The following is a 230,686-nucleotide window of genomic DNA, read 5'->3' as shown; positions in this document are numbered from 1 at the left end:
AAGTATAGGTGTTGGGTTAACTTTCTACACTCATAATCCTATTTTTACAATCATAGGAACAATGGTGTTCTCTATCGGAGAAATGATGTCAAGCCCAACCGTTTCATCTTTTATCGCCTTAATCACACCAAAAGGAAAAGAAGGACTATATCAAGGAACATACTTTTTACCTGTTGCAGCAAGTTACTTCGTAACCAGTTTTATATCGGGAGGATTGTATCAATCTTGGTCAGATAAATTGTCTTTATTGAAAAGAGAAATGACTACGCGAAATATTGATATGCCAGAAGTAGTCAGCCATGAAAAATTCATGGAACAAGGTGCAAAAACACTAGATATGACTTTATCTGCCTTCGAAAAACAGTTTAACCTTAAAGCTGATACCGTAGATTGGAATGCAGTAACTGTATCTTTCAAAGAGTTTGCAGCCTCAAAAAATATCGATATTAGTCAAGTACATTTCCCTTTCTCTAAGAATGAATATTTTGCTTTAGCAGAACAAAAGCTAAATCTATCACATTGGGAAATGGCAGATATGTTGTGGAGTACGTATAATCCAAACAAAATATGGTATGTCGTATTTGGAATAGGAATCTTCTCAGTAATAACATTGATTGCTTATGATAGATTGATTATTCGACCAATTGAAAAGAAAAATAGATAAGATAAATGGTAAGAAAAGCGCTTTAAATACTTAAAGCGCTTTTTTTTATTTTTAAATAGATACTCCAAAAAGCATTGATTGATTTGCCACTTGTTCTTACAACTCCTCTATTCCTACTTAAAACTAAAACAAGATAAGTAACGAATCAAAGACATTACAAACACAATGAAGAACAGAAAGTATGGAAACTACTAATACTTTTAAATAAAGCGGTTGTTACAAATGATCCTGAGAAACAAGAAAAAAGTAAATAACGAAGAAAACACAACAAAAAAGACATATAATTACAGTAATTTTTTTTCAATTAAAATATTTATAAGTTTATTTTACTATTTTTAGCCTTTTAGCATTGCCTAAAAGAGGAAACACCAACCTAAACTTATTATATATAATGAAAACAGACACTTCTACGCAACCCAATTTCTTTGACAGTAAAGTATTAGGACATCCTTCTGGATTATTCGTTCTTTTCTTTACAGAAATGTGGGAACGATTCTCCTTCTATGGGATGCGCGTACTACTAATCCAATTCCTAACCATGTCAGTCATAGGACTAAATCCCGGATGGGAAATGAGTATGGTAGATGCTGGAGCTATATTTGCAACTTATGCTATGTTACTTTATATCACACCAATCTTTGGTGGAATATTAGCTGATAAATATATAGGATATCGATGGGCTGTTGTCATAGGCTCTCTTATCATGACATTGGGGCACGCCTCAATGACTTTAGAAACAGAGTTCTTTATGTATCTAGGGCTCGTATTACTTGTAGTCGGTACAGGTTTCTTCAAGCCAAACATGACCTCAATCTTATCCGAAATGTACAAGTCTTTTCCTGAGAAAAAAGATGGAGCATACACCATTTTTTACATGGGGGTAAATGCAGGTGCATTCTTTGGAATGATGTTATGTGGTTACATTGGAGAGCGTATTGGATGGCACTATGGATTTGGACTTGCAGGTATCTTTATGCTTTTAGGAACACTGCAATTCTGGTTTGCTAAGCCTATATTTGGAAACATAGGAGATGTGCCAAACAAGTCGATAGAACTGTCAGAGAGTGATATAAAAAACACACATACAACTATTCATGAAGAGAAAGAAGCAGTAAAGCTGAACCCTTTCACAACTTTAGATTATATACTTATTGTAATTACATCTATCATTGGCTTTCTATATGCTTTTGACGATGCGTTCTATATCGTTGGTAAAATAAAATTGTTTCCTGAGACCATACTGGGATATGACGGAAAGACACTAATTATTATAGCTGGTTTACTGATTTTTCTTTACCTAATTATTTCTCGTATTGTTAGATATACTAAAATCGTAAGAGATAGAATGATTGCTGTAATCATATTTGCATTCTTTACTATTTTCTTTTGGATGTCTTTCGAACAGGGAGCAACTTCGCTTATAGTTTTTGCACGAGATAATACACAAAGGGTACTAATTGGAAACAAGGCCATGCTATTCAATGTCTTTAATCTCCTATTAACAGTAGTACCACTATTGATTATCTCTTGGGTTCTATTTTTACTGGCCAAACAAACAATCAAGAAAGCTTTGATATCAAATATTGTTTTAGCTATTACCTTTATTGGGGTATGGGCTGCAGCAATCTGGATGTTAGGGAGAGATTGGTCTTCTAATGCGTACGAAGTAACTTTCGATGCAATTAAAACAGTAGCTTTAGATAAAGCTGGTGAGCCAAAATTGGATAAACACAATGAAAAAATATATGAGTACACGCCTATTTCACCAGCAAATCAACCAAAAGAAGGGGACGATATTGTAAAACAAACTGCTGTCGTATCTCAATTAGATATATTGGAAAAAGGGAAAAAAGTTGAAATCTATGAGGAATTGGGAAATTTCACAATTCTTAGTGATAAACAAAAAGATAAGCTGACTACTGATTTCAAAACACACAATAAAGCAACGACAATCGTTCAAGCTGAAATTACTGAAATAAAAGATAATCAAGTAGAAATAACTGCTTCGTGGTTCTCAATACTTAACTCTTTCTTTATCATCGCCTTGGCATCCATTGTATCAAAACTATGGGATTCAAGATTTAACCCGCCAGCATCTATTAAATATGGATTAGGATTAATCATTATGGCAATTGGATTTGGTATTCTTGCCTACGGATCTCATGGAATATCTGAAGGTACAAGGGTTTCGATGATGTGGTTAGTATTCGCCTATTTTTTCCATACACTTGGAGAGCTATTCTCTTCTCCTGTTGGCTTATCATACGTTTCAAAGCTCGTACCTGGCCGTATGATTGCATTAATGTTTGGAATGTGGTATCTTGCAATCGCAATTGGAAATAATTTAGCTGCTAAATTAGGAGGGCAAATTGAAAAAATAACTGAAGAATATTCACTATCAGTATTTTTCTTAATCTTTACTGTTGTTCCTATAGTTGCGGGTATCTTAGTTATCGCATTAAACCCATTGCTTAAGAAACTAATGCACGGAGTAAAATAAACATTAATAAAAAAACTCGACAACTCATGAAAAAAATATTCTTATTATTCACTATTTCAATGCTTTCATTTACATTACAAGCACAAGAAATCAAATGGATGACTTTTAACGAAGCAACTGAAGCTCAAAAGAAAAATCCTAAACCGATTTTTATGGATGCCTTTACAGAATGGTGTACACCTTGTAAAATGTTAGATAAAATGACATTTACTGATAGCAAAGTAGTAGAACACATCAATAAGAATTACTATGCTGTTAAGTTTAACGCTGAAGGTAATGAAGAAATAAACCACAAGGGAAATAAATATACTAATCCTGGTTTTGACCCAGAAAGAAAGAACAAGAATGCTACACACGATTTCACAATGTTCTTGAGAATACCAGGATATCCTTCAATGGTTATCTTTGATAGTAAAGGAGAAGTTACCAAAACAATTGTAGGTTACCAGACTCCTGAAAAACTTCTAAATCAGATTTAAAATATTATACTGATAATTCCCAATATCCCTTTTCATAAATATCGTGAAAAGGGATATTGTGTTTTAAACAACTTTTCTTAATCAGCTCTCTCAACCAAGTAGGTGTATTACTACTGATAACGACTTCCAAAAAAGTACATTCAGAAAACAACCGATCGTAATTTACCTTTGCATTTCCAATGACAATCAGATAGTCGTAAGCAATATCATTCAAGTAAAAAGGCGAGTGTTCATGCAGAACTAAAATCTTCCAGTCTAAATAAGGAATAATCTTATTCGTTGTAGCATCGCTAATACCAAACTGATGTATCAATTTACTATTTTGATAAACCACAATCTCAGGTGACTCCCTTCTTGAAGTATAAGGCATCAAAAGACAATCCGTCGCAGTGTTTTTCCTTTCAAGAATAAGTGCATAAATAGACGCATTACACCAAATCAACAAGAAAGCAAAGCTCCATCTGTTCTTTAACTTCCAACACCAATACAGTAATACAATACAACCAAAATAAAGCAATATAGCTAAGCTACTTACCTTGGCCTCCTTAAAAACTAAGAACTCGACTAATTGCAGTTTACTAACTAAACCAAGAAACAAATCTAAAGAAGCATTAAAGACAACATCTAAGAATAGGTAAAACCTCCCTGTAAACACAATACTACATACAACCAAAATGGCAAGTAAAAGGATTACAGTAACAGCAGGAATAGCCAACAGATTTCCAATAAAAAATGCAAAAGTAAATTGTTGAAAATAAAACAACTGCAAGGGTAATAAGCCAATTTGAACCACAATAGACACAAAGGTAATGTCGATAAAATAATTCAACACTTTATACTTGGATCTAAACTTTCTCAAGATAGGTAGCAAAAAGACAATACTCAATACAGCCACATAAGACATCTGAAAACTGACATTGTACAGCAGTAAGGGTTCAAATATTAGACTCAGAACCAAAGCTATACCGATACTGTACTCCAATTTACTATCCCGACTTAAAACAACGCTTAGACTAATCACACTAAACATCAATACTGCTCTATAAACTGGAGGAGAAAATCCAGAGAGAAATACAAAACACCATAACAATAAAGTAATGAGAATAAAACGCCATTTCTTGGATAAAAAGGAAAATATAGCTGCTAAAAGGAAATAGATTATGCCAATGTGCAATCCTGAAATAGCGAGAATATGCATAATACCCAAAGTCTTAAACTGCTCTTTTATATCTGACTCAATTAGGCTCCTATCCCCAAACACAAGTGCTAAAACAAATGATTTAGAATCTATACTTAACGACTGATTTTGAACAACAAGACCAATAGCTCTATCTCTAATACTCCTTATCTTATCACGCCAATGCAGGGATTTCCCAAGATACACCACATCACTAACATATAACTGCGCCTCAATCTGATGAGTGACAAACATATAACGTTTAAAGTCAAAACCATTCTTATTCTTAGGTGGCGAAATCGCTTGAAACTTCGCCTTAGTGTAATAGACCTGTCCCACTTGAAGATAGTTGCTTTCGCTTTGAAAATAGAGCAAGACCTTCTTTTGTAACTCAACGCTATCCTGCTTAACGACAGAAGTAATATACCTTGTATAGTTTGAATTAGAGGAAGGCAAACGCTGTTCAACTACAAAAGTTATAGCAACATACCTATCATCAAAACTGGAAACAGAAAATTCCTTCTCTTGGGAAACATATGACCTTAAATGTACGCAACAAACACCTAAACTAAAAAACAGACAACTGATAAGGAAACCATGTACAAAAGTAACAAGAGAGGAACTGCGAATCTTACAAGAACTCAAACTTGTCAAGCTTATATAAAGCAAAGAGGCAAACAACATTCCTCCCCCAAAAAGGAGGCCTGTACTCTCTGCAAATAAAATCCCCAGACAAAGAAATATACTGTAAAACAAAAAAGAGAATTTCAATACCTTCATAATGAATGTAGTATCAAAATTCTCTCCAAATTATAATAAAGATAGAAAATTTAATTATCTGATAACACGCGATTTATCTGTACAAATCTATTCTTATAATACGTTTCATTAATCGATGAAACAATAACCCCTCTACTGGTTGAGGAATGAATAAACTTGATGTCATTTGGCGTTACCTCAGTGATAATACCAACATGACTAATTCTATTTCCACGTGTTTTGAAAAAGATCAAGTCTCCTTTTTGAGCCTTATTCTTTTTAATTTTTTCTCCCACTTGCGCCAATTCACTTGAAGTGCGAGGAAGATTCAAATCTGTATTGGCAAATGCATTCATCACTAATCCCGAACAATCAATGCCAGAATATGTAGTACCACCAAATCGATATCTTACTCCTTCATAATTAAAAGCAGTATTTAATATAGCATCTGTACCTGCATAGACAGACGAATTATTCATTTCTTCTATAAAGTCATTTAATAATTCATCCAACTGAGATTGTATATCCTCATCTATCTTCTTACTCTCCTCTAAGACTATTGTCTTTCTATCTTGAGGATCTAAGTCATTTAGATCAGACGAAATTCGCATACTTTCAACAGCAAAAGATTGCAGTGAAAAGGTAAATATACATACAGTAGATAAAATCTTAATGCCCATCATAATTTATAGAATATATCGACTAATTCATCTTGTGTTTACTATTTCTAATAATTTCCTCTGCTACATGATCACTTGCACCAGTTCCACCTAATTTATCAATCAATTGATCGTACTTGTGCAATAATTGTGTTCTATACTCTCCTCCTACAATTTTCTTAAACTCCTCTTCTATTCGGTTAGAATTACAATCACTCTGAATTAATTCCACAACCACATCATCATCCATAATGAGATTCACAAGAGAGATATAACGTAAAGTTATTATTCTTTTTGCAATTTCATATGAAATCTGGTTTCCTTTATACAAAACAACTTGTGGAACACGGAACAAAGCAGTTTCTAAAGTAGCAGTTCCTGAAGTTACCAAAGCAGCATGTGCAACATTAAGCAGCGCATACGTTTCATTAAAGATAAAAGAAATATTCTTATCTTGTATAAATCGTTCATAAAAAGTGGGCTCTTGTCCAGGAGCACCTGCTATTACAAATTGATATTCCGGATACTTGTGAATCACAGAAAGCATCTCACCCAGTAACCTACTAATCTCTTGTTTTCTACTACCTGGCAAAAGTGCAATAATTGGCCTATCATCCAACTTGTGTTTTGCTCTAAAGTCTTCATGCTCTTTCTCTCTATACTGACCAATAGCATCAATCAATGGATGTCCCACAAAAGTAACTGGAAACTGATGTTTCTTTTCATAGAAATCTTTCTCAAATGGAAGGATTACATACATAAAATCAACATCTCTTTTGATTGCCTTAATACGACTCTCTTTCCATGCCCAGATTTGAGGTGAAATATAATAATGAGTTGGAATCTTAATTTCCTTAGCCCATTTTGCTATACGCATATTAAAACCAGGATAATCAATAAAAATCAACACATCTGGTTTAAAACGTTGAATGTCCTTCTTACAAAAAGAAATATTATTCAATATTGTACGCAGATTTTGAACCACTTCGATGAACCCCATAAAAGCCAAATCCTTATAATGCTTTACAAGTTTTCCTCCTACACTCTCCATTAAATCTCCACCCCAAAAGCGAATTTCAGCTTGCGGATCTTTCTTGTAAATAGATTTCATCAAGTTGGAACCATGTAGATCACCTGATGCTTCTCCTGCTATAATATAATATTTCATCTATATAAAAAATGTAATCAAGGTTATAAAAAAGACTGCTAAAATACACCCTCTTGCGTAAAAATCGCGACGCTTGGTAATAAAAAAAGTAAATAAAGCCAAATTGAATAGACTTCCTATAGCAGTAATACGACCAAGTAACTTTGTTCTATAAATAAAACTAAAATCATTCACCAAGTCAAAATGGGTAAACAGTCTTAGGTATACTTCTGAACCAATTACAGTTACAATTAATCCTGCTACAAAACCAATTAATATTCCTTTTAGCCTATAATCCATTACAAATCCCAAGTATTAATTCGATTTATTGTATGATGCGCAGTCATATCAAAATGTACAGGGACCAAAGAAACATAGCCATGCTCTAAAGCCCATTCATCAGTATCCTCGCCTTTGTCTTGATTAACGAACTCCCCTTTTAACCAATAGTACTCTTTCCCATGAGGGCTAATACGCTTATCAAAATTCTCAACCCAAGTAGCTTTTGCTTGACGACATACTTTAATTCCTTTTATCTCATCAAACTTCAACTTTGGAAAATTCACATTGAACACTACATCTGTTGGAACTCCTTTCTTAAGTGCCTCCAAAGTGATCTTCTTGATAAATGGTTTTATTTGTTCAAAATCAGCATTCCAACTAAAATCCAATAATGAAAATCCTATAGCCGGTATACCACTCATCCCTGCTTCAAGTGCTGCACTCATCGTACCAGAGTAGATAACATTTATTGACGAATTTGAACCGTGATTAATTCCAGAAACACATAGATCTGGTTTGCGATCTAATATTTGACCTAAAGCTATCTTTACACAATCTACAGGAGTCCCTGAGCAAGCATATTCTTTTTCAATATCACTATCAATATTTACTTTTTCTAAAGTCAGAGTATTATTGATTGTAACGGCATGTCCCATACCAGATTGCGCACTATCGGGAGCCACAACTACCACATCCCCAATCTCTTTCATTACAGAAATTAACGCTCTTATTCCAGGAGCAGTAATTCCATCGTCATTTGTTACTAAAATCAAGGGTTTTTGCATCATTTCATTTTTTTATTTACATTCGCTAATGTAGTAAATATTAGCCAAATTACAGGCGTTTCATATTCTGTCAAACCATTAAAAAAAGTGAATTATCAGTACTAATTTTCCATTTTAACAAATTATTATCGGGAGACAAGTCCGTATCTTTACTTTTTTAACTACTTTAGTTGAAAACTTATTAATGAATACTATTAAGTTATTTATGAAAAAAAATTATAAGGTTATTTTAATCTTACTAGGTGTCTCAGCTCTACTTTGGAGTTTCATGCCAAAAGAGCCTAAAGAAAACCCTGAAAAAGATCAACTTCTATTAGAGTTGGTTACGTATTTATTGGATCGAACTCACTATGATCCACCAAAAATTGACGATAAATTTTCTCAAAAGGTCTATACCGAATACTTAAAGGCATTAGACCCTATGAAACGTTATTTTACTCAAGCGGATATTAAAGAGTTTTCTGAATATGAAATACTTTTAGATGACATGATTCAACTAAAAGATCTTTCCTTTTTTGATTTAACCTATGATCGTATTAACAAAAGAATGTTAGAAGCTAAAGATATTTATACTGAAATATTAGCTACTCCATTTGACTTTGATATTGATGAAACTTTTGATGCAGATTACGATAAGCTTGCTTATGCAAAAGACAGAGAAGAACTTAAATCGCGTTGGGAAAAACAGCTAAAACTTACTGTACTATCTACTTTAACTGATAACCTTAAAATTCAAGAAGGAAAAGATGTCATAGAAGAAGATGGTGACTTAACAGATGAGGAAATAACTACAACACAAAAGAAAGACAAGAAGAAAGAGGATAAACCAGTTGAAAAGAAAACTTTCGAACAACTTGAAGAAGAAGCTAGAGAAAGCACGCTAAAATCTCTCAATGAATTCTTTGATGTAATTAATGATTTAGAGCGAAAAGATTGGCTTTCAATTTACCTTAATTCAATTGTTGAGCGCTACGATCCACATACCTTCTACTTTGCTCCTGAAGACAAAGAGAAATTTGATGCAAGTATGAGTGGAAGTTTTGAAGGAATCGGAGCTGTACTTAGAAAGAAACCTGAAGGTGTTGAGATTAATGAACTTGTACCAGGTGGTCCTGCTGAAAAAAGTAAAAAAATAGAAGTTGGAGACATTATCCTAAAAGTTGCTCAAACGGAAGACGAGGAACCTATTGATATCGTTGGAATGAGATTGGATAACGTTGTAAAATTAATTAAAGGTAAAAAAGGAACTAAGGTCTTCTTGACAATCAAAAAAATTGATGGAACAATTAGCATTATTTCATTAATGCGCGAAAAGATTGAGATTGAAGAAACTTATGCTAAGTCTTCTATAATCGAACTCGATGGAAAAAAATATGGTTTAATTCACCTTCCTAAATTCTATATCGATTTTGAAAACAAAGACAATAGAAATGCATTTACAGATGTACAAAAAGAGATAAAAGAACTAAAATCTCAAGGGATTGAAGGTATTGTGATGGATCTTAGAAACAATGGAGGGGGTTCACTTTCTACTGTTGTGGATATGATGGGCTTGTTTGCAAAAGAAGGCCCTGTAGTTCAAGTAAAATCTTCAAAAGGGAAACAACAAGTATTAGATGACAAAGGAACACAAATCGTTTGGGAAGGACCGCTTGTTGTTTTAGTGAACAACTTCTCTGCTTCTGCCTCTGAAATCTTTGCCGCTGCAATCCAAGATTACAAAAGAGGAATTATCATTGGTAGTAAGCATACTTATGGAAAAGGAACTGTTCAAAATCTTGTTGACTTAAATGAACTATTGAAGAAACAACCTTATGGCGATTTAGGTGCTTTAAAAATCACACTTCAAAAATTCTATAGAATTAACGGAGGTTCTACCCAAAGAGAAGGTGTTTTAAGTGATATCGTTTTACCAGATAGATACTCTTATATCGATATGGGAGAAAGAGATATGGATAATGCTATGCCATGGGACAAAATCGAAAGAGCAGATTACACTGCATACAAAAACGACTTCACTCCTATCATTGAGAAAAGTTACAAGCGTATCAAAACAAATGAACAGTTTGCTTTAATCGATGAAAATGCACAATGGATTAATCAGCGTAAAGACGAAAAAACTTTTGCTTTACAAATTGATAAATACCAAGAAAGACAAAAAGAAATTGAAGAAAAAGCGAAGAAGTTTAAAGCTATTTCTAAATATAAAAACACTTTGAAATTTTCTTCTTTACCAAGTGAAATTAAACGTATCTCGAATGACACTATCTTAAAAGACAAGAGAGATAGATGGCATGAAAGATTACAAGGTGATATATATGTAGAAGAAGGTATTAATATTTTAAAAGACTTAGAAAGCTTTAAAGCTCACCCTGTTAAATAAGGTTTAGATAATAATTTGTAGTTATAAAGACAATGTCTCACAATAACAATTCTTATACAAGATTAGCGCTCCAAAAATTCAAAACGAACTTTTGGGGCGTTTTGTCTTTTTGGTTTATCATTCTTATAAGCGTTATCTCTCTGACGGTATATTTTTATATTCCCGATTACTCAGCTAATGCAAATTCAGGTGATTTAGCACTGCATTCTAAATCTCCTGGCTTTACTGTTGACTATATTCAACTACAAGATAATTATAAGAGATCTTTTCAAGAATATTGGACAGGTCGCAAAGAACCATTAAAACATATTCCAATAGGAGAATACAAAGTTGACAGTGACACACTTTACTACAAACCGTATAGTGCACAACCCGAATTAGAAGATTTCAAATCAATTCCCCTAAACCATTTTTCAAATCCTACCTTATCGGAAATCATAAAGAGTAAAACATATTGGTTAGGGACTGATAATCAAGGAAGGGACTATTTAAGTCGATTACTCATTGGATCGAGAGTGTCATTATCTATTGGCTTTGTCGCTGTACTGATTTCTCTTGTAATTGGTATCTCCTTAGGATCAATTGCGGGATATTATGGGGGAAAAGTAGATGCCCTTATCTTATGGCTAATCAATGTATTCTGGTCAATTCCTACATTACTTCTCGTTATTGCTATTACATTAGCTTTAGGTAAAGGATTCTGGCAAGTATTTATAGCAGTTGGTATGACGATGTGGGTAGAAGTTGCACGTGTTGTACGAGGTCAAGTAATTAGCATCAAAGAGCAACAATATATTACGGCTGCAAGAGCATTAGGGTACAATGATTACAGAATCATAAGCAAACATATTTTACCAAATTGTATGGCTCCTGTTATCGTGATTTCAGCTGCCAATTTTGCTTCAGCTATTTTAATGGAAAGTGGACTGAGTTTCTTAGGTTTAGGGACACAAGTACCAACACCGAGTTGGGGTGCTATGATAAAAGAAAACTACAATTACATTTTACTCGGCAAGCCCTATTTAGCACTTTTACCTGGATTGGCGATGTTCCTATTAGTCATTAGTTTTATGTTGATTGGAAACGCATTGCGAGATGCCTTGGATGTTAAACAATAAAGTAAATCCTACTTACTTAATCAATAATTTTCTGATATCTGCTTTAGTACCATTATATACATTCAAGTCAACTTTACCTTTAATCCCCTTTACAGTGCCATTTTCAGTGAATTGCCAGAATTGCCAATGATCTTTAATTTCTTCTACAAAGAAATTGTAGTTAGCTATCCAAACAGTATATTCAGGGAATGCCTTACTGAGATGAGTATTATAATAATATTCACCTGAATACAAGATTGGTTTTACTTTATAGTGTTTTTCGACTGTGACTAACCATTTTTTCACCCCCTTTATAAGACTATCCATTGGCTGTTCCTTCGGAAAATCTTCAATATCCAGAATAGGAGGTAAATCTCCCTCTACTAATGTGACTGTATTGATAAAGTTTTTTGCCTGTTCTAATGAATTCTCATCTGGTCGATAATAGTGATAAGCTCCTCTTATAAAATGATTGGCACCTGCTCCTTTCCAGTTCTTTTTAAACTTTTTATCCTTACCATCAACTCCCATCGTAGATCGAATAATCGCAAATTCTATTGGAGCTCGTCCAATTACTGAATCGACATCAGCCCAAACTATATCACCTTGATAATGAGAAACATCAAGTCCAATCATTTTTCCCTCATGGCGACTTAACACCTCTGCAGTTCTAAAATCAAATAATGACTTGCTTTCCGCTTCCTTTCTATCTCTACTAAAAAAATAATTAATTCCCTCACTAAACGTAAGTCCAAACCATACTCCTACACCGACAAAGGTCAAAATAATCAAAACCCACTTTATTTGATTAAAAGTAGAATTGCCCTTTTTTACTTTTGGTTTAGGTTTGCGTGTACTCCTTTTGCGAGTCTGACGAGGTAACTTCCTTAAGACATCTTCCCCTTTGACCTTATTGTTACTTCCTTTTGAACTATTCATGGCATAGACATAAAAACGGCGTAAAAGTAATTATAAAAATAGATATAAAATTACTTATCTAACTTTAGAACAGGAACAGGTAAATGAATATTATTCAATTTAAACTTCCGATCTATCTCGAAACGTATGTCACTAGCGATTCGATCATTATCAAAAGCATTATCTATAAAATAATACAAAATAAAGCGGATAGAAGAATCTCCAAATTGATCGATAAACACAATCGGCTTAGGATGCTTCAGAACATCTTTATTATCTTCAACTGCTGAAAGCAATACCGCTTTGACCAATTCAGAATCTGTACCAATATACGACCCCACGTCAATACGGGCACGAATAATTGGGTCCTCGTGCGTCCAATTGTAAACTATATCGTCAATTAACTTGCGATTAGGTATCACGATATCCTTTCGATTACGTGTTTCAACAATGGTACAACGAAGGTTAATTGTCTTAACCCTTGCTACTTGTCCATGAGCTTCAATAACATCTCCCACATTAAGCGTCTTATCTATCAAAATATAAATTCCCGCAATTAAATCTCTAAAAATATCTTGTAATGCAAACCCAAGCCCAACAAACAATGCTGCTGACGTAGTCAAAAACATACTTATATTAATCCCTATCACATTTAATAAGAATAAAAAGATAATCAGGTATATAAAGTAATTGACAAAATTAAATACACTACCCAATCTTGCAGCAACATCTGGCGTAGCCATCTTCATAAAAGTTTTCTTCAATACGCGCAACCCATACTTTGTAATAGTTAAAGTAAAAGCAATGAAAAGTATAGTCCCTATCGTAATCGTTATAGACTTACTCGCGTATAATTCGTACTCTAAAAGTGATGAAAGAAAAGTTTTTAAATCAAACATAATTGTATAAACGGTGAGTTTTACTGAATATAAGACAAACAGATAACCAAAAGTCACACCTATCACTAAATGGTCATAGTTTAAAAATGAAATTTACAAAAAAAGAGCTTAATCTAACTCTCCTATTCTGTAATAATTAAAACTTCACAAGACTCAACTACAACAAATTCAAAACCAGTACTGGTCCTAAAAGAATAGCTCCTCAGAAGTAAATAAAAAAAGCCCCTTCAGTTGAAGAGGCTTTTTTGTGCGGGTAAAAGGACTCGAACCTTCACACCTTGCGGCACCAGATCCTAAGTCTGGCGTGTCTACCAATTTCACCATACCCGCGAAATCTTGTGGAACATCCTGTTCCTTTTTAGACGTGGCAAATATAATAGATTTTTCTGCTTAAAAACAAATCTTAAATAATAAAAAAAGTCATTAATTCTTAAAAGGGATCAATCTCAAAAGTTGTGTGTGAATTAAAAACTACAGATCTTTGTAATAATAAATAATAACCGTGGAAAACTATATTGAGTTTGTAAAAATGATTTTACCTGAGTTTTTAGTAGAACATTTTGATTTAGTAAAAACGATAAAACAAGGTGAAACAATGCACCTATATTTTGAAGAATTTAATAGAGTCCCGGATGAAGCAAAAGACCGTATTCTTATAGGTCATGGATTTCATAATGAAACCACAATACAAGATTTTCCTTTACGAGGAAATAGTGTTTATCTTCATGTCAAGCGTCGTCGTTGGTTAGATAAAACTACTCGCGAATTAGTACAGAGAGATTGGAATCTAGTAGCAAAAGGCACTCGTTTAACTGATGAGTTTGCCTCTTTTTTAAAAGAAATTAATAGATACTAAGGCAAGTGATTGCCATACAATAGGAGGTTTCTTTAATATTGATGGTAAAAAACTACAACGCCAATACAAAGATTCACTAAGTGATTTTCAAGCTTGGGAACATAAAGAACACGCTAAAGACTATCTTCTTTTTCCTGAAAACATAGGTCCTAAACTATCAATAGACGAAACAGCTTTGTCAAAAGGTGAGCTCTATACAATTATTACAAACAAATATAGTAGAGGAAAGCAAGGGAGTATAGTAGCAATTTTTTCTGGCACTAAAGTAGAGCCTATTATAGAGAAGCTTCTTACAATCTCCTCTAAGACAAGATCTAAAGTTAAGGAGATAACACTTGATATGGCAAATTCTATGAAAAAAATTGTTACGAAGTGCTTTGTTAATGCGACACAAGTAACAGATCGTTTTCATGTACAGAAACTAGTAAATGAAGCATTACAAGATATTAGAATACAAGAACGTTGGAATGCTTCAGATATTGAAAACAACTTAATCCTACAAGCTAAAAAAGAAGGTAAACAATTTATTCCAATAGAATTTGATAATGGAGATACAGCTAAGCAACTACTTATAAGAAGTAGATATCTACTAACTATGGATCCAAGTAAATGGACTACTAATCAAATGCAAAGAGCAGATATATTATTTAATCAATATCCTTTGATTAAACAAGCTTATAATGTAGCGCAAAACTTAAGAATAATATATAACACAACCACAGTAAAAGAAGTAGCTTATACTAAACTGGCTCATTGGTACAATGATGTTATGAAGATTAATTTAAAACAATTCGGCACTGTTATCAATACAATGCAAATCAATTATAAAACAATTCTTAACTATTTTGATAATAGAAGTACCAATGCCTCTGCTGAATCTTTTAATGCAAAAATTAAAGCATTCAGAGCTCAGTTTAGAGGTGTAAGAGATATTGATTTCTTTTTATACAGATTGACTAAGCTTTATGCCTAAACACAACTTTTGAGATTGATCCCTTAAAAGCCTATGTATAAGAGCTTTAAAAATAAATGATTGTTAAAATAATTCCATAAAAAAAGCCCCTTCAAATGAAGAGGCTTTCTTGTGCGGGTAAAAGGACTCGAACCTTCACACCTTGCGGCACCAGATCCTAAGTCTGGCGTGTCTACCAATTTCACCATACCCGCGTAATCAGTGGAACATCCTGTTCCTTTAAGACGTTGCAAATATACAACAGGTTTTTTTATCTGCAAGAAAAAAATTGTATTTTTTTATTCATAGCTTTGTGAGTAACAAAATCAATGTATCCTTTTATATTATGAAAGATTCAAAACAATTTGTTCAAGAAAACAAACAACGTCTTTTAGATGAGTTAATTGAACTATTAAAAAAGCCATCTATCAGTGCTGATAGTGCATATTCTCAAGACGTAATAAACACTGCTGAAGCAGTAAAAGAAAGTTTAGAAAAAGCAGGATGTGATATAGTAGAATTATGCGAAACACCTGGTTATCCTATCGTTTATGGTGAGAAAATCATCGATCCGGCTCTTCCTACAGTATTAGTTTATGGCCACTACGATGTGCAACCTGCTGATCCTATAGAGTTATGGACTTCTCCTCCATTCGAACCTGTAATCAAAACAACAGATCTACACCCTGACGGAGCAATCTTCGCTCGTGGAGCTTGTGACGATAAAGGGCAAATGTATATGCACGTAAAAGCGTTCGAATACATGATTGCTAACGATGCTTTGCCATGTAACGTGAAGTTCATGATCGAAGGGGAAGAAGAAGTAGGTTCTGTAAGTTTAGGATGGTTCGTAAAAAGAAACCAAGAGAAACTTAAGAATGACGTAATCTTAATCTCTGATACAGGAATGATCTCTAACGAGCAGCCTTCTATCACGACAGGATTAAGAGGACTGAGCTATGTAGAAGTAGAGGTAACTGGTCCTAACAGAGACTTACACTCAGGACTATACGGAGGAGCTGTAGCGAACCCTATCAATGTATTGACGAAGATGATTGCTTCTCTACACGATGAGAACAACCATATCACAGTACCAGGATTCTATGATAAAGTAGAAGAATTATCTCGTGAAGAAAGAGACGAAATGGCTAAACGTCCATTCTCTTTAGAAGACTACAAACAAAAACTTGATATTGATGATGTATACGGAGAAGCAGGTTATACGACGAATGAGCGTAACTCTATCCGCCCTACATTAGACGTGAATGGTATCTGGGGAGGTTATACTGGTGAAGGTGCTAAAACAGTTATCGCCAGCAAAGCTTTTGCTAAAATCTCTATGCGTCTTGTACCAAACCAAGACTGGGAAGAAATCACTGAACTATTCAAAAAACACTTCGAAAGCATCGCTCCTGCAGGAGTACGTGTAGAAGTAAAACCTCATCACGGAGGACAAGGATATGTGACTCCTATCGACTCTATCGGATACCAAGCTGCTGCTAAGGCATATACAGATACATTCGGAGTAGCACCTATTCCTGTACGTTCAGGAGGAAGTATTCCTATCGTAGCATTATTCGAAGAAGAATTAGGCTCTAAATCAGTAATGATGGGATTCGGATTAGACACTGATGCAATCCACTCTCCTAACGAACACTTCGGAGTATTCAACTACCTAAAAGGTATTGAGACTATTCCATTGTTCTACAAATATTATACTGAAATGATGAAATAATCATCTCTATAAATACAAAAAAGCGAGTAAAAATTTACTCGCTTTTTTTATTCTTTTCCTCTATCCACATACCAAAGTACTTACTACTTTGGGCAGTATGATGCTTAAATACTTCTCCTAAGAAATTCGCTCGACGTGTCGCGACCAAATCTTTAGATAAGCGCAATATCGCCAGCAAAAAGGCTTCTGAATAAAACTCAGCGTCATAATTGCGTTTCAATATTTCAATTCCTAACAATTGTTTTTCCCTCCAGATAGATTCATTCAAATACAAATCAACTGCTTTATCAACAAAATCCTCTACCTCATCTCCCACATAGCCACACCACTCTGATTCACCTTTCATTGACTCTACTCCTACTGACGACGACACTGAAGGTGTACCCACGCGCATCGCATCAACAAACTTCCCTTTAATCCCAGCTCCAAAGGGTATAGGAGCTAACATCACTTTAGCGGCACTAATCACTTCTAATGCATCATCTGCTCTACCGTGAACCATAAAACGCTCACTCTCGTTGTGTAATTGCATCACTTTAGCTGAGGGATAAGCTCCATAAATATGCATTCTTGTCTGTGGCAACTTCTTGCGCAACAGCGGCCATATTACCGTCTTTAGCTTAAGCACAGTCTGCCAATTCGGCTCGTGAATAAAGTTTCCTATAAACACAAAGTCCTCTCTCTCCTCATAGCCTTTCCAATTACTGATATCCTCAGATGTGATCTCTTTTTCCATAAAGGGAATAAACAAAAGCGCATTCGGTAAGATATGGAACTTCTCTACTAATAACTTATACTCATACGCTGAAATAATCAAAGTCAAATCACATCTCAGTATACTTGCCAATTCGCGTTTAGCACGTTCACAATATAGATAGTCCTCTATATCTTCTCCTCCTTTCTTTTGCATCTCTTGACGAGCAAATCGTAGGAAGTGTAAGTCTTCTGTATCCAATATTGTCATCGCATCAGGACATTGTTCTGTCACACGCCATCCAAACTGCTCCTCTATCATAAAGCGGTCATACATCACTACATCAGGCATCAGATCAGCTAATACTTCATCTGTACGGGCATCGTTAAGCCATAACTCTACCTCAGTCACTCCGTAACAAGACAAATCATCACTCACCTCAGACTTCTTAGCTGTACTTCCGAAGTAAATCTGCATTCCCCAATCTTTAAAACATTGCAGAAGTTGTAGCATACGCTTCCCCGCTGCAGATGATTTGGACTCTGGCCATACAGGTCCTATGACTAATACTTTCTTTCCTGATAAATTGTGTTTCATTCTACAAAAATACTTGTTCTTAAATCAATACGACACAAAACTATATGCAATAACATATAATCTACCCTTAAAACATCATTTTATATGCAATAACATATAATACAAACAAAAGCAACTCCGTTATAACGATAGGATAATCCAATAATACAGTATGTTACTATCTAATATTTGCTATTTTTGCATAAAACGAAAAGGAATTATGCTTGGATTAAAACTATTGACAGACCCTCGTTGGGCAAATATCGCTGAGTCTAACTTAGAAGAGATATTAACGGATCATTGCTGGTGTGAGCAAAAAGCAGCTACTAATGCTATTACTTTAATTACTTATAACTCAGAACACGAAGATCTAGTAACAGAATTAACGGATATTGCAATTGAAGAAATGGAACACTTCAAAATGGTACATGACATCATCAAAGAACGCGGATATACATTAGGACGTGAACGCAAAGATGACTATGTTAATCAACTCTATAAGTTTTGTCGCAAAGACGGAAGTCGCAATGATGCTTTTATTGACAGATTATTATTTGCAGCAATGATTGAAGCAAGAAGTTGTGAGCGATTCCGTGTGCTTTCACAAAATATCAAAGATGAAGAATTAGCAAAATTCTACTATGATCTAATGGTTTCTGAAGCTAACCACTATACAACCTTCTTAAAGTTTGCACGAAAATATACAGAAAAAGTAGATGTTGATAAACGTTGGAAAGAATGGTTAGATTTCGAAGGACAACTGATCCAATCTTATGGTAACAAAGAACACATACACGGGTAATTTCCTGCATAAATAAATATCAAATGGCCTTAGTTTAGACTAAGGCCTTTTTTATACAATACACCCTACAAATCAAGTCTACTACCCTATAATTACCTCATTATACGACTCACGGTCTATAAGTATCCACTATGTCGGTATGTAAATCTTCGCTAAATAATTTTTTCACTACGAAATGTTCCAAGATCGTAAACACAATTATACTAACACAAAATCTCTTTTAAAAAAAACAGTTTATGATTTCCCCTTACCGAATGACAATCTACCTATAGTTTTGTACTGAGATGGTTAGGCATTGCTTGCGGGTTTCTTGCACCTTTCTTCGAGAAAACCCCTCTCTGGGCTAGAAAACCCCAAGAAAAGTGCAAGAAAAGCCCAAGGAAGTGCAAGAAAGTCCCTATCGTAGAACAGGTAAATCTGCTTTAAAAAATTCATCAGCTTCATCATCATTCTCGGTAATTTCGTTACGATATGAGGAAAGGCTAATCCTTTTGCGTGGGAAAATATCATTGAGTTAATATCTGAAAGATTACGGTACTATTCCTTTTCTTATATCAAGCTTGCATTATACTAATAAACTATCGCTACTCTGCTGAATAGTAAAAAGGAAGATGATAATAATAGTACCTTACCCTGTGACATTAGCTCAAAGGTAGATGCTACTACTGTCAGTCAATGCAAAAACAGACTAAGGCAAATGCCATTCATATTCAATTTGTAAAGCAATTGTAAGGTCTAACACAAAAAAGGAAAGAAAGGATCTTAGAAGGATTACTCTGTTGATACAAATCACCAATCATGTTACGATTAAAACAAAAAAGAGATACTGCTCAAAAGCAGTATCTCTTTGGCAAAGTCAAAATACTTTTATTCTATTTTACCTCAGCAGTCCATTCTATTCCACTGATATCAATCAATCGCAATACAACGTCCTCTGAAGGTCTACTATTTTCTGTTTGAAAATTCAAGATTGCCTTAGCTCCTAAGGGAATAACCATACTGTGTTTACCAGCCTTCACTTGAGCAACGTAAGCATTGTCAATTGAATCCTCACTTACTTGAGAAAGTGCTTTTCCATCCCAGTGTTGGATCACCCTTCCTGATTTAGTTTCCAATTGAACACCAATCAAAAATGAACCGTATACATCTGCTCCTTCTACGCGATAAACCTCAAATTTCAATGAATTATCTACCCAATTTACTTGATTCAATTCAATTTTTGGCTTAACTGACTTATTGTGCAATGTACCAAATACTCCTCCGTGAAAAACTTGATTCGTGTAAAGTGTCAAAAGAAGAATAGCAAAAGACCCTACAAATACAATCGGTTTCAAATTCTTAATCGGCAAAACACCTGAACCCAAGAAACCAAACCACTTCTTATTGGTAAAAGAAAGTCCTTTCTTCTCAAAATAGTAATCTAAAGAGCCATATCCACCACCTGTCAAAAATAAAATAAAGCCTGTAGCTACTCCTAAAACACCAATCTGCCATTCATCTAAACAAGTTGTACCAATCCAACCAGATCCCAATAGTATCCCCATTGCTAAAGAAACAACTCCAATTGACATCAATCGCGTAAATAATCCCAACATGATAAATAACCCCACAATAGCTTCAACTATCGTAAAAATAACCATTGCCCACCAAAGTAGATCGGGATGAGTAACTAAGTACTCTATAATAGGCTTGATCCCAATTGCATTGGGTAAGAAGTGATTAAACTTAACACCGATATAACCTGCTTCGGTTTCGATTAGTTTATTTTCAAGTATTAAACGTCTCCAAAAAGCAGAGAAATAAGTCCACCCAACTACTAAGCGAATAGCGAGCGTAAAAAAGCCAGCCGTAGTAAACGACTGTTTATTAAAAGTTTGCATGTTATTAAATTCTAAGATATTGTAATAGTTTATTTTAAATTTTTATTCTTCGAAATAACTATCCAATCAAAGCAATCTTAAATTTTTTAAACATGAGATATAAAGGTGGTGAAGTACCAGCTAATTGTAGAATGTAACTTTCCCATACAGTAGATGTAGTGGTTATAAAAGACAAATCCTTCACTACATAGTCCTTATCTGACAAAGGAACAACTTTGTGATAAAACTGCTGTGCAGATTGCTCGTTAACTTTATTGCTTATCTCACTGTCACAAACAATGCTAATCCCATTAGCTAAAGCTTTACTTCCTGTTAAAGGTTTCTCTAAACTGATGTCAAATGCGGCAAATAAGTTTTGCTTCGCTGAACATCCAATAGTAGCAAACGCAACAAGTAGCGCCCATATATAGCACTGTACTTGAAATAACATAAAGCGTTTTAACCGAACCATTAAAGTAAAGTTTAATTCAAAAGAAATCAAAAATAGCCAATTTTTAGCGATAAGTATAATACTAAAACACAAACTATTGTTAAACAGTATTTTGAATAAAAAAATACTCTGCCTAATGCAAAAAGTGGGAAATATTAGCCAAAAACCTTAAACATTCAAATGATACATAAGCCTAATAACTATTTATCACAGAAATACAGAAAAAAAAGTGATTCAATAACAGAGAATGTTTGAAAAATACATTATTGAATTATAATTATTTTATAAGTATAATTATTGAATAATTTATTGAAAATAATAAATTATTATAAAATATTATTACATATATTAGTAATTAATTAACTATAAAACATTAGAACGTATGAAAAAATTTATTACTTACATTGCCGTTTTTGGAGCAGCAATGGGCTTTTTTTCTTGTAGCAGTGACGATAGCACAACACCAGTAGTCAATCCACCTGAACCACCTCCAGTAGTGACACCTGAAGAGGAAAAGCTTACCTTAGAAGCTAATGAAAACACAATCTACATCGGTGATGAAATTACTTTCACAGCCAAAGTAGGAGAAAAAGAAATTACAGAGGTAACCATCAAACAATCAAACGGAACTACTATTACAGATAATAAGTGGATAGCAACAGAGGCAGGTGAATTTACCTTTATAGCAACCAAAAAAGGTTATGTTGACAGCGATCCTATCACCATAAAAGTAGATGTAGATTCTAAGCCAAATGGACAAGGTTATTTTAAGCACAAAGGAACTACTTACAACATTGACGTTGGTGAAATATTCTTTGATGGATTCTTTGATTTAGACGAAGAAGATGAAAATAGTGCAAAAGTATCCTCTTGGACTGTTAGACATACAGACTTAAAAACAAATTACATTATTTACTTCATGTTCTTTGCTCCAGCCATTTTACAAGAAGATGAGACATACAAATATGTACTTCCAAATACAGAAAACATTGAATCTCCTACAATCATGGTTGGTGAAATTGACAGTGATGGACAAATCATCATTAAGGACTTTATTACAAGCAACCTAAACTATAACTTAAATATAGGAAAAATGATCCGTAAAGATATTTACAACGCAAGTGTGAAAATCAGTACTCCAGCAAACTCTGCACAAGAATTTAATTTAGAATACACAGGAGAATACTATTTCCCACAAGAAGATTAAGCATAAATAAAACTTACTTGTGGTATTCTATTAAAATGACAAGAATATAGAGAGGAGCTTTAAAGGCTCCTCTCTTTTTATTATCTGCCCGAAAACCTCAGCTTATACATTCAAATACGAAACTTACTCTATCTTGCTGCAATTGCATTCCTTTCTATTGGAAAAAGTTACAAACTACCCCATAATTATTAATTGCAAGTATTCAAATAATTTGTACTTTTAAATAAAAAATGAAAAATAAACTTCCTTTATATTTAAGTTTTTGTTTAGTCACTGCATTCGTATTCAATGCTTTTTCTCAAAATAAGGTAACTATTGACGAATATATACCAAGCACTGCAATGGTCTGTGCTCGATCAAACACTGATACTTTGGATTTCAACAACCATCAAGGTTATAAATCTGCCTATTCGCGTATTGCAAAAGATCAAATTGACGTAAACTTTACTAAATTATTTTATCAAAACTTTCCTCAAGAAAGCTTACCTGTACCAGTAACCATAGTATTCGAATTAACTATTTCAGAACAAGGAGTTTTAGAATCAACAGAAATAATACGCAGCTTATTTCCTGATAATACTGATGATAAAATGAAAACTATGATAGTTGATGTTACTGCTGACTCGTGGAATCCTGCACAGTACAAAGGAAAGAATCTGACTTCCCAAATAACATTACCAATAACAATCTACCCTAAGAAAAACAACAAAGAATAAAGAAAAATAGAAAAGCTATTACTTGCTGTGTTCCTATCTTGTTACAGTCAACGAACCTTCCATAGTTCACAGTTTACCTGTACTTATTGAAAAGAATGTACAAAGCAAAGAAAGATTTTGTCACATTGCTCCACAGGCTAACTCCTTGCTAAGATACAAGCGAATTGAGAAAGCCTTTACAACTTTGCTAACCATAGCACATTTAGGTAGAACTTCAATAGGTTATTTTACTAAAAATTACACACCATTAAGTTAATACTTGTGTAGATTTAACCTCTGTTCTACTACCTCAATAACTAAAACAATCTATACTCTAAATTAGGACCATAGATTTCTTCTTCAGTAAACATATAGTTGCCAGTATCTTATTTTGAAGTTATATAAGATATATTTAAAGGATAATCTGTCACAATCCTCATCTGACCTATTACATATTTATCTCATACAGCACATGCACGAGTAAGGGATGATCATCGGGAACTAAAGGGTGATTGAAGTTCTTTACATATCTCATTCCAATCTTTTGCATCACATTAGACGAGCGAATATTCTGTGTTGTGGTAAAGGAATAAACTTTAGATAATCCCAATGTCTCTTTGGCAAATCTCAAACAAGCCTTTGCTGCTTCTGTTGCATATCCTTTGCCCCAGAACTCAGGTAACATACGCCAACCTATCTCTACTCCAGGCGCAAAATCTACATCAAATGTAATATCCAATAGACCAACAAACCCAATGAAGCTTCCACTGCTTTTTTCTTCTACAGCAAAAAAAGCATACCCTTGTTCTTCAATTTTGTCTTGCATTCTATGGTAAGCCGCTGTGGATTCTTCTACTGTCATTTTCCTTAAGAAAAATTCCATAACGTGTTCATCCTGATTCATTCTAATGAAATCAGCTAAATCACTTTCCTTATACTGGCGTATAACTAATCTTTCGGTTTCTATAAACACCTTCATTGTTTCTGTACTTATTTTGATTAAACTAAATGACAAAATAGATTATAAATGAACTATTTCATCTTTTAATTTCTTGCTAAGACTATTAAATACTAAATCATAAGAATGATCAATTAATTCTTTAAGCAAATTCCATTGCACTGCTCCTCCAAGCTGTACACTGTTCCAATGTTTTTTACTCATGTGATATCCTGGTGTAATCTCATTGTAATCGGCACGAAGTTCTTCGGCACGCTCTGGATCACATTTGAGATTGATAAATCGATTTCCTTGTTCCCATTTGGTCAAGTTTAGCAGTAAATAGATCTTCCCTCCAACTTTAAAGGTTAAGGTTTCCTGATCAAAGGGAAATTCTTCTACTGTCCCTTTCTTATTCAAACAGTAATCGTATATAACATTTATATCCATAGTTATAAAGATAATTTATCCATCTTATTAAGCTCTTTACTTATTAGTGAATCATAGACCAAGTCATAAGATAAGTCTACCCATTCTTTGATCTGCTCAAGTGTAAATCTACCTCTAAGATATATCGTATTCCAGTGTTTTTTATTCATGGTATATCCATGTGTAATATCCACATATTCGTCTCGTAATGCCAAAGCCAATTCTGGAGGGCATTTAAGTATAATGTTTTTATTACCTTGTTCCCAAAAGTGAACCGCTATCATAGCAAATATTTTTCCACCTACTTGAAAGGTCAGTAAGTTTTCGTTAAATGGAAAACCACTTGTTGCATAGGACTTAGAGGAACAATAATCAAATAATTCTTCTAATTCCATTATTTATATGATTCTATATAATACAGGTTTACTTGGACTGGCGTCATTTATAAAAGAAGCAAGTTGTATATTCAAAAAATAGAAACCATCTTCTACTTCTTGTGGAACATAAATCAACTCTGTGATCGTAGCACTTAACCTCGCATCTTGATTGAGTACGTGAGTATCCTTTACATTCCAAAATGCTTTATGAGCGAGTAAGCGACCATCGTCTTGCTCCCTATCCACACTTGGAAGATCTATAAGCAAATGTTCAACTCCTCGCTCTCTTAAGTATGTTGCAGCATCCGCACATAAATAAGGAGGATTAGTATAGGAGTACTTTCGCTGTCTTTTGCTAAGGTCATTGGGAGTCGTACGAATTACAATAGCTTTTTGACTCTGTGGTATCCACAGCTCCATCACTTGTTCTAAGGTTATGATATAATCGTCATTCTCTTGCTTTTGTGGGAAGACTGTAATAAGTTGTGCTAAGAAGAAATATTCTTTTAAACTCTCATTTACACTGTAAAATTCATGAGTGATATGTCCAAGACATTCTGTATGCGTACCATGTCCATGAGGATTAAAAATAATAGTATTAAAATTAGTCGATGATTGACCTTCACTCACTTTACCTACCCATTCTCCCACGACTACAGGCGATATTTCAGGCTTATCTAAATACCATGCAATAGGATTTGCCTCCGAATTGACAAGTGGAATAGAGATGTCAATCGGCTTAGAAAAATCAATTCTATATACTGTATCACAATAGGTTATAAATGCCTCCATTGTTTTATTTCAAATCTAAATAAAATAAATCAGATGCAATCCCGTCACTTAAGAATTTTCCCTTATCTGTGATCGTAAGTATATTGTTTTCATTCTTCATCAATTCATCTGCTATAAAAGAAGAAGAAAGTTTAATTAGATAATCGTAATACGATTGACCGAACTCTTTCTTTACACGCATCAAATCTACTCCCCATATCGTTCGCAATCCCGTCATAATATACTCGTTATAGCGATCTGTCAAATTGAGTTCTTCTACTTCTCGAGGAAGTTTGTCGTCATTTATCTCTTTTATATACAAGCTGTTATTTGCTATATTCCAACTTCTGTAAGTACCGTCAAAACTATGGGCAGAAGGGCCTATTCCCAGATACTTCTTACCCAGCCAATAAGCCGAATTATTCTTAGAGTAATAACCTGGTTTAGCGAAATTAGATAGCTCGTAATGGATATACCCATTAGCTCTTAATATTTCAATCAAAAGCATAAAGTGCTGATGAGCTACTTCTTCTTCAGGACTTGGTATTACACCTTTTTTAATTAATTTGTTGAGTGCAGTTCGCTCCTCCACCGTTAAGGCATAGCACGAAATATGTGGAATTCCCAAGTCTAAGATACGCTGTACATTGGTTAACCAGCGTTCGTTATCCATATTGGGAATACCATAGATTAGGTCTATTGATATATTATCAAACAAGGTAGTAGCTAAAGCCAGTGATTCTATAGCTTCAGTAGAATTATGTGCCCTGTTCATCATTTTGAGATCTTCATCATCAAAAGACTGAATACCGATACTCAATCGATTGACTTTTGAGCACGCAAGCTTGTGAAGTGTTTCACTATCTAAGTCATCTGGATTTGCCTCCAAAGTGATTTCTGGTGTATCGACAACTTCGAACTGTTCATATACGGTCTGTATAAGTTTATCAATTTCATCAACAGTGAGGATACTTGGAGTTCCACCTCCAAAATAAATAGTTTCAATAGATTCACCTTCAAGTTCTCCTTTACGCAAAACCAATTCTCTGTGTAAGCAATCCAGCATATCTACTTTCTTCTTCAAAGAAGTAGAAAAGTGAAAGTCACAGTAATGACAAGCCTGTTTACAAAAAGGAATATGTATATAGATACCAGCCATTATTTCTTTACTCGATCTTGATTTTGTTTAACAAAAGCATCCCAACCACTATAGCTTTTTCCTACCACGGTTCTTCCACTATTAAAAAAGTGACATACAGCTGCAGCTAAGCCATCTGTACTATCTAAATTCTTAGGCAGTTCTTTCAACCCTGGCAGTAACTGCTGCAACATTTTTGCAACCTGTTCTTTACTTGCATTTCCACTTCCTGTGATAGACATCTTTATTTTCTTAGGAGCATATTCAGTAACTGGTATACTGCGTGATAAAGCTGCTGCCATAGCTACACCCTGAGCACGTCCCAGTGTCAACATAGACTGCGCATTATTACCTAAAAAGGGAGCCTCAATGGCAACCTCATCTGGATGATGTGTCTCTATCAACTCAATGGTTCTCTCAAAGATAAGTTTCAATCGAGTGTATTTATCAGGATATTTCGACAATAGCAATTCATTCAATTGAATAAATTCCATTTTTTTGTTTACTACCTTAATCACTCCAAATCCCATAACATTAGTTCCTGGATCTATTCCTAAAATGATTCTATCTACAGTCAAAATACTTGTGTTTAATTGTTTAAATAATGAAGAAAAGAGAATTCTATAATTAAAGTCTCTTTTCTGAAAATTTTATTAAAGCACTACATCTGTTTAAAATAATCGCTTACTTTGCACTGATGAAGATTCTATCTGACAAAACTAAGCAATATCTCGTACTTCTAATTAAAATATTAGTTGTTAGCACCGCTTTTTATTATATCTACAACCAGCTATCGCATGATGAAACGTTGGACTTTCACATACTAAGCGAGGTTATTGCAAAGAAGGAAAATTATCCTGCTTTAATTGCCTTGATGTTCTTAACTTTTTCTAACCGCTTCGTTGAAATTCTCAAATGGCAAAGCTTATCTTCTCTTATTAAACCCGTATCCGTTGGACAAGCAACCAAGCAGGTGTTAAGTGCCTTAACTTTGGGTATCTTTACCCCTAACGGCATCGGTGAATACGCTGGTAAGGCACTGTATTTTGAGAAAAAAGACGCCCCTCGTGTCATATTCCTCAATATGGTATGTAACGGAGTACAAGTAATCTATGCTATCCTATTTGGGTTAATTGGGCTAACAGTTTTAAATCAATATCACGAAATCATTCCCAATCGATATTTGTGGATTACTTTTGGTATTATTACTGTTGTGCTAACTTTATTATTCTCGGTGCGCAATTTCGCTATCAAAGGGTACTCACTACAGACCATTATCAACCTGTTAAAAGAAATCCCTAAATCTAAACACCGCAAGAACCTGTTCTTAGCCTCACTCCGATATGCCTCATTCACGCATCAATACGTAATCTTATACTACTTATTCGGAGTAGATATTCCATACTTTGAATTGCTCTGTGCTGTATCTGCTATTTATTTAATGGCTTCATCTTTGCCGAATTTTCAGTTTCTTGAATTTGCTGTAAAGGGGAGTATCGCCATGTTTATATTCTCGGCCTTAGACGTTAGCCAGTGGGTAGTAGCTTTAGTAGCTACACTGATATGGTTATTAAACATTGTGCTACCGATAAGTATAGGGAGTTATTTCGTATTGACTTATCGAGTAAAATCAACTTAGTATTTGTTTAATAACACAGGAATAACAAATTGAGTAGATACAGGAATACCTCTTTTAGTTGCGGGATATATAGCAGGAAAATCTTTCTTTTTCTCTTGTAATAAACTGTCAATAGCATATATCTGAATAGCTAAGCTATCTGGTGCTTTATAAACAGCAAAGTCAATTTTGGAATCTGCTTGAACTGTAACTAATACTTGCACACTTTCAATTTGAGAGAACTTCCCTTCTAACGTGTCCTGTAATAGTCGCTGTTGCAATTCGAGTGCAACACTATCGAAAAAGCAATCTTTCTTCTGCTGCAAATCTTGAATAGTATCACAACCTTCAAAGTTTGGATAGGTATCCACCTTGGACCAATCAATTTTTTCTAACTCTTTTTGTAATAATTCACCTTCTTTTTCTATCTTAGAAGTTGAAAACTGACAAGCGGTAAAAGAGAAAGCTATAATGGTAAAAAATACTAACCTATACATACTTAATTACTAATGTCGGACGTTAATTAATCAAAAATACAAAAAAAAATCGATGGAATATTTTCTATTAATATTAAGTATAGCATTACTCTTGATTGGCTTAATCGGCAGTGTATTACCAGGTCTTCCAGGTCTTCCTTTAAGCTGGTTTGGATTATTGTCTTTGTATTTTGTAGAAGGAGTTTCTGTTAGCGGTTATTTACTTTGGGCTACTGCCGTCATTACAATCGCAATCACCATTCTCGACTACGTAATTCCTTCTGTGGGTACCAAGCGTTTCGGAGGAAGTAGTTATGGAGTATGGGGTACCAATATTGGATTAGTTGTTGGCTTAATCGCACCTATTCCGTTTGGTTTTATCATTGGCCCTTTCTTAGGCGCTTTCATAGGTGAAATAATTTACAAAAGCGATGATCTTTCCAGAGCTTTCAAAGCAGCAGTAGGATCATTTATAGGATTCCTTGCCTCAACTTTCATGAAAGTTTTTGCAGGTATCGTATTCTTTGGTTTAGGAGTTTTTATCATGATTAAAAACTACGCTGTTTGGTTCGGCAACTAATTACTTAACTAACCATTTAACTAACTTACTTTTCAAGCTTCACTCGTATAACATTACCAAAAGAATTACTCATTGATGTCTTGATTTCAGAATTGGTAATGCGCACTTTCAACTCATCGTTAAAACGAACATTTACATCGTTAGTATATTCATCAAAATTACTTACTCGCACATTCATACTACCATCGTCATTCAAAGGAACTAATCCATATCCTAAAGGCGCAGAATTTGGAATACTTCCCTCTGTAGCATGGGCTTTTGGAACAATTGATAAATCTCGAATTACCATTATCAATAAACAACCTGCGATAACAGTTAGTATTGCCTTAGTATAAAAATCTACTTTCATATTTAAAAATTTAATCATTTAAATATAAGGCATTTAAACCAAAAAACAGTGCTTATTCTACTTAATCACTCTCTTTCTAAAAGACCATAAAGGTTTTTCGATAAATGTGATAGCAATACCAAATAGAATTATAACTCCACCGTAAATCATCTTACTTGATATATCCTCATCTAAGAACATCCATGCCAAAAGAGCAGCGATAAGAGCTTGACTTAATAAACTCAACGATACTCTTGTTGCCCTCATATTCTGTGTGGCATAGCTAATTAACAACCAAGCTAACAATTGGCAAACTATCCCCTGTACAACAAGACTTAACCATCCTGCTGTACTAAAGCCAATAAAACTGGAACCACTAATCCAATTAACTATTCCTAAGAAAAGAGAAGAAACAAGCAAACTATAGGTCATAAATGGAATTACACCTACTTCGCCCAATACTTTTTTACTCAATAAGATATAACACGCATATAAGACCCCTGAGAGAATACCCAATCCGAATGGCAAATCAAAAGACAAATTAACAAACACATCTACACCAACAAGTACAACCATTCCTATCAAAGCAAACACCGTCCCTATCCAAAAATTGATACTTGGCTTATTAGTTAAGAAAAAATAGCTTCCTATCCCTACCCAAACAGGTGCTAAATTAGTTAACAACGTCGCTTGTGTCGCGGTAGATCCTTGAATCGCTTGATTCCAAACCGCAATATCAGAACCAAAGAAAATACCGCATAAGACAATATAAAACATCGTTCTACGTGGATAAATATGCAACTTCTTAGTAATAAAAGCATAAGGAACCACAAATAGTGCGGCAATTGCCATACGATAAAAAGCAGAAATTAGACTTGGAGTCAAATTCATCTTTACAATGACAGGGAAAATTGAAATACACAGAATCCCAATAAACAATGCAATTCTCGGTTTTGAAAACATGGTACTATTTTAAATATATTGCAAATAAACAATGATTTTACAAAATTTACGACAACAATAATTACTTTTACTTTTTATCCTCAAATTTATATAATAATGGCTTCTATTCCATCCTTCTTAAAGACACTGCAAGGTGTACTAAACATTTCTACTCAAGCAATACCATGTGATTTTAAGTTCCCAAGAGAAACAAGTGAATACAATGCCTGTTCATTTACGTTAGAAAACAAAAATATTATTTATAGAAAAGCGAAACTAACTCCTAAAAAAGTAGGCCTTTTTGTGGCAATATGGGAACGTGATGAGGATGGACAAACAAGACCTTATTCTAACGATGACGATTTTGACTTCCTTTTAATCGATATCGATTCTCCTTCCATCAAAGGGTTCTTCCTTTATCCCAAAAACACATTAATTGAATTGAATATTATCTCCTCAGAACAAACCCAAGGTAAAAGAGGCATGCGTGTCTACCCCACTGCTGAAGATAATATGAATAAACAAGCAACAAAAACGTATAAAAGTCACCTACCCTATTTCCACACTGTTGAAAACAATTAGATAATATAATTACTTTCTTCAAAAAATAAAAAGAGGAATATCCATACCCTTATCTACAAAAAGCAATAGGTTACTTAGTCATCAAGCTTTGAAAGACCTTATTTTTCTGATAGTATGCTACTTAATTCCTTTTTCAAATGAGTTTTTTACATATATTTGTATCAATCAAGGTGGTTTATTAGAATAATAATAAAAAGGGAATTAGGTGAAAGTCCTAAACAGACCCGCTGCTGTAAGCTCATAAATTTAGCAAACCTCGTTGTCCACTGTATTGGCCTAATATGGGAAGGACGTTTGTATAAAGAGTAAGTCAGAATACCTGCCATCTATTGATTGCTGTTTAATGTTTTCGGGTATAAAACAAACACGCTACAACACTTCCCCTAATTTAGGGACTAATGTTTTATGCGTCTGTATTAGCCCAAAGGTATTAGACTAAATATTAGCCCAAAAACTATGAAATTAAAATTCTGCTTATTGTCTATTGCCTTCCTCTGGGTTGGCAAGGTTACGCTTTTTGCACAAACACAAAAAGACAGTATTACCACATTAAATGAAATTGTCATTCAAAAAGAAGTTTTCAAAGATCTTATACCAGTACAAACACTTTCGGGAGAAGCTCTCGAACGACTTAATAGCCATAGTGTAGCAGATGCCCTACGCTACTTTTCTGGAGTAAAAATTAAGGATTACGGTGGCATGGGAGGACTTAAGACGATAGATGTTCGAAACATGGGAACGCACCACGTAGGAGTCTTCTACAATGGTATACAGATTGGAAACGCACAAAACGGTATTGTGGATTTAGGTAAATTCTCTCTTGACAATGTAGAGGCAATAAAACTATATAATGGACAAAGGAGTACTATCTTCCAGTCTGCAAAAGAATATGCCTCAGCATCTACAGTCTATATCCAAACTAAAAAGCCTGTTTTCACAGAGGGAAAAGATGTTAACCTATCAGCGAAGTATAAAGCTGGTAGCATTCAATTAACCAATCCTTCCATTCGTACAGAATACAAAATTAACGATAATGTTAGCACTACTATAAGTGCAGAATACATGCATTCTAACGGCCGTTACAAATTCAGACAAAAGCGACATAACCTAAATGGGACAGTCGCTTACGACACAGTCGGACATCGCCTGAATAGCGACATAGATGCTTACCGAATTGAAAATTCTTGGTATGGTAAAGACGATAAAAACACATGGTCTGCAAACCTATATTACTATCAATCAGATAGAGGTCTTCCAGGAGCTGTTATCAAGAAAAGTGACGTTACCTTAGAAACCGAGAACATCAACGAGCGTCAAATTGACAAAAACTTTATGGGACAAGCTGAATGGACAAGATATGTATCTGATCGATACCAGTTTCTGCTAAAAGCTAAGTTTGCCTATGACCTTATGAATTACACCTCTCGTAAAACGGTAGATTTTCAAGGAGAGGAGGTTACCTATAACCCCCAATTTGACAATACCTTCTACCAACAAGACTGGTATATATCTGCAGCTCATCTGTATAAAATTAGCCCTATATGGGAAGTTTCACTTTCTACAGACCTGCAATACAACAAACTAAATGCTACACGAAAAGGACAAGGTACTTTATTCTCCTATCCTGAAAGATATACTTTTATGACTGCCTTTGCAACTTCGGTTGATTTAGGTAAAGTAAAAGCACAAGGAAACATACTGGGAACCTTTACGAATGAAAAAGTGCGTCACAATTTCAAAGCACCAAATAGATCTGTCTGGGCTCCTTCCCTATTTGTAAGTTACAAACCTTGGAATGAACACAATCTAAACATTCATGCTTTTTACAAATACATCTTTCGACTTCCAACTTTCAATGACCTCTACTATACACAATTAGGAACGTCAAACCTAAGACCTGAAATATCAAGGCAATTTAACTTAGGGATTAATTACAATAAAGCACTTAACCACTCTTTCGTCAAAGAATTTCGCGTTTCAGTAGAATCTTATTATGCAAATATCACAGACAAAATCATAGCATCTCCTACTTCAAGTATGATGCGATGGATGATGACTAACCTTGGTAAGGTAGAAAACTACGGAATTGAATCAGCAGTAGGAACTACATTAAATATACTTCCTGACTTAGACTTAGGAATTAACCTTACCTACGAATACACAAGCTCGAAAGACAAGAGTTTAACACTATACGGAAAACCGTCATATTATGGAGATCAAATACCATATGCTCCTTGGCATTCTGGATCTTCGATAGTCGAATTAAACTACAAAGATTGGGGACTTAACTACAGTTTTATTTATGTAGGTAAGCGATATAATGGCAATAAAAACAACATAAAACGCAATGAAATACAACCTTGGTATACTCATGATATTTCACTTCAAAAGAGCTTTAAATGGAAAGATTATAAATTCAAAGCTATCGTTGAAGCAAATAACTTAGCGAACCAATATTATGAGGTCGTAACAAATTTCCCAATGCCTGGGCGTAATTTTCGTTTTACTTTAAGCATTGATTTATGATAAGAATAAAAAAACTTTTAACCGTTTTCTGTTTAACGCTCTTAGTTATAAGTTGCCGAAAAGATGAAATGATATTCACATCGGACAGCTCTAACGTTTCTATACCTACAAACAACGAAGAGTACAGTGGGTTTTACCTCCTAAACGAAGGTAATATGGGGATGAATAGAGCTTCTATAGATATGTTTACCTACGATACGGGTGTATATACCAGAGACATTTTCTCTGAAAGAAATCCCAACATCACAAAAGAGCTTGGCGATGTTGGCAATGACATCAAAATCTATGGAAGTAAAGTATATGCTACAATTAACGTTTCAAACTTTGTAGAAGTATTCGACGTAGCTACAGGAAAACACATCAAACAAATACATGTCCCTAACTGCCGCTATTTGAACTTTAAGGACGGAAAAGCTTATGTGAGTTCTTACTCAGGCAAGGTGGAGATAAATCCAAATGCAGAGATAGGATTTGTAGCCGAAATAGACACCCTTTCTTTAGAGGTGACAAGAAAAGTAGTTGTTGGATACCAGCCTGAGGAAATGGTTATAAAAGACCACAAACTATATGTAGCAAATTCGGGAGGATATCGTGTACCAAATTACGATACAACGGTATCTGTAGTGGATTTGAACACCTTTGAGGAAATTAAGAAAATAGATGTAGGCATCAACCTTCACCGCATGCAAATAGATCGCAATGGCGACATCTATGTCAGTTCACGTGGTGATTACTACGACGTAGAACCAAATTTATATGTAATTGACAGTGCAACAGATCAGGTTGTCAAAAAATTAGACATACCAGTAAGTAATATGACGATAGACGACAATAAATTGTATTACTACGCTACTTCGTATAAACACAATACGGGAAACAATACCATATCATACGGTATACTCGATACTGATACCAAGCAAGTGATAACTGACAATATCATCAAAGATGGTACTGACAAACAAATTTTAATTCCTTATGGTATTGCTGTAAATCCCGAAACAAAGGAAATCTTTATGACTGATGCGCAAGACTATGTCGGAACAGGCTTTGTGTATTGTTATTCACCAGAAGGTCAACTGAAGTGGAAAACTACAGGAGGCAATATTCCGGCGCATTTTGCTTTTATAAAAAAATAACTAACATTCAATAACCATGATTAAATACAAAATAAATCTATTAAACATCGCAATGGCGTTCACAGCTGCAATTGCTTTGTACAGCTGTTCAAGCAGTGATGACAGCACCACAAAAGAAGAAGATAACACCCCTCCTACCATCTCTTATAACTATAGTGATGTGACAAAAGTAATTGACTTCAAACCTGCTGCTGGTCAATTTACAAACGATATCCCAAAATATGTCAAGGGAGACACGGAAGAAGAAATGAAGAAGAAAGCACTGAAAGCTATTTCTGGAGACAAACTATCTATGGTTTCTCTTGGAGGATTTGGAGGATATATAGTCGTAGGGTTTGATGAAACTATCAAAAATGTAGAAGGACTAAGAGACTTTAAAGTATTAGGTAATGCATTCTGGGCGAATAGCAACCCAAATTCAAATGCTACCAATAGAGGGGGTAGCTGCGAACCTGGAGTAATCATGGTAGCTTATGATGCTAACAAAAATGGTGTACCCGATGAGGATGAATGGTACGAAATCGCTGGGAGTGAACACACTAATAGTGAAACAATAGCAAACTACAGTATCACTTATCACAAACCTGATCCAAACAAAGCTCCTGTAATAGATACTATCAACAAATGGGCTACCGACATCGAGTACATAAAATGGGAAGATAACCAAGGTCAGAGCGGTTACATGCCTAAAAACACATACCACCAGCAAAACTATTTTCCTGAGTGGATAAATGAAGATAAAATCACATTCACTGGTACCAAACTACCAAATAATGCTATAGACGAAAGTGGCAAAGGCACTTACTGGGTATTGTATAGTTTTGATTACGGATATGCTGATAATGCACCCAACAATGATGATGAATCAGCTATTGACATCAATTGGGCAGTAGACCGTGCAGGTAAGAAAGCAAACCTTCCGGGCGTGGACTTTATCAAAATATATACAGGAGTAAATCAACAAGCTGGATGGTTGGGAGAAACCTCAACAGAAGTAAGCGGAGTAATAGACTTACACAAAGCCAAAGTAACTATTCCTACGAGATAATTAAAATAAAAACTTTAAATAACCAATCAAAATGAAAAATTACAACGTATTCAAATTCACTAAACTATTCTTTTTAGGAATAGCTTTAACTGCAACGCTACTTACAGGTTGTTCGAGTGATGACAGCACTCCTTATAGCACTCCAATCGTCAAAGAGACTGTAGAAATAAAAACGATTGCCAAACAAGAGTTCGTGATTGACCCTCAAATAGAAGCAAGTAACTTAACCTACTTTTGGTACTTAAATGACGAAGTTATTTCAACAGAACCTATCCTCAAATATACATTAGATTCAGCAGGTGTACACGAAATAACACTAAAAACAGTAAGCCCAAGCACAATTACTCTTTACACCTATCAGGTTAGTGTAGATAAGAGTTTGGACTACAACTATGTTACGTTAGATTTGACCTCTTTTGATTTATCTGACGGAAAAGAAACTTTAGGTGGAAAGTATTGGAAAAACACCTATATAGGAGGAACTTATGTAGAACATCAAATCTTTAAATTCTCACATACTGCAGAAGAAAGTTGGAATTATTGGGATGGTTTTACGGTTTCAAACAGTACAGATAACTTATCGCACTCAGATGACGGAGGTTCTGTAGGTTGGATAAACTACCAATGGGGTAACATGGCTAAAGGAGGAGTTAAAGGTGAAGGAACTCCATACATTGTGGGCTATTGGGGATATTATATGAAAGACTGGAATGCTGATCCCAAAAAATTTGATGAAGAACAATACTCTAATTGGGTAAAAATAGGTTCAGAAGACGACACCTACAAAGCAGTAAGTGTATCAATCGCTAATCATCCATGGCCATATTGGGGAAATCTTAATGGGGATGGTTTTGCGCGTAAATTTGAAAAAGGGGACTACTTTACAATTACAGTTAAAGGAGTTGATAAAGACAACAATGTAAAACCAGAATCAGTAACCCATTATTTAGCAGACTACCGAGGCGATGAACTTATCATGTCACAAAATTGGGAAAAAGTTGACATAAGTGCCTTAGGAGAAGTTAAGTATATTTTCTTTCAACTTGATACTACAGATGCAGACCCAACAGTGGGACCTAATACGGCTGTGTATTTTTGTCTTGATGCCATAACAGTTGATAAAGTAGATAATTAATTTTAAGAAGTAACCCTTTCGGGTTACTTTTTTATAAATCCTTAATCCGCAATATATAAAGAAAAATAACGACATAATTTGTCATAATTAAAGATGTTTTATTTAATAATACACAATAAAATACCTACTAATTAAACTATATTTGCATTTATTATTAACAATAACACACTTACAATGAAACTGCGATTTTTACGTACAAGTTTATTATTTATTTTAGGTTTAACAATCACCACTACAGTTTTTACTTCTTGTTCAAGTGATGACAATTCAAATGATGTAATCTATATTCAAGAGGAGAAAGTAAACGCTGAAGCAAGAGAGGAATTTACTATTGATCCAAAAATTGACCCAACAGGTTTAACCTTTAAATGGTTCAATAATACAACACAGAAAGAACTTTCCGATTCACCAGTTTTAACTTACAAAATGGATTTTGCAAAAACAGAATCTATTACTTTAAAAACAACGAATAAAGAAGGGGTTATTAACCTATATAATTATGCTGTTACATCTTTCTATGGCGAAAACTACAACGTATTAGACCTTAAAGAAATTCCTTTACAAATAGAAGTAAAAGATGGTTATATTTGGGATGGAACATATACAGACGGCGCTAAAATTGAAAGCAATAACTTCCTTTTTAGTCACTCTGTGACTGAGTTCGGCGATGCAAAGTACTGGAATGGTTTCATAGCATCCAACAGTATAGACAAGACTGACCATGAAACCAATTTTGCACAGAATATGCACGGAACTATGGCTAATACTATCAAAGATAAAGAAACTATACCTTTCTTAGTAGCTTATACTGAAGGTGCTGAAAAAACGTATACAAAAGGAGAAGTTATTGACATTGAAAAAACTGCAACAGTTGTAACATTACAAGGAGAAGACAGCAGTGAACTAGTACCTGTTGAAATCAATCTTGGCTTAAGTCCATATACATATTATTCAATTACAAACGGTGATAGCTTTGCTAAAAAATTTGAGAAAGGAGATTATTTTTCAGTAGTTATCTATCTATTAGATGAAAACAAAAAAGTTTTAAACGAAAAACCTATCGAACAAAAACTGGTTAACTTCAAAAAAGATGGTGACACTATAACAAAAGATTGGCAAAAGATTCAATTTAAAGACAAAAAAGCTGCAAAATACATAGTATTCTATGTTGATTCATCAGATAAAGGAGAATATGGTATAAACACACCTGCTTTATTTACTATCAAAGACATTGTAGCACATAAAAAAGCTGTGAAATAATTAGACAATTATTAGACATATTAAGAGGTTACCTAAATAGGTAACCTCTTTTTTTTGTAATCGATAAAATGAGAAGATTCTCACTTACCTAACTTTCTTAAATACTGTGACAAAAATCTAATCAAAACCAATTCCTTTAGTCAACGTAAAATACAACTAAAACATAAAAGAGATTTCATAAGATCTTGTATTATACCAAACAACTGCTGACAAAACACCATTAGACTGAGCTATTCATTAAAATTGAAGTTAAGCCACTCAACTTTTGTCATTGATCCTACTTTTGCTCTTGATTCAGTGAAAGGTGAGAAGTTTTTCCTGTTTAGATTAACTAAACTTTTTGCGTAGTCCCCAACTTTTGACACTGATCCCAAATACCCAATTTCAGGACGACATAAAGCAAAAAAAGAGCTTAAGTAAATATACTTAAGCTCTTTTTGAGCGGAAGACGAGGCTCGAACTCGCGACAACCAGCTTGGAAGGCTGGAGCTCTACCAACTGAGCTACTTCCGCATTTGATGTGATTTGAAAACTTACATCGAGTTTATTAGAGCGGAAGACGAGGCTCGAACTCGCGACAACCAGCTTGGAAGGCTGGAGCTCTACCAACTGAGCTACTTCCGCATTTGATGTGATTTGAAAACTTACATCGAGTTTATTAGAGCGGAAGACGAGGCTCGAACTCGCGACAACCAGCTTGGAAGGCTGGAGCTCTACCAACTGAGCTACTTCCGCATTTGATGTGATTTGAAAACTTACACCGAGTTTATTAGAGCGGAAGACGAGGCTCGAACTCGCGACAACCAGCTTGGAAGGCTGGAGCTCTACCAACTGAGCTACTTCCGCATTTGATGTGATTTGAAAACTTACACCGAGTTTATTAGAGCGGAAGACGAGGCTCGAACTCGCGACAACCAGCTTGGAAGGCTGGAGCTCTACCAACTGAGCTACTTCCGCATTTGATGTGATTTGAAAACTTACACCGAGTTTGTTAGAGCGGAAGACGAGGCTCGAACTCGCGACAACCAGCTTGGAAGGCTGGAGCTCTACCAACTGAGCTACTTCCGCATTTGATGTGATTTGAAAACTTACACCGAGTTTATTGGAGCGGAAGACGAGGCTCGAACTCGCGACAACCAGCTTGGAAGGCTGGAGCTCTACCAACTGAGCTACTTCCGCATTTGATGTGATTTGAAAACTTACATCGAGTTTGTTAGAGCGGAAGACGAGGCTCGAACTCGCGACAACCAGCTTGGAAGGCTGGAGCTCTACCAACTGAGCTACTTCCGCATTTTGTGAGGGCAAATATAAAGCTATTTTCAGAATCAATGCAATTTTTTTTAAAAAAAATAAGCAGAAAAACGATGCCACATAAATATCATCACATTATCAAGGAAATACATTTTGGAGCTATCGACAGTAAGTTCCCCTTATTTATACGCCGTTTAAATAATTATAAAAAAATTAAGTTTTTTTAGTTTTGTATTTACCGAACTAAAACTATCTTTGCTCTCAAATCTTTATTACGACATCTATGCGACAATACAATCCAGAATTAGTTGATTTATTTCAAGATTTCTGTTCACATCATGAGATAGTTTATCACTTCTCGCCTCTGACGGCTCAGATATACACCTATATTATGTTTAATAATAATAGAGATGGCGTGACTTTTGATGAGTTAGTAGAAAAATTAAATGCAAGTAAAAGTTCTGTGTCAAATAGTTTAAATTTATTAATTTCAAACAACCAAATAGAACATTTTAACAAAATAGATGAAAGAAAAAGATTTTTTAGATTAAACCCTAATTTCATGACCACAAGATTGCAGTTAATACGCGATTTACTGGAGAGAGAGCACAATCTAAGTTTGCGATTAGAAAACTTTGTCACAACCGGTGAAATCAATGCACAAAACTGTGAGATGAAAATGAAATTATATATCGATCACCTTGAAAAGAGCAAAAAACATTTAACAGAAACTATAGAAAAATTAAAAAGTACAAATTAAGTAATTATATGAAACGTTATTTCCATACTATCGTTCTAGCGTCGCTTGCGATTACAGCAGGTTCTTGTGGTAAAAAAGAACAGCAAGCAGCTCACGGCCCACTACCATATAAAGTAGTGCAAGTACCTACACAAACAGTGATAGGACACAATACTTACCCAACTACTCTACAAGGTAAGGTTACAAGTAATGTACGAGCTAAAATAGCTGGATATATTCAGGAACTTTACGTTGATGAAGGTTCGGTTGTACGCAAAGGACAACCTTTATTCAGACTTGAGACTAATACATTAAATGAAAATGCAAACGCCGCTTTAGCAGCCGTAAAAGCAGCAGAAGCACAAGTTAGCGTAGCACAAGTAAACTACGATAAATTAGTTCCTCTTGTAAATAAAGGTATCATTAGTAAAATTCAATTAGATACTGCTGAGGCTACACTAAACAGTGCTAAAGGTCAATTAGCAAATGCTAAGGCACAACATCAAAGTATCGTTGCTAATATTGATTACGCTATAATCAAAAGTCCAATTGACGGTATCGTAGGAGCTATTCCTTTTAGAGTTGGTTCATTAGTTAGTCCAAGTGATCCACAACCGTTAACAGTTGTTTCAGATAACAGTGAGATGTACGCTTACTTTTCAATGAATGAAAAGGAGTATTTTAACTTCTTAGAAAAAATTGAAGGAAAGTCAATCAGCGAAAAATTAAAGCACTTACCAGAAGTAAAATTAGTTTTAGCCAATGGACAAACATACTCAAGTACAGGTAAAATTGAAACAATGACAGGTCAAGTAAACCTTGCTACAGGAACTGTTCAGGTAAGAGCATCTTTCCCTAACACAGATAACATTTTGAGCAATGGTAACAGTGGGTCTTTATTACTACCTGTGGAATATAAAGATGTTTTAGTTGTTCCAGAATCATCGACTTTCGAACAACAAGGACAAATTTATGTTTACCGCGTTGTAAATGATACTGCAAAGGCTGCAAAAATTAATGTAATTGATCGAGTAAACAAATTAGCTATTGTTAAAGAAGGAGTTGCAAAAGGAGAAACTATTGTTGGTACAGGATTAGGAACATTGCGTAATGGTTCTGCAATTACACCAGACAAAGTAGAATTCAACTCTATCAACGAAGCTATAAAATCAACTTTCTAAAGCATGTTAAAGACTTTTATCGAAAGACCTGTATTATCTACAGTTATTTCTATCCTTATAGTAATACTTGGGGTGTTAGGACTATCCGCACTTCCAGTAACGCAATATCCAGATATTGCACCGCCGACTGTACAAATTGCGGCGAGCTACCCAGGAGCAAATGCTGAAACTGTAATGCAATCTGTGATTATCCCAATTGAAGAACAAGTGAATGGGGTGGAAAACATGGACTACATTACATCAACAGCAAGTAATGATGGTAGTGCAAGTATTCAAGTAATTTTTAAACAAGGAGTTGACCCAGACATCGCAGCGGTAAACGTACAAAACCGTGTTGCTCGAGCTACTCCATTGTTACCAGCAGAGGTAACTCGTTCGGGGGTTACCACACAAAAGCAGCAAACAAGTGCATTAATGTTCTTGTCGTTCTATTCGACAAACCCGGATTATGATGCTATCTATATCCAAAACTATATGAACATTAACGTAATCCCAGAGCTGAAACGTGTTACTGGTGTAGGAGATGCACAAGCATTTGGTTCTCGAAACTACTCAATGCGTGTGTGGATTGAACCTGCAAAAATGAAAGCATACGGCTTAGTTCCTTCCGATGTAGTTAGAGTACTAAACGAGCAAAGTTTAGAGGCAGCTGCTGGTCAGCTTGGGGAAAACAATGCTGAGGCATTTCAATATGTATTAAAATACAGTGGTAAGTATAAAACTCAAGAACAATATGAAAATATCGTAGTAAAATCTTTAGGTAACGGACAAATCCTAAGGTTAAAAGACGTAGCTCGTATTGAACTTGGAGCACAATCTTATGTAGGTAGTTCTGAACTTGATGGTAACCCAGCAGTAGCAATGGCTATTTACCAAACACCAGGTTCTAACGCCCAAGAGATTATCCAAAACTTACATTTGATTCTAAAGGGAATGGAGAAAAACCTTCCTGAAGGAATGAAATACAAAGTATTGATGGATACAAACGAATTCTTAGATGCTTCGATTAGCAAAGTAGTAAGTACTTTAATTGAAGCGTTTATCTTAGTATTCGTGGTAGTGTATATCTTCTTACAAGACTTTAGATCGACACTTATTCCGTTAATTGCGGTACCAGTTTCTATTGTTGGTACCTTCTTTTTCCTAAGTGTATTTGGATTTTCATTAAACTTACTTACTCTTTTCGCATTAGTACTGGCCATCGGTATTGTGGTGGATGACGCCATAGTTGTGGTGGAAGCCGTCCACGCCAAGATGGAGGAAACGGGTAAAGATGCATTGGATGCGAGTGTTAGTACAATGGGAGAGATCTCAGGTGCCATTATCTCAATTACATTAGTAATGGCTGCGGTATTTATCCCAGTAACCTTTATTAGTGGTCCAACTGGAGTATTCTACAAACAATTTGGTATTACTCTTATTGTAGCTATTTTGATTTCAGCAGTAAATGCCTTGACTTTAAGTCCAGCGTTATGTGCTATCTTCTTAAAGCAACATGACAATCACGAAGGAAGAAAAAGAAATTTTGTTCAACGTTTCTTCGACGCATTCAACGTTGGGTTTAACAACTTAACGCATAGATATGGTAATTCATTCAAATTCTTATTAAAACACAAGTGGTTAACATTTGTAATCTTATTAGGATGTCTTGGAATTACATACTACTCTGCTAAGACAATGCCAACAGGATTCGTACCAAACGAAGACCGTGGGTTCATCATGGGTAATATTGAATTACCTACAGGAGCATCACAAGACCGTGTAACAAGTTTACAAAAAGAGTTTTCTGCTGTAGTAAAACAAATTCCTGGTGTAGATGCCGTAACTGTTGTTTCGGGATTCTCTTTCATCAATGGACAAGGTTCTAACTATGGTATGGCGATGATTAAGTTAAAGGATTTCTCTGAAAGAAAAACAGACGATCTTGCAACAGATGTAATCATTGGTAAATTATTTGGACTTGCTGCAACTCAGTTCCAAGATGCGAAAATGATTTTCTTCCAACCACCAAGTATACCAGGATTCGGTATGTCTGCCGGATTTGAGATGAAATTACTTGATCGCAGTGGAGGTGAATTAACAGAATTCGATAAAAAATCACAAGAATTCGTAGGTGAATTAATGAAGCGCCCTGAAGTATTATATGCTCAGTCGTCATTCAATACAAACTATGCACAATACGAACTTGAATTAAATATTCCTCGTGCAAAAGAATCAGGTGTTTTAGTAAGTGATATTTTCTCGGCTTTACAAGGTTATATTGGAGGTATATATGCAGCAGACTTTACGCGTTTTGGTAAGCAATACCGCGTAATGGTTCAATCATTGCCACAATATAGATCAGATGTAAATAGCTTAAGTGAAATCTACGTTAGAACATCTACAGGAGAAATGGCACCAGTAAACCAGTTTGTTGATTTGAAAAAAGTATATGGTCCGCAATCTGTAAACCGTTACAACTTATTTACATCATCAAATATCAATGGTGCTCCGAAACCAGGATATAGTTCGGGGGATGCAATTCGCGCAGTACAAGAGGTTGCTCAAAAAACATTATCAACAAGTCACAGTATTGACTTTACAGGACTATCTCGTGAGGAGATTAATGCAGGTAACCAAACAGTAATGATTTTTGCACTTTGTGTAATCTTCGTTTACTTCTTACTATCTGCTCAATACGAAAGTTACTTATTGCCATTTGCGGTAATTATCTCATTACCTACAGGAGTTATGGGAGCATTCCTTGCACAGAAATTAGCAGGATTAGAGAATAACATCTACTTCCAGATTGCTCTGGTCATGCTTGTGGGATTACTTGCCAAGAATGCCATTCTGATTGTAGAGTTTGCTGTTCAGAGAAGACAACATGGGGAGTCAATTGCAGAATCTGCTATTAACGGTGCTAAAGCGCGTTTAAGACCGATCTTGATGACTTCATTCGCATTTATCCTTGGTCTTATGCCATTGGTATTTGCAAAAGGAGTTGGAGACGTTGGTAACCGTTCAATCGGTACAGGTGCTGCCTTTGGATTATTAATCGGTACAATCATTGGAGTTTTCGTAATTCCAGTATTATATGCTATTTTCCAATATCTTCAAGAAAAAGTGAAGCCTGTTAAATTTGAAGAAAAAACGCACTAAGAAATGAAAAAACAAACTTTATATAGAGTTATTCCTATTGCTCTTTTGGGGTTGACAATGCAATCGTGCTTTGTTGCCAAAAAATACGATAGACCAGAGGTTATCGATGAGCAATACTTTAGAACTGATAAGATTTCTCAAGATACTCTTTCTATGGCCAATGTGTCATGGAAAGAGTTATTCTCAGACGAAATTTTAAAACAATATATTGATCAAGCTTTAGAAAACAATTTAGACATTCGCATTGCCTTAGAGAATATGAATGCTGCTAAAGCTTATATGCAACAAGGTAAATGGGGATATGCCCCTACCTTAAATGTAGGTGCAAACTACACTCACTCTGTTGCGTCTAAAAATGGACCACAAGGAATAGCTTTTGGAGATACAAGAGTAAAAACCGATTTATACGACGTTACAGGACAATTCTCTTGGGAATTAGATGTATGGGGTAAAATCAGAAGTGGCAAAAGAGCATCTACAGCAAGTTATTTACAATCTGTAGCTGCCCATCAAACTGTAAAAACACAGTTAATATCTTCAATTGCAAGTACTTATTTTCAATTAGTAGCTCTTGATCAACAAAAGGCAATTACAGAAAAAACAATTGTCAATAGAAAGAATAGTTTAGAAACAATTGAAGCTCTAAAAGAAGCAGGACAGGTTAATGAAGTTGCAGTAAAACAAACACAGGCTCAGCTATATAACGCACAAGCTTTGTTAGTTGACATCAACAACAGCATCAAGTTAACGGAAAACACGTTCAGTATTCTACTTGGAGAAAATCCAAATGCGATTAAAAGAGGGCAACTTGATGGTCAAACGTTAAACACAGATTTAACTGTTGGAGTGCCTATTCAACTGCTTACAAACAGACCTGACGTTAGAGCTGCTGAATTTGAACTTATCAATGCTTTTGAAATGACAAATGTAGCTCGTAGTAATTTCTACCCTTCATTCCGCATTACTGCTAATGGAGGCTTACAAAGCTTAGACTTTGACGAGTTATTCAATACCAACTCTCTATTCGCTAATATTATTGGTGGATTAACTCAACCTTTGTTAAATGGTAGACAAGTGAGAACTCAACATCAAGTAGCACAAGCAAATCAAGAAAAAGCATATTTAAACTATAAAAAATCAGTTTTAAATGCTTCAAAAGAAGTTTCTGATGCGCTGTACAACTACGAAAGTTCAAAAGATAAACTGGTATTAAAAGAACAAGAGTACAAGTCTTATCAACTTGCAACTGAATACTCAGAAGAATTATTAGTTCAAGGCTTAGCAACTTATCTTGATGTATTAACAGCAAGAGAAAGTGCTTTGGCTGCTGAACTAGTTTATATCAATACTGAATTAGCTCAACTTAACTCTTTAGTTACTTTATACAGAGCTGTAGGTGGAGGTGTAAAATAACGTTTATAGTTAATTGTTATTCGATAATTAGAGTGGTTGAAAATTTCAGCCACTCTTTTTTTTATCTTTGTTTCTATGAATATAGGTCAATACATACTAACTAAGATTTTCCCTAAATACACTTGGATCAGAAAAACAAGTGAATTAAAAGTGTACCTAACTTTTGATGACGGACCTATTCCCCAAGTAACAGAATGGGTACTCGACCTCCTTCAACATTACAACATAAAAGCTACTTTCTTTTGCATCGGTGATAATATCCGAAAACACCCTTCAGTATTTAAGAGAATAATAAATGAAGGTCACCAAGTAGGCAATCACACCTTCAATCATTTAAACGGTTGGAAAACCAGTGAAGAAGACTATATTGCCAACGCAATACTATGTGAAAAAGAGATAAAAAAGTACTGCTCAAATGATTCTAAGCTGTTTAGACCTCCTTATGGAAAAATAAAGACAGCACAAGCTAAAAGACTAAGCGATAAAGGATATGAAATAATCATGTGGCACAATCTCACCAAAGATTACGATAGGAATTTAACCCCAAAACAATGCTTAAGACGCTCTTTAAAGCACCTTAAAAAAGGAAGTATAATAGTATTTCACGACAGCCTAAAAGCGCAAGAAAACATGAAATACGCATTGCCTATACTAATCGAAAGCTTATTAGATAAAGGCTATACCTTTGACACTTTATAGTAAGGAAGTCATGACATTGATTAATGAATTCGCATCCATTACTTCTGTCTGACGCCAAATCATCGTATGATTCTTATATAATAGCATAGTAGGTACCTGCTTAATACGCAAAGCTTCCACCAATTCGCTATTTTTCTCTACATCAATCTTTACGATTAAAATACGATCACCCATCGCTGCCGCCACATCGTGTAATACAGGATTCATTTTTGTACACCCATCATTCCATTTCGCAAAAAATTGAATTAATACAGGTACATCTCTTTCTACTAAATCCCCAAACTTTGACATATAATTATTTTTTATTCGTTTTTAGATATTTACTCTACTTATATATACAAAAATATACTTTTTTGTGTAAAAACTTACTTTTTCACTCGTAATTCTATAACTGTAATCTCAGGCCAAATACCAGTACGACCTTTATATGCGTGATAACCAAACCCTCTATTCACATACAAGTACTTCCCTAATGTTTCATAAAGACCTGCCCATTGCTTATACACATACTGAATAGGACTCCACTTTAGAAAGCCAGGAATTTCAATTCCAAATTGCGAACCATGTGTATGACCCGATAAGGTTAATTGGAAATTCATCGGATGATCTAAAATTTGAGCATCCCAGTGCGATGGATCGTGACTCATCAAAATTTTAAAATCAGTCGATTCTATTCCCTGTGTGGCTTTATCTAAATCTCCAAATTTCATAAACTTGCCATTTGCACCCCAGTTCTCAACCCCAACTACACAAATAGACTCACCGTCTTTATTGATACTAACATGTTCATTTCTCAGCAGTTGAAAATTAAGTTTATCACTAATATCACAGATTTCGTTGAAGTTTTTGTCTTCCATCTCGTCCGTTTCCCAATGAGCATAAGTTCCGTAATCGTGATTCCCTAAGATTGAAAATTGCCCATACTTGTGTGGGCGAATCTTTCGAAAAGTACTCAACCACGGATTCACTTCACTTGCCACGCTATTAACCATGTCACCCGTAAAAAGCAACATGTCAGATCTCTGAGCATTAATCAATTCAACAGCATGCATCAACTTTTCAGGATCGTCAAAACTACCAAAGTGAATATCGGATAATTGCGTAAATCTAAAACCATCAAATGCAGATGGAAGATCACTAAATTCAATTATATGCTCGTGGACTTGAAATCGATAACGTCCAATAGTAATACCGTGCAATACAGACAAAAAAGGAATTGACACTATACCCAAAGCTATGTTGGTAACAAATTTCCTTCTACCTGGTATAATAGAATCTTTCTCATCTTCATTCACTCTGGAAGATTGCTTATCTCCTAACTCCCTTTGAATAAATCGATAAACACCAATCGATAAACGCGCGACATCCTCCACCAACAAAACAAGAGTCAGAATAAGTTTTGGTAAATAAAATAATACAATAAGAGCTCCAGCAGTCAATGGTAAATTCATATCACCTGACTTAGGATCGAACTTTGAAAAGCCATAGCCAATAAAAAGAACAAGAATAACAGATGCCATCACATAGAGTAAGCGACTTGAAAACTTTTTAAAGTATTGTTTAAATGCTTGATAAGTATAAAACTCGATAACAAACAACAACAGCCCGATAATTAAAAACTTCAACATGAGTGAATACATTTATTTCAAATTTACCCTTTTGTATCAGTCTACAAAATACCTTTAACATTATTTAATACCATTCTCCACAAAGACATTATGGAGGAGTGATTTTCAAGCGAAGACCAAATTGCGTATCTTTGAAACTTAATTTTAGAAACAAATAAATTCTTCCTATGGATAATAAAAAACGTCTTTTTCTACTTGATGCTTATGCTTTAATATTCCGAGGGTATTACGCATTTATCAAAAACCCAAGAATAAACTCAAAAGGATTAGACACATCAGCTATTTTGGGTTTCATGAACTCACTATTAGATGTTATCAAAAAAGAACAACCTGATCATTTAGCAGTAGCATTTGACAATGGAGGAAGTAAGGATCGTTTAGAGTTATTCCCAGAATATAAAGCAAATCGAGATGCTACGCCAGAAGCTATTAAAATAGCTGTACCGTACATTAAGGAGATCTTAAAGGCTATGCACATTCCAATTATTGAAGTAAGTGGTTTTGAAGCAGATGATTTGATTGGTACAATATCAAAACAAGCTGAAAAAGAAGACTTCAAAGTATATATGGTTACACCTGATAAAGACTATGCTCAGTTGGTATCAGAGAACATATTCATGTACAAACCAGCGCGAATGGGCAATGGCGTTGAAATATGGGGAATAGATGAAGTGAAAGAGAAATTCGAAGTTGAAGAACCTATTCAAGTTATTGACTTTTTAGGTATGATGGGAGATTCAGTTGACAATATTCCAGGATTACCTGGTGTTGGTGAAAAAACAGCAAAGAAGTTTTTGAAAGAGTATGGCTCAATGGAAAACTTACTTGACAACACCCATCAGTTAAAAGGAAAAATGAAAGAGAACATTGAAAACAATAAAGAAAAGGGAATTCTTTCAAAGAAACTTGCGACGATCATGCTTGATTGCCCTGTTACCTTCGATGCTAATCAATTTGTTCTTGAACAACCAGATATCGAAAAGTCTGAAGCTCTATTCGTAGAATTAGAATTCAGAAGGATGAAAGAACAATTTGACAAAATATTCAGTGTAAACCAACCATCGATAAAAACGCCAGAAACTGTTACGTCTAACGCAAAAAATGCCACTTTAGACGATCAATTTTCACTTTTTGGAGAGGTTGAAAATACTACAAATAGCGACTCTCCTTATTTTGCTAACTTGAGCACAACAAATCACGTTTACCAATTATGCGATAGCAAAATGAGTATTCGCCTTTTAGTTCAAAGTTTACTTCAGCAGACAAGTGTTTGTTTTGATACTGAAACAACAGGTTTAGATGCTTTAAATGCTGAACTTGTAGGTATTGCTTTTTCTTACGAAAAAGGCACTGCATTCTACGTTCCGTTCTCTGACAACAAAGAAGAAACTCAAGAATTACTCGAGTCTTTCAAAGCGTTTTTTGAATCTGAACAAATAGAGAAGATTGGTCAGAACCTCAAGTATGACATTAAAGTACTCAAACAGTATAACATTGAAGTAAAAGGACCTCTATTCGATACCATGATCGCGCACTACCTGATCAATCCAGACATGCGTCATAATATGGATATCCTTTCTGAAACATACTTGCGATATACCCCACAACCAATTGAAGATTTGATTGGCAAAAAAGGTAAAAATCAAAAGTCTATGAAAGACATTTCTCCTGAATTGGTAAAAGAATACGCAGGAGAAGATGCCGATATCACCTTTCAGTTAAAACAAAACTTTGAACCTCAATTGCAGGCGACAAACACGATTGAACTATTTCAAAATATAGAAGTGCCTTTAGTACCTGTTTTAGCAGATATGGAAAGCGAAGGAATCCGCTTAGATATAGACTTCCTTGCCTCCCTATCAGGTGCATTAAATCAGGATATCAAACAATTAGAAAAGGCAATCTACGAAGAAGCTGGAGAAGAATTCAACTTAGCATCACCGAAACAACTTGGCGATATCTTATTTGACAAGTTAAAGATTGGAGGAAGCAAACCAAAAAAGACAAAAACAGGACAATATGCTACTGGAGAAGAAATCTTAAGCGACTTAGCTCCAAAGCACCAAATAGTGCAAGATATTTTAGATTGGCGACAACTGATAAAATTGCAAAACACTTATGTAGATGCTTTACCTAAACAAGTGGATCCGAAAACAAAGCGAGTTCATACAGAATATATGCAAGCTGTAGCCGCAACAGGTCGTCTAAGTTCTAATAATCCAAACTTGCAAAATATACCTATTAGAACAGAAAGAGGGCGTTCAGTGAGAAAAGCATTTGTTGCAAGAGATGAAAACTACGTAATCATGGCAGCCGATTATTCACAGATAGAACTGCGAATTATTGCAGCTTTGAGTGAAGAACCTAATATGATTGAATCCTTTAAAAACGGAGAAGATATTCACCGTTCTACTGCTGCAAGAGTGTTTAATGTACCTCTTGAAGAAGTAACTAAGGAACAACGTAGTCATGCAAAGACTGTTAACTTCGGGATTATCTACGGTGTATCTGCATTTGGATTGAGCAATCAAACTAACTTATCTCGTTCAGAGAGTAAAGAGTTAATAGACACTTACTACGCAACATATCCAAAACTAAAAGATTATATTGCTAAGCAAATTGACTTTGCAAGGGAACATGGTTATGTACAAACTATCTTAGGTAGAAGAAGATATTTGAAAGACATCAATTCCCACAATGCAGTTGTAAAAGGAGCTGCTGAACGAAATGCCGTAAACGCTCCGATTCAAGGAAGCGCTGCAGATATTATCAAAATAGCAATGATTAACATTCACAAAAAGTTAATCTCAGAAAAATGGCAATCAAAATTACTCTTACAAGTACACGATGAGCTTGTCTTTGATGCCCATAAAGAAGAATTAGAAAACTTAAAAACAATGGTTAAACAAGAAATGGAAAATGCTTTCACTCTTACCGTACCATTAATAGTTGACTTAGGAGTAGGACAAAATTGGCTTGAAGCACATTAATAAAACAAACAAATCCCATTTGATAAAAAATCAAATGGGATTTTCTTTTTCAACATTATCTTTCATAAAAAAGACAAAAATACCGCGTGAAAAACTACCACCGAATGTCCTCTCCCCCAACTAAATGATTGCTTTACTCAATTTTTAGCTAAGTTCACCCAAAATACATTTTTGTATAAACTCAATCTCTGTACTTTTACCACTATAAAACCAAAGTCCTAATTGTTTGATTAGGATATTCCTAAACTTTTCCCAAAAAAGAAGTCTTTCGCAAGACTTCTTTTTTACATACAACAATTGGTATTTACTCTACATCCTCACGATCTCGAATTTGAGTTTCCTTCCTCTTTTTTTGTTCACGTTCACTATAGATAGACCATTCCGTATTTTTATCTTGATACGTCTTATAATCTACTTTTTCGAAGGTAGGCGCATCTGCACCTTTTAGTATAGCATAATTCTCATCTTTGGTAGCACGAGCATTATCAGACTTTAGATCTTTAGATAGATAGTATACTGATGTTTTATCCTTCGCTACTGTTCCATCTATCACCTCGAAAGAAGCTACATCTATCTCCAGACACGGACGCAAAGTCTCCCAAGTTACAAAGTAAACTTGCCCCTTATCTTTTGCCCATTTGTCATTTAGTACTTCTAATGAATTCAGATCAAGCCCTTCTACTTCGAGTATTGACAACGGACTTTTTTCTCCTTCCATACCTGCTTTTAAATGATAAAGATAATTTGCATCCTTATATAAAAAAGAATTACCTAACGCTTTGAAAGTAGCCTTGTCATACTCCCCTTCCAACGGTTTTATCTCATTCGAACCAAACATCTTATTAGTCTCGAAGTACACCCCATTTTTATCACTAAAGAACACTGTACCTAAATATTTAAATGTAGGACGGTCAGCCCATGCAAGTACCTGATCCTTATAATAGACATGTGTAGAGTCTTTGATCACATTTGCGTCTAACCTGCGGATCGCATCAGGATTAACACCTTCTAATAGTACATCCCCATAATACATCTGACCATCCCTCGCTTCATAATATTCATTATTACTAATCAACAATGACATAATAGGGAACAACACGACCAAACCTAATACTACACCGATAATAACAAATATCTTCTTATTACCTTTCACCTCATGTTCTCTCGCATTAGCAAGGAGGTTTACATTTCCCTCTACAGCTCTTCCATTTAGGTATTCTGTCCAATGCTCATCTAATTTACCTACTCGATCAACAGCAGTATAACTCTGATAATTCTCCAAGCGCCCTAAAAGGGTATTTATCATCGTTCGGTCAGCAGATTCAAAAGAAAAGAAAGGCTCTTCCTGACCGGCTGCAAAGAAAATCACCAAATCCCCTGCAACAGCTGAATATCGTTTAACCATAACAATATTTGCGTGTTTGATAGATTTCACTTCTCTACCTTTCTTAATTGTCACTCCTTGTTCATTAATATCAATGCATACTTGCGTAGTAAACACTGAACGCAATCTGACAATCAGTAGAATGACCACAACAAATACTGTAATATATATAAACGCACTTGTACTCCCTGTATTAAATGCATGTACAATCGATATCAGATTAATAAAGCAATATATCAATACTACGGCAAAGATTGCAATCATTGTGATGTTATACTTTTTTCGATTAAGTACCTTAAAGATTAGTGTTGTCATACTCTTTAAAAAATTATTGATCTATATTTTCAAATATTTCAGGGTTAAACTCGATTGTAGTTGTACTTTTATATATCTTATATACCTTATCCTCAGCAAACAGTTCTTCTAACTTCGTGCGAGAAAACAGCGTCACCTTTTCTGTGTAGTACATCGGTTCATCGATCAAAAACACATCCCCTTTTTGCACAGATTTTCTGTTTTGTCTGACATACAAAGTATCACCTGCTACTTCTGTCACGTACATAGCCGAACGATCACCGTTCTCAAGTTCGTAGAACACCACATCACCTGTTTCTAAAATAGCGATTTGATCTCTTTTGTAATCATTCTCTTGCCTATTTCCAATCCACATCCCTATCACAAAGATTAACACAAATAAAATAGTAAATCCAGATAGCAAAAAATGATACCATCGATACGACTTCTTTTCCAATCGCGAAATCACCTCTCGCGATGCTGTCGGAAAATACGCTGGAGCAAACATTGTATCACAGACAGGACAACGAACGATAACTTTTTTCTGATGGGCATAGATTGGTACATACACTATATGCTCAACTGTACATATAGCTTCTATTTGCATTCGATGTGTTTTCTGACACTCTGGACAAGTAAACGTCCCTGTAGTGGTCACACGTTCTAATGTACTAAAATATTTATCTCTTGCCTCCTTTATTATTATCATACCCTCCTTATATAAACAAAAAAACATGTAAATTTAACAAATTATAACAGATTACCTTGTAATAAATAAAAATGACTTATTGCTATTCACAAATAAACAACCTTATCCCTTTTATCCATACAAATACCAGATACTACAACAGTTAATCTTTCCAATAACAAAAATTAAGAACATCACATGTGACTCATTGCTTTTTTTCCATCACTACACTGATTGTGTACTTCTGCGTTCTCCCCAGATTTGAGTGAAGTACAACTCTATGTTTTACGATAGAAATAAAGTTTAATCAACTAATACTCAGAAATTTTACTTACACCATACGAATTGAAATACTGGAAAATACTATTCTAAAAATTGGACTAAGGCAAATGACTACAGTACCAAAAACACCTACTGCAAAAACAATCAGAACACGGATAAAGCTAACATTGATCCTCATTGTCCTATTTACAATTTTATTCTTTGGGCTCTTTTTATTAGCACTGGCGGTCTTAAAATTTCATCATTCATACTTTACCATCTACCCACCTTTGTTTGTCATACTATTCTTACTATATCCTTTCTTTGTCTTTACAATAGCTCACTCCGTGTATTACAAAATTGGTGTGCGTATCATGCAAAAAGCCAACCATCCCAATCCGATGAAAGAACTACTGGTCTTGCTTATACTCAGTACATTGTTCAGTATAGGAATATTCTTAAAAAATAGGTCTTAGCTTAAGTTTTCCGAATATCTATTTCTTCTCGAACTTATCGATTAACTACTACTTCTATATACAGACAACCAAAAAGTTGAGAAAAGAAGAGAAATCAGAATAATACAATAGTTAGCGAAAAAAGATTAGCATTTAATTACAAATTATACCACGAGTGGGGACACGTAAATTATTCTATATTTGCTTTTTATAATTAACAAACAAAGAGAAATGAAAAAACTGCTTGGTCGTTTAATGTTAGGAGTCACAGGATGGAAATTGAATACGAATGGAATTTCTATTGATGAAGCTAAAAAAACAGTATTAATCTGTGTTCCTCACACTTCAAACTGGGATTTCTACTACAGTTTAGCTTGTTTTTGGATAATGGGAGTTCCCTTCAAAATGTTTATAAAAGATTATTATACTAAGTCGTGGTTTGGCTTTTTCTTTAAAGCATTAGGCTGTATAGGAGTTGATCGATCAAAAAGACAGAATTTAGTGGAGTACGCTGTAGAATTAATCAACGAGGCAGAGAAAATTGCCATTGTAAACACCCCAGAAGGAACAAGATCATTTTCAGACAAATGGAAGCAAGGATTCTATCAAATAGCCAAACAAGCAAATATTCCCGTAGCACTTTGTTACGCAGATTATAGAAAAAAAGAATGTGGTATATTTAAGTTAATATCGGTCAGCGACTTAACTTTTGAACAAACATTAGATATAATAACTCCTTACTATGATGCCAAAATGGCAAAATATCCAGAATTATATAACCCCAAACTGTACTAAGTAAAATAACAAACAAGGAACAACTAAAAAAACAGTTGTTCCTTGTTTGTTTAAAGCATAAGCACACCTGATCATCTGAATCTCTAAACGTATAAAAGCAAATCACAACTTCTTTTTATCATCTCTAATCTACTTCACAATAGAGAAATATCCATCTACTTCGACCTCTCCTACATCACTATCAATAGCAACAGAAACCCGATAGTCCCCCTGCTTGTACTCAACCAAATTAGGATGTATCTGAACAGATACTTTCACACTCACACCTTTACTAATAACATAAGAGTCACCTCCTATTGACAGATCTTCAAAATCAATAGGGATCCACTCTCTACCTTCTAATATGCAAATCCTATAATCGCCTTTCACCTTGATTACCTCCTGTGATTGATTCCAAATACTCAGTTCAATTTCCGAAGGTGCCTCTGTAAATCTACCTTCCACTAAATCTACTTTTACACGATCATATAACGCATTTTGCCTTTCGTGTTTATTATCAATTATGACAGGAGAGGTACTATTTGTATCAGTAATTACTGACGCGCTATTCTTATGAGTCTGATTACAGCTCATAGAAAACAAACAACTAAGAAACACAATTGGAAAAACAAATAACTTTTTCATAACTATTCTTTGTATAATAAGCTACTAAAAATAAAACAATTACCTCTAAGCATCTCTTTTCAAAAGAAAAAAAGTATAGATAAGAAAATGGCACATTAAAAGATAGCATAAAGCAGGACAAAACTTCTGTCGATACAATTGTTATTCAAACGATTGAGCCCCAATTAATTCGAAAAAAAAGACTATAAATTTGTATAGTAAAAGATTTTATGTAATTTTGCACTCCCTTAATTGGGAATGGAATGTTTAATTAAATACAAATTTATTGTGGAAAGTTTAAGCTACAAGACAGTATCGGCTAACAAAGCAACTGCTCAAAAAGAGTGGTTAATTGTTGACGCTGAAGGTCAAAATTTGGGACGTCTTGCTTCAAAAGTTGCAGTACTTTTAAGAGGTAAACACAAAACAAATTACACACCGCACGTAGACTGTGGAGACAACGTAATCGTTATCAACGCAGAAAAAATCAACCTAACAGGTAACAAATTAGATGACAAGACTTACATCCGTCACACAGGTTACCCAGGAGGACAAAGATCATTAACTGCTAAAGTAATGCAACAAAAAAACCCTGCATTATTGATCGAGAAAGCAGTAAAAGGAATGTTGCCTAAAAACAAATTAGGAGCACAATTATTCCGTAATCTAAATGTAAATGTAGGTGCTGAGCACAAACACGAAGCTCAACAACCTAAAACCGTTAATTTAAACGAAATTAAGTAATGGGAGTTATTCACAAAATCGGTAGAAGAAAAACTGCTGTGGCTCGTGTTTATGTTTCAGAAGGAACAGGAAACATCACAGTAAACAAAAAAGATTTTAAAACTTATTTCCCAACTGGTACATTACAGTACAAAGTTTTACAGCCTCTAGCAATGACTGAGAATGCTGAGAACTTTGATATCAAAGTAAATGTATACGGAGGAGGAACTACAGGACAAGCTGAAGCAGTGCGTATGGCAATTGCAAGAGCAATGTGTGAAGTAGAAGTTGAAAACAGAGCAATCTTAAAACCAGAAGGATTACTTACACGTGACCCACGTATGGTTGAGCGTAAGAAATTCGGTCAGAAGAAAGCTCGTAAGAGATTCCAATTCTCTAAACGTTAATATTTACATATTATTAAAAAATCTAAGTTTTTGTTGCCCACTTGCCGAGGCAAGAGGTAGTTTAGCATCTAAATGGTTGGGACCGAATTTATCCTCGCTACTCATCCATTGCTAAAGTAACAGAACGTAAACTATTACAAAAATGGCAAACAAAGTAGAAGTTAAAGAATTACTAGAAGCAGGTGTTCACTTCGGACACATGACTAGAAAATGGGACCCAAATATGGCTCCTTACATCTATATGGAGCGTAATGGTATTCACATTATCAATCTATATAAAACTGCAGCTAAAATTGAAGAAGCTAATGAAGCTTTGAAAAAAATCGCTGCATCAGGAAGAAAAATCCTTTTCGTTGCTACAAAAAAGCAAGCGAAAGACATCGTAGCTGAAAAAGCAGCTGCAGCTAACATGCCTTACATCACTGAAAGATGGCCAGGTGGTATGTTAACAAACTTCGTTACTATTCGTAAAGCTGTTAAAAAAATGGCTTCAATCGATAGAATGAAAAAAGACGGTACATTTATGACTCTTTCTAAGAAAGAGCGTTTACAAGTTGAACGTCTACGCGCAAAATTAGAGAAGAACTTAGGTTCTATTGCTGACATGACTCGTCTACCAGCTGCTCTATTTGTAGTTGATATCAAAGCTGAACACATTGCGATTAAAGAAGCTCAAAAATTAAACATTCCGATCTTCGCTATGGTAGATACTAACTCTGACCCACGTCAAGTTGATTTCGTTATCCCAGCAAACGATGATGCTTCTAAATCAATTGAAAAAATATTATCTTTAGTTACTTCTGCTATTATCGAAGGTAATGCAGAAAGAAAATCTGAAAAAGAAGAAGCAGCAGCTGCTAAAGTTGATGCTCCTAAAGCATAATTTTTTAACAATATCATAAAGTCGTTATGCTGATAGTTGTCTACTTTTGTAAGCGCTGTCGATAACGACTTTTTTTATTAACTATTTAATACAACGAACAATGGCAAATATTACTGCTGCAGAAGTAAACAAGCTAAGACAAATTACAGGTGCCGGAATGATGGACTGTAAAAAAGCTTTAGTAGAGGCTGAAGGTGACTTCGATAAAGCTATCGAAGTGTTACGTAAAAAAGGACAAAAAGTTGCTGCTAACCGTTCTGACCGTGAGTCAAGCGAAGGAGTAGCTATTTCTTACGTAAATGATACTAAAACTAGAGGAGTTGTTATCACATTAAACTGTGAAACTGACTTCGTAGGTAAAAATGATTCTTTCGTTGCTCTTGCAAAAGAAATGGTTCAAAAAGCAATCAACTTCAACACAAAAGAAGAATTCTTAGCTTCTGAATTTGAAGGTATGACTGTAGCTGACAAGTTAATCGAGCAAACTGGAGTTATCGGTGAGAAAATTGAAATCGGATCTTTCGAAGTTTTAGAAGGAGCTTATATCGGTACTTACATCCACGGTAACAAAATTGCTGCTATCACTGCTTTATCTGCTGTAATTGCAAAAGCTGAGGAGTTAGGAAAAGATATCTCTATGCAAGTTGCTTCTATGGGAGCTGAAACATTGTCTTACAAAGATTTCGATCCAGAGTTCGTAGCTAAAGAAACTGAAGCTCGTATTGCTGTTATCGTAAAAGAAAATGAAGAATTAGTACGTTTAGGAAAAACTCTTAAAAATGTACCTCAATATATTTCTTACGCTCAAATTACTGACGAAGTATTAAAACAAGCGGAAGAAGATGCTAAAGCTGAATTAAAAGCTGAAGGTAAACCAGAAAATATTTGGGATAGAATTTTACCTGGTAAAATTCAACGTTTCATCAGTGACAACACTACTTTAGATCAAGAGAAAGCTTTATTAGACCAAAACTTTATTAAAGATGAGTCTAAAAAAGTTGGAGAATACGTGAAAGGTTTTGGTGTAGAAATCACTGGATTCAAAAGAGCTTCTTTAGGTTAATCAACAACCTTTTAGCAATATTTATAAAAGCCTCAGTTAATTCTGAGGCTTTTTTTTATTACTTTTACCCAGCACAACTAGTTTTTATTATGAAATTTTTAAAAAACAACCTATTAATACAGATTATTATTGCTATCGTGTTAGGTAGCGTGTTAGGTAACCGCCTCCCAGAATCAATTGGGAGAATATTCAGCACTTTTAATAGTGTTTTCGGAGGATTTTTAAAATTTATTGTTCCCCTGATCATCATTGGTCTAATAGTACCAGCAATTGGAAATATTGGTAAAAATGCCGGTAAACTTTTATTAATTACCACCGCCATTGCTTATAGCTCTACGCTATTCGCTGGATTTATCTCCTATGGAGTAAGTATTACTACTTTCCCTAATATTTTAGCCACTGAACAGCTGGGCAATATTACAGAATCTACTAAAAACTTGGAATCTTATTTTGATATCGCTATGCCCCCCATGTTTGACGTTATGAGTGCTCTCGTTATCTCTTTTCTGTTAGGAATAGGAATATCAAAAGGTAATTTCACGTATTTAGAGGGTGTTTTTAACGATTTTCAGAGCATCATTATGTCTGTTATCAATAAAGCAATCATTCCCTTCTTACCGCTGTTTATATTCGGTATATTCTTGAATATGACTTATAACGGTCAAGTATTCGTTGTACTGGATACGTTTGTAAAAATAATCGGAGTGATCTTTATCCTGCACGTCTTTGTATTAGTATTCCAATATGTAATTGCAGGTACAATAAGTAAGCAAAATCCTTTCATGCTGATGAAGAATATGCTACCCGCCTACTTCACTGCTTTAGGAACACAATCTTCTGCTGCAACAATTCCAATTACATTAGAGCAGACAATAAAAAATAATGTCGATCCAAAAATTGGAGGATTTACAGTACCTCTATGTGCAACCATTCACTTAGCTGGAAGTACCTTGAAGATAGTTGCATGTGCTATTGCATTGATGTTGGTACAAGGTCAAACAGTTGATTTTACCCTCATGGTTGGATTTATTTTTATGTTGGGAATCACTATGGTAGCTGCACCAGGAGTACCAGGAGGTGCTATTATGGCTTCATTAGGAGTATTAGCCTCTATCTTGGGATTCGATATGGAGCAACAAAGTTTAATGATTGCACTTTATATCGCTATGGATAGTTTTGGAACAGCATGTAATGTTATGGGAGATGGAGCTATCGCTATAATCGTAAACAAAATATCGAAAAGTAAAACTATACCAGCAGAAGCTTAATACAATTCAGTTCGTTTAAAATACCATGTACGAAAAAACATATCCAAGTAAGAGATTTAGAAAGACAATGGAGTTTGTCAATAAACATATTGCGAAAGACTCAACCATTCTAGACTTAGGGGTAGTTAATCCACTTTCTAAAATTATGCAAGAAGATGGATTCAAAGTTACCAATACCACCGGAGAAGATTTAGATGAAGATCAGAGTGCTTTAACAAATGGAGATTACGAAGTCTTAACGGCTTTTGAAATTTTAGAACACTTACTAAATCCTTATACAGTACTTAAATCATGTAAGGCTAATAAAATTGTAATATCAGTTCCGTTGAGATTGTGGTTTAGCACTGCCTATAGAAGTAAAACGGATATGTTAGACAGACATTATCACGAATTTGAATCTTGGCAATTAGATTGGCTTGTACAAAAAGCTGGATATAAGATCATCGATAGAGATATGTGGACACACCCAATCAAAAAGTTAGGTATCAGACCTCTCTTGAGGTGGTTTACTCCAAGATACTATATTCTTTATGCAGAAAAAATATAAATAGAAACGCTGAGATTAGTTCTCAGCGTTTTTTATTTGGCCGATGAGGAACAAGCGGGTAATTTGTTTGCTAATGATTAATGGCTATATTTGCCTCAAGCTTTAGGGGTGTCTACACAAATTGTAGGCTGAGACTTCACCCTTTGAACCTGATCTGGTTAATACTAGCGTAGGGAAAAGTAAGATGACTTCATTAAATAGGTACGACCGTGCCTTCTTGTAGCCATTCCTAAAGTTATATCTCATAAGAACAAAAGGAATGGAACTTAAAATCTATAAACACAGCGTACCGTTTTTCTGCTACAAACGATTCACTTGTAAACAGTTTATTGTAAGCCTTACTGCAATACAAAGACAGAGAATTGTAAAGGTCAATAAGACTACTAACGTCAATACTATCTCACCAACGCAGCAATTGTCTATAAGTAAGGATATACCAAATAATCACACGTACTACAATCAAGTGGTTCCATTCAATCTAACAAGTATTTACTCATTAAACTAAATAAGACAATGGAACAACACAGCATTTCACAAACGCCTTTTCCCAACTCAAGAAAAGTGTATATCAAGGGAACAATCTACCCTATTCAAGTAGCAATGAGAGAAATCTCACTAAGCGACACTAAACTCTCCAATGGAACCACAGAACACAATCCTCCCGTCACAGTATACGACACTTCTGGCCCTTACACAGATCCAAACATTACAATCGATATCCGCCAAGGAATACCACGCCTAAGAGAACAGTGGATCATAGACAGAGAGGATGTAGATATTCTAAGATCAATCACTTCAGAGTACGGCAAAGCAAGATTGGCAGATGAAAAACTCAATCATTTGCGCTTCGAATTTAGACACAACCCTAAAGTGGCTAAAGAAGGAGCTAACGTAACTCAATTATTCTATGCTAAACAGGGAATAATCACACCTGAGATGGAATACGTAGCTATCAGAGAAAACCAAAGAATAGAACAGCTAAACAAAGCTACCTCAGCTATGAAGCAGCAGCATCAAGGCAATAGCTTTGGCGCTAATACTCCTAAAAATTTTATTACTCCAGAATTTGTCCGTGAAGAAATAGCAAGTGGACGCGCTATCATTCCAAACAATATCAATCACCCAGAGAGTGAACCCATGATTATTGGTCGTAACTTCTTAGTAAAAATCAATGCAAACATTGGAAATAGCGCAGTTACATCTTCTATAGAAGAAGAAGTAGAGAAAGCAGTATGGGCTTGTCGTTGGGGTGCGGACACCATAATGGACTTATCAACAGGTAAAAACATTCACGAAACAAGAGAGTGGATAATACGCAACTCACCTGTCCCTATAGGTACAGTACCAATTTATCAAGCCTTAGAAAAAGTAAAAGGGATAGCAGAAGATCTAACTTGGGAAATATTCAAAGATACCCTAATCGAACAAGCTGAACAAGGCGTGTCCTATTTCACCATTCATGCAGGGGTACTACTGCGCTACATACACCTCACTGCTAATCGAGTGACAGGTATAGTGTCCCGCGGAGGATCTATAATGGCGAAGTGGTGTTTGTTTCACCATAAGGAGAATTTTCTATATACCCATTTTGAAGAAATCTGCGAGATCATGAAAAAGTACGATATCGCTTTCTCCTTAGGGGATGGTTTAAGGCCAGGTTCAATTGCTGATGCTAATGATGCAGCACAATTTGCAGAATTAGAAACCTTAGGAGAATTAGCCAAAATCGCTTGGAAACACGATGTACAAGTCATGATAGAAGGACCAGGACATGTACCTATGCACATGATTAAAGAAAACATGGAAAAGCAATTACGCGATTGTGGAGAAGCACCCTTTTATACATTAGGACCATTAACTACAGATATTGCACCAGGATATGATCACATCACTTCAGCCATTGGAGCGGCAATGATCGGTTGGTATGGAACAGCCATGCTGTGTTATGTTACTCCCAAAGAACACTTAGGACTACCGAACAAAAAAGACGTAAAAGATGGAGTAATTACCTATAAACTTGCTGCACACGCCGCAGACTTAGCCAAAGGGCATCCAGGAGCACAATACAGAGATAATGCGTTAAGTAAAGCACGCTTTGAGTTTCGATGGGAAGATCAATTCAACTTATCACTAGATCCTGATACGGCAAGAGAATTTCACGACGAGACTCTACCAGCAGATGGTGCAAAGGTAGCTCACTTCTGTTCAATGTGTGGACCTAAGTTCTGCTCTATGAAAATATCACAAGAGATTAGAGATACAGCAGAGCAAGGAATGCGAGAAAAGTCAGAAGAATTTATAGAAATGGGAAAGGAACTATACCTCTAAGACATGAGTAAGAATTTCACAGGGGAATTATTTTACACAAAAGAATAGCTCTCCTGTGAGATCTAACCTCTTAACTTATTAACATCAATACTTCAGTTATAAACAATAAAAAGGGAATTTATAAACACGAATAAAGAGTTATCAACATTTCATAGGGCTTATATGAGCACTTATCAACAGATATAAAGTAGTTATCAACACTAATAAAGCACAAACATATTAGTTATCAACAAAAAAAGAAAAAAGGTATAAAAACTAATACTTATCAACAGAATGAAGAAAGCAATTGAGAAAAAGGACTAACCTTGAAGTAAGTATTCCATAAAAACATCTCTTGGAATTTCTATTGCGCCTAAACTGCTCAAATGATCATTATAAACTTGACAATCTAACAGTTTATATCCCATTGACTGGAGATATTGACTTAAGTAAATAAAAGCAACCTTACTTGCGTTAGAAACCTTCGAAAACATACTCTCTCCACAAAAGATATGGCCTAAATCAATTCCATATAACCCACCAACCAAATTGCCATCCTGCCAAACCTCAAAAGATTTAGCAATTCCCATCTCGTGTAAAGTACAATAAGACTCAATCATATCATCCGTAATCCAGGTACCATTTTGCCCTACGCGTTTAATACTTTGACAATTCGTGATTACCTCTCTAAAGCAAGTATTCATGGTAATGCGAAATGAACCTCTATTCAAGACATTACGCATGCTCTTAGAAATGATTAAATTATCAAAAAACAAAACCATACGCGGGTTAGGTGCCCACCAAGTAATAGGTTCACCGTCTTCAAACCAAGGGAAAATACCAGAGTTATAAGCCAACACCAATCTTTCTGGAGAAAGGTCTCCACCTAAGGCAAGTATGCCTGATTCATGGGCTTGATCAACATCTGGAAAACTTAGGTAATGTTCATTTAAGAGAGTAATCATTTAAAAAAAGGTAAAAAAAGTCCCTAAGGTTAACTCAGGGACTTTCTATTTTAATTAAAAAGGTAAATCATCGTGTTCCTCTTCATTATAGCTTGAAGCAGGCGGAAACTGATTTCCTGTATTCTGTTGTCCAAATTGATTAAATTGGTTTTGACCTTGATTCTGAGCATACATTCCTTGGTTTCCTTGATTAAAACCACCTTGTTGCGTTTGTTGCTGTTGGAAACCTTGACCTTGTTGAGCTTGATTATTAAACCCACCTTGTTGATTGTTAAACTGAGAACCGTCATTACTTTGGTTAAAACCACCTTGTTGTGTTTGCTGTTGTTGGAATCCCTGGTTCTGTTGACCTTGGTTTCCAAAACCACCTTGGTTCATATTATTACCACCAAATCCTTGATTAGGCATTTGTTGCATATCAGGACCCGGTTGTCCAGCAGCAGCTTTCTCAATTCTCCATCCTTGAATTGTATTGAAGTATCTCGTTTCACCTTGTGGGCTAACCCATTCTCTTCCTCTCAAATTAATTGAAACACGAACAGGTTCTCCAACTTGAAATGTATCTAACAAACTAACTCTATCTTGAGTAAACTCAATCATAATATGTTGTGGATACTGCTCATCTGTTGTTACGACAACCTCTCTTTTTCTAAAACTTGAACTAATATCTTGAATATGTCCAATCAATTTGATTCTTCCTGTAACTTCCATTGTATAAATATTTTCCTCGTTTTTTATTAACTATTTTGCCAGTATGGTTTTCCAAGCCAAAGGTACATTATTTTCTTCTAAATACTTTTTAGCCAATGCAAATTTATCATTTACATTTCCACCTTGCAAGATATCACTTAATTCATTATTTGACTCTACGAATTTCAAAATATCTTCTTCACTTGGCAAGTGCTCTACATTGCCTAAAATCCCCAAGTCATTTCCATTAAAAACACCACTATCCAAAGCATCGCGTGGTATAACATCAACTCCTACTCCCAATGTAGTCAAAGGTTTTTCTACTTCAAACATCCCCTCATTAGCTCGTGAGTACCAATTGCCCCCCATGCGAGAAACTAAGTCTAATTTAGTTTGATCTATTTTCCCATCACTAGTCAGGATACCCTCATCAATGTGCATTTTGACAACTTCACAAATCACTAAATTACCAGCTCCTCCCTCATTTCCTAAACCAATTACCTCTTGCACAATGCATTCAAACTGCACTGGGCTTTCTTTAACTCTAAATGGCCTAACCTCGTCCGATGGAATCATGGTAAAACCTGCCTTAATAAATTCATTAACACCATCCTTATACTCAGTACTTGACAAAGAAGTTTGCTGTACCATATCATATGTCACGACATTTATAACTACTTGCATTGTCGCTTGTACATTGAACAATGTATGCTTACATGTATTATCCCTTACCCTTCTCGAAGGTGAAAATACCAAAATAGGAGGATTAGCGCTAAACAAATTAAAGAAGCTAAAAGGGGAAAGATTAGGCTTATCATCAGCATCCAAAGTACTAGCTAACGCAATAGGACGAGGGCCAACAGAACTCTGTAAGAAACCCTGTAGTTCCACTACGCTAATATCACTTGGTTTTATAGTCTTCATAATGTTATATTTTTGTAAAGTAGTAAATTTACAAAAGCTTTTAGAAAGGGAAAATTTTATAAGGATACAATTCTAAAAGAACTTTCTCGTTTAATTTACATACTTTTATATACGCTAATAATAATACGCAATTGAATAACAAAAAGGAAATAATACGTTGGCTTCTTGTAACAGCAGCTTTTTTCACTCTTGTACTAATTTTGTGGAATACTTATACCTTCTTCCAAATGTACAAAGAAGAAGAACGTATTAAAATGAACATCTGGGCGGAAACGACCAATACATTATACAATGCGAAACTAAGCGATACAAGTTTAGGACTCTCTCTTCTTATTCTGACAGAGAACAAGACTATTCCAATTGTACAAACTACTGAAAAAGACAGTATATTATCCTTTATTAATGTAGATGAACGAATAGTAAACAACCCTAAGAAAGCGCAGGATTACTTAAAGAAATTAAAATCACAAAATACTCCGATGGAAGTAAAAATAGGTGATGAAATCCAATATTTATATTATGGTAACTCATCCCTATTAACTAAACTCAAATACTATCCAATATCATTAGTTTTAGTATTTCTATTTTTCTCTGTACTTATCTTCAATTTTTATAGGAGCCATAGAAGTGCTATGCAAAATAAGCTTTGGACAGGTATGGCCAAAGAAACGGCGCATCAAATTGGAACTCCACTATCTTCGCTACTCGGATGGATTGAAATAATGAAGCTTGAAAACGTAGATGAGCAGATTACATCAGAAATTCACAAGGATGTAGCTCGCTTGCAAACAATTGCTGATCGCTTTTCTAAAATAGGATCTAAACCTCAACTTAGTCCCTACGATATTGTAGAAGAAACAAGAAAGACTTTTGAGTATCTCAGTCCTCGAAATTCTAAACAAATTGAATATACAATCAACCTACCTGACTACCCAATTATGATTCCTCTAAACAAAGAGCTTCACAGTTGGACAATTGAAAACTTAATCAAAAACGCCATTGATGCAATGAAAGGTATAGGTAAGTTAGACATTCTCATACAGGATAACAACAAAACTGTAAACATATTCATTACGGACACGGGTAGTGGGATCCCAAAGAAACTTCACTCAAAAATATTTGAGCCAGGCTATACAACCAAGAAAAGAGGTTGGGGATTAGGACTATCACTTACCAAGAGAATAGTAGAGCAATTTCAAAGTGGAAAAATTAAAGTTTATCACTCAGAAGTAGGCAAAGGCACAACTTTCTGCTTGACATATAAAAAACAAAAAAGTCGATAATTTCTTATCGACTTTTTTGTTTTTATTAGAAACTCAATTCCCTTACAAGGCAGCTTTAATAGCTTCAGTAACTTGCTCGAATTCAGCTGTAGTTAATTTCTCCTTCTTAGTAAAGCGCATATCATCCATTTCTTGTAAAGGGATTAGATGCACATGAACATGAGGAACTTCTAAACCGACAACAGCCATACCAACTCGCTTACATGGTATCGCTTTTTCTAAAGCTATAGCCACTTTTCTCGAAAACTTCATTAGCTCTAAATAATGATCCTCATCCATGTCAAAGATCTTATTTATTTCTTTCTTCGGAATACACAAAGTATGACCTTTAGCATTAGGATTAATGTCCAAAAAAGCTAAGAAATTATCATCTTCTGCCACTTTATAAGCAGGCAACTCCCCACTTATAATCTTTGTAAATATTGAGCTCATATTAATATCTTTTTAATTAATCTCTACCTATCTCAAGAATCTCAAACTTCATAATTCCATTTGGAACTTGAATTTCAGCAACATCTCCTACACTCTTACCTAAAAGTCCTCTACCTATAGGTGAAGTAACAGATATCTTTCCAGTTTTCAAATCAGCTTCACTTTCTGCAACTAATGTATATGTAATTTGCATTCCATTCGCCTGATTTTTGATCTTAACCTTAGATAATACTAACACTTTAGAATTATCTAACTGTGATTCATCAATTAATCTTGCACTAGCAACAACTTCTTCTAATTTAGCAATTTTAAGTTCCAATAAACCTTGTGCTTCCTTAGCTGCATCGTACTCCGCATTTTCCGATAAATCTCCCTTGTCTCTAGCTTCAGCAATTGCTTGAGAAGCCTTCGGACGCTCAACACTTTTTAACTGCTCTAATTCGTCTTTCAATTTCTTTAGTCCTTCAGCAGTATAATACGAAATCTTACTCATAATTAATGGTTTATATAAATAGAAAAAATCCCATAAATACGGGATTTCTTACAATATTGTATTTTTTTTACGTTTCTATGTTATTAACTGTGTCCTTCAACACTTTGTCAAAGTTAAATAATTAAATTTGTTTTACAAATATTTAGACAATGAAAAAAACATTAGTGCTTTTTACCACAATAGTCTTAATAACAAGCTGTTCAAAAAGTGATATCAATAATTCAAATCCCTATCTACCAAGTCAGAATGTAAGTTTAAGTATTCCCTTATCCTATGCTGATAACTTAAGATATCCAGGTGGAGTCTACGTAGATCGGTCAGCTCAAGCAGGTATTTCAGGTGTAGCTATTTACTCGTCAAATGGAATGAATGAATATTACAGTTATGAACTAACTTGCCCCAATCACCATATACAAGCAGATGGTTCTTCCATACTTATTCAAGACCCTACTCGCAAAACATTTTTCTATTGTACTGCAACACATCTGCATAATGGAGAGAAAGTTTCTTACGATATAGCTACAGGAGCTTGGGGGAGACCTGTAGGAATTAAGCTTAAATATGCTTTAAAGGCTTATCCTGATACCCAAAAAAAAGGAGACGTTATCTATGTAAAATATTAATAAAAAAAGAGGTTTTTTAAACCTCTTTCTTTTATTAATCCACAACTCTTATTTCAGCGTTTTAAAACTTAATTGTTACCCCACCTAAAATATTAAACTCTGCTTGGGAATAATAAGCAGGTCCCCAATCAGTATCATAATATCCATTTGATATATACTTGACATTAAAAATATTATTTGCTAAAACTGATACCCCTATAGACTTTACCCATCCTTTAATAGGGAACTCGTAGGTCGCATTTAAATCATTAATAAAATAGGAATCCAACTTAGACTCTTTAGCATCTATATTAGCCATATATTGCTCCCCTACAAACTTAGTTAACAAAGAAACACTCATACCCTTTATAGGCAGATAAGTCAGTGTATTCGACGCTATAAAATCAGGAGAAAAAGCGATATTAGTCGTTCCTAAATTAACTGATTGTTCGTCTATGTTTGTCTTAAAGTTCTTATTCTTATTTGTGCTTATAGTTAAACTCGGAGACCAATACACTTTATCTAAGACTTTTACATTTGCTTCGACCTCAAGTCCAAGCCTATAACTATCACCACTATTAGCTCTCAACATCCCCCCTACGTCATTGATTTCTCCTGTAAGTATCAATTGATCTTTATAATCCATCAAATAAGCATTCACATTGATTGAGGCTCTCTCTCCTTTGTGACGCCATCCTAATTCATAATCATTTAATTTCTCCGCTTTGGGCTTTCCAAGTCCTTCATAATCTTTTCTATTCGGCTCTCTATTTGCACGAGCATAAGAAAAGTAAAACTGATTCTGATTATCCAATTGGTAAGTTATTCCTCCTTTAGGATTAAAGAAGTTAAACTTGTCATTTACAAGCCCTGTTTCAATTCCATTAGCTTCATAGGTAACCCTCCTATACTGCATATCTCCAAACAGACTCCACTTATCAACAAATTGCCAAGTTGCTTTAGCATAGAAATTCATATCTGTTTTAACAGCATCATCGCGATAATATTCCTGTTTGTACGAATGCTTTACCGCTTCCTTTACCCATAGTATTTCTCCAAAGTGATCACCTTCATACTTATTCGCTCCCCCACCTAAAACTACACTAAGCTTATCCGTAGCGTACTTAGTATTGAAAACCATTCCATAAAAGTGATTATCCAAGTGTTTGCGTCTTATCAAGTCACTCTCGCGAATATCCTTTCCATCAACGATTACAGGAGATAGTCCATAACTTTCTAAATCTTGCTTCTTTTTATAATTTTCGTAATAACCATCTCCCTTCGTATAATGTAAAGAGACGTTAGAAGACCATGCGTCGTTCCATCTTTCAGTCCAGTGAAGTTGATAGTGTTTTTGAATATAATTATCCGTTTCATTCTTATAAAACTGCTCGTTTCCATTATCATCCTTATACTTTCCTGCAGGGTTATAACGTCTACCGTATTTATCAAGGTCATCTTGATAAACTCCACTCCACGCTTGATACGTTTTTTGCTTACCTCCAAAAACCAGTGCTTTAATCATAGTAGTTTCACCCACATAAGCCCCTTGTAAAAAGTATGATTTCATATCTGCCGAGGCTCTATCGATATATCCATCTGACTTCATATCAGACAATCTACCTGCCAACTCAAATTTGTTGTTGATTAACCCTGTACTAAACTTAGCAGTTGATTTCCTTGTATTATAACTACCAAAGCTATTTGAAATTTCACCATTAGCTTCATGTGAAAACTCATCTGTATTAAGGTTTAAACTTGCACCAAATGCAGCAGCTCCATTAGTTGATGTACCAACACCTCTTTGCAATTGGATATTTTGTACAGAAGAAGTAAAATCAGGCATATTCACCCAGAAAGATCCTTGAGACTCACCATCGTTATAAGGAATACCATTCAAGGTCACATTGACACGAGTAGCGTCAGACCCCCTAACTCGAAAACTTGAATACCCTATACCAGCACCAGCATCAGTAGTTGTAACAACAGAAGGCAAAAGACCTAACAATGAAGGGATATCTTGACCCAAATTGCGTTTGCTTAATTCACGTTTACTAACATTTGTAAAAGCGATAGGTGTTTTCTCATCAATATGAGTAGCTGACAACACGATTTCATTCAAGGCAGTATGCTGAATGCTATCATTTACTACTTTCTCTTGAGCCACCCCAAATACAGGTAGACTTATGGCAAGGCCACACACTAAAAATGATTTTGAAAATTTATTTTTCATTCGTAAAAAAAGTATTTTTCACAAATAAAAGGGGCAATTATTTCTATTGATTAATAATTACACTTATTCCATTACAACAAAGAAATGTTGTTTACTCCCTTGGCAGCATTACCCGCCCAGGTTCTATGGGTATGATCTCAGCCGTAAGGCACCCCTTTGAGATTTTATGTTGCAAATATAGGCACTCTTCTTTCATTTACAAACCAAAGAAAGACTTTATCCATTCCTTGCGATTTTTACCACCTTGCCACGAACCAGTAAAATGGTGAATTGTAAAGGTATTATCTGTTAAATGACATACACCTGTTTTTGTACATATAGGACTAAAATACGAAGTGGGAAATATAGCTACATTATTTGCTAACCTCTGCATCCTATCCTCTAATACTAAACCTTTTTCCTTAATCTTCTTAGTGACGTGAATTGTATTCGGCGTAGTGTAGTATTTCTTATAAGGGTGGTACTTTCTATAAAAAGTCTTATTACTATAAAAATCTAATAATTCATTTATAATTGGGTGATTTGGAACCGCACCAATAACAGCGGTACTTAAAAGTTTATCCGATTCAAAACCACAAAAAAAGCTAAAGTCTAAAAAAGAATCCAACTCTTGAAGCACTTCAACATCAGTATCAAAATAAACTCCTCCATGCAATTTTAAAGCGTGTAATCGACAAACATCAGATACAAAAGCATATTTCTTCTCAGCATAGGCTTCCTGGACAAATTTTAGCTCAGTTACATCAAAGTTGTCTTCATTCCAAAACATAATCTCGTATTCAGGTAAATACTTGTGAAATGAGTTTAAACACATTTGTACTTTATCAGAATATGGTTTTTTTCCAAACCAACACAGGTGTATTATCTTCGGTATCATCTATTTATTCGCTTAAATATTCTATACCAATAATACTGTTAATCCCCTTTTTGAATGTTAGATAATCATTATCAATTTGCTATTCTATATTATCAAATCATTAAAAAATACGCTTTCGCAAAGCTTTTTTAAGTGAGATTTTTTCCTTTGTTTCCTTTCTCTTTTGCACTATGCGTTTAGGTGTTTTTGTTGCCTTTCTCTCTTTTTGAGTTGCTAATCCTTTACTCAACAAGTCAAAAAGCTTTTGGATAACTATTTCTCTATTCTTAATTTGACTACGTGTAGTATCTGCTTCAATAATCAAGATTCCTTCTTTATTAAATCTATTTTTCAGACGTTCAAAAAGAAGTTCCCTCTCTTCGTTAGTGATACCTTGAGATAACTTTGCATTCCAAAAAAGTACAACTTTTGAAGATACTTTATTTACATGCTGACCTCCAGCACCACCACTTCGAACTGCTTTAAAATCACATTCCTTTTCAATTATTTCTCTTATCATTTTCCAAAATTTTATACCACGAAATATAAGCCATCGTAGCCATTACTGTAAAGATAGCAAATTGAACCGCTAAAATCCCCAGACCTCTATAAGCATAAAGAGGTATAGAAATAAGATCAGCAAAAATCCATAAAGTCCAATTCTCTATCTTCTTTAAAGCCATAAAATACATACCCGTAAAGAACACACCTGAAGTAAAAATATCAATGTAATTCTCTGGTTCAATCTTATTGCCAACTAAAGTATAAACAACGTAAATGACAACAAGAGTTACTAAAAAGATAGCTAAACCGATGACTTTCTCCCTTGAATTTGTTCTACTTATCTTTAAAACTTTTTCATTGTTCTCTACCCGTGACCAATTATACCAACCGAATACACTCATAATTGAATAGTATCCATTCAAAATCATATCACCCAAATAACCAGCTACGTATAAAAGATAAACACTAATAACAGTAGCTATTATTCCGGTAGGATAAACTAAAATATTCTCTTTACCCGCATACCATACACTTAATATTCCAAAAAGAAAAACGATGGACTCTAATACAATTTGTAACAATGGAGCATCTTTATACACCCCAAAAAAGAAATCAAACATGAGATCACTTATTATCTATTTACTATAAAAAAACCACATTATAGCTATAATGTGGTTCAAATGTAACTTATATTTTTTTATATTAATTATTTCTACCAGATAGTATATTTAGGATATACCACAATAACAGCATCAGAGAGGCAAATAAAGACAAAGAAGCTGCAACATATTGATCTGCCGCAAACTTATTTTTAACCTGCCAAGTATCGTATAAAATAGCTGCAGATGCTAAGGCAACCATAGCAAAAGAAAACCATAAACCAATACTAAATCCAAACAAGATTCCAGCTACTATAACTCCTAAAGCTAAAAATGATCCAATTGTTATTATTGATCTTAAGATTGAAAAATTCGCATTAGTAGCAAATACTACTCCTGTCAATCCACCAAATAACGCTAAAGTCATTACACCTGCTTGAGAAACAAGCGAAAAGTCTCCTGTTTTACTAACAGCTATTACCATTAGAGGAACAAAAAGAAAAGCTTGTGCCAAAATATACAACGCGTATCCAGCATATTGTTTTGGCTTGCTTGCAGAATTATAAGCTAAGTTTTGAGCGATATAGCTAACTCCCATAAAAGCTCCTAAAATCATTAACCATGCGTACTTAGTATCTACCATAAATGACATCATACCATCTACAACTAAAGGCGTGTTTAATAAAACAGCTTCAAAAATCACAAATAGAAGTACCCCTAAAGCCAAACTTCCATAAGTTCTCTTATAGAATTGTATTCTAACTGCTTCTGACTCTAAAGCAACAGGTGTTGCAAAATCTAAATTATTCTCCATATACCATTTAATATTTTGACGAAAATACAAAAAGATTACAATTTACAATACTACTTTAACTGCTCAATTGCATAAACTAAAGTAAAGCCCGATAAATTAACAGTATAGTAACAAAAATCCTTATTAATACTATCTCCTTTTACACTTGCCTTACCATCGAAAGTTACATGCATATGATCTTTAAAACTAATTCCCTTCGAATCACACATTTTAAACATGGCTTCTTTTGCACACCATATCTTAGTCAAAACATTGATTGGATGTTCACTCTTGCCCACAAAAAGAAGTTCTTCGTCATTACAAAACTTTTCTGCAATGCGAAATATCTTCTCTCTAATTTTTTCAACATCGATACCTACAGAGACATTACCCACAATGATAGTAGCATACTCAAATGAATGCGAGATTGAAATAAATTTCCCATCAATCAAATAAGGTTTTCCATTTCCATCATAAAGCAAATCAAAATCACTGTAGCCAATTCCATTCAAAAGTTGTCTTATAGCTAAAAACCCCTTTTGATGTACTTGCGATTTCATCCCTTGCAAACGCTTTTGAGTTTCTACTCTTAAACGCAAACCAGCCAACAACTCCTCTATTGACTCCTCTACTTTCCAAACATAGGCTTTAACATCAGCTGAATGTTCGATCACTTGAATTAATGGCATTTCAAAAATTTTCTTTAAAAGGCAAAAATACTTAATTTTTATATTACTCAATCACAACGTGAAATACCAAACACAAACATTAGATAAACAAAAAAGAGCGGTACTTAAAGCACCACTCTTTTCTAAAAACTTTATTCTCAAAAGAAATCTTATTTCTGATTTTTAAGTAAATCTCTGATTTCAGCTAACAAATCTTCTTGTGAAGGAGCTTTTGGCTCTTCAACTGCTGGTGCTTCTTCCACCGCTGCTTCTTCTGCTTTTCTCAATTTGTTGATTCCTTTAACCATCAAGAATACACATAAAGCCAATAATGTAAAGTTAATTACCTCAGTAATAAAACTACCATAAGCAAAAACAACATTACCGTCTATTCCTCTCGCTGCTGCTAAAGGAGCTCCATCGGCTGCTTCACCTTTTAGTACTAAATACATATTACTAAAATCAGGTGTACCAATAATCGCAGATACAACAGGCATGATTACATCATTTACAACACTTGTTACAATTTTACCAAATGCTCCCCCAATGATTACCCCAACTGCTAAGTCCATCACGTTCCCTTTTACAGCGAACTCTTTAAACTCTTTTAAAAATCCCATAGTTATTTTCTTTTTACGGTTATTAATAAATTCTTACTTCGCAAAAATATAACATTTTTAGTCTTGAAAAAAAATTCTTTTAACTCTTTGTGCAATATTAGTCAAAATCTCGTACGGTATGGTATTCAAAGCATCTGATATAATTGTAACGGGGAGTTTTTCACCGAAAATCACTACTTCATCACCTTCTTTACATTCGAGATTTGTCACATCTACCATCAACATATCCATACAAATTGCACCAACTATCATTGCTTTCGACCCATTAACTAACACATAACCAACACCATTACCCCAAGATCGACTTATACCATCTGCATAGCCAATTGGAACCGTTGCTATGGTGCGTCTACCATTTGCTCGATACCTTCTTCCATACCCTACACTCTCAGTATCTTCTATATCTTTAACTTGCATAATTCGGGTTTTCAATGTACTGACATTCTGCAATTTACTCATCTCTTGTACATCATTACCTACACCGTACAAACCTATACCCAACCTAACCATATCCATTTGATACTCGGCAAAATTATAAATCCCCGACGTGTTCAAAATATGGCGTATGGGTTCAATCTCTAAAGAAGAACACAAATAATCAGCATTTTCCTTAAAAGTATGAATTTGCTGCAATGTGAATTCTTTATACTCTGGCATATCACTGGAAGATAAATGAGAGAATATTGACTTCACTTCAACGACATTAGTATAACGCAAGATATCTATCAATTCAGCTAACTCAGATTTGACAAAACCGTGGCGATGCATCCCTGTTTCAAGTTTTATGTGAACAGGATACTGATAACAGTTTCGCTCTCTTGCTACTTTCAAAAAAGCATGCAACTCTCGAATAGAATATACCTCAGGCTCCAAATCATAAGCTACCATTGCAGAAAAGGCATTTATCTCAGGATTCATGACAATAATCTTCGTTTTCACCCCAGACTTTCTAAGTTCAATACCTTCATCTGCAAAAGCAACACCTAAGTACTCAACATTTTCATGTGAAAGTAGTTTCGCAATCTCAAAGCTTCCACTTCCATAACCAAAAGCTTTGACCATGACCATGACTTTTGTTCCAGCATTTAGCTTTGAACGATAAAAATTTAAATTGTGACGCAGAGCATTTAGATTAACCTCTAAAACAGTTTCATGTGTTTTAGTTTCCAAAAAGCTTACAATTCTATCAAATCGAAAAGCTCTCGCCCCCTTCACTAAGACAGTTTCTTCTTGAAATTCATCTGTAGAAACCTTTTGCAGAAACTCATCTGTTGTCTCATAAAGATAAGTGTTTGGACAATCCGCCAAATACTTGCTAATCTGTTGTCCAATTCCAAAAACTCGAGTAATATTATTTGTTTGCAACAATTCTATGACAGAGAGATAAACTTCATGTTCATTCTTACCACTAAAAAACACATCTGATAATATCACCGTTTTTTTCTTGTTAATCTTGTGCTTTTCTAAAAAGTCTAAAGCAATAACTAAAGATTGATAATCGGCACTATAGGCATCATCTATTAAAGAGCAATTATGCACACCATTAGTAAGTCGAAGTCTTAGTTCTACAGGATAAAGAAGACCAATCCTCTTTGCTATTAAATCATAATCATACCCTAAGTACAACATAGTAGCGATACAAGTCATGATGTTTTGCACGGAAGTAATATCAGCTAAAGGTACCTCAACGTTGAAAGTAACCTCTTTCTTATATGTAATGGTTAAAGAAGCATTATCCAACGAGCCGTAGATTAACGCGTCTTTATTCCCCAAACTCCAGCCAAAAATCTTATCTTCTCCTACAAACTTCCTAATCAAAGGATCATCTTCACAGATTAAGACCTCCACATCTTTAAAAAGTAGTGCTTTCTCGCGAACTTTATCTTCTAAGCTATCGAAACCATCATTATGCTCGTCTGTGATTGCCGTAAGAATCCCAATCGTCGGCTTGACTATTGGTTCTAAATGAGACATTTCTCCTGAAAGAGAAACACCTACTTCAAAAACACCAAGATTGTGTTTTTCTTCAATTCCAAAAACAGAAAGAGGAACACCTGTCTGTGAGTTATAACTCTTTGGACTTTTAATAATAGAGTAATCTTCACTCAATAAAAAATTGAGCCATTCCTTCACTACAGTCTTCCCTCGACTGCCAGTAATACCAATGACTGGTAAACTAAAATTACTCCTGTGAAAAGAAGCTGCTTTCTGAAAAGCAGCTAACGTATTCTCAACCTTAAAAAAGGTAACATTCTCTCCATATACCTCTGGGACTTCACTTACAATAAAGTAATTCACTCCCATGTCGATAAGCTCTGCTATATAGTCATGCCCATTGTGGTTCTTACCTACAAGTGCAAAAAACAATGTATGTTCATCATTTAATAGAGACCTACTATCAACAGATATATTATTTATTTCTAAGGTATTAGGCGTACTATAGCCTACAACTTCTGCACCAATATATTGGCAGAATTTATCTGTATTAAATATCATCACTATCAAATTGAAAAATAGACAAACAAAGGTAAATGACAATATTTACATAAAAAGCAAAACTCAACAATAAAATTATATTATAAATTGCATTTTATGTATGCCCAACCTGCTTCTTGTTGTTCGATAATATAGACCACTCCAGAAGGAACATAACCAACATTCTCCATGATATCAGCCTTGTCAATCTGACGAGCATTCATCGTGTTCTCACACGCAAAAAATTTAATTCCCTTAAGCATTAATGCCTTAATAGGCTCCTCGATCATAGACTTACTTTTTCTCACCATACCAATGCCAGGTCCATGCACAACTACGTGAATTTCCACATCATCTCCCCAATGTTTTTTTACATTATTAGTATAAGTAACTAAAGCATTTTGTTCGATAATATTATCTGTGTTCAGTTGAAAAACTACTCTGTGTTTAGCATCTTTCATAATACTACATTTTAAAGTTTTTGATATATTGTTTATGTACCTATAAAACTACAAAAACCACAGCTATCGCCCTAATTAAACTTGAAATACTTTTTTTTGAGTATTGTATCTTAGGTTACATTTAAGTTCATTTATATTAAAGACATTTGCTACAATATTAATTTACTTAATCAAAAATTATGGATTTGATACTACAACCATGGCCTTGGTATATTGGAGGAATATTCATCGCGATAACCCTAATACTATTACTTTTAATGGGGAAAACTTTCGGATTCTCATCCAATTTAAGAACAATGTGCTCAATGATGGGAGCAGGAAAAAGTTGTGATTTTTTCTGTTTTAATTGGAAAGCACAAACGTGGAACTTGTTATTTTTAGTGGGTACTATTTTAGGTGGTTTTATTGCGTATCATTTTTTAAGCATAGACACTGCAGCGGTTCCATTAGGTGAAAATACAATAAGCAAACTAAGTGAACTTGGCATTGAAAGTGCTGGAAAATCATATATCCCTACTGAATTATTTGGAACCGAAGCATTTTCATCAGTGAAATCCATTGTACTATTGCTTATCGCAGGTTTCTTTGTAGGGTTTGGTTCGCGCTACGCAGGTGGCTGTACCTCAGGTCATGCTATTAGCGGTTTGAGCAATCTACAGCTTCCATCTTTAATAGCGGTTATTGGATTCTTCATCGGTGGGCTTATTATGGTTCACATCTTATTCCCTTTCATCTTTTAAGCAAGAGCATTCACTCAAAGGGAATACAAAAAAAAACAATCACAAATAGTTATATTAACGATACAAGATGAAAAAATTAGCATATTTATTAGTAGGAATGTTATTCGGAATAGGGATGTTTAAATCAGGAGCAGCATCGTGGTTTAGAATCTATGAAATGTTTCAGTTTGACAGCTTCCACATGTATGGGATTATGGGAACAGCCTTAACTATAGCCGTTATTGCTACTCTGATAATCAAAAAGAAAAATATTAAGGATTTTTCTGGAAATAAAATTGAATTTACACCAAAAGAAAAGAGTATCCCTCGATATCTTATTGGCGGTATTTTCTTCGGTTTAGGATGGGCACTTGGAGGCGCATGTCCTGGTCCAATGTTTGCCTTATTAGGTGCAGGTTTCTATCCAATAGCGATAGCGATAATTGGTGCACTTTTAGGTACGTGGTTCTACGGACTAATTAGAAAATGGCTCCCTCATTAATGTGCTATTTGGATTAAAAACTCCAATACTTTTGTTATATTATCTCAATAAAGTAAATTAGGACTTTTAAACCATTTACCACATTTCTATGGAACATGCAATAAGGAACAAATATCGTCACACTTTCGAGGAAAAACTATTAGATGAAATTATTGAAGTTTCAACAATTAAAGATTTTAAAGAAGGTGAAATACTAATGGAAATTGGAGAATACATCAAAAAAATTCCCTTGTTGTTATCTGGCGCTATCAAGATTATTAGAGAAGATCAGAGAGAGGGAGAAATAGTCTTGTACTTTATTGAAGAAGGTGATACTTGTGCCATGACGCTCACTTGCTGTTTAGGTGAAACTAAAAGTCAAGTCAGATCCATTGCTGAAAGAGATGGAAGTGTTGTCTTAGTCCCTGTTGGCAAAATGGATGAGTGGTTGGTCAAATACAAAAGTTGGAGAAACTTCGTATTAAATAGCTACAACAATAGGATGAATGAAATGCTAACAGCTATCGATAGCTTGGCATTTTTGAACATGGAAGAAAGACTGTGTAATTTACTTAGAAACAAAGCTAAGATATACAATAGTCGCTTTATTAATAATACACATCAAGAATTAGCGGACGAACTTAATACTTCAAGAGTTGTCATCTCAAGAATACTAAAAACACTGGAAAACGAGGGTATCATACAACTTAACAGAAAATATATTGAGCTGCTAAAACCTTAATTACAATATGGAAAATTTAGCATTTATAGGCTATGGTCTTGCATTGTTAATAGGAATATCACTCGGCTTAATTGGAAGTGGAGGATCTATTTTAACTGTGCCTATACTGGTTTACATTATGAAAGTAGAGCCTTTTGTAGCGACAGCTTATTCTCTATTTATTGTGGGCTCTACAGCATTAATCGGAGGAATAAAAAACTACATCGACAAAAAAGTAGATCTTAAAGCTGTTGTTTTATTTGGAATACCTTCTCTTATTGCTGTTTTTATCACCCGCGCTTATTTGCTACCCTTGATTCCCCCATTTATATCAATAGGAGCATGGAATATAGATAAAAACATGGCTCTAATGGTATTATTCGCCTTAGTCATGTTTACTTCTGCTACAAAAATGATTAAGCCTGCAAAGGCCTCAAAAATACAAAACGACAACCCTCGTGTATTTAACCTTGTCATTCAAGGAATATTGATTGGGCTTTTAGCGGGTACCGTTGGAGCAGGTGGAGGATTCTTAATTATACCGGCTTTAGTCTTATTTACCAATATGCCCATGCGAATGGCCGTAGGAACATCTTTGTGTATTGTCGCCGTACAGTCCTTAATTGGCTTTTTAGGCGATCTCTCACATACTTTGATTGATTGGACTTTACTACTGACTTTTAGTGGAATATCAATCATTGGAATCTTTATAGGAATCTACCTTACCCGATTCGTTCCTGACAATAATCTGAAAAAAGGTTTTGGCTATTTTGTCTTGACTATGGCAATCTACATACTTATCAAAGAAGTGTTTTTATAGTTTGTAACCTAAGTTACTGTGTTATTAAAAACAACTTCTTACTTTTACTTAACTTAAAAAAATAAACAACGATATGAAAATAGAACAAATTTATACTGGATGTTTAGCTCAAGGAGCTTACTATATAGAAAGCAATGGAGAAGTTGCAATCATTGACCCTTTAAGAGAAGTACAACCGTACTTAGATAGAGCTGCTAAAGACAACGCTAAAATCAAATACATATTTGAAACGCACTTTCACGCAGACTTTGTAAGTGGACATGTCACCTTAGCAGAAAAAACAAATGCACCTATTGTATATGGGCCGAATGCAAACCCTACATATAAAGCACATATAGCTAAAGATGGGGAAGTATTCAAACTTGGGAATATCACTATTACAGCCCTACATACTCCTGGGCATACAATGGAAAGTACAACGTACTTATTAAAAGATGAAAACGGCAAAGATCACGCAATCTTTAGTGGTGATACCCTATTCTTAGGAGATGTTGGTCGACCTGACTTGGCTCAAAAAGCGGCTAACTTAACACAAGAACAATTAGCAGCTACCTTGTACCATAGCTTGCGCACCAAAATTATGCCGCTTGCTGATGACGTAATCGTTTATCCAGCACACGGAGCAGGTTCTGCTTGTGGTAAAAACTTGAGTAAAGAAACTGTAGGAACATTAGGAGATCAAAAACAAACAAATTATGCTTTACGAGCTGATATGACAGAAGCTGAATTTGTTAAAGAAGTAACGGATGGTTTACTACCACCTCCTGCCTATTTCCCGTTGAATGTTAAATTAAACAAAGAAGGGTATGAGAATGTAGAAACTATAGTTACTAACAACAAAGCCCTTAACTCTAAAGAGTTTCAAGCATTAGCTGATGATTCTGGGGCACTTTTATTAGATGTTAGACCAGCAGCCGAATTTGCTTCAGGCCACATCCCTGGTTCTATCTTCATAGGACTTGATGGTCAGTTTGCTCCTTGGGTAGGTGCTTTAATTACAGATATAAAACAACCTATCATGCTTATAACTCCTGAGGGACGTGAAGAAGAGGCGATCATTAGACTGTCACGTGTAGGTTATGACAACACCCTTGGATACTTAAAAGGAGGATTCAAATCTTGGAAAGAAGACGGACATGAATATGACACTGTACAACAAATCACTGCTGAGGAATTTGCTGAGAAGTTAAATACTGATCCAATTAAAGTTGTTGATGTACGCAAGCCAGGAGAGTACAACTCTGCTCACTTAAATTACAGTGACTTAACACATTCTCCATTAGATTACATCAATGAAAACATTGCTGATTTCCCTACGAATGAGAAGTTTTATATTCACTGTGCTGGAGGATACCGCTCTTTGATAGCAGCCTCTATCCTTAAGGCAAGAGGATACCACAATATGATAGATATAATTGGCGGATTTGGAGCAATCAAGAATACCAACTTATCGCTTATTGAAGGCGGAAGCTGTTCTTCAACTTGTTCAACTACAAATAAATAATCAGAATGAATAATTTTCAAGAACTAATCGAACGCGATCAATTAGTTCTTGTTAACTTTTTTGCTACCTGGTGTGGTCCATGCAAAATGTTTGCACCAGTATTAGAAGAAGTTAAAAGAACTTTAGAAGATCAAATTACAATTGTCAAAATAGACGTTGATAAAAACCAGTCGATTGTAGCACAATACAGTACGCAATTTCAACTGAGAGGAGTACCTGCAACGATGCTCTTTAGAAAAGGCAAACTATTGTGGAGACAATCAGGCTATATGGATAAGCAGACCCTGATGGGATATATCAATCAATACCAAGACAATTATTAAATAAAGAAGGAGATTACACAGTGTAATCTCCTTCTTTATTTATTAACAACTAAAGTCATTTCTACCTTGAGAGGCAAGGTATAGGTAATTCTTAGCTCCCTTCGATAAATAGACATCAATAGATTTCTCTTCATAAAAACTTGATGTATCAAATATAAAATCAAGTTTGCCATCTCCATCCATATCTCCTACAAATAAAACTTGTAAAAAAGTTCCATCGAAACTATCTACTTTGAGTATCTCTTGTTTGTCTTTTCCATTGACAGATAAATACAACACATAGTCCGAATAACTTTTATGCATTTGTGGCTCCTCAATGTCATCTGTAGTATATTCATAAAAGTCCGTAAGCTTACCTGTAGATGAAAAGGTATACGTATTTCCTTCGTAAACGTATTCTACTACATTCTCAGTCCAGAATGGCAAAGCCCCTTTAGGCAAAGAGATCAACTCTCCCTCTTTAATATCGCTATTATCAGGTGAAAAATAAATAAGGGGTTCTTCTTCATCTGGCGAAAAGACTCCCACTTGTAATTCTCCTGTACACTCATTCATCAGGGGATCTGATAGATTATACTCTGCTTTTTGAACGACAAATGCACCATTTACCTCTCTAAACTCCAACCAAGAGTCATTGATAGATTCGTAAACACTCTTTTCTCCCTCCTGATTGTAATACGCAGGAATAATCAAATTGAAATTTACTTTTGATTCTCTAGGTAGAACAGTTTTCTCTATTGTGATAGGTTTCTCCTGTTGAACTTCTTGAACTTCCTTCGATTCTTGATTTTCTACTACCTTAACGACTTCAGCCGCCTTTTGTTCCTTACATCCGTAGAAACCTAATAGTAACAATAAAGCAAACAATACTTTACTTAAAATTATCTTCATATATATTTTAAAAATAAACGCCGCAAATGTAATGCAAAAAAAGAGACAATCACTTAAAAAATGATTGTCTCTTAATATTGTCAAATAGAGTAAGTTACCCTAATTAATCGTTCAATTTTAATACTGCCATAAATGCTTCTTGCGGTATCTCAACGTTACCCACTTGTCGCATGCGTTTCTTACCCGCTTTTTGCTTTTCAAGTAATTTACGTTTACGAGAAATATCCCCACCATAACATTTAGCTGTAACGTCTTTACGTAAAGCTTTTACTGTTTCACGAGCAATAACTTTCACACCAATAGCTGCCTGAATAGGAATATCAAATTGTTGACGTGGAATAAGCTCTTTTAACTTCTCACACATTTTCTTTCCAATTGAATAAGCATTATCTGCGTGCATTAAAGCAGACAGCGCATCTACTACATTCGCATTAAGCATCACGTCGACTTTAACTAAATTTGACGTACGCATACCTATAGGCGAATAGTCAAAAGAAGCATACCCTTTAGATACCGTTTTTAATCTGTCGTAGAAGTCAAATACAATCTCTGCTAACGGCATATCAAACATTAACTCTACACGATCTTCAGTTAAGTAAGTTTGATTAGTAATAATACCACGTTTATCAATACACAAACTCATTACTTGACCAACAAAGTCTGCTTTAGTAATAATAGTTGCTTTAATATATGGTTCTTCAACTCTCTCTAACTTAGAAGGTTCAGGTAGGTCTGACGGGTTATTTACAATAATAGCCGTATCTGGCTCTTTCTTCGTATAGGCTAAATAAGACACGTTAGGTACAGTTGTAATAACCGTCATGTTAAACTCGCGCTCTAAACGCTCCTGAATAATCTCCATGTGCAACATTCCCAAGAATCCACATCGGAAACCAAATCCTAAAGCTGCTGAACTCTCTGCAGCGAATACTAAAGAAGCATCATTCAATTGGAGTTTCTCCATAGAGTTACGCAATTCTTCATAATCCTCCGTATCAACAGGGTAAATACCAGCAAATACCATTGGTTTCACGTTCTCAAACCCTTCAATCATATTCTGTGTAGGTACTTTTGCATCAGTAATCGTATCCCCTACTTTTACTTCTCTTGCTTCCTTAATACCAGAGATCAGATATCCAACATCACCACTTGAAATTTCTTGTTTAGGCGCTTGAGTCAATTTTAATGTCCCAATTTCGTCTGCAAAATATTCCTTCCCAGTAGCCATAAATTTAATTCTTTGCCCTTTCGTAATTTTACCGTTTATCACACGGAAAATAACCTCAATACCTCTAAAGGGATTGTAGACAGAATCAAAAATTAACGCTTGTAGTGGTTCCTCTGGGTTCCCCTTAGGAGAAGGTACTCTATTAATAATTGCCTCTAAGATCTTATCAACTCCAAGTCCTGTCTTACCAGATGCAGGGATAATATCTTCATAGTCACAACCTAATAAATCAACGATATCGTCGCTTACTTCTTCAGGATTGGCACTTGGCAAATCAATTTTATTTAAAACAGGAATGATTGTCAAATCATTTTCTAACGCTAAATAAAGGTTAGAGATAGTCTGTGCTTGAATACTTTGCGCAGCATCAACAATCAAAAGCGCTCCTTCACACGCTGCAATAGACCTAGAAACTTCATAAGAAAAGTCTACGTGCCCTGGAGTATCAATTAGATTTAAAATATATTTCTCTCCATTGTGCATATATTCCATTTGGATAGCATGAGACTTGATAGTAATACCTCTCTCGCGTTCCAAATCCATATTATCCAACAACTGATTCTGTTGCTCTCTAGCTGTTACCGTTTGTGTAGCATCTAATAATCTATCCGCTAACGTACTCTTACCATGGTCAATATGAGCAATGATACAAAAGTTTCTAATGTTCTTCATTCTTCGTAATATCAAAGTTTAATTAGTGATTACATGCCCATTAGAAGTATTGAAACCACTTTCAATAATCATATAATCATTGTTTTAAGGCGTTTATACTCTTTCTATTACAGTACAATAACCCTATATTTTGCAAATATACTTTAAAGTTTGAATTATATATGCTTTTTTTCGTCGACTATCAAATTATTATAAACTATTTCCTTCAAAAAATCACAATATTTTTCAAAACACAGCTTCATTTATCTTTAACTCTTTAGTAACTTTATAGTTTAAAAATAATTATTGCTATGAGAGTATATTCTACCCTGATTTTATTTAGTCTGTTTGCACTGACAAGCTGCGGACAAAAAAAGGATATCACACAAGATTATATCACGCTTCCAAATCAACTGAAAGAAGTTTCTGGTATACACTATGATGCGGAATCAAAGACTTTCTGGACCCTACAAGATAGCGGAAATAAAAGTGAGCTATATCAAATTGACTCATTGGGAAATATCATTAATACGTTAGAAGTTGCCCAAACGAAGAATATTGATTGGGAAGAATTAACTGCTGATAGAGAAGGAAATCTGTACATTGGCGATTTTGGAAATAACAAAAACCAACGAAAAGATTTGAGAATTATCAAAATCAACAAAGAGGATCTAAGTAAAAAGTCAGCAACACCAGCTGCTATTATCTCATTTGAATACCCAGAACAAACGGCATTCCCCCCTGTTGATACAGAACTATTTTACGATGCAGAGGCTTTCTTTTTTTACAATGATAATTTCTACATTTTTACAAAGAATAGAAGCAAAGCATTTGATGGCACTTCTTTAGTCTATAAAGTACCAAACGTAGCTGGACATCACAAAGCACAATACGTTCAGAAATTTAAAGGCTGTAATATATACAAACAATGTGCTATTACTGGTGCTGCCATTAGCCCAGATGAGAACTCCTTTGTATTATTATCACATTCAAAAGTGTGGATCGTAGATAGCTTTAACCCAAATGCAATTATGGATGGTAAAATTACCACACATAAGCTACACCACGTTTCTCAAAAAGAGGCAATCACATTCAAAGACAACAATACGCTATATCTTGCTGACGAAGTCAAAGATAAAAAAGGCGGTAAAATTTACAAGGTAGATTTGGGTACATTAAAACCCAAACCCTAAACCAAATACAAAGCGACCTCCATCAACACTTCCAAAATAAGAACAGTGGATGGTCGCTTGTTCTACTGCTGTAAACCAAATTCCACCACCATAGGCATTATGCCATTTGTCTGAATTTTCATTTGGTGTCCAAACTCTACCGTAATCAAACCCTCCATATAGGCCAAAAGTCAATGGTAAAAACCCAGCAGTAAATTGAGCAACATTATATCTTAAATCTGTTGTTTGTACAAAAGAAGTCTTTCCTGTAAATCGCTCAGGTCTAAAACCACGCAAGTTTGCATTTCCTCCTATAGTTGATGCATGATAGAAGTCGTAATTATCATTAAATCTCGTTTGATAATTAAAATTTGTAGCGAGTACTAATCGCTCACTCCTATCGATAAAATGTACAAAGTTCATTTGTAAATCCAAATAAGTAAAGTTTTGATCAGTATCTCTTAAGTTCAACTTCCAACCCACCTTTGCATTAAAACCAAAACCAACTGTTGGATTTGCTTTGTAATTATACTGTTCATAGTTAAACTCTCCTTTTACAGTTGCATATTGCTGAAAATCAAACACCTTTTGATTTACAACTTCAGGTGTACTCGTAACAAATCGATTCGCTTTATCCTGCACTTTCAAAGCTTCGTATTCTATATTTGTCTCAAAGCTCCCTCCTTGTTTTCCTTCATATCTATATCCAGGGGATATAGAATAACTTTCGATTCTAACGCGTTTATAGTCCTTTCCAAGTTCATTATCAAAGTAATAAGTCTCGTTGCCTATGCCGTAATAATTAATAGCAAAGTTTGGACTTGTCGCTCTTCCTCCTATTGTAAACATCCAATTGTTCGTTGCATTAGGAAAATAACCTTTATACTCCGCTTCTAATCCCTTTGTATTGAAAGAATAGAAACCCTTCAAAGTATGTTTTGCACTATACGGATCTTGAACAAATTTAGAACGTGTCGAACTATATAAGAATCCCAATTTTACACCATCTTCAGGATTATATCCAATATTAGGCAACAGCATATTGACATTTAAAGGCAAACGCTCATAATTAAAATTATTTAAGTCATAAGAATTACTGATGTATTTGCGGACAGAGCCATTTGGTGAAATGATTTCATTTGTTTTATCTCTATAATCGTAAACGATTACTTTCGATGGATTTGCAACATCAAATTTATCTTGATTCTTGCCTCCGATTAATCTCAAGCGAATAGTCGATTTACTTTCTCCTCTTACATTAAAAACATCCTCATCATTAAGTCCGTACAACCAAATCTCACTTGTTTGAGCAGAAGAATACACATGTTCAAAAACTAACTCATCACTATTCTTTTTAAGGCGATATTGTTTAACGCTGACATCTCCATTTTCTAAACGCTCAATATCGAATCTATCTTTCTTATCTGTACCTGCCAAAACCACATATTGACGCAACTTATCAAAATACTTAGGTAAGTACCCTTTGATGTGATCTCTCCTCCACTTCAAAACAGCAATAATATCCTCAACTTCTTTACCTTGAACTTCTTTAGGCAATGCTGCAAATGCCGTCTCAATAGATTCATCATCTAACTTGCTGACAATATCCTCTGCTTGAGTTAACCAATCATCTAACTCTGTTGACTTTAATAAATATTGATCTAATGGAAATGCAGTTTTATTTAGCCATCTTGGGTTTGCAAAGCTCTTTTGATAATTCTGCATATGTCTTAAAGGAGGTAATTTCTTAATTAACCTCAATAATGCACCATCAATTTTGGCAAAAGCTTGATCCCTATCTCGTGGTATTGGTTTGTATATAACTTTGTCCTCCTCTTTAAACTCTGACCATCTCCATTGATCCCCATGTCTATCCCAATCCCCTATGAGCATATCAAAAATGCGCGCGCGCAGAAAAGCTGTTTGATCTATTTCGTACTTCTCATCTTTGCGCAATTTTGCAATCACATCCGAAGTACTAATAATATTTGCAGCATTCCCAAAACTATCTTCTTCCTCAAAGCCATCTGTAGGCCTTTCTTCAATCATATACAACTCATCCCCATAGTTTGCATTAAACCTTCCCAAGGCAGTTTGTTTAGGGATATAATACAGCTTAGGGTTTGTGTGAAACAATCCTATTTTATCTGACAAATCTCCCAACACAAAAGCAGTATAGGGATGTGATGTCGTGTAAAAGTCATAAATAAAGCGCTCAGCCCAAGTATTGTCAAAAGAGTTCATAACATATTGATCCTTAAAGACAGCTGTTTGCACAAATCTGGCCACACTCTTCTTAATTCCACGCATGACATATTCTTTTCCGTCCTTATCGACCAAACGCAATGACATAGATTGATTACCACCTCCAGAAATAGTAGGTGTTAATCCGCCGTTTATCTTCGTTATATCTGCGATTGGTACTTCTATAGGTGTTCCATAAGTATCCCTATAATGTTCGCCCCATAAAAACTTGTACCAACTTGTTTTCTTTACCCATTCTTGTGGGTAAACACTTGCGAATGTAACTCCTTCCTCTATTTCATTAATAGGGTCAAAGGAAGGATTTTCTATCTCAAGTATTTTCTGACGGTGGATGAGCTCTTCTTTATCTTGGTTTAAAGCCCAAAAAGAGAGCCAAGTAGTTCTATCCTTTAATACTTCTATTTTGGCGTACCCCTTCTTAGTAGATGTGAAGTCATTTACATCAATTGCTCGAGCAGCAGTATTACTATTCGTCATAGCACCACTAATTACTTGCTTTACACCACTACTCTCTATATACTGTAGATTCTTTTCATGACCTGACACAAGGATAACATTCTCATACATCTGTGTCATTGTACGAAGATGCTTACTGAACTCATTGTATTTTTTACTTTGCAAATCCTGCGCATACACTCCAGACATAGCACGAGTATAGTTAAATAGAGAGCCTATGAGAGGCATAGGAATCTTAGACTCAAAGGGAAACAAATGATCGTTAAAAGAGAATTTGCCTCCGTGATTTCCATTGCTCACTACCGGATGGTGCATAGCTAAGAGCACTACCTTGTTCTGATTCTTATTAATCTCCCCTCTTAATTCTTCGAAGAAATCCTCTCTTGTCTTTATATCACAATCTTCATTGATATTCGGTTGCTTGTTCCAATCCTCAAGATACCATTGACTATCTACAACAATTAATACAGTCTCATCATTGTTCTTTAATCGCTCAAAACCACATACCTTTCGCGGTAAGAGTGCTTTCTTATTTGCCAATTCACTTTCTAAGTAATCACTTATGCGCTTGATACCCTCATATCCAGCCGACCATTCCTTATTTCCATTAATAAACACAGTATTGCCTCCAAATGATTTAGCTAATTGTACCTCATTCTCAAGTTGTTTGAGACTCTTTTGATATTGTTCTTGATGCTTCTTTGACAAGCCGCCACTAACATTATCTCCCAAGAATACAATTGTCTGATTCGCTTTATCCCCTCCACTTAAAAAATAGGGATTGACCTTTTCATTCTCCAAGTAGCCCATATTTCCCAACAGGTAATACGTATGAGATACCTCAACCTGTTCATAAGAGGGAGATATACTCATTCCCTGCATATTGTTTGCACGATCTTTGTAAGAAGCACAACCATAGGACAGCAGAATAATACTAAATATAGATACTAAAGGACTTTTAACAGCGTTTAGTCCTATGTGAGGAATTAATTTCATAATTTAGAGTCAATAAAGTTTTTGAAAAAATGACAATTCTACAAAAGGTTGAAGAACATATCTTTCAGATACACAAAGATACATTATCACATCAATATACGTATCATAATTTTAATCATACTCTACGTGTAGTGAATGGATTAGAAGAAATACTCATCCATCAACCAATGAGTGAAAAAGACACTGAAATTTTGAGATATGCTGCATGGTTTCACGATGTTGGATACATTAATTCACTGGAAGAACACGAAGAACGCGGTGCTCAAATGGCACAGACCTTTTTGTTAGAAAATGGCGTTGATGTCGATGTTGTTTTACAAGTAATGCAATTAATCAGAGCAACAAAACTCGATTATATCCCCGATAATGACCTTGAGTGCATAATAAAAGATGCAGATTTTGCCCACTTCTCAGATGACAACTATGTAGAGGTAAGCAACCTTTTGCGCAAAGAGTTACAGTCTCTTAATCACAAGACGTACACTGATTTAGAATGGCACGAACAAAATAGAGATGTCATGCTGTATAGACATCGATACTATACTGCCTATGCACAACAAAATTGGCAACCCAAAAAGCAAGAAAATTTACTGGCAATTTTAAAGGAGATAGAAAAAATTAAAGAGAAGAAAAAGAAAAAAGAAAAGGTCGAAACCAATAGGACGATTGATACGCTATTTAGAACAACATTGAGAAATCACACTCAGCTAAGTGCCATAGCAGATCGCAAAGCTAATATCCTGCTATCAGTTAACGCCATTATCATTTCGATTTGCCTCTCTACTTTAATACCTAAATTAGATAGTCCAAGTAATGCCCATTTGATATATCCCACGTTTATTTTGATGATATTCAGTGTAGCCACAATCATATTTGCAATCTTATCGACAAGACCAAAAGTAACATCGGGAAAATTTACAAGAGAACAAGTCGAAAATAGAGAGGTCAATCTATTATTCTTTGGTACATTCCACCAGATGCCCTACCAGGAGTACGAAGATACACTAATGAATATCATGAAGGACAAAGGCTACCTTCACCATGCTTTGACAAAAGACCTCTACAGTTTAGGAGCCGTATTAAATAGAAAATATCGCTTTCTAAACATAACATATACGGTTTTCACAGTAGGTATATTAGTCTCTGTAATCTCCTTTGTATATGCCTTTAGAGCAATATAATTCAGATAATAAAAAGCAAAAGGCTGTCGTTTAGATACGACAGCCTTTTGTTTTTCTACAAATAGTGATTTCTCAAAAATAAGTGCATCAGATTCACATAATCTAATGACTCGGTATCAAAATCGAGATTCACGCCGATACGCAGTCCTATCATTCCTGAAACCCCCTGCATATCTTCAATCTCAAATTGTTCAAATTCTGAAGTAAACAAGCCTAACTTCTGACCAAAACTCAAGTAGTTTCTATATTCTTCTAAATCTTTTGAAGACGCAAATGCGATAGTTACTTTTTTGGGTTGTACAATGCGTTCGGTTGTTTCTTTTATGTAAGCTTTATCCAATCGCTTCTTAATAATTTCATATCTTGTATTGTATGATCCATCAATATCAAAGCGCTTTTCATCCATTCTAAACTGAATCCCAAGTGAAGTATCGTAGACAAAAATCAAAACTGTTACATCCATCGGAATTACTTCCTGAATATTATTTCGATAATGCGTACACATAAGTTCTCCCATCACCTGTAACTGCCATAATCGGAGATTCTGCAAATAAGTAAAATCAAAGCTTAACGTTGGACAAATTGATTCCCCAATATAGATATTGTGCTCTATCCCATCCGTTTTGAAACGCTCATAATAATGAGGAAACACATTCTGAACGACCTTTTGACGAGCATCTAAAATATCAGAAAAACACTTGTTCATACGACCTACTTGATGATCAAATATCTTTCGATACTTATAATATATATTAATCTGCAAATCGATGTGATTAAAATATGTTTTCAACAAATCCTCATCAAACAAATGGCCTTCTTTTTTGAGAAATGGATGTAACTCCTCTTTTATATAGGTTTCAATTCGCTGCTCCAAACCAGAAAAAAAGTGAGTTTCCAACTGTCTGATAAAAGCAGTAAGTTTTAAAAAATGCTTCTCTAAAATCAAGGAAGACACCTCTCCTTTTGAATTGCTAAACATCTTTTTCAACAGAGATAATTGTTCCCTAAGATCCTTAACTATCGCTTCATTGCGCAACTGACTCGATCCTTTAATATCAATTTCCCCATACAGAGGATAAACATCCGAAAAAGAAATGGGATTAATGTAGTAATCCTTCTCTATGACACTTTCTACATAATTCCTTCTTGCCTCCTCTAAAAATTTCCAATATACACTTGGGTGAATCGTTGTAAACTCTCTCTGTATAATTGCTTCAACGTGATTCAACAAATCAATCTTTACTCGTTCAAATGTCTCAGCAATAATAGGGATCAGCGCATTGAGCTTTTGTGCATTGACGCTGTGAAGCGCACGCTGATCTTCTGATATGATTTCCAAAATACCTTCTATGCCCGTAGAAATAACTACTGGACTAAATAAACAACTCTTTACACCACGGGCTTTCAACTGTTCATACATCATGCGTTCACTTTCGTTGGCAAGGTGTTCGTCTATATCAGAGATTGAAAAATACTCCAACTTTTCTATAATCTTAGTATAAGCATTCTTTGAAAGGACAATTTCATTAGTTTGCTCATTAATCAAGTAGCTATTAAGCGCCATAATATCCCTTGTTTCTACTTGAATCAACTTGTCAAACTCCAAAGGAGTATAACCAACCTTCAAATTAGGTACTTTAAAAATCGAACTAAATAATTGTCCCAAAGTATTGCCAATCGGCTCACGTTGAAGCTCTGCTTTCAGAAAATTCTCCTTTAACAGTGAAATAGCACTTTCAATAGTAACATCCACTAAACTTATGATACCGAATCCACGAATAATCCAACTCTCTTGAGGAAAATACTTAATCCACAAATCGAGGTCGTCGTAATTATCTTGTAGTAACTCAATATCTTCTTTGGATAACATCAGGGCTTTCTCCGTTGGGAATACTTCCACGAAATCGGCATTGTACAATACTCTATAGTGATGAATAATACCCTTGCTGTCAGGCAAGTCAATAAAAAGAGGATATGATATATCAAAATCACATTTGAAGTAATAATTCATCACGATACAACAACATGCGATATAATACTGATGTGGACTAAAATTCCTAATCTCAATATCATAATTGCCTCCACTTTCTTCAATAATCTTGTGGAATCGCTTGGTATAATTGAACATCAAACTTTGAAAAGGCATGGAAACAGCCTTAATCTCATTGTCTTGTAATCCGCGCGGAAAAAGAATCTCTAAAAGCTCATTTATCAATTCTTGATTATCCTTAATCACTTGTTCATTAGCTATTATACCCAGAGTAGGTACTTGATCTATTCTTTGAAGTAAATCTTGATAATACCCTTTTTTCAGACCACTTTGCAGGTCGTCACTAACGAAGGCCTTCACTTCGTGAATCAACCTGTGAAAAGAGAACTGTATCTGAAAAGGAGTCTTATCGTAAGATGTTAATTTCATAATATAAAGGCATCGAGAATTAGGCTCTAAAGATACGAAAATAGCAATCGTTTAAGTCTGTATAGTTCATTGAAAGTCAAGTTAAAATTACAATTTGAACACAAAAAAGTAGAAAAACTAAAAATATTGTACTTTTGCATCAAATTTCGAAAACGAATATGATAAAAATAGGCAACATAGAACTCCCTGATCACCCGCTTTTATTGGCACCAATGGAAGATGTAAGTGATCCACCATTCCGCCGCCTGTGCAAAGCACATGGGGCTGATTTGATGTATTCTGAGTTTATATCTTCGGAAGGGTTAATTCGAGATGCGATGAAGAGTAGAATGAAGCTGGATATCTTTGACTACGAAAGACCAGTAGGAATCCAAATATTTGGTGGTGATGAAGAGGCTATGGCTGAATCTGCAAGAATTGTAGAGACCGTACAACCAGACTTAGTAGATATCAACTTTGGATGTCCTGTAAAAAAGGTAGTATCAAAAGGAGCTGGAGCTGGTGTACTAAAAGACATTGATCTAATGGTTCGACTAACCAAAGCTGTAGTCAATAGTACACATTTACCAGTGACAGTTAAGACAAGACTGGGCTGGGACGAAGATTCGATTAACATTGACGAAGTAGCAGAGCGACTACAAGATGTAGGGGTACAAGCTTTGACTATTCACGCGCGTACAAGAGCTCAAATGTACAAAGGTCATTCAGACTGGACGCATATTGAGCGCATCAAAAATAATCCTCGTATACAAATTCCAATTTTTGGAAATGGAGATATTGACAGTCCTCAAAAAGCGTTAGAATACAAAGAAACCTTTGGTTTAGATGGAATGATGATAGGAAGAGCAGCCATAGGATATCCCTGGATATTTGATGAGATTAAACACTTTTTCAATACGGGAGAGATTTTAGCGCCACCGACAATAAAAGATCGTTTAGACGCTGCTAAGAACCATTTAATTTGGTCTATGGAATGGAAAGGTGAAAGATTGGGAATTGTTGAAATGAGACGTCATTACACAAACTATTTCAAAGGTATTCACGGTTTTAAACCACACCGTTTAAAATTAGTAACCACAGATGATCCAATCGAATTATTAGCTTTATTTGACAAGATTGCAGAAGAATACAAAGATTACATTATCGAATAAGAAATAAGCTTTCAAAATAAGCTATTAAATAACAGAGGGGGGCTTCAAGCCCCCCTCTGTTATATGTATACTCTATCTATGAAATTAATCAACAACAAATATATCTATATAGATAAAGTCATTTCACATTCATTACAAATAGCAAGCGAATTGTAGCTGCACATCTAAAGCACAAACCATAACAAAATACAACTACACAGACGGAGTTACTCAAGAAGCCTCACTCCAAACACCGTGCTTAAACAATTGATACCATTGCTCAACGTAATATTTATCGACATTTAAAACTAATAATATTTCCTTTGTAAACTCAATAGGAGAAATACCGTTAGCTGTAATCACGCCATCATCAAAAACGACAGGTTGATCAATATATAGTAGCTCGCCTTTATACATCGATGCTTGCTCCTGTAAATACTCAAGCGAATTACTCGTATGTAATTTATTGTCTAACAAACCGACACTTGCCAACAACAATGTCGCACTGCAAATTGAAGCGATGACACACTGACTTTCAACCACTTGATTTAAGTAACTAAACAATTTCGTTTTTGTCCTGCGATTGCTCTCCCATAAATGACCACCAGGAATAATAAAAGCAGCAACGCGATTCCATGCGATGTCCCTTAAACTTTTCGTAGGAGTAACTTCCAATCCCCCCATAGAAACCACCTTTTGCCTGCAATCAGATACAAACTCAATCTTGAATTGATTCAATTTTCTGAGTTCAGGAAGTAGAAAAGATATTTCCCAATCCGAATATCCTTCAAACAAATAGATATATACAGTCTGTTTCATAACCTTTAATTTTTATCAAATTTACCCATAATATAGCAAAAGCTGTTATTTGTATTGCTATTAATATTAGCAATCTATTAAATATGAAACAGAAAGGCCCCGTACAATAAATGTACGAGGCCTATAACTTATTATGAATTTATCCTACTTTGTATTATCTGAGATAATATGCAAATCTCTTTGTGGAAATGGAATCTCTATATTTGCTTCATCTAAAGCATTCTTCACCAGTTGCTGAATTACAAAAACAGTATCCCAGTAATTAGCTTTATCCATCCATACACGTACATTTAAATTAACAGAACTATCCGCTAAACTATTTACAAATATGATAGGTTTCGGATCTTGTTTAACTGCTTCATGTTTGGCAAGAGCCTCTTGGATAACATTCTGTGCTGTCTTAATATTAGCACTATACGAAATCCCAACAACGAAGTCATAACGACGTGAAGTAATATCACTATAATTCGTAATCACCGAGTTAGCCAACGGTCCGTTTGGACAATAGATTTTTAATCCTGTAGCTCCAGTTATCGTAGTATAGAGCAGGTCTATTTTATCAACTGTTCCTTCTACACCTCCCGTATTAGAAATATACTCTCCTACCTTAAAAGGCTTAAACAACAAGATCAACACCCCTCCAGCAAAGTTAGATAAACTCCCCTGAAGTGCTAAACCAATCGCTAAACCTGCAGAGGCAAACATCGCTAAGAAAGAAGATGTCTGAATTCCCATAGTAGATGCAGCTGTAAGTATTAAAAGGATGTATAAAATCACTTTGATCATACTCAATAAGAATCCCATCAAAGACTTTTCCATTTCACGTTTCTCAAATCGACGACGCAATCCTCGTAAAACAGCTTTAACAATAAACCCTCCTATCACTAATATTAAGACACCTACTGCAATCTTGGGTAGGCTTCCCATAATATTGGTGATCATATTCTCTAATCCAGCAGCTAATTTTTCCATAACTTATTTCAATTTTTAAATTTTCAGTTTCTTTTTCATGTCTTTAGATAGTGCATCCTTGTGAATCATAATATCCGTTGTTTTGTACTTTACATATTCCTTAGACATGTACATATATCCTTTATAATCATTTGTTATACCCCATGAGTTCTTGATAATGTAGTATTCCTTATTATTTTGATCTTTGGCAGTACCTACGATGTGCATACCATGATCATCTGTAGTAGAGTAATTATCAAAAGCTTCTTGACGCATTTCTGGTGTTACTTTACGCTCTCCTTTAGGTCCATCAAATAAAGTCTTGCGTTCCTCCTCATCCATATCTTCCCACTCTTTTTCTGGTACAAAAGCCACGCCATTCTTCCAACTAAAATACTTTTCACTTACATCACCAGCCCATGCTACCGTAAAGCCATTGTTCACAGCGTGATCAACTATATCCGTCAACTCGTTCATCTTCACATTGTAAACTTGATCAAATGCCCAGTTATCTGGAACTAATAAAATAAACTTTTCATAGAAAGGATAGTTCAAATCAGAACCTATTTCAATATAATCATCTGCATTTAGGCCAATTACTTCACTTGCAAAACTTTTAGGAGTATATTCTTTACCTTCCCAAGTAAACTTTTCAGGTACCTCTCCAAGATAAGCATCTATAGCAGCAGCATAAGCTTTTTCCCAGTTCGGAGTAAGTTTCCCATTGGGATTGGAAACCACAGCTTTGAGGATTCCCTCTTGAATAGCAGCCATTTCAGCAAACTTATTCTTAGTCGTACCATAGTTTAATCCTGCATAGACAGACTGAGGCACCGCCCCATATTTTCTATACATATTAATTACATCGTGAAAGGCACCACCATCACCAAGTGTAACAGATCCATGCATTTTCACATACATTTTTCCCTTTTCAATATAAGCATTACGCGCTGAGAAGATTTGAGATATCTCAACAGGACGCTTACCCATGCGCATCATCTCTGATTCAAGAAATGAATTTGCAGAATAGCTCCAACAAGTACCCGAAGACCCCTGATTTTTAATTGTAGTATTCTCTATATCAACTACTGGTGTAAATTGATATAACTCTTTACTCTTCTCACTTGCATTGTATTTCAACGCATTCACTAAATTATCTTGTGCAAAAGATTGCACAGAAAAGCCCGCTGATAAAATAGCAGCAAATACCCATGCTTTTAATTGATTTCTATACATATTGTTAGGTTTGTTAGAATCGTAAAGATAGAAAAAGTGATTTAAACAGCCTTATTTTCTATCATAAAACTATTTTTCCGTCATACTTTTAGGTAAAACAGCAACTTTAGTTACTTAACTCGCAATCTGTTTTTCTAATGGGACAGCCCTACCATCATCCACACCCCATGCCAGCATGGTACGCTAACTCTTACGACTTTGATTGTATTGATATGTATATGCTTACTATATGTTCGGGTAGTGATCGGCTAATAATGGTACTTTTAAGCCGACCATATGCCTATCACAAGCCGACCACAAGCCGACCACCTCGAAAAAAAAGTAAAAAACACCGCTATATCCCATTTATACGAACCAGCACAATGACAGAAAAATAACCCTGTCTTAAACAAAAAAGAGGTTATTTCCCATTGCAGGAAATAACCTCTTCTATCTAATATATGATAGACTTACTATAACTCTTTATAAATAATTACAGCATTACCATCAACTTTCTCTGTAAAAACTACTTCCTTGTACTTATTCTCCTCTCTATCCCATTCATTACTAACAAAGTGTTCTACTATACTATAAACAAATGACACTGGATAATTATTAGCATCATAGGTATAAGTAATAACAACTTCTACTTCTTCCTTACCTTCTACCAACGTATGTTTTAAATAAGTAGGATTATTAGAAGGCAATACCCTATTCGCATAATCCAATCCCATAATAGCTCCCTTACTATTGCCAAAATCAACCTGTGTTTTCTTACTTAGGTCAACTGCTCCTGTTGTATTCAAGGTATGAAACGGTCCAAAAGGTTTGTCATCGTATTTCATAACACTACTATATGTGTTGACAACCTCATTGTTATAGTTATATGAATAAAAAGTCATATCCACTACATTCCCTCTATCAACTCCATTAATAACACCCAGTTTACCAAAATTAAAAGGAGTTAAACCTAAAACTTCTGCCACAACATACTTGGTAGTTACTAACTGATCTCCACCTGGAAAATACTCAAGTTGAGTCGATTCGACCTCTTTCACTATCCCTTTATCATCATAGATAAATTTGTAGTAAAAATCATTATCTAAATCTGATACAGTGTGTAATTTCTTATCCACATAGGTAAAATCAACAGTAGCTTCTCCTTCTTCTACTTTACCTCTATCATTAAACTTACTGTCAATTATAATCTTATCGATTACCTTTATTTTATTATTTGGTGGAGTTATCCCTCCACCGTTCTCACCATTGCCAGTAGAACCTCCGTCATCTGAGCTACAAGATGCTCCAAGAAATGCAAGTGCAATAAAAGCACCAAAAACAATCTTTTTCATATCAATTAATTTTTACACAAATTTAAGTTAATTGACACTTAAAACATATACAATACACCACTATTACATTTTTATCAACAAAATATGCACAACTTCACATTAATTAATGTACTCAAAAACACTATCAATGAAAAAAAAGAAGATTACTCCAAAACAATAAAATAAAAATACTGCCATAAAAAAACAGTGTACCTCCATTATCAGAGATACACTGTTTCTTTCCTATTAATATACTATCTATTACAACGTTTCTTTCAACCAACGGAAGAACTCACCTTGCCATACTTGAGCATTCTGCGGTCTTACAACCCAGTGATTCTCCTCTGGTAAATACAAGAATCTACTCTTTACCCCTCTCAATTGAGCTGCTTGGAAAGCTTCTTGTCCTTGTCCAATTGGTACGCGATAATCTTTCCCTCCTTGAATAATAAGGATAGGTGTATTCCATTTATCAACATTATTGATTGGATTGAAATTAGCATAAGCATTTTGAGCATCTTTGTTGTCTTTCTCCCAATACGCACCTCCAGTGTCAAAATTAGGGAAGAACACTTCTTCAGTCGTTCCATACATACTAACCAAGTCAAATACTCCACAGTGTGAAATAAAAGACTTAAAGCGATTCTCGTGAATACCTGCTAAGAAAAACACTGAATATCCACCATAGCTCGCTCCTACAGCACCTAATCTCTCTTTATCAACATACTTTTCGGTAGCTACATCATCTATAGCTGCCAAATAATCTTGCATTGGTTTTCCACCCCAATCTTTGCTAATTGCCTCATTCCACTCTACGCCATGACCAGGCATTCCTCTGCGGTTTGGAGCTACAATAATATATCCCTCTGCAGCCATCAATTGAAAATTCCAACGGAAAGAATAAAACTGAGATAAGGCAGACTGCGGTCCTCCTTGTGCATAAAGCAATGTCGGATACTTCTTATTCGGATCAAAATTTGGAGGATAAACTACCCAGGTAACCATATCTTTTCCATCCACAGTTTTCACAATTCTTTTTTCACTGTGACTCAAAGCAATTTTTGAATAAATATCATCGTTTACTTTCGTAATTTGATTCCAAGTTTTCTTTTTCATATCATACGAAAACACTTCTGTTGCATGGTTAAAGTCTGTACGGGTAACAATTGCTTTATCACCGTCAATGCCAACAATACCAGTCACGTCAAACTTACCATCCGTAATTTGTCTTACAACAGGAGCAATGCGCTTTCTTCCAGGAAAGTTAACTTCAAAAAGCTGTATAGTTCCACCAACAGCAGCAGTAAAGTATATTTTACTTCCATCGTTACTCCATTGGTAACTACCTACTGTACCATCCCAATTTGCGGTTAGATTTTGATCTCCACCTTCATAACGCACAATTAGGTCATTCTTGTCTGCTTCATAACCATCTCTTTTCATTTGCAGCCAAGTCAAATATCCTTGTGGAGAGAACGTAGGATTCGTATCATAACCAACATTTGCCTCAGTCAAGTTCTTCGTCACTTTTGTAGCTAAGTTATACTCATACAAATCTGTGTTTGTACTTGTAGCGTACTCTGTACCGAACTTCTTCTTTGCTACGTAAACAATACTCTTGCCGTCAGGAGCCCATACGTAATCTTCATCTCCACCAAAAGGTTTTTGTGGTGCGTCATAAGGTTCATTAGGCATAATATCAATAGCTGCATCTTCCTTTCCAATAGGAGCATAAAAAACGTGGTTATGAGAACCATCATTCCAAGTGTCCCAATGTCTATAGTCTAATCCATCAAAAACGTAAGCATCCGACTTAGGCATGTTCGGATACAGATCTTTTCCTAATACATTATTGACTTTAACAGCCTTGTCCAACAGCACATATTCTCCTGTAGGAGATACATTCTTATCTGTCAGTAAATCTTTATACTCAGTAATCTCAGTTGGCACACCACCTGATAAAGGAATTTGATAAGTAGTAGTATCAAACTTATCTTCTTCCATATTGGCATAACCTACTTTGTAAATTAAGTTTTTACCATCTTTCGAAATTCCGAGTGGAGACACTCGTCCTAGTTTCCAAAGTAATTCTTTAGTCATTACCTCTTGTGAAAACGCGCTTAAACTTGCTAAACTCAAGGCAAACAAAAATATTTTCTTCATAGTTAGGGATTTATAAAGCCGTAAATTTAGCCTTTTCTTTTAATTATCAAATCTTCTATACCGTTTAATACACCTCTTTAACAGTCCTCTAATTGGAAATCGCAAAGCAGGAAGTCAAAGATCAGTTCTAAACAGCTGAGTTAAGACCATAGCAAATGGATCTGAATAAACTGTAACTCAAATGAGGTGAATCAGCCAAAAAAGAATTACTTAATTGTCAATAAAAACAAGAAACAACTAACTATATCACATGCTTCAGTAGTTAAACATCTAATATATAGACAAAGAATAGTTAGACATTAAAATAGAAAAGAAACAAAGAATACAACAAAACCATCTTTTATCTATTGTTATTTTTTTGTGAAAGAGGATATTATTATAAAAAAATAACTATTTTCACGCACAAATCTTTATTGTAGATGAAAAACAACAAACTTTTTATCGCAATTATTATTGCTTTAATCATGGGTGTACTTTTGGGATGCACCTTTTATTACCAGTTCCCAGCACATAAAGAAGTCTTTGCGAATAACATTAGGTTACTTGGAACAATTTTTATTCGACTGATCCAAATGATTATCGCTCCACTTGTATTCTGTACACTTGTTGTAGGAATAGCGAAAATGGGGGATATGAAAATGGTGGGACGTGTAGGAGTAAAAGCGATGGCATGGTTCATCACAGCTTCCTTCTTTTCACTTGCAATTGGACTTGCTTTAGTCAATTTATTCAAACCCGGATTTAATGCAAAGTTTGACTTAGACAATATGCAAGATGCAACTGAGTTAGTATCTAAAACTGATGCTTTAAGTCTTAAATCATTTATAGAACACTTGATACCTCAGAGTGTTTTTGAAGCCTTTGCGCACAATGAGATCTTACAAATTGTTGTATTTGCCGTTTTCTTTGGTATTGCCTTAACAACCTTAGGGGAACGCGGTAATCAAATCATAACCTTATTCGACAAAATATCTGAAGTTGTCTTAAAGATGGTAACCTATGTGATGTGGACTGCACCATTAGGTGTATTAGGAGCTATAGCGGGGATTGTCGCAGTGAATGGACTTTCCATCTTCTTGGTTTACGGAAAGTTCTTAATTGCATTTTTAGGAGGCCTAATTGTTCTTTGGACTATCTTAATCATTGCCGGATACTTCTTCCTTGGCAAAGACGTATGGCGCTTAATGAAAGCAATCAAAGAGCCGCTATTAATTGCCTTTTCTACAACGAGTAGTGAAGCTGTATTCCCTAAATTAGTAGAAAACTTAAAAGAATACGGATGTTCTCCAAAAGTAGTGTCATTTGTATTACCTTTGGGATACTCTTTCAATTTGGATGGCAGTATGATGTATCTAACATTTGCCAGTATCTTCATCGCTCAGATTTACGAAGTAGAAATGTCATTAGCAACACAGATAGGAATGCTATTAGTACTAATGGTTACAAGTAAAGGTGTTGCAGGAGTTCCACGTGCATCTTTGATTGTTATTGTAGCTACTTGTGCAATGTTTAATATACCACCTGAAGGAATCGCTTTAATATTGCCAATTGATCACTTTTGCGATATGGGCCGTAGTATGACAAACGTATTGGGGAATGGTTTATCAACAGCAGCGATAGACAAATTTGAAACAAACAGTCAAGAAGAATAAAACAGACAAACTATAAAAAAACACTATGGAAGAATTTCAAATTTCCCAATTGATTAACCCAGAGTTTTACATCAATTTACAAATTGCAGGGCATTCAATTGGAATTTATGTAGTACTATTTATTGTATTTGCAGAGACAGGGTTATTTGCAGGTTTCTTTTTACCTGGAGATAGTTTACTTTTCTTATCAGGTATTTACAGTACTGCTCTAATGCAAGAACTTTTCAATATTGACAGTGATTTTATCAATGTTGCATTACTTGCCACTTTTGTCGCTATCTCAGGTATATTAGGAAATACCTTTGGCTACTGGTTCGGGGCAAAAAGTGGAAATTATCTCTACAATGTAAAAGATAATTTCATTTACAAAAAGAAATACTTATACGAGTCAAAAGTATTCTTTGAAAGACACGGAGGTAGAGCAATTATCTTTGCGCGTTTCTTACCTGTTGTAAGAACATTTGCTCCAATTATCGCAGGAATTGTTCGTATGGATGTTAAGCGTTTTATGTTCTACAATGTGATTAGTTCATTCTTGTGGGCAACTACATTAATCTTCGCTGGGCACTATTTGCAAGTATGGTTATTAGAAAGCTATGATATCAACTTAAAACACTATATAGAGTATATCGTATTGTTCTTAGTATTAGTGACAACACTACCTGTAATCATCAAACTATTAAAGAGCAAAGCAGGCAAATCTAATAAAAAGGAAATTTCATCTGAGGAAGGAGAATAATCCTACTTCATTCTAATTATATCAAAAAGCTTCATTGAATACATGAAGCTTTTTTTATGGTCTAAAATAGGTAAAACTAAAAAAGGGAATTACTTCAAAACGTAGTAATTCCCTTTTTGGTATAGTGTATTTAGTTGACAAGTTTAACTCTCTGGAGCCAATTGAACAACTAATCCTTCTAAACTTGGTTCAATGTGTATTTGGCAACCTAAACGACTATTATCCTTAACGTTAAACGCCTCGGAAAGCATAGCCTCCTCATCTGGGTTCATTTCAGGTAACTCAACCTCATCGCCATTGATGACATAACATTGACATGAAGCGCACATTGCCATACCTCCACAAATACCAATAGTACCTTCTGGGGCAAGTTCATATGCACGTACCACTTCCATCACATTCATTCCCATATCAGTAGGAGCATCCACAATATGTGTTTCTCCATCTCTGTCAATAATGGTAAGTTTAATATCTTCTGCCATAACTATTCAATAGATTTTACAACAGCTTTTTCAGCCTCTTTACGAGTACCATCAAAGCCATTAATTCCAGAAACTGTAGTATATTTCAATACGAACTTCTTACCTGGGTTCAACATATTATAAACACTTTGACACATCAAAGTAGCTTCGTGGAATCCACATAAAATAAGTTTTAATTTTCCAGGATAAATATTCACGTCACCGATAGCGTAAATACCAGGAATATTCGTTTGGTAGTCCAATGCATTATTAACTTTAATAGCGTTCTTTTCTATCTCAAGTCCCCAATCTGCAATAGGTCCTAACTTTGGAGTTAAACCAAACAATGGAATGAAATAGTCACAAGCGATTTCTCGTTTTTCTCCTTCGATATCAACGACAACAGCTTCTAACTTATCCGTTCCTTTTAATTCAACTATTTCACCCGGAGTAAGCATATTAATCTTACCTTGGTCTTTTAAAGCCTGAACTTTTTCTACTGAATCTAAAGCTCCACGGAACTCGTTACGTCTGTGAACTAAATGTACTTCCGCAGCAAGATCTGCAAGGTAGATACTCCAATCTAAAGCAGAGTCACCTCCACCAGCAATAACAATCTTCTTGCCAGCAAACATTTCAGGTTTTTTAACGAAATACTCAACCCCTTTATCTTCGTAAAAAGCTAAGTTTTCTAACTCTGGTTTACGTGGTTCAAAAGATCCTAATCCTCCAGCAATAGCAACTGCCTTACCGTGGTGTTTTGTCCCTTTGTTAGTTGTAACAATGAAAGTTCCATCTTCTAATTTTTCAACTGTTTCGGCTACTTCATTCAAAGTAAAGCCAGGTTGGAACTGTTTAATTTGTTCCATCAAGTTGTCAATTAATTCCGCTGCTCCTACAGAAGGATAGCCCGGAATATCAAAGATTGGTTTTTTTGGATATAACTCAGTTAATTGTCCTCCAGGTTGTGGTAACCCGTCAATTAAATGACATTTTAATTTTAAAAGCCCTGCTTCGAATACAGCAAATAGCCCCGTTGGCCCAGCTCCAATAATAATTATATCTGTCTCGATCATGATGTAGTGTTTACTTTAGTGCAAAGTTCAACTTTGCAGTGATTATTAGAAATGATAAAAGTCAATCAGCAGTAAAAAACACCATGAATGCCTTATTAACTGATTGACCTTAAATATTATTATCCAACATTAACTACAGATTCAATCTCTGGTGCGTACTTTTTAATAGTAGTTTCAACACCAGCGCTTAAAGTCATTTGGTTTACGCTACATGCAGTACAAGCCCCTTCTAAACGAACTTTAACGTGTTTATCATCAACAATATCGATTAAAGTGATGTCTCCTCCGTCTGTTTGCAAAAATGGGCGTATTTCATCTAACGCCTTCATAACATTTTCTCTGATAGTTTCTGATGCCATAGTTTTCAATTGATTAATTCTTATTTTTTACCTACTGCTGAACAACCAGCCATGGTAGTTATTTTAATAGCTTCTGTAGGAGGCAAAGATTCGTTTCTCTTCACAACTTGTTCTACAACATTTCTTGTTACTTCTTCGAACACGCTTGTTACTACCGTGTCATTTTGTAAAGCTGCTGGGCGACCAAAGTCACCAGCTTCGCGAATGCTTTGTACAATAGGTACTTCTCCTAAGAAAGGAACGTCTAAATCTTTGGCTAAATTACGCGCACCGTTCTCTCCGAAAATATAATACTTATTCTCAGGTAGTTCAGCAGGAGTAAAATATGCCATATTTTCAACGATACCAAGTACTGGTACATTGATACTTTCAGACATAAACATAGAAACACCTTTCTTAGCATCTGCTAAAGCAACTGCTTGAGGTGTTGATACAACAACAGCACCTGTTATAGGTAATGACTGCATAATAGATAAGTGAATATCTCCAGTTCCAGGAGGTAAGTCTATCAATAAGAAATCTAATTCACCCCAATCAGCGTCAAAAATCATTTGATTCAATGCTTTTGCTGCCATTGGACCTCTCCAGATAACAGCTTGATCCCCTTTTGTAAAAAATCCAATAGAAAGTATTTCTACTCCATAGGCGTTGATCGGTTTCATCTTAGATTTACCATCTACCTCAACTGAAATAGGTCTTGCACTTTCAACGTCAAACATAATAGGCATTGACGGACCATAGATATCTGCATCTAATACCCCCACGTTAAAGCCCATATTAGCCAATGTTGCAGCAAGATTAGCAGTTACAGTAGATTTACCCACACCACCTTTACCTGATGAAATCGCAACGATATTCTTTATGCCAGGAATTGCTTTTCCTTTGATCTCAGGTTTTTCAGGAGCTTCAATCTTGATATTAACTTTAACCTTAGCTTTTTCATAGACGTGATCGTGAATAGCCTTCATCACATCTACTTCAGCTCTTTTCTTGATATGTAATGCTGGTGTAGATAAAACTAAATCAACAACTACTTCGTCTCCGAAAGTCATTACGTTAGCTACTGCACCACTTTCAACCATATTTTTCCCTTCTCCAGCTACAGATATAGTCTCTAAAGCTTTAAGAATCTCTTTTCTCTCTAATTTCATTATATAAGATTAGTTTTCAACAAATTAATATGATAACACTTATATGCAAAGATAATAGGAAATATTGAGATTTTAGTGTTAATATATTCTAAATACAAATAAGCCTTTAAACTCAGTATCAGAGCTTATTGCTATTATTCAACGCTAATCTTTTTTCTAAAAATTGACGATCCAAGTTATTCTTCACCAATGCATATTGAGAAGTAAGCAATTGGTTTTTTGCTGAATTAAAAGAGAAGATATCTACCTTGCCATTTTCGTATTTCACTTGTGTTGTCGTAAATGACTTTTCGGACATTTCAATACTTTTTATCAAGTTTTTCTCCAGTGTTTTTAATTGCTGAATCTCGTGTTCTAACTGTGTATTTTCGTTGTTTAATTCAAGCTCAATTTCCTTAATTTTCAAATCGTTAAGCGCTATTTCAGTATTCTTTGTTCTCACCTGCCTAATCACAACTCCTCCCGTAAAAACAGGAATACTAAGGCGGATACCAACATAGTGACTTTTGTTGTCGCCTAACTGCTTAGAGAAGGCATTTACCTGTGCATCTAAAGCTGTATTAAAGGGTTTTGAATAGAATGATCCATATTGATAACTTACAGAAAGTTTTGGTAAACTTTGAGAACTTATCAATTGCTTCTCTTTTTGCAAGAAAAGGCTATTTAAACGTTGTTTTTCCAACCTTGGATTAAACAAATAATCCGTAAAAAGTCCAATAGATTCCGTGTTATTTACTAATTCAAATAACTCCACTTGACTGTCACTCATATTGAGGAAATGTAAAAACTGTAACTTTTGATTATACAGGTTATTTTGGGTTCTTTCTATTGCTATTTGCTCGCTGTTATAAATATACTCAATGTCATACAAATCACTATTAGGCTTAGCTCCAGCATCTACTTCTTTTAATACGCGCTTGTAATTTGTCTCACTATTCTTCAATTGTTCTACTTGGATTTTCAAATACTCTTGCAAGCCTACTATCTCATAAAAGCGAAGAAGCAAAGAACTCTGATAGTGAAACAAAACTTCTTGTTCAGAAAGTTCTGACATATTCAAGGCCAGGCTTTCTTGTTGATATTTCACAATATTAGACCAGTTAAAAAGCTCTACATTAGCATCCAAAGAAAGCTGAGTAGATGCAATATTTGAACTGACTCTGCTATTAGTCGTCGGATCAATCGCTGATCCAAAATTATAACCTTGATTGCCATTTACTCCGATATTGGGTAAATAATAGGAAACTACACTTTGTTTCTGACGCTCTACAACTTGTGTTTCTAAAGCAGCTACCATTAGTTTTAAACTATTCTCTTTTCCTTTTTCTACACAGTACTCCAAAGTCCACTTCTCCTGAGCTACTCCGACAACACTGAACAGAATAGTCAATACTAAACACCAATTCTTACTCATACTTTATATATTTTAAAACGTCAATACGCGTTGCCTTCCTTGCCTTCCATATCACTAATAGGATAGATAATAAAAACAAACTACTAAATGCTATTATAAAAGGCACTGCCGTTATCGCTTCACGGTATGCAAAATCTTCTAACCACAGTTGAACAGCAAAATAAACAGGGTACACAGAGATACAGAATCCGAGTACACAGTACAGCATAAAACTTCTCGACAAAGCAACAGTCAACTTTCTCGAATCGGCACCCATAACTTTTCGGATAGCAACTTCTTTTAATCTATTCTCAATACTGAACGACACAATAGACAATAGCCCTATAAGTGCCGTAAATACAGATATACTCATTAGTACAAAGAACAATGTTTTTTGATACGTTGCTTGGCGGTACGTATTGGCAAACTGTTCATTTGCAAAACCATATTCCATAGGGTATACTGGCTCTACGCGATCTTTCCAAAACTTCTCTATACGAAATAATGTACCTTGCACATCATCTGTCTTCAGCTTGACAGATATAGTTCCTAACAGATGATGAAACCATCCTACTGAGTCACCTAAGAAATAAGTTTGAGGAGATACTTCCGTATTAAAACCGTGTAAATTAAAATTCTTGACAACACCAATAATCTGAAATACTCTATTATTCCAACGAATCTCTTTGCCAATCACTCCCTCTTTAAAATTAAATGCCTTCTCAAATGCTTCATTAACTAAGACCTTTTCACTATTATCCGTTCGTAACTCTGGATCAAAAAACCTTCCTTCCTTTAATTGAATTCCCATAACATCTAAAAAGCTATGATCTACAACTATATTACCACTATGCAATGAAACATCTCCAATGAAATTAGTAGAAGAACTTCCTACTTGTTGTCCAATTTTAAAAGAATGAGCGGTTACTCCTTCTACTCCTTGAATCTTTAAAAAGTCATCCTTAAAGTCTTTAAATACCTCATCTCGATTTTGGAAGCCCGATAGTTCGTATTTTATATTTACAATTTGCTCCCCTTTAAATCCAAGGTTTTGATTTATGAGATACGTTATTTGCTTATTCATAAACAAAGCTATCGTCAAAAAGAAGAAGGCAATAACAAATTGCAAGACCAAGAAGATATTGCGAATAACAACTCCTGATTTACTTCTTACAAAGTTTCCTTTTAGCACTTTCAAGGGATTAAAAGATGCGGCGAAAAGAGCAGGTAATATAGCTGATAATAAAAGTATAACAACGACCACAATAGACAATTCAACTATAAAATCACTTATATAGAAAACAAGTGCTCTGTCTACTAATAAATTAAAATATGGCAACAACAATTCCACTAAAAACAAAGCGATTATAAGAGACATGAGAATTGTCAAAAGGGATTCAAACACAAATTGACTGATTATATTTGATCTCGCACCTCCTAATGCCTTTCGAATACCTACTTCTCTTGCACGTTTGAAACTCTGTACCATGCTTAAGTTAACAGCATTGAAAATAGACAATAGCAATAACAACAAAGAAACAACTAACATACTCGTCAATATTTTCTTTGCATTACTCCCACTTCCATATATCTGAGATTTCGGATTAAGATGAGCAGATTCTAAATCAAAAAACACGTACTGATCTTCCTTCAGATACTTCGCACGGTACTCGTCTTCGGTAATCCCCTCACTTTTAGCATAACTTGTTAAGAAAGGTTGATAAAGTGTATTGATGACTCTGTCTTTTACTATATCGAGTTGAACGCCCTCTTTTAATTTTATCAGGATATTATAATTATAATCACCCCAAATATTGATATTATCTTTAATCATCTGCTCTGCTCCATAAGATACAAGTGCATTAGGAGCATTAGATGTCGCCGAAGGAATTTGATAAACTAAACGAACAACAACATGCTTTCCTCCATCTAATTCAATCTCTTTTCCAACTGGATCTACTCCTTCACCAAATAGGCGAATAGCTTGTTGATGTTCTAATGCGATAGCATTGTCTTTATTATCTTGATAGCTCTTTATAGACCCATATACTGCAGGAAAAGGAAACATATCGAGATAAGAAGCCTGGTGATCAGCTATATTAAATATAAAATCTTGCTTATCTCCAACGACAATACTCTTTCTGCGAGTGAAGTTCCACAAAAAAGTATATGATTCAACAACATCTGAAAGCTCCTCAATTTGCGTCGCCATAGGAGCAGGTAACCAAGGACTTATTTCCCCATCTTCAAACCCCGCACTATAAACCTCATATACTCTATCCTTGTAAGGATTCCATTGATTGTAACTATGTTCATTATGCCAATATATTAATACTAATAATAAGGCAGTTACCCCAATAGATAATCCCAGAACATTTAAAATAGTGAAGAACTTATTCTTCCAGAAATACCTTAGATATAACTTAAACCAGTTGTTAATCATTAGAATCCTTATTTATTTAATTAATCTATATTTTTTACTTGTCCTGAAGAGGAAGTGTTTGAACTCACTATCTTAGCTCCTCCTGTATATAAAACACGTCCTGAAGAACTCGCTCTACCAGATACCTCATCAGTTACATTAAACACCATAGAACCAGACGAACTTGCCTTGCCTTCTAATACCTTAGTTGTAAAGTCACCAGCTTTTATATTCCCACTGCTTGACGCAGTAGCATTCACTGAATCAGCCTTTCCAGATAAACTCATTCTTGCAGAACTACTCACTCCAAGACTTACATCACTTGTCTTTAAAGAGATATCTATACTCGCAGAAGAGCTAGCGCTTGCAGAAGTCTTATTCATCACTTCAAACTCACCTTGCACTTTAGAAGATGAACTACATTCAATATTCAAATTATCAGCTTGTACTAACGCTCCTGTAAACTTTGCTGAACTACTCGTCTTCACGTCAAATGACTTTGCAATAACCTTGTTCAATAAGTTAAACTTAGATGAAGATGATGCTCTTACTCCTTCTAAAGTAGGATTACTAACGGTTACTGTTACTTTGCCAAATTCACTCGAATTAAAGCCCCAGTTCTTTCTGTTTTTCTTCTTCTGTTCAATATAAATCTGCAATTCTCCTGTAGCAGTAACCTCCGTCTTTACATCTTTCATATTCTCAGATTTCTCCACCTCAACTACTACACTCTTCGACTCACCGTAAGTAAAGTTTACTTCTATTGCCTGTGAAGATTTAACGGAACTAAAATCGTTCACTTGACGTGTTTCTTTTGACTGTGCAAATACACTTCCTCCTACTAATAAGAAGAACATGACTATTTTTTTCATATTTAAATTTGTTTTATGGTTATTCATACTTGATGTACTTCAATACATTGATCTTCGTCGCTGACCAGGCTTTAATAAAAACAACTATCCCTGTTAATAAGAGAATTAGTAAAAGACTCACTACAAAAGGCATGACACTGATATCAATTCTAAAAGCATAATCACTTAACCACTTATTCAAAAAGTAATAACTCGGGAATATAGCTATACCAAATCCTATTAAACACATCATTACATATTGCATCGATAACTGCTTTAGCAAACTTGAAGCACTTGCTCCTAATACTTTGCGAATAGCTACTTCCTTTAAGCGGTTATTAATATTAAAAGAAGCCAAGCTATACAGTCCAAATAAGGCGATAAACACAACAATTGCGTTAAGCGTTAGAAAAACGTCTCTCTCTTTCTTTACATTGTTAAATGTCTTTGCATACTTTTTATTCAAAAACTCATAACTAAAAGGCTCTTCTGAAACATCTCTTCTCTCCCATATCTTTGCTATTTCATTCATCGTTTTTTCAACATTATCTCCTTTAACTTTGACTGTAATCTGTCTGCTATTTAATCCCACCCATGAAATGGTTTTTAAACTAAAGAAAACAAGAGGAGCATAATCGGCTTTCAAATTATATAGATTAAAATCTTTAACGACTCCCACTATAGTTAATTTTCTATCGTTCCACTCTATAGTCTTCCCTATAGGATTCTCTTCTTTCATCTCGTAAACAGTGCGCTCACTAATCAATATATTAGAGATAGAATCAGTGGAAAATTCAGACGACAAACTTCTACCCTCTTTCATTTTAATATCTAATACATCTAAATAGTTATAATCCATTCCTACATTGATCCCCTGCACCCTATTGCCCTTGTACAAAAAACTAGATGAACTACCGAAATTACTACCGATACCAATAGAAGCAATCGAAATATCTTCAACCCCATTTAGTGTCATTATCTCTTCCTTAAGAGAGTGATAAACATTCAGCTTCTCTCCATGAGGTCCTTTATATAAATAAGGAATAATGACAACTTGATCTCCCTTAAATCCAAGATCCTTATTCATCATATATGTCACCTGCTCATATACGATATAACTACCCACCATAAAAAAGCAAGCCACCGTAAACTGCACGACTAACATAACGTTCTTTAATGTCTTGCCTTTCTTACTCTTATTTACCTCGCCTTTTAGCACCTCTAACGTTTTAAAACTCGCAGTAAATAAAGCAGGAATGATACCGACCAAAAGAATCACACATACCATGAACAACAATAACCACGGCAATATATAAGCTCCTTCTACTTCCATCTGTGAATTGAGAAAAACCCTTAACCAAGGTATTGTAAATTCAATCAATACAAAGGCAATGATACAAGCTAATGCTGATGTGATGAAAGCTTCAAATAACCCTTGAAAAATAAGGTTCTTCTTAGTCGCACCTAATGTCTTTCTAATTCCTACTTCTCGTGTACGACTGATTGCCTGAGCAGTACTTAAGTTGATATAGTTAAACACTGATAATATCAATATCAGCAGAGAAAGTCCGATAATTATATTTAATCTCCCAACATTAGTTGCCCCTTCAGGTGTACCACTTAATTCAGATCTCTTCTGCATTCTTTGTTCTGATAAAATATGTAATTTATACCCTTTGTCCTTTAGTGCTCTAAATTCGTCCAAGGTCACTCCTTCTTCTTCTACCATGTACTCCTCTAAACTCATACCTTTATCCTGAGCCAATGACGCATATACATACCTAATCAAAATATCTTTTATCAGCCACTCTACTTCAGCTGTATACTTAGCATCATCTAACTTTAACCAAATAGTTGAATTATAGTTGCCCCATTGTTCTATCCCCTCTTTTTCATACTGATCTACTGCATTAACCAGAATGTTAGCCATCACAGAACTTCTTCTCTCTTTTAACTTATAAATAGCACTAATGACATAGTTTTCTTTATAACAAACTACGGTTTTACCTATTGGATCTTCATCTCCAAACAATTGCTTTGCATACTCCTCTGCAATCACTGCAGTATTAGGTCCGCTAAATGGATTACTTCTATCTCCTTTTATAATCTCTGATGGAAAAAAGCTAAAAAAGTTAGACTTTACAAAACCTACCTTCTCTACCTCTCTTATCACTCCTCCTATAGCTATTTTTCCTTCCCCATAATAGTTATCCATATACGTATAATCAACGATATGAGAAGACTCTTCTTGTAGCTTAGAGCCAAAGGGATAAGGCAACTTCATCCAACTTGTATCTGTATTCAGAATAGACTCTACTGTGAAGATATTGTCTTTATTCGGGTTATCTTGATCATAAGAAACCTCTTCTCTATAATGTACAAAAGACAGTATAACAGAAGCAAACCCCACCCCTAAACTTACTAATGTCAGAATAAAATAGATTTTATTCTTCAACACATTAGACCAATATATTTTCAACCAGTTCTTTAACATTTTTATTCGTATTTGATATACTTTAATACATCTACTCTTGTCGCCTTATAAGCACGACTGATAACAATCAACAATGTCAATCCTAAAATCAACAATAAACTATACACGTACACACCCCATCCAATCTCTATGCGATAAGCATAGTTTGCCAACCACTTATTTAAAAAGTAATAACTCGGGAATACTGCTATACCAAATCCAACCAAACAATAAACAACATACTGATACGACAACTGTCTTAGTAAGCCTGTTGTCTCAGCTCCAAGTACCTTGCGGATAGCTACTTCTCTTAGCTTTGTTCCTATCGTAAAAGACGATACTGCAAACAATCCAAATAAAGCAATGAATACAACAATATTGCTCAATACACCAAACATCTTTCGTTCTAATAATACCCGGTCAAAAGTCTTGGCAAACTGCTTGTCTACAAACTCATAATCGAAAGGAATCTTACTCTCATTATTGTACTTTAGCCATAGTTTCTCTATGTCCTTCAATACTTGTTCTACTCGCTCTGGCTCTACTTTGATTGACACCTCTTCAAACAGTCCCTTAGCACCCTGAAAAGTTGCGTGATGTGCAAATACTTGAGGGTTAATACCATTCTCTACACCACTTAAATTAAAGTTTTGTATAACTCCTACTACTGTATATTTCTTTTTATTACTGACTATTTCTGAATTAATAGGTTCTTTGATATTAAACATTTCGATAAATGCCTCATTGACTAAAACATTATTGATACTGTCTGATGCAAATTGATCTGAGAGCATTCTTCCCTCTTTAAGTTTAATCTGCATAACATCAAGATAATCATAATCTAAAACAATGCGACTAACCAATAATTTGTCCTCTCCCTTTTCAAAAAAAGAAAACACGTTTCTACCACCTAATGGACCAAAAACCATTGAAGAAGCTGTTACATTAATTACACCAGTTACATTCTGTACTTCCGTTTTAAAATTATTGTACTTATCAAAGCGAATGCTATCGTATTTTGTCTCTGATAAGAAAGGAACTGAAATAATTTGATCTCCTTTGAACCCGAGATCTTTGTTGAGCATATAATTAACTTGTTTATTAATAATTATAGAGCCTATAATAAAAAAACAAGCGATAACAAACTGCAAAACCAATAAGCTGTTACGCATTAAGCTACCCTTTGCATCATTAGCAATACGCCCCTTCAGCACACTGATTGCTTTATGTCTTGAGATATACATAGCAGGGACAAATCCGCAAAGCACGATAACCACTATCAGAATAGCTACTATAATAAATATATGCTGTATAAAAGAGATACTAATATTTACATTCAAGAATATATTGATATAAGGCAACAGTAATTCCATAACGCAAATAGCCAATACAAAACTTGTGAGAACCATTAAGGACGACTCAAAAATGCATTGTAAATAAATATCCATTCGCTTTGCCCCTAATACTTTACGTACTCCTATTTCTTTGCCTCTTTCCATCATTTGGGTTAAACTCAAATTGATATAATTAAAAATCGAGAGTAGTAGTAAAGCAACAGATAAACCAATTGTTATATACAACAAATTCAAATTTGCGCTCGCCTCTGAAAAGAAGTATTTGCCATTCATCATATGTATATCTTTCAAAGAGTAAAAAGTAGGTCTGGTAAGCATATCACCAATTACGGTTTTCTTATACTCATCTAAACTCATCCCTTTATCTTTGGCTGCTCCCGCATAGAGATTGTCATCTATCACACTTTCGATGATTTCACTTACTCTATGAGTATCTTTTGTTTTAACAAGCATTGGAGTACTGGCTGATCCCCAATCATTGTTAGTCATTGCTTCTTGCGTTAACGAATGAGTCACTAATTCAGGCATCAACGAACTTCTCTTCTTTCCAATTTCGTATACTCCTGCTACAATATAGTTCTGATCATCGAATAAAATCTCCTGTCCAATAGGGTTAACCCCTTGACCAAATATACGTTCAGCCAAAGTCACTTCTAATGCTACATCATTCAAATTAACTAATGCTGTCTGTGCATTACCATATACAAAATCATAGGGAAAGAATGAAAAAAAGGTATTCTGTGAATCAAGTGCTTTCTTTACTTCAAAAGACTTTCCATTGCGATTAACAGTCACTGATCTATAATATCCATAATACATATAAGATTCTACAGCGCCTGAATTATCGTGAATATACCTTCCTAAAGTCAAAGGTTGTGAACTATACATCATTCGTTTACCTAAATTCTCAATTACATAGACCTCATCCTTATTCGGATTCCATTGATTATAGCTCTTCTCTTCCAGATAATATAACGATGCCAATGTAATTGACGCAATACCAATCGCCAATCCTACCACTGTCAACAAGAAGTACATCTTGTGCTTCATCGTATTGTACCAATAAATTTTCAACCAGTTCTTTAGCATCTCTATTCGTGTTTTAAATAGTTTATTACTTTAAAATTCAAAGCCTTCAATACCTTCAGTAACAATATAGCTGTCACAATAAATAACAGCACAAGAAAGGAAATAACAAAAGGCATAAATGATATACCCTCTTTGTATACAAAGCGTTGCAACCATTTATCCATCAATAAGAAAGTGGGTACAGCAGCGATACAGAAAGAGATAAAAACAGCTATTATAAAAGGAAATATCAACTGTATCAAAAGCGTTCTTGTACTTGCTCCCAATACTTTTCGGATAACCAATTCCTTCATCTTCTGTTCCAATACAAAAGACAATGTTGCATATAATCCAAAAAGTGAAATAAGCACTACTGCTAAATTCCAAAGGACAAACATATTGCGTTGAGAAATTACCCTTTCATAAGTAAAAGCGATATGATCTTTAATCGTCATCACTTCGAATGGATACTCCACATCCACATTCACAATCCAGTAAGCTAAAATCCTTTCCATTGTTTCCTCACTCTCGTCCTTATCAATCTTAATTGATAAAGATTCTATCATATAGGGAAGAAATTCTATATCTCGCCATTTAAAAAAGATAGTTGGCTTTACTCTTTGTTCAAATCCACTATTGTAAAAATCCGCTATAACTGATTCTATAACATAAGTAACTCCTTCAAATGAAATTACTTCTCCTATAACCTCCTCTATAGGAACTCCCATTTTTTGAACAAACTTTTGATTAACTACAACAGTAGATACTTCTGAAGGAATATCTACTTCTTTAGCTAAAACACGCGAACCTATTAATGTAAGATACTCGTCATCTACCCCTTCAAGTACAAAATCACTTACTAACTGTTGCCCAAAATAAGCTATATGATTACTACTCATTGACTTGCTCTTAAATGACAAAGTAGATAAGGCAACTCCGTCAACCCCTTTAATCTCTTTAATCTGGTCGATTATCTTCTCTCCTTTGTAGAACTTACGCCTAATTTGCTGTGTATATAATTTGACTTGCAAAACCTCCTCGTATTCAAATCCTAATGGTTGACGCTTAACATACTCCACCTGACTGTGAATAATCAAGGCTCCTATCATAAAGAAAAAGGCAATGATCAACTGTAAAACAACCAAACACATACGCCATTTCATCGAAATCAATAATGAACCCTGTACCTTATTGACAATATGCTTACGAGTAATATAATTAGCATAAATAGCGGGGATAAATCCCCCTAATACTATAACAACAACACTAATTATAGCGATAATATCAAATGACTCAACAAAAGAAAACAGCAATGTCTTGTGCAAAAACTGATTGTATACGGGTAAGCTAATTTCTATAAATACCAATGTGACAAGTAGTGATAAGATTAAGTTGAGCAGTGTCTCAAACACGATCTGAAAAACGAGTTGAAACTTACTTGCTCCCACTATTTTTCGAATACTAAACTCTTTGGCTCTTATTAAAACACTTGTTTGATTTAATATGATATAATTTAGAATACTCAGTATAAAAATGAGAATAGAACAAGCAGTGATTAGGTTAACAGTATCATGCTTTGTCTTACCTTCCAAAAGGGCAGTCTGTTTAGAAACAAACCTACCTTCTCTAAAAGAGGATAAACTAACTGAAACATCTTCTCCTTCATCAAAAAACTTATTCGCTCGCTTTTGTTGCTTAAATGTATCTGCTAAATATCTTGAAACCAAAAGCGTATCTCCCTCGTGCTTCATCTTTACCAGTAAGCCTCCAATATTTTCTTGCCACAGTGATTTACTTTCCTCCTTATGCCATTCCATATTAGCCAGTACCACCTGTGGTCGAATAGTCACATTCTTATTCAGTTGATACACTCCTCTTACTATATAAGGCTGATGAGCCAAAGACAACGTATCGCCAATTGGATTCTTATCGCCAAAAAAAAACTGAGCGACCTCATTCGAGATAGCTATAGAATAGTCATCTTGAAAAACCTCATCTGCCCTTCCATAGACAAAATAGAAGGGAACAAAGTCAAAAAAGCTCCTTTGTGTATTCAATATTCCCTTTTGCACACGATTACTTAGTGTGCTTGCTGCATAAAATTCGAGGTACTCTACTGCAAAATAACAATAGTTGTCAACCAAACTATTTTGCTGTAAAGAAGGCCCAACCCCTGCAGGTATATAAATTGAATTGGCTTCTGTACCTACATCAATATTTACTTCATATATCTTATCCACCTCAGGTATCCAACGGTTATACCCATATTCATCTTGATAGTGAATAGTCCCAAGTACAACCGCACTGATTCCAAGTGCTAATCCCAAGATATTCCACAAAAAAAAATACCTTGATTTATTGATGAACGCAATATATAGTTTAAGCCAATTCTGCAACATTATTACTTTGATTTCACAGACCCCATTGAGTCAGTATATTTCTTTAATTCTTTCGGTGTGTTATAATAGACCACTTTTCCCATTGAATCTGCATAAGCATTTAGGCTTTCTGTAGGATATACCAATGCTTTCCCCATTGAATCTGCTTCCACTTTGACGTTTTTAGCCTTTAAGTCTTTACCGTCAAATGTTGCTGCACTATCGACATTAACAGTTAGCGACTCTACATCTCCACTGACAGTAACCTTAGCAGCAGAATCTATATTTGCCTTTATAGAAGTTGCTGATATATTCCCTTTAAACCATCCAGCAGAATCTATATTCAAGCTCACTGAATTTGCCTGAAAATCTCCTTGAAGACCACCATTCGCATCAACGCCAACAGTAAGGCTATTCACTTTCATCCTCCCGCTTACATATACTTTTGCAACAGCACTAACCGAAAACTTTTCAATACTCTTTTGGCTGAGGTAGACATTTACAGTTCCAATTCCCAGATTTCTTCGTTTACTTTTAGTATCTACATCAACAACAACTTTCTGACCTACCTGCCTTACAGAGATATACTCAATTACATCTTCCTTTGCTTCAACCTTTATGACATTATCGTCCTTCGTCGCATCGACATAGACGTTAATAGGGTAAGACACATCCAGAGCAACAATACTCCCTGTTATATCAACTGTTTTTGTCGTTTGGGCACTCATCACCCAAGACATTAAAAACAAGAAGAAACTAATTATTATACGTACCATAATTTATTCTGCAAAAACATCAACAATCTTTGTATTGATCTTTTCAGATAGGATCATACCGTCTTTCATCAAAATAGTACGCTCTGAATAAGATGCATCATGGTTAGAGTGAGTCACCATAATTATAGTCGCTCCTTGTTGATGAAGTTCAGTTAACAACTCCATAACTTCTCCCCCATTTTTACTGTCTAAATTTCCAGTTGGCTCATCGGCTAAAACAATCTTGGGATTTGTAACCAAAGCACGTCCTACTGCAACACGCTGCTGTTGACCACCTGACAATTGTTGAGGATAATGTTTCAATCGGTGAACAATATTTAAGCGTTCTGCAATTTCCATTACACGCTTTTTGCGTTCACTGCTCCCCACTTTATTATAAAGTAAAGGCAGCTCTATATTATCGTACACTGATAACTCATCTATCAAGTTAAAGTTCTGAAAGATAAAACCAATATTCTCTTTTCTTACTTGTGAACGCTGTCCTTCAGTTAGTCCAACCATTTCTTTGTCTAACAAGAGATAGCTACCTCCTGTTACACTATCAAGTAATCCGATGATATTAAGCAACGTTGACTTTCCACAACCTGAAGGTCCCATTACAGAGATAAACTCTCCTTTTCTCACCTCAAGATTCACCTTATTAAGGGCTGTTGTCTCTACCTCTTCTGTTTGAAACACACGAGACATATCTTTAATCTGTATTACCATAATCTCAATTTTTAATATTTAAATATTCAACTCTCAAATAATCTTTATAACTCGATATTATCACTTCTTCCCCTGGCTGTAACCCCGATACTATCTCATAATAGGCTGGATTTTCTCTACCTATTTCTATTTTTCTTCGTTCAGCTCTATTGTTCTTTACGACATAAACCCATTCTCCTAATGTCTCTTGGTAAAAATTACCCTTTGCCAATAAAAGCCTTTTCTCTTTTCCAGATAGGAATAATTTTACACCAAAGGTGCTTCCTTCCTGAAGCTTCAATTCTTTATCTGTTAAGAACTCCAATTGTACTTCGAACCTTCCCTTTTTTACCTCCGGAATAATCTTCTTTACCTCAACCCCTAACAATTGTCCCTTCATATCGATTTGACCTTTCTGACCTACCTGAATGCGTTCAAGATAAAACTCGTCAACCTGTGCTACTAATTTATACCCCTTCATAACGTCTATCTTTCCAATGCTCTCACCTGCAGCATAGGTTTTTCCTAAAATTACATCAAAAGATGACAATCGACCCGATATAGGAGCTGTCAATAAGAAATTTTCTTTGTTTTCTCTTAACTTTACAAGACTCTTCTGCATGACAACCATAGATTGCTCTATCTGAGTAAGCTGAACAGCACTTGTCTGCTTTTCTTTGCTAATACTTTCCTCGATTAAGGCCTTGCGCTCTTGTTGATAACGAAAAGATTCCTTTGTGCGTTCCCAATCACTTTTCGACAATACCTCTTGATCATATAGTTTTTTGTTCAACTCATACATTAACTCTGCCTCCTTATAATCATGTTGAACACTAATAAGATCTTTTGTCAAGTTAATCTCTTGATTTCGTATATTCATCTTACTGACATTCAGATTATTCATTTGCTCAATTAACGCATTTTCCTGCGACATAAAGTTGTACTCCGTACTTGGATTATACAATCTCACTAAGGGGTCTCCTTGTTTTACAAACGCACCATTCTCAATGAATAACTCCTGAATAGCACCTCCCTCAACTATATTTATCAACATGGAGTGCAGAGGCTCAACCTGTCCCTGAAAGGAAATATAATCCTCAAAAAAACCTTCCTCAACCGCACGTATGCGAACTTCTTTTCTCTCAACATTCAAAGCGATATTTTGAAAGAAAGTTTTATAAGTAGCGAAAGTTAAAAGTAATATTGCCACGACAATTGCAATTACTTTAACTTTTTTTCTATTTTTACGAGGCAATGCTCTATCCATGTCTTTCTTTTTCAAGTATTTAAAAGAAAAACTATACCAATTAATAAAGAATTGCTAACAACATATTATTCAACAACTTGCAAGATGGAACCTAAAGCAGACTGTTCGATAATGAACACCTTTATGTTCGATTTTGTAAAACCGTCCACTAACTATGAAAAAAACAATTGCTAATATTTTAATTCTCGATGACAACACTGAGATTCTAATAGCTGCAAAAATGCTTTTAAAACGTCATTTCGAAACAGTAAATACGAATACGAACCCAAAAAAGGCTATCGAATACATCTCAACAGAAGAAGTGGACGTTATCCTTTTGGACATGAATTTTAGAGTTGGATTTGAAGACGGAAAAGAGGGGATATTTTGGTTTAAAGAAATAAAGCGTATCTCTCCGAAAACGCAAATTATACTGATGACTTCCTATGGAAATGTTGAAACTGCAGTGGAGGGCATCAAGCTTGGGGCTATTGACTATATACTAAAACCTTGGAGCAATGAAACTTTAGTAGAAACCATCAAAGTAGCAATCAAACAAACTCGCAAGAAAAAAGCAATATCCTTAGCCTTACCAGAAAAAGACAATGTGTTTGTCGGTCAAGCACCTTCGATTGAAAAGGTGTACAATATGGCAAATAGAGTAGCCAAAACAGATGTTAATGCTTTAATCTTAGGAGAAAATGGTACGGGAAAATATGTCCTTGCCAAACACATCCACGACAATTCTACACGTCGTGACAAGCCTTTTATTCACGTTGACTTAGGCTCACTCAATGAGAATTTGTTTGAAAGTGAATTGTTTGGTTATGCTAAAGGTGCTTTTACAGATGCTAAACAGGATACAGAAGGTCGATTCGAAGCAGCCAATGGCGGTACAATCTTTTTGGATGAAATTGGCAATGTTCCCCTTCACTTGCAAGCAAAATTACTTCAAGTGATCCAATCAAAAAGTGTGATTCGACTGGGAGAATCTAAACAGAGAGCAGTGGATATACGCATCATTACAGCTACGAATACTGACTTAGAACAAGAAGTACAAAACAAACTCTTCAGAGAAGACTTATACTATCGAATCAATACGGTTGTTTTGAATCTACCTCCATTGCGAGAACGCAAAGAAGATATCATTCCCCTTGTCAATTTCTTTCTGGAACAGTATGCAAACAAATACGACCGCGCGATTCCCAATATCAAAACAGATGTCCTTGAAACACTTGAACAGTACGATTGGAAGGGTAATATTCGGGAAATGCAAAACCGAATTGAACGAGCGATGATCTTATCTGAAGAAAATGATTTGGCAATAAGCGATTTCGGTATTTCCTTAACAATGGTCATACCCCAAAATCAAGAAGAAAATACCCTACAAGATATGGAGCGTATTTCTATTGTCAAATGCCTTGAAAAACACGAGGGAAATATATCCCAAACGGCAGAAGAACTTGGTTTGTCAAGGGCTGCACTTTATAGACGATTAGAAAAATACAATATTAAAAATTAAAGTTACTTTAGCTATGTCATTCCACATCAAAGCATTTTTACGCATTTTCACTATATTGTTACTCGGGCTTTTAGCAGTAGTTGTCTTTGAACAGAAACTTAACTACTCCCTTGTGTTGATTAGCTTCGTAATTATCATGCTATTTGTTGAGTTTTACTACTTTCAGAAAAAGTACTACAATACCATAGACAGGGTCGTCCTTGCTATGCTCTATGAAGACTATAGCTTAAAGACTTCAAAACCTCAAAAAAACGACACTTTTGACAATCTGCAAAAGCTCTATCACAAATTGCAAAATGACCAAATGAAAAATGAGGTTAAAGAACTCGTTTACCTCAACATATTAAACAGCTTAGAAACAGGAATTATCATCTTTGAAAGAAAGGTAGATACGTGGGAGCTTTTCCTTGTCAACAATTATTTCTCTGAACTATTTGACATCCCAAAAGTAAAGACATGGTACAATCTCAACCGATTACTACCTTCATTGACCAATCATATTACCCAACTTGGGTTCAAAGAATCGAAAGGGTCTATTGACCTCCAAATAGAGAATGAAAATAAACAGACGTTCATGCTACAAACTTCAAAAACAGTAAGTCATGACCAAGAATACTTTATTGTCCTATTAGACTCGATACAAAATGTTTTAGACAAAAAAGAAAAGGATACCTGGGAAAACTTAATGAAAATTATTTCTCATGAAATCATGAATTCACTAACTCCTATTCACTCGCTTGCACATAATACACAACAAATCTTAAACGATAATACAGAACTTACCTCGGAAGACTTAGAAGATATCAAAATTAGTATACAAACGATTGTCAATAGAACAGACCACTTAAAGCACTTTATTGATAATTACAGGAGATTGACTATGTTGCCAAGTCCAAAAAAACAGATTACAAATCTAAAATCTCTATTAAATAATAGTATCGAAACTTTGCAACCACTGTTTAAAAAAAGCGGTATTTCTGTAAAAGTAAACCTGGCTGACAATGTCCTATTAAACGTAGATAAACAACAGATAGAACAAGTATTTATCAACTTGTTAACCAACGCAATTTACGCTGTACTCAAGCAACCTACCAAGCAAATAACGGTAGATCTATACGAAAAGAATAATCGTATCTACATCGACTTTACAGATTCAGGTAGTGGGATTGCCGAGGAAATTCAACACAAAATATTTATACCTTTTTACACCACTCGCGAAGAAGGTGCAGGTATTGGACTACCGCTCTCTAAGAATATTGTAGAGATGCACAATGGGTACCTAACGTACCACAGACGAGAAGAAAGAACGGTCTTCAGTCTTAACTTCCCACTGTATTAAATTAATTAAAGAATTAGAAATTAGACACTAAGAAGCTGTGCCTACCGCATCATATACAGATATATTATAATCTACTAAGATTGACAGCGTGGGCTTACAGACCATGCTTTATCTCATATTCTACATTTGTCAATTTCACCTTTTTCAACTGCAACTCTACGCCTTGAAGCACTATTCCATTATTGACAACTGGATTCGCTAACCTTCTATAAAAAGAAAGCGTATCCGCAGATAATTCTTTAATTACCACCATATCTCCCAAAACTAAATCCCCTTCACCGTCAAGTGTATAAATACAGTTATCTCTCAAATCGTACTTTACTTTTTTGATCAATACTATGCACTTTCCTTCTTTGTCTATACCATTATACTTAAAATACTCTATGCTTTCTTCACCAAAAGTTATAACCAATAACTTACAGTGATTAGGGCTTTCATCTCCCACTTCACTTACCATATTCCCATCTATATCATATACCTTCGAATACACAAATTCCCAAGACCCGAAAAGGTCTTTCTTAATATAGGAGGAACACATATAACAACTTGATTAACAAGTAGTAACCACCGTAAAAAAAGATAACACTAAAATAAAAAGCTTTTCATAACTATTTTTGACTTCTAAAATTACACATTAAAATGCAATAACTCATCCTCAATATCTTTAGTTTCTTTAATCTATTCAACAACACCCCAAGCTATCTTCAAGACCGATATAATTTCTAACCTATTAAAACACTAAAAGGCATATACTTTTAATAATCAAGAACTTAAAGTATTACAATCTCAATAGTATTACTAAACAAGAGTTCTACAGCTTAAAGAAGTGAAAAAATATAAAAAACCTTGAACTCGATAATAGAAAAGAAAAAACACGATCAATATGAAGACTTTAAGATACAGATATTTAAGCACCAACTAAAGTTAATTCTATCTTATCTAATGACGAAATTACCAAAATCAATGAGGAGGTTGATGAATTTTAAAAAGCAGATTAGCATACTTTATAAGAGGGGTTGGCTTGCACTTCCTTGGGGTTTTCTTGCACTTTTCTAGGGGTTTACTTGCCTAGAGGGCCCTTTTGTCGAAGAAAGGTGCAAGAAAACCCCAAGCAATGTCTTTGTATGTCGCTACAAAGCGATAGGTAAGTTGCCAATAAATATGCAGAAGCGATAATCCGAAGGCTTAAATCGAATGAATAGTAAAAGAAGAATCCTAATAGACTTACAAAAAATAGCAATCATTTTACTTTCAAAATTTGATGTAAACAAACTAATACAAAATATGAGCTATTGGCATCTAAACAACAAGAGAGTAATATGCCTCTGTAGAAAAAGGGGAATTTTTAAAACTATTTATTCTCCTTCGTACACGGTAGGTTCCCAAAGGAGTTCTTTAAAATTGACTACTTTATTATCAACAACTTCCACTCCTTCACTCTCCAATAACTGTTGCATTAGATTCGTTCCATCGAAGTGAAATTTGCCTGTAAGTAGTCCATTGCGATTAACTACGCGATGAGCAGGAACTGTATCGTCATCATGCGAGGCATTCATCGCATAACCAACCATACGTGCAGATCGAGCTGCACCGATAGCCCTGGCGATAGCACCATATGTAGTTACTCTACCATGAGGTATTTGCCTAACTACGGCATAGACGCGTTCAAAAAAATTCTGTTCCTTCATCTTTAACGCAATAACTTATAAACCGTAATTAAACTAATAATCGCAGTAATACTACCTATAATGTAATTGATGTTCTTTAGGATAAAAGCATCTTCCCTGGTAATCTTCTTAAAGAAGTAGATATACATATAAAACATCAAAGCCGATCCCATCACTACTCCTAACGAAAATAGTATAGTGTAGATTTGATCAAAGATATGGTAATCGTACGTGGCTAATGTTATACTCAAAAAGACATAGAAAGGAATAGAAAAAACATTGATAGAGGCCAACAGGATTCCCTGTAGAAACGGAGTTTGTCTTTTGGGAATGTCTCCTTGGTGTTTTCTTTTTTCTTTGCGCTTAGCAAAGAAAAAAAAGTAGATCGTCAATACTGAAAAAATTGCCAGTCCAATCTCGTGTAAAGCTTCCGTAATAGCAGGACTCGATTCAATCAATCGAGAGAAAAATATAGCGATAAAAGTCTGAATAAATATTACGCTCAAAGCCCCGCAGATATATTTAAAGGCATCGTTGTACCCATATTCCTGCGAAATCTTTACAGCAGTCATGTTCAACAGTCCTGGGAGTGAAACTCCAAGGACTGCTGCCATAAAACCATATAATAGTAATATTATTCCTTCTACTTCCATTCTATTTTATTCTAAATTGAATGTAAGTAATAGGTTTATTTTCCTCTAAATATTGTGACTCGTAAAATGTTTGAATTTCAGTAACCACTGCTGGAGCACCTTCATTTTTATAAATATGGTGATTTGCATACAATACCTCATGACCTTCTCCGTGAAGAAGTCCTAAAGTATACCCATGCATAAACTCGCTATCCGTCTTAAGATTCATAATACCATCCGCTGTAAGGATATTCTTATATCTCTTCAGAAACTCAGAGTTGGTAAGACGGTGTTTAGTGCGTTTATATTTTATCTGTGGATCAGGGAAAGTAATCCAAATTTCACTAACTTCTCCTTGTGCGAAAGCATATTCAATCAACTCTATTTGCGTGCGTAAGAATGCAACATTAGTCATTCCAGACTCTACAGCAGTCTTTGCTCCACGCCAAAATCGAGCTCCTTTAATGTCAATGCCAATGAAGTTTTTCTCAGGGAAACGCTTAGCTAACTCAACTGTATATTCACCCTTTCCACATCCTAATTCCAAAACAATCGGATTGTCATTTTGAAATACTTCTTTTGCCCATTTGCCTTTTTGTGGCAAATTTTCAATCATATCTTCCCTTGTAGGCTGGAAAACGTTACCAAATGTTTCGTTCTCTCTAAATCGCTTTAACTTATTTTTACTTCCCACTATTTATTTTATTTAGAAAAATTTTGAGCAAAAATAATTATTTAAACTTAAAGAAAAACATTCTATGCTATTTTGATCAAACTAATCTGTCACTAAAGGATCTGCATAAGCGTCTAAAGGAGCCTTTTCTAAAGTAAATGAAAACTCCGATCCATATCCATAACTGCTTTCGACATAGATATGCTCTTCGTGTGCTTCTACGATATGCTTGACAATAGACAAGCCCAATCCAGAGCCCCCTACTTGCCTTGATCCCGTTTTATCTATTCGATAGAAACGCTCAAAAAGCCTTGGTATGTGCTCCTTCTTGATGCCTTCACCATTATCAGTTACGCGAATAATCATTTTATTTTGAACTAAATCTTCAATACTCACTTCAGTAGTTCCCTTGTCTTTTCCGTATTTAATTGAGTTACTCACCAAATTAGTCAATACCTGACTAATGCGATCGCGATCGCCCTTCACATAGATTGGCATATCGTAACTCATATCAAACATTAAAGTGATATGTCGCTGTTTTGCCTTGTACTCAAGAAAATAAAACACTTCTTGGATACAAGCTACAATGTCAAATACACCAACTTCTAAATGCAAAGCACCTGTTTCTAATTTAGATATCATATCTAAATCCTTTATGATAAAGGTTAGACGATCCACTCCTTGCATCGCGCGCTCGAGGTATTGATCGCGGATATCAAGATCGTCTATAGCGCCATCTTGAAGCGTTTCTAAATAACTTTGGATAGTATATAAAGGAGTTTTCAATTCGTGAGAGATATTTCCTAAATAATCACGGCGATACTCTTCTCTCACTTGAAGAGATTCGATCTCAATCTTCTTGTTTGTAGCAAACTTCTCTATTTCCTCAGTTAGCGTTTGCATATCAGTAGTGACAGCTTTAGATCGCAATTCAGTATGCTCTAATAAAGACACATTGTCGTAGATTTTTTTCACTCTGCGATAGATAAAGTGCTCAACTCTGTACTGAATAATAAAGAAAGAGATAAAGAAAACCAGGATACTGTGGATGATATACAGCCACCATGAAACAATTGTAAAATAAATAACTAAAGGCATGACTAAAACAAAACCATACAACATGATATACAGTGATGCCTTCAGAGCAAATTTATAAGTCTTCTTGAACTTTACAGACATTAATACGCTATGTTTAAAAATATTAATATTCTACATTTTCAAACTTATATCCCACTCCTTTAATAGTTTTAAAGTAGTCTTCACCTAATTTCTCACGCAATTTTCGAATGTGTACATCAATAGTACGCCCACCCACAATCACATCCATACCCCATATAGACTCCAGTATTTCCTCACGTGTAAATACATAACCGGGTTTAGATGATAGTAAAAAAAGTAGTTCAAACTCTTTTCTTGGAAGGACTAACTCCTCCCCTTTATAATAAGCCTTGTACGTATTCTTGTTCACAAGGAAATAGCCAATCTTAACGACATTCTCATCGATAATCTCATCGATTTTCACTCGTCTTAACAAAGATTGTATTTTACTAACAATAACCTTCTGACGAATAGGTTTAGTTAAATAGTCATCTGCACCTGCAGCAAATCCAGCTATTTGAGAGAAATCCTCCTCACGTGCTGTTAAGAAGACAATTACTGTTTCCTCAAAGCCCTCCAAAGTGCGTATCTCTTGACATGCCATAATCCCATCCATCTCAGGCATCATGACATCAAGAATAATTAAATCAGGTCGATATTGCTTTGCTTTTGCTACAGCTTCTACACCATTCAAGGCAGTAACTAAGTTGAAACCCTCCTTTTTCAAATTGTAAACTAAGGGTTCAATATTTTGGAACTCGTCATCTGCGATTAAAATAGTAATATCCTCGTTTTTCATCATAATGTTGTGTGTTTATAGGGCTCAAAGATAGAATATTCTAAAATACAAAAAATTTAGTTTACGATTTTTTAATAACTTAACCATTTAATAACAATGACATAACGATTTGATAATGTTGCCTTAACACTCACTTCACATTCAGTTAAGTTATTTGCGTCAAAACACAACTGAATTTTTATGAAATTATTAAATCTGGTTGCATTAGTTGCAACTACCTGTGCTGTCCAAGCACAATCAGTCAAAGTAAATGGTGTAGTGAGTCACCAAACAACTCAAGAACCACTTGCTTTTGCAACAGTTAGTATTAAAGACCAAACAATCGGTACAAATACTGATATTAACGGAAAGTACGAATTCAATTTAAAACCAGGAAATTACACACTTGTATACCAATACTTAGGGTATAAAACTGCGGAAAAGACCATTCAAGTTATTGAAGACAAACCCCTTAAAGTAAACATGAGTTTAGAGGAGGAAAGCATCCAACTTGAAGGAGTAGTCGTAGAAGCTACACGCTCAAAAAGTAGGGAATCAGCTCTATTACTTGACCAACAAAAAGCAGCAGAAATCAAACAACACATCGGATCTCAAGAATTATCGAGAAAAGGAGTAAGTGATGTTGCAACTGCTGTAACAAAAACAACAGGAATATCTAAACAAGAGGGGTCAGGTACAATCTTCGTAAGAGGACTTGGAGACCGATATAATAGTACATCGTTAAACGGACTGCCTTTGGCGTCAAACGATCCAGAGAAAAAGAATATTGACTTAAATATTTTCTCAACTGATATTGTTGAGTACATATCAATAGACAAGGCTTATAGCGTAAAACAATATGGAGATGTTGCAGGTGCAAATATCGACATCATATCAAAAAAACACCACGGAAATGATTTTCTCGAAATAGGTATCGGGTCGAATGTCAATACAAACGCCATAGGAGAAAGTACATTTTATTCTATCGCTGATAGAAACTCATTTGGTTTTTCAAATACCAAGATTCCAAACAACCCTTTGAGTTCTTTCTCTTTCAATAATTCAACTCAATCCGAAAAGAGAGTTCCGATAGGAACAAGCATAAACGTCAATGGTGGTAAATCATTTTTCTTTGGTGAAGAATCTTCATTGGATTTATTTGCAACTGTTTCTTTTGGAAATAATTTTGGATTCCATGAAGGTCTTTCTGGCTCAGTTCAAGCACAAGATAATTACACTAAAAAATTGAACAGAAAAGTTTATGAGTACAGTACAAATACAACAGCAATGTTTAATGCTGATTACAGTATCAACCCAAAGCACAATATTAAATACAACTTCTTATTTATCAATGACTCAAAAGAGAAAAACGAGCAATATAACGGGTATATAAGAGATACTACTTCAGAAGAATTAGGAGCTGAAACACTAATATCAAGAGGTACCTATAGACAAGATCGCTTATTTGTCAATCAACTTTTGGGTGATCACGAAATCAATGAGCAACTTAAGTTTAGATGGGGAACAGCATTCAACAGCGTTTCTGCTCAAACCCCAGATAGACAACAATACACGCTAAACAATAATGGAAGTGATTCATATGCCTTCTCTACAAACTCGAGATCAGACAATCACCGTTATTTTGAAGATCTAACAGAGAATGAATTTGCAGCTAACGTAGCTTTAGATTACAGTTTTGCAAAAAACAGTGAGAACCTTTACAAAGGAAAAGTAACTGTGGGATATAACTTCCGCAATAAAAAGAGAGATTTCGAAGCAACACAATTTAACTTCCAAATCGTAAATGCACATAACAAAAACATTAACCCATTAGCATTAGACAGTTTCTTTAACCAAGATAATTTTGAAAAAGGGTACTTTAGAACGTATACGTTTAGAGGTGGAGCTGAAACAAAAGATGCATTAAAACCACAAACTTATACAGGAGATCTTGATATACATTCAGGTTTCATCAATGTTGAATATCAATTGAGTGATCGTTTATCTGGGGTTGTTGGAGCGAGATTTGAAACAATCACTCAGAATGTAAAATGGCAAACGCAATTAGACAATGTTGGTAGTGAAAACGAGTTGACTAAAAATGCTTTCTTACCAAGCTTATCTTTAAAATATGAGCTAACAGATATTCAAAACTTGAGATTAGCAGCTTCAAAGACATATACTTTACCACAATTTAAAGAAAGAGCTCTATTCTTATATGAAGATATTACAGAAACGAAAACGGGTAACCCATTCGTTTACGCTTCTGATGACTACAACTTAGATTTGAAATGGGAAATGTTTCCAACAAATGATGAAGTTTACTCAGCAACAGTTTTTGGAAAATACATCCAAAATCCAATTAACGAGGTTACTATAGCTTCTGCATCTAATGACATTTCTTATGTCAACACAGGTGACTATGGATATGCAGTGGGGTTAGAAGTTGAAGTTAGAAAAAACTTAATCTCATTTGACGATGCTGAAACAAACAAAATTACTGGAGGTCTTAATGCGTCTTGGATGAAGACTTACCAAGAACTAGACAATAAAAAAGTGGCAGATGAAAACCCACTTTCGACAAGCTTCACAGAAGAAAACTCATCTTTTACAGGAGCTTCAGATCTATTGTTAAACGCAGATTTATCTTATATCAAAGAGTGGAAAGAAAAAAGCTTAATCGCTACTCTATCTTACGCTTACTTCTCGGATAAGATCTATGCGCTGGGAACAGAACAAAGTGGAAACTTAGTAGATAAAGCATTTAATATGTTAGACTTTGCTTTCAAATTTAACTTCAATGAAAATTTTGGAATTACTTTAAACGCTAAGAACTTACTTAATCCTTCAATCGAAAGAAAACAGGAAAACAAAACACAAGATGTAACAGTACAATCATATAAGTTAGGTTCTAATTTAAGTCTTGGTTTGAAATACACATTCTAAACTAAACTCTAAATTAATTATTCGAAAAGTGGATTACATCTCTCAATGTAATCCACTTTTTTTTGTTGGAATACGTTCTCAAATACAAAAAAGCTACAAAACATATTACATTGACTTCAACGATAAACAAAAATGTTTACAAAGCCTTAACAAAAGACCTACCTAAAGGGGTATGTTAAGTCAAAACAAACAATATTCTTTGATTTTACATTCATTACTTAACGCTTTGTTAATGATTAGTTTACAATCACTTAACCTGCAAATAAAAATTGTTTTCAATATTTGTATAACAAAATAAGTAACACAATTAAATTATGAAAAAATTATTTAGAAACGGTTTATCAATTTTAGCTCTATCAGTAGCTATAGCAAGTTGTTCATCAGATGATAATAGCAACAACAGTGATAACGGAAATGGGAATGGAAACGGTAACGGAAATGGAGAAGGAAAAGAAATTTCAGGGTTAGTGAAAAAAGGAGAAACTCGCACTCTTGAAAAAAATAATGAATATACATTAACATCAAAACTTGAAGTACAAGATGGTGGAAAACTTGTGATCGAAGAAGGAGCAAAAATCATCGGTACAGGAGGAACAGCTTCTTATATTGCAATCGGACAAGGTGGACAAATTGATGTAAAAGGAACAAGCACAAATCCAGTAGTAATGACTTCTTCAAAAATAGAAAGAGGTTCATGGGGAGGATTAGTGATTTGTGGAAAAGCACCAATCAATGGAGGAAGCGAAACTGCACAGTCAGAAGTAGCAGATTTGACATATGGAGGAACTAAAGCAGATGACAACTCAGGATCTATCAAATATCTAAGAATTGAGTACGCAGGAGCTAACTTCTCATCAGAAAAAGAATTTAACGGACTTTCATTATTTGGAGTTGGTTCGGGAACAGTAATAGAATATGTACAAGCTCACGAAGGTTCAGATGACGGATTCGAATGGTTTGGTGGTACAGTAAGTGCTAAATACTTAGTTTCAACAAATAACGAAGATGATCAATTTGACTGGACGCAAGGTTGGTCTGGACAAAATAACGAATTCTGGTACTCAAAAAGAGCTGAAGGAAATAGAGGTATTGAAGCTGACAACAGCAGTAAGGATAACGCAGCAGCACCTTATTCAAACCCTACAATCAAGAACATCACTTTACTTGGTTCATTAGAAGGGTCAGAAGCTCAAGCATTAAAACTACGTGAAGGTACAAAAGGAAACTTATCAAATGTTTTTGCTGATTTCTGGGCTGTTGGAGTAGATATTCAACATGATCAAACAATCAAAAATGTAAACGATGGTTCTTTAAAAATCAATGGAATTCAATTCGGAAAGAATATCACAGAGAAATTCAAAGGAGCTAATAGTGGTAAAGAAGCTGTTGATGTAAGTAAAGCAATTGTTGAGAAAGATAACGATGGAGCAGGAAACAAGGATAAAGCTCCAGAGTGGACAAAAGGTTGGACTGTAGGTCTAAACTAATTAAGTGAATAAAATGTGTTATAAAAAGTTCTGCTATAAAAAAAGCAGGACTTTTTTCTTTTATATTTGATTTTTATTAACTACATTTATACCAAATATTTACGTATATGGCTAAAAAATACTTTTATACTCTTTTAACATTCTTTGGTTTGATAGCTGGAGGTACAGCTTTCGCTCAGGATAGAATCCAACCAAATGAAGCAAGATATTCTACACAGAGTATTGAAGGACTTTCTATATACCCTAATCCTGTTGTAAACAACAGTAAAATATTTATAGAATCTTCTAAAAACGCACAAAAAGAAGTTGAATTGTATAATGTAGTTGGAAAGAAGATGTTTCAAGTTACATTAAACTCTAAAGAACTTGTTTTACCTTACAGTGTAAATGCTGGTATTTACATCATGAAAATAACAGAGGAAAACTCAACAGCCACTCGTAAGATTATAGTGAAGTAAATAATATAATTAATATACGTAAAAAAGCATCAATATATATTGATGCTTTTTTTATTTGTATTTTTGTACAAAATTTGACACTCGTGTTTAGACCAGAAGATATTATACAAATACAGACGAAGAAAGACTTTCATAAAGTAACCATGAAAGTATATCGCTTTCAATATGAAAACAATCCTGTATATAAGCAATTTTGCGATTTACTTCAGAGAACGCCTCAAGAGGTCAAGACTGTAATTGATATTCCATTTTTACCAATCGAATTCTTTAAATCTAAAGATGTCTTAAGCTCTACATCTCCGATACAAACAACCTTTACAAGTAGCGGTACAACTGGTATGGTGACAAGTAAACATCATGTCACTGATTTAGCTTTTTACGAAGATAGTTTTAGACAGGCTTTCTCGTACTTCTATGGAAACATTGAAGATTACGTAGTTTTAGCCCTTTTACCGTCATATTTAGAAAGAGAAGGTTCTTCTTTAATCTATATGGCAGACGATTTCATTAAGTCCTCTATTCACCCTGAAAGTGGGTTCTATTTACACAACTATAAAGAATTAGCAGATACACTAACGACTTTAGATAAAGAAGGCAAAAATATCTTGTTGATAGGAGTAACTTATGCTTTGTTGGATTTGATTGAATTGCAGTCTTTTCAATTAAACAATACCATCATTATGGAAACAGGAGGTATGAAAGGAAAACGCAAAGAGATGATAAGGGAAGAACTTCACGCTCTATTGTGCAAAGGTTTTGGCGTAAATAAAATACACTCTGAATATGGGATGACTGAGCTATTATCTCAAGGGTATTCCTTAGGAGACGGCATTTTTCAATGTCCTCCATGGATGGATATCTTAACAAGGGATCCTGAAGATGCCTTAAGCTATGTAGAGAACGGGAAAACCGGAGGGGTTAATGTCATTGATTTAGCTAATATAAACTCTTGTTCGTTTATCGCAACGCAAGACTTGGGAAAGAAATATACAGACGGTACTTTTGAAATATTAGGTAGATTTGACAACTCTGATATCAGAGGTTGTAATTTAATGGTAGTCTAAGAGTTAAACTGATTAAGATACATAACAAAATAGAGGCATAAACGCCTCTATTTTTATTTTTCTAACAATTCCATTTTCTCTGCAAAATACTCGCAGAAATCTCTCATTGTTGCAGACATTTTCTCGTCTTGTGTAGCACGTTCAAAAGTATCAGCCATCGCAACAAGCGTTTGATGAAAGAACTTTTTCATCTCATCTACTGGCATATCCTTCGTCCATAAATCGATACGCAATGTCTCTTGAGCCTTGTGATCCCAAATAGACAATAACATTGCTTTGGCAGCAGCGGCTTCAACACCTCCATCTTTAGCATTCCACAATATTTTCTCCGGAACTCTATTGTCGTCTAATTCTACTCTAATATTAATATCAGAAACGTGTTTCTTACTCATTACTTCTTAGGTTTGTATTTTGATTGTTGAAAAATTTCGTCAGTACTTTTTGCTAAAAGCTCCTGCAAAGTTACATTATTATTTTTCATATACGAACGCACAATTTGCCAACCTATCCAGGTACCAATTCTTCCAGGAGCCTCATTGTCTATTTCTAAATAAAACTTAGAGAATGGAGCTGTGTCGATAAAACGTTTATTCAATTTAAGATCTGTGCTATAAAGCAACTGTTCATCCATAAAATAACGCCAAACTTCTCCCTCATTTAATTCTACCCAGCGTAGTTGATCTGCAGAGTACCCTATAATATCTTCTTTACTGACCTTTGGCAATAATACCTCCTTACCATACAAAATCTTGCCATGATGAATTAAATTACCAATAAAACGACGGTCAGTAGGTTGCTCCATTTTCTGAATAATAAAATTCTCTGCCAGATCAGGTAGCATTCGATTCAGATTAAACTCTGGTCGCAAATACTGCGCAAAACCTTGATAAAACTTGTGATCCTCTCCTAAATATGTGTCAAGTGAGACAAAGACAAGTGTATCTGCATAAACAGCTTTCAACGTAATATCTACCTCACTCACAACAGTAATAAATTTCTTTTTATCGCTTTCAGCTGGAAAATAATACTTGGCACGCTTTGAGAAAGCCTCAATTTCCTGTGGAATACTTCCCAAATCTTTAAACTTCTTCTCAACCTCCTGATTTAATTCTGCAAACAAAGTATCCTTTTTCTTATTCAACCAATATTGCTCAGAAACCTCATGAGGAAATAGATACGGAAACTGTTCCTTTACAGCGGGAACCTCTTCCATAGATGCTTTGTAAAAAATCTCATCAAAGCGATATACTTCAATATTCATTGGAATCTTAGCAACTTCTTGATCTAATTTACTGTTCTCATCACTGCAACTCACTAAAAAAAGGAAAAGACTACAGAAAAGAACAGCTGATAATTTACTAAATTTGAAAAATGTCATAGCTCATCGTGATTTTTATTCAAACAAAGATAAAAAGATAGCTGAGACTGCACTAAAAAATTGGATACTATGAAGAATAAAAACTTTCAAGTGGAAGCTGTAACTAACCACATTGTTATGTGGCTAAAAGAGTATGCAACTCAAGCTAAAGTTAATGGCTATGTAATCGGTATATCGGGAGGAATAGACTCTGCCGTAACCTCAACACTTTGCGCGATGACAGGCTTACCCCTATTATGTGTAGAGATGCCTATACATCAAGAGGTTTCACAAGTAACAAGAGCAAAAGAGCACATCTCATTCTTAAAAGCCAAGTTCAATAATGTACAATCAGTAGAAGCTGATCTTACAGATACATTTGAATCTCTAATTAAAGCGGTACCAAGTAGCCAAAGCGAATATTTACTTAACTTAACACTGGCCAATACAAGAGCCAGAATTAGAATGACTACCCTTTATTATTTTGCGGGAATAAACAGATCATTAGTTGCGGGAACTGGAAATAAAGTCGAAGACTTTGGTGTAGGCTTTTTCACAAAGTACGGTGATGGCGGGGTTGACCTAAGTCCAATTGCTGACTTAATGAAATCAGAAGTTAGACAAATAGGTGAATATCTTCAAATACCAAGTAATATTATCATTGCAAAACCTACTGACGGTTTATTTGGCGATGATCGATCTGATGAAGATCAATTAGGAGCGTCATACGACGAATTAGAGATAGCAATGCTTGCTCACGAACAAGGAGCTAAGACAGATGACTTCACAGGAAGAGAGAAAGAAGTCTTTGAAATCTACAGCAGATTAAATCGAATCAATCAACACAAGATAAACCCTATACCTATATGTATTATTCCTACCAGTTTAAAGTAAACTGTTAAAATAACTCATTCTTACCATACATACTATTTAAAATATTAGCTACTTTTGAATAAAAATTAAAACTATGAAAAAAGTATTTTATTTATTAATAGTAATGTTTGGTTTAATATCGTGTAGTACAGATGATGACTATTGTGGCAATGATTACTACGAGACCTATAAACTAAATGAACAAAGACCATCACCTACAAGTAATCTCCAAGTGATTGGCTTACAAGGAGATTCTTTTACAGTAATCAGATCTGAACATGAATTTCAAGACAGAGTTAGAGGAGCAGAATATTACAGAGGTCAAATTGATTGGAGAAATGAAGATTTGATTATAGGTCAAGTTTATGTTAATGGGTTTCGCAGTGTAATCAACTTTAATTCTATATTTAAAGAAAGTTGCAATAATAGAAATGACAACTACCTTCGAATGAAATTAAACCTTAGTAATGGACAATACAATGGCTATATAACATATCATGCAATAGTCCGTAAACTTTACAACACAAATACACAAGTCACTACTGACATTGAAATCTTTAATTAACAAAAGATAGCAAAGGCTATCTTTTGTTAATTATCCCTCTATATTTTTAAACCTTGATGTGACTTGTCCTAAGCGTTTAGAGAACAAATTAATCAAGCTTGTATAATCCATAATTACAGTGAGCATTTCATTTGAACGTTTCACATTCGTTTCTGCAGGTAATTTCTGTTTGTACTTCTCAACAAGATTATTAACTAAGTACATACGCAAGGTAAGAATGGTTTCTGAAACATACTGTGCAATACCCTGTGTTTTCTGTTTAACGAAGATATTCTGTGACTCCCAATTGTGTAACGTCCATTTCTCATCATCCATAATGATACTTGTAACCTCATTTGAAAGCTCCGTATCTAATTGCTTTAAATAGTTTTCTAAACTCCACTCATTGTGATTGTAATACGCAATTAAGTTCGAGTAAATCTTTTGAAAAAGAGAATTAGTCAAGTGTACTTCATCCTCCTGTAAACTTAAAAATACTCTTTCATAGACCTTTTGTTCAACTTTGTGTTCATTAACAACAATGTCATTCTCCTCATTGGTTTCATAAACAAGTTCCGTAAACACTTCCTTTACATTGCCATACAACAATAAGATCTCTATAATCTTGCGTTCAAGAATATACAAAGGATCGTCCTCAGGTCGGTTGCGTTGTTCGCTCTTGCTGTGAACAACCTCAAGTTTCTTGCGTTCCTCATTATATTTTTTATTTGCCTCTTGAAGCTCCTTTCTACCTTGTTGAGCAAGTGAATTAAAGATAACATCCTCCGATATATCCATAATACGCGCACACTCCTGCACATATACTTCTCTTTGTATCTGATCTGGTATTTTAGAAATACTCATGACCATATCGCGTATCAGATCAGCTTTTTTAATAGGGTCGTGTTTAGCCTCGTCCATAAGCATATTCGCCTTATAGCGAATAAAGTCCGTTGCATTCTCCTCAAAGTACTTCTCCAATTGCTCCAGCGAATGTTTACGAGCAAAACTATCCGGATCTTCTCCATCAGGCAAAGGACAAACCCGAACATTCATTCCTGCCTCTAAAATTAGATCTACTCCTCTAAACGAAGCGCGAATACCGGCAGCATCACCATCATATAGCATAGTGATATTCTTCGTCAAGCGATTTACCAAACGAATTTGGTCTGGCGTCAATGCAGTCCCTGAAGAAGCCACAACGTTCTTAATACCCGATTGATACATTTGGATAACATCTGTATAACCTTCTACCAAATAACAATTATCCTTCTTGGCAATCTCTTGTTTAGCATGTGATATACCGTACAATATTTTACTCTTATGGTAGATATCACTCTCTGGAGAATTCAAATACTTAGCAGCCTTCTTATCATTCGTCAAAATACGGCCACCAAATCCCAATACTCGACCAGACATACTCATAATAGGAAACATGACACGCCCTTTAAATCGATCAAACTTACGATCTTCTTTGACTATTGTCAATCCAGTTTTCTCGAGGTATTCCAATGAGTACCCTTTACCAAGTGCATCAGAAGTAAACGCTTCCCATTTATCAGGAGAATAACCTAATCCGAACTCTCGAATCGTATCCTCTGTAAAACCTCTCTCCTTGAAATATGATAATCCAATCGCTTTTCCCTCCTCGGAATTAAACAGTACCTCTTGAAAGTATTTCTTAGCATACTCAGACACGACGAACATACTTTCTTTCTCGTTCAGCATTTCTTTTTCTTCTTGACTTTGTTCAGTCTCCTCTATTTCAATGCCATACTTCTTAGCCAAATAGCGAATAGCTTCTGGATAGGTAAAGTGCTCGTGTTCCATAATGAAACTAATTGCATTTCCACCTTTTCCTGAACTAAAGTCCTTCCATATTTGCTTTACCGGAGAAACCATGAAAGAGGGCGTTTTCTCATTCACAAAAGGACTTAATCCTTTATAATTACTTCCCGCCTTTTTTAAATGTACAAAATCCCCTATCACCTCCTCTACTCGAGCGGCGTCAAAAACGGCATCTATGGTACTTTTGGAAATCATATTTTACTTTACTTCTTGATACTTGCAAAGATAAAAAAAGAAGTCGCTTAAGGTAATATCAAGCGACTTCTTTATATATCTTGTCAGTTTATATAACTATTTCTTTCTCTCAATAACATAATTCACCATTGTAACCAATGAATCTTTGTAAGGGGATTCTGGAAACTGATTCAAAATTTGAAGTGCTTCTTGCTGATACGCTATCATTTTAGTAGTAGCATACTCAAGGCCTCCTTTTTCTTTAACAAAGGCGATTACCTCTTTCACACGTCTTTTATCTTCGTTGTGATTTTTGACAGAATTGATAAGCCACTTACGCTCTTTTGCGTCAGAAGTATTTAAGGCATAGATAAGAGGTAGAGTCATTTTCTTCTCTTTAATATCAATACCTGTTGGTTTACCGATAGGACCATCGGTATAATCAAATAAGTCATCTTTTATTTGGAAAGCCATTCCGATCACTTCGCCGAACTTGCGCATCTTCTCTACTAATTCTGCATTGTCAGGTTGTACTGAAGCAGCACCCAACCCACAACATGCTGCAATTAAAGTCGCAGTTTTCTGACGGATAATCTCATAGTAAATTTCTTCCGTAATATCCAATCGACGGGCTTTCTCTATCTGTAACAACTCTCCTTCACTCATCTCACGAACTGCCACGGATATAATACGCAATAAGTCAAAATCTCCATTGTCAATGGAAAGAAGTAATCCTTTGGCTAATAAATAATCTCCAACTAATACAGCAATTTTATTCTTCCAAAGCGCATTAAGGGAAAAGAACCCTCTACGTTTATTACTATCATCGACCACATCGTCGTGAACCAAAGTAGCCGTGTGGATAAGTTCTATGACAGAAGCTCCTCTATAAGTACGCTCATTGACTTCGCCTTCACCGACCATCTTTGCCACTAAGAAAACAAACATGGGTCTCATTTGTTTCCCTTTGCGATTTACAATATAATAAGTGATTCGATTCAACAATGCGACCTTAGTAGTCATTGACTTGTGAAACTTTTTCTCAAAAAGCTCCATTTCAGTTTTAATCGGACTCTGTATTTGCTGTACTATGTTCATAACGAAATCAAAAATACGACTTTTTTGTTGGTAAACCGTTTCCAAAAAAAAAACTCTTTTTGCTACAAATGAAACAAAAAGAGTTTTTATAATATTATTTTCAATTACTGTTTTTAAATTAGCTTGCATAAGCTGCAGGCAATTAAGATTTATTAGCCAACTGCCCACAAGCAGCATCGATATCTTTACCGCGACTGCGTCTAACGACAACAGTTATATCATTTGCTTCTAATGCTCGGATATACGCATTCGTTGCCTGTTCTGAAGCTTGTTGAAACTCTCCATCGTCGATAGGGTTGTATTCAATCAAATTCACCTTACACGGTACATACTTGCAGAACCTAACTAAAGCATCAATAGATGCTTTATCATCGTTTATATCTTTCCATATCACGTACTCATAAGTCACTCGACTCTTCGTCTTGCTATACCAATACTGAAGTGCTTCTCTCAAATCAGTCAGTGGAAAGTTCTTTGTAAATGGCATGATTCGATTACGCGTTTCTTCAATAGCTGAGTGTAGTGAAACAGCCAACTTAAACTTCACTCCATCATCCGCCAATTTCTTAATCATCTTAGGCAAACCAGAAGTAGACACAGTGATACGCTTAGGAGACATCCCTAATCCTTCTTCGGAAGTAATCTTCTCAATAGCTTTCTGTACGTTATTATAATTCATTAACGGCTCTCCCATTCCCATAAACACAATATTAGACAACGGATGTCCGTGATTTTGTCTACTTTGTTGGTCTATGGTTAATACTTGATCATAAATCTCATCTGGATTCAAGTTACGCATACGCTTAAGGCGTGCCGTAGCGCAGAACTCACAATCTAAACTACAACCTACCTGAGAAGAAACACAAGCAGTCGTGCGCGTTTCTGTTGGGATCAAAACAGACTCCACAATAAGACCATCGTGTAACTGCACACCATTCTTGATCGTACCATCAGTACTTACCTGCATACTATCAACTTTGATGTGGTTAATGACGAAGTTAGCATCCAACATTTCACGGGTAGCCAATGATAAGTTACTCATATCCTCAAAGCTATGAGCTCCCTTACTCCACAACCACTCGTACACTTGGTTTCCTCTAAATGCCTTATCTCCCTGAGAAACAAAGAAATCCCTTAATTGTTCCTTAGATAAACTTCTGATGTCTTTTTTGTCTATTTGCATGACGCAAAGTTAATCTCAAATTATCCGACTGCCAAATACTGTAATAAAATTATAACAATAAAGTATTTAGGTTAACGGTGGACAGTGAACAGTTTACAGTCAGTAAACTAATAACCTTTAACTGTCAACTTCTTTACTGCCAGTACATGCTTACACCTCCTTCTATCTCCTTGGTACTTACCATACCACTCATAAGTACATCGCTCTTGGTCACCATCTAAAATTACCGTATGTCTCACACCTCCACTTCCATCTACGCGAGCTTCTACTCTAACTGAACTAACTTGCTGTCTGACTCAAGAGCTCTGCATTCATCCCCATTCTTATTTTGCTCCTCAGTCACTTACATTCACAAAACACTGCTTACAGTACCAAGTTTAACCACTATTCATTGATTGCTATTAAAATAAACTTTCTACATATAACCATTAAAACTCTAATACCCATAACAACAATATGAAACTCATAGTAGTTAAACTGCCACACCTCAACACGAAAAAAGCCGACCTAAAAAAGCCGACCTAAAAAGGTCGGCTTAAAAAAAATATAATGAAAAAGTGCTTATTTATTTCACCAAGCAAGTGCAGTCTTAAAACACTTACTCAGTTGTAGTATATTAAAGTACTATGAAATTACTATTTAAAAACTTCAAAACGAGTTTCCAAAAATATAATTAACATAGATTTATCGTTATTAACACTTCTCAATCTACCTTGCCAAATAACCTCCATCCACAGGGTAATATGCTCCTGTAGAAAACGAAGATTTATCAGTTGCTAACCATAAAATTAACTCAGCTACTTCTTCAGGCTTACCGAGTCTATTCATTGCGTGGCGAGAAGAAAGTTCTTTAATAACCTCATCACTATAACTCTCTGTCACCAGTGGAGTACCTATATAACCAGGCCCCACAGCATTAATGCGAATACCCTTCGTACCATATTCCCAAGCAGCTGTCTTCGTCAAACCGTTCACACCGTGCTTTGCTGCACAATAAGCAGATGAATTAGCCACGCCAACCTCAGCTAAGATTGACGATACATTGATGATACTTCCCTTTCCCTTTTTCAACATTTCAGGCAACTGATAGCGCATACCATAGAATACCCCATTGAGATTAATACTGATCACCTTATCCCAATCCTCTACACCATATTCGCCAGTTACAGCAAAGGCTCCAACAATTCCTGCATTGTTAACAGCAATGTCTAATTGACCAAAAGCAGCAACCGTTTCTTGCACTACTCTCTCATGGTCTTGAGCCTTCCCAGCATCTGCCTTAATGAAAATGGCATTTTCACCTAATGTTGATACTACTTTTTTACCTTCTGCTTCATTCCAATCTACAACTGCAACTTTAGCTCCCTCTTTGACAAATAACTCCGCTACACATTTACCTATTCCAGAAGCAGCTCCAGTAATAATTGCTACTTTGTTTTCTAATTGTTTCATATAAGTGGTTTTTATGATTTATCCTAAATTTACAACTTACTTCGCTCTAAAACAAAACCAAGTCAGATGAAAGCATCTACCCTATCTTCTCTGTTTTAACGAAACTACAATAACAATTAAAGGTTAAAAAAGCCAGCCACTCGTTAATCAAATTACTGTGCAACAAATTATTTACTACCCAGCTTCTTCACCGCCAGCACATGCTTACACATCCCTCTATCTCCTTGGTACTTACCATACCACTCACAAGTACATCGCTCTTGGTCGCCATCTAAGATTACTGTATGTCTCACACCACCAGTTCCCTCTACACGAGCTTCCACACGTCCATTAGCTTGGCTAATAATCTCTACTTTATTCTCAGCAATTAGTTTCTCTGCATTCTTTAGACGAGGATTTAGACTTAGAATGCGCTCTAACTTAAAGGGTAACCTTCTGTAAAAGAAAGCATTGTCATCTAAGTCAAAACCTAACAACCCCATAGCGGCTAATCGCCCTGTCAGACTATCTGCATCAGTGAAACTCATCCCTTCTTCCATCGCAAACATTGTCGGATTAAAACGTTGATTCGCATAAGCATATTTATCCATCGCATCTATCCACTCGTCATCCACATCCTCTATCAAGGATTCTAAAGCCGCTCCCTCTCCCGAGAACCCTCTAAAAGCTTCACGAGATAAAGACAAACTAAATCGAATATCTCCAAAATACAACTGCCAAGTGGTGCTTTGCATATCAGGATGAGGAAAGACCTGCATATAATCTATATAAGGTAATAAAGGTTCTAATAATCGTAAACGGTGAATACCTCCTACACAAATACCATTGTTTGATTTAACAGGAGAAAAGGAAGGCATATTCCCTCTCAATATCAAGTAATAATCATTCTTCACAATCCCTTTCGGAATACCTCTAAACAGTTGTTGAGCCTGTATTTTATTAAACGTATGTACACGTTCTGCCTTAGACAGGTAAATCTGTACCGTGCTCAGTCCCTTAATCCACTTAATCGGAAGAGGCACTTTGCGTTCCACTATTTTCTTATCCTCCGTCTGAATACTAACTTCCTTCTGACCTATTGACAGCAAGACATTCTCCTTTTGCTTAATGCTATTCAGCCCAGTAAGCATCGGTTGGTTAAAGTCTACATTCGTAGTCCCATTCTCTAAAAACTCTCCATCTAACCCATCAGGCAATACATCTACTCTTGCATACACTCCTGCACAATGAGAAAATCCCTCAAAGCGCACTCTACCATCCCCAGCCGTAGCGATAGGGTCTTTTAGCTTAGCCAAATCAGCAGGAGATAAATTAAAACTTGACTTCACCACATTAGACAACGCAATTAAACAACGTGCCATAATAAATGGATCTTTCACATTACCCCAAAAAAAGCATGGAGCATCTGTCTTCTTCTGTATCTCACTGTACTTCGCTAAGAATAATTCGTCTCCTCCTGTTCCTTTGGTAAGACTTGATGGATTGTTGTATATGTATGATAATAGGTCGTTCATAGTAGTGTATAATGATAAGGCAAGGTACTAAAATTCATAGAAATATAACCTTCTAGAACTGTACACATCTGTTCTCTTTTTTTAAAAAAAGGCAATTACTCTTTGATAATAAACCCATTACACATTATCTTTGTTCATTATGCAGCAATAGTAAAATAACATTTCGAATCACAGTCACACCCTACAGCGTAGTAAGTGACTCAGTTAATTTAAGCGTACCCCATCTTTAGGGTACCGTTATTTTATTATATATACTTATGCAATCAAACAAGATTAACAGCATCGTAATATTCATTACGATCACCATTATATTAGATAGTGCTGGCTTCGGTATTATCTTTCCAGTATTACCAGAACTATTAGAACACGTACTACATGCTGACCTCAGCACAGCAGCGAAGTACGGAGGTGTACTTACGTTAGCTTACGCCTTTATGCAATTTATCTTTGCACCAATCTTAGGGGTTATTAGCGATCGCTATGGACGTAGACGAGTATTATTACTTTCCCTTTTTGGATTCTCTATAGACTGTTTTATTATGGCACTTGCTCATAGTTATTGGTTACTATTCATCAGTCGGCTTATCGCAGGAGTGACAGGTGCCACCTTTGCTGTGGCATCTGCTACCATTACAGATGTTACGGACGAAGGCAACCGAACGAAATACTTCGGCTATTTAAATGCAGCTTTTAATATTGGCTTTATCATAGGCCCTTTAGTAGGAGGGTTATTAGGAGAATATCATTTTACTTACCCCTTTTACTTTGCGGGAATATTAGGTTTATTAAATGTTATTTATGGGTATTTCTTTTTTCCAGAAACCAATACTTCACGTTCACTGATGCGACTATCACTAAAAGAAATCTCCCCTTTACAATCTCTAAAAAGTATCAAACGCTTTAAACAACTAAGTCTGCTATTTATTGTATTCTTTTTATTATCTGCTGCATCACATAGCATGGAGAGTACGTGGTCATTCTATACCATGATACAGTTTGACTGGAGTAAACAGCAGGTAGGAATCTCACTAACCATTATAGGAATTATAGGTTTCTTAGTACAAGCATACCTATTGCAATACTTATCTACTAAATTATCTGACCAAAGACTTGTCTACATCGGTTTATTAACCAGCTTTATAGGATTACTCTTATTGAGTTATTGTGTTACTGAAATACAACTCTGGGTAGGTATCACATTATACTTACTAGGAAGTATACAACAGACCGGTTTTCAGTCTATGCTCTCTAAGTCACTAGATCAGCAACATCAAGGAGAACTACAAGGAGTATTAGGAAGCCTTAACGGATTAACAACTATTGTGGCTCCACCAGTATTTACCTATTGTTTCTACCTATACACACAGGATAATACCTTACCTTACTTACCTGGTATAGCCTTTGCCATAGCAGCTTTATTACTCCTAATTAGCTTATTACTCCTCTTGAGATATAAGAAGTAAGTTTTAAAAAACAGCCCTATTCTTTACTAGAATAGGGCTATTTATATTATTCTTTAGATTTAAAACTCTGTTCTATCACTTGATACCTTTTTAATATTACATCTAACTGAGCATTCTCTTTATGTACTAACAACGAAGTATAGATTTTACGACCGTCAATATCCAAAAACCTTATCAAACTTATATAAACCTAAAGAGTTAAATTAAACAAACCTTTTATTAAAAGTATAGAATGTCCTAGTGTTTTATTATCATGTACTACTTCCATTCAAAATAATTATACCCTATTTTTTCAACAGCAATTCTTACCAAGTCCTTATCCTCCACCCTATGAACAAAAAACTTATAACAATCTTCATCCACATCAAAAAACCCTAATTGCAGTCGATGTTGACGCAATACTACATCAACATCTTTAAACACTGTTGTAGAATTTACAGAACCATTAGATGGATAATTCCTAACCGTTGGTATATTTTTTATTGTTATATTCCAAATATTATCTAATGAACTATTGATTCTATAGATAAATTCATCTACCCTTTCTTTCCAATCTAAAGAAATAATAAAATCAATAGCCTCTTCATTACAATGAAAACTAACATAACGCAAGGCATCCATTTCTTCAATAAACTCTTCATGATAATTTGGTAAACTGGGCAAACGATCAATAACTATTATTAACTCATCTTTTGTTTTATTATTTGGAACACTTAATCCTATCAATTCCTTAAACCCTTCAAGAACTTTTTTATCTACTTGTAAATTCTCTTGTTTTACTTCCACCATTTTGGTAGATTCTTTACTCTTCTCCTTTATTAGAAACCACGGTTTTCCAGTAAAATCTTTTTTACTCCAAATATAAGTTACCAATACGGCGCCCACCCCAAACCAATACGCATCACTAAAATGGTAAGAGAATACAACCATTGCAAAATACTTAGTCCCTATGCCCAATAGTACTAATAGCAATAAAACAAGAAAATAAGTTGATTTTTTCATAGCTTAAATATACCAAAAAAAAAATCAGTTAACACCAATAAAAAAAACCGATACTCTTACGAGTATCGGCCTTTTCCGATTATTAAATTGTTAGTTTACTCTTATAAGTTTTGAAAGAAGTCATTTCCTTTATCATCAGTGATAATGAAGGCAGGGAAATCTTTCACCTTAATTTTACGCACCGCTTCCATTCCTAATTCAGGGAAGTCAACTACCTCTACGCTCAAGATATTCTCTTTTGCAAGGATAGCTGCTGGTCCACCAATAGAACCTAAGTAGAAACCTCCGTGTTTCTTACAAGCATCAGTAACAGCTTGACTACGATTACCTTTGGCTAACATAATCATACTACCACCTACAGCCTGGAAGCTATCAACGTAAGGGTCCATACGGCCTGCAGTTGTCGGTCCAAAACTACCAGAAGGCATACCATCCGGCGTTTTTGCAGGTCCCGCATAGTAAACGGGGTGATTTTTGAAATACTCAGGCATTTCTTGTCCATTGTCTAACATTTCTTGGATCTTAGCATGAGCGATGTCGCGCGCCACGATAACTGTACCATTCAACATTAAACGTGTTTTAATTGGATGTTTTGTCAATTCAGCCAATTGTTCTTTCATAGGTTTATCAAGGTCAATTACCACAGGCTCCTCTAAATGTGGTGCTGTCTCAGGTAAAAAACGAGCTGGATTAGTTTCCAACTGCTCTACGAATAAACCTTCAGCAGTAATTTTTGCTTTAATGTTTCTATCTGCCGAACAAGAAACACCTAAACCTACAGGACATGATGCAGCATGACGTGGTAAGCGAATCACACGAACATCGTGTGTAAAATACTTACCTCCGAACTGTGCTCCAATCTGAGATTCTTGGCAAATTTGTTGTAGTTTTTTCTCCCACTCTAAGTCACGGAACGCTTGACCGCCCATGTTACCAGAAGTAGGTAAGTTGTCATAGTATCCTGCAGAAGCTTTCTTCACAGCAGCTAAGTTAGCCTCAGCTGATGTACCACCAATCACTAATGCTAAGTGATATGGAGGACAAGCTGCTGTCCCCAAGTCCATTATTTTCTCTTTGATAAATTCCGTAAGGTTTTTTTCATTTAATAACGACTTCGTCTTTTGATACAAAAATGTTTTGTTAGCAGAACCTCCACCTTTCGCTAAGAATAAGAATTCATACTTATTCCCTTGTGTCGCATAAATATCAATTTGTGCTGGTAAGTTAGATCCAGAGTTTTTCTCCTCAAACATACTTATTGGAACAATCTGAGAATAACGTAAGTTCTTCTTTTGATATGTTTCAAAAATACCTCTTGATAAGCTCTCCGCATCATTAGTCCCAGTATATACATTCTCCCCTTTTTTCGCAACGACAATCGCCGTTCCTGTATCTTGACAAGATGGCAATTGACCTTCTACTGCTACCGCAGCATTTTGCAATAAATTATACGCTACAAAACGATCGTTATCTGTCGCTTCCGGATCATCTAAAATAGCTTTTAATTTTTCAAGGTGAGCTGTTCTCAACATAAAAGAAACGTCTGTCATAGCCGTTTCAGCAATTAATTCAATCCCCTTAGGATCAACTACTAAAATTTCTCTATCTCCTAACTTTTCTACTTTTACATAGTCAGAAGATATCTTTTTATAAGCCGTGTCATCTTTCAGTATTGGATACGGATCTTGATATATGAAGTCCATTGAATTGTTAGTTTATTTCTGAGAAGTAAATTTACTAAATATAGCGTTCAAAAATCCTTAGAATACTTCTAAATAACCAATGACTACAAGACTTCAACGGCATTTGTAATGCTTCTAAATAACAATCATACCAGGCAAGACATTAAGGTTCATGAAATATTTTGCATCTCACGAAAAAAAGGTGCAAAATATTGCACCTCTATTGTTGAAAAGAACACAATCTACACAGTACAGACGCAATACATTGTGTCTGATAAAATTCCAAAATAATCGTTTTACCACTTCTTACTTCTTTACGTTTACCAGATCCCTTTGTAGTTATAGAAATAAACTGTACTATTCTTAATATCCAACACAAAACAGTCCCCTTCTCTTGTATAGAAATAAACTAATTCGATTCACACCGCATACTACTTCTCACAGTATAATACCATTATTATCGGTAAGTGATAGTATAGTGATAGGCTTATTTTGGTACTTTTAAGCCTATCACATGCCTATCACATGCCTATCACATGCCGACCACAAGCCGACCACCCCATTCTGATTAGTATTATATTCCCATTTACTAACTAACGTGAGTTCGACTTAAGCTATTAGTCTATTTTGATCAATAATGTCGTTAATATTATTAATAGAAGGCTTTTTCGGGAAGTATGAATATGTAATCAAAGCAGCTAACATATTTGCTATAAAATTATTAAAGGATCTGTGTCTTGTATGTTCTACTTGACACATATTCTTTAATTCATCATTTACAGTTTCAATAAGTGCTCTTTTCTTTAAATGTATTTTATCGGCAAGTAGCATCATTGAGTTCTTCATGTTTTTTTTGATTTTAGTAACTAAATGTACTCCATCAACGAACATTTGTTCAAAAAGATCTTTACTGATATATCCTTTATCTCCAAAGAGTTTACCAAAAATACGTTTATGAAAATTCAATTCTTTTAAAGGTTTTCTATCATCAACATTGGCTGGAGTTAATAAGAAATCAAGTATTTCACCTTTATCATTTATAATTAAATGAAGTTTAAACCCCATAAACCAACCAATAGAACACTGACCTTTTGTTGCTATATTCTTAAATGTTTTATGCTGCTTTTCTCTTTTAATGTGTGACACTCTTAAAGGAGTAGAATCTATAAATGAAACTCCTGTACATTTGCCTAATCTATTAGATTTTAAGAAGATTCCTAAAGGTACAATAACCGTTTTTTGTAGTTCTACAAAGCGATTATAAGAAACAGTTTTAGGAAATTCCTTTTGCATATGAACTTTTACATAATCAATATAATAATGTTTTAAACATCTAAAACCACTATCATGAAATAAAATCAAAATAGTCATTACTTCACTTGCATTAAGTGTTGACTTTCGATTACGTTTTTTCTTTGTACTATCTGATTCAATACTATGAGATTGCAAAACATTTGAATATGCTTTAAAAAATTCATCGACTTCATAATAAATTTCAGTAATTTTGTCTGTAGATAACATAGAGATAGTTTTAGTTAAATATTTGTGATTCAGAACCTTAAATATACTAATCCTATCTCTTTTTTTATAGCTTTTTTTTGCTTTTTCTTATATCGAACTCACGTTAACTAATATTAATTGGGTTATATACAACTCTATTGCTAAAAACTGATAAGGTATTAAATGAAAAAAAGCCCAGAAATTAAATATTCAGGGCTTTAATGGTCTATTATATCTTGTTATTTACAAACTTCGCATATACAAAATTAGCGCATCCATTTCCATTTTTGAAAAGCGCTTAGTGATCGTTAAGTTAGGTTGCATCATTGAAAAATTAGCTGGTTCAATTATTGCATCGGATTTTCCTCTTAAAAAAGCTTCTAAGTCAGCTCCAACAGCATCATAGCCTTTTACAATTTCACGAATACTCGGTCCAATCATTTTTTTGTCCGCCATATGGCAACTTGTACAATTCCCCTTTCCTCTAAAAAGCTTATCTCCCTTATCAAGTAATTCAGCCTCTGTCCATTCTTTTTGATCATCTAAGTTTGTATTTGCTTTTTGATCTTTACCACCACAAGCTACCACACTCATAAGTATAAATAACAAAGCGCCAGTTTTTATAAAATTCATCATTGTTGTTGTTTATTTGTTTGTTCAAAAATAAAAAAACAAAACATACCTAACAGTATACAAAAGCGTCCTTTTAGTGCACTTATCGGACAAAATTAAACTTTACATTCGCATATAATGCGAATAGTAGCTTAACTAAAAAATTTCATTCGCTATATCGAATAAGTAAAATTCATAAACTGCTCTTCGATTTGCTTCCTTAAAAGAGACATTGTAATGCCAAGATAGGAAGGCAAAAAACAATTTGGTTTAAAATTGGAAAAAGAATACAATAGTAGATTAGACTATCCACATAGTTATTAACATTGTTGATAACCGCCGTTAATAACAGTCCTTAAAGTGTTAACAATTGTTGATAACTTCACTTACATCACACAATAAATTCCTTTTATTAAACAATAGAATATAGATTTAAAACCTATAATACAACTACTTACGAATATTAAAACCACTAAATAGTATAGAAAAAAAGATATACACCGAATTAAGAACTAATCCCCCTTTTTCAATCCAGTATTGTGGATAACTATACGTTTATATACTATTATACACAAGCAATAATTCAATAAAGGGAAATACTGCTTGACACTTTAATTAGTTTTCACATAGCCAGAACAAGGATAACAAGACATTTATCAACCTATTTAATTTATGACGCATAAAATGATAAATATTCTAAAATAAAAGTTAAATTTGTCAAAAATTAAAATTTCATACTATGAATCAAGAAAATTCAGCTCCAGACTTATCAAAATTAATAAGTGAATTAAAAAAAGGAAACTGGAAGATTATCGTACTCCCACTTGTACTGTGTGCAGGGATAATGTATTTCTTATACGTCTATATGCCAAACCGTCAAGAGATGAACAGAACAGATTTCTATTATACAAACTATGAGAAAGCTGAAGCTACAATCTTAGACACTTATGGTAATGGTAGAATTGGGAAAGGACAGGCAACACTGTACAAGATACAATTTGTAACAGCTAAAGGAGAAACAATCGTTGCGGAATATAGACAAGACACCTTCTTAGCAAAGGATAAAGGAGAGAAAATTGTTATCTATTACGACCCTGAAAACCCTTACGGTCAAACTTCGGAAGAAAGATACTTGGAAGAAAAGAGAATTCGCGACAAACAAGCTAACAAATAAGAAGTAAAGAATTGATAGATTTACTATCCTAATGGTAATTGGCTATTAAACAATAACAAAAAAGCTCAGTGAAATTAATCACTGAGCTTTTTCTATTTATTATACTTGATACAACTATTATTTATTCAAAAGTATTGCTGCTTCTTTAGCGAAGTAAGTTGAGATAATACTTGCTCCAGCGCGTTTGATACACGTTAATTGTTCCATCATGATCTGATCGTGGTCAAGCCATCCTCTCTCTGATGCAGCCTTTACCATAGCGTACTCACCCGATACTTGGTACACCGCTACAGGCACATTCACAGCGTCTTTCACTTCGCGTACGATATCTAAATAAGCCATACCTGGTTTTACCATTAGGATATCAGCTCCTTCTTCTACATCATATAACGCCTCTTTTACAGCTTCGATACGATTAGCATAGTCCATTTGGTATGTTTTTTTATCTTTTGGTATTTCTACATCTGCTCTTGGTGCACTGTCAAGTGCATCGCGGAATGGTCCATAGAATGCAGATGCATACTTAGCAGAATAACTCATGATACCTACATTCGTAAACCCTGATTGGTCTAATGCTTCACGCATACGCAAGATACGCCCGTCCATCATATCACTCGGTGCTACGAAGTCTGCTCCTGCCTCTGCGTGAGATACGCTCATCTTCATTAGTGCATCTACTGTAGGGTCATTCACTACTACTCCATTCTCGATAATACCGTCGTGTCCGTATATAGAATATGGATCTAATGCTACGTCTGGCATTACGATCATATCTGGACAAGCATCTTTTATCGCTTTGATAGCAGTCTGCATCAATCCATTAGGATTCCATGCTTCTGTACCTGCATTGTCTTTTAAATGATCACTTACTTTTACATAGATATTCACTGCGCGAATACCTACTGCATAAAGCTCTTTTACTTCCTTTACTGTCAAATCCACAGAACGTCTGAACATACCTGGCATCGAAGGAATAGCTTCTTGTACATTAGTCCCTTCTGCTATAAACATAGGGAACATAAAATCTTGTGGAGTCACGATAGTCTCTCTTACCAAACTACGAATAGACTCATTTGTTCTTAATCTTCTACCTCTTTGTAATGGAAACATAATCTTTTTGGTTTTATATGTTTATATACTATTGTTAATGCACGGATTACAAATCCGCGCAATCATTGTACCTGTATTGTGATAGACGTAATTCGTTACGTCTATACTATTGTCTTGGATTTATAATCCGTGCGTGACCTATTTCACCCAATCAATTGGTTCTGCCAATACCTTCAACAGTTTTTCTTCCCAACTGTTTTCTTCTGGATGGTGGTCATATACCCATTGTACATGTGGTGGCAGACTCATTAGGATAGATTCGATACGTCCATTGGTTTTTAATCCAAATAGAGTTCCTTTATCATGAACAAGGTTAAACTCTACATATCTACCTCTTCTGATTTCTTGCCATGTACGGTGTTCATCACCATAAGGGGTATCCATACGACGTTCTACGATAGGTGCATAAGCTTCTAAGAAGCTATCTCCTACTTCGGTTACGAAGTCATACCACTGTTGCATAGACATTTCTTCTGTTGCTTCTAAGCGGTCAAAGAATAATCCTCCGATACCACGTGCTTCATCTCTATGCGCATTCCAGAAATATTCGTCACATTGCTTTTTATACAATGGATAAAATGCTGGATTATGTTTATCACAAGCTGTCTTACATACAGTATGGAAATGCGTAGCATCCTCATCGAATAAGTAGTATGGTGTTAGGTCTTGTCCTCCACCAAACCAAGAACGCACTACTGTACCTTCTTTGTCATACATTTCGAAATAACGCCAGTTGGCATGTACAGTAGGTACCATAGGACTCTTTGGGTGAATCACTAACGATAATCCACAAGCGAAGAAATCTACATCTCCTACATTAAAGTACTTTTGCATCGCTACTGGTAACGGTCCATGCACGGCAGAGATATTCACTCCTCCTTTTTCGAATACTGCACCATTCTCGATTACACGTGTGCGACCTCCACCACCTTCAGGACGTTCCCAAAGGTCTTCTTGGAATATTGCTTTTCCATCTATATCTTCAAGTCCTTTTGTAATCGTATCTTGAAGTTGTTGTATATATTGATAAAATTGTTCTTTCATATTCAAATAGTGCCAATCCTACAGCAGTAGGACACTTTATAATTACAAGAATTGATCCGCAGAAAATCCCCTTATGCTTTCATTATTACCACTAAATTACATAAGGTAGATACGCTAAGTTGTAGCATGAACTATGAACTGTTACAAACTACTAATCTTAGTCATAATTGCAAATGAAAATGCTTTACTCTCGTCTTGTATAAATTGATAGACAGCTTTTGCTTTTGCTTTTAACAAAGGCTCTTGAGAAGACCATTTCACTAAAACATCTCCAAATTGTTCCATATACTCCCAAGAAAAATGGAAACGCAACAAATGAGGTGCCAATTCACCATTCGCCATAACAAGCATAGACTCATAACTAAGTCCTACTTTTTTCAATTCTTCATCTAAATCCCCAATCAACTTTTTGTCTTCAGGTACAAACCCTATGGAAGATAACTTCTGTACAATAGACTCTATTCGTCTATCTTCTTCGCTTTTGGTTCCTTTGTTTAACATAGGTCAAATGATATAGTAAAACAAAAAAGCCTACGGCATACTACGGCAGGCTTTTCTGTCAATATTTTACTTGTGTTCGTATTCTTTTACCGCTTCGATAAACGCTTTTGCGTGATCTACTGGGATATGAGGTAAGATACCGTGACCTAAGTTTACGATATACTTATCTTTTCCGAATGCATCGATCATCTCGTGTACCATCTTTTTAATAGTAGGAATTGGCGACATTAGACGGCTTGGATCAAAGTTACCTTGTAATGTGATATCCCCTCCTGTGAATAAACGAGCGTTCTGTGGGCTACAAGTCCAATCTACTCCTAATGCAGACGCTTTTGACTTCGCCATCTCAGGTAATGCAAACCAACATCCTTTTCCAAATACGATAACTGGAGTGATATCCGCTAATGCTTCTACTATTTGGTTAATATACTGCCAAGAGAACTCTTGATAATCTACTGGAGATAACATTCCTCCCCATGAGTCGAATATTTGTACAGCATTTACACCTGCTTTTACCTTTTCTTTAAGGTATAAAATAGTTGTATCAGTAATCTTTTGTAATAACGTATGAGCAGCTACTGGGTCAGAAAAACACATTCCCTTCGCTAAGTCAAAGCTCTTAGAACCCTTTCCTTCTACTGCATAACAAAAGATAGTCCAAGGTGAACCAGCGAATCCAATCAATGGTACCTCATCGTTTAACATCTCTTTCGTTACTTTAATAGCATCCATTACATATCCTAATGTCTCTTCGATATTAGGTACGATAACTTGCTCTACATCTTTAGCAGAACGGATAGGATTAGGTACCCATGGTCCTACTCCTGGTCTCATCTCTACATCAATGTTCATCGCTTGTGGTACGACTAAAATATCTGAGAATAAAATAGCAGCATCTGGTTTTACAATACGAATCGGTTGTACTGTAATCTCAGCTGCGATTTCTGGCATTCTACAACGTGTAAAAAAATCATACTTATCTCTTAATTCGCGAAACTCTGGTAAGTATCTACCTGCTTGACGCATCATCCATACAGGTGGTCTCTCTACTGTTTCACCTTTTAACGCTCTTAAGAATAAATCATTTTTAATCATTTCTATTCGATTTTAATACGTCAATTTTTAGCTGACTCTATTTATAATAATCCACACAAGCTTGTAATGTAGCCTCCACTGTAGGTTGCTTCGCGATTACAATATTCTGTGTAACTCCTTTTAATGGTTCTGCGGTCGTATCTCCTATACAGAAGCACACTTCTGTCGTGATGCTGTTCTGCTGAAGATAACTCTCTATCGCTGAAGGACTGTAAAAGCACAATCCATCAATTTTATGTTCATTCTTTAATGGATTAAGCACAGTCTGATATACTGTAAACTCATTAAAGACTACACCATTCGCCCTAAAAGCATCAGGCAATAAATCTCTTCTGATACTTCCACTAAAGAATGTTATCGTATTGTCTGTATAATTCTGAACAATGATAGGAGCTAATTCCTTGGCATAATGTGCCCAAGCCTTAACTTCCCAACCGTTCTCCTCCAACAACTCCTTTGTTTTTATCCCCACACATAGAGCAGGTTTCTTATTCAGAACTTCTCTATATCCTTGACTAATCACACTCTTTACTGCATTCTGACTCGTAAAAAGCACATACTCATTCACCTTACTGAGATCAAAAGTTAAGTGTTCAGTTGAGATATAGTCCTCTTGTAATAACTTCACCCCTTGTATATCTAAAGCTTCAAGTGTTGTCACTTGAATTTTACGAGTAGATAAAATGGTTGGAATAAAAGACATTCTATTTTTTTAATTGTTGACGTAATTCTTCCATTAGCTTATTGGCTCCCCCTTCTAACAATTCTTTAGCTGCAAAGAAACCGAGCTTTTTCCATTCTTGAATAGGAACTACCTTACTAACTTCAAACTTCTCTTTGCCATCTAATGAAAACAATGCACCAATAAATTGAATTGTGTCATCGTGTTCATTATACATAGCGTGAGCCCCAATTGGCGCTGTACAACCTCCCTCAAGAGTTCTAAGGAACTGGCGCTCAATATGTGTAGTCATCTCTGTTTCATAATCATTCAAATGATGCAAAGCATCTAAAACAAAATTGTCATCTGCCATTGCTACTACAAGCATTGCTCCTTGAGCTGGAGCAGGAATCATCCAATCTAAATTGATAAAGTTCTTAGGTTTCTTTGCTATGCGATCTAAACCAGCTGAAGCGAAAACAGCAGCGTTCCAATCGTTATCTTGTAGCTTTTGCATACGGGTATTTACGTTTCCTCTTAGGTCGACAATCGTATGCTTAGGAAACTTGTGTAACCATTGCGCTTTACGTCTTAAACTTCCCGTAGCAATAGTTGCCCCTTTTTCAGGATCTAAGAAATCAGTATTGCCTTTGTGTAGTAAAATATCAACAGAGTTAGCACGTTTCAGTACTGCTGCTTGCACGATACCTTGTGGCAACATAGTCGGCACATCTTTCATCGAATGAACTGCAATGTCAATTTCTTTATTAATCATCGCTACATCCAAAGTCTTTGTAAAGATTCCGGTGATTCCCATTTCATACAAAGGCTTATCTAAAACTAAATCACCTGTAGACTTTACGGGAACTAACTTAGTTTTATAACCCAATTTTTGAAGTTCACCTTCAACTTTTTTTGCTTGCCATAAAGCCAGTTCACTATCGCGTGTACCGATTCTAATAACTCTATTCATTATGATTTGTTTCTAATTGAAATACTTTCTCTATCCATTCAATACTCTGATCAACCACTGTGTCCTCATGACGAAGATGATTAGCGAATTGAGTAGTGATTTTTTGGATGATGCGCATACTTATAATTTCTGCTTGCTCTTGATCAAAGCCATCATACTTTTTGCGGTGATAATCTAACTCACCGTCTTTTATTTGCTCTAACTTAGATTTTAGTGCATGTATAGTAGGTGCAAATTTTCTCATTTTCGTCCAAGCAATAAACTCATTCATGATTTCTTCAATGATTTCCTCTGCTTGTGGAATAAACTGTCTTCTGCGTTCAAGTGTAATGTCAGTCATTTGAGATAAGTAATCCAGGTGGATTAACTCCACATTCCCCAATTCCTTTACATTCTCATTCACATTTTTTGGAATAGATAGATCCAATATCACCAAAGGTTTGTTTAAACTCAACAACTGCTTATCTACAGTGGGATTCTGTGCTCCCGTAGCAACAATGAGAACATCTGCTTTTCGAATTTCAGATTGTAAATCTGCGTAATCTTTGACAATTAGATTAAACTTCCCTGCAACTTCTAAAGCTTTCTCCTTTGTTCTATTGATTAAAGTGATATGGTCATTCTGTGTATGCTTTACTAAGTTCTCACAAGTGTTACGCCCAATCTTTCCAGTTCCAAACAACAGTATATTCTTGTTAGAAATATCTTGGACATTATCCATAATATATTGAACAGAAGCAAATGATACTGAGGTAGCCCCAGAACTCAATTCTGTTTCATTCTTAATGCGCTTACTTGCTTGTATCACAGCATTAACTAAACGTTCGAAGTAATTAGTTGTTAAGCCTTTCGCTTTTGACAAGTAGAACCCTGCCTTAATCTGTGCAATAATCTCGAAGTCACCCAATATTTGACTATCTAAACCAGTACCTACGCGAAATAAATGGTCTATAGCCTCTCTATTCTTATAAACATAAGCGACATTGCGAAAATCGTCTACAGTACCATTACTATTATCACACAACAACTGTATTAACTCAAAAGGGTGCTGAGCAAAACCGTAAATCTCTGTTCTATTACAAGTAGAGATAACAATTAAACTCTCAATACCGCTTCTTTTCGCCTGCTCTAATAGATTGTCTTTGGCTTCGTCATTTAAGCTAAACTTACCCCTCATTTCGGCATCTGCTTTCTTATAACTTAAACCTACAGTATAAAATGTAGACGACTTAGCCTTATCTATTCTTTCCATATTGCACTATTATTTCAAAAAAGTATACAAATTTAAAACTAAAGAATCGACAAAAGTAACGCTGTAGGGACTATTTATATCGCTCGAGGAAAAAGTTAAAAAAAATAACCATATTTAATTATTATACAGTACATTTGCAGTAATAGCAAGGCTTAACAAAGCCTCTATGTAGAATCATTCTAAATAAAAAATACAACTAAAAGTTTTTTTGATTGTCATAAAAATATCGCTATGAGTCCTATTGAAGAAATAAATATTGATTCACAATTTTCAATTTTAAGAATTGAAAATACAAATAATGAAACTATTCGTTTTGAGAAAGAAATGGGTACTGATATGATTCAATTTTACTTTTGCCTAAAAGGATCTGGTAAATTTGTATTCAATCAAGGCGCATACGCTTTAGGATTAGCAGAGGATAAATCACTATTGCTTTACAACCCTCAAAAACAACTTCCTATACACTTAGAGATAAACCCAAACACTTGGTTTATTGGCGTGTTAATTTCAATCAAGAAATTTCACGCATTGTTTTCTTCTGAAGCAGAGTTTATAGGATTCTTAAAAGGAGATAACATCAATAAAAAGTATTATCACGAAGATCAGACTTCTCCTTCTATGGCCATAGTATTGAACCAGATGTTCAACAACTATATGAATCAATCTATAAAAAACCTTTACTATACAGGTAAAACGTACGAATTACTAAGTCTACTCTTTCATCAAACAGAAGATAAGACTTTAGAGAACTGCCCCTTCCTATCAGATGAAGACGATGTAGTAAAAATTCGAAAAGCAAAAGAAATAATAATAGCGCGAATGACTGAACCACCTACACTGCAAGAACTTGCAGACACAGTAGGTATAAACATAAAAAAACTAAAATTAGGCTTTAAGCAAATCTACGGAGACTCTGTTTTCAGTTTCTTATTTGACTACAAAATGGAATATGCTCGAAAACTTTTAGAGAACGGTAATTACAATGTAAACGAAGTTGGATTGAAAGTTGGCTATAGCTCAGCGAGTCACTTTATCTCTGCTTTCAAAAAGAAATTTGGCACTACTCCCAAAAAATACTTAATGTCTATCAACACAAACAATTAAACAATGAAAGGTATATTATTAGTAAACTTAGGGTCACCTAAATCCCCAACAGCTAAAGATGTAAAACCATACTTAGATGAATTCTTAATGGACAAACGCGTAATAGACATGCCATACATTCTACGCGCTTTTTTAGTGAAAGGTATCATACTTAATACAAGACCTAAGAAATCAGCTGAAGCCTATCAAAAAATATGGTGGCCTGAAGGATCTCCCTTAATAGTAATATCGCAAAGACAACACAAAAAGGTACAAGAAAAAGTAGATATTCCAGTTGCATTAGCAATGCGCTACGGAGAACCTTCTATCAAAACAGGTATACAAGAACTCAAAAACAAAGGTGTCAAAGATATCTTAATGATCCCACTATACCCACAGTTTGCAATGGCCACAACCGAGACTATTGATGTATTGGCTGCTGAAATCATAAAGAAACACTTCCCTGATATCAACTTAACAAGTTTCCCTGCTTTCTACAAACGAAAAGAGTATACTGAAGCACTTGCTGCATCAATCAAAGGACACTTGGAAGGATTTGACTATGATCATATTCTATTTTCATATCACGGTGTACCCGAAAGGCACATTAGAAAATCTGATGTTACCAAAAGTCACTGTAAAATGGACGGACAATGTTGTTCTACTGCGTCAAAAGCTCATGAGTTTTGCTACAGACACCAATGTCTAGAAACTACAAGACAGGTAACGGAACTACTTGGAATACCACAAGAAAAACACAGCTCTTCGTTCCAATCGAGATTAGGTCCAGACAAATGGTTGCAACCTCCAACAGATGCTACAGTAAATGGATTAGCTGAAAAAGGCATCAAAAAGCTTGCAGTTGTCACACCTGCTTTCGTAGCAGACTGTTTAGAGACATTAGAAGAAATAGGCATGGAAGCACATCATGAGTTTTTGCAACGTGGAGGAGAGGAGTTTAGAACAATCCCTTGTTTAAATGACGATGAAATGTGGATAGATGCAATGGTTACCTGGATAAACGAATGGAAATCTAAATAATTATGTTTTACTTTTACTTAAAAGCACTACACATCATCTTCGTTGTATGTTGGTTTGCAGGCTTGTTCTACATCGTACGCTTATTTGTATACTATGCTGAAACAAAGGATATGCCTGAACTACAATCCAGCATCTTACGTGAGCAATATACAATTATGACCAACAGGCTATGGAATATTATTACATGGCCTGCTGCCATATTAGCAACCATTTTTGGCGCTTGGATGCTTGTCGAACAACCATTTTGGCTACAACAACCTTGGATGCACGTCAAACTACTATTTGTAGCACTGCTATTTGCATACCACTACACCTGCCACCTATTTGTCAAACAGATAAACGACAGAACTTTAACTAAGACTTCCTCTTTTTTCAGAATATGGAATGAAGGAGCAACAATAATTCTATTTTCTGTAGTTTTTTTAGTAATTTTAAAAAGCGCAGTAAATTGGATATTTGGAGTAGTGGGAATTGTAGGATTGTCAATTCTCTTAATGTTGGGCATAAAACTCTATAAACGAATAAGAGAACACAAAAACAACTAATGAAAGATGAGTTTCTTTTAAAGAATTTTTCCTTAAGAAATAGAATATTTTTTTCACTTATTTTCTTGAGTATCATTTCTTCTGTATTGATATCTGCAGTATCAGTTTATCAATTCAGAGAGGAAGCTCGTAATTATCACCAATATAGATTAGAGCGAAAGGAATTAGCGATTAATGAAAATATAAACTATATCCTAACAACCACAAGTTACCCTGTAACAACGGAGAATTTAGCTCTAATCTTTAAAGACAAAATACACGAACTCGCAGCAATACACGATACAGAGATTAACATCCATGACTTAAGTGGGAATATGATCATATCTTCCAGGGGAAGTTTTTCTGTAGACAACATCTCCAATACGCTATCACCAATAGTCCTAAGAACGATACAACTATCACATAACAAAAGATTTGTAGACATACAAGATCTCGATAAAAGCCGTATTAGAATTGCCTATAGCTTTTTAAAGGACAATAAATTCAAGCCGCTGGGAATTTTAAAGATCCCCTATGAAGAAAAGACTGAATTTTACGAAAATGAAATACAAAATTTCATGGTAAAGTTTGGTCAAGTCTATGTTATCATGCTTATTATGTCAATCGCTATTTCATATTTCCTTTCAAACTACATCATACAGAGTTTAAAAGACATCAGCATTAGAATAACAAGCACAGAACTTGGTCAGAAAAATGAGAAAATAGAGAATACTTCTACCAGCAAGGAAATCACGGCTTTAATAAACGCCTACAACGACATGGTCGACAAACTTGAGGACAGTTACCACAAGCTCGCTCAAACCGAAAGAGAACAAGCTTGGAGAGAAATGGCTAAACAAGTAGCGCATGAGATTAAAAACCCATTAACTCCAATGCGTCTTACAGTTCAGAGTTTTGAAAGAAAATTTGATCCACAAGATCCAGATATACGCACTAAACTAAAAGAATTTAGCTTAGTACTTATTCAGCAGATTGACACCATGTCATCAGTAGCAACAGCTTTCTCAAGCTTTGCCTCAATGCCCGCACAAAAAGACGAAACAATCAATGTAGTCAAAACAGTTAAACTATCATTAGATATCTTTAACGAACCTTATATCACATTTACAACTACTAAAGATGAAATCATTTCGAAAATTGACCAAACGCAATTAATCAGAATTATTACTAACTTAGTCAAAAATGCGATTCAGGCGATTCCAGAAGATACAGTACAACCAAGTGTAGAAGTAAGCATTGAACAAAAAGCAAACGATGTAATTATTAAAGTTACTGACAATGGAACTGGAATATCGCAAGAAAATATCAACAAAGTCTTTGAACCAAAATTTACAACAAAAACAAGTGGTATGGGACTTGGCCTTGGTATTATAAAAAATATAGTAGAAAATTATAACGGTAGTATCACCTTCACAACCAAGACAAATGTAGGGACAACTTTCACTGTGAGATTACCAATTTTAAGTAATGATAACAATTAAAATAAATATAGAATGAATTACGAAAATATTTTAATCGAAAAAGAGAATAAAATAGCCATTATAACAATAAATAGGCCTAAAAGTCTTAATGCCTTAAACAAACCAACAATAGAGGAGTTACACAGCGCTTTGAAAGCATTGGAATTAGAGAAAGAAGTAAGAGTTATTATCTTAACTGGAAGCGGAGAAAAAGCCTTTGTTGCAGGAGCAGATATCAAGGAGTTCTCAGATTTTAATATGAGTGAAGGATCCCAATTGGCAGCTAAAGGACAAGAGTTGCTTTTTGATTTCATACAAAATCTAAACAAACCAGTGATTGCAGCTATTAATGGTTTTGCATTAGGAGGAGGATTAGAGTTGGCAATGGCATCGCATTTCCGTATTGCATCAACAAATGCTAAAATGGGATTACCTGAAGTAACATTAGGACTAATACCAGGATATGGAGGAACACAGCGTTTGCCACAGTTAATAGGAAAAGGAAGAGCAATGGAAATGATAATGACTGCAGAAATGATTACTGCTGACAAAGCTTTAACTTATGGATTAGTAAACCACGTAGTAGATCAAACAGAACTGCTTGACTTCACTAAAAACATCGCAAACAAAATTGCCAACAACTCAGCAACAGCAATTGGAAGAGCAATCAAATCTATCAATGCAAACTACAGAGACGGCATAAATGGTTTCCATGAAGAAATCAAGAACTTCGGTGAGTGTTTTGAAACTGAAGACTTCACAGAAGGAACAACAGCTTTTATAGAAAAGAGAAAAGCCGAATTCAAAGGAACAATGTAACAAAATAAAAAGGTCGAAGCTTAATAAACTTCGACCTTTTTAATTATAAATATAAAATGGATATTTCTAACAGATAAAACTTCTAAAAGTTTTGTTGGCCTACTAGGACTCGAACCTAGAACGACTGAACCAAAATCAGCTGTGTTACCATTACACCATAGGCCAATACCTTTTGCATTCTAAAGCAGAACTGCTTCTGTATTGCGGTTGCAAATGTAGTATATGTTTAACAACATTCCAAAATATTTTTGAGGTTTTGTATAGCATAAAAACTAACAAACTCATTATCAATACTGATGTAAATAAAATTTAACATTTAGTAAACAAAAACTTCTGGAACATAAAAAAAGCCCTCTATAAAAGAGGGCTTCGTTGGCCTACTAGGACTCGAACCTAGAACGACTGAACCAAAATCAGCTGTGTTACCATTACACCATAGGCCAATACCTATTTTCGCATTCTAAAGCAGTACTGCTTCTGTATTGCGGTTGCAAATGTACTACATTTTTTATATTCACCAAATTTTTAGTTCAAAAAAATTAATTTTTTCTAATTCAAGTAAAAGACACAAAAAAAATCTTTTCTTTGTAAGTATAATATCTTAAATATTCAAGCAACTACACTTATGTTAACATTCAATTACAAAAAGTGGAATATCATAGGAGGATGGATATGCTTCCTTATCGCTTTAATTACGTACACTTTAACAGTCGAACCTACAGTAAGCTTTTGGGATCCGGGAGAGTATATAGCAACTTCAGCTAAATTACAAGTAGGACACCCTCCAGGAGCTCCAGGTTATCAAATGTTAGGAGCATTCTTTTCCCTTTTTGCAACTTCACCAGATAAAGTTGCCTTAATGGTAAATATGGTTGCTGTACTATCAAGTGCATTCACAATCTTATTCATGTATTGGAGTAGCACTAACTTAATTAAGAAAATAGTAGAAAAAACATCTGAATGGAATACAAGCAATGCATTCGTGGTACTTGGGAGTGCTGCAGTAGGATCACTTGCTTTTACCTTTTCAGATAGCTTTTGGTTTAGTGCCGTTGAAGCAGAGGTATATGCATCTGCCATGTTTTTAATTTCTCTACTACTCTACCTTGGTTTGAGATGGTACGATGATTTAGACAAAGAAAATGGTGATCGATGGCTTTTACTTATTGCCTTAGTAGCTGGATCTTCTTTTGGAGTACACTTAATGGCCTTATTGACAATTCCATCTATTGTGTTATTGTATTACTTTAAACAATATCAAAAAATCACTATTAAAAACTTTATAATTGGAAATATAGCTGCAGTTGCGATATTATTCTTCTTATTTGCATTCTTATTTCCAAAGCTGCTTGCCCTTTTTGGTAAGACAGAAATCTTCATGGTTAATTCAATGGGATTGCCATTTAACAGTGGTACAATTATAGCTTTCTTACTAATTGTCGCATTTTTTGTTATCACATTGAAGTATACCAAAAAGCACAATTATGTAAAAGCGAACACTATAATATTAGCACTTCTTTTTGTATGTATTGGATTGACGTCATGGATTATGTTACCTATTCGAGCGAACGCAAAAGTGGTAATCAATGAAAACACGCCATCAGATGCTGCAGAGCTCCTTGCCTATTACCAACGTGAACAGTATGGTGACGAAAGTATCTATTACGATTCTTATTTTACAAAGAAATATGTTGGCTTAGATGAAAATAATCCGTGGAAAGATGAGAATCCGAACTACGAAAGAGATTATAAAACTGGTAAATACATTATAGTTAACGAATGGCAAAATGCTGGTCAAAACTATAATAGCACACACAAAGGCTTTTTACCAAGACTGTGGAGTACAGATCGAAATCACCGCATCAATTATATGCGTTACACTAAACCACTGAGCTTTGAGGTTAAACCAGAAGTAATCAGTGCGATGGCACAGTACCCACAATTACAACAAGTAGTTCAAATTTCGAAAAGTGTACAAGAAGCAATCGATAAAGGAGAAATCGGTATCGAAGGTTTAGATAAATTCTTAGATCAATACGGACAATATCTTGATATCGAAGTTCCGAGTTTTGGTAGCAATATGTCCTATATGTTCGAGTATCAGTTTGGCTATATGTTTTGGAGATACCTGATGTGGAATTTCGTAGGACGTCAAGATGATATTCAAGGTCAAGGAGAAGCTCTTCACGGTAATTGGATTAGTGGAATCAAGCCTTTAGATGCTTTGAGATTAGGTAACCAAGACGAACTAACTCCAGATAGCTTAAATAACAAAGGAAGAAATACATACTTTTTCTTGCCGTTTATCTTTGCATTAATAGGAATAGTATTCCACTACCGAAAAGACCCTAAAATGTTTTGGGTATTACTTGTGTTGTTCCTATTTACAAGTTTTGCATTAAAGATATTCCTAAACGAAAGACCTTTTGAACCACGTGAAAGAGATTACGCAGTTGTACCTGCCTTTTACGTTTTTGCAATGTGGATAAGTTTTGGAGTATATAGTATCTACGAGGGAATTAAGAAATACGCTTCGCCAAAGGTTGTTGGACCAGCAATAGTAGGACTATCATTATTAGCCGCACCAGTACTAATGGCTTCACAAAACTGGGATGATCACGATCGATCAGACCGATATACAGCATTGGCAAATGCAAAGGCGTACTTAGACTCATGTGATAAAAACGCTATCTTATTTACCATTGGTGATAACGACACATTTCCCCTTTGGTATTTACAAGAAATAGAAGGTTATAGAACTGATGTGCGCGTTGTATGTACAAGCTTACTACCGCTTGACTGGTACATTGACCAAATGAAAGCAAAAGCATATGACTCTGAGCCATTGCCAATCAAGTTTACCCATGATCAATATGTTGGTAATAAAAGAGATGCATTAATCATACAACCTATGGTACAAGAAAGATTAGATATTAATCTTTTTATGAGCTTCGCCCGATCAGACGATAAACGATTACAGACTAAATCAGAGGCAGGAACAACGTTGTACTTATTGCCTACAAACAAGATAAGTATCCCTGTTGATAAAGATATCATCAAGAAAAACAATATTGTTTCACCTTATTTAATGGATCAAGTTGTAGACTCATTAGAAGTAAACATCTCTGAACAAGCAATCTACAAGCACCGATTAATTATGCTTGATATCATTGCAAATAACAATTGGGAAAGACCTGTTTATTTCTCAGGAGGAAGTTTTAATGATGATGATTTCGTTTGGATGAAGAACTACTTACAACTTCAAGGTTTAATATACAAACTTGTCCCAATTAAAACTTCAACAGAAAGTGGTCATCCATTAGACTTAGGAGGAATCGATGCAGATAGAATGTACACTAATGTCAAGTCTTGGTACTGGGGAAATATGGGAAGTGACAAAATATACCATGACCCACAAACAAGAAGAAACGCACTTAGTTATAGAATTAACCTTGCTCGTTTAATGGAACAGCTGTTAATTGAAAACAAAGAAGACAAAGCAAAAGAAATAATTGATATTGCTATGGATAATATGCCTATAGAATACTATGGCTATTACCAGTTAGTTCAGCCGTTTGTTGAAGGTTATTACAAAGTTGGCGAAAAAGAAAAAGCGAGAGAAATGACAACAGTACTCGCACAGAAATCAAAAGAGCAATTGAACTATTTCAATAGTTTGAAAATAGACGAAATAAACTACTATCAATCAGAGATTGTAGAACAGATAGAGATCTGGAGACAACTTGTCTTGATAGCAGAAGAAGAAGATCCTTCATTCTATGCCAAATTGAAAGAAGAATTCAATGAATACAATGCTAAGTTTCCGCAGTTTAGAAGACATGGACTATAGTAAATAAGTTAACAAAAGGCGATAGTAAATACACTATCGCCTTTTTCTTTATACCTTTGCACATTAATTAATTAAATGTATACAATGATCGAGAATAAAAATCAATCACGAACAAGTTTAGAACAATTAGGCGAGTTTGGTTTAATAGAACATCTTACAAAGGACTTCCCTATCCAGCAAGAATCCACGATCAAATCAGTAGGTGATGATGCTGCTGTTTTATCTTTTGAGAAAGAAAAAGTAGTTGTATCTACAGACTTATTGATAGAAGGCGTACATTTTGACTTAGCTTATGCTCCCTTAAAACACTTAGGATACAAAGCTGTAGTTGTAAATATATCAGATATTTGCGCTATGAATGCTGTTCCGACGCAAATAACGGTTTCTATAGCAGTATCTAACCGTTTCCCATTAGAAGCGTTAGAAGAATTATACGAAGGAATTAAACTGGCATGTAATTACTACAAGGTAGATTTAGTTGGAGGTGACACAACTTCTTCTCAAACAGGACTAATAATCAGTATTACGGCAATAGGTAAAGCAAATGAAGACGAGATTATCTATAGAAGTGGTGCTGGAGATAACAACCTGTTAGTTGTATCGGGAGATATCGGAGGGGCCTATATGGGATTGCAAGTTTTAGAACGAGAAAAACAAGTATTCTTAGTCAACCCAAATAGTCAACCAGATTTATCGATGTATGATTACATCATAGAAAGACAGCTTAAACCAGAAGCGAGAACTGACATAAGACAATTACTAAAAGACTTAGACGTTCACCCAACTTCAATGATTGATATATCAGATGGTTTATCTTCTGAGATCTTTCACCTGTGCACACAGTCCAAAGTAGGATGCAATTTATATGAAGATAAGCTACCTCTTGATCCTCAGTTTATAAATACATGTGAAGAATTCAATATTGATTCTACCACAATGGCTATAAATGGAGGAGAAGATTACGAACTTCTTTTTACTATCAAAATGGAAGACTTTGAAAAAGTAAAAGCAAATCCAAATCTAACGATAATTGGACACACAACGCAAGAGAGCGAAGGGTTACATTTAATCACAAGAGCAAATACAAAAATTCCTTTAAAAGCAAGAGGATGGAATCCTTTAGCAAATAATGAAGAAGAATAAAACACAAAGAGGTTATTTTCAAAGCGAAAGTAACCTCTTTGCATATCCACCAGTTCGAACTTCCTTATCTCCCTAAACCAAGCGTGTTGCTCAATTCTAGAGTACTCAAGCATCAATTGGCTTACAACCTGATAAGCCATAGCTCATTTTCACCAACAATCTCCATATCATTACTTACCTGCTTTCTAATTGTGAAACAGTAACAAATACACCTAAAATACCTTATAAAAAAACAAACAAAAAGTTTGAACGTTTAGACAAAGGAAACAAATCGATAAACGTCATATAGACACACCACAAGAGCCAATTACCATACTGCAGCAGACTTTACAAACATATTTTTCAATACTCAGAGAACAGAGCTCTCTCCTACTAATACTGTTTTAACTTACATATCACCACTTTGACCTTCAATACTTCATTAGCCTAATAAATGTCAAAAACTTCTCCTTTGAAAGCACTAACAAAGTACCTTTATACTCTTTTGTGCAAAAACAAATCTCTTTTCATACATACTATTCACTAAATAAAGCAAAAACCACCCACCTACACCCAAATGCAGTTCTTTCACGGTGTCTTTTTAATCATCATAAATAAGTCAAAATGCGAACAAAAAGCAATATATCAAACTAAAGAGGTCTAAAGATTAAATTTTCAACAAATATTATTTATATATCGCACATTTATTTATATTTACAAATACCAAAAACTATAAAATAACAATGAATAAAACGTATCAACTAAAAGTAGGTGGTGATGCTGTTTTTGAAAGTGAGAATTTATTACATACAAACATCAATTCCGCAAAAACAGGGATAGACTCATATCATGTCTTAAAGGACAATACTTCGTATGAGGCAAAACTTCTATCTAAAGATTTTAATACTAAAAACTACATTGTTTCAGTAAATGGCAATACATACACTGTAAACATTCAAACCGATTTAGACAATCTAATCAACAAGCTTGGTTTCGCATTGAATTCGACTAAACAAGTCAATTCAATAAAAGCACCTATGCCTGGGCTTATCTTAGACATAGTAGTAGCGGTTGGCCAGGAAGTACAGGAGAATGACAATTTACTCATTCTTGAAGCCATGAAAATGGAAAACAACCTAACTTCTCCAAGAGCTGGAAAAATCAAAGCTATTAACGTTAGCAAAGGAGCTACTGTTGATAAGGGATTAGTATTAATTGAATTTGAGTAGAAATGAATAAAATCTTAGTCGCAAACCGCGGAGAAATAGCTGTGCGCATCATGAAGACAGCAAAGAAGATGGGAATACAAACAGTAGCTGTATACTCAACTGTAGATAGAAATGCACCACACGTTAGAATGGCTGATGAAGCTGTATGTATAGGGGAAGCTCCTTCAAACCAATCTTACCTATTAGGAGATAAAATCTTAGAAGTCGCTAAATCACTAAATGTTGATGGAATACATCCTGGATATGGGTTTTTAAGTGAAAACGCTAACTTTGCTATTGCCTGTGACAAAGCAGGAATAACATTTATAGGCCCTGAATCACATTCCATCGAACTTATGGGAAGTAAATTAGCGGCAAAAGAAACAGTAAAAGCATATGGAATCCCAATGGTTCCAGGATTAGATGAAGCCATTACAGACCTTGATAAAGCAAAAGCTTTTGCTAAACAAATTGGATTCCCTATCCTAATAAAAGCTTCTGCTGGAGGAGGTGGAAAAGGAATGCGCATCGTCGAAAATGAAAGCGAATTTGAATCTCAAATGAATCGCGCAATATCTGAAGCAACAAATGCCTTCGGAGACGGATCTGTTTTCATAGAAAAGTACATCGGATCTCCTCGTCATATAGAAATACAAGTACTTGCAGATAAACACGGAAATATTGTTCACTTATATGAAAGAGAATGCAGTATCCAAAGACGCCATCAAAAAGTAATTGAAGAAGCACCTTCTGCTGTACTGACACCTGAGGTTCGTAAAGCAATGGGAGAAGCAGCTATAAAAGTTGCTCAATCGTGCAATTACATCGGAGCAGGAACGGTAGAATTCCTAATTGATGAAAACCTAAATTTCTATTTTTTAGAAATGAACACCCGCTTGCAAGTTGAGCATCCTGTTTCTGAGCTAATTACAGGATTAGATTTAGTAGAAATGCAAATTAGAGTTGCGAGAGGTGAAGTACTTCCTTTTACACAAGAAGACTTAGAAATTAAAGGTCACGCATTAGAGCTAAGAATCTATGCAGAAGATCCTGTAAATGACTTCTTACCAAGTGTAGGTCACTTAGAACAATATCAATTGCCTATAGGACCTGGTATTCGAGTTGACAATGGAATAGATGAGGGAATGGAAGTGCCAATATACTATGATCCTATGCTTACCAAGCTAATCACTTTTGGAAAGACACGTGAAGAAGCGATTGAGATCATGTTAAATGCAATCAAGCAATTTAAAGTAAAAGGCATTCAGACCACGCTCCCATTTGGTCAATTTGTATTTGAACACCCAGCATTTAGATCTGCGAATTTTGATACAAACTTTGTAAAGAAATATTACAAAGCAGACATTATACAACAACAGTATAAAAATGAAGAAGAAGTTGCTGCTTATATAGCATTACAACAATACTTGGAAGATCAAAAACTATTACGCCTACCAAACTAATTCTACCATGAATCAAAAAACATTAAAATTACAAGATATAAAAGCCCAAGCTAAACTTGGCGGAGGGCAAAAAAGAATAGACACACAGCATAGTAAAGGCAAACTTACAGCAAGAGAGCGCATTGAGTATTTATTAGATGAAGGTTCATTTGAAGAAATAGGAATGCTGGTAACGCACCGTACAACAGACTTTGGAATGGATAAAGAAGTTTACTATGGCGATGGTGTTGTTACAGGCTATGGAACGATTAACGGTCGTTTAGTGTACATTTTCGCACAAGATTTTACTGTCTTCGGTGGTGCACTTTCAGAAACACATGCCGAAAAGATATGTAAAGTCATGGACTTAGCTGTCAAAATGGGAGCTCCAATGATTGGTCTTAATGATTCAGGAGGAGCGCGTATACAAGAAGGTGTACGTTCCCTTGGAGGATATGCAGATATTTTTCATCGCAACGTTAAGGCATCTGGAGTTATTCCACAAATATCCGCTATCATGGGACCTTGTGCTGGTGGAGCAGTATACTCACCAGCGATTACAGATTTTACCATGATGGTTGAGGGATCAAGTTATATGTTTGTCACAGGTCCGAATGTAGTAAAAACTGTGACAAATGAAGAAGTAACCTCTGAAGAATTAGGGGGAGCCAGTACACACTCAACAAAATCAGGAGTTGCACATACAACCTCAGCTAATGACATTGCTTGCCTTGAAGACATCAAAAGGATCTTATCCTATATGCCTCAAAACAATCAAGAAAAACCATACGACGTACCGTATAAAATAACTGAGGAATATAGATTTGACTTAGATAATATAGTACCTGAAAGTGCTAATAAACCATATGACATGAAAGATGTCATTCATCAGATCATCGATGAAGATACGTTTTTTGAGATTCACAAAGATTATTCTGAAAACATCGTGGTTGGCTTTGCCAGATTAGGAGGAAAAAGTATTGGTATAGTTGCAAACAACCCAATGTTCTTAGCTGGATGTCTTGATGTAAATAGCTCTATTAAAGCAGCGAGATTTACGCGTTTCTGTGATTCCTTTAATATTCCTCTATTAGTATTAGTGGACGTACCAGGCTTTTTGCCAGGGACAGATCAAGAGTGGAATGGTATCATTGTACATGGAGCAAAACTACTATATGCACTAAGCGAAGCTACCGTACCAAAGGTAACACTCATTACGCGTAAAGCTTACGGAGGTGCTTATGATGTGATGAACTCAAAACACATCGGAGCAGATATGAACTTTGCATGGCCAAATGCTGAAATCGCAGTTATGGGAGCAAAAGGAGCGAGCGAGATAATCTTCAAAAAAGAAATCTCTGAAGCAGCAGATCCTGCAGCTAAATTAGCTGAGAAAGAGGCAGAATATGCTGACAAATTCGCAACACCATACAGAGCAGCACAACGTGGTTTTATCGATGAAGTAATTCTACCTAATGAATCGCGACGCAAACTATTAAAAGCTTTTGCCATGTTAGAAAATAAACAAGTAGAGCTACCCAATAGAAAACACGGGAACATACCCTTATAAATAAAACAAAAAACATCAGGTTAAGCCTGATGTTTTTTGTTTATACTATCTTCAATTGCCATATTATCTACAAAAGCAATTATCACTACAATACTTTACGTAGATTAAAACCTCTTTTTCCTCAACACATTAGAGCCAAGAAATCATATTTCTTAAAAAAAAGAAGACACATGATAACTATCATTAAATATTAATTTGATTTTTAAGAATTTTACACTAATTAATTTATTAAAAAAAGTTATAAAGAAGTAAAAATAAATGATTTTTATACTTATTAATTAAAATAGGATATTATATTTGTAAACTTTTTAAAAATATCAAGGCTCGCTATTGAGCATAATATTTTTCTTTTAAAAATTTAAAATAGCAGAACTATGATTTATAACGAAACAAGAAAAAATCCTCTATTGAGTATTTTCGCCTTACTTTTATCCATAGGATCAATAATGTTATTTATTTATCCAGAGACAATCGCTTATGCAAAAGTCATAGGTCCATTGTTCTTTTTTATTGGGTTAGTACTGAGTGTGGTTAGTTTAAAACAATCGAGTAAGGTAATGGCTTATCTAAGTTTCTTCTGCTTATTTATAATGTTAAGTATGGTTACTAAATCAGTTGTAACCATCTATTCTCCAGTAGATGAAGCAATAGAACATATTGCCAATATCAAATAATTACTTTTATCGTGTAATCACCCAAAGAGAGAAATACAATATATTTCTCTTTTTTTATTTAAAAAACCTATAGTTGCCTATTCCCTTTTAGTACCTTTATAGCACAACAACTAAAGAAAATCATCATGCGAGATATAAGCGAACTCATCAACACAGAAGAACCTGGGTGGGAGCTTGTTCAACAGTGGATTAATGAAGCTACAAGAACTATAGAAGTTTTACCAGTTATTTCAAAACAACAGGCTGAACAAGTACTACTGGATACTCAAGTGAGCACCCGCTCACCTATGGGAGCTATAATCTATGAAACTGGAGGAATACTTGTTGCCGATGGATGGATACGTATCTTAGGTAGTGGGTCAGAAAAACTAACTCGATCTATATCTGAATGGAACAAAAACAAGCAAAGCAATGACTTTAGTAATCAACCTGGTTTTCTGTTAGTTGCAGATGATGCAATTGGAGGATATTTTTGTATAAATGCTGGTGTATTAGGAAAAGATGTCGGCTCTATGTACTATTTTGCTCCAGATAGTTTAGACTTCGAACCGTTAGAAGTAAACTATTCTCAATTGATAAACTTCTTTTTCTCTGGAAATATTGAACAGTTTTATCAAGACTTTCACTGGAAAACTGAACAAGAAGACTTGAAATCACTTTCTCCTGATGATGTTTTCAACTTTTCCCCTCCCCTGTGGACTGTTGAAGGAAAGAATCTCAATGAAAGCATTATTCGCCCAATATCTGCAGAAGAACAATACTTTTTAAACTTAGAATTGCGCACAGGATTAAATAACATACAAAATATCCCCTAAGATCATGTATAACTACAATATCATTCCTAATTACAAAACACATACAACCAAACTTGTCTTACCTGAAGAATCTGAACTTTCAACTTGTGAAAGCAAATTAAACATTCAGCTTCCTGAATGTTATACACAATTTATCTCACAATATGGGAGAGGTATTCTCGGAGGTACATATATTCGTATATACATGCCAAGCTTTGTTGCAAATAACCAAGAGGAATGGATAGAACGCATAACAGAATATTACTTCTGGGATGATGGGAAAAATGTATTGACAAAAGAAGAAGTACTAAATTCAATTTGTTTAGGAGACACTTTGGACGGTGATGAAATCATCTACTATAACAAGCAATACTTTGTCCTTCCGCGAAATGAAGATTTAATATACCCTTTGGGGAATACGCTTACCGAAGCAATCGAGTGGTTATGCAGTAGCAATATACTTACAGAAGCTTTTACAGAAAGAGATTTCGAACCTATCAACGAAGATATATAAAAGAAGATCGGAATATAGGCACTATCTCCAAAACAATTCATTTTTATTAGAATTGAATTAGAACTTAATACTTTAGTAACTTTGAATTAATACAAATTAGTACTTTAGCTCTTTCATTCGTTAATAAGTTTATAACTTTGTATTAATAATCAATAGGGGATTCTTGTGAAAAGAAAAGTTGCACTACTGTTTATGTTAATCTTTTTGGTCTCGACAACTGAGTTTGGTCAGTTGTTGAAAGTACCACTATTGATTGAACATTACGTAGAGCACAAGACTAACAACCCCAATCTAACCATGTGGGGCTTTTTACAGATACACTATAGTGAAAGTCACAAGGAAGAAGGAGATCCTGTAGACGAAAAGCTACCTTTTGTCACGCATCACTTTGTGAGTATAATAGGTATCGTTACTCCTACTCCTGTTCTTAAGATAGAACGCATTAGATTCAATACCATCCACGACAAGATACACGCTTTCGACGAAGATGAAGTCGAGAGTAGCTACTTATCTTCTATTTGGCAACCGCCGAAATACTGTTAATACCTTATCGCCAAATTTAAGTCAACGATCTATGCAATATTGCATGGAGAAATTGTCTATTACATTCAAGCAATTTTAACGTATTAACAGACACAAATCATGTTAAATAAAATAATTGAGTTTTCTGTAAAGAATAAACTCATCATAGGGCTATTTGTATTAGCTCTAATCGGTGTTGGTATTTACCAAACATCCAAACTGCCAATTGATGCAGTACCAGATATTACGGATAATCAAGTACAAGTAATTACCGTAGCTCCGTCGTATGGAGCAACAGATATAGAGCGTTTAGTTACCTTCCCTATCGAACAAGCCAATAGCAATATTCCCGGCATTAAGAATATGCGTAGTTTCTCTCGTTTTGGGTTATCACTAGTAACTATTGTTTTCGAGGAAGATGTCGATGTTTATTGGGCAAGACAACAAGTGAGCGAACGCTTAAATCAAGTAAAAGCAGACATCCCACAAGACATAGGACAACCTGAGTTAGGTCCAATTTCCACAGGGTTAGGAGAAATCTACCAATATGTAGTAAGACCCTTAGAAGGATATGAAGATAAATATGACCTAACAGAACTGCGTTCTATCCAAGATTGGGTAGTGCGTCGCCAACTACTATCTGTCAAAGGAGTAGCTGAAGTAAGTAGTTTTGGAGGAAAACTAAAACAGTATGAAATAGCTGTAAACTCAAATAAATTGGATGCTTATGGCATTACCATTAATGATGTATTTACTGCTTTAGAAAACAACAATGAGAATACAGGTGGAGCCTATATCGAAAAAGGTCCTACCGTATTATATATCCGAACAGAAGGATTGGTAGGTAACATTAAAGATATCGAAAGCATCGCCATAACTTCAAAGCATTCTGAGCATCCAATTTTAATTAGAGATGTAGCAAAAGTACAGATAGGACATGCTACCCGATATGGTGCCATGACCTATAATGACAGGGGAGAAGTTTCTGGAGCTGTAGTAATGATGCTTAAAGGAGAGAACAGCAATGAAGTTATCAAAAATGTAAAAGACAAAGTAGCTGAAATACAAAAAACACTACCTGAAGGAGTGGTGATAGAAGCTTTCCTTGATCGTACTAAAATGGTAAACAACGCCATAGGTACAGTAGAAACAAACCTTACTGAAGGAGCTCTTATCGTAGTCTTTGTATTAGTACTATTCTTGGGAAATATGAGAGCAGGACTATTAGTCGCTTCTATTATTCCCTTAGCCATGCTGTTTGCGATCTGCATGATGAACCTCTTTGGGGTAAGTGGAAACTTAATGAGCTTAGGGGCACTCGATTTCGGACTGATCATTGATGGTGCCGTTATTATCGTCGAGGCTGTCCTTCATCAATTCTCACATAATGCACGGTATAAGTCAATGAATAAACTTTCACAAGATGACATGAACAAAACCGTCATACACTCAGCTTCTAAGATGATGAACAGTGCTGTTTTTGGTCAGATCATTATCCTAATTGTGTATATCCCAATCCTTACATTAGAAGGCATTGAAGGGAAGATGTTTAAACCAATGGCACAAACTGTAGCTTTCGCCTTATTAGGAGCATTCCTTTTATCGCTGACCTATGTACCAATGATGAGTTCACTGATCATGAGTCGTAAAGTGACTCATAAGCCAAACTTCTCTGAACGCGTTATGGCAAAACTCGAAAAGTTCTATCAAAAATGCCTTGTTAAAGTTTTAGAACTACCGAAAACGATATACGCAGTAGTTGGGGTATTATTTGCAATTGCCTTGTATATCTTGTCTACCCTTGGAGGCGAGTTTATTCCTTCCTTAGAAGAAGGTGACTTTGCCGTAGATACGAAAGTTTTAACAGGAAGTACCTTAACGACAACTATCGAAAGTACACAGAAAACAGCACATATCTTAAAGACACGCTTCCCTGAAGTAGAGAAAGTAGTAACCAAAATCGGTAGTGCTGAAGTACCTACTGATCCAATGCCTATGGATGCCAGTGATATGATGGTCATCTTAAAAGATAAAAGCGAGTGGATCTCAGCAGAGAGCTTTCCAGAACTTGCAGAAAAAATGACGAAAGCCTTAGAAGAAGTTCCTGGAGTAACTGTGGGATTCCAATTCCCAGTACAAATGAGATTTAACGAATTAATGACAGGTGCCCGACAAGATGTAGTCGTAAAAGTCTTTGGTGAGGACCTAGATCAATTAGCAGAAATAGCAGGAAAAATCGGCCATATTGCCAGCACAGTTAAAGGGGCAACTAACTTATATGTAGAACCAGTGACTGGCATGCCGCAGTTATTGATAGAGTATAACCGTCCAGCGATTGCACGCTATAGACTTTCTATTGCTGAAATCAACCGAATTGTCAATACCGCTCTTGCAGGCCAAAGTACGGGTATGGTGTATGAAGGTGAAAAGCGCTTCGATATGGTAGTACGCATGGATGAGGCCAATCGCAAAAACCTCTCAGACATTCAAAATCTACTCATCCCTACTCCACTTGGCAATCAAGTACCTTTAAATCAGTTGGCAACAGTAGAAATAAAAGAAGGACCTAACCAAATTCAACGCGAAAACGCACAACGCAGAATATTTGTCGGTTTTAATGTAAAGGATAGAGATGTACAGAGTATAGTAGAAGAATTGCAACAAAAAGTAGAAGCGCAAATCAAACTTCCCACTGGTTATCAAATCACTTATGGAGGTCAATTTGAAAACTTAAACGAGGCAAAAGCGCGTTTGGCTATCGCAGTACCTTTAGCGTTAGTGCTAATTTTCTTATTGTTGTTCTTTGCCTTTAGAGATATCAGAGAATGTCTGATGATATTCACAGCCATTCCCTTATCCATCATTGGAGGGGTATTTTTGTTAGCGTTGAGAGGAATGCCTTTTAGCATCAGTGCAGGTGTGGGATTCATAGCCTTATTTGGAGTAGCAGTACTGAATGGTATCGTGCTTATTGCAGAGTTTAACAGACTCCAAAAATCAGGTGTAAAAAATATAGTTTACGTAGTAGTTAGAGGTGCTACCTCGCGACTACGCCCCGTACTAATGACTGCATGTGTAGCCTCATTTGGATTTCTACCTATGGCATTGAGCAATGGAGCAGGTGCAGAAGTACAACGACCTCTGGCAACGGTGGTAATCGGAGGATTGATGTTAGCAACATTCTTAACCCTTTTTGTATTGCCATTATTGTATATCACTTTTGAACAAAAACTAAACTTTAGCTTTATGAAAAAGAAAAAGGCCATTACCGCAGTAGTCGTTTTCCTTGGATTAGGACTCACTGTTAATGCACAAACACCTATCACTATAGAGAATGCAATAAGTCAAGCTATCGAGCATAACAGTAGTATACGCACAGAAAAACTAAAAACAGAGTATGCTAAGGCTTTTATAAAAACCTCTACAGATATACCCCAAACTACCCTTACGGGAGAATTTGGGCAAATCAATGGTCCTTATACAGATAACAAATTTACTGTTACACAAGAAATAGCATTTCCTACGGTGTACAATAGACAAAAAAAGGTATTCAAAGCCGAGTACCAACAAAGCATATACGACCTTGAACTAAAAACCTTTGAGCTAAAAAAAGCGGTAACTCAAGGTTTCTATGACTTTATGTATTGGCAAGAAAAAGAGAATCTATTACTCAAGGCAGATAGTTTATACGCTAACTTTTACAATAAAGCGGCTTTACGACTACAGAAAGGTGAAAGTAATATTCTGGAAAAAACAACAGCCCAAAATCAACAAATGAGCATTCAAGCGCAGCTAAGTGAAGTCCAAAAAACAAAGAAACTTATCTTAGTAGAACTCCGATATTTGCTGAATACTGCAGAAGACATTAAGCCAGTTGTACAAGAGCAACGCGCAGTCTTAAATACTATCGAGAATGATTTAGAAAACAACCCTGTTTTACAAGCCATTGAAAATCAAAAGGCAATAGCCGAAGGACAAACTAAACTTGAGCGCTCGAAACAATTACCGAATATACAAGCGACTTATAATAACAGTAGTTTTATGGGGCTGGCTGCCAATGATGTCTACTATGATAGAAACAATCGCTTTCACGCCTTTCAAGTAGGGATTAGTTTACCTCTGTTTACAAGCGGACAGAGAGGGCGAATTAAAAGTGCACAAAAAGCAGAAGAAGTAGCAGCAGCTGAATACACAACTGCTAAGGAACTCATGAATTCTCGTTATCAACAATTGTTAGTATCTCATCAAAGCAATGCGGAGGTTCTAACTCATTATGAAAACTTCTCATTTGCAAATGCGGATACAATTGCAAAAACGGCACAATTGCAATTCATTAACGGGGATATCAATTACCTCGAATATGTAATGTTGATTAATCAGTCAATAGAGACTGTCAATAGATACCTCGATACATTAAAAATGTACAATGACAATGTTATTCAAATCAACTATTTAACCTCTAACAAGTAATCATCATGAAATCTAACTATATTCAAACGCGCAGTTTTGTACTAATCCTTGCTTTAGGAAGCGCGATATTCTTTACGCAATGTAAAAAAGAACAACCTACTGAAGAAACCACAACTACAGTAGCAGAAAATGAAACAACTGTACATTTAACAGATGCACAGATGAAAAACACAGTGATTGAAACAGGAACTCTATCTGAGCGTAAAATTGCAACAACACTAAAACTCACAGGGAAAATAGATGTCCCTCCACAAAACTTAGTTTCAGTTACCAACCCGTTAGGAGGATATCTAAAGAGCACGAAGTTACTACCTGGTATGCATATCAAAAAAGGTGAACTCATCGCGATGATGGAGGATCCGCAGTATATTCAATTACAACAAAATTACCTCATCGCCAAAGACAAATATGAGTTTGCCAAATTGGACTACAATCGCCAGAAAGACTTGAATGCGAGTCAAGCCAGCAGTGACAAGGTAATGCAGATAGCTCAAGCAGAAATGAACAATCAACGCATCACAATGAATGCTTTGGCTCAACAATTAGCCTTAATCAATATCAATCCGAGTTCCTTAACCCATGACAATATTAGTCGTACAATCAGCATATATAGCCCTATAAACGGATTTGTCAGTAAGGCTTATGTCAATGTAGGCAAGTATGTCACTCCTTCTGACGTGATGTTTGAACTGATCAATCCTTTAGATATTCACTTGAATCTGAAAGTGTATGAAAAAGATTTAGATAAGTTGGAGATAGGACAGCGCGTCGTAAGTTATACGAATGCCAACCCAGACAAAAGATATGAAGGAAAAATTATTTTAATCAGTATGGATGTCAATGCAGACGGTGTATCAGAAGTGCATTGCCACTTTGAAGAATTTGACAAAAAACTGGTTCCAGGTATGTATATGAATGCCGATATCGACACACATGCCCAAGTATCGCAGGCGCTACCAGAGGAAAGTGTCGTTTACTTCGAAAAGCAGAACTACGTATTTGTCCAAACGGAGAGACAAACTTATGAAATGACACCCGTGCAGATTGGGCCAAAAGAAGATGGCTATATACAAATAAACAATCCTACAGAACTATCGAATAAGAAAATAGTAACTAAGGGAGCTTATACACTGCTAATGAAACTAAAAAACACAGAAGAAGAGGAATAGCAAAATCAAAAAAAGGAGTAGGTAATCGATTACCTACTCCTTTTTTGATTTTATCAACTATGACTTTATATTTATTCTTTAATCTTGATATCAAAACTTGCTGAACAATAGCCTTCAGCTATAACCTCAACCGTAAAGTCTTTATTATCCTCTTTATAAGTAGGGTAAACAACAATATTTATTTGGTGAGTGCCACTTACTTTTTTCACCCAGATATTTTTGGTCTTAATCTCATCTGTTAGTATTTGGTTCCCAGATGAATTAGAATCAAAAAAGCCAAAACTTGGACTTAGTGTAAACGAACTTGGACTAACTGTCACAACTTGCTCGCCGCCCTGCACTTCAAAGGTCAAAGAAGTTTTACTAAGTGTGACCACCTTAGGGCAATCTCTTGGAGGAATAAAATCTGAATCTTCACAAGCACAAAAAAAAGGTATAACGATAACAACAGCGAAATACAAATATATCTTCGATAAAAAATGAGGAATAGTCATGCAGCTTTTTCCTTCAAAAATACTATATATGACCAAATCAATAGAAGTATAAAACGAAGATTTTTAATGCTTTACATCTATATTTCAAACCAAAGAAATACTTTTCAAAGACATTATGAGTAAAAGGCTATACACTACTCGCCTTCTCCTACTATTTGACTGTACCTTGCTTGAATCTCTTTTAACCTTGCTTTTTGTTCATCCGTAAAATCACCTAAATCCAAACCGTATCCTTCGCTAACTAACCTTGTCACTTCTTCACTTACAGCATTGAATGCTTTAGAGTGTTCCTCCTCCCCTTTAGAAAGCTTTACATACAAATCTGTTTGCTTATTTACTCCCGTTTCGAACTTGTTTAAAAACGCATCAATAGGATTAACTTTTACTACCTCTTCTGTCTTCTCCTGTTTTGATTCTGTTTCTTTATTCTTCTTACAAGAACTAAAAGTCAATATACACAGTCCTACCATTAACAATAGTTTACTGTTTTTGGTCAAAAAAATAGAGTGGTTATATTTCTTCATCTTTTATAGCGCGCTTTAAATTATAATTATGAATAACAAATGTAAAGAAAAAGTCTGTTTCGCCACACTCTTAAAATGGTTGACCATACAAAACTATAGACTCCTACCTAAACTCGAATAAATTCAAGACTTAGCGTCAACACTAAATACATAAAGCAAAAACGACTAAGATATATCAATCATATCTTTCAAATATTTTTTTGTAAAAACACAGCTTGTGTATAGCGTAATTCTGATATAAACACTAACTTTATTCTCTCAACGCCTTATTCATGTGATTAAGGCTTTTTCTATTTTAAAACAATTCAGAAATTACAACTTACTATGGACAGACGCAGTCTATTAAAACTATCAGGTACCCTCTTTGCAGGAAGCATTCTTACGCAAGGATATGCAACAACTAAAACTTTAGAAACAATTGCGGGATTAGATTTACCAACAAATGTTGACAATCCACTATATCTACACTTTAATGAAAATAGCCTTGGTCTATCACCAAAAGCAAAAAAAGCTATTGTAGATGTACTATCAAACGTTAACCGATATCCTGAAAGTCACATAAATGAACTGCTCGCGACTATAGCTGATACTTTTAAAGTAGAAAAGCAACAAATTACCATTGGATCAGGATCCTCTGATATCATTAGAGGTCTAATCAATATGCAAGGTTATTTAGCGGCACAAGCTGGAAAAAAAATCCAACTTATCTCACCAGAACCTTCTTTTTCGTTGGCAGCAGAGCACGCCTCTGCTATGGGAATAAAAGTAGTTAATGTTCCTTTAGACAAAAACTTTTGTATGGATATCGCGACTATGAAAAACATAGCAGATGCATTTGACGGTCTATCAATATGCTATTTGTGCAACCCAAATAACCCTACAGGAACACTTACCTCTACGCAGACAATTGCAGATTGGATCACGCAAGCCGATGCTACAAAGAACTTCTTTATGGTGGATGAAGCTTACGCAGAATATATTACAGATCCTGCATTTGTCAGTGGAACTTCATTTATCAGAGAGAACAGAAATAATGTTATAGTGTTACGCACATTCTCAAAGCTATTCGCTATGGCGGGAATGAGATTGGGGTTCAGTATTTCAACTGAAACAACAGCAAAAGCACTAAGTCCATTTATGGCAATTGAAAACATTAGTTCAACTACTGCTGTGGCAGGTACAGCATCTCTACTCGACAAAGCTTATATCAACGAAAGTAAGGCGATGAATACTCATTCACTAAAGATAACGACTGAGTTATTTGATCAAATAGACATTAAGTACTTAGAAAGTCATGGGAATTTCCTTTTTCATCAAATAAAATGTGAACCTGAGTTGTATACTGCTGAGATGAAAAAAGAAGGCATTATCGTGGGTCGTCCCTTTCCTCCATTGACTTATTGGAGTAGAGTTACCCTTGGTACAACGGAAGAAATGAACAAATTCTTATCAGTGATTAAAAAATTCAAGAAAAAAGGATGGATATAATCCCTCAATCAATACGTTAAATTATGCGTCAATTTCTTTACACTATCGCCTTGCTAACATGCTCATTTATTGCACATGCCCAATCCGAAAGACTAAAGATCGAAAAGTTAAATGACAAAATGTATGTCTACACTACCTATCAAGAGTTTAATGGTGTACAATACTCCTCTAACGCCTTATATGTAGTAACTGACGATGGAGTATTGCTCATCGACACCCCTTGGGATAAAGAGCAATATGAACCTTTAGTAAATCACATCAAGCAAGCACACAACAAAGAGATTAAATGGGTAATCACTACCCACTTTCACGAAGATCGATCGGGAGGGTTAGATTACTTTAATAAAGCTGGAGCTCAAACGTATACCTTTGTACAAACTAATGAGATGCTAAAAGAGCGCAATGAACCTCAAGCACAACACACTTTTGATAAAGAAAGACACTTTACCTTCGGCAATGATAAACTAACGGTTTATTTCTTAGGTGAAGGTCACACAAAAGACAATACTGTCGTGTGGTTTCCACAAGAAAAAATACTGTATGGAGGTTGTCTGATTAAGAGTGCTGAAGCTACAAGTATTGGAAATATAGCGGATGCAAATGTAAATGCCTGGCCTAAAACCATTAAAGCGGTAAAACGCAAATTTAAAAAGGTGAAATCTATCATCCCAGGACACGATCAATGGAATCTGTCAGGACATATAGAGAATACCGAGCGTATCTTAGAGGAATACCATCGAGATAATTTAAATAAAAACAATTAATAAGTATAGTAAATCAATAAACTTAAGGTTATTAACAACAAAATGCCTATAGCATAGTTTCTAATCTTAAAGTCTTTTATTACTTTTGCATCATGGCAAAACAAGAGGATATTTTTAAGAACGTTGTTTCGCACGCGAAAGAGTATGGGTACATATTTCCTTCAAGCGAAATTTACGATGGTTTAAGCGCAGTATATGACTACGCTCAAAACGGTGTGGAGTTAAAGAAAAACATTCGAGAGTACTGGTGGAAATCTATGGTACAAATGCACGAGAATATTGTAGGAATTGATGCCTCAATTTTTATGCATCCTACCACTTGGAAAGCCTCAGGCCACGTCGATGCATTCAACGACCCATTAATTGATAATAAAGACAGTAAAAAGAGATACAGAGCTGACGTTCTTATCGAAGACTACTGTGAAAAATTATACCAAAAGGCTCAAAAGGAAATCGAAAAAGCGAAGAAGCGCTTTGGAGAAGCTTTTGACGAAGAACAATTCGTAGCTACTAACCCTCGTGTAGTAGAATATTTAGCGAAGAAAAAAGAGATTTTAGAGCGTATGGCTCGTGGTCTTGATTCAGGAGATTTAGCAGACGTAAAAGCACTTATTGAAGAACTTGAGATTGCTGATCCTGATACAGGTTCTAAAAACTGGACGGAAGTGCGTCAATTCAACTTGATGTTCGGAACTAAACTTGGAGCTTCTGCAGACTCTGCTATGGACTTATACTTGCGTCCTGAGACTGCTCAAGGAATCTTTGTTAACTTCCTAAACGTACAGAAAACAGGACGTATGAAGATTCCATTCGGTATCGCTCAGACAGGTAAAGCTTTCCGTAACGAAATCGTAGCTCGTCAGTTCATCTTCCGTATGCGTGAGTTCGAACAGATGGAGATGCAATTCTTTGTAAAACCAGGTGAGGAAATGAAGTACTACGAGTACTGGAAAGAAACTCGTCACAAATGGCACTTATCATTGGGTATGGGAGCAGAGAACTACCGCTTCCACGACCATGAGAAATTAGCACATTATGCTAATGCTGCTACTGATATTGAGTTTAACTTCCCATTTGGATTTAAAGAGTTAGAAGGTATTCACTCGCGTACTGACTTTGACCTTAAAGCACATGAGAAGTTCTCTGGAAAGAAACTACAATTCTTCGATAACGAAACAAATACGTCTTATGTACCTTATGTAGTTGAGACATCAGTAGGTTTAGACCGTATGTTCTTATCTGTATTCTCTAAATCATTAGTAGAAGAAACCTTAGAAGATGGTAGTACACGTACTGTATTGAGATTACCTTCAGTTCTTGCTCCTACTAAAGCAGCAATTTTGCCTTTAGTAAAAAAAGATGGTCTTCCTGAGTTAGCTCAAGAAATTATCGAAGAACTGAAATGGGACTTTAATGTAGCTTATGACGAAAAAGACGCAGTAGGTCGTCGTTACCGCCGTGCTGATGCATTAGGTACACCTTTCTGTATTACGGTAGATCACCAGTCATTAGAAGACAAAACGGTTACTATCCGTCATCGTGACACGATGAAACAAGATCGTGTAGCAATCGCTGACCTTAAAAACATCATAGAAAACGAAGTATCTATGAAAAACTGGTTAAAGAAAATGAAGTAATCAGTTGATTATTAAACATACGAAAGCTGTTCCTCACCGGAACAGCTTTTTTTTATTTCTCTTAGGTATACATTTCTATTTTACTGTATTCATGCCTTCACTCTCCTCATTCAATCTCTCACCTGCCTTTCCAAAAATCAAGGTCATTAAATCCCCAGTCCATAGAGTTGGTAGAACACATCACACTACCATTACTTCTCCCAAACCAAAAATTACGATGCCTATGAATAACATCAACGAATGCCAAGACGTATACAGGATCTTACTTCTAAACCTTCAAATCACAATACACATCAAAACTACAACAGGTATCAGCCCTACACAAAACGCATACATTAGTACAAATGGTTGTGTAAACAATGTATATGCAAATTCTTTATCCTTAATCATAATTACCTGAAAGTCCAGGTAAGCAAAAAGGAAAGTCCTCATCAAGTGAGAAAGATAGGTATGCAATACCTTCACCGAGGTAAAACAGCTATACTCAGTCAATCTTCTCAAACTGAATAGAAATACGTTCAAGGTGCATATTTACAATCCTACACTAAGTAGATAGACAAAAATTCTTGCTAACTACTCCTGATTCTATAATTGATCTCTACGCCAAATAGTCAATAAACAGATCTGACCTATGCTTGTTAAACGCAAATTATTAGTAGGCATTTTCTTAAAAAACAAATCTCATACAGTATGAGCAGTTAACTAAGAATACTATTCGTTCTTGTCTAAAAGTACAATTAAACGCACATCAACCTTTTCACATCAAAAGATATTGAAAACCACATTGGCTAAGTTCAATATAGATCCTGAGGTAAACACGCTTCGAAATGATTGTGATATGATATCCTAATGTTCCCATAGTGATAGGCTAAAAATGGTGTTTATTAGCCGACCAAATGCCCATCACAAGCCGACCACAAGCCGACCACCCCCATTCAGGCTGTAAAAAGTACCTTTAAAAGTAGTTTTCGAAATACGCCTTTACGCATCAAAATACCTTTACAACAAACACAATAATAAGACGGAGCCAAAACATTCAATAAGTAAAAAAAAGAGAAGAATACAATATAAATTACTTATATTTAATAAGTTAGAATATGCTAAAAAACACAAAAAGCGTTCTTAATGTAGATTAAGCAAGACAACATAAGTTTGGTACTACCTTTGTAATAGATAACAAAACAATAAAAATTATTACCATGAAAAAAATAGCATTATTATTTGTAGCAACATTATTTTCGGTAGCTTCATTTGCGCAGACTAAATGGAATGTAGATAACTACCACTCATTTTTAAACTTCTCAGTAAAACACTTAGGAATTTCTTTTGTAGATGGTCGTTTTGACAAATATTCAGGAACTTTTGAAGGAACACCTGAAGATTTAACGAAGGGAGCATTCAAGTTCTCAGTAGAGATGAATAGTGTGAACACATCTATCGAGATGCGTGACAACCACTTAAAAACGGATGACTTCTTCAACGCAGAAAAGTTCCCTACAATGACTTTTGAAAGTACATCAATCAAAAAAGCGGGAAAAGATCAATACAAATTGGAAGGAAACCTTACTATCAGAGATGTCACAAAAAAAGTAACCTTCGACCTTACTTATGGTGGTCTATTAAAAGATGATGGACAAGGAAATACGAAATTGGGATTCCAAGCTTCTACTACGATTAATCGCTTTGATTTCGGAGTAGCGTACGATCCATCAGGACAAGCGATTGCTAAAGATGTAAAAATCAATGTAAACTTAGAGTTTACTCAAGTAAAATAATCCTTCTTGATATACCAAACTAAACAAAGAGGCTGTGGAGCAAATTTCTCCATAGCCTCTTTTCATATTTTACAGTACAAGCAAATTATTCCGTATAAAGACAAACTGCCACTAAATATATACGTTTTCAACAATAATAATCTTGCAATTCTGTCGTTTACTCTCTTCTCTTATACAATTGGATACTTGGGTTAGCGAAACAGGTTTAAATCGCTTCATAATCCCTAATGCGTTCAACCATTTGAGCAAGCGAATAGATGCTCTCTCTACCCATCGATCTGAATGTGGACGAATTAACAAACTGGGACGAACAATAACTGTTGAATTAAAACGCAAAGTAAAGATTACCCTTTCCAATTGCCCTTTTACTCGGGTATAGAAATTAGTACTCTTGTCATTTGCCCCAATAGAGGAAACCATCGCGAACGTTTTAACGCCATTTCCCTTGCAATACTGAGCAAACTGCATCACATAGTCATAATCGATATGCTTTTGCCTTTCCTTACTACCTGCTTGCTTGCGTGTTGTTCCTAAACAGCTATAGGCTATATCACCAGTTATCAGGTGAGCCCACTGATCTATTTCTTCAAAATCGACAATATGCGTAACCAATTTGGGATGTTGAATATCCCACTCACTGCGTATAAAAATATCTACCTCCGTGAAATAATCATCACAGAGTAGCTGTCTAACTAATACTTTGCCGACTGCTCCAGTCGCACCAATAACTAAAGCCTTCATGTTATCTATTTATTTCAATTGTTCAAAAGTAATTAAACGAATCTAATATACTATTAAATATATTCAATATAATCACAATATTACACAATACAAACAAATATTTTAACCTTAACAATTGTCATAATTCAAATATAAACACAAAAGAAAGCCAATTTATACAGAAATACAAATTGGCTTTAAATATTATTTAATAGTATAAACTATTTACTTTTATGTGGTGCTAACATGTGTTTTGGATCTAAGATCTCATCTAATTTCTCTTTGCTCAATAGATTGTGCTCTAATACTAACTCATAGACTCCTCTGCCAGATTCCAATGCCTCTTTTGCAATCTTTGTACTCGCTTTATATCCAATATAAGGATTCAAAGCAGTTACAATACCTATACTTCCCATCACCAATTCTTTGTTGTGCTCAACGTTAGCCTTAATTCCAACAACACATTTGTCCAATAGTGTGTCCATAGCATTCTCCAACCACATCATAGACTCCATTATGGTATGAGCTAATACGGGTTCCATTACATTTAACTGCAACTGTGCCGCCTCTGAAGCCATCGTAATAGTCATATCATTACCTATCACTTTAAAGCAAACTTGATTCACTACTTCAGGGATAACAGGGTTCACTTTACCAGGCATGATTGAAGACCCCGGCTGCATTGGAGGCAATTGTATTTCGTTTAATCCTGTACGAGGTCCTGACGATAACAAACGCAAATCATTACAAATCTTAGATAGCTTGATAGCTAACTTCTTCAATGATCCTGAGTAAGCGACAAAACCACTCGTATCAGAAGTAGCCTCAACAAGATTCTCTGCCGATACAACCTCTTGTTTCATCAATTCACCTAAATTCTTAGCGCATAACTCAGCATATCCTGGTACAGCATTCAAACCTGTTCCGATTGCTGTAGCTCCCATATTTATCTCTAAAAAGGACTTACTTGCAAAATTTAGCGCTTGTATTTCTTTCTTCAAGGTAAACGCAAAACCTCCAAACTCCTGACCTAAAGTCATAGGTACAGCGTCTTGAAGTTGTGTACGTCCCATCTTGATTATATTTTCAAATTCTTTTGCCTTACTTTCAAAACCTTTAACTAATTTCTCTAAGCTATGTACGACAGTTTTATTCATCTCAAAAACAGCAACCTTAAGTGCAGTTGGATAAGCATCATTGGTAGACTGAGATAAGTTGACATGGTCGTTAGGAGAGCAAAACTGATATTCTCCTTTTTGATGTCCTAAAATTTCTAAAGCGCGATTGGCAATTACTTCATTGGCATTCATGTTTACTGAAGTTCCTGCTCCTCCCTGAATCATATCAATAGGAAACTCCTCTAAAAACTTTCCACTTAAAATCTCTTGACATGCCTCAGCGATAGCTTTATAAATTTTCTCATCTAATACATCTAACTCAAAATTAGTCTTCGCTGCAGCCCATTTAACTTGTGCTAACCCTTTTACAAACTCAGGGTAGTGAGACAATTTACTATTAGATATTTTAAAATTATTTATTGCACGTTGTGACTGAACACCATAATATGCTTCTTGAGGAACTTGTAATTCTCCTAACAAATCACTCTCTACTCTCGTTAAACCCATAGTTAAATAATTTTTAATTAATCACTAATTTACAAAGTATAAATCAAATAATTTATAATTATTCACTTAGTTTTCATCTTTAAATGTACCTGAGACATAATACCACTGATCACCCAACTTCTCAAACAAAGAATTTTCATAGTGTTCGTGCTCTACCCCTTGCTGATCCATGAAAAAAGCTTTAAATACAACTTGACTTTCCCCACTGGAAACGATTTCTAACTTTAACCAAACGTTATCTTTAGCCCATTGTAGAATAGCCTTTTTACTGTGCTGATACCTAACCTTAGGATGAGTAGTATCAATAATGTACTTGGCATTAGCCAGCACGTATGCACTGTATCTTGAGCGCATTAACTCAATTGCTGTAGTCGGCTTCTCTTTGGCAGATAAAAATCGCCCACAACAATTCTCATAGGTCATCTCACTGCCGCAATAGCACAATTTACTCTCTGCCATATTCTTTACTTCTTAATGCTGTTAACAATCTTTAGATACTTAGCATATAAGACAACTTCATCATCTGTTTGTGCTTCATCTATCCCTTGTTTTATACTGAAAACTAATTCTTCTATCTTCTCGGATAAATCAAGCTTATCGTTCTCTTTCGCCACTTTCATCAATACGATTATTTCACGTTGTATTCTCTCTTGCTTTGTCATTGAATATTCTTTAAAGGACAAAGATATTCGCTAAAAACTCATTTGAGAAATTCTATTTTATTATTTTCATAGACTATTAATATTCAGACAGATGAACCTACTTGAGAACTTAATCAATTTACTATTTCCTAAGTGTTGTATGGCCTGCAATACTCTTTTGCTAAAAAATGAGATAATCTTGTGTACAATCTGTAGATGTGCCTTACCCATAACCAACCAGCACAAAATAGCAAACAATCAGTCTATGGGAAAATTCTATGGTCGGGTAAAAATAGAAATGGCTTGTAGCTTTCTATACTATAAAAAAGGAACAGCTACTCAAAATATACTTCACAATCTGAAGTATAACAACCACCCTGAAATTAGTTACTTCCTTGGTAATCTATATGCACAACAATTGAAGGAAACCACAATATTAGATACAGTCGATGAAATAATCGCTGTACCTCTCCACAAATCTAAACAAAGAAAGAGAGGGTACAACCAAGTAGAGGGATTTGCCAAAGCACTGGCCGATAATTTTCACATCCCTATCAATGAGAAATTATTAATCAAAAGTAAGAGAGGTAAATCTCAAGCCAAAAAAGGGCTATTTGATTGGTTAAAAACAAAAGAGGCAGAATTTGTGCTCTGTCCCAAAGCAGACAAACAAGCAAAACACTTTTTGCTATTAGATGATATCCTAACAACAGGCAGTACATTAGAAAAATGCGCTAAACAACTGCTCAATATACCGCATTCAAAAGTAACAATACTCTGTTTAGCAATGTCTACAAAAAGTTTTTAATTACAGATACTTTCGAAGTAAAAAATATAATCGTTAATTTGCTTTTTAAAATAGAGTTATGTCGAAGTTTCGAATATATTTTATCACATGTTTACTTGTACTATGCGTAGTTAGTTTGACTAACTGTGCGAAGCGCGGTTATATAACTGGTGGTCCTCAAGATACCATCCCTCCAGTAGTACTAAAAAGTACTCCTAAGAACTTTACTGCAAACTTCAAAGGAGATCTAATAACTATTGATTTTGATGAGTTTATCAAAGTAAATAAGTTAAATCAAAACTTGATTATTTCGCCACCTATGGAAAATGATCCAGAGGTAACACCTATGGGAAATGCCAAACGAGTGATCACGATTAAATTGCGAGACACTCTAAAGGAAAATACGACATACAGTTTTAACTTTGGCGATGCTATTGTAGATAATAACGAAGGCAATATCTTAAAACAATTTAAGTATATATTCTCTACAGGAGATTTTATCGATTCTTTAAAACTAAGTGGAAAAATATCAAGTGCTAATCAATTAAAAGCAGACAATTTTGTCAATGTTATGCTTTATGATGCGCGAACTTTTACAGACTCTACTGTTTACAAGCAAAAACCACTTTATGTCACTAATACTTTAGATAGTTTAACTGATTTTACAATTGAGAATATCAAAGAAGGTACCTACTATCTTATAGCGTTAAAAGACAAGAACAACAATTATAAATTTGACCCAAAACAAGATAAAATCGCTTTTGTCAAAGATTCGATTACTATACCAACCGATCAGACTTATAATCTTGTCTTATTTAAATCACAGGAAAATTTAGAGGTTAATAGACCTTCTCAAATATCGCAAAACAAGTGGTATCTACCCTATTTTGGAGATATAAAAGATGCGGAACTAACCGTATCAAAAAACGATAGTATCATCAAGAGTACCTATACTCAATTACCGCAAAAAGATTCTCTACAAGTATGGTTCCCTCAAGTCATTGCGGATTCTCTACACGTAAAAGTTGTAAAAGGAGATTATGACAAAACCTTTACAGTCAAACCAAGAGCAAAGGTAAAAGAAATAGACTCTTTAGCTATCACTGGGACAAATAGTGTCTTGCATTACATCAATGACTTCAAATTAAATACCTCTACACCTGTGGAGTCAATTAACAAGGAGTTGATCACCGTTTTAAACAAAGATTCTGTAGCAATTCCCTTCTCTATTGAGAATAAGAAAATGCAACATGATATCTTACTTAAGTTTGAGAAAGAGGAAAATGGCAATTACTATATTAATTTAATGCCAAAAGCCCTTACTGACTTTTTTGGGACATCTAATGATACATTAAATTACACCGTAAAAACAAATCCTCATACAGATTACGGTAATCTATTCTTAAACTTTACAGGGATAAAGAGATTCCCAATCATAATAGAGTTATTGGATGAGAGAGAGCAACTTGTAGCAAGTCAATATAGCGAAGAAAAGACCGATATTGAGTTCCTTTTACTACAACCGAAAAAATACTATATCCGAGTAATATACGATGATAATAAAAATGGCAAGTGGGATTCAGGATACTATTGGGACAAAAGACAACCCGAAGAAACAATCTACTTCCCTGAGGCTATTGATGTAAGAGCCAATTGGGATATACAACAAGATATCAATTTTCAATAAAAAAATAGCCTCAATTAGATTGAGGCTATTTTTTTTCTATAAATTACATTATGAATGTTCTAAAATCACTTTAGGTCTATTGTAAATTGATCAGCATCTCTAAGAAACCCAAACCGATCTCTTGCTTTGTTCTGTAAACCTAAGTCTAAACTAACAGTTGCTACTTGTTGACCAACAAGAGGCTCGATTAAATACTTACCCATATAATCAATCACCTGTGAATGCCCTGAATAAACGTTGTTATTCTCATCACTGCCACAACGGTTAACACCTATTACATAACTCATATTCTCAATTGCTCTTGCCTTGATAATAGTATCCCATGCATAAATGCGTTGATCAGGCCAACTTGCCACATAAATCAACAAATCGTATTCTGCTTTACTATTTCGAGCGAATACAGGGAATCTCAAATCATAACATACTAAAGGACAAATTCTCCAACCTTTGTAGTTAACAATAATGCGATTCTGTCCTGCTGTGTAAACCTTCTCCTCACCTGCCAGTGAAAACAAGTGTCGTTTGTCGTAATAATGTAACTCTTTACTTGGTTCAATGAAAAGCAATCGATTGAAGAATTGCTGATTCTCCTTTATGACTACACTTCCAATGATTGCCATATTCTTTTGATTGGCAATCTCTGTTAGATGAGCTAAGAACTCATCCTCCATTGTCATATACACGCGTTCTGGCTGCATAGTAAAACCTGATGTAAACATCTCAGGTAAAACAACTAAGTCAACGTCTTGCTGAATCTCATTTAACTGCTTAATAAATTGTTTTTTATTCTCCTCTACATTTTCCCAAGCCAATGGAGATTGTAACACTGCTACTTTCATAAAATACCTATTAGAACTCCAAAAATAAGCATAATAAATCTTACTTCGCTTTCATGCTGTTTCCACAACAAGGGCAAGTTACTTCAGGATCACAGCCATGCGTATTAAACTCATCCTTTCTCTTCTTCTCTTTACGCTCGGCAAGTTCCTCTGCAAAACCAGAAGATATAATACCTGTCGGCAGGGCGAAAAAACCAATACCGATCACAGCTAACACACCACCAATCAACTTTCCAAAGATTGTAATGGGATATATATCGCCATATCCCACCGTACAAATAGTAATAACAGACCACCACATAGAATCAGGAATACTCGAAAATGCGTTTGGCTGGAAAGGGTTCTCAGCATAATAAATAGCTGTAGAAGCTATCAACAACAAAAAGACAAGCATGAAAGCAGCTATCGCTAACTCACTTGCTTTGCGTTTAAAGACATTTACCACGATAGATAAGGCAGAAACATACTTTGTAATTTTAAACACCCTTAGGAGTCTAAAAACCCGCATCAAACGAATTACACGTAGGTCAAAATGCACGAAGGATAAATAAAAAGGAAGTATAGCCAACAAATCTATTAATTGCATCGAAGTGAACGCATACTTAACCCTACCCAACAAAGGCTTATTAAAACGAGGATCGCAAGTTATCGACCACATTCTCAAGAAATATTCAACAGAAAAAAATATAACAGAGAATAAATTGAAGTAATAAAAAAAACTGGCATAATCCTCTTTCACTTCAGGTATAGATTCAAATATTAAAGAAAGAGCATTGATCAAGATTAAAATAATGATAGCACCTTGAACAACCTTACTACCTATTGTCGTAGAATCATTGTTTAATACATCATATACCTTATACTTAAAAGCCATGTACTTTGTAGCTTTCATAAATTAAATTGTAAAAAATAAAATGCAAAAATAAATCATCTCATTTTTTACAATTAAAATAAAAACATAAAAAAAGCAGATATATTTCTATATCTGCTTTCAATTTATGTTTGGAAAAACAATGTTATTTCAAACTTGCTTTTAAGTACTCTCTGTTCATACGAGCGATGTTCTCTAAAGAGATTCCCTTAGGACATTCTACTTCACAAGCACCTGTATTCGTACAGTTACCAAATCCAAGAGCATCCATTTCATTCACCATGTTTAACACGCGTTCAGCAGCCTCTACTTTACCTTGTGGTAACAAAGCAAACTGAGAAACTTTTGCAGATACGAATAACATAGCTGATGAGTTTTTACAAGTAGCTACACATGCCCCACACCCAATACAAGTAGCAGCATCAAATGCACGGTCTGCATCGTGTTTAGGAATAGGTATAGCATTTGCATCTTGTGTATTACCTGATGTATTTACAGATACGAAACCACCTGCGTGTTGAATTTTATCAAAAGCAGTACGGTCAACTACTAAGTCTTTAATCACAGGGAAAGCTTTAGCTCTAAATGGCTCGATATAAATAGTATCACCATCTTTGAACATTCTCATGTGTAACTGACAAGTAGTGATTCCTCTATCTGGTCCATGTGCTTCACCATTAATAAATAAAGAACACATACCACAAATACCTTCACGACAGTCATGGTCGAAAGCTACAGGATCATCACCTTTCTCGATTAACTCGTTGTTTAATACATCAAGCATTTCTAAGAAAGACATATCAGGAGAAACATTGCTGATTTTGTAATCAACCATTTGTCCTTTTTCTTTAGCGTTTTTTTGACGCCATATTTTTAGTGTAAGATTCATTTGCATCGAATTTTTACAATAAGATAAGATCCGAAGATCTTAATCTCAATATTATTTATAACTACGAGTTACCAATTTAATGTTTTCATAAACTAAGTCTTCTTTATGAAGAACAGCTTCTCTTGGGTTACCTTTGTATTCCCAAGCAGCAACATACGCAAAGTTTTCATCATCACGTTTTGCTTCTCCATCCTCAGTTTGGTGTTCTTCACGGAAGTGACCTCCACAAGACTCTTCACGGTGTAAAGCATCTTTAGCGAATAATTCACCTAATTCTAAGAAGTCAGCTACTCTTAAAGCTTTCTCTAACTCTTGGTTAAAACTTTCTGCAGTACCTGAAACTTTCACATTTTTGTAGAAATCTTCTCTCAATTCAGCGATCTCGTCCATTGCTTCAGTTAAACCTTTAGCATTACGAGCCATACCAACTTTATCCCACATAATCTTACCTAATTTCTTGTGGAAGTGGTCTACTGAATGCGTTCCTTTATTGTTCATTAAATGATCAATAATGTCGCGTACATTCTTTTCAGCAGCAGCAAATTCTGGTAAATCTGTTGGAATAGCTCCTGTACGGATGTCATTAGCTAAATAATCTCCGATAGTATAAGGAAGTACAAAGTAACCGTCAGCCAAACCTTGCATTAATGCAGAAGCTCCTAAACGGTTTGCTCCGTGGTCAGAGAAGTTTGCCTCACCTAAGATATAACATCCTTCAATAGTAGACATTAAGTTGTAATCCACCCATAATCCACCCATTGTATAGTGAACAGCAGGATAAATCATCATTGGAGTAGTATATGGATCCTCATCTACGATCTTCTCATACATTTGGAATAAGTTACCATATTTATTCTCTACAACGTCTTTACCTAATTTGTAAACTAACTTAGCATCATTTTCATCTAAGTGTTGGATACGAGCTTGCTCTTTACCATAACGCTCAATAGCAGAAGCGAAATCTAAATAAACAGCTTCACCAGTTGAGTTTACACCATACCCAGCATCACATCTTTCCTTAGCAGCACGAGACGCAACGTCACGAGGTACTAAGTTACCGAATGATGGATATCTTCTTTCTAAGTAGTAATCTCTATCTTCTTCAGCAATCTGAGTTGGTTTTAATTTACCTTCTCTAATCGCAATCGCATCTTCCATTTTCTTAGGAACCCAAATACGTCCATCATTACGCAATGACTCAGACATCAAAGTTAGTTTTGATTGGTGGTCACCAGTAACAGGAATACAAGTTGGGTGAATTTGCGTATAACATGGGTTAGCAAAATATGCTCCACGTTTGTGTGCTTTCCAAGCAGCAGTAACGTTAGAACCCATTGCGTTTGTAGACAAGAAGAAAACGTTTCCATATCCACCTGTACAAATTACTACAGCGTGTGCAGAATGACGTTCAATCTCTCCGTTGATTAAATTACGAGCAATAATTCCTCTTGCTTTACCATCAACAAGTACAATATCTAACATTTCATGACGATTGTACATTTTGATTTTTCCACGTCCAATTTGACGGTTCATTGCAGAGTATGCTCCTAACAACAACTGTTGTCCTGTTTGTCCTTTAGCGTAGAAAGTACGTGATACTTGTACCCCACCAAAAGAACGATTATCTAAAAGACCTCCGTACTCACGTGCAAAAGGTACACCTTGAGCAACACATTGGTCAATAATATTTTCTGAAACTTCAGCTAAACGGTAAACGTTTGCTTCACGAGCACGGTAATCTCCACCTTTTACAGTATCATAGAATAATCTGTAAACTGAGTCACCATCTCCTTGGTAGTTTTTTGATGCGTTAATCCCCCCTTGAGCAGCAATAGAGTGCGCACGACGAGGTGAATCTTGGTAACAAAAAGCTTTTACATTATAACCTAATTCAGCTAATGTAGCAGCAGCTGAACCACCAGCTAATCCAGTTCCAACAACGATAACATCAATATTACGTTTGTTTGCTGGGTTAACTAATTTAATATGATTTTTATAATCAGACCATTTTTTATCAAGTGGTCCATTAGGTATTTTAGAATCTAATTTCATAATCAATTTCTTTAGGACTATTTAATAAAATATATATACAAAGGAATGATAGCAAATAATGCAGGTACTAAATAAGCAAATAAATACCCGATTCCCTTAACTACTCCGTTGTATCTTGGATTGTTGATTCCTAAAGACTGGAATGCACTTGCAAAACCATGTGATAAGTGGAATCCAAGAACAATCATTGCTAATACATATCCTATCGTATAGAATATTCCATAACTTGGATCTTTAAAGAACTCAATAGTTATCTTATGTAAATCTTTGTATCCATCAGCTACTTTCAAATCAGTACCAAATTGATAGAACTTCGTTCCCTTCAATTCAACTTGCCCTCTATCTACAGCTTCTACAGGAATATATTGTTCTTGCACTGTTTTATAAACAATTAAAGGCTTTTGTCCTTCCATTTTCACTTCTATAGTTTGCAAAGGCATTTGAGTGAAATGCATTTTAGCCCAGAAGTTAACCATGTGAGTAACAATAAACACTAACAATAAAGTTCCTAATACAGCCATGTTTCTTGAAGAAAATGAGCTATTAGCAGCAGCGTTGTTTTTTGCATATCCAATTGGACGTGCTTTTTTGTTTTGAATAGTTAAAACAATACCATCAATCGCGTGGAATAGGATTGATATATAAGTAACGTAAGATAATACTTTTACTGCTGGATTAGTTGTCATGAATAATGCATACTCGTTAAATGCAGAAGCATCACCAAATATCAATTGAAGGTTTCCCGCCAAGTGACCAACCAAAAACAAGCATAAAAATAACCCTGTAAGAGCCATCCAATATTTCTTAGCTAAGGACGACTTTAAAAGTGCAGATTTTGCCATAATGTAATTTTAATTGTTTTTCTTGAAAAAATCTCTCAAAAATACAGCTTATTAACGTTATGCACAATGAGCAACACTCTATTTATACTGAGTTTAAACAAACAAAAAATCACTCTAATTTGGCAAATTCAAACCAAACTAAAATGATTTTAAGATATTAAATTATTTTATTAGCAGAATAGTTAAAATGACTTTAAAATATTCGTATCGATAACAATGATAAAGTTAGCCCTGTCTAAATTATCATTTTCAAAATCCCCCACATTATCACTTTCTACCATCGTGATTGTATTTATTCTCTTACCTGGTGAATATTTATTGATATACCAATAAATACCGTCAAAATAGTCGCTGTGGAAAGAACCATTATAATGCACAAACAACTTAGAGTCCAACAAATTCTGACTGATAAAGTACCCCATGGTAGCATCTTTAATCGCTTGTGCTTTTGGGAAGTTATCGTTTGCATGGTCTTTATCGTCAAACATACTCATCATCTTTTTATACCCAGGTAACTCACTATCGTAAGGAAATGGCAAAGGGGCTATCCAAGATTTATCCACCAAACTTAATGTATCTAATGCCTCAACTCCTTGCTTAAATACAATACTCGCATACCTACGAGGTACATTAGTGGCGACAAAGTTTAATTGATTCGCTTTTGCATACTCAATCAAAGGCTTGTAATCAGTCACATAATTATTCCACAATCGCACATCTTCTTTAAACTTACTCTCATCAATCTTTCCTGAAACATAATTACTCACACCAACTTGATTATCTGCCTCAAACATTTCTGCACCTAAGACTAGTTGACGCTTGCTACCTAAATCCTCTGTTACTTTCAGTTGAAGCCAATGCCCTAAAGAGTTGTTGTGAAACTCACCAAACAAAACAACATCTTGTTTTGCCAGTGTTCTAATCATCTTCTTATAAGTTACTTTTTTTCCTTTTGCGTTATAGATCTGATATGGCTGTCCTGATTGCGCAAAACTAATATTGCAAATCAAAACAATTAACCCCAATAATCTCTTCATTGTAATTCTATTAAATTGTGAATAACAAATATATATGCTTTAGAGTAATTTAGACTCAATATAGATAATTAAATTAAAACAATTAACAACCTATAAAAGGCCATACTATTTCAATATACAGATAGACTTCCTACTTTTGCAACGCTAAAAGAACAAGAATGATCCACAAATCACTAACATATAAAAACATTGCACTTTCCTATTGCGAACAAGGACAAGGCGAACCGATAATCTTCTTACATGGATTTCTTGCCACAGCGAATATGTGGGAATACTTTACAAAACACTTTTCAAGAACACACCAGGTATTTTCTGTAGATTTACTGGGACATGGTCAATCTGAATGCCTTGGATACATCCATTCCATGGAAGATATGGCAGACGCGGTGTACGCAATTGTTCAAGAAAATCAATTAGAAAACTTAACAATAGTAGGGCATAGCATGGGCGGATACGTGGCTCTCGCCTTTGGTGAGCTTTATCCTGATATTGTAAACAAAATAATCTTAGTCGCTTCTACTTCAGCTGCTGATAGTGCAGAAAGAAAAGCTAACAGAGATCGCTCCATAAGCATTATCAAAAAAAACAGTGCAACTTTTATTAAAATGGCTTTAAGCAATCTTTTCACAGACGAAAACAGAATAAACCACCACACTGAAATTGACAATGCTATAATACAAGCACTACAACTACCGGTCCAAGGAGTCATTGCAGCCTTAGAAGGTATGAAAGAGAGAACTGACAGAGAAGTTCTCTTGCATTTTGCTCCTTATACCATCAATATGATCTTTGGAGAATATGATACCGTCATGCCCCTTGAAAATACATTACAACAACTACAAGGAACCACCATAGAGCACAGCATAATTAAAGGCGGTCACATGTTACACATAGACAGTAAAGAACTATTACTACAGAGTTTAGATACTTTCATAAACAAAAAAGCAGAGTAAATACTCTGCTTTTTCTATTTCAACTCTTCAATAAAGTTCTTGTCTACACTTAATATCTCAAGCAACAAACCAACTAATTCTTCTTTAAAATAATCCAACGTTTCTTGCGTAATTCGACAATCCACCTCTCTCCCCTCTTTAAATCCGAAAAACAAGAAACCTTCTCTTCTGTTCTTGAAAGAGTATATACCCGCCTCAAACGGCTCAGTAATTCCATTCTTACCATACATTAAAGCATAACTCAACAATTGGATAATCTTATCGTTCTTTAGCTCTAATGCGAAACCATCCCATTGACTTAATCTTACATTAGTCGACTCAACCTTCCCACTCTTATAGTCAATGACGCGAACAACCCCATTGCGCTGTTCAATGCGATCCACATAGCCAAAAAGATTAACCGGGTAAGGCAATCGGTCATCTTCTATAGTTGCCTCAAGCTTGGTCTCCAACTCAAGTAGCCTAATCTCATCACCTTTTTTCAAACTCTCAATCTCCTGATTCAAGAAGTGATACACATTGCGTTTTGCTACCTCGAATGCAAGTAGGTTCTTTCCTTTCTTTTCTTTTTCTTCATTATACTCTTTTTCAAATTGGTCCTGTACCTCCTGATCAGCAATACTCAGCAACTTTTTAATGATATCAACAGACAACAACTCCCCTCTGTAAGGCTTGTATAAGTTCTCCAATGAATTGTGAATAATAGTTCCCAAAGTATTTAACGCAACGCTTTCCTCTACTTCTTCTACTTCGCGAATACCCAAAACCCTTTGCATATAGAACTGGATTGGGTTGCGCAAATAATTAGCTAAAGCAGAAGGTGAAAACCCCTTACCTACAGCAATTTCCCTTAGTCTTTCTTGAAGCAAGACAGACTTTGGAATCTCAATAGGCTCATAAGCTTTATCTGGTAAATCTGCAGAATAAGTAATATACTCTACATGGTGATTTGCACAATGCTCAATTTCCAACTGAGTTAAGAATCTACTCTTTTCTCCTGCATCCATTCCTTCTGATTGAGAATTATAAAGCAGGTAAACATTTTTAGCTCTAAGCAGCAAATGGTAAAAGTGATAACTATAAATAGCATCTTTCTCTTTATATGTTGGTAATCCAAGTTCATACTTAACATCATAAGGAATAAAGGAGTTCTGAGATTTTCCGGCAGGAAACTTACCTTCATTCACTGAAGTCACAATCACCGTATCAAAATCCAAAACACGGCTTTCCAAAACTCCCATTATTTGCAATCCTTCAAGTGGCTCTCCCTCAAAAGAAACTTCAGCCATATCCATTATTTGCTTATACAAGGCGTAAAGTGTGTCAAAACTCTGAATAAAACTATACTTCTCACAATATGAAACTAAACGCATTAACATCTGATAAGCAGCATACAAGAATGTCTTGCTTAAACGCTCGCTTTTCTCCTCGTCATTTAGGTTAGCTTTAATCTCCAAAACCACCTCGATTAGTCGCTGAAGAACCTCTACAGCAGTAAGACCTCTCCAAGGTGAAAAAAGGAGTTTTCTCAACGGAAAATCTATCTCATCAATCCAACTTTGAAAGCGATCCATATTAAAGAAAGTAAGGTTTCTACTGCTAATCTCCTTTGCGATAGAGTCTCCCATAATTATTTGCGTAACTACAGGATTACTAAGCACATCTAACATTTCTTTATAATACAAGGTATATCGCTTCTCACTGCGTTTAATTGCTGCTAGATGCATTTTAAAAATCTTATTTAACAGTATTTGAACGGGATTGCTATTACCGCTATACCCCATCGTGATATTCAAACTTGATACAGCATCGGGTAAACTGTGCAACACAGGCAAGAGTAGGTTCTCTTCTCCCAATACAACCGCAACTCTATCTAATCGCGTTCCACTATTCTGCTCCAATAAAGAATCGATAATCTGTCCAGTAATCTTTGCCTGACCCACACTCTTAGGAGTCTGTATCACGGTAATATTCTTCTCTTTACCAAACTCATCTACAATCCACTCAAAGGGATGCATTTGATAATATTTCCACTTCGACTTGATCTTTCTCAAAAACAGACCAGCATCGTGATAAGGATCGTGTAAGAACTGCTGATCTAAATCCCAGAAGACTTTTGCTTTTCCCTCACCTAAAAAATACTGAAAGATTATCTCCTCTGCTGCGTTCAACGCATTAAATCCAGCAAAAAAGAAAGTCTTATTTAAATCCTTCAAAAAGAGCTCCTTATGTGCAACTGCTTCCCGATATACCAATCCTTGATAACCAATCTTCTTACTCAACAAACGCTGATAAAGTTCCTTATAATACAAAGGCATCACACGCCAAAACTCCAAGTACTTTTCAATCAACGGAGTGCGTTTCTCTGGATCCAAAGACCAGTGCTTGATATCCTCAATATCCTTCAAGTATGAAAAAACGTGATCGGGATTCAATAGATAACGATCAATCTCATTGAAATCCTGCAACAACATATTCGCCCAGTTTGCAAAGTAATCATACTCTTGAGCGTCGTTAGGATGTAACTCCTTATAAACAGCAAAAAATTCAAAGACCAATTCAATTGAATCAATGGCACGTATGCCAGAAATATCTTGAATTAACTCCTCTACACTAATTATTTCAGGAGCAAAAACAGTTTGAGAATAAAAGCCCTTTAAGGACTCTAACAAAAAAATCTTAGCACGGCGATTGGGCAACACAACCACTAAATCATTCATATTATCAGGAAAATCCTGTTTAATCTGTGCACTTAGTTTATGTAAGAAAGTATTCGAATTCATAAAAATAAAGGTATAAAAAAAACGCTTCGATTACTCGAAGCGTTTTCTTTTATATATGTAAATACAATTATTTTACTAATTGGATTTCAACACGTCTGTTTAACTCACGACCTTTAACAGTTTTGTTAGAAGCGATTGGGTCAGCAGATCCGTATCCTTTAGAAGTTAAACGAGCTGAATCAACTCCTTGCTCAATTAAATAAACTTTAACAGCGTTTGCTCTGTTGTCAGATAATGGAACGTTAACTCTATCAGATCCTGTACTATCAGTATATCCAGCAATGTGGAATTTAGCTGTTGGGTACTCTTTCATGATTTTAACGATGTTGTCAAGAACAGCGTAAGAAGGTTGTTGGAAAGTATACTTACCTGTGTTGAACAAGATAGTTTTTCCGTACTCGTTAAGTTGTTTAACTTGCTCTTCTTTGATTTCTGGACATCCGTTGTTTTCTACTGTTCCAGGAACATCAGGACATTGATCTAAGTGATCTGGCACTCCGTCTCCGTCTCTATCTGGCCATGGACAACCTTTGTTTTCTTTTGGACCAGGAACTTCTGGACACTCATCTAAATGATCTGGCACTCCGTCTCCGTCAGTATCAGGACATCCGTTGAATTCTGGTAAACCAGGAACTTCTGGACACTCATCTTTTGGATCAGGGATTCCATCTCCGTCTGTATCAGGACATCCGTTGAATTCTGGTAATCCTGGAACATCTGGACACTCATCTAAATGATCTGGAATACCATCTCCGTCTGTATCAGGACATCCGTTGAATTCTGGTAATCCTGGAACATCTGGACACTCATCATACTTGTCTAAGATTCCATCTCCGTCAGTATCTTTTCCTCCAAATTGGAAACGGATACCTGCAAAGTGTTGCATGTGAGAAGCCACATCAACATCTGGGATTCTTGTATCGTCAAATGAATGCTTATAAGTAGACTGTACTGTTAAAGCGATGTTTTTAGTAAACCAGAAGTTAAATCCTAAACCTCCGTTCACTGTACCAGCACTTGCGTCACCCATAAAAGTATAACCTCCACCAACTAAGATGAATGGGTCAACTACTTTAGTTTTCAATAGCTCTTTGAAGCTATATTTGATTTCTGCATCAATTCCGTAGTAAGTTAAATCACCAGGATTGTATTTGAAATACCCTTCTGCTTCATCACTAATGAATTTGTCGATCTTGTTTACAGATCCAACAACTCCAAAAGAGAATCCATCACCTAAGTATCTAGATACATTTAAGTACGATACTGAAGGTAGGATATTGTAATCTCCTGTTTGGAAATAACCCCCCATTCTGTGAGAGAAACCTTTAGCAGCACTAACTTTAGTATTAACCGCGTTAGCTCCAACAGCTACAGACCAAGGATGGTCAGCATCTTGAGCTTGAGCAGAAATACCCGCACAAAGTATAGCAGCTGCAAACAATTTGTTGAGATGTTTCATAACTTTTTATTTTTACTTTTATCGTAATAAGCTCCAAAAATAAGACTATTATTGAATATTTCAAAAAATTTAGTTAATAATCACACTTTGAAAGCCTTAAATTTTACAAACTAAATTACTTTCAATTCCTTTCCTACCTCTGTAAAAGCCTGAATTGCTTTATCTAAATGCTCTTTTGTGTGTGCAGCAGACAACTGAACTCTAATTCTCGCTTTCCCCTGTGGCACCACTGGATAGAAGAATCCTGTAACATATACTCCCTTCTCCAATAGGCGATCTGCCATGTCTTGAGACAACTTAGCATCATACAGCATAACTGGAACAATTGCAGAATCTCCGTCGATAATATCAAACCCTGCTTTTTTCATTCCATCTTTAAAATAATTCGTATTCCACTCTAATTGATCTCTTAACTTAGTGTCTTTCTTCAATAATTCAAACACTTTAATCGATGCACCTACAATCATAGGAGCCAAAGAGTTTGAGAATAAATAAGGACGAGAACGTTGTCTCAACAATTCAATTATTTCTTTCTTACCTGTTGTATATCCACCCATCGCACCTCCTAATGCTTTACCTAAAGTACCCGTGATGATATCAACTCTACCCATTACATTCTTAGCTTCTAATGTACCTTTTCCTGTCGCTCCAATAAATCCAGCAGCATGACACTCATCTACCATAACCAAAGCGTCATACTTATCAGCTAAATCACATATTTTATCTAATGGTGCAACTAATCCATCCATTGAAAACACACCATCCGTAACAATAATCTTAAAGCGGTGACCTGCCTCGTTTGCTTTTATTAACTCAGCTTCTAATGCTTCCATATTATTATTCTCATAGCGGTATCTCGCTGCTTTACATAGACGCACACCATCAATAATTGAAGCGTGATTCAAACTATCTGATATAATTGCATCTTCTGCTCCTAATAATGGTTCAAACACTCCGCCATTAGCATCAAATGCAGCAGCGTATAAAATAGTATCTTCTGTACCATAGAAATCAGCAATAGTTGCTTCTAACTTCTTGTGTATATCTTGCGTTCCACAAATAAAGCGAACAGAAGACATCCCAAAGCCGTGTGTATCCAAAGTATCCTTAGCAGCCTGCACTACTTCTGGATGAGATGATAATCCTAAATAATTATTCGCACAAAAATTCAAAACTCTATCACCACTTGAAACTGTGATTTCTGCTCCTTGAGGAGATGTTATTATGCGCTCTTTTTTAAACAGACCATTTTCTTCAATTGAAGACAACTCCTTTTGTAAATATTCTTTAATCTTTCCGTACATACTAAAATTATTTAATTAGTGTTGTTTGTTTTTAATGACTTTTCCTTTAACTACAAATGTATTATATTTAAATCATCTCCTGTGTATAACAATACTTTTTTAACTACTTCATACCCAATCTCACTTAGCGCTGTAGCGTATTGCAAAACCTGTTGCTTGTATTTTTCTACTTCTTTACCCGTTTTGTAATCTAAAACCATTGCCTTATTCTCGCGAATAACAACTCTATCAGGTATAATATTTCGACGAAGGTTACTAATAATAGCTCTTTCATTGAACACTTGATTCTCTATCGCAAAAAAATCTTTTAACTCCTCGTGATTAACAATTAAAGAGACAATTCTCTTAAAATCATCTTTTTGGCTATCGAATATAAGCCCTTGTTCCAATGCTGTTTGAATTGCTTTATCTATCTCTGTTACATTTCCTACGAAAGACATTATCTCATGCACGACATTCCCGTATTCAATTGCTTTCTGGTTGTGAGAGTTCCACATCAACGCCTCTCTTTGAGCAATCTTTATCGTATTGTCAAAATTAATAACTTGTTTTACGGGTTGGATCAATCTATTTAATTGATCTACCTCATTAGGCTCATGTTGAGAAACGCGCTTGCATTCACCAAATGAATACACTAACTGCGCATCGTTATACATCCCCTCTTGCACCAGAAAATCCAGAAAGAACTTAGATAGGTTGTTCTTAAACTCACCCTTAGAGTTCACGTGCTTATAACTAATGACATATAATTGCTCCTCCGCACGAGTCAATGCAACATAAAGCACGTTAATATTGTCCAACAACATCTCCTGCTCTTTTTGTTCATAGAGTTTCTGAGCTTTCTCTCCATATTCGACAACCTCTTTCTTGGAATCCACTAAAGCTTTGGGAAAATTGACATCTCCCTCTAATCCGGACTCAATATCCACCCACAATTTATCTCTACCTGGTCTACTGTAGTCTTCTTCGGCAAAAGGAAAGATAACAACGGGGAATTCCAGCCCTTTCGACTTGTGAATAGTCATTATCTGTACAGCGTTCTTCCCTTCTGGTGTCGGAATACTAAACTTGTGGTAATTAGATTCCCAGTAATCCAGAAAGTCACTAATACCGAATTGATTCTTTAAACTCTTTTCTAAAACTAAATCCAAAAAATACAAGACGTATGAATTAGCACTCTTATCTGGCATAAAAGCATACACTATTTCTTCTACTGCATCGTACAATGACTTCGCTCTACACGACTGAAAAGATATAGGCACTTGGTGATCCTTTAACCATAACTCAAAATGATCTTCGCTTTCAACACCTAACCCTTCAGTAATAAAATCGTGCTTATTCTCCCCTAACTGATCCCTACTTGCAATATAGTACAGCAATAAAGTCTTAGATTCAATATCTTTAAAATTCCTCAAGTACTTAAGGACATTGATAATCAATCTCACCTCACTGGCATTATTAATCAATAGAGAATCAGAAGATAAAATCTCAATGTCATTCTCCGTTAGGTAATTGGCAAGTACAACTCCATGGTCGCGCTTTCTCGTAAGGATAACAATATCCTTTAACTCAAAACCTTGTTCTAAAACCTTGTGAATCGCTTCCAAAGTAGCTTTTGCAAACTGTTCGTTCTTTTCAACTGTTTCTTCTTCCTCTGTCACAGCTTCCTTTGCCAAGAACGAAACTTCAACGTATCCTCCTTTTTTCTTATTGGGATGTTGATAACTCTTATTCTCGTACAAATCTTTGTAATCAACATCTGTAAAATACTGTGATACATATTTAAAAAAGTGATTGTTAAAAGTAATCACTTCCTCATAACTTCTGTAATTTGTATCCAAGTGAATAGTCGCCTTACTCGGGTTCGAAAAAGGGTTCACATCTTTACTCAACGCAATAAACTGCTCAGCCTTTCCGCCTCTCCATCTATAAATAGACTGTTTGGGATCACCTACAATCATCAAGCTTCCTTTTACTCCTGCATGATCTTCGCCCGCCAAGGCATTATCAATCAGTGGAACTAAGTTTTTCCATTGCATTTCGGAAGTATCTTGAAATTCATCAATAAAGAAATGAGTATAACGCTCTCCTAATCTTTCGTAGATAAAAGGAGCTGGTTGCCCCTGAATTTCTTCATGAATAATGGCATTAAACTGTGAAATAGACAAAATATTCTTCTCACTTTGGATATTGTCCATTTCAATACTAAGCGTATTCAATAGCGACAAAGGGGTAAGGTTCTTCAAAAAAGCTTGACAAAATGCCCTGCGATTATAGAGTTTATATACCTCATCTAAATGCCTTAAAAAATCAGGAATGAGTGCTTCAATCAACTCCTTGTCCTTAGCGGTCTTATTGATAGCAATATCGTCAAATTCAAAATATCTCTTTTGTGTAGCCTTAACCTCGTCTTTTGCAATACACGCAATGTGATTTGGAAAAGTACCTCTTGAAAAAGATTTTACATCTATTCCCTTTTGCTCAATGATTGACTGCAATTCTTGACCAATCTCCTTGGTGCGAGCTTCCACATGCTTAATCTCTTGTCTTAGATAGTCGCGAACTTTTACGAAATCTTCTATCGTGTTCTTTTCGAATAGGCGAATCTCGTCCCTGTTATTTTCATTTAACAACAAGCTCCCAACCTCTTTTAACTCCCTTGTTACATCCCAACTCTTATCGTTATCTGCTTTGTCTAAAGAAAAATCTATCAACAAATCTGTCAATTCTCTATCCGTTCCAGCTTTGGCAATCACAGCGTCAACTGACTCTTGTAGCAACTCATCGGACTCTAAAGAAACTTCAAAAGTGACAGGTAAGCCCAGATCGAATGCAAATGAACGAATAACTTTATGAGTAAATCTATCGATAGTCGAAATATCAAAAGCAGCGAAATTGTGAATAATACTCTTGATTAAACGACTTGAACGACTTCTCACAAAATCTTCTGTAAGGCCCGTTTCCTCAATAATTTGATCGAACATTCCCTTGTATTTCAAGGGAATATCCTCTTTTGAAAAAGCGTTAAGACACGAAACAACACGATTCTTCATCTCGGCAACTGCTTTATTCGTAAAAGTAATCGCCAATATCTTTTTATAAGCGTCTACTTGACTATCCCGCAATAGAATTTTAAGATATTCTTTGACAAGGGTATGGGTTTTACCTGCACCTGCTGAGGCATTATATATTGAAAACGAATGGTTTACAGACATTGAAATTGTACTATAAGTTAACTTTTATTAAACACTCTAACTTTTTATATTAAGCATAAAATGTCTAAATTTGAAATAAAAATAATACTAATCTTTAAATAATACGAATTATGGCTTTCGAATTACCAAAGTTACCATATGCATACGATGCATTGGAACCACATATTGATGCTCGCACAATGGAGATACATCATACAAAACACCACAATGCTTATACTACAAACTTAAATGCTGCTATTGCTGGTACAGATTTAGAAGGAAAGACAATTGAGGAAATCCTTAAAAATCTTGACATGACTAAAGCTGCTGTACGTAATAACGGTGGTGGATTCTACAATCACAATTTATTTTGGACTGTAATGACTCCAAACGGTGGTGGAGAACCAACTGGAGAGTTAGCTGACGCAATCAACAAAGATTTCGGTTCTTTTGCTAACTTTAAAGATGCTTTCTCAAAAGCAGGTGCTTCTCAATTTGGTTCTGGATGGGCATGGTTATGTGTAAAAAATGGTAAGTTAGAAGTATGTGGTACTCCTAACCAAGATAACCCACTTATGCCAGGTGTTGGATGTGGGGGAACTCCAATCTTAGGAATGGACGTTTGGGAACACGCTTACTACTTAAACTACCAAAACCGTCGTCCTGACTATATCACTGCTTTTTTCAATGTGATTAACTGGGCAGAGGTTTCTAAAAGATATGCTGAAGCAAAATAATCAAGCATAAATTCTACAAAAGCGTCAAGATATTCTCTTGACGCTTTTTTTATATCCCTACACGACTAAGTTGAATACAAAATTTTCTTTCTCTCGTATCGCTCATTAAAGTCAAAATACTTAACTTTAACAACAATTAACATTTTCTAAAATTATACGGAATGCACTTGGATTATGAACCTGAAAGAAGACCTACAAAGTCAATAAGAAACTACCTTATTATCCTATTTAATATAATATTCTTATTTGTATTCATCAACTACTTGCCATACGAACCTCAAGTAAACAAAGGACTTGCCTTACTTATTTTCGTTGCAGTACTATGGTTAACCGAAGCAATTCACGTGACTACAACAGCCGTTTTTGTGCCTGTATTAGCCATAGCATTAGGCCTAACAGATACCAAACCAGCACTATCCTCATTCGCTGATCCCACTATTTTTCTATTCTTAGGAGGATTTGTTCTGGCTGGGGCATTACACGTACAAAAACTGGACACTATCATTGCCAACAAGATCATGTTTTTGGCAAAGGGCAAATTATCCCTTGCAGTGTTCTACTTATTTATCGCTACTGCAGTCCTTTCAATGTGGATTAGCAATACAGCAACTGTTGCTATGATGTTACCATTGGTTGTCGGGGTATTGGGACAATTAGATAAAGAAAAGTTCCACAATACCTATGTATTTGTACTATTGGGTATTGCTTATAGTGCCAGTATAGGAGGTATGGGAACAGTAGTAGGAAGTCCGCCTAACGCAATCGTGGCATCACAGTTAGATATAAGCTTTGTCGATTGGATGAAAATGGGACTACCTATGGTCGTTATCTTATTGCCAATTATGATAGGGATTATTTTCCTTGTATTCAAACCTCAGCTTAACTTTACATTCAAGCACACAACCGAAAAAATTGATATGAATAGCGACAGGTGGATTACATTGGGCATATTCTTTTTAACTGCAATTTGCTGGATATTTAGTAAACAACTCAATCCAATTTTCGCTAATCTCGTAGGCTATGGCAAACCAGAATTTACCAATTTTGACACCTTCATATCCCTTGGAGCCTTTATTCTCATTTGCATAAGTCAGGTTTCAAGGTGGAAAGAATTACAACACAATGTAGATTGGGGCGTACTCTTGCTATTCGGTGGTGGACTTACCTTAAGTATGGTACTCAAAGACTCTGGTGCGAGTAAAGTAATGGCTGACCTACTTGTATCGATGATTAAAGGAAGTTCATTCTTTATCATTGGGTTAGTTGTCGCTTTCTTTATTGTGTTCTTGACAGAGTTTACCTCTAATACGGCAAGTGCTGCCTTATTAGTTCCTATATTTATATCGATATCAACAGAACTTGGAATGCCTCCATTAGGCTTATCAATGATTATTGGATTAGGGGCTTCATGTGCTTTTATGTTACCTGTTGCCACTCCGCCAAACGCTCTTGTGTTTGGTACAGGAGATATAAAACAAAAAGAAATGATGAAAGCAGGATTCTTTCTAAACATTATCTGTGCAGTTATCATTTCTGTTGTAGCTTACTACTTTTGGTTATAAAACAGAATAGCTAAAGAAATAGAGTTCAAACGAACATTATTCGCTCAAAGTCAAATAGACTTTGCGTAGCGATTGTCGTAGGTTAATTTGCTCAAAGTCTTTTTGACTTTGAGCAGCAGCAACCTTGTTGCTAAGCAAATCATATCTTCATCCAACATTTTAGTATCTAACCCATCTACTGTAGTGTCTATTCGATATAGCAAGTAGATGATAGGCTTATGATACATTGGTGATCGGTAGGTGATCGGCTTATTTATAGTACTTTTTAGCCGATCACATGCCGACCAAAAGCCGACCACAAGCCGACCACCTCGGAAAAAAAGTAAAAAACACCCATTGATAGCAAAAAAAAGCACTAATCTAAGATTAGTGCTTTATATAAAATCATTTGATATCTATTAATATGGTTTCTCATCTCTACCTTCGTAGTAGTTAATAAAAGCGCGATTAACCACTCTATTACCACCTACTGTAGGATATTCTCCTGTAAAATACCAGTCTCCTAAATTCTTTGGACAAGCTTTATGTAAATTCTCCACTGATTGAAAAACGATCTTCACTTCTGATTTCACCCCTTCGTCTTTAACCATTTCGGCAATCTTCGTAGAAATATCTTCATCTGTAAAAGGTGCATAGATTTCCTTAACATAATTAATCACCTCACTATCGTTAAGATCAATCTGAGCTTTAGATTTCTTATAAACATCGTCAATTACATGACTCAATCCTCTATCCTTCAATAATTCAATAGCGGCTTGAAATGCGATTAATCCTTCTAATTTAGCCATGTCAATTCCATAACAGTCTGGGTATCTCACCTGAGGAGCAGCTGAAACAACAACAATGCGTTTTGGATTTAATCTATCTAACATGCGAATAATACTCTTTTTCAGAGTAGTTCCTCTTACGATACTATCATCGATAATAACAAGGTTATCCGTAGGTTTAATCACTCCATAAGTAACGTCATACACGTGAGCAACTAAATCATCACGACTGCTATCATCAGTAATAAACGTACGCAACTTAGCATCTTTCACTGCGATTTTCTCTGTTCTCAACTTCACAGAAAGAATTTCCTGTAGTTTCTCAGCAGATAAATTCTCTTTATTATTCAAGATATCCGAAATCTTTCTCTGATTCAAGAAGTCTTGAGCTCCTTCTACCATACCGAAAAAAGAAGTTTCTGAAGTATTTGGGATATATGAAAAAACAGAGTTATCGGTATCGTCTTCTATTACTTTCAATACATCAGGTAAGATTAACTTACCAAGATCTTTTCGCTCTTGGTAAATATCAGCATCATTTCCACGAGAAAAATATACGCGTTCAAAAGAACAAGCTTTTAAAGGCAACGGATCTAAAATCTGCTCAAACTGAACCGTTGCATCTTTGCGGATGATAATCGCCTTTCCAGGATCAAGCTCTTTAATATCTTCAAAAGGAACATTAAAAGCAGTTTGAATCACAGGTCGCTCACTTGCCACCACGACAATTTCGTCATTCTCGTAATAAAAAGCAGGGCGTATTCCCGCAGGATCGCGCAATACAAACGAGTCACCATGACCAATCATCCCAGCCATAGCGAAACCTCCATCCCAATTCTTAGAAGCTCTTCTCAATATACGAGCTAAATTCAAGCGCTCTCCAATCAAAGGTGATGCAGCTTTCTTAGAGAATCCTTCTCCTTTTATTTTGTAGTATAAATCGTCAATTTCATCATCTAAGAAATGTCCAATCTTTTCCATTACTGTAATGGTATCTGACATCTCTTTGGGATGTTGTCCCAAGTTTACAAGGTCATTGAAAAGCTCTCTTACATTTGTAAGGTTAAAGTTCCCTGCTACAATTAGGTTTCTGTGTACCCAGTTATTCTGACGTAAAAAAGGGTGAACACTTTCAATGTTATTCTTCCCAAACGTACCATAGCGAACATGCCCTAAAAACACTTCTCCTAAATATGGAATTTGCTTTTTCTGTAGGTCAACATCATTGGCATACTCAGGGTGATCAATCATTTCTTGATTAATACGCCCATTTATTTGAGAGAATATATCCTGTATCGGTTGTGCTTTATTCGAACGAACACGGCTAATATACCTTTCACCAGCATTCATATCCAATTTAATACTTGCCAATCCAGCACCATCTTGACCTCTGTTGTGCTGTTTCTCCATTAGTAAGTACATCTTCTGAATTGGATAGAAAGTACTTCCGTACTTTTCCTTGTAGTAAGATAGCGGTTTCTTCAACCTTAATAAGGCTATCCCACATTCGTGTTTTAGTGCGTCACTCATAAAATTAGTTGTGTGTATTGTGTTTTTTTGATTAAAAAAAGCCCCATAAAGAGGCTATTTTATTATTTAGTTAGCTCAATATTAAATTGAGTTAGCATTTTAAATTCTTGTAATCTTCGTTGCACATCACCTTCAGTCAAACACTCCATTCTCTCCGTTCCAAATTTCTCTACACAAAATGATGCCAGATTTGAACCATAGATAATTGCATTCTTCATATTATTGAATGACACATTGTGCGTTTGTGTCAAATAGCCTGTGAATCCACCAGCAAAAGTATCTCCAGCTCCAGTAGGATCAAATACCTCCTTTAATGGCAAAGCTGGTGCAAAAAACACTTCACTTCCCGAAAACAGTAAAGCTCCGTGCTCTCCTTTCTTAATGACCACATACTTTGGTCCCATCTCTTGAATAACTTCAGCTGCTCTTACCAGGGAATACTCCCCTGACAACTGACGCGCCTCTTCATCATTAATAGTGATAACGTCAATGCGTTTCAACAATACCTTCAACTCATCAAGAGCACAATTCATCCAAAAATTCATTGTATCTAAAACAACTAATTTTGGTTTCGACTTCAATTGATCTAAGACACTGATCTGTATATTAGGGTGCAAATTACCCAACATCACTACATCAGAATCTTTAAATTCTTCAGGAACTACTGGTTTAAAATCAGCTAATACATTTAATTGAGTATCTAATGTATCTCTTGAATTTAGATCATTGTGATAACGTCCACTCCAAAAAAATGTCTTCCCTCCCTTTACAACTTCTATTCCACATGTTTCAATATTCTTGCTCTTTAATAAGTCAAGGTATTCTTGTGGAAAATCATCTCCTACGACAGAAACAATTGCCGATTTCACATTAAAGTGTGAGGCAGACAAACCTATATACGTACCGGCTCCACCAAGAACTTTATCCGTTTTCCCAAATGGAGTTTCAATCGCGTCAAAGGCTACCGTCCCCACGATCAGTAATTTGTTCATATTTTTTGCTAAGAAATAAAGCTGCAAATATAGGGCAATACTTTTTTGACTACAAAATTAAATAGACAATTAATTCTTTATAAAGAGACATGATAAATTTCATTTCATGCGCTTTAACATTTCACAAAAGAACTATCTATTTTTTGTTAAACAACCTCATTCTCTTGAATAAAATGAAGTTATCTTTTTTACTTTCCACAACAAAATCACACCATAACCGATGAGATTATCTCATCTAACAATAGCAATAAAATATATTTCTCTCCTTAAAGATACAGATTAGCAAGTTAATATCAAGACTTAAAACTGATAGATTATTTCAAATCACATCATTTTTAAAAGGAAATAAAGAATATCACATACAACTGAAGTTAACTTTAATTAATTTTAAAAGATTAAACACTAAAAAACAATACAATTTCATGCGAAACCACTTAGCTTTATTCTATTTGCTTATTGTGTGTACTACACTACAAGCACAAGTTCACATTCCGTTTCGATTAACCAGTAGTAATAACATTATTCTAAAGACGCTTGTCAATCAAAGAGATAGTTTAGATCTAATGTTTCAATTAGCTATGGACGACGGTGCCATATCTCCAATTAAAACACATGTTATAGAAAGCATAGCGTTTGACTCTAACGATTTTAGCCCTTCAAATCAAGTACAAATTGGCAATTGCTCTTGGTTTAATATTCCATTTGCAAATAATCAATACAGTGGCAAAGAGTCTGACGGCAAGATTGGCATGACCTTGTTTAAAGGAAAGGTGTTAGAAATCGACTATGACAATTCAACATTAATTGCTCATGATCATATACCTGACACGACAGGTTACAGCGAAATTCCCGTAAGCTATAGAAATGGAGCTCTATTCATCGATATAACTACTGAAATAGATAAACACACTTACACTCATCCGTTTTACTTACAATCGGGCTATTCTGGAGCATTGCTTTACGATGATAATTTCTCCGAGCAAAATACCTTACATAACAAACTCACTACCATCAATCAAAAAGAACTAAAAAACTCGTATGGTCAAAGCATCATCACTAATACTGCATTAATTGACAAACTTGAAATAGCAAATTATGAAATAAAGAACGCTAAAGTAGGCTACTTCACTGGTGAACTAAAAAATCAACCTTTTAGCTTATTTGGAGCTGATATGCTCAAGCGATTTAACTGGATAATAAATGCGGATAGAACAATGGCTTGGATCAAACCAAGCAAATATTATGGTGACACATTCTTAGAGCTGTAGTGAATTTGCACGCCTAAAAACAAAAAAGGAGTGCACCTTTGTGTAGGATGCACTCCTTTTCTAGTTTTCAAGAGTTTCGTAATATTCATCAATCAAAAGATCAGAAGATGTAGCGGCTTTGACTGCTAAAACATCACATCTTTCATTCATTGGATGATCGTTGTGTCCTTTTACCCATTGAAAAGAAACGCGGTGTTTTCTGTAAATCTCCAAGAATCTACTCCAAAGGTCAGGGTTCTTTTTGTCCTTATACCCTTTCTTTTCCCAACCAAACACCCATCCTTTCGTTACGGCATCGATCACATACTTTGAGTCGGAAACAACAAGAACTGAAGTCCCTTCATTTTTAAGCATCTCTAAGCCAACAATAACTGCCATTAACTCCATTCGATTATTTGTAGTCAAGCGAAAACCTTGTGACATCTCTTTATATACATTTCGACCAGCCCACTCGAGAATTAGCCCATAGCCACCAGGGCCAGGATTTCCACGAGAGGAACCATCAGTATACAGGATTACTTGAAAATTACTCATCGAACAGCAATTTATCAATAACAATCGGGAAATGTTTATGCTCTAAAACCTGTACTACCTTGGCAATATCCTCCCATGTAGTGCAGTGTTCAACGGAAGACTTTTCCTGAAAAATTATACCTCCTTCATCGTAATGCTCGTTCACATAGTGTATTGTAATTCCCGTTTCTTTCTCCTTATTAGCTAAAACAGCCTCGTGTACGTGGTGACCATACATCCCTTTACCGCCATATTTAGGCAACAAAGCAGGGTGGATATTGATAACTTTGTTAGGATATAACTGGACAAGAGCCTCGGGAAATTTCCATAAAAAACCAGCTAATACTATCAAATCAGGAGAAAAATCAAGTAAAACACGTTGTATCTCTTCCCCATTCAACATTTCTTTATCAAAAATCACTACTGGTACATTTCTTTTTTCCGCTTTTTCTATTACCTTAGCATTTCGGTTATTTACCAGTACAAGGTATTGGTTCGGAATTAATTTTTCGTCAAAATATTTAATAATGTTTTCAACATTAGTTCCTGAACCGGAAGCGAATAGAGCTATTTTTCTCATAAATAATGCGTTAATAGTCAATTATACATATTAGAATCGAGTACAAAAAAAAGAATAATATGTGACAATAAATAGAAAAATAGTTAGAAGTATTAATTATTTTCATAATTTCGCACCGACAATTAACATAGAAAATAAGGTTTTAAAATAAAGTTTTTTATTTTTGCCGAAAGAAATTAAATTTAAAATTAAAGATTATGTCAGACATTGCATCAAGAGTAAAAGCGATTATCGTTGACAAATTAGGTGTTGACGAGAACGAAGTTGTAGCAGAAGCAAGCTTCAATAATGATTTAGGAGCTGATTCTTTAGATACTGTTGAGCTTATCATGGAGTTCGAAAAAGAATTCGACATTCAAATTCCAGACGATCAAGCTGAAAATATCTCTACAGTTGGTCAAGCTATCTCTTATATTGAAGAAGCTAAAAAATAATAACTTAATACCCCACGTGTCTATTTAATAAACACGTGGGCGTTATTATTTTTAAAATGTCAGATAATTTTTAAGTACAAAAAAGGACAGATTGGAAACAATCTAAAAAATACATCAAACAAACTACCCCAATGTTTCCTTTTTGAAAAGTGAAAGTTGGGATTTTTTTTTTACAAACCATAAATTTAAGTTTTATGAAATTAAAGCGAGTTGTTGTAACAGGTTTAGGTGCTCTTACGCCAATTGGAAACAATATTCAAGAATATTGGAACAACCTGATTAATGGAGTTAGCGGAGCTGCACCCATTACATATTTTGACGCTACCAATTTCAAAACTCAGTTTGCGTGCGAGATAAAGAATTTTAACGTAGAGGATTTTATTGAGAGAAAAGAAGCACGAAAAATGGACCGTTATGCACAATATGCTATGGTAAGTGCAGATGAAGCGATCAAAGATTCAGGATTAAATTTAGAAACTATTGATTTAGATAGAGCAGGAGTTATTTGGGGTTCTGGTATTGGAGGATTAGAGACTTTTCAAAATGAAGTAACTAATTTCGTACAAGGAAATGGAATTCCGAAATTCAACCCTTTCTTTATCCCTAAAATGATAGCAGATTTAGCAGGAGGTCATATATCAATGAAGTATGGACTTAGAGGGCCAAACTTTACGACTGTTTCTGCATGTGCATCTTCTACAAATGCAATAATCGATGCGTTTAACTACATTCGCTTAGGTATGGCAGATATCTTCGTAACAGGAGGATCAGAAGCTGCTGTAACAATTGCAGGTATAGGAGGATTCAATGCAATGCACGCATTATCAACGAGAAACGACGACCCACAAACAGCGTCACGTCCAATGGATAATGAGCGTGACGGTTTCGTTTTAGGAGAAGGAGCTGGAGCATTAGTAATTGAAGAATATGAACACGCTGTTGCACGTGGAGCAAAAATCTACTGCGAAATCGGTGGTGGTGGAATGTCTGCAGATGCACACCATTTAACTGCACCTCATCCAGAAGGACTTGGAGCGACAAATGTAATGATCAACTGTTTAAAAGATGCTGGATTAGAAGCTAAAGATGTTGATGTATTAAATATGCATGGTACTTCTACTCCATTAGGAGATATCGCTGAATCTAAAGCAATCTTAAACGTATTTGGAGAACACGCCTATGACATGAACCTAAACTCGACAAAATCGATGACAGGTCACTTATTAGGTGCAGCAGGAGTAATTGAAGCAATCTCAGTTATTCTTTCTATAGAACACGGTATCGTACCTCCAACTATCAACCATTTCACTGATGATGAAAGTATCGATCCTAAACTAAACTTCACTTTCAACAAAGCTCAGAAAAGAGATGTAAAAGTAGGTATGAGTAATACATTTGGATTCGGAGGACACAACGCTTGTGTCTTAGTGAAAAAATTAGAAAACTAAGAATACTCTTATGTTGAGTAAGCTAATAAATAAGATATATAAAAATTCCCGTTCCTCTAATGAAGACGGGAATTTTTGTCGTACAATATTTAAGATTACAGGAATAAAACCTGCTGATCCACAATACTACAAATTAGCCTTCACTCACCGTTCTATGAACATAATAGATACACATGGCAATCCGGTAAACTACGAAAGATTGGAGTTTCTGGGCGATGCTATGTTGGGCTCTATTATCGCTTCTTATCTTTATTTACAGGTGCCTTATGGAGATGAAGGATACTTGACTAAAATGCGTTCTAAAATAGTCAGTCGCGAAAACTTAAATAGTTTAGGCAAAGAACTTGACTTGATCTCACATGTAGAAAGCAAAATGGGTAACCAACAATTTGGTGAGAATATTTATGGCAACCTTTTAGAAGCACTAATTGGCGCAATATACCTCGACTTAGGATACCCAGCATGTGAACGCTTCATCCACGAAAAACTATTGTCGAAAGTAGCTGATATAGAGCAATTAGAAACAAAAATAACAAGCTATAAGAGTCTACTGATAGAATGGTGTCAAAAAAACAAACACACTTTCAAATTTGACACTTTCGAAGAAGACACTGCAGAAGACACAAAGTATTTTGGTGTAAAATTATATATCGACAATAAAGTAATCGCAAGAGCAAGGGCAACTTCTAAGAAGAAAGCAGAAGAAAAAGCCGCGCAAAGGGCTTATTTCGCACTTCAAGAAAAAATTCATAAATAATTAGTAATTCTTCTATATTAACAATTTGATAATAACAAGTTTAACTAATAAACGTTTAAAAAATTATAATTGTTGTATATTTGTATCGTATGAAAGATTCTACGAAAGTTATCAAACTAACATTAGATGATTTTGATATTGAAGATTACAAACTAATAGCGATACACTCTTCTAAAAAAGAAGATTATAAAGTCGTATACTCGATTAATACTACATTAGAATTATTCTTAGTTAAAGAAGAAAAAGATATAACAATTACTACTGATGAGGGCTTCGCCAATTTCCCACACTTTGAATATGAAGATCACGACCATCATATCTTGTGGAAAGTTGTAGCAAACAAGGCATTCATTAAACCTGATACAGATATTGAATCTCCTCTATTTAGTGATAAAAAACACGCTATTACAAAGCAAGGTTACCTTGTGCCCGAACTGAAAAACGTTGATTACTTAATAAAAATAGAAGATACTGATGAATATTTTGACATTGGTATAGTCCTTGAAAAGTTAAACTCAATCAAAATCTTCTCTACTGCCTACGAAGTTAGACAGGAAACAATTAAAAATAGAAAAAACCTAATTTTTTAAAATATGGTAGCACAAAAAAAGACAAAAATCGTTGCAACATTAGGACCTGCTTCAAGTTCGAAAGAAGTGTTGCACAACATGATTAAGGCAGGTGTAAACGTATTTAGAATAAACTTCTCGCACGCAGATTATTCTGACGTACAAGAAAAAATTGATATAATCCGTGAGCTTAACAAAGAGTACGGATATACAACTTCTATCTTAGGAGACTTACAAGGTCCTAAGCTACGTGTCGGTGTTATGGCTGAAGATGTAATAGTTAATCCTGGTGATACTATTACTTTTTCTACGAAAGAAGAGTTCAAAGGTGACGCTCAACGCGTTTACATGAACTATCAACAATTTCCACAAGATGTAAATCCTGGGGAAAGAATTTTATTAGACGACGGAAAATTGATTTTCGAAGTTTTAGAAACAAATAGAAAAGACGAAGTAAAAGCGAAAGTTATTCAAGGAGGTCCTTTGAAATCTAAGAAAGGGGTAAACCTTCCAATGACAAAAGTATCTTTGCCTGCTCTAACGGAAAAAGACATTAGAGATGCTATTTTTGCTATCAAAGCACAAGTAGACTGGATGGCTTTATCTTTTGTTAGAACATCAGCGGATTTACTTGATTTGCAAAACTTAATCAATGAACACTCTGATCACAAAATTCCAATCGTTGCAAAAATCGAAAAACCGGAAGCAGTAAAAAATATCAAAAGTATTGTTACAAGCTGTGATGGTCTAATGGTTGCACGTGGTGACTTAGGAGTAGAAATTCCTGCACAAGAGGTTCCACTAATCCAAAAAGAATTAGTACAAGCTGCAAAAAATGCGCGTATTCCTGTGATTATTGCTACTCAAATGATGGAAACAATGATCTCAAGCTTAACTCCAACAAGAGCAGAGGTAAACGACGTAGCAAACTCTGTCATGGACGGTGCTGATGCGGTGATGCTTTCTGGAGAAACTTCAGTAGGTAGCTACCCTGTACAAGTAATTGAGAAAATGACACAAATTATTCAAAGTGTTGAAAATTCTCCATTGATTAAAGTTCCTCAAAGCCCACCGACAATCAAAACAAATCGCTATATCACTAAAAACATTTGTTATCACGCAGCTTTAATGGCTAATGATATCGAAGCTAAGGCGATTTGTACTTTGACAAACAGTGGATATACAGCATTCCAAATTTCTGCTTGGAGACCAAATAGTAATATCTTAGTATTCTCATCTAACAGACGTATTATTACGCAGTTAAACTTATTATGGGGAGTACAAGCATTCTATTACGACAAGTTTGTAAGTACAGACGAAACAATTGACGACATTAACAATATCGTAATGGAACAAGGTTTTGCAAAAAAAGGAGATATGGTTATTAACCTTGCTGCTATGCCAATCGTTGAAAAAGGTATGGTAAATACTTTAAGAATTTCTGAAGTAAAATAAAAATCTAACTATATTACAACAAAAAGGGGAGTCATTAGACTCCCCTTTTTTATGCTTCTCCCTCCCACTCAGTATAAAACTGAGCTAAAAAGTTTTCCATGTATCGATGGCGACCTTCAGCAAGTTTCAGACCTGTTTTAGTATTCATTAGATCTTTCAACTTAAGTAATTTCTCGTAAAAGTGATTAACACTTGTCCCTTTATGGTTTTTGTACGCTTCTTTCGTCATACCAAAAACAGGGTCAATACTCGGATCGTAAATTACATTATTCTTAAATCCACCATAATTAAATGTACGGGCAATTCCAATAGCTCCTAAAGCATCTAAACGGTCTGCGTCTTGAACTATATCTAATTCATCAGATCGAAACGTTTGATTGAAATTACCCCCTTTAAAAGAGATATTCTCTATACCTAAAACAACGTGATCAATCACATCGGATTCAAACTTTAACTGCTCAAGCAATTTACGCGCTTTAAGCGGTCCAATGGATTCATCACCATCGTGAAACTTACTATCAGCTATATCGTGCAAAAGAGCAATTAACTTAACCACGGTAAGGTTAACTTCACCTTCTTCTTTAGCAATCGTTAAAGCAGTCCGATAAACTCGCTCGATGTGAAACCAATCGTGTCCACTCTCAGCGTTTTCTAACTCTTTCTTTACATAAAGAATTACTTGATCAATTTGTTTGTCCATTTTATTGTGTTGTTTGAGTTGTTTGAGGTTTGTGTTGCTATTTAATCAGCGCTGGACGTACCCATTTAAACACATGCGGCTCACTCTCTACTACCATTCTCTCAGCTACACGAGTCATTCTTGCAGGTAACTTCATTAAGTAGTCACGCGCTTTTTCAGCTTCATCAGTTAAATTAGTTAAATCAGCAATCTTCCAACGTTGAATTAATTTCTCCATAATATCAACATAGTCATGAGCGGTATACACGCCAATACGCTGAGCCGAGTCAGAAAAACGCTCAAAAGCATCACCCATCTTACCACCTGACTCCCTGATAAGGTTTGCAGGCATTGTAATCTTTCTTCTCATCATATCCACGAATGCCAATAACATCTCACTTGCATCTACTTTGAAAATTCTATCGACAAACTCTGAATAAGCATGATGATGACGCATCTCATCTCCAGCAATCAATCTACAAATCTTAGATAGCTTATGATCTCCATATTGCTTAGCTAATTTAGCTACGCGATTATGAGAAACATAAGTAGCTAATTCTTGGAAACTTGTAAACACAAAGTTCTTGTAAGGATCTCTATCTGTACCAGGGTCAAAGCCATCATTCAATAAATGATGCGTAGTAATCTCCACCTCTCTCATGTCCACACGACCAGAAAGGTATAAGTACTTATTCAGCAAATCCCCGTGTCGGTTTTCTTCACCAGTCCAATGGCGAATCCACTTTGCCCAACCATTTCCACCTTCACCTTCTTTTTGTTTCACACCTTCCACATCCATTAACCAAGATTCATAAGTAGGTAGTGCTTCTTCAGTAATAGTATCTCCAACAAGAACTACCCAAAAATCGTAAGGTAATTCTTTTGCGTATTCTCTTAATTCGATGACCTCATCAATAAATTCCTCACTCTCAGAGTCAGGCAATAAATCCGAAGGTTGCCAAATTTTCTCAACTGGAATAAGATAGTTATCAACAAAACTATCTATATTCTTTTCTAAGAAGTGCATCACTTCCAGACGTACGTTTTTAATAGACATAAATAATGATTTATATCCTATACTGCTGCGGGTTTGGTTTAGTTTGTTTGAGCAGATAGGCAGTAATTATTAAACTAATTTTGATTTGATTCTTTCTTCACACTTAGCAAAGATTTCTTCAAATGTATAGTCAGAAACCTTCATAGGTTCATGAGCATATATACTTATATTAGCAAGCATACCAAAAGGAAACTTGCCAAATCGGAATAACTTCCAAGAGTTATTAATCGTCAATGGTACAACATAAGCCTCTGGAGCATACTTAATCAACATCTTCACTCCATTCTCTGAAAAGCGTTTTAGCTTGCCATCTCGACTGCGAGTACCTTCAGGAAAAATTACAGCAGATCGGTTATACTTAGCGATATATTGCCCTAAATCTCTAATTGCTGCAAGAGCCTGTTTAGCATCTTTTCTGTCAATCAACACAGAACCACCATGCTTAAGGTTGTACGAAACACTGGGAAATCCTTTCCCTAACTCCTTCTTACTAACAAATTTTGGATGATTCTTTCTAAAAAACCATATAATCATAGGAATATCAAACATACTTTGATGATTAGATACAAAGATTATTGGTTTATCTGTAGGAAGGTCCTTATGACCTCGAAATTTATAGGTAGTTCCAAGTACGCCAGTAACGAGCATTAACCACCACACCAAGGAATCTACAACTTTTTTATGTGCCTGGTACCCAAATAGATTAAAAGCAATCCATTGAAAAGCTTGAAAAACATATAAGACCACCAGCAACAATACTACAAAGAGTATAGAAAAGGGGATTGATATTATCTTTTGCATTTGCTTATATAGTTAATAAGCAAATATACATTAAAAAAAAGACCACCCTCAGAGGTGGTCTACTTTTTTAGCAATATTCTTGAAAAGCGTCTTTTAAATTCTCAGCAATTACTTCTGCTGGATGCCCTTCGATATGATGTCTTTCTAACATGTGTACTAATTCTCCATCTTTAAATAGAGCCATTGAAGGCGAAGAAGGAGGAAAAGGGAACATATGCTTACGTGCTGCATCTACAGCATCTTTATCTACTCCAGCAAATACAGTGATAATGTTTGCTGGTTTCTTATCTCCTGTAAGGCTCATGATAGCCCCTGGACGTGCATTACGAGCTGCACAACCACAAACAGAATTAACAACTACTAAAGTTGTATCGCCCTTTGCAATTACTGCATCTACTTCTTCTGCTGTATGTAGTGATTCAAATCCTGCATCAACTAATTCTTGACGCATTGGTTTTACTATTTCTTCTGGATACATAATATTTAATCTAAATAGGTTATAAAGCAAAGTTACACATTTTCTTAAAGAAAGGAATAGCACAATTATAAAGAAATGTTATACTTTATATTAGAGCTTATTTCTTGCTTTTTTTCTTCATTTTATTTAACCAAATAAACAAGCCTGTAATAGGCAAACTCGTAGCAATAAGACAGACAATGAAATAGATAAACTTCGAAAAACCACCATAAATATCTCCAAAATGCAATGGTCGAATTGAGGCTGACAACTTCTCTCCTATGCTCTTTTCACTAAATAACTCTTTTCGAATTACCACACCTGTATACTGATCTATAAAAACGCGATCTGTCACTGTTTCGTTGAATCGAGCCAATTCGTTCTTGCTAATCTCAAAACTACCTTCTGCGTTTTTAGGCAGTGTTACAGTTACTGTTCTTGCTTGGTAAGGCAAAGCTTTATCGGCCAAAGCTAATGCATCTTCCAAGCGAATAGATCTACCATCTTCGACAACATTTGATAATGGTTTCACTTCATTTCTTCCTCCAAATACTTTTGTTCCCAGTACCTTGCTCAACCCATCTCTGTACCACTCAAAGGACCAACATAATCCAGTGATTGACAAAACAAATAAAACAGCAAAAGTATAAAAGCCAAGCGTATTGTGTAGATCGTGATTAATTCGCTTCCAATTCGCCTTAAACTTAACTTGAAAGCCTGGTCTAAAACTTTTCCAACCTTTAACTTTTTTGGGTAACCATAGAATCATTCCTGAAATAGATAAAACGATGAAGATGATAGTTGAAACTCCAACTATTGGTCGTCCAATCTTCATATCTAACAACAGCCATCTATGCAACTTAAATACAGTCATAAAGAATTCACTGGCAGGTCCCCTACCCTCACCCAGAACCTCTCCATTATATGGATTAACATAAACTGTTTCTCCACGCTTATCTTTATCAGCAAAAGAAACTGAAAACACATAAGGCTTTATGGCGTTATCTGAAATACTAACACGACTAACTACCCCATTGTATTGTTGCTCAATATCACTTTGCAGCTTATTCAGGCTCACTTTGGTATCACCTACTTCCGCAATCTTATACATACTAGGGGCTAACCATGTTTGTATTTCACTCTTATACGTATAAATAGTCCCTGTTAAACAGACAACAAATAAAATCACAGAGCTACCTATACCCAACCAAAGGTGAATATCATTGATAAATTTTCTGAAAGTATAATGCTTTTTCACATTCATAAAAAGACTTATAAAAAGAACAAACACGATTCTATCATTGTAAAATCGTGTTTGTTATATGTTACTAACTATATTTATCTAAGATGATTAAAATCTATAAGTTAACTGAGCTGCGAAGTTTCTTGGAGCAATCTCATTAATATATCCACCTCTATAATATGAAGTATAACCAATCTGATCAAACATATTATTTGCAAATACTTTAATACTTGCGTTCTTATATGTATAACCGATCTGTGCATTTACAGTTGTATATTCTGGCATATCAAATGGGCGTCTATTCACATAAGAACCGTGACCATCAGAAGTTCTTGCATATTCGTTAACTGGGCGTTTTCCAACATAGTAAACTCCTAATCCTAATGAAAGACCATTCAGTTTACCGTCGTTAAACTTATAATTGATCCAACCATTCGCACTGTGCTCTGGTGCATTCATTGGAGCTGATCCGTCTACGTAATTAGGACTATCTTGGTATCTTGCTACAAGGTTAGCATACCCAAGCATAACTTCAAGGTTATTAGTAATCTTACCGTTAATCTCTAATTCAAAACCGTTTCTCTTAAGACTACCCACTTTGTCATAAAGGCCTGTTCCTTTACCATTCTCATCAATTACCTCAGCTAATAAGTTATCTTGAGTAATGAAGTAATAACTAAAGTTTACCCCTAAGTGGTCGTTAAACCAGTTTGATTTAAATCCAAACTCAAATTGATCTGTATCTTGTGGTCCTGCGAATCCACCATCGTGCATCTTATAGTTTGATTGTCTTAAACTACTTGTTGTAGTATATGAAGCAAACGTACTGATGTTTTCTTGTGGTTTGAAGATTAAACCAACTGCTGGGTTCCATCTTTCTACAGTTGCACCTTCTGTTACATTTCCATTTAGACGACTGTATCTAATACCCAATAAAGCACTTAATTTATCACCAATCTGGATATAATCCTGTGCCATAAAACCATAAGTTGGTGTTACAGATTTACTGTATGGTCCTTTCTTAGCAGGACGATACTCTAAACCTTCTGGTTTCTGGTTGTTAATATCTTCTAAGACATTGATATTATCTTGATATAAAACACCATTCAAGTACGCTTCATATCCGTGAGTTTCTAAGCGATTCTCTCTATAATCAAAACCAACTTGGAAAGTGTGTTTCAACATACCTGTGAAGATATCCTTACCGATGAAATCAACTTGAATAACAGAGTTTCTATCATCGCGATCAGAACGGCCAATAGTACGCTTTCTATTAGCAAACTCACTAAAGTCAGTGATTGCCTCTTGTTTTTTGTGTAATGCAATAGATGAATCTTCAGTATCTGTTTTATAGATTGAGTTAACAGAAGAAAATCTAAAGCTCAATTTCTCTGTCAATTGTCTTTCAAAACGCGCAACATAGTTCAGAGATTGTACATTCATATTATCTTGCTTATAACCTAAGAAGCGGTTATGCGGCATTTCTAATAATTTATCTGTATAATCAGGACCTAAATTAACAGTACCTCTATCTGGTGTATAGTCACCATATAGATAATCCATTTCTAAAGTTAACTTCGTTTTATCGTCAATTTTCCAAGACAAAGATGGGTTAACGTAAAAATGCTCGTTATCTACAAATGTTCTCCATCCGTCGTTGCGCTCATAAGCACCATTAAAACGGAAAGACAACGTTTCTTTCTTATCTAATACTTGCTCAATATCAAGTGTTGGACGAACTTGTCCATAACTTCCTGTACGGAAACCAATTTCTCTCTTATTCTGGAAGTTTGGTGTTTTAGTTACTAAGTTAATCACACCCCCAGCAGCACCTAATCCATTACCTATTCCCTGTAGAATAGCAGCTGAACCTTTTATTACCTCAAGACTCTCTACACCTTGCATATCCGCAATCGCAGAAGCTGTTCTAAAGTCCGAATCCATAGCTACACCATTTCTCAAAACTGGTGTACCACGGAAACCGCGAATTGACATACTTTCTTTTACTCCACCATAACTTGCAAACTGAGTAACCCCAGCTACGTTACGAGCAGCATCTGTAATAGACAAAGCTCCTTGCTCTTTTATAATGTGATCAGAAACAATACTGATTGACTGAACTTGATCTTGTAAACCAAGTGGTAATCTTGTCAAATACTGTAGTTTTTTTACATTTTTATTTGATCGACCATAAACAGTAATATTAGCTAACTGCCCATCGTTTACTAACAAAAAGTTAGCAACCTCATCTTTCTTAGAAAAATTAAACTCTCTCACAGATGATGAAAAACCAACAAATGAAGCTTTAATAGATTGCTTTCCTTGAGGTACATCTTTTAGAATATATTCTCCATTCGCATCTGTTTGCGTCGTTATATTAGTATTCTCGATATAAATTGTTGCAAATGGCAAGGGTTTATTGACTTCATCAACAACTCTACCTTTAATGGTAGAAGATTGTGCCAATCCTACCACAGAACAACAAGCACTAAAAATAATTGTAGCAATAGTTCTCATTTAAAAATGTATTATTTAGACTGATTTAACTGAATGCAAAAGTAAACTGATTCTAAATAATTAACAAATCTTATTAAGACTTTATTTAAATAAAATATAAAATAACAAACTAAATCATATACGACACTATACTTAATCCTACTATTTACATAGGATAATTGTAAAAAACAATGAAATTCTAAGAAAAGAAAAAACACAATAAAAAGTAAAAATCATCAAAGACAATTTCAATTCATTCTCAATTAAAACATAAAATATTACAAGAATGAAATCTCCTACTCATCAAAAAAAGTAGAAAGCATCTTCCAAGTGATCGATAGAAAACTCATTATTCACTGCGTGAATAGCAATAATATCAAATCTAACTTCCTCCTCTCGAGAGTTCAATTCAATATAAGCATCTGCTGCAGTTAAAAGTCGTTTAATCTTATGGCGTTTTACAAATTCTTGAGGGAGCCCAAACTCGAGCGAACTTCGAGTCTTAACTTCTATAAAAACTAATACACCGTTGTATAAAGCGATAATGTCAATTTCTTTATCTTGAAATCTCCAATTTCGCTCTAAAATAGAATACCCTTTACGCTCTAAGTACTCCACAGCAAGTTCCTCACCTAACTTGCCAAGTTCATTGTGTTCAGCCATAACAGACAATTTTAAATATTTAGTTCCACTCCACTTGCTTTTATATTCAAACTAACTACAGCTCCCATTCTCAAAGCTCTATTTTCAACACCATGTCCTGATGGAAAATCGAACACTACAGGAAAATCATACTGAGCGACAAGACTTTTAATAATTTGAATGGCATCATAACCAAATGGAATTGCATTATCATGCATATCTGTCATTCCACCAACAATCATACCTTTTAACCCTTTTAGAAGACCATTTCTATCTAAATTGTGCATCATGCGATCTACGTGGTACAAATACTCATCTAAATCCTCGATAAACAATATCTTATCCTTCGTTTCAATACTCGATCTTGAGCCCAACAGACTATAGATGATTGAGAGATTACCGCCAACAAGCTCACCTTTTGCCTCACCGAGAATATTTGCGCTATGATGACCTACAACATAGCGGATTGGCTTGCCAAACAAAGAAGCATACAAACTGTCTTTAGACTCTTGGGTTGCTTTGGGAACGCTAAAAGCCATAATGCCGTGTAAGGTTTGAACCCCAAGGTTGTGCAC

General features: G+C 35.2%; 201 protein-coding genes, 12 tRNA genes and 2 riboswitches (2 of these 215 running past the window's edge). Of the genes, 88 read left to right on the top strand and 125 right to left on the bottom strand.

Annotation, left to right across the window (positions count from 1 at the left end; genetic code table 11):
- The 3 genes from NWE55_RS09040 to NWE55_RS09030 all read left to right on the top strand — a co-directional run.
- Positions 1-664, top strand: partial view of an MFS transporter gene (locus tag NWE55_RS09040; protein WP_160339275.1) — the 3' portion only. It extends 974 nt beyond the left edge of the window; 664 of the gene's 1,638 nt are visible here — the last part of the coding sequence; its start codon lies beyond the left edge, outside the window; it ends in the stop codon at positions 662-664.
- A gap of 391 nt (positions 665-1,055) precedes the next feature.
- The gene (locus NWE55_RS09035; protein ID WP_155091014.1) at positions 1,056-3,164 is read left to right on the top strand and encodes a peptide MFS transporter; all 2,109 of its coding nucleotides are present in this window, start codon (positions 1,056-1,058) and stop codon (positions 3,162-3,164) included.
- A 26-nt stretch (positions 3,165-3,190) separates the two neighbouring features.
- Positions 3,191-3,643 carry a thioredoxin family protein gene (locus NWE55_RS09030; RefSeq protein WP_155091015.1) on the top strand — a complete coding sequence of 151 codons (453 nt, stop codon included), beginning with the start codon at positions 3,191-3,193 and terminating at the stop codon, positions 3,641-3,643.
- 4 nt (positions 3,644-3,647) lie between these two features.
- On the opposite strand, the gene NWE55_RS09025 is transcribed toward NWE55_RS09030, so the two are convergent.
- Genes NWE55_RS09025 through surE form a run of 5 tightly spaced genes read right to left on the bottom strand, consistent with a single transcriptional unit; the run spans position 3,648 to position 8,452 of the window.
- Positions 3,648-5,600 (bottom strand): ComEC/Rec2 family competence protein, encoded by a 1,953-nt coding sequence (locus tag NWE55_RS09025; protein WP_155091016.1) that lies wholly within the window; start codon positions 5,598-5,600, stop codon positions 3,648-3,650.
- Between the two features lie 50 nt (positions 5,601-5,650).
- A complete protein-coding gene (locus NWE55_RS09020; protein ID WP_230381481.1) occupies positions 5,651-6,262 on the bottom strand; it encodes a C40 family peptidase in 612 nt (203 codons plus the stop codon).
- A gap of 19 nt (positions 6,263-6,281) precedes the next feature.
- Positions 6,282-7,406, bottom strand: coding sequence for a lipid-A-disaccharide synthase (gene lpxB, locus NWE55_RS09015; RefSeq protein ID WP_155091017.1), 1,125 nt, complete (start codon positions 7,404-7,406; stop codon positions 6,282-6,284).
- On the bottom strand, positions 7,407-7,685 hold the full coding sequence (locus NWE55_RS09010) for a hypothetical protein (protein WP_155091018.1): 279 nt from the start codon (positions 7,683-7,685) through the stop codon (positions 7,407-7,409).
- Entirely contained in the window at positions 7,685-8,452 is a 768-nt protein-coding gene (gene surE, locus NWE55_RS09005; protein WP_196216212.1) for a 5'/3'-nucleotidase SurE, read from the bottom strand. Before surE ends, NWE55_RS09010 begins: the two co-directional genes overlap by 1 nt.
- A 184-nt stretch (positions 8,453-8,636) precedes the next feature.
- On the opposite strand from surE, the gene NWE55_RS09000 reads away from it, so the two are divergent.
- Complete coding sequence (locus NWE55_RS09000) at positions 8,637-10,835, top strand: carboxy terminal-processing peptidase (RefSeq protein WP_155091020.1); 2,199 nt, start codon at positions 8,637-8,639, stop codon at positions 10,833-10,835.
- 32 nt (positions 10,836-10,867) lie between these two features.
- Positions 10,868-11,953 carry an ABC transporter permease gene (locus NWE55_RS08995; protein ID WP_155091021.1) on the top strand — a complete coding sequence of 362 codons (1,086 nt, stop codon included), beginning with the start codon at positions 10,868-10,870 and terminating at the stop codon, positions 11,951-11,953.
- Between the two features lie 12 nt (positions 11,954-11,965).
- On the opposite strand, the gene NWE55_RS08990 is transcribed toward NWE55_RS08995, so the two are convergent.
- The 3 genes from NWE55_RS08990 to NWE55_RS08980 all read right to left on the bottom strand — a co-directional run bounded on the left by NWE55_RS08990 (position 11,966) and on the right by NWE55_RS08980 (position 14,079).
- Positions 11,966-12,871 carry a GH25 family lysozyme gene (locus tag NWE55_RS08990; protein WP_160339441.1) on the bottom strand — a complete coding sequence of 302 codons (906 nt, stop codon included), beginning with the start codon at positions 12,869-12,871 and terminating at the stop codon, positions 11,966-11,968.
- Positions 12,872-12,921: 50 nt separating this feature from the next.
- On the bottom strand, positions 12,922-13,749 hold the full coding sequence (locus NWE55_RS08985) for a mechanosensitive ion channel family protein (RefSeq protein ID WP_155091023.1): 828 nt from the start codon (positions 13,747-13,749) through the stop codon (positions 12,922-12,924).
- A gap of 248 nt (positions 13,750-13,997) precedes the next feature.
- Positions 13,998-14,079 (bottom strand) — tRNA-Leu (locus tag NWE55_RS08980).
- Positions 14,080-14,251: 172 nt separating this feature from the next.
- Between NWE55_RS08980 and NWE55_RS08975 the strand changes: the two genes are divergently transcribed.
- Together NWE55_RS08975 and NWE55_RS08970 are read left to right on the top strand one after the other, a co-directional pair.
- A complete protein-coding gene (locus tag NWE55_RS08975) occupies positions 14,252-14,605 on the top strand; it encodes an ISAon1 family transposase N-terminal region protein (protein WP_160339156.1) in 354 nt (117 codons plus the stop codon).
- Positions 14,595-15,578 (top strand): ISAon1 family transposase, encoded by a 984-nt coding sequence (locus NWE55_RS08970; protein ID WP_444850889.1) that lies wholly within the window; start codon positions 14,595-14,597, stop codon positions 15,576-15,578. The genes NWE55_RS08975 and NWE55_RS08970 overlap by 11 nt, the downstream gene beginning before the upstream one ends.
- Positions 15,579-15,690: 112 nt before the next feature.
- Here the strand turns inward: NWE55_RS08970 and NWE55_RS08965 are convergent.
- Positions 15,691-15,772: transfer RNA gene (locus NWE55_RS08965), tRNA-Leu, on the bottom strand.
- Between the two features lie 131 nt (positions 15,773-15,903).
- Between NWE55_RS08965 and NWE55_RS08960 the strand changes: the two genes are divergently transcribed.
- The gene (locus NWE55_RS08960) at positions 15,904-17,292 is read left to right on the top strand and encodes a dipeptidase (protein WP_155092987.1); all 1,389 of its coding nucleotides are present in this window, start codon (positions 15,904-15,906) and stop codon (positions 17,290-17,292) included.
- Positions 17,293-17,326: 34 nt separating this feature from the next.
- Here the strand turns inward: NWE55_RS08960 and NWE55_RS08955 are convergent, their stop codons facing one another.
- A complete protein-coding gene (locus NWE55_RS08955) occupies positions 17,327-18,583 on the bottom strand; it encodes a glycosyltransferase (protein ID WP_155092988.1) in 1,257 nt (418 codons plus the stop codon).
- 199 nt (positions 18,584-18,782) lie between these two features.
- On the opposite strand from NWE55_RS08955, the gene NWE55_RS08950 reads away from it, so the two are divergent.
- Positions 18,783-19,364: a MiaE family protein gene (locus NWE55_RS08950; RefSeq protein WP_155092989.1), complete on the top strand. Its 582-nt coding sequence runs from the start codon at positions 18,783-18,785 to the stop codon at positions 19,362-19,364.
- Between the two features lie 872 nt (positions 19,365-20,236).
- On the opposite strand, the gene NWE55_RS08945 is transcribed toward NWE55_RS08950, so the two are convergent.
- Entirely contained in the window at positions 20,237-21,244 is a 1,008-nt protein-coding gene (locus NWE55_RS08945; RefSeq protein ID WP_155092990.1) for a TQO small subunit DoxD, read from the bottom strand.
- Positions 21,245-21,302: 58 nt separating this feature from the next.
- Positions 21,303-21,695 carry a hypothetical protein gene (locus tag NWE55_RS08940; protein WP_155092991.1) on the bottom strand — a complete coding sequence of 131 codons (393 nt, stop codon included), beginning with the start codon at positions 21,693-21,695 and terminating at the stop codon, positions 21,303-21,305.
- Positions 21,696-22,056: 361 nt separating this feature from the next.
- Here NWE55_RS08940 and NWE55_RS08935 point away from each other — a divergent pair, with 361 nt between their 5' ends.
- Complete coding sequence (locus tag NWE55_RS08935; RefSeq protein ID WP_155092992.1) at positions 22,057-22,881, top strand: ribonucleoside-diphosphate reductase subunit alpha; 825 nt, start codon at positions 22,057-22,059, stop codon at positions 22,879-22,881.
- Positions 22,882-23,111: 230 nt separating this feature from the next.
- Positions 23,112-23,597 carry a hypothetical protein gene (locus NWE55_RS08930; protein ID WP_155092993.1) on the top strand — a complete coding sequence of 162 codons (486 nt, stop codon included), beginning with the start codon at positions 23,112-23,114 and terminating at the stop codon, positions 23,595-23,597.
- A 427-nt stretch (positions 23,598-24,024) separates the two neighbouring features.
- Here NWE55_RS08930 and NWE55_RS08925 read toward each other — a convergent pair whose 3' ends face one another.
- Genes NWE55_RS08925 through ruvC form a run of 6 tightly spaced genes read right to left on the bottom strand, consistent with a single transcriptional unit; the run spans position 24,025 to position 27,806 of the window.
- Positions 24,025-24,555, bottom strand: coding sequence for a GNAT family N-acetyltransferase (locus NWE55_RS08925; RefSeq protein WP_155092994.1), 531 nt, complete (start codon positions 24,553-24,555; stop codon positions 24,025-24,027).
- 42 nt (positions 24,556-24,597) lie between these two features.
- Positions 24,598-24,963 carry an MmcQ/YjbR family DNA-binding protein gene (locus tag NWE55_RS08920; protein WP_155092995.1) on the bottom strand — a complete coding sequence of 122 codons (366 nt, stop codon included), beginning with the start codon at positions 24,961-24,963 and terminating at the stop codon, positions 24,598-24,600.
- 2 nt (positions 24,964-24,965) lie between these two features.
- A complete protein-coding gene (locus NWE55_RS08915) occupies positions 24,966-25,337 on the bottom strand; it encodes an MmcQ/YjbR family DNA-binding protein (protein WP_155092996.1) in 372 nt (123 codons plus the stop codon).
- Positions 25,338-25,340: 3 nt separating this feature from the next.
- On the bottom strand, positions 25,341-26,111 hold the full coding sequence (locus NWE55_RS08910; RefSeq protein ID WP_155092997.1) for a cyclase family protein: 771 nt from the start codon (positions 26,109-26,111) through the stop codon (positions 25,341-25,343).
- A 4-nt stretch (positions 26,112-26,115) separates the two neighbouring features.
- A complete protein-coding gene (gene hemW, locus NWE55_RS08905) occupies positions 26,116-27,249 on the bottom strand; it encodes a radical SAM family heme chaperone HemW (protein WP_160339440.1) in 1,134 nt (377 codons plus the stop codon).
- Positions 27,249-27,806, bottom strand: a complete 558-nt coding sequence (ruvC, locus tag NWE55_RS08900; RefSeq protein ID WP_155092999.1) for a crossover junction endodeoxyribonuclease RuvC — start codon at positions 27,804-27,806, stop codon at positions 27,249-27,251. Before ruvC ends, hemW begins: the two co-directional genes overlap by 1 nt.
- A 119-nt stretch (positions 27,807-27,925) precedes the next feature.
- Here ruvC and NWE55_RS08895 point away from each other — a divergent pair, with 119 nt between their 5' ends.
- The gene (locus NWE55_RS08895; RefSeq protein ID WP_155093000.1) at positions 27,926-28,867 is read left to right on the top strand and encodes a hypothetical protein; all 942 of its coding nucleotides are present in this window, start codon (positions 27,926-27,928) and stop codon (positions 28,865-28,867) included.
- On the opposite strand, the gene NWE55_RS08890 is transcribed toward NWE55_RS08895, so the two are convergent.
- Positions 28,864-29,343 (bottom strand): hypothetical protein, encoded by a 480-nt coding sequence (locus tag NWE55_RS08890; protein ID WP_155093001.1) that lies wholly within the window; start codon positions 29,341-29,343, stop codon positions 28,864-28,866. The two genes, NWE55_RS08895 and NWE55_RS08890, sit on opposite strands and share 4 nt — an antisense overlap.
- 52 nt (positions 29,344-29,395) lie before the next feature.
- Between NWE55_RS08890 and NWE55_RS08885 the strand changes: the two genes are divergently transcribed.
- Entirely contained in the window at positions 29,396-29,902 is a 507-nt protein-coding gene (locus NWE55_RS08885; RefSeq protein ID WP_155093002.1) for a DUF456 domain-containing protein, read from the top strand.
- A 25-nt stretch (positions 29,903-29,927) separates the two neighbouring features.
- Here the strand turns inward: NWE55_RS08885 and NWE55_RS08880 are convergent, their stop codons facing one another.
- Both NWE55_RS08880 and NWE55_RS08875 read right to left on the bottom strand, forming a co-directional pair.
- Positions 29,928-30,251, bottom strand: coding sequence for a hypothetical protein (locus tag NWE55_RS08880; RefSeq protein ID WP_155093003.1), 324 nt, complete (start codon positions 30,249-30,251; stop codon positions 29,928-29,930).
- Positions 30,252-30,308: 57 nt separating this feature from the next.
- Positions 30,309-31,193, bottom strand: a complete 885-nt coding sequence (locus NWE55_RS08875) for a DMT family transporter (RefSeq protein ID WP_155093004.1) — start codon at positions 31,191-31,193, stop codon at positions 30,309-30,311.
- A 96-nt stretch (positions 31,194-31,289) separates the two neighbouring features.
- Here NWE55_RS08875 and NWE55_RS08870 point away from each other — a divergent pair, with 96 nt between their 5' ends.
- The 6 genes from NWE55_RS08870 to NWE55_RS08845 all read left to right on the top strand — a co-directional run bounded on the left by NWE55_RS08870 (position 31,290) and on the right by NWE55_RS08845 (position 38,859).
- Positions 31,290-31,754 (top strand): MepB family protein, encoded by a 465-nt coding sequence (locus NWE55_RS08870; RefSeq protein WP_155093005.1) that lies wholly within the window; start codon positions 31,290-31,292, stop codon positions 31,752-31,754.
- Positions 31,755-31,910: 156 nt separating this feature from the next.
- A riboswitch (cobalamin riboswitch) is annotated at positions 31,911-32,095 on the top strand.
- Positions 32,096-32,210: 115 nt separating this feature from the next.
- Positions 32,211-34,280, top strand: a complete 2,070-nt coding sequence (locus tag NWE55_RS08865) for a TonB-dependent receptor (protein ID WP_160339436.1) — start codon at positions 32,211-32,213, stop codon at positions 34,278-34,280.
- A gap of 68 nt (positions 34,281-34,348) precedes the next feature.
- Positions 34,349-35,416, top strand: coding sequence for a YncE family protein (locus tag NWE55_RS08860; RefSeq protein WP_373425567.1), 1,068 nt, complete (start codon positions 34,349-34,351; stop codon positions 35,414-35,416).
- Between the two features lie 16 nt (positions 35,417-35,432).
- A complete protein-coding gene (locus NWE55_RS08855; RefSeq protein ID WP_155093008.1) occupies positions 35,433-36,464 on the top strand; it encodes a PKD domain-containing protein in 1,032 nt (343 codons plus the stop codon).
- Between the two features lie 31 nt (positions 36,465-36,495).
- On the top strand, positions 36,496-37,599 hold the full coding sequence (locus NWE55_RS08850) for a DUF4465 domain-containing protein (RefSeq protein WP_155093009.1): 1,104 nt from the start codon (positions 36,496-36,498) through the stop codon (positions 37,597-37,599).
- Positions 37,600-37,773: 174 nt separating this feature from the next.
- On the top strand, positions 37,774-38,859 hold the full coding sequence (locus NWE55_RS08845) for a DUF4465 domain-containing protein (RefSeq protein WP_155093010.1): 1,086 nt from the start codon (positions 37,774-37,776) through the stop codon (positions 38,857-38,859).
- A 440-nt stretch (positions 38,860-39,299) separates the two neighbouring features.
- Here NWE55_RS08845 and NWE55_RS08840 read toward each other — a convergent pair.
- The 8 genes from NWE55_RS08840 to NWE55_RS08805 form a co-directional block, all read right to left on the bottom strand.
- A tRNA-Gly gene (locus tag NWE55_RS08840) sits at positions 39,300-39,372 on the bottom strand.
- A gap of 38 nt (positions 39,373-39,410) precedes the next feature.
- A tRNA-Gly gene (locus tag NWE55_RS08835) sits at positions 39,411-39,483 on the bottom strand.
- Between the two features lie 38 nt (positions 39,484-39,521).
- A tRNA-Gly gene (locus NWE55_RS08830) sits at positions 39,522-39,594 on the bottom strand.
- 38 nt (positions 39,595-39,632) lie between these two features.
- Positions 39,633-39,705 (bottom strand) — tRNA-Gly (locus tag NWE55_RS08825).
- A 38-nt stretch (positions 39,706-39,743) separates the two neighbouring features.
- Positions 39,744-39,816 (bottom strand) — tRNA-Gly (locus NWE55_RS08820).
- A gap of 38 nt (positions 39,817-39,854) precedes the next feature.
- A tRNA-Gly gene (locus NWE55_RS08815) sits at positions 39,855-39,927 on the bottom strand.
- Positions 39,928-39,962: 35 nt separating this feature from the next.
- Positions 39,963-40,038: transfer RNA gene (locus NWE55_RS08810), tRNA-Gly, on the bottom strand.
- A gap of 38 nt (positions 40,039-40,076) precedes the next feature.
- Positions 40,077-40,149, bottom strand: a tRNA-Gly gene (locus NWE55_RS08805).
- Between the two features lie 352 nt (positions 40,150-40,501).
- Here NWE55_RS08805 and NWE55_RS08800 point away from each other — a divergent pair.
- The 5 genes from NWE55_RS08800 to NWE55_RS08780 all read left to right on the top strand — a co-directional run bounded on the left by NWE55_RS08800 (position 40,502) and on the right by NWE55_RS08780 (position 47,283).
- Positions 40,502-40,870: a transcriptional regulator gene (locus tag NWE55_RS08800; protein ID WP_243731240.1), complete on the top strand. Its 369-nt coding sequence runs from the start codon at positions 40,502-40,504 to the stop codon at positions 40,868-40,870.
- 8 nt (positions 40,871-40,878) lie between these two features.
- Positions 40,879-42,030, top strand: a complete 1,152-nt coding sequence (locus tag NWE55_RS08795; RefSeq protein WP_155092513.1) for an efflux RND transporter periplasmic adaptor subunit — start codon at positions 40,879-40,881, stop codon at positions 42,028-42,030.
- 3 nt (positions 42,031-42,033) lie between these two features.
- Entirely contained in the window at positions 42,034-45,171 is a 3,138-nt protein-coding gene (locus NWE55_RS08790; RefSeq protein ID WP_155092512.1) for an efflux RND transporter permease subunit, read from the top strand.
- A 3-nt stretch (positions 45,172-45,174) separates the two neighbouring features.
- The gene (locus tag NWE55_RS08785) at positions 45,175-46,584 is read left to right on the top strand and encodes an efflux transporter outer membrane subunit (protein WP_155092511.1); all 1,410 of its coding nucleotides are present in this window, start codon (positions 45,175-45,177) and stop codon (positions 46,582-46,584) included.
- A gap of 75 nt (positions 46,585-46,659) precedes the next feature.
- A complete protein-coding gene (locus NWE55_RS08780) occupies positions 46,660-47,283 on the top strand; it encodes a polysaccharide deacetylase family protein (RefSeq protein WP_258204031.1) in 624 nt (207 codons plus the stop codon).
- Here NWE55_RS08780 and NWE55_RS08775 read toward each other — a convergent pair.
- Positions 47,278-47,574, bottom strand: a complete 297-nt coding sequence (locus NWE55_RS08775; RefSeq protein ID WP_155092509.1) for a thioredoxin family protein — start codon at positions 47,572-47,574, stop codon at positions 47,278-47,280. The two genes, NWE55_RS08780 and NWE55_RS08775, sit on opposite strands and share 6 nt — an antisense overlap.
- 74 nt (positions 47,575-47,648) lie before the next feature.
- Positions 47,649-48,911, bottom strand: a complete 1,263-nt coding sequence (locus NWE55_RS08770; RefSeq protein WP_155092508.1) for a metallophosphoesterase — start codon at positions 48,909-48,911, stop codon at positions 47,649-47,651.
- Positions 48,912-49,078: 167 nt separating this feature from the next.
- On the opposite strand from NWE55_RS08770, the gene polA reads away from it, so the two are divergent.
- A complete protein-coding gene (gene polA / locus NWE55_RS08765; protein WP_258204030.1) occupies positions 49,079-51,901 on the top strand; it encodes a DNA polymerase I in 2,823 nt (940 codons plus the stop codon).
- Positions 51,902-52,205: 304 nt separating this feature from the next.
- On the opposite strand, the gene NWE55_RS08760 is transcribed toward polA, so the two are convergent.
- Positions 52,206-53,600: a DKNYY domain-containing protein gene (locus tag NWE55_RS08760; protein WP_155092506.1), complete on the bottom strand. Its 1,395-nt coding sequence runs from the start codon at positions 53,598-53,600 to the stop codon at positions 52,206-52,208.
- Between the two features lie 13 nt (positions 53,601-53,613).
- The gene (locus NWE55_RS08755; protein ID WP_155092505.1) at positions 53,614-54,288 is read right to left on the bottom strand and encodes a hypothetical protein; all 675 of its coding nucleotides are present in this window, start codon (positions 54,286-54,288) and stop codon (positions 53,614-53,616) included.
- Between the two features lie 926 nt (positions 54,289-55,214).
- On the opposite strand from NWE55_RS08755, the gene NWE55_RS08750 reads away from it, so the two are divergent.
- Complete coding sequence (locus tag NWE55_RS08750; RefSeq protein WP_155092504.1) at positions 55,215-55,778, top strand: 1-acyl-sn-glycerol-3-phosphate acyltransferase; 564 nt, start codon at positions 55,215-55,217, stop codon at positions 55,776-55,778.
- Between the two features lie 129 nt (positions 55,779-55,907).
- Here NWE55_RS08750 and NWE55_RS08745 read toward each other — a convergent pair whose 3' ends face one another.
- On the bottom strand, positions 55,908-56,402 hold the full coding sequence (locus NWE55_RS08745) for an immunoglobulin-like domain-containing protein (protein ID WP_155092503.1): 495 nt from the start codon (positions 56,400-56,402) through the stop codon (positions 55,908-55,910).
- Positions 56,403-56,669: 267 nt separating this feature from the next.
- Here NWE55_RS08745 and rplM point away from each other — a divergent pair, with 267 nt between their 5' ends.
- The 8 genes from rplM to thiC all read left to right on the top strand — a co-directional run bounded on the left by rplM (position 56,670) and on the right by thiC (position 63,600).
- A complete protein-coding gene (rplM, locus tag NWE55_RS08740) occupies positions 56,670-57,125 on the top strand; it encodes a 50S ribosomal protein L13 (RefSeq protein WP_160338948.1) in 456 nt (151 codons plus the stop codon).
- Positions 57,125-57,511 (top strand): 30S ribosomal protein S9, encoded by a 387-nt coding sequence (gene rpsI / locus NWE55_RS08735; protein ID WP_155092501.1) that lies wholly within the window; start codon positions 57,125-57,127, stop codon positions 57,509-57,511. Before rplM ends, rpsI begins: the two co-directional genes overlap by 1 nt.
- A gap of 142 nt (positions 57,512-57,653) precedes the next feature.
- On the top strand, positions 57,654-58,394 hold the full coding sequence (gene rpsB / locus NWE55_RS08730; protein ID WP_155092500.1) for a 30S ribosomal protein S2: 741 nt from the start codon (positions 57,654-57,656) through the stop codon (positions 58,392-58,394).
- A gap of 100 nt (positions 58,395-58,494) precedes the next feature.
- Positions 58,495-59,457, top strand: coding sequence for a translation elongation factor Ts (gene tsf / locus NWE55_RS08725; RefSeq protein WP_155092499.1), 963 nt, complete (start codon positions 58,495-58,497; stop codon positions 59,455-59,457).
- Positions 59,458-59,546: 89 nt separating this feature from the next.
- Positions 59,547-60,725: a dicarboxylate/amino acid:cation symporter gene (locus NWE55_RS08720; RefSeq protein ID WP_155092498.1), complete on the top strand. Its 1,179-nt coding sequence runs from the start codon at positions 59,547-59,549 to the stop codon at positions 60,723-60,725.
- Between the two features lie 67 nt (positions 60,726-60,792).
- The gene (locus NWE55_RS08715; protein ID WP_155092515.1) at positions 60,793-61,272 is read left to right on the top strand and encodes a class I SAM-dependent methyltransferase; all 480 of its coding nucleotides are present in this window, start codon (positions 60,793-60,795) and stop codon (positions 61,270-61,272) included.
- A gap of 94 nt (positions 61,273-61,366) precedes the next feature.
- Positions 61,367-61,465: riboswitch (TPP riboswitch) on the top strand.
- 66 nt (positions 61,466-61,531) lie between these two features.
- The gene (locus NWE55_RS08710; RefSeq protein WP_258204029.1) at positions 61,532-61,777 is read left to right on the top strand and encodes a hypothetical protein; all 246 of its coding nucleotides are present in this window, start codon (positions 61,532-61,534) and stop codon (positions 61,775-61,777) included.
- Between the two features lie 8 nt (positions 61,778-61,785).
- Complete coding sequence (gene thiC / locus NWE55_RS08705) at positions 61,786-63,600, top strand: phosphomethylpyrimidine synthase ThiC (RefSeq protein WP_155092497.1); 1,815 nt, start codon at positions 61,786-61,788, stop codon at positions 63,598-63,600.
- Between the two features lie 299 nt (positions 63,601-63,899).
- On the opposite strand, the gene aat is transcribed toward thiC, so the two are convergent.
- From aat to NWE55_RS08690, 3 genes are read right to left on the bottom strand one after another with little or no spacing between them, the layout of a single operon-like run.
- The gene (gene aat, locus NWE55_RS08700) at positions 63,900-64,544 is read right to left on the bottom strand and encodes a leucyl/phenylalanyl-tRNA--protein transferase (RefSeq protein ID WP_155092496.1); all 645 of its coding nucleotides are present in this window, start codon (positions 64,542-64,544) and stop codon (positions 63,900-63,902) included.
- A gap of 54 nt (positions 64,545-64,598) precedes the next feature.
- A complete protein-coding gene (locus NWE55_RS08695; RefSeq protein ID WP_155092495.1) occupies positions 64,599-65,255 on the bottom strand; it encodes a DUF3127 domain-containing protein in 657 nt (218 codons plus the stop codon).
- A gap of 30 nt (positions 65,256-65,285) precedes the next feature.
- Entirely contained in the window at positions 65,286-66,158 is an 873-nt protein-coding gene (locus NWE55_RS08690; RefSeq protein ID WP_155092494.1) for a flavin reductase family protein, read from the bottom strand.
- Positions 66,159-66,289: 131 nt separating this feature from the next.
- Between NWE55_RS08690 and NWE55_RS08685 the strand changes: the two genes are divergently transcribed.
- The gene (locus tag NWE55_RS08685) at positions 66,290-67,441 is read left to right on the top strand and encodes a sensor histidine kinase (protein ID WP_155092493.1); all 1,152 of its coding nucleotides are present in this window, start codon (positions 66,290-66,292) and stop codon (positions 67,439-67,441) included.
- Between the two features lie 42 nt (positions 67,442-67,483).
- Here NWE55_RS08685 and NWE55_RS08680 read toward each other — a convergent pair whose 3' ends face one another.
- A complete protein-coding gene (locus NWE55_RS08680; RefSeq protein WP_155092492.1) occupies positions 67,484-67,873 on the bottom strand; it encodes an HIT family protein in 390 nt (129 codons plus the stop codon).
- Positions 67,874-67,889: 16 nt separating this feature from the next.
- Positions 67,890-68,366, bottom strand: coding sequence for a transcription elongation factor GreA (gene greA / locus NWE55_RS08675; RefSeq protein ID WP_155092491.1), 477 nt, complete (start codon positions 68,364-68,366; stop codon positions 67,890-67,892).
- 149 nt (positions 68,367-68,515) lie between these two features.
- On the opposite strand from greA, the gene NWE55_RS08670 reads away from it, so the two are divergent.
- On the top strand, positions 68,516-68,989 hold the full coding sequence (locus NWE55_RS08670; protein WP_155092490.1) for a hypothetical protein: 474 nt from the start codon (positions 68,516-68,518) through the stop codon (positions 68,987-68,989).
- 61 nt (positions 68,990-69,050) lie between these two features.
- On the opposite strand, the gene NWE55_RS08665 is transcribed toward NWE55_RS08670, so the two are convergent.
- From NWE55_RS08665 to NWE55_RS08625, 9 genes are all read right to left on the bottom strand, one after another.
- On the bottom strand, positions 69,051-71,201 hold the full coding sequence (locus tag NWE55_RS08665) for a TonB-dependent receptor (protein ID WP_155092489.1): 2,151 nt from the start codon (positions 71,199-71,201) through the stop codon (positions 69,051-69,053).
- 196 nt (positions 71,202-71,397) lie between these two features.
- Positions 71,398-72,078, bottom strand: coding sequence for a glycosyltransferase family 32 protein (locus tag NWE55_RS08660; protein WP_155092488.1), 681 nt, complete (start codon positions 72,076-72,078; stop codon positions 71,398-71,400).
- Positions 72,079-72,178: 100 nt separating this feature from the next.
- Complete coding sequence (arfB, locus tag NWE55_RS08655; protein ID WP_155092487.1) at positions 72,179-72,577, bottom strand: alternative ribosome rescue aminoacyl-tRNA hydrolase ArfB; 399 nt, start codon at positions 72,575-72,577, stop codon at positions 72,179-72,181.
- The gene (gene pnuC, locus NWE55_RS08650) at positions 72,558-73,181 is read right to left on the bottom strand and encodes a nicotinamide riboside transporter PnuC (protein WP_155092486.1); all 624 of its coding nucleotides are present in this window, start codon (positions 73,179-73,181) and stop codon (positions 72,558-72,560) included. Before pnuC ends, arfB begins: the two co-directional genes overlap by 20 nt.
- Before the next feature lie 82 nt (positions 73,182-73,263).
- Positions 73,264-73,974 (bottom strand): Bax inhibitor-1/YccA family protein, encoded by a 711-nt coding sequence (locus tag NWE55_RS08645; protein ID WP_155092485.1) that lies wholly within the window; start codon positions 73,972-73,974, stop codon positions 73,264-73,266.
- A 50-nt stretch (positions 73,975-74,024) separates the two neighbouring features.
- Positions 74,025-74,642, bottom strand: a complete 618-nt coding sequence (locus NWE55_RS08640; protein ID WP_155092484.1) for a 4'-phosphopantetheinyl transferase family protein — start codon at positions 74,640-74,642, stop codon at positions 74,025-74,027.
- Positions 74,643-74,791: 149 nt separating this feature from the next.
- Positions 74,792-75,241 (bottom strand): large conductance mechanosensitive channel protein MscL, encoded by a 450-nt coding sequence (gene mscL / locus NWE55_RS08635; RefSeq protein WP_155092483.1) that lies wholly within the window; start codon positions 75,239-75,241, stop codon positions 74,792-74,794.
- A 57-nt stretch (positions 75,242-75,298) separates the two neighbouring features.
- Positions 75,299-77,737 (bottom strand): bifunctional UDP-N-acetylmuramoyl-tripeptide:D-alanyl-D-alanine ligase/alanine racemase, encoded by a 2,439-nt coding sequence (locus NWE55_RS08630; RefSeq protein WP_155092482.1) that lies wholly within the window; start codon positions 77,735-77,737, stop codon positions 75,299-75,301.
- An 80-nt stretch (positions 77,738-77,817) separates the two neighbouring features.
- Entirely contained in the window at positions 77,818-78,177 is a 360-nt protein-coding gene (locus tag NWE55_RS08625; RefSeq protein ID WP_155092481.1) for a DsrE family protein, read from the bottom strand.
- A gap of 179 nt (positions 78,178-78,356) precedes the next feature.
- Between NWE55_RS08625 and NWE55_RS08620 the strand changes: the two genes are divergently transcribed.
- From NWE55_RS08620 to trxA, 6 genes are all read left to right on the top strand, one after another.
- The gene (locus NWE55_RS08620) at positions 78,357-78,917 is read left to right on the top strand and encodes a YeeE/YedE family protein (protein WP_155092480.1); all 561 of its coding nucleotides are present in this window, start codon (positions 78,357-78,359) and stop codon (positions 78,915-78,917) included.
- Positions 78,918-78,984: 67 nt separating this feature from the next.
- Positions 78,985-79,398 carry a DUF6691 family protein gene (locus NWE55_RS08615; protein WP_155092479.1) on the top strand — a complete coding sequence of 138 codons (414 nt, stop codon included), beginning with the start codon at positions 78,985-78,987 and terminating at the stop codon, positions 79,396-79,398.
- An 88-nt stretch (positions 79,399-79,486) separates the two neighbouring features.
- Entirely contained in the window at positions 79,487-80,119 is a 633-nt protein-coding gene (locus tag NWE55_RS08610) for a Crp/Fnr family transcriptional regulator (protein WP_155092478.1), read from the top strand.
- Positions 80,120-80,126: 7 nt separating this feature from the next.
- Positions 80,127-80,918 (top strand): sulfite exporter TauE/SafE family protein, encoded by a 792-nt coding sequence (locus NWE55_RS08605; protein WP_258204028.1) that lies wholly within the window; start codon positions 80,127-80,129, stop codon positions 80,916-80,918.
- 73 nt (positions 80,919-80,991) lie between these two features.
- On the top strand, positions 80,992-82,422 hold the full coding sequence (locus NWE55_RS08600; RefSeq protein WP_155092476.1) for an MBL fold metallo-hydrolase: 1,431 nt from the start codon (positions 80,992-80,994) through the stop codon (positions 82,420-82,422).
- A 5-nt stretch (positions 82,423-82,427) separates the two neighbouring features.
- Entirely contained in the window at positions 82,428-82,745 is a 318-nt protein-coding gene (gene trxA, locus NWE55_RS08595; RefSeq protein WP_155092475.1) for a thioredoxin, read from the top strand.
- A gap of 42 nt (positions 82,746-82,787) precedes the next feature.
- Here trxA and NWE55_RS08590 read toward each other — a convergent pair whose 3' ends face one another.
- Positions 82,788-83,636, bottom strand: a complete 849-nt coding sequence (locus NWE55_RS08590) for a hypothetical protein (protein WP_258204027.1) — start codon at positions 83,634-83,636, stop codon at positions 82,788-82,790.
- A gap of 103 nt (positions 83,637-83,739) precedes the next feature.
- Positions 83,740-85,536, bottom strand: coding sequence for a translation elongation factor 4 (lepA, locus tag NWE55_RS08585; RefSeq protein WP_155092472.1), 1,797 nt, complete (start codon positions 85,534-85,536; stop codon positions 83,740-83,742).
- A gap of 290 nt (positions 85,537-85,826) precedes the next feature.
- Between lepA and NWE55_RS08580 the strand changes: the two genes are divergently transcribed.
- Positions 85,827-86,708, top strand: a complete 882-nt coding sequence (locus tag NWE55_RS08580) for an esterase-like activity of phytase family protein (RefSeq protein WP_155092471.1) — start codon at positions 85,827-85,829, stop codon at positions 86,706-86,708.
- Here NWE55_RS08580 and NWE55_RS08575 read toward each other — a convergent pair.
- Positions 86,691-90,404 (bottom strand): BamA/TamA family outer membrane protein, encoded by a 3,714-nt coding sequence (locus tag NWE55_RS08575; protein ID WP_155092470.1) that lies wholly within the window; start codon positions 90,402-90,404, stop codon positions 86,691-86,693. The two genes, NWE55_RS08580 and NWE55_RS08575, sit on opposite strands and share 18 nt — an antisense overlap.
- A gap of 29 nt (positions 90,405-90,433) precedes the next feature.
- Between NWE55_RS08575 and NWE55_RS08570 the strand changes: the two genes are divergently transcribed.
- Complete coding sequence (locus NWE55_RS08570) at positions 90,434-91,585, top strand: Pycsar system effector family protein (RefSeq protein WP_155092469.1); 1,152 nt, start codon at positions 90,434-90,436, stop codon at positions 91,583-91,585.
- Between the two features lie 55 nt (positions 91,586-91,640).
- On the opposite strand, the gene NWE55_RS08565 is transcribed toward NWE55_RS08570, so the two are convergent.
- Positions 91,641-94,004: a hypothetical protein gene (locus NWE55_RS08565; RefSeq protein ID WP_155092700.1), complete on the bottom strand. Its 2,364-nt coding sequence runs from the start codon at positions 94,002-94,004 to the stop codon at positions 91,641-91,643.
- 158 nt (positions 94,005-94,162) lie between these two features.
- Between NWE55_RS08565 and dusB the strand changes: the two genes are divergently transcribed.
- Positions 94,163-95,155, top strand: coding sequence for a tRNA dihydrouridine synthase DusB (dusB, locus tag NWE55_RS08560; protein WP_155092699.1), 993 nt, complete (start codon positions 94,163-94,165; stop codon positions 95,153-95,155).
- A 210-nt stretch (positions 95,156-95,365) separates the two neighbouring features.
- Here dusB and NWE55_RS08555 read toward each other — a convergent pair whose 3' ends face one another.
- From NWE55_RS08555 to NWE55_RS08535, 5 genes are all read right to left on the bottom strand, one after another.
- A complete protein-coding gene (locus tag NWE55_RS08555; RefSeq protein WP_155092698.1) occupies positions 95,366-95,953 on the bottom strand; it encodes a DJ-1/PfpI family protein in 588 nt (195 codons plus the stop codon).
- A gap of 144 nt (positions 95,954-96,097) precedes the next feature.
- On the bottom strand, positions 96,098-96,925 hold the full coding sequence (locus tag NWE55_RS08550) for a mechanosensitive ion channel family protein (RefSeq protein WP_155092697.1): 828 nt from the start codon (positions 96,923-96,925) through the stop codon (positions 96,098-96,100).
- Positions 96,926-96,940: 15 nt separating this feature from the next.
- Positions 96,941-98,140 (bottom strand): C1 family peptidase, encoded by a 1,200-nt coding sequence (locus NWE55_RS08545; RefSeq protein WP_258204026.1) that lies wholly within the window; start codon positions 98,138-98,140, stop codon positions 96,941-96,943.
- A 452-nt stretch (positions 98,141-98,592) separates the two neighbouring features.
- Positions 98,593-99,471, bottom strand: coding sequence for a hypothetical protein (locus NWE55_RS08540; RefSeq protein WP_258204025.1), 879 nt, complete (start codon positions 99,469-99,471; stop codon positions 98,593-98,595).
- A 240-nt stretch (positions 99,472-99,711) separates the two neighbouring features.
- Positions 99,712-101,613, bottom strand: coding sequence for a S9 family peptidase (locus NWE55_RS08535; protein ID WP_258204024.1), 1,902 nt, complete (start codon positions 101,611-101,613; stop codon positions 99,712-99,714).
- 419 nt (positions 101,614-102,032) lie between these two features.
- On the opposite strand from NWE55_RS08535, the gene NWE55_RS08530 reads away from it, so the two are divergent.
- Together NWE55_RS08530 and NWE55_RS08525 are read left to right on the top strand one after the other, a co-directional pair.
- Positions 102,033-103,265, top strand: a complete 1,233-nt coding sequence (locus tag NWE55_RS08530; RefSeq protein WP_258204023.1) for a dicarboxylate/amino acid:cation symporter — start codon at positions 102,033-102,035, stop codon at positions 103,263-103,265.
- 25 nt (positions 103,266-103,290) lie between these two features.
- Complete coding sequence (locus NWE55_RS08525) at positions 103,291-104,004, top strand: DedA family protein (protein ID WP_160339756.1); 714 nt, start codon at positions 103,291-103,293, stop codon at positions 104,002-104,004.
- Positions 104,005-104,147: 143 nt separating this feature from the next.
- Here NWE55_RS08525 and NWE55_RS08520 read toward each other — a convergent pair whose 3' ends face one another.
- From NWE55_RS08520 to NWE55_RS08460, 13 genes are all read right to left on the bottom strand, one after another.
- Positions 104,148-104,486: a 2Fe-2S iron-sulfur cluster-binding family protein gene (locus NWE55_RS08520; RefSeq protein WP_155092691.1), complete on the bottom strand. Its 339-nt coding sequence runs from the start codon at positions 104,484-104,486 to the stop codon at positions 104,148-104,150.
- A gap of 2 nt (positions 104,487-104,488) precedes the next feature.
- Positions 104,489-105,541, bottom strand: a complete 1,053-nt coding sequence (locus NWE55_RS08515) for an NAD(P)/FAD-dependent oxidoreductase (RefSeq protein ID WP_155092690.1) — start codon at positions 105,539-105,541, stop codon at positions 104,489-104,491.
- A gap of 119 nt (positions 105,542-105,660) precedes the next feature.
- Positions 105,661-105,900, bottom strand: a complete 240-nt coding sequence (locus tag NWE55_RS08510) for a NifU family protein (RefSeq protein WP_155092689.1) — start codon at positions 105,898-105,900, stop codon at positions 105,661-105,663.
- Between the two features lie 20 nt (positions 105,901-105,920).
- A complete protein-coding gene (locus NWE55_RS08505) occupies positions 105,921-107,051 on the bottom strand; it encodes an Mrp/NBP35 family ATP-binding protein (RefSeq protein WP_160339755.1) in 1,131 nt (376 codons plus the stop codon).
- 118 nt (positions 107,052-107,169) lie between these two features.
- Complete coding sequence (locus NWE55_RS08500; protein WP_258204710.1) at positions 107,170-108,465, bottom strand: TolC family protein; 1,296 nt, start codon at positions 108,463-108,465, stop codon at positions 107,170-107,172.
- Entirely contained in the window at positions 108,458-110,887 is a 2,430-nt protein-coding gene (locus NWE55_RS08495) for an ABC transporter permease (protein ID WP_258204709.1), read from the bottom strand. Before NWE55_RS08495 ends, NWE55_RS08500 begins: the two co-directional genes overlap by 8 nt.
- 20 nt (positions 110,888-110,907) lie before the next feature.
- Positions 110,908-111,738, bottom strand: coding sequence for a GIN domain-containing protein (locus NWE55_RS08490; RefSeq protein ID WP_155092685.1), 831 nt, complete (start codon positions 111,736-111,738; stop codon positions 110,908-110,910).
- A gap of 19 nt (positions 111,739-111,757) precedes the next feature.
- Positions 111,758-114,211, bottom strand: a complete 2,454-nt coding sequence (locus tag NWE55_RS08485; RefSeq protein ID WP_155092684.1) for an ABC transporter permease — start codon at positions 114,209-114,211, stop codon at positions 111,758-111,760.
- Between the two features lie 2 nt (positions 114,212-114,213).
- Entirely contained in the window at positions 114,214-116,634 is a 2,421-nt protein-coding gene (locus NWE55_RS08480; protein ID WP_258204708.1) for an ABC transporter permease, read from the bottom strand.
- Between the two features lie 2 nt (positions 116,635-116,636).
- Positions 116,637-119,012 (bottom strand): ABC transporter permease, encoded by a 2,376-nt coding sequence (locus tag NWE55_RS08475; protein ID WP_258204707.1) that lies wholly within the window; start codon positions 119,010-119,012, stop codon positions 116,637-116,639.
- A 2-nt stretch (positions 119,013-119,014) separates the two neighbouring features.
- Positions 119,015-119,767 (bottom strand): GIN domain-containing protein, encoded by a 753-nt coding sequence (locus NWE55_RS08470; protein WP_155092682.1) that lies wholly within the window; start codon positions 119,765-119,767, stop codon positions 119,015-119,017.
- 3 nt (positions 119,768-119,770) lie between these two features.
- Positions 119,771-120,454 (bottom strand): ABC transporter ATP-binding protein, encoded by a 684-nt coding sequence (locus tag NWE55_RS08465; RefSeq protein WP_196216225.1) that lies wholly within the window; start codon positions 120,452-120,454, stop codon positions 119,771-119,773.
- Positions 120,455-120,479: 25 nt separating this feature from the next.
- Positions 120,480-121,736 carry an efflux RND transporter periplasmic adaptor subunit gene (locus NWE55_RS08460; protein WP_230381539.1) on the bottom strand — a complete coding sequence of 419 codons (1,257 nt, stop codon included), beginning with the start codon at positions 121,734-121,736 and terminating at the stop codon, positions 120,480-120,482.
- Positions 121,737-121,875: 139 nt separating this feature from the next.
- Between NWE55_RS08460 and NWE55_RS08455 the strand changes: the two genes are divergently transcribed.
- Together NWE55_RS08455 and NWE55_RS08450 are read left to right on the top strand one after the other, a co-directional pair.
- Entirely contained in the window at positions 121,876-123,222 is a 1,347-nt protein-coding gene (locus NWE55_RS08455) for a sigma-54-dependent transcriptional regulator (RefSeq protein ID WP_258204706.1), read from the top strand.
- 13 nt (positions 123,223-123,235) lie between these two features.
- Positions 123,236-124,561 (top strand): sensor histidine kinase, encoded by a 1,326-nt coding sequence (locus NWE55_RS08450; protein ID WP_258204705.1) that lies wholly within the window; start codon positions 123,236-123,238, stop codon positions 124,559-124,561.
- Positions 124,562-124,655: 94 nt separating this feature from the next.
- Here NWE55_RS08450 and NWE55_RS08445 read toward each other — a convergent pair whose 3' ends face one another.
- The 6 genes from NWE55_RS08445 to NWE55_RS08420 form a co-directional block, all read right to left on the bottom strand.
- A complete protein-coding gene (locus NWE55_RS08445; RefSeq protein ID WP_258204704.1) occupies positions 124,656-125,018 on the bottom strand; it encodes a hypothetical protein in 363 nt (120 codons plus the stop codon).
- Positions 125,019-125,916: 898 nt separating this feature from the next.
- A complete protein-coding gene (locus NWE55_RS08440; protein WP_155092677.1) occupies positions 125,917-126,249 on the bottom strand; it encodes an MGMT family protein in 333 nt (110 codons plus the stop codon).
- A 2-nt stretch (positions 126,250-126,251) separates the two neighbouring features.
- Complete coding sequence (locus tag NWE55_RS08435) at positions 126,252-126,881, bottom strand: LysE family translocator (protein WP_155092676.1); 630 nt, start codon at positions 126,879-126,881, stop codon at positions 126,252-126,254.
- Position 126,882: 1 nt separating this feature from the next.
- Positions 126,883-127,554: a tRNA (guanosine(46)-N7)-methyltransferase TrmB gene (trmB, locus tag NWE55_RS08430; protein WP_160339746.1), complete on the bottom strand. Its 672-nt coding sequence runs from the start codon at positions 127,552-127,554 to the stop codon at positions 126,883-126,885.
- 81 nt (positions 127,555-127,635) lie between these two features.
- Entirely contained in the window at positions 127,636-128,712 is a 1,077-nt protein-coding gene (locus NWE55_RS08425) for a sensor histidine kinase (RefSeq protein ID WP_258204703.1), read from the bottom strand.
- A 22-nt stretch (positions 128,713-128,734) separates the two neighbouring features.
- Positions 128,735-129,430 (bottom strand): response regulator transcription factor, encoded by a 696-nt coding sequence (locus NWE55_RS08420; protein ID WP_155092701.1) that lies wholly within the window; start codon positions 129,428-129,430, stop codon positions 128,735-128,737.
- Positions 129,431-129,610: 180 nt separating this feature from the next.
- Here NWE55_RS08420 and NWE55_RS08415 point away from each other — a divergent pair, with 180 nt between their 5' ends.
- The 4 genes from NWE55_RS08415 to NWE55_RS08400 all read left to right on the top strand — a co-directional run bounded on the left by NWE55_RS08415 (position 129,611) and on the right by NWE55_RS08400 (position 135,364).
- Positions 129,611-132,355: a TonB-dependent receptor gene (locus tag NWE55_RS08415; protein ID WP_258204702.1), complete on the top strand. Its 2,745-nt coding sequence runs from the start codon at positions 129,611-129,613 to the stop codon at positions 132,353-132,355.
- Between the two features lie 314 nt (positions 132,356-132,669).
- A complete protein-coding gene (locus NWE55_RS08410; protein ID WP_258204701.1) occupies positions 132,670-133,842 on the top strand; it encodes a beta-helix domain-containing protein in 1,173 nt (390 codons plus the stop codon).
- 107 nt (positions 133,843-133,949) lie between these two features.
- Entirely contained in the window at positions 133,950-134,300 is a 351-nt protein-coding gene (locus tag NWE55_RS08405) for a T9SS type A sorting domain-containing protein (RefSeq protein ID WP_166520744.1), read from the top strand.
- 74 nt (positions 134,301-134,374) lie between these two features.
- The gene (locus tag NWE55_RS08400) at positions 134,375-135,364 is read left to right on the top strand and encodes a LuxE/PaaK family acyltransferase (protein ID WP_444850887.1); all 990 of its coding nucleotides are present in this window, start codon (positions 134,375-134,377) and stop codon (positions 135,362-135,364) included.
- Positions 135,365-135,417: 53 nt separating this feature from the next.
- On the opposite strand, the gene gldC is transcribed toward NWE55_RS08400, so the two are convergent.
- Both gldC and gldB read right to left on the bottom strand, forming a co-directional pair.
- The gene (gene gldC, locus NWE55_RS08395) at positions 135,418-135,756 is read right to left on the bottom strand and encodes a gliding motility protein GldC (RefSeq protein WP_155091529.1); all 339 of its coding nucleotides are present in this window, start codon (positions 135,754-135,756) and stop codon (positions 135,418-135,420) included.
- Entirely contained in the window at positions 135,756-136,742 is a 987-nt protein-coding gene (gene gldB, locus NWE55_RS08390; RefSeq protein ID WP_258204699.1) for a gliding motility lipoprotein GldB, read from the bottom strand. Before gldB ends, gldC begins: the two co-directional genes overlap by 1 nt.
- Positions 136,743-136,811: 69 nt before the next feature.
- Here gldB and nadE point away from each other — a divergent pair, with 69 nt between their 5' ends.
- Positions 136,812-137,615: an NAD(+) synthase gene (gene nadE / locus NWE55_RS08385; protein WP_258204698.1), complete on the top strand. Its 804-nt coding sequence runs from the start codon at positions 136,812-136,814 to the stop codon at positions 137,613-137,615.
- 73 nt (positions 137,616-137,688) lie between these two features.
- Positions 137,689-138,159: a hypothetical protein gene (locus NWE55_RS08380; protein ID WP_258204697.1), complete on the top strand. Its 471-nt coding sequence runs from the start codon at positions 137,689-137,691 to the stop codon at positions 138,157-138,159.
- A 30-nt stretch (positions 138,160-138,189) separates the two neighbouring features.
- Here the strand turns inward: NWE55_RS08380 and dnaG are convergent, their stop codons facing one another.
- The 6 genes from dnaG to NWE55_RS08350 form a co-directional block, all read right to left on the bottom strand.
- Positions 138,190-140,181, bottom strand: coding sequence for a DNA primase (dnaG, locus tag NWE55_RS08375; protein ID WP_155091533.1), 1,992 nt, complete (start codon positions 140,179-140,181; stop codon positions 138,190-138,192).
- Between the two features lie 96 nt (positions 140,182-140,277).
- A complete protein-coding gene (locus NWE55_RS08370; protein ID WP_258204696.1) occupies positions 140,278-141,258 on the bottom strand; it encodes a polyprenyl synthetase family protein in 981 nt (326 codons plus the stop codon).
- A gap of 142 nt (positions 141,259-141,400) precedes the next feature.
- Positions 141,401-142,441, bottom strand: coding sequence for a dual-specificity RNA methyltransferase RlmN (rlmN, locus tag NWE55_RS08365; RefSeq protein WP_155091534.1), 1,041 nt, complete (start codon positions 142,439-142,441; stop codon positions 141,401-141,403).
- Positions 142,442-142,548: 107 nt separating this feature from the next.
- Positions 142,549-142,680 (bottom strand): hypothetical protein, encoded by a 132-nt coding sequence (locus NWE55_RS08360; protein WP_258204695.1) that lies wholly within the window; start codon positions 142,678-142,680, stop codon positions 142,549-142,551.
- Between the two features lie 469 nt (positions 142,681-143,149).
- Positions 143,150-143,893, bottom strand: coding sequence for an SDR family NAD(P)-dependent oxidoreductase (locus NWE55_RS08355; protein ID WP_155091535.1), 744 nt, complete (start codon positions 143,891-143,893; stop codon positions 143,150-143,152).
- Between the two features lie 167 nt (positions 143,894-144,060).
- Positions 144,061-145,407 (bottom strand): SWIM zinc finger family protein, encoded by a 1,347-nt coding sequence (locus NWE55_RS08350; RefSeq protein WP_155091536.1) that lies wholly within the window; start codon positions 145,405-145,407, stop codon positions 144,061-144,063.
- A 257-nt stretch (positions 145,408-145,664) separates the two neighbouring features.
- Between NWE55_RS08350 and NWE55_RS08345 the strand changes: the two genes are divergently transcribed.
- Positions 145,665-146,870 carry a TCR/Tet family MFS transporter gene (locus NWE55_RS08345; protein WP_155091537.1) on the top strand — a complete coding sequence of 402 codons (1,206 nt, stop codon included), beginning with the start codon at positions 145,665-145,667 and terminating at the stop codon, positions 146,868-146,870.
- A gap of 258 nt (positions 146,871-147,128) precedes the next feature.
- On the opposite strand, the gene NWE55_RS08340 is transcribed toward NWE55_RS08345, so the two are convergent.
- The 4 genes from NWE55_RS08340 to NWE55_RS08325 all read right to left on the bottom strand — a co-directional run bounded on the left by NWE55_RS08340 (position 147,129) and on the right by NWE55_RS08325 (position 151,690).
- Positions 147,129-147,872, bottom strand: coding sequence for a DUF6630 family protein (locus NWE55_RS08340; protein ID WP_155091538.1), 744 nt, complete (start codon positions 147,870-147,872; stop codon positions 147,129-147,131).
- Between the two features lie 101 nt (positions 147,873-147,973).
- Positions 147,974-149,575 carry a fumarate hydratase gene (locus NWE55_RS08335; protein WP_155091539.1) on the bottom strand — a complete coding sequence of 534 codons (1,602 nt, stop codon included), beginning with the start codon at positions 149,573-149,575 and terminating at the stop codon, positions 147,974-147,976.
- A gap of 588 nt (positions 149,576-150,163) precedes the next feature.
- Positions 150,164-151,075 (bottom strand): IS982 family transposase, encoded by a 912-nt coding sequence (locus NWE55_RS08330; protein ID WP_155093499.1) that lies wholly within the window; start codon positions 151,073-151,075, stop codon positions 150,164-150,166.
- A gap of 222 nt (positions 151,076-151,297) precedes the next feature.
- On the bottom strand, positions 151,298-151,690 hold the full coding sequence (locus tag NWE55_RS08325; protein ID WP_155091540.1) for a c-type cytochrome: 393 nt from the start codon (positions 151,688-151,690) through the stop codon (positions 151,298-151,300).
- A 715-nt stretch (positions 151,691-152,405) separates the two neighbouring features.
- Here NWE55_RS08325 and NWE55_RS08320 point away from each other — a divergent pair.
- Entirely contained in the window at positions 152,406-152,840 is a 435-nt protein-coding gene (locus NWE55_RS08320; protein ID WP_155091541.1) for a DUF3592 domain-containing protein, read from the top strand.
- 117 nt (positions 152,841-152,957) lie between these two features.
- Here NWE55_RS08320 and hemB read toward each other — a convergent pair whose 3' ends face one another.
- From hemB to hemA, 7 genes are all read right to left on the bottom strand, one after another.
- Positions 152,958-153,950, bottom strand: coding sequence for a porphobilinogen synthase (gene hemB / locus NWE55_RS08315; RefSeq protein WP_258204694.1), 993 nt, complete (start codon positions 153,948-153,950; stop codon positions 152,958-152,960).
- A 138-nt stretch (positions 153,951-154,088) separates the two neighbouring features.
- Positions 154,089-154,994, bottom strand: a complete 906-nt coding sequence (gene hemF / locus NWE55_RS08310; protein WP_155091543.1) for an oxygen-dependent coproporphyrinogen oxidase — start codon at positions 154,992-154,994, stop codon at positions 154,089-154,091.
- Positions 154,995-155,135: 141 nt separating this feature from the next.
- Positions 155,136-155,495, bottom strand: coding sequence for a hypothetical protein (locus NWE55_RS08305; protein WP_155091544.1), 360 nt, complete (start codon positions 155,493-155,495; stop codon positions 155,136-155,138).
- Between the two features lie 66 nt (positions 155,496-155,561).
- Positions 155,562-156,590 (bottom strand): uroporphyrinogen decarboxylase, encoded by a 1,029-nt coding sequence (gene hemE / locus NWE55_RS08300; RefSeq protein WP_039328658.1) that lies wholly within the window; start codon positions 156,588-156,590, stop codon positions 155,562-155,564.
- A gap of 37 nt (positions 156,591-156,627) precedes the next feature.
- Positions 156,628-157,293, bottom strand: a complete 666-nt coding sequence (locus NWE55_RS08295) for a uroporphyrinogen-III synthase (protein ID WP_155091545.1) — start codon at positions 157,291-157,293, stop codon at positions 156,628-156,630.
- 1 nt (position 157,294) lies between these two features.
- On the bottom strand, positions 157,295-158,224 hold the full coding sequence (gene hemC / locus NWE55_RS08290) for a hydroxymethylbilane synthase (protein WP_155091546.1): 930 nt from the start codon (positions 158,222-158,224) through the stop codon (positions 157,295-157,297).
- Positions 158,217-159,476, bottom strand: coding sequence for a glutamyl-tRNA reductase (hemA, locus tag NWE55_RS08285; RefSeq protein ID WP_155091547.1), 1,260 nt, complete (start codon positions 159,474-159,476; stop codon positions 158,217-158,219). The genes hemC and hemA overlap by 8 nt, the downstream gene beginning before the upstream one ends.
- A gap of 231 nt (positions 159,477-159,707) precedes the next feature.
- On the opposite strand from hemA, the gene NWE55_RS08280 reads away from it, so the two are divergent.
- Genes NWE55_RS08280 through NWE55_RS08260 form a run of 5 tightly spaced genes read left to right on the top strand, consistent with a single transcriptional unit; the run spans position 159,708 to position 164,424 of the window.
- Positions 159,708-160,580, top strand: coding sequence for a helix-turn-helix transcriptional regulator (locus tag NWE55_RS08280; RefSeq protein WP_155091548.1), 873 nt, complete (start codon positions 159,708-159,710; stop codon positions 160,578-160,580).
- A 3-nt stretch (positions 160,581-160,583) separates the two neighbouring features.
- A complete protein-coding gene (hemH, locus tag NWE55_RS08275) occupies positions 160,584-161,600 on the top strand; it encodes a ferrochelatase (RefSeq protein WP_155091549.1) in 1,017 nt (338 codons plus the stop codon).
- A 2-nt stretch (positions 161,601-161,602) separates the two neighbouring features.
- Positions 161,603-162,145 (top strand): CopD family protein, encoded by a 543-nt coding sequence (locus tag NWE55_RS08270; RefSeq protein WP_155091550.1) that lies wholly within the window; start codon positions 161,603-161,605, stop codon positions 162,143-162,145.
- A complete protein-coding gene (locus tag NWE55_RS08265; protein ID WP_155091551.1) occupies positions 162,145-163,626 on the top strand; it encodes a sensor histidine kinase in 1,482 nt (493 codons plus the stop codon). The genes NWE55_RS08270 and NWE55_RS08265 overlap by 1 nt, the downstream gene beginning before the upstream one ends.
- 12 nt (positions 163,627-163,638) lie before the next feature.
- Positions 163,639-164,424: an enoyl-CoA hydratase/isomerase family protein gene (locus NWE55_RS08260; RefSeq protein WP_155091552.1), complete on the top strand. Its 786-nt coding sequence runs from the start codon at positions 163,639-163,641 to the stop codon at positions 164,422-164,424.
- 94 nt (positions 164,425-164,518) lie between these two features.
- Here the strand turns inward: NWE55_RS08260 and NWE55_RS08255 are convergent.
- Positions 164,519-164,589: transfer RNA gene (locus NWE55_RS08255), tRNA-Gln, on the bottom strand.
- Between the two features lie 207 nt (positions 164,590-164,796).
- Positions 164,797-164,867 (bottom strand) — tRNA-Gln (locus tag NWE55_RS08250).
- Positions 164,868-165,049: 182 nt separating this feature from the next.
- Here NWE55_RS08250 and NWE55_RS08245 point away from each other — a divergent pair.
- From NWE55_RS08245 to NWE55_RS08195, 11 genes are all read left to right on the top strand, one after another.
- Entirely contained in the window at positions 165,050-168,274 is a 3,225-nt protein-coding gene (locus NWE55_RS08245) for a glycosyltransferase family 117 protein (protein ID WP_155091553.1), read from the top strand.
- Between the two features lie 84 nt (positions 168,275-168,358).
- Positions 168,359-169,417: a thiamine-phosphate kinase gene (gene thiL / locus NWE55_RS08240; protein WP_155091554.1), complete on the top strand. Its 1,059-nt coding sequence runs from the start codon at positions 168,359-168,361 to the stop codon at positions 169,415-169,417.
- A 722-nt stretch (positions 169,418-170,139) separates the two neighbouring features.
- Positions 170,140-170,625: an acyl-CoA carboxylase biotin carboxyl carrier protein subunit gene (locus NWE55_RS08235; RefSeq protein WP_155091555.1), complete on the top strand. Its 486-nt coding sequence runs from the start codon at positions 170,140-170,142 to the stop codon at positions 170,623-170,625.
- 2 nt (positions 170,626-170,627) lie between these two features.
- Complete coding sequence (gene accC / locus NWE55_RS08230; RefSeq protein WP_155091556.1) at positions 170,628-172,067, top strand: acetyl-CoA carboxylase biotin carboxylase subunit; 1,440 nt, start codon at positions 170,628-170,630, stop codon at positions 172,065-172,067.
- Positions 172,068-172,074: 7 nt separating this feature from the next.
- Positions 172,075-173,616, top strand: coding sequence for an acyl-CoA carboxylase subunit beta (locus NWE55_RS08225; protein ID WP_155091557.1), 1,542 nt, complete (start codon positions 172,075-172,077; stop codon positions 173,614-173,616).
- Positions 173,617-173,990: 374 nt separating this feature from the next.
- Positions 173,991-174,290, top strand: a complete 300-nt coding sequence (locus NWE55_RS08220; protein ID WP_155091558.1) for a hypothetical protein — start codon at positions 173,991-173,993, stop codon at positions 174,288-174,290.
- 125 nt (positions 174,291-174,415) lie between these two features.
- A complete protein-coding gene (locus NWE55_RS08215; protein WP_155091559.1) occupies positions 174,416-175,105 on the top strand; it encodes a DUF2625 domain-containing protein in 690 nt (229 codons plus the stop codon).
- A 4-nt stretch (positions 175,106-175,109) separates the two neighbouring features.
- Positions 175,110-175,598 carry an SMI1/KNR4 family protein gene (locus tag NWE55_RS08210; protein ID WP_155091560.1) on the top strand — a complete coding sequence of 163 codons (489 nt, stop codon included), beginning with the start codon at positions 175,110-175,112 and terminating at the stop codon, positions 175,596-175,598.
- A 192-nt stretch (positions 175,599-175,790) separates the two neighbouring features.
- Positions 175,791-176,141, top strand: a complete 351-nt coding sequence (locus tag NWE55_RS08205) for a hypothetical protein (protein ID WP_155091626.1) — start codon at positions 175,791-175,793, stop codon at positions 176,139-176,141.
- 99 nt (positions 176,142-176,240) lie between these two features.
- The gene (locus NWE55_RS08200) at positions 176,241-180,590 is read left to right on the top strand and encodes a CusA/CzcA family heavy metal efflux RND transporter (RefSeq protein WP_258204692.1); all 4,350 of its coding nucleotides are present in this window, start codon (positions 176,241-176,243) and stop codon (positions 180,588-180,590) included.
- Positions 180,591-180,595: 5 nt separating this feature from the next.
- Entirely contained in the window at positions 180,596-181,759 is a 1,164-nt protein-coding gene (locus NWE55_RS08195) for an efflux RND transporter periplasmic adaptor subunit (protein WP_155091562.1), read from the top strand.
- 71 nt (positions 181,760-181,830) lie between these two features.
- On the opposite strand, the gene NWE55_RS08190 is transcribed toward NWE55_RS08195, so the two are convergent.
- Both NWE55_RS08190 and NWE55_RS08185 read right to left on the bottom strand, forming a co-directional pair.
- Positions 181,831-182,253 carry a hypothetical protein gene (locus tag NWE55_RS08190; protein WP_155091563.1) on the bottom strand — a complete coding sequence of 141 codons (423 nt, stop codon included), beginning with the start codon at positions 182,251-182,253 and terminating at the stop codon, positions 181,831-181,833.
- A gap of 134 nt (positions 182,254-182,387) precedes the next feature.
- A complete protein-coding gene (locus NWE55_RS08185; protein ID WP_258204691.1) occupies positions 182,388-182,777 on the bottom strand; it encodes a hypothetical protein in 390 nt (129 codons plus the stop codon).
- A 324-nt stretch (positions 182,778-183,101) separates the two neighbouring features.
- Here NWE55_RS08185 and NWE55_RS08180 point away from each other — a divergent pair, with 324 nt between their 5' ends.
- The 4 genes from NWE55_RS08180 to NWE55_RS08165 all read left to right on the top strand — a co-directional run bounded on the left by NWE55_RS08180 (position 183,102) and on the right by NWE55_RS08165 (position 188,441).
- The gene (locus NWE55_RS08180; RefSeq protein ID WP_258204690.1) at positions 183,102-184,265 is read left to right on the top strand and encodes a pyridoxal phosphate-dependent aminotransferase; all 1,164 of its coding nucleotides are present in this window, start codon (positions 183,102-183,104) and stop codon (positions 184,263-184,265) included.
- Between the two features lie 23 nt (positions 184,266-184,288).
- Entirely contained in the window at positions 184,289-185,029 is a 741-nt protein-coding gene (locus tag NWE55_RS08175; protein WP_249828070.1) for a subclass B1 metallo-beta-lactamase WUS-1, read from the top strand.
- A gap of 92 nt (positions 185,030-185,121) precedes the next feature.
- Positions 185,122-186,666 (top strand): glycine--tRNA ligase, encoded by a 1,545-nt coding sequence (locus tag NWE55_RS08170; RefSeq protein WP_155091567.1) that lies wholly within the window; start codon positions 185,122-185,124, stop codon positions 186,664-186,666.
- A gap of 1,199 nt (positions 186,667-187,865) precedes the next feature.
- Positions 187,866-188,441 (top strand): YceI family protein, encoded by a 576-nt coding sequence (locus NWE55_RS08165; RefSeq protein ID WP_155091568.1) that lies wholly within the window; start codon positions 187,866-187,868, stop codon positions 188,439-188,441.
- A 111-nt stretch (positions 188,442-188,552) separates the two neighbouring features.
- Here NWE55_RS08165 and NWE55_RS08160 read toward each other — a convergent pair whose 3' ends face one another.
- The 4 genes from NWE55_RS08160 to NWE55_RS08145 all read right to left on the bottom strand — a co-directional run bounded on the left by NWE55_RS08160 (position 188,553) and on the right by NWE55_RS08145 (position 191,448).
- A complete protein-coding gene (locus NWE55_RS08160) occupies positions 188,553-189,182 on the bottom strand; it encodes an NAD(P)H-binding protein (protein WP_155091569.1) in 630 nt (209 codons plus the stop codon).
- A gap of 200 nt (positions 189,183-189,382) precedes the next feature.
- Positions 189,383-190,786 carry an aspartate ammonia-lyase gene (gene aspA / locus NWE55_RS08155; protein ID WP_155091570.1) on the bottom strand — a complete coding sequence of 468 codons (1,404 nt, stop codon included), beginning with the start codon at positions 190,784-190,786 and terminating at the stop codon, positions 189,383-189,385.
- A gap of 66 nt (positions 190,787-190,852) precedes the next feature.
- The gene (locus NWE55_RS08150) at positions 190,853-191,245 is read right to left on the bottom strand and encodes a YchJ family protein (protein WP_258204689.1); all 393 of its coding nucleotides are present in this window, start codon (positions 191,243-191,245) and stop codon (positions 190,853-190,855) included.
- A gap of 5 nt (positions 191,246-191,250) precedes the next feature.
- Positions 191,251-191,448 (bottom strand): hypothetical protein, encoded by a 198-nt coding sequence (locus tag NWE55_RS08145; RefSeq protein WP_155091572.1) that lies wholly within the window; start codon positions 191,446-191,448, stop codon positions 191,251-191,253.
- A 244-nt stretch (positions 191,449-191,692) separates the two neighbouring features.
- On the opposite strand from NWE55_RS08145, the gene NWE55_RS08140 reads away from it, so the two are divergent.
- Both NWE55_RS08140 and NWE55_RS08135 read left to right on the top strand, forming a co-directional pair.
- Positions 191,693-192,235, top strand: a complete 543-nt coding sequence (locus tag NWE55_RS08140) for a ComF family protein (RefSeq protein ID WP_258204688.1) — start codon at positions 191,693-191,695, stop codon at positions 192,233-192,235.
- A gap of 58 nt (positions 192,236-192,293) precedes the next feature.
- Complete coding sequence (locus NWE55_RS08135; protein WP_258204687.1) at positions 192,294-193,901, top strand: Ig-like domain-containing domain; 1,608 nt, start codon at positions 192,294-192,296, stop codon at positions 193,899-193,901.
- A gap of 65 nt (positions 193,902-193,966) precedes the next feature.
- Here the strand turns inward: NWE55_RS08135 and NWE55_RS08130 are convergent, their stop codons facing one another.
- The 6 genes from NWE55_RS08130 to NWE55_RS08105 form a co-directional block, all read right to left on the bottom strand.
- The gene (locus tag NWE55_RS08130) at positions 193,967-194,740 is read right to left on the bottom strand and encodes an amidohydrolase (RefSeq protein WP_155091575.1); all 774 of its coding nucleotides are present in this window, start codon (positions 194,738-194,740) and stop codon (positions 193,967-193,969) included.
- 40 nt (positions 194,741-194,780) lie between these two features.
- Entirely contained in the window at positions 194,781-195,632 is an 852-nt protein-coding gene (locus tag NWE55_RS08125) for an ion transporter (protein WP_155091576.1), read from the bottom strand.
- A gap of 124 nt (positions 195,633-195,756) precedes the next feature.
- The gene (locus NWE55_RS08120; protein WP_155091577.1) at positions 195,757-196,500 is read right to left on the bottom strand and encodes a succinate dehydrogenase/fumarate reductase iron-sulfur subunit; all 744 of its coding nucleotides are present in this window, start codon (positions 196,498-196,500) and stop codon (positions 195,757-195,759) included.
- Between the two features lie 51 nt (positions 196,501-196,551).
- On the bottom strand, positions 196,552-198,552 hold the full coding sequence (locus NWE55_RS08115; RefSeq protein WP_155091578.1) for a fumarate reductase/succinate dehydrogenase flavoprotein subunit: 2,001 nt from the start codon (positions 198,550-198,552) through the stop codon (positions 196,552-196,554).
- 17 nt (positions 198,553-198,569) lie between these two features.
- Positions 198,570-199,394: a succinate dehydrogenase cytochrome b subunit gene (locus NWE55_RS08110; RefSeq protein ID WP_155091579.1), complete on the bottom strand. Its 825-nt coding sequence runs from the start codon at positions 199,392-199,394 to the stop codon at positions 198,570-198,572.
- Positions 199,395-199,576: 182 nt separating this feature from the next.
- Positions 199,577-200,431, bottom strand: coding sequence for a ChaN family lipoprotein (locus NWE55_RS08105; RefSeq protein WP_155091580.1), 855 nt, complete (start codon positions 200,429-200,431; stop codon positions 199,577-199,579).
- A 158-nt stretch (positions 200,432-200,589) separates the two neighbouring features.
- Here NWE55_RS08105 and NWE55_RS08100 point away from each other — a divergent pair, with 158 nt between their 5' ends.
- Positions 200,590-201,384 carry an alpha/beta fold hydrolase gene (locus tag NWE55_RS08100; RefSeq protein WP_155091581.1) on the top strand — a complete coding sequence of 265 codons (795 nt, stop codon included), beginning with the start codon at positions 200,590-200,592 and terminating at the stop codon, positions 201,382-201,384.
- Between the two features lie 14 nt (positions 201,385-201,398).
- On the opposite strand, the gene NWE55_RS08095 is transcribed toward NWE55_RS08100, so the two are convergent.
- The 4 genes from NWE55_RS08095 to NWE55_RS08080 all read right to left on the bottom strand — a co-directional run bounded on the left by NWE55_RS08095 (position 201,399) and on the right by NWE55_RS08080 (position 210,145).
- Positions 201,399-204,167 carry a PD-(D/E)XK nuclease family protein gene (locus NWE55_RS08095; protein WP_155091582.1) on the bottom strand — a complete coding sequence of 923 codons (2,769 nt, stop codon included), beginning with the start codon at positions 204,165-204,167 and terminating at the stop codon, positions 201,399-201,401.
- 67 nt (positions 204,168-204,234) lie between these two features.
- Positions 204,235-205,626, bottom strand: a complete 1,392-nt coding sequence (locus NWE55_RS08090; RefSeq protein ID WP_155091583.1) for an OmpA family protein — start codon at positions 205,624-205,626, stop codon at positions 204,235-204,237.
- Positions 205,627-205,736: 110 nt separating this feature from the next.
- Positions 205,737-206,930, bottom strand: coding sequence for a glycine C-acetyltransferase (gene kbl / locus NWE55_RS08085; protein ID WP_155091584.1), 1,194 nt, complete (start codon positions 206,928-206,930; stop codon positions 205,737-205,739).
- A gap of 50 nt (positions 206,931-206,980) precedes the next feature.
- The gene (locus NWE55_RS08080; protein ID WP_155091585.1) at positions 206,981-210,145 is read right to left on the bottom strand and encodes a UvrD-helicase domain-containing protein; all 3,165 of its coding nucleotides are present in this window, start codon (positions 210,143-210,145) and stop codon (positions 206,981-206,983) included.
- A gap of 110 nt (positions 210,146-210,255) precedes the next feature.
- Between NWE55_RS08080 and NWE55_RS08075 the strand changes: the two genes are divergently transcribed.
- The gene (locus tag NWE55_RS08075) at positions 210,256-210,861 is read left to right on the top strand and encodes a superoxide dismutase (RefSeq protein ID WP_155091586.1); all 606 of its coding nucleotides are present in this window, start codon (positions 210,256-210,258) and stop codon (positions 210,859-210,861) included.
- Between the two features lie 161 nt (positions 210,862-211,022).
- Positions 211,023-212,423 (top strand): SLC13 family permease, encoded by a 1,401-nt coding sequence (locus NWE55_RS08070; protein WP_155091587.1) that lies wholly within the window; start codon positions 211,023-211,025, stop codon positions 212,421-212,423.
- 398 nt (positions 212,424-212,821) lie between these two features.
- On the opposite strand, the gene NWE55_RS08065 is transcribed toward NWE55_RS08070, so the two are convergent.
- A complete protein-coding gene (locus NWE55_RS08065; protein WP_155091588.1) occupies positions 212,822-214,720 on the bottom strand; it encodes an amidophosphoribosyltransferase in 1,899 nt (632 codons plus the stop codon).
- 62 nt (positions 214,721-214,782) lie between these two features.
- Entirely contained in the window at positions 214,783-215,712 is a 930-nt protein-coding gene (locus NWE55_RS08060) for a PfkB family carbohydrate kinase (protein ID WP_155091589.1), read from the bottom strand.
- 422 nt (positions 215,713-216,134) lie between these two features.
- Between NWE55_RS08060 and NWE55_RS08055 the strand changes: the two genes are divergently transcribed.
- Positions 216,135-216,980 carry a hypothetical protein gene (locus NWE55_RS08055; RefSeq protein ID WP_155091590.1) on the top strand — a complete coding sequence of 282 codons (846 nt, stop codon included), beginning with the start codon at positions 216,135-216,137 and terminating at the stop codon, positions 216,978-216,980.
- A gap of 60 nt (positions 216,981-217,040) precedes the next feature.
- Here NWE55_RS08055 and rnhA read toward each other — a convergent pair whose 3' ends face one another.
- Entirely contained in the window at positions 217,041-217,514 is a 474-nt protein-coding gene (rnhA, locus tag NWE55_RS08050) for a ribonuclease HI (protein ID WP_155091591.1), read from the bottom strand.
- Complete coding sequence (gene purN / locus NWE55_RS08045; RefSeq protein WP_155091592.1) at positions 217,507-218,073, bottom strand: phosphoribosylglycinamide formyltransferase; 567 nt, start codon at positions 218,071-218,073, stop codon at positions 217,507-217,509. The genes rnhA and purN overlap by 8 nt, the downstream gene beginning before the upstream one ends.
- 197 nt (positions 218,074-218,270) lie before the next feature.
- Between purN and NWE55_RS08040 the strand changes: the two genes are divergently transcribed.
- The 5 genes from NWE55_RS08040 to pyk all read left to right on the top strand — a co-directional run bounded on the left by NWE55_RS08040 (position 218,271) and on the right by pyk (position 222,736).
- Positions 218,271-218,507: an acyl carrier protein gene (locus tag NWE55_RS08040; RefSeq protein ID WP_155035668.1), complete on the top strand. Its 237-nt coding sequence runs from the start codon at positions 218,271-218,273 to the stop codon at positions 218,505-218,507.
- Positions 218,508-218,701: 194 nt separating this feature from the next.
- Positions 218,702-219,955, top strand: coding sequence for a beta-ketoacyl-ACP synthase II (gene fabF / locus NWE55_RS08035; RefSeq protein WP_155091593.1), 1,254 nt, complete (start codon positions 218,702-218,704; stop codon positions 219,953-219,955).
- Positions 219,956-219,965: 10 nt separating this feature from the next.
- The gene (gene rnc / locus NWE55_RS08030; RefSeq protein WP_155091594.1) at positions 219,966-220,712 is read left to right on the top strand and encodes a ribonuclease III; all 747 of its coding nucleotides are present in this window, start codon (positions 219,966-219,968) and stop codon (positions 220,710-220,712) included.
- A gap of 89 nt (positions 220,713-220,801) precedes the next feature.
- Complete coding sequence (locus tag NWE55_RS08025; protein WP_155091595.1) at positions 220,802-221,302, top strand: IPExxxVDY family protein; 501 nt, start codon at positions 220,802-220,804, stop codon at positions 221,300-221,302.
- A gap of 3 nt (positions 221,303-221,305) precedes the next feature.
- Positions 221,306-222,736 carry a pyruvate kinase gene (gene pyk / locus NWE55_RS08020; RefSeq protein ID WP_155091596.1) on the top strand — a complete coding sequence of 477 codons (1,431 nt, stop codon included), beginning with the start codon at positions 221,306-221,308 and terminating at the stop codon, positions 222,734-222,736.
- A 49-nt stretch (positions 222,737-222,785) separates the two neighbouring features.
- On the opposite strand, the gene NWE55_RS08015 is transcribed toward pyk, so the two are convergent.
- The 8 genes from NWE55_RS08015 to NWE55_RS07980 form a co-directional block, all read right to left on the bottom strand.
- Positions 222,786-223,436, bottom strand: a complete 651-nt coding sequence (locus tag NWE55_RS08015; protein WP_155091597.1) for an HD domain-containing protein — start codon at positions 223,434-223,436, stop codon at positions 222,786-222,788.
- Between the two features lie 37 nt (positions 223,437-223,473).
- Positions 223,474-224,472, bottom strand: coding sequence for an acyl-ACP desaturase (locus tag NWE55_RS08010; RefSeq protein ID WP_155091598.1), 999 nt, complete (start codon positions 224,470-224,472; stop codon positions 223,474-223,476).
- A 69-nt stretch (positions 224,473-224,541) separates the two neighbouring features.
- A complete protein-coding gene (locus NWE55_RS08005; protein WP_155091599.1) occupies positions 224,542-225,273 on the bottom strand; it encodes a lysophospholipid acyltransferase family protein in 732 nt (243 codons plus the stop codon).
- Positions 225,274-225,340: 67 nt separating this feature from the next.
- Entirely contained in the window at positions 225,341-225,751 is a 411-nt protein-coding gene (locus NWE55_RS08000) for a BrxA/BrxB family bacilliredoxin (RefSeq protein WP_155091600.1), read from the bottom strand.
- Positions 225,752-225,848: 97 nt separating this feature from the next.
- Complete coding sequence (locus NWE55_RS07995) at positions 225,849-226,994, bottom strand: PepSY-associated TM helix domain-containing protein (RefSeq protein ID WP_155091601.1); 1,146 nt, start codon at positions 226,992-226,994, stop codon at positions 225,849-225,851.
- Between the two features lie 87 nt (positions 226,995-227,081).
- The gene (locus tag NWE55_RS07990; RefSeq protein ID WP_155091602.1) at positions 227,082-229,490 is read right to left on the bottom strand and encodes a TonB-dependent receptor; all 2,409 of its coding nucleotides are present in this window, start codon (positions 229,488-229,490) and stop codon (positions 227,082-227,084) included.
- A gap of 282 nt (positions 229,491-229,772) precedes the next feature.
- Positions 229,773-230,132 carry a YraN family protein gene (locus NWE55_RS07985; RefSeq protein WP_160339178.1) on the bottom strand — a complete coding sequence of 120 codons (360 nt, stop codon included), beginning with the start codon at positions 230,130-230,132 and terminating at the stop codon, positions 229,773-229,775.
- Between the two features lie 11 nt (positions 230,133-230,143).
- Positions 230,144-230,686 carry the 3' portion of a S66 peptidase family protein gene (locus NWE55_RS07980; RefSeq protein ID WP_155091604.1) on the bottom strand. The gene runs 351 nt beyond the window's last position, so the window shows 543 of its 894 coding nt (coding positions 352-894); its start codon lies beyond the right edge, outside the window; its stop codon occupies positions 230,144-230,146.

Source organism: Myroides albus (assembly GCF_024722315.1).
Classification (GTDB): Bacteria; Bacteroidota; Bacteroidia; order Flavobacteriales; family Flavobacteriaceae; genus Flavobacterium; species Flavobacterium album_A.
The sequence above is the reverse complement of the archived record's forward strand: the minus strand, read 5'-3'. Positions and strand labels throughout refer to the sequence as shown.

Bases quoted from the DNA above. Each gene is read 5' to 3' on its own strand.
- NWE55_RS08505 (WP_160339755.1), bottom strand. From the start codon at position 107,051: ATGAAATTAGAGAGAAAAGAGATTCTTAAAGCTTTAGAGACTATATCT.
- NWE55_RS08200 (WP_258204692.1), top strand. From the start codon at position 176,241: ATGTTAAATAAAATAATTGAGTTTTCTGTAAAGAATAAACTCATCATA.
- NWE55_RS08680 (WP_155092492.1), bottom strand. From the start codon at position 67,873: ATGAGCTCAATATTTACAAAGATTATAAGTGGGGAGTTGCCTGCTTAT.
- rnc (WP_155091594.1), top strand. From the start codon at position 219,966: ATGTTGAGTAAGCTAATAAATAAGATATATAAAAATTCCCGTTCCTCT.
- NWE55_RS08940 (WP_155092991.1), bottom strand. From the start codon at position 21,695: ATGGTTCGGTTAAAACGCTTTATGTTATTTCAAGTACAGTGCTATATA.
- NWE55_RS08800 (WP_243731240.1), top strand. From the start codon at position 40,502: ATGTTTAATAATAATAGAGATGGCGTGACTTTTGATGAGTTAGTAGAA.
- NWE55_RS08105 (WP_155091580.1), bottom strand. From the start codon at position 200,431: ATGAAGAGATTATTGGGGTTAATTGTTTTGATTTGCAATATTAGTTTT.
- NWE55_RS09035 (WP_155091014.1), top strand. From the start codon at position 1,056: ATGAAAACAGACACTTCTACGCAACCCAATTTCTTTGACAGTAAAGTA.
- NWE55_RS08755 (WP_155092505.1), bottom strand. From the start codon at position 54,288: ATGATAATAATAAAGGAGGCAAGAGATAAATATTTTAGTACATTAGAA.
- NWE55_RS08355 (WP_155091535.1), bottom strand. From the start codon at position 143,893: ATGAAACAATTAGAAAACAAAGTAGCAATTATTACTGGAGCTGCTTCT.
- NWE55_RS08225 (WP_155091557.1), top strand. From the start codon at position 172,075: ATGAATCAAAAAACATTAAAATTACAAGATATAAAAGCCCAAGCTAAA.
- NWE55_RS08165 (WP_155091568.1), top strand. From the start codon at position 187,866: ATGAAAAAAATAGCATTATTATTTGTAGCAACATTATTTTCGGTAGCT.
- NWE55_RS08260 (WP_155091552.1), top strand. From the start codon at position 163,639: ATGAATTACGAAAATATTTTAATCGAAAAAGAGAATAAAATAGCCATT.
- NWE55_RS08120 (WP_155091577.1), bottom strand. From the start codon at position 196,500: ATGAATCTTACACTAAAAATATGGCGTCAAAAAAACGCTAAAGAAAAA.
- NWE55_RS08130 (WP_155091575.1), bottom strand. From the start codon at position 194,740: ATGAAAGTAGCAGTGTTACAATCTCCATTGGCTTGGGAAAATGTAGAG.
- kbl (WP_155091584.1), bottom strand. From the start codon at position 206,930: ATGTACGGAAAGATTAAAGAATATTTACAAAAGGAGTTGTCTTCAATT.
- aspA (WP_155091570.1), bottom strand. From the start codon at position 190,786: ATGGGTTTAACGAGAGTAGAGAGTGATTTGTTAGGAGAATTACAAGTT.
- NWE55_RS08665 (WP_155092489.1), bottom strand. From the start codon at position 71,201: ATGAAAAATAAATTTTCAAAATCATTTTTAGTGTGTGGCCTTGCCATA.
- NWE55_RS08280 (WP_155091548.1), top strand. From the start codon at position 159,708: ATGAGTCCTATTGAAGAAATAAATATTGATTCACAATTTTCAATTTTA.
- NWE55_RS08510 (WP_155092689.1), bottom strand. From the start codon at position 105,900: ATGGCATCAGAAACTATCAGAGAAAATGTTATGAAGGCGTTAGATGAA.
- NWE55_RS08115 (WP_155091578.1), bottom strand. From the start codon at position 198,552: ATGAAATTAGATTCTAAAATACCTAATGGACCACTTGATAAAAAATGG.
- NWE55_RS08335 (WP_155091539.1), bottom strand. From the start codon at position 149,575: ATGGACTTCATATATCAAGATCCGTATCCAATACTGAAAGATGACACG.
- NWE55_RS08625 (WP_155092481.1), bottom strand. From the start codon at position 78,177: ATGAAAGATGCTAAACACAGAGTAGTTTTTCAACTGAACACAGATAAT.
- NWE55_RS08955 (WP_155092988.1), bottom strand. From the start codon at position 18,583: ATGAAACACAATTTATCAGGAAAGAAAGTATTAGTCATAGGACCTGTA.
- NWE55_RS08125 (WP_155091576.1), bottom strand. From the start codon at position 195,632: ATGAAAGCTACAAAGTACATGGCTTTTAAGTATAAGGTATATGATGTA.
- accC (WP_155091556.1), top strand. From the start codon at position 170,628: ATGAATAAAATCTTAGTCGCAAACCGCGGAGAAATAGCTGTGCGCATC.
- NWE55_RS08015 (WP_155091597.1), bottom strand. From the start codon at position 223,436: ATGGACAAACAAATTGATCAAGTAATTCTTTATGTAAAGAAAGAGTTA.
- NWE55_RS08450 (WP_258204705.1), top strand. From the start codon at position 123,236: ATGTCATTCCACATCAAAGCATTTTTACGCATTTTCACTATATTGTTA.
- rlmN (WP_155091534.1), bottom strand. From the start codon at position 142,441: ATGCAAATAGACAAAAAAGACATCAGAAGTTTATCTAAGGAACAATTA.
- nadE (WP_258204698.1), top strand. From the start codon at position 136,812: ATGAAGAATAAAAACTTTCAAGTGGAAGCTGTAACTAACCACATTGTT.
- NWE55_RS08465 (WP_196216225.1), bottom strand. From the start codon at position 120,454: ATGTCTCGTGTGTTTCAAACAGAAGAGGTAGAGACAACAGCCCTTAAT.
- NWE55_RS08410 (WP_258204701.1), top strand. From the start codon at position 132,670: ATGAAAAAATTATTTAGAAACGGTTTATCAATTTTAGCTCTATCAGTA.
- gldB (WP_258204699.1), bottom strand. From the start codon at position 136,742: ATGACATTTTTCAAATTTAGTAAATTATCAGCTGTTCTTTTCTGTAGT.
- NWE55_RS08245 (WP_155091553.1), top strand. From the start codon at position 165,050: ATGTTAACATTCAATTACAAAAAGTGGAATATCATAGGAGGATGGATA.
- NWE55_RS08895 (WP_155093000.1), top strand. From the start codon at position 27,926: ATGAAGATTCTATCTGACAAAACTAAGCAATATCTCGTACTTCTAATT.
- dnaG (WP_155091533.1), bottom strand. From the start codon at position 140,181: ATGATTTCCAAAAGTACCATAGATGCCGTTTTTGACGCCGCTCGAGTA.
- NWE55_RS08535 (WP_258204024.1), bottom strand. From the start codon at position 101,613: ATGAAGAAAATATTTTTGTTTGCCTTGAGTTTAGCAAGTTTAAGCGCG.
- NWE55_RS08530 (WP_258204023.1), top strand. From the start codon at position 102,033: ATGAAAAACAACAAACTTTTTATCGCAATTATTATTGCTTTAATCATG.
- NWE55_RS08145 (WP_155091572.1), bottom strand. From the start codon at position 191,448: ATGACAAAGCAAGAGAGAATACAACGTGAAATAATCGTATTGATGAAA.
- NWE55_RS08780 (WP_258204031.1), top strand. From the start codon at position 46,660: ATGAATATAGGTCAATACATACTAACTAAGATTTTCCCTAAATACACT.
- NWE55_RS08320 (WP_155091541.1), top strand. From the start codon at position 152,406: ATGAATCAAGAAAATTCAGCTCCAGACTTATCAAAATTAATAAGTGAA.
- NWE55_RS08540 (WP_258204025.1), bottom strand. From the start codon at position 99,471: ATGAAAAAGATTGTTTTTGGTGCTTTTATTGCACTTGCATTTCTTGGA.
- rnhA (WP_155091591.1), bottom strand. From the start codon at position 217,514: ATGAGTAATTTTCAAGTAATCCTGTATACTGATGGTTCCTCTCGTGGA.
- NWE55_RS08865 (WP_160339436.1), top strand. From the start codon at position 32,211: ATGAAATTAAAATTCTGCTTATTGTCTATTGCCTTCCTCTGGGTTGGC.
- NWE55_RS09020 (WP_230381481.1), bottom strand. From the start codon at position 6,262: ATGATGGGCATTAAGATTTTATCTACTGTATGTATATTTACCTTTTCA.
- NWE55_RS08345 (WP_155091537.1), top strand. From the start codon at position 145,665: ATGCAATCAAACAAGATTAACAGCATCGTAATATTCATTACGATCACC.
- NWE55_RS08350 (WP_155091536.1), bottom strand. From the start codon at position 145,407: ATGAACGACCTATTATCATACATATACAACAATCCATCAAGTCTTACC.
- NWE55_RS08305 (WP_155091544.1), bottom strand. From the start codon at position 155,495: ATGTTAAACAAAGGAACCAAAAGCGAAGAAGATAGACGAATAGAGTCT.
- NWE55_RS08075 (WP_155091586.1), top strand. From the start codon at position 210,256: ATGGCTTTCGAATTACCAAAGTTACCATATGCATACGATGCATTGGAA.
- NWE55_RS08295 (WP_155091545.1), bottom strand. From the start codon at position 157,293: ATGTCTTTTATTCCAACCATTTTATCTACTCGTAAAATTCAAGTGACA.
- NWE55_RS08590 (WP_258204027.1), bottom strand. From the start codon at position 83,636: ATGAAGATAATTTTAAGTAAAGTATTGTTTGCTTTATTGTTACTATTA.
- NWE55_RS08525 (WP_160339756.1), top strand. From the start codon at position 103,291: ATGGAAGAATTTCAAATTTCCCAATTGATTAACCCAGAGTTTTACATC.
- NWE55_RS08000 (WP_155091600.1), bottom strand. From the start codon at position 225,751: ATGTATCCAGAAGAAATAGTAAAACCAATGCGTCAAGAATTAGTTGAT.
- polA (WP_258204030.1), top strand. From the start codon at position 49,079: ATGGATAATAAAAAACGTCTTTTTCTACTTGATGCTTATGCTTTAATA.
- NWE55_RS08370 (WP_258204696.1), bottom strand. From the start codon at position 141,258: ATGAACATAGTACAGCAAATACAGAGTCCGATTAAAACTGAAATGGAG.
- NWE55_RS08140 (WP_258204688.1), top strand. From the start codon at position 191,693: ATGGGAAAATTCTATGGTCGGGTAAAAATAGAAATGGCTTGTAGCTTT.
- NWE55_RS08080 (WP_155091585.1), bottom strand. From the start codon at position 210,145: ATGTCTGTAAACCATTCGTTTTCAATATATAATGCCTCAGCAGGTGCA.
- NWE55_RS08990 (WP_160339441.1), bottom strand. From the start codon at position 12,871: ATGAATAGTTCAAAAGGAAGTAACAATAAGGTCAAAGGGGAAGATGTC.
- thiL (WP_155091554.1), top strand. From the start codon at position 168,359: ATGATCGAGAATAAAAATCAATCACGAACAAGTTTAGAACAATTAGGC.
- NWE55_RS08845 (WP_155093010.1), top strand. From the start codon at position 37,774: ATGAAACTGCGATTTTTACGTACAAGTTTATTATTTATTTTAGGTTTA.
- NWE55_RS08775 (WP_155092509.1), bottom strand. From the start codon at position 47,574: ATGTCAAAGTTTGGGGATTTAGTAGAAAGAGATGTACCTGTATTAATT.
- NWE55_RS08645 (WP_155092485.1), bottom strand. From the start codon at position 73,974: ATGGAGAATAATTTAGATTTTGCAACACCTGTTGCTTTAGAGTCAGAA.
- NWE55_RS08690 (WP_155092494.1), bottom strand. From the start codon at position 66,158: ATGAAGACTATAAAACCAAGTGATATTAGCGTAGTGGAACTACAGGGT.
- greA (WP_155092491.1), bottom strand. From the start codon at position 68,366: ATGAGTAAGATTTCGTATTATACTGCTGAAGGACTAAAGAAATTGAAA.
- NWE55_RS08425 (WP_258204703.1), bottom strand. From the start codon at position 128,712: ATGTCTGTAAAGTTCAAGAAGACTTATAAATTTGCTCTGAAGGCATCA.
- NWE55_RS08935 (WP_155092992.1), top strand. From the start codon at position 22,057: ATGAAAAAATTTATTACTTACATTGCCGTTTTTGGAGCAGCAATGGGC.
- NWE55_RS08580 (WP_155092471.1), top strand. From the start codon at position 85,827: ATGAGAGTATATTCTACCCTGATTTTATTTAGTCTGTTTGCACTGACA.
- NWE55_RS08915 (WP_155092996.1), bottom strand. From the start codon at position 25,337: ATGGAATTAGAAGAATTATTTGATTATTGTTCCTCTAAGTCCTATGCA.
- rpsB (WP_155092500.1), top strand. From the start codon at position 57,654: ATGGCAAACAAAGTAGAAGTTAAAGAATTACTAGAAGCAGGTGTTCAC.
- NWE55_RS08545 (WP_258204026.1), bottom strand. From the start codon at position 98,140: ATGTATAGAAATCAATTAAAAGCATGGGTATTTGCTGCTATTTTATCA.
- hemH (WP_155091549.1), top strand. From the start codon at position 160,584: ATGAAAGGTATATTATTAGTAAACTTAGGGTCACCTAAATCCCCAACA.
- NWE55_RS08055 (WP_155091590.1), top strand. From the start codon at position 216,135: ATGCGAAACCACTTAGCTTTATTCTATTTGCTTATTGTGTGTACTACA.
- NWE55_RS08885 (WP_155093002.1), top strand. From the start codon at position 29,396: ATGGAATATTTTCTATTAATATTAAGTATAGCATTACTCTTGATTGGC.
- NWE55_RS08945 (WP_155092990.1), bottom strand. From the start codon at position 21,244: ATGCAAACTTTTAATAAACAGTCGTTTACTACGGCTGGCTTTTTTACG.
- NWE55_RS08195 (WP_155091562.1), top strand. From the start codon at position 180,596: ATGAAATCTAACTATATTCAAACGCGCAGTTTTGTACTAATCCTTGCT.
- NWE55_RS08870 (WP_155093005.1), top strand. From the start codon at position 31,290: ATGGCTTCTATTCCATCCTTCTTAAAGACACTGCAAGGTGTACTAAAC.
- NWE55_RS08440 (WP_155092677.1), bottom strand. From the start codon at position 126,249: ATGAAGGAACAGAATTTTTTTGAACGCGTCTATGCCGTAGTTAGGCAA.
- NWE55_RS08445 (WP_258204704.1), bottom strand. From the start codon at position 125,018: ATGGTAAGTGAAGTGGGAGATGAAAGCCCTAATCACTGTAAGTTATTG.
- fabF (WP_155091593.1), top strand. From the start codon at position 218,702: ATGAAATTAAAGCGAGTTGTTGTAACAGGTTTAGGTGCTCTTACGCCA.
- NWE55_RS07990 (WP_155091602.1), bottom strand. From the start codon at position 229,490: ATGAGAACTATTGCTACAATTATTTTTAGTGCTTGTTGTTCTGTGGTA.
- NWE55_RS08550 (WP_155092697.1), bottom strand. From the start codon at position 96,925: ATGGAAAAATTAGCTGCTGGATTAGAGAATATGATCACCAATATTATG.
- NWE55_RS08405 (WP_166520744.1), top strand. From the start codon at position 133,950: ATGGCTAAAAAATACTTTTATACTCTTTTAACATTCTTTGGTTTGATA.
- NWE55_RS08485 (WP_155092684.1), bottom strand. From the start codon at position 114,211: ATGTTAAAGAACTGGTTGAAAATATATTGGTCTAATGTGTTGAAGAAT.
- NWE55_RS08790 (WP_155092512.1), top strand. From the start codon at position 42,034: ATGTTAAAGACTTTTATCGAAAGACCTGTATTATCTACAGTTATTTCT.
- NWE55_RS09025 (WP_155091016.1), bottom strand. From the start codon at position 5,600: ATGAAGGTATTGAAATTCTCTTTTTTGTTTTACAGTATATTTCTTTGT.
- NWE55_RS08100 (WP_155091581.1), top strand. From the start codon at position 200,590: ATGATCCACAAATCACTAACATATAAAAACATTGCACTTTCCTATTGC.
- rpsI (WP_155092501.1), top strand. From the start codon at position 57,125: ATGGGAGTTATTCACAAAATCGGTAGAAGAAAAACTGCTGTGGCTCGT.
- NWE55_RS08210 (WP_155091560.1), top strand. From the start codon at position 175,110: ATGTATAACTACAATATCATTCCTAATTACAAAACACATACAACCAAA.
- NWE55_RS08925 (WP_155092994.1), bottom strand. From the start codon at position 24,555: ATGAAGGTGTTTATAGAAACCGAAAGATTAGTTATACGCCAGTATAAG.
- hemC (WP_155091546.1), bottom strand. From the start codon at position 158,224: ATGAATAGAGTTATTAGAATCGGTACACGCGATAGTGAACTGGCTTTA.
- NWE55_RS08495 (WP_258204709.1), bottom strand. From the start codon at position 110,887: ATGATTAACAACTGGTTTAAGTTATATCTAAGGTATTTCTGGAAGAAT.
- NWE55_RS08435 (WP_155092676.1), bottom strand. From the start codon at position 126,881: ATGGAAGTAGAAGGAATAATATTACTATTATATGGTTTTATGGCAGCA.
- NWE55_RS08070 (WP_155091587.1), top strand. From the start codon at position 211,023: ATGCACTTGGATTATGAACCTGAAAGAAGACCTACAAAGTCAATAAGA.
- NWE55_RS08065 (WP_155091588.1), bottom strand. From the start codon at position 214,720: ATGAGTGACGCACTAAAACACGAATGTGGGATAGCCTTATTAAGGTTG.
- NWE55_RS08175 (WP_249828070.1), top strand. From the start codon at position 184,289: ATGCGTCAATTTCTTTACACTATCGCCTTGCTAACATGCTCATTTATT.
- NWE55_RS08215 (WP_155091559.1), top strand. From the start codon at position 174,416: ATGCGAGATATAAGCGAACTCATCAACACAGAAGAACCTGGGTGGGAG.
- NWE55_RS08890 (WP_155093001.1), bottom strand. From the start codon at position 29,343: ATGTATAGGTTAGTATTTTTTACCATTATAGCTTTCTCTTTTACCGCT.
- NWE55_RS08415 (WP_258204702.1), top strand. From the start codon at position 129,611: ATGAAATTATTAAATCTGGTTGCATTAGTTGCAACTACCTGTGCTGTC.
- hemE (WP_039328658.1), bottom strand. From the start codon at position 156,590: ATGATTAAAAATGATTTATTCTTAAGAGCGTTAAAAGGTGAAACAGTA.
- hemW (WP_160339440.1), bottom strand. From the start codon at position 27,249: ATGGCTGGTATCTATATACATATTCCTTTTTGTAAACAGGCTTGTCAT.
- NWE55_RS08910 (WP_155092997.1), bottom strand. From the start codon at position 26,111: ATGGAGGCATTTATAACCTATTGTGATACAGTATATAGAATTGATTTT.
- NWE55_RS08340 (WP_155091538.1), bottom strand. From the start codon at position 147,872: ATGAAAAAATCAACTTATTTTCTTGTTTTATTGCTATTAGTACTATTG.
- NWE55_RS08170 (WP_155091567.1), top strand. From the start codon at position 185,122: ATGGCAAAACAAGAGGATATTTTTAAGAACGTTGTTTCGCACGCGAAA.
- hemB (WP_258204694.1), bottom strand. From the start codon at position 153,950: ATGTTTCCATTACAAAGAGGTAGAAGATTAAGAACAAATGAGTCTATT.
- lpxB (WP_155091017.1), bottom strand. From the start codon at position 7,406: ATGAAATATTATATTATAGCAGGAGAAGCATCAGGTGATCTACATGGT.
- NWE55_RS08180 (WP_258204690.1), top strand. From the start codon at position 183,102: ATGGACAGACGCAGTCTATTAAAACTATCAGGTACCCTCTTTGCAGGA.
- NWE55_RS08520 (WP_155092691.1), bottom strand. From the start codon at position 104,486: ATGGCAGAAGATATTAAACTTACCATTATTGACAGAGATGGAGAAACA.
- NWE55_RS07985 (WP_160339178.1), bottom strand. From the start codon at position 230,132: ATGGCTGAACACAATGAACTTGGCAAGTTAGGTGAGGAACTTGCTGTG.
- surE (WP_196216212.1), bottom strand. From the start codon at position 8,452: ATGCAAAAACCCTTGATTTTAGTAACAAATGACGATGGAATTACTGCT.
- NWE55_RS08950 (WP_155092989.1), top strand. From the start codon at position 18,783: ATGCTTGGATTAAAACTATTGACAGACCCTCGTTGGGCAAATATCGCT.
- NWE55_RS08095 (WP_155091582.1), bottom strand. From the start codon at position 204,167: ATGAATTCGAATACTTTCTTACATAAACTAAGTGCACAGATTAAACAG.
- NWE55_RS08670 (WP_155092490.1), top strand. From the start codon at position 68,516: ATGAAAAAAACATTAGTGCTTTTTACCACAATAGTCTTAATAACAAGC.
- NWE55_RS08270 (WP_155091550.1), top strand. From the start codon at position 161,603: ATGTTTTACTTTTACTTAAAAGCACTACACATCATCTTCGTTGTATGT.
- NWE55_RS08860 (WP_373425567.1), top strand. From the start codon at position 34,349: ATGATATTCACATCGGACAGCTCTAACGTTTCTATACCTACAAACAAC.
- NWE55_RS08455 (WP_258204706.1), top strand. From the start codon at position 121,876: ATGAAAAAAACAATTGCTAATATTTTAATTCTCGATGACAACACTGAG.
- NWE55_RS08090 (WP_155091583.1), bottom strand. From the start codon at position 205,626: ATGAAACATCTCAACAAATTGTTTGCAGCTGCTATACTTTGTGCGGGT.
- NWE55_RS08960 (WP_155092987.1), top strand. From the start codon at position 15,904: ATGAAAGATTCAAAACAATTTGTTCAAGAAAACAAACAACGTCTTTTA.
- trxA (WP_155092475.1), top strand. From the start codon at position 82,428: ATGAATAATTTTCAAGAACTAATCGAACGCGATCAATTAGTTCTTGTT.
- mscL (WP_155092483.1), bottom strand. From the start codon at position 75,241: ATGGGATTTTTAAAAGAGTTTAAAGAGTTCGCTGTAAAAGGGAACGTG.
- NWE55_RS08745 (WP_155092503.1), bottom strand. From the start codon at position 56,402: ATGAAAAAGTTATTTGTTTTTCCAATTGTGTTTCTTAGTTGTTTGTTT.
- NWE55_RS08025 (WP_155091595.1), top strand. From the start codon at position 220,802: ATGAAAGATTCTACGAAAGTTATCAAACTAACATTAGATGATTTTGAT.
- pyk (WP_155091596.1), top strand. From the start codon at position 221,306: ATGGTAGCACAAAAAAAGACAAAAATCGTTGCAACATTAGGACCTGCT.
- pnuC (WP_155092486.1), bottom strand. From the start codon at position 73,181: ATGTTTGATTTCTTTTTTGGGGTGTATAAAGATGCTCCATTGTTACAA.
- NWE55_RS08060 (WP_155091589.1), bottom strand. From the start codon at position 215,712: ATGAACAAATTACTGATCGTGGGGACGGTAGCCTTTGACGCGATTGAA.
- NWE55_RS08235 (WP_155091555.1), top strand. From the start codon at position 170,140: ATGAATAAAACGTATCAACTAAAAGTAGGTGGTGATGCTGTTTTTGAA.
- NWE55_RS08005 (WP_155091599.1), bottom strand. From the start codon at position 225,273: ATGCAAAAGATAATATCAATCCCCTTTTCTATACTCTTTGTAGTATTG.
- NWE55_RS08995 (WP_155091021.1), top strand. From the start codon at position 10,868: ATGTCTCACAATAACAATTCTTATACAAGATTAGCGCTCCAAAAATTC.
- NWE55_RS08630 (WP_155092482.1), bottom strand. From the start codon at position 77,737: ATGATATTTAATACAGATAAATTCTGCCAATATATTGGTGCAGAAGTT.
- NWE55_RS08490 (WP_155092685.1), bottom strand. From the start codon at position 111,738: ATGAAAAAAATAGTCATGTTCTTCTTATTAGTAGGAGGAAGTGTATTT.
- NWE55_RS08555 (WP_155092698.1), bottom strand. From the start codon at position 95,953: ATGAAACAGACTGTATATATCTATTTGTTTGAAGGATATTCGGATTGG.
- NWE55_RS08515 (WP_155092690.1), bottom strand. From the start codon at position 105,541: ATGATCGAGACAGATATAATTATTATTGGAGCTGGGCCAACGGGGCTA.
- NWE55_RS08695 (WP_155092495.1), bottom strand. From the start codon at position 65,255: ATGGAAGTTACAGGAAGAATCAAATTGATTGGACATATTCAAGATATT.
- NWE55_RS08715 (WP_155092515.1), top strand. From the start codon at position 60,793: ATGGAGTTTGTCAATAAACATATTGCGAAAGACTCAACCATTCTAGAC.
- NWE55_RS08710 (WP_258204029.1), top strand. From the start codon at position 61,532: ATGGAACTTAAAATCTATAAACACAGCGTACCGTTTTTCTGCTACAAA.
- NWE55_RS08475 (WP_258204707.1), bottom strand. From the start codon at position 119,012: ATGTTGCAGAATTGGCTTAAACTATATATTGCGTTCATCAATAAATCA.
- NWE55_RS08565 (WP_155092700.1), bottom strand. From the start codon at position 94,004: ATGAAATTAACATCTTACGATAAGACTCCTTTTCAGATACAGTTCTCT.
- gldC (WP_155091529.1), bottom strand. From the start codon at position 135,756: ATGAGTAAGAAACACGTTTCTGATATTAATATTAGAGTAGAATTAGAC.
- NWE55_RS08785 (WP_155092511.1), top strand. From the start codon at position 45,175: ATGAAAAAACAAACTTTATATAGAGTTATTCCTATTGCTCTTTTGGGG.
- NWE55_RS08610 (WP_155092478.1), top strand. From the start codon at position 79,487: ATGGAACATGCAATAAGGAACAAATATCGTCACACTTTCGAGGAAAAA.
- NWE55_RS08160 (WP_155091569.1), bottom strand. From the start codon at position 189,182: ATGAAGGCTTTAGTTATTGGTGCGACTGGAGCAGTCGGCAAAGTATTA.
- NWE55_RS08720 (WP_155092498.1), top strand. From the start codon at position 59,547: ATGAAATTTTTAAAAAACAACCTATTAATACAGATTATTATTGCTATC.
- NWE55_RS08660 (WP_155092488.1), bottom strand. From the start codon at position 72,078: ATGATACCGAAGATAATACACCTGTGTTGGTTTGGAAAAAAACCATAT.
- NWE55_RS08010 (WP_155091598.1), bottom strand. From the start codon at position 224,472: ATGTCTATTAAAAACGTACGTCTGGAAGTGATGCACTTCTTAGAAAAG.
- NWE55_RS08750 (WP_155092504.1), top strand. From the start codon at position 55,215: ATGAAAAAACTGCTTGGTCGTTTAATGTTAGGAGTCACAGGATGGAAA.
- NWE55_RS08380 (WP_258204697.1), top strand. From the start codon at position 137,689: ATGAAAAAAGTATTTTATTTATTAATAGTAATGTTTGGTTTAATATCG.
- NWE55_RS08330 (WP_155093499.1), bottom strand. From the start codon at position 151,075: ATGTTATCTACAGACAAAATTACTGAAATTTATTATGAAGTCGATGAA.
- NWE55_RS08500 (WP_258204710.1), bottom strand. From the start codon at position 108,465: ATGAGTAAGAATTGGTGTTTAGTATTGACTATTCTGTTCAGTGTTGTC.
- NWE55_RS08185 (WP_258204691.1), bottom strand. From the start codon at position 182,777: ATGAAGAAATATAACCACTCTATTTTTTTGACCAAAAACAGTAAACTA.
- aat (WP_155092496.1), bottom strand. From the start codon at position 64,544: ATGATTACTCTCTTAAATGAACATTACCTAAGTTTTCCAGATGTTGAT.
- NWE55_RS08620 (WP_155092480.1), top strand. From the start codon at position 78,357: ATGGATTTGATACTACAACCATGGCCTTGGTATATTGGAGGAATATTC.
- dusB (WP_155092699.1), top strand. From the start codon at position 94,163: ATGATAAAAATAGGCAACATAGAACTCCCTGATCACCCGCTTTTATTG.
- NWE55_RS08040 (WP_155035668.1), top strand. From the start codon at position 218,271: ATGTCAGACATTGCATCAAGAGTAAAAGCGATTATCGTTGACAAATTA.
- NWE55_RS08855 (WP_155093008.1), top strand. From the start codon at position 35,433: ATGATTAAATACAAAATAAATCTATTAAACATCGCAATGGCGTTCACA.
- NWE55_RS08930 (WP_155092993.1), top strand. From the start codon at position 23,112: ATGAAAAATAAACTTCCTTTATATTTAAGTTTTTGTTTAGTCACTGCA.
- NWE55_RS08850 (WP_155093009.1), top strand. From the start codon at position 36,496: ATGAAAAATTACAACGTATTCAAATTCACTAAACTATTCTTTTTAGGA.
- NWE55_RS09000 (WP_155091020.1), top strand. From the start codon at position 8,637: ATGAATACTATTAAGTTATTTATGAAAAAAAATTATAAGGTTATTTTA.
- NWE55_RS08205 (WP_155091626.1), top strand. From the start codon at position 175,791: ATGTTAATCTTTTTGGTCTCGACAACTGAGTTTGGTCAGTTGTTGAAA.
- NWE55_RS08875 (WP_155093004.1), bottom strand. From the start codon at position 31,193: ATGTTTTCAAAACCGAGAATTGCATTGTTTATTGGGATTCTGTGTATT.
- NWE55_RS09030 (WP_155091015.1), top strand. From the start codon at position 3,191: ATGAAAAAAATATTCTTATTATTCACTATTTCAATGCTTTCATTTACA.
- NWE55_RS08190 (WP_155091563.1), bottom strand. From the start codon at position 182,253: ATGACTATTCCTCATTTTTTATCGAAGATATATTTGTATTTCGCTGTT.
- NWE55_RS08600 (WP_155092476.1), top strand. From the start codon at position 80,992: ATGAAAATAGAACAAATTTATACTGGATGTTTAGCTCAAGGAGCTTAC.
- NWE55_RS08605 (WP_258204028.1), top strand. From the start codon at position 80,127: ATGGAAAATTTAGCATTTATAGGCTATGGTCTTGCATTGTTAATAGGA.
- NWE55_RS08570 (WP_155092469.1), top strand. From the start codon at position 90,434: ATGACAATTCTACAAAAGGTTGAAGAACATATCTTTCAGATACACAAA.
- NWE55_RS08640 (WP_155092484.1), bottom strand. From the start codon at position 74,642: ATGCCATTAATTCAAGTGATCGAACATTCAGCTGATGTTAAAGCCTAT.
- purN (WP_155091592.1), bottom strand. From the start codon at position 218,073: ATGAGAAAAATAGCTCTATTCGCTTCCGGTTCAGGAACTAATGTTGAA.
- NWE55_RS08470 (WP_155092682.1), bottom strand. From the start codon at position 119,767: ATGGTACGTATAATAATTAGTTTCTTCTTGTTTTTAATGTCTTGGGTG.
- NWE55_RS08220 (WP_155091558.1), top strand. From the start codon at position 173,991: ATGATTTATAACGAAACAAGAAAAAATCCTCTATTGAGTATTTTCGCC.
- arfB (WP_155092487.1), bottom strand. From the start codon at position 72,577: ATGATAAGAGAAATAATTGAAAAGGAATGTGATTTTAAAGCAGTTCGA.
- NWE55_RS08770 (WP_155092508.1), bottom strand. From the start codon at position 48,911: ATGTTGAAGTTTTTAATTATCGGGCTGTTGTTGTTTGTTATCGAGTTT.
- NWE55_RS07995 (WP_155091601.1), bottom strand. From the start codon at position 226,994: ATGAATGTGAAAAAGCATTATACTTTCAGAAAATTTATCAATGATATT.
- NWE55_RS08760 (WP_155092506.1), bottom strand. From the start codon at position 53,600: ATGACAACACTAATCTTTAAGGTACTTAATCGAAAAAAGTATAACATC.
- NWE55_RS08110 (WP_155091579.1), bottom strand. From the start codon at position 199,394: ATGGCAAAATCTGCACTTTTAAAGTCGTCCTTAGCTAAGAAATATTGG.
- NWE55_RS08575 (WP_155092470.1), bottom strand. From the start codon at position 90,404: ATGAAATTAATTCCTCACATAGGACTAAACGCTGTTAAAAGTCCTTTA.
- NWE55_RS08615 (WP_155092479.1), top strand. From the start codon at position 78,985: ATGAAAAAATTAGCATATTTATTAGTAGGAATGTTATTCGGAATAGGG.
- NWE55_RS08985 (WP_155091023.1), bottom strand. From the start codon at position 13,749: ATGTTTGATTTAAAAACTTTTCTTTCATCACTTTTAGAGTACGAATTA.
- NWE55_RS08265 (WP_155091551.1), top strand. From the start codon at position 162,145: ATGAAAGATGAGTTTCTTTTAAAGAATTTTTCCTTAAGAAATAGAATA.
- lepA (WP_155092472.1), bottom strand. From the start codon at position 85,536: ATGAAGAACATTAGAAACTTTTGTATCATTGCTCATATTGACCATGGT.
- NWE55_RS08325 (WP_155091540.1), bottom strand. From the start codon at position 151,690: ATGATGAATTTTATAAAAACTGGCGCTTTGTTATTTATACTTATGAGT.
- NWE55_RS08880 (WP_155093003.1), bottom strand. From the start codon at position 30,251: ATGAAAGTAGATTTTTATACTAAGGCAATACTAACTGTTATCGCAGGT.
- NWE55_RS08480 (WP_258204708.1), bottom strand. From the start codon at position 116,634: ATGCTAAAGAACTGGTTGAAAATTTATTGGTACAATACGATGAAGCAC.
- hemA (WP_155091547.1), bottom strand. From the start codon at position 159,476: ATGGAAAGAATAGATAAGGCTAAGTCGTCTACATTTTATACTGTAGGT.
- thiC (WP_155092497.1), top strand. From the start codon at position 61,786: ATGGAACAACACAGCATTTCACAAACGCCTTTTCCCAACTCAAGAAAA.
- NWE55_RS09010 (WP_155091018.1), bottom strand. From the start codon at position 7,685: ATGGATTATAGGCTAAAAGGAATATTAATTGGTTTTGTAGCAGGATTA.
- NWE55_RS08795 (WP_155092513.1), top strand. From the start codon at position 40,879: ATGAAACGTTATTTCCATACTATCGTTCTAGCGTCGCTTGCGATTACA.
- NWE55_RS08420 (WP_155092701.1), bottom strand. From the start codon at position 129,430: ATGAAAAACGAGGATATTACTATTTTAATCGCAGATGACGAGTTCCAA.
- tsf (WP_155092499.1), top strand. From the start codon at position 58,495: ATGGCAAATATTACTGCTGCAGAAGTAAACAAGCTAAGACAAATTACA.
- NWE55_RS08920 (WP_155092995.1), bottom strand. From the start codon at position 24,963: ATGGATATAAATGTTATATACGATTACTGTTTGAATAAGAAAGGGACA.
- NWE55_RS08150 (WP_258204689.1), bottom strand. From the start codon at position 191,245: ATGGCAGAGAGTAAATTGTGCTATTGCGGCAGTGAGATGACCTATGAG.
- hemF (WP_155091543.1), bottom strand. From the start codon at position 154,994: ATGAAAGAACAATTTTATCAATATATACAACAACTTCAAGATACGATT.
- NWE55_RS08135 (WP_258204687.1), top strand. From the start codon at position 192,294: ATGTCGAAGTTTCGAATATATTTTATCACATGTTTACTTGTACTATGC.